Source organism: Ruegeria profundi, from assembly GCF_020171505.1.
GTDB lineage: Bacteria > Pseudomonadota > Alphaproteobacteria > Rhodobacterales > Rhodobacteraceae > Ruegeria > Ruegeria profundi.
In genome coordinates this window covers 56,673-247,663 of sequence record NZ_JAIUZS010000006.1, presented here as the reverse complement: position 1 = coordinate 247,663, position 190,991 = coordinate 56,673, and the positions used below count along the sequence as shown (strand labels likewise).

The following is a 190,991-nucleotide window of genomic DNA, read 5'->3' as shown; positions in this document are numbered from 1 at the left end:
AGACATCTTCAAGCTGACCCGCAGCGCTGCTCTCGCCGAGTGGCGTCAACTTTGTTCCGGATAGGTTCGCAGTTTCCGCGGCAAACTGAGACTGGTTCGAATTCGTCTGACAGCACCCCGACTGGGATGGTACGGTAAAAGTTGCGCTGGTCCCATCTGACTTGCCTGCGCTGACGCAAGCACTCATGAAGGAGGGGCTCTCTGAAGCCCAAATTTATAAGATTATGGGGGGCAATCTCTTACGGGTCCTACGTCAGCGTCTCCACCCTTGAGCTTGGTTCTCGTTTCACTGCAATCCAAAAACTCATTGGCAAAGCTGAATAGATGTTATTGGCGATGGCCATGAACCAACGAACGCTTTGGGCTCAAGGCAGTCATCTGGGTCTTTCAGTCAGATGACGACTTAGGAACGGATAGTGGTCATTGTTGGTGGTCATTCCGAGAAATTTCGCCTGAAGGTCTACATTGAACAGCAGCGGACGTTCGCTGATATCTGCTGAACGGCCGAGTTGCGGACAAAGCCGCCGCCACCCCATCAGGCATATCGAAGGCGCCACTGGCTGCTGTCCCTTCCGCAAGCGAGTTCGGTTCGCAGTTTAAAATGATTGTATCAACGATGGACTCCAGTGTTATTGTTGAGGAACTGAATGATCGTTTGGGAGGCTCAGAATGAAGATTGTCCTTAACATCGCACTAGCATCAGCGCTCTGCCTGTTTTCGAATACTGGGTCGGCCCAGTTCGTGCCGTCAGAGGATTCTCTTCAGGGCCTCTATCCTGGGAAGGCTTACTCGCCATATGCCCAACGTAGCTTTCCATCGCGTGTCTTCTGGGGGGACACCCATGTTCACACGGGCCTGTCGATGGACGCTGGTCTGTTCGGTAATACGACAGGGTTGGAAACGATGCTTCGGTTCGCTCGCGGCGAAGAAGTCGTCTCTGCAACTGGCCAGCCGGTCAAGCTTTCTCGGCCACTCGACTGGATTGTCACCACTGAGCATTCCGATGGCATGGGCATGATCACCGATCTGGCGCGCGGAGCGCCCAATGTGCTTGCCTCCGAGCAGGGCGCCCGATGGGCCGAGGGGCTCCAGCAAGGTGGAGAGGCATCTGCGGCCGCGGCGCTAGATCTTATAACAACCTTTTCGCAAGGTGAGATGGATCCGGCGCTACTTGCAGATTACTCACCTGGCTCTCCCATCTACACCAGCGTTTGGGAAAGTATGGTGGACGAGGTCGAAGCCTTTAATGACCCTGGTGACTTTACGGCATTCCATGGGTTTGAATGGACCTCTCTGATCCGAGGCAACAACATGCACCGGAATGTGGTGTTCCGTGACAACGCCGACCGGGTAAAGCAGATTCAACCCATGACCACACAGCCACCGATCGGCTCTCCAGACCCAATGGCTTTGTATCAGTGGCTCGAAACCTATGAAGCAGAGACCGGAGGTCAGGCCTTTGCTCTTTCGCATAACGGCAACCTGTCCAACGGGATCATGTTCCCATCCGAAACCCGTTACAACGGGGAGCCGGTGGACGAAGCCTATGCCATGGCCCGCGCCCGTTGGGAACCGCTTTATGAGGCCACACAGATCAAGGGCGACGGCGAAGCGCACCCCGCGCTCAGCCCCGACGATGAATTTGCGGACTATGAAACATGGGACGTGGGCAACCTTGACCTGACCCAAGCCAAAACCCCTGAAATGCTCGCGGGTGAGTATGCGCGAGAGGCTCTGAAACAGGGCTTTGCCATCGAGGCCCGGACCGGCATCAACCCGTATCGTTTTGGCATGGTGGGCTCGACCGACACACATACATCGCTTGCGACTGCAGACAGCGACAACTACTTCGGCAAGGCCACCAACGCAGAGCCCTCCACCACCCGTGCGGCGCATCCGTTCACAGAAACCGAAGTGGGCATTTTCCCGGGTTGGTCGCTCGTGGCGTCTGGCTACACCGGTGTCTGGGCCGAAGAGAACACCCGAGCCAGCCTTTGGGACGCTATGGTACGCCGCGAAGTCTATGCCACAACCGGACCACGTATGGTGGTTCGCTTCTTTGGCGGATGGGAGTTCAGCGAAGACGACCTGCGCTCCCGCGCCCCCGCCTTCGTTGGCTACGACAAGGGCGTGCCGATGGGCGGGGATCTACGCGCGGCGCCGGATGGTTCCGGGGCACCGAACTTTATGGTTTATGCCCTTCGTGACCCGATCGGCGCCAATCTCGATCGAATCCAGGTCGTCAAGGGTTGGATGGAAACCGACGGTACATTGCAAGAAAGGGTCTACGACGTCGCCTGGTCTGGAGACCGCCAACCGGATACCGGTGGCAAAATCCCTGAAGTGGGAAACACCGTGGACCTTGAAGCGGCCAGCTATCGCAATACCATCGGAGCCTCTGAACTCGGTGCGGTCTGGACTGATCCAGATTTTGATCCTGCTGAACCAGCCTTCTACTATGCCCGTGTCATCGAGATCCCGACACCCCGCTGGGTGGTTTACGACAAGGTTCGCCTCGGCGCAGAGATTCCCGACGGAGCGACGCTGATCGGCCAGGAACGCGCATACACTTCACCGATTTGGTATTCAACCGAGTAGCAGATTGGGCTCGATGTGGTCATTCGCTTTACTTAGCGGGAACGACCGGAATGCGGACTTAGCAGCCTGATGCAGATGCGGCGAACTTCGCGATCGAACTCGCATCCCGTCGCGGAGAACACCTCGACGCCGTCGCCCGGGAGCTCAACGAGCGGCCGAGAATAACCTTGAATTACTTCTCACTCGCGGAAAAGTTCGAGGAGCGTGTTGCGGCCATCGGTTGAACCGGCAGCGCAAACCGGACATTCACGACCATGCATTGCTAACTCCGAAATATACAACAAAACTGCCAGTTGCAGAGATTGCATCGATTTTGGCAACCCACCAATTAATGCCGTCGGCTAATTTATTAACGTCGCACTACAACTTCTCCAAACTGATCCAACGAGGACCTCATCTTCCAAGTTTTCTTTTGGCTCAAGGGAGCAGGGAACGAGTCACTGATTTCGCCGATATTCGTTCGGTGTGACACCAGTCCACCTTTTGAACGCTCTGGAAAAACTTGTTGCACCGGAGAAACCAAGCAACTCGGCGATCTCCTCGTTCGGTGCGGATCTATCGCTGTCAATGATTTCTAGGGCCCTCTCTCTACGCCCCTTGTCGCGGATCTCTTGGAACGAGGTGCCCAATTCAGACATCGTGCGCTGTAGGCTCTTTGGATGGACGCCGAGGTTACGCGCGAGTTCCTCGAGGCCGAAGGTTCGCTCACCAATCTTTTGGAAGCAGACCTTTTCGACCCATTTCAGGATCGCATCGCGCGGGGAAGTATCGCGGAACTCTCCACGCGAGGTGGGCGGGATTTTCCAGTTCAGGGCTAGTGGCCGTTGCAGCCACTCAGAGGGAAACCCGATCTGAACACTGTTGCACTTTCGTTTCAAGAAAGAAGACTTCGGAAGCAGATCCAGCGGAATACCTGCGTTTTCCTGCGCCGTAACTGTTATGCGAGACGGATTGAAATCGTCTTCGGTCACTAACCGCAGGAGGGTCAACCACAGGCTCGCAGTGGCGGCATCTGCCTGAACGACGGGTGCTGCCGGTAAGAAAGTCCTCTCAGCTCGGATCACGGTGACATTTGCATTGATTTGGAGGGAGTATCGAACGTTGTTGATCTGCCGGTCGAGTTCGAGAATAGCCAGCGGTAGGAACTCTGCGAGGGTGTGGGATATCGCATAGCTCTCCCGGACAAAGACGGGGCCCGCCTCGACGAATGTCTCAGCTGCGCGCGCCGAGAAATACGGGTCGTTGAGCACATCGGCCATTTTCTCGACGGCCTTGTAGAGTGCATTGCCGGTGATCATCGCAGCCGGGTCGGTGAGATCGACCTGGTCAAGCCCAGCCGCCTTGAGAACAGGGCCAGCCTTGCCGCCGCGCTTCTCGAACAGATCAAGGAAGGGGCGAAGCTGCAGAGCGCGGTTGAACGCGATTCGCTCAGAGACCATTTGTCTGTCGTCCGTTGTTAGTTCTACACGACGATGTACATGCCGTTCACTACGAATACTCCCAGAACGCACTTTCAAGGACAAGTTTCTACACTACCTGTCGCGTGAGGGCATACAGTTTTGTTTTGATTAGCGTTTAGTATCCTTTTTGCGAAAGACCACGATTCCAGAAGGTGGTCGAAGGTAAAGGTACATCGCCTATGAAACCAGAAAGAACTTTGTCCGCAATCGGCACCTTGGCGGTTTTGGTCGCGACCGCAACGACAGCGTTTGCCAACGATATCGTGATCTTAAATGGGCGCGTGATCGACCCGGAGACGGGCCTCGATGCGATCCGCAACGTTGGCGTGGAGGACGGCCGTATCTCGGCGATCAGCGAGTTCTCGCTTGAAGGTGACACGGTGATCGATGCTAAGGGGCACGTCGTCTCGCCGGGGTTCATCGACCTGCACGCTCACGGGCAGAGTATTGGTGACTATCGGATGCAGGCGATGCAGGGGGTGACAACGGCGCTAGAGCTAGAATCTGGCGTTTTGCCCATCGCCGACTGGTATGACAGTCAGGCTGCCAAGAACCTGCCAATCAATTACGGTGCGGCGGCGGGCTGGACCTATGGCCGGATCGCCACCTTCGACAACACCGACCCGCTGGCAACCGTTGAGTTCTTCCAAGCGGCCCAGGCCGAAAACGACTGGAAGATGGACATCGCCGACCAAGATCAGTCCGAGCGGATTCTGTCGCTGGTCGAACAGGGACTCAAGGAGGGGGGCCTTGGTATTGGGGTAAACGCGGGCTACGCGCCGGGATACGGGCAAAAGGAGTATTTTGCGCTGGCCGAACTGGCCAACGAATACGGCGTGGCGACCTTCACCCATGTTCGTTACGCCAGCAACATCGAGCCGCAGAGTTCATTCGAGGCGCTCAAGGAATTGATCTCGAACGCCGCCATCACCGGCGCGCACATGCACATCTGCCATATCAACAGCACGTCGATGGCTGATATCGAGGCCACACTCGCCCTTGTCGAAGAGGCGATGGACAAGGGTATCAACATCACCGTGGAAGCCTATCCCTACGGCGCGGCGAGCACCGTCGTCGGCGCGGCCATGTTTACTGGGCCCGACTGGCGGGACCGGATGCAATCGACAGCCGAGAATTTTCAGCTCGGCCAGGATCGCATGACCGAAGACCAACTCGACGACTATCAGGAGAACAAGCCGGGCACTTTCATCACCTGGCACTTCCTCGATGAGAGCAAGGCAGAAGATTTGGCTAAGCTCGACCTGTCGGTGACTCATCCCGCGACGCTGATCGCCTCGGACGCAACTTTCTGGTCGTACTTCGACGACAAGGGGAACATTCAGACTTACACCGGCGATGAATGGCCACTTCCTGACAACGTGTTCGCCCATCCGCGATCTGCCGGAACCTTTTCGAAGGTCCTGCGCAGCTATGTACGCGAGCGTGGTGTGCTTTCGATGAGCGAGGCGATCCGCAAGATGTCGCTGATGCCAGCGCAGACGCTGGAAGACTTCGTGCCGCAGATGCGCCGCAAGGGACGTCTGCAGGTGGGCATGGATGCCGACATCGTGGTGTTCGACCCTGAGACGGTCTCTGACAGGGCCAACTACGAGAACGCGAACCAGCCTGCCGTGGGCGTGCAGACCGTGCTGGTAAACGGCGGATTCGTTGTCCAGGATGGCGCGCTTGTCCTCGACGCGCCGCATGGCCAGCCGATCCGCAGGACGCAGACGCAGTAAACACCGGGCCTCCAACAAAATTTGAAAGGAGCACCTTGCTCATGAAGCCGCTCTCGACCCTCGCGATAACCACGCTCGCATCTGCGTTCTTCTGTGTCGGCATCGCTCAGGCGCAGGATTACGATCTCGTCATCTCGAACGGCCGGGTCATGGATCCGGAGACGCTATACGACAGCATCGCAAATGTCGGCATTTCGGACGGCCGTATCGTGGCGATCTCCAAGGAGGCGCTGAGCGGTGCCGAGGAAATCGATGCAACAGGTCACATCGTGGCGCCTGGATTCATTGACACCCATTTCCACTGGCAACAACCGATGGGCTATGCGCTTGGCCTGCGTGACGGACTGACTTCGAGCATGGACCTCGAGGAGGGCTGCGCAGGAACATTCATCGCGCGGTGGTATGAGGAACGCGAAGGCAAGAACCAGGCGAATTTCGGGTGCGCCTCCAGCCACGAACAAGCCCGCGCCATCGTGCTCGACGGTTTCGACGACGAGGAAACCCTTCTGCTGGGGCCGGCGGCGGCGCTTACCTCCCGCAAGGGATCGGGTTGGAGTTTGGACAAGGCGGATTACGACACTGGTAACAAGATTCTGCAGATCATCGACGAAGGCCTTCAGGCTGGCGCGCTCGGTATCGGATCGACATTGGGATACATGCGCGATGGTGTCACCACGCGTGAGTTGTTCGAGGTGCAGAAGATTGGCGCGCGATATGGTCGCCAGACTGCCGTTCATACGCGTTTCACACCCGATGGCGACGTGTTGGAAAACGTCGGTGCGCAAGAAGTCATTGCCAATGCATTGGCTCTGAACGCGCCCGCAATACTGCAGCACTTCAACAATCCCGGCTGGCGACTCACGCATGAACTCATCGCGCGGCTTCAGGAGAACGGACATAATATCTGGGGAGAGATCTACCCCTATTCCGCCGGATCGACCACGGTGAACGCAGTCTTCCTCAAACCCGAAAACTGGGTTGAAAGACAGGGGCATCGCTACGAAGACACGATGCAGGATCCGATTACAGGTGATTTCTATACGCAGGAAAAATACGATCAGGTCCTGAAGGATAATCCGACCCAAGAAATTCTGTTGTTCAAGACTCCGCCAGAGGACTCAGTCAAATGGTTGACTCTCAGGGGGACAACAATGGCCAGCGATGCGATGTTCGCGGAGCCTCTTATGGCGCCTTGGAATACTCCATTTGAGAAGTTGGGAAACATGCATCCGCGCGGCGCCGGGGCGCGCGCTGCAACACTGCGCCTTGGGCGCGAAAACGACATCCCGATGATGCAGCTTTTGTCGATCCTCAGCTACAACGCGGCGCACCATCTGGGCCGTACGGGGCTGAAGGCCATGCAGGAGCGGGGCCGGGTTCAGGAGGGCATGATCGCCGATATCGTGGTGTTCGACCCCGAAACCGTTGCCGACAATGCGACCTATGATCATGGATCAATCCCCTCGACCGGGTTCAAGGCGGTTATTGTGCATGGCGAGGTGACCGTGCGTGACGACGAACTGCTGGAGGTCTTTGCCGGCCAGCCGATCCGCTTCGAGCCGGAAGACAAACCGCGGTTCGAGTCGGTGTCGGAAGACGCTTGGAACCGGGAGTTTTCCACCGGCATGCCGGATGTGGCGCCGGGCGTTCCTCCGCAGGGAGGGAATTGAGCGATGCAGACATTGGCAGCCAAGCTGCGCACGCGACTGCTGCGGAGCCTCATCGCCGTCTTTCTGACAGCCACAGGCGCGTTCGCCGAGCAGGTCGCAATCTCGTTTCGCGACTTGCCGGACCCGGTTGCGCTGCAGTTCGACGACCCTTTTCGCGACATGGGGTTCGAGATGATGGGGGAACTTCGAACTTTTGTCCGTCTTGAGCAGCGGCTTGCGAACGGGGAGGTTCCGGAGGAGGCGCGACCGCGGCTCGAGGCGCGGCTTGAGACGGCACGCGGCGCGCTAAGGCTTGCCGGCCATGACATTGAGGGACTTTTGGCACAGCGATGGGTTGTAGCCAAGGCCCGCAAGCGTGCGTTCTTTTCAACCAATCCAAACCTCCACCAGGCGACGGTAACCATCACCGGATTTCTCATTCCAGCTGGCACAAACGAGGACGGTTTCACCGTCGGCTATCTTGTTCCGGAGGTGGGCATGTGTAGCCACATGCCTCCGCCACCTCCAAATCAGCTGATCCGGGTGACGTTCGACGCAGGCTCTCCCGCTAGGTCGCTCTACACCCCGGTGACAGTGACGGGGCTGCTTGCGCCTCAGGAGAGCAACGAAACCATCTTCGTCCTCGACGGCGAAGCGCGGATGGCGAGTATGTGGAACCTCGAAGCAACCCAAGTCACGCTGGCGGTGAATACGCCTCGAACCCCTTTGCGCACCGCGTCGCAGATCAGGAACGTCTCCCACTCCACGCCCACCGGGGAAGATCAACAAACCGGCAATAATTGAGGCTTCGAATTGATGATTTGGCTCTCAACCCCAATCAGGATGCTTGGTCATTACAAGTGCGCGCAGGACGCGTCACATAGCCTCAAAGAAACAGACGAGCGCACGCCACATCGGTTTGTACTTAGCATTTGTTTCGTGGTGTCAATTTTCCTCCTGGCTGCTGCTGGTTCGACCCATGCGAAAGATCGACCGACCACAGTCATCACATGGAACGACCTGGGTATGAGCCTCGAGGCCCAGAAAGACGATAAAGCGGATGATGGAACGTATGCGGGTCAGTCATCCTTGAGCGGCCCGCAAACGGTTCTGCCGCCGGACGACCTCTTCGATCCGCTTTCGTCTGACGGCATCGCGGTCCAAGACTGGGACGAAACGGCGTTTGAGGTCGCATCGGGCTTGCTGGAATCTCAGGTATCCATTGACGGGTATGTCTTGCCGCTGCGCCGGGAAAAAGGGCGCGTCGTTGAGTTTCTTCTGGTGCCGTGGATAGGAGCATGCATACACGCCCCTGCGCCTCCACCGAACCAGATCATTCATGTCGATTATCCCGAGGGGGTCGATTCCATTGGTATGTTCACGCCGGTACGGCTTGCGGGGCGCCTGACGCATTGGCCGGCAAGTCACACTCTGTTCCTTGTAGACGGTTCGCGCAGCATTCCGACGTCGTACGCGATGGAGCAGGTTGTGGTTGGCGGGACGCCAGGGGAAATCGTTGCAGCCGACTCGGCGTTCGGGGACCTTTCTTATTTGGCGCGCGCGCAGGCCAAGATCACCAATATCTTCACCACAGCGATGTCGGACATGGAGCAAGGCCGGTCTGCCGGCGGAGTCGGGCTCGCGCTGTTGATCGCGTTCGCCTACGGTACGCTGCACACGCTTGGCCCGGGACACGGCAAGGCCGTCGTCGTCTCCTACTTCATCGGAACAGGTGGCAGTCTCAGACGTGGCGTCGTCATGGGCGGCCGGATCGCCGTTATGCACGTGCTGTCGGCGGTAGTCGTCGTCTTCCTGCTCGACTTCGCCGTACGACAAGCGACGGGAGCGGCGCCCTCGGATTACAGGTTGATCCGGCTCGGAAGCTACGCGCTGATCATGGCAATAGGTGCGGTGATGTTGTGGCATGCCATCGCGAACATACGAGCAGCTCATGACGATCACCACGGCGGCCACGCCCACGCCGGATGTGCGGCCTGCTCCGCTGCAAACACCGAATCGCAAGGCGGCGGCTGGATTGCAGCCGCGGTAGGTGTGGTGCCTTGCACCGGCGCGCTTATCGTCATGCTGTTTGGCCTCGCGAACGACCTTGTGGTTCCCGCGGTCATGATGGTGATCGCGATTTCGGCGGGTATGGCGCTCGCCATGTCGGCCCTCGGCATAGCGGCGATCCTGGGTCGCAACTGGGCCGAGGCGCGCCTCGGGAGCACCCCCCAGAGACGCCTGAGATTTGAAGCCCGTTCACGGCTCGCAGGCGCGGCCTGCGTGCTAGCTATCGGGAGCACCTTATTCGCCATGACCTTGGCTCAGCCGCCAGGCGCGGATCGACCGCAGCAAACATCGGTCCTCGGGACGAGCTAAGCGAGCTCATAACATATAGTTGGCCTGCGAGGCGTTTGTCCCCTCAATTACCTGCAATTGGAGTTGATAAACTATGTCACAGGCACCTGATGAGCAGAGCATGCAAGGCGCATTTGACCCTCATTGCGTCTGTGTCGCGATGCGGCGTTATGTTTGGTGCCGATGGTTGCGATATACCCTGACGGTCGTCTGCGCGCTACTCGCCACCATATTTCCCGCGGAAGTCCGACCTGAAGGCCTAAGCCGTGATGGGTTTTCATCTCCAAAAAGCGTTCTCGGAACGCTGGCAGCCACGTCCGATCAGCAGGATCTGGGGGGGGTGCAGGCGTACCGGGACTGGAAAAATGGGTTTGAGAACCGCGTGGGGCTGACATTCGGTCTCGAGGAGATGGCCCAGTATCTCGGTACCGACTCAGACCTGACGCCGTCCGATGCGGCAAGCAACGTGTTTCGGTTATTCGGCACTTGGACAGCGTCCGGACGCGGCACTCCCTACGCTGGCGCTTTGGTCTTCAAGATCGAGAATCGGAGCGCCTTCGGAAGCCATCTCTCGCCCCAGGCGCTCGGGCCATCCCTTGGATATGCGGGGCTTTTTTCGTCGACCTTTAGCGATGCGGGGTGGTTGTTGACCAACCTCTACTGGCGTCAAGTGTTTGCCGATGGTCGGGGCAGCTTTGTCATCGGTCAGGTTGATGTCACCGATTACATTGACATCAACAACCTCGCCAACCCATGGACTGCCTTCACAAACCTCGCCTTTGAGCAACTACCAACTGTTCCAGCGCCCTCTCAGGGATTGGGAGCCGCGCTGCAGTGGAGACTAAGCGACAGTTGGGCGATCCTCGCTGGCTTTGCAGATACCAACGCAGACCCGGCAGACCCGGTCGGTAGCGCCAGAACTCTTTTCGACACCGGCGAGACCTTCAAACACTTCGGCATAGGTTGGGCGCCTGATTGGGACAATCGATACGACCAGTCAGTTCAGCTGACTTTCTGGCAGATTGATCAGAGAATGCAGGCTGGTGTGCCCGGCGGTTACGGCGTTTCTTTTCTGGCGAGCGGTCGCCAGGACGCGTGGAGGCCGTTCTTCCGTGCAGGCTATGCCAAAGATGGCGGAACGCTTCTCGACCGATCGATCAGTGTTGGAACCGGGTACGACGCCCGCGACGGCAAGGATCTTGCTGGAGTCGGGGTGAACTGGGGACGGGCACCCGGTAACTCACGAAACCAGTTCACAATGGAGGCATTCTACCGGTGGGACGTGACGGATTTCTTCCAGATCACACCAAGTGTGCAGCTTGTTACCAACCCTGCGAACGACCCCACGACCGAAAACATGGTGGTTCTCGGGTTGCGCGTGCGTGCCCACTTCTGATTCGCAAAACGAGACAGGGATGCCGCGCCCAAAACGGAGGGAGCCGGATATATGGCTGTACCGATGACACTTGATGCAGCCGCAGTTCGAGGCTGTTCTTACTACAGGGCATTTTGCTCGTTCTCGCCTGCGTTCTCGCTCTCATTTACCCTCTGACGACCAACGTCGCGCTTGCGGTGTTTCTCGGGTGGAAGCTGCTCTTCAGCAGCATCGTTCAAGCCGCTACACTGATAGGTAGAAGCAAGACTCCGGATTTCTGGCTGCAACTGATTTCGGCCGCGATGTCGGCGATCGTGGGCTTTGTCCTCCTGCGCAATCCTGCTTGCCGCGATTGTCGGAAACGCTATGTCAGGACAACGCCAGAAGCCTCCTCCAATCATAGGGCCATAACTGAAGTTCGGTCCAAATTCGGGTGATGTGAGCACAAGGACGAATGGCAGTTTCGTCCGCGATCTATTGGTTCGAGTAACAAATTTCGTCGCGCTCTGATCGAATGGCCGGTTTTCTTGCCGCGTTGCGACAACCAAAGCTCAGCAACCGCAGAATAATCCGCGCTGCGTGCGCACGCAGCAGGATTTGGACACTTCTCCTATGGGCTCGAAGCCGTCTTCCGAGTTTTTTTGATTAACGTCAGCTATCGGGCCATTTGCAGCCGCTGATTCCCATGCGGTTTGGATCGTGAGGTCACGCATTTTGCGGAAACGTCACACCTTTTCGCCTCGGTGTGTTTAGTGTCAATAGCTTAGCCTTGGTACTTGTCACGCTTTCCGGGGCTGTGACCACATACTTCCAAACTCTGAACCGTCAGATTCTCAATTGTAGAAGCGGACCGAATTTCCTCGTACCGCAGTGAGCAATTGAGGTTGATATGCCAAAGTTGACGCAAGATCAGCTGGCGGAGCGGTGGCACATGTCGCCGCGGACGCTGGAGCAGTGGCGCTGGCTCGGAAAGGGCCCCAGGTTTTTGAAGATCGGCGCGCGCGTTTTATACGATGAAGGCGTGATCGAAGCCTTTGAGGAGGCGCAGGTCTGCCAGAATACATGCGGACCGATTTCCGGGGAGGGTGTGTAATGGCAAAGTCCTTCCCCTCACACAAAGTCAAATCGCACCTTGTCTACACAGTCTGGGAGGTGGCGGACGTTTTGGGCTGTCATCGCCAGACCGTCATTCGCTGGATTGGGAACAACGGACTTGCGGCTAATACCAGCAGCAAGCCTTGGCTGATCGAAGGACATGTGCTCAAGGACTTCCTCGGACAAAGACAACGCAAGGCGCGGTGCAAGTTGGCATTGCATCACTGCTACTGCCTCAGCTGCAGAGGTCCGCGCGAACCCGACGGAAAGATCGCTGACTATGTTCAGGAAACAGCTTCCAGCGGCCGCCTAACCGCCCTCTGTCCGACGTGTGGTGCGGTCATGAACAAGATCATTCGCCGTTCAGATCTGGAAGCCATTCAGGCCAAACTGGAGGTCACACTTCAACAAGCCTCCCCAAGATTAGTGTCCTGTACCGAACCCCATTCAAAAGTGACCTTGAAAGAGGAGCCAGAGACCCATGCCAAAACACACCTCGGATAACCTGCGCATCAAGCGCAAACACCTTGTCTGGCTGAAGGACGCAAAGGGGCTGTCGCAATCTTCGATCGACAAAGCCGCAGCATCGATTGCCATCTATGATAAATGGCTCAAAGGTAAGGACTACAAGGCGTTCCATTCAGAAAGGGCGCGCGCGTTCAAACGCCATCTGCAAGGTCTGCGCAATGAACGAACGGGCGCGCCACTGTCGGCAGCTACGATCAACGGAGTGTTGCGCGATGTCATGAAGCTTTTTGACTGGATGGCGGACCAACCGGGGTACAAGTCCAGGATCTCGCGCGCAGACATTGCCTATCTCACGCCGGATCGCAAATCGGAACAGGCCCGTCGCAGCACCCTGTGGAAGCCGCATCCGTCCCCTGAACAAGTAAACCACCTGTTGTCCATCATGCCTGCAGAAACAGTGATCCAGCGCCGTGACCGCGCCCTGATCGCGTTCCTTTTCTTGACCGGATCACGTGAAGGTGCCGCCATCACCATGCAGCTGCGTCATGTCGATCTAGCCAATAAATGCGTGCAGTTTGACGGCCGTTCCGTGGATACAAAGTTTGGAAAGTCCTTCACGACCAGTTTCTTTCCCTTCGGTGATGATGTCGAAAGGATTCTGCGAGACTGGATCACGGAGCTTCGCCAGGACCATCTTTTCTCGGACACGGATCCTCTGTTCCCAAAGACGCGCGTCGCTGTTGGCCCGACCAGACGCTTTGAGGCAGTAGGTGTCGCGCGCGAGCCGTGGGTAGGCCCGTCGTCAGCGGCCAGGATCTTCAAACAAGCTTTCGTCAACGCCGGGCTGCCACCGTTTTCGCCGCACCGCGTTCGAGATACGATCGCAGAGCTAGCAAAACTTCACTGCAGGACACCAGAGGACTATAAAGCCTGGTCGCAGAACATGGGACACGACGACGTGATGACGACGTTCAGCTCCTATGGTTCTGTTTCACCTGGCCGCCAGGTCGAACTGATGGGGCGGTTTCGCCGCCGTGGACCGTTGCCAGACGAGGACGCGGTTATTGATGAATGATCAGCTCCGGTGGCGCACCCGAACGACCACGCGCTCGGGAGCAAGCCGGTATCCGTTCCAAGAGAGGTTTTCGATCAACTCTTGGGGCTTTTCAACTGACAGACCAGCAGACTCGAATCTCTTTGCAATCGTTCTTCGCGCGGTCAGTATTCTCCGCCTAACGACTTCGTCGGTTTCAACGCCTAATTTTTTGACGAGGTCGCCAGACTTCAAGCAGGGATACTCCAAAGGTTCGAGACCTTTGCCTGCCGCACGGAGCCACTCTTCAGCCAAAACGATCAACAGATCCACTGTGGCGTTTTTCTTGAGCTCAATATGTTCGCCGATCAAAACCAAACGTGAGGTTTTGTCGATTTCTATGGTCAGCGGTGGTTGCTCTTTCTCGTTTTTTTCAACTGACGCAGCAGGCACTGCCGGCATGGTTAAACCGCTCTGCATCTCACCATATAGACTTGGCAAACTCTGTTCAGGGAACTCACCGGGTGACTTGCTTTCGAGAGTTCTGCGCATGACAGATGTGACCGCCTTGCCGTGGCGGTTAAGCAAATCTGCGATCATCGACATTGCTGTGTCTGGTGGACTGTCGAGATGATTGACCGCATCCAGAACAACCGGGAAACTCCGGGCCAGTGCATCTGGTGTGGCGTTCCCGAAGAACACTGCATTGCGTACGTAGGACAACGCCATCTCCCGGTCGGTCCCGTTCGGTCGAGCGTCCGACATAAGGTCCACGCGATAGGCATCTTCCGGGTCAAATCGCTCCAACCCCTTTGAAAGCATCGCGAACCGCCGATCGATACACTGCGAACAGCGCCCACAATGGAAGTATTGATGGGTTTGATTATGCACATCAGCGCAACTACGCGTCTCAACAATCTGGTCTGCCATGCCAAGATGGGAGATACGTTCCACAACGTCTGCTTTTGTTCGAGCAAAGAATGGATTGTCGACCCGCATGTCATTTTCAAAAACAAGCCGCAGAAGACCGGTGAACAGCTTCAGTGTCTTTGGGTGCGTGGTTCGCGTCGCTCGTGTTCCAACGACGTTGCCAACCGGCGGTAGGTTGAGGCTCACGACCCCGTTTTCATGGAACGACACGCGGTCCAGTCCGAAGGCCGTTGCAGTGATCGACCCAAGTACCGCAAACAAGAATGAGCGTGTGCGATGCGTTCTTTCCGCGGTCGATCGGCTCTTCAACTGGGCGGTCATGGGAATGTGACGGCACGTTTCCGGTCCGTACCGTTTGCTCAACGCTGAGATCAGCCGTTTCTGGACCGGCGCTATTTTCGTGGACGAGGCATGACTGACCAAAGCAACCCGATGCTTCTGTTCTACGATTTCTTCCACAGCGCCCGCAAAGGAATCGAGCCCGCCGGAAAACATCAGGACGCGGTGGGGCTTCCATGAACTATTTCGGCCGAATTTGAAGAAGCGCGATCGCTCTGCATCCGGTTCGTCTTTGGTCGAAAAAGAAAATTCAAAGCGGTCGCCGGATAGAAACATCAACGTTTCTTCCAGAGCCTGTATTACGCTCTCACGTTGCCAGAAATCCAGATCGCGTACCGGCATGGTGGCTACGAACCGTCTGTGCCACTTCTAACCCATCTTCTGATCCGCCGGGCCACCACGGCTGACTGCCGCGTCCGCGCAATAGACAAGCGCGGCAATCTCCAGCAAATCGAGTGCACGATCCTGCAGGCCCTCGACCAATTGACGGTTCAATTGTCCAATCCGCAGCGTCATTGCGACTTCGCGGCCAGCAATGTCGAGACGCAGGACTTCATCACCGCCGCTTTTTGTCAGGGGCGGCAACCATCTGACTTCAACTTCAGACAACGGCGCGACGGCGCCCAAACTCCGAGCGCATCTTTTTGAACGCGTAAGCTGTGAACTTGTCTATTGCATCGCGATCAAGCGCCTGCTTCTGCCAGACGGTTTTGCCATACCAGCCGCCCGCATATTCTTCGACAATTCTAGACACTTCAAATGTGTGCTGGGCGAGGGCTTGTTGAAATGTCACTCGCTGTGCATCGGTGGAAAAGCGTCGATCCTCGCCAGTGTGATTGGCGAGTTCCCGGCTCAGATAGTAGTCTAGCGAACGGTATGTCAGCCGGGCAAAGAAATCCCGCGAGAGTCTCGCAAATGCATCGCCCGAGGCGAAGCTCGCGAGTGCTTGGCGAATTTCTTGCGGTGTCGGTTCAAAGAGGGATGGCAACCGGTCGTGCAGCTGAACGGAAAGGCTTTCCAAGAGCGCGACCTTCGCCAATTCTCCTGCATCTGAGGAACTTCGGAGATCGAAGCTGTTGCGATCAATGGCACGATCCAAACCGGCCAGAAAGCCGGTCACTGAACCGAGTTCCGAAGTCGCAATGCCCAAGTCAGCCAAAGCGTCTTCGAAGCCCGGAGCCCTTGCAAGCAAAGGCAGCCTCACGAGGAGATCACTTACAAACTGAAACCTGGGGTCACGACTCGCCCGTGCGAGATCGCTATCAGATGCATCCGCTGCGGCCTCGGCGATCTCTTCGACTGACGCATCGGTTGCGATCAGATCAACGACCTCGCGCCACTTCCTGGACCGAGGCAAAGTGCCAAGCCTGATGTGTCCCATCAGTTCCTCCCTTGTCTGCAGAGTCATGCAACCCTCGGGCGAATGTAAAGGGAAAAATCGGCATCTACGCTTACCCTGCGCTTACCCGAAGCGAATGTTAGGCATGAGATCGCCTCGTAAGTCTTTGAAAACAGTGGTGAGCCGTGCAGGATTCGAACCTGCGACCCACTGATTAAAAGTCAGTTGCTCTACCAACTGAGCTAACGGCCCACTCTATGTTTGATCTTTCGATCTTGCGCGCTCACTAGGACAATTTGCCAACTGGGTTCAAGCCCTAAATTTGCGCATCGTTTTGCCGTTACACAGCGTGTATCCGGCGTCCCGATAGGCGGCCTAATTAGGCAGGTGGCGCGGGGGGGTCAACCCCTTTTTTCAGGAATCTTCACCGCAGGGTGGATTCCTTTCTGGCGCAAGGTTATATGCGCGCCATGCAAGGAATATTCACCTCTGGTTTGCCCTTCATGAAAATGCACGGGCTGGGCAACGACTTTGTTGTCGTGGATGCGCGTGCGCAAACGGTTGAGATCACGCCCGCAATCGCTCAGGCGGTCGGGCACCGGCATTTTGGTGTTGGCTTCGATCAGCTGGCCGTAATCGAAAACGGCGCTGCGGATGCGCATTTGGTGTTTTTCAATGCAGACGGGTCCACCTCGGCCGCCTGCGGGAATGCGACCCGCTGTATCGCCCGCTTCCTGATGGAGGAAACAGGCCGGTCCGAACTAACCCTGACCACCGAGCGCGGCACGCTTCATGCGCGCGATGCGGGGGATGGTCTGACCTCGGTCAACATGGGGCAGCCGCAACTGGACTGGCACGAAATTCCCCTGGTTAAAGAGACCGATACGCTGGAACTGCCGATTGAAGGCGCGCCAACTGCCACTGGTATGGGCAACCCCCACTGCACTTTCTTTGTGGAAGACGCCGAGGCGATCCCACTGGCTGAGTTTGGGTCGCGGTATGAGCATCACCCGCTTTACCCCGAACGTACTAATGTTCAGGTGGCGCAGATCATCGGGCCGGATCACATCCGCATGCGCGTATGGGAACGTGGCGTCGGGATCACGCTGGCCTCTGGGTCATCGTCCTGCGCGACGGCTGTTGCTGCCGCTCGGCGTGGTCTGACCGGGCACAAGGTGCAGATTGATCTGGATGGCGGCACCATCTGGGTCGACTGGCGCGACGATGGCGTTTGGATGACCGGGCCCACCTGTCATGTCTTCTCGGGTACGCTGACGCCCGAATTTCTGAGGACACTGGGATGAGTGCCCCGAAATTCACCACTCTGGGCTGCCGTCTGAACGCCTATGAAACTGAGGCGATGAAAGAGTTGTCGCAGCAAGCGGGTCTGTCCAACGCGGTTGTGGTGAACACCTGCGCAGTAACCGCCGAGGCCGTGCGGAAAGCCCGACAAGAGATTCGTAAATTGCGCCGCGAAAACCCGGATGCGCGGCTGATCGTGACCGGCTGTGCCGCACAGACCGAGCCTGAGACGTTTTCAGCGATGACAGAGGTCGACGCTGTCATCGGCAATACCGAAAAGATGCAGCCTGACACCTGGAAAGGCATGGCTGCGGATTTCATTGGCGAGACTGAGGCCGTGCAGGTCGATGACATCATGTCGGTCACTGAAACGGCCGGTCATCTAATTGACGGGTTTGGAACGCGGTCCCGGGCCTATGTGCAGGTCCAGAATGGATGTGATCACCGCTGCACCTTCTGTATCATCCCTTATGGCCGTGGTAACTCGCGCAGCGTCCCTGCGGGCGTGGTGGTGGACCAAATCAAACGGTTGGTGGACAAGGGGTACAACGAGGTCGTGCTGACCGGCGTAGACCTGACCTCATGGGGTGCTGACCTGCCCGCGCAGCCCAAACTGGGCGATCTGGTAATGCGGATTCTCAGGCTTGTACCCGACCTGCCGCGCCTGCGGATCAGCTCAATCGACTCGATCGAAGTGGACGAGAACCTGATGCAGGCCATCGCGACCGAGCCGCGCCTGATGCCGCATTTACACCTGTCACTGCAGCATGGTGACGACTTGATCCTCAAGCGGATGAAACGCCGCCATTTGCGCGACGACGCCATCCGTTTCACCGAAGAGGCGCGGAAACTGCGGCCCGAGATGACCTTTGGCGCCGACATCATCGCCGGTTTCCCGACCGAGTCCGAGACGCATTTCGAGAATTCGTTAAAGCTGGTTGCTGAATGTGATCTGACCTGGTTGCACGTCTTCCCCTACTCCAAGCGTGAAGGCACCCCGGCCGCCCGCATCCCGCAGCAGATCAACGGCAAGACTATCAAGGACCGGGCAGCCCGCCTGCGCAAAGCCGGTGAGGCGCAGGTTGCCAAACACCTGGCCGCTCAGATCGGGAAAACCCATCACATCCTGATGGAGAACCCGCATATGGGCCGGACTGAGCAGTTCACCGAAGTGGCGTTTGCATCGCCGCAGTACGAGGGGCAGATCGTGACGGCCAAAGTGCTGGGCTCAACCAAAACACAGCTGATTGCCTGAAGCAGCCTTATTCAGCTCATAGCGGCGGATACCGCAGCCGTATCGTAGAATTCATCATACTCGCAGATCCGACCATCATGGAACCTGCATATAATCACGATAGGCGTTTCTATCGTCTTGCCGGTGCCTCTATGCCTCCAGGCGCAGACACCGATACCAACGACGCGGTCATCCTGTGCGATGGTGTCTTTTAGCGTCCAGTGCTGCATCTCAAATGCTGTTGTCAGCTCTGTAAGGTATTCCAGCATCTGGGTCTGGCCATCGCGTGCGCGGCTGAAATCCAGTCGGTTTTGCCCCTGACCCAAGGAGCGCAATCTCAGATCCGTGGTTGTGTATTTTTCCCACATCCTGATATCCGACGCCTTGCAGTCATTCCATTCTGTGAAGGCTTTCCGCATCGTTTCAACATTGCTTTGCGTGCTCATGATCAATCCTCCCAATGAATACAACTGAAATGCGCTTGCCCCAAAATACGAAAGGGCCGGGCAAGTATAGCACCGGGAAACGGGGAAACAAAAAAGGCCCGGTGCTGTGCACCGGGCCATTTGGGATTTATCGAGCTTTCCGATCAGCTGATCTTTTTGCCTTTATGGGGTGCCCACAGGCGCTTGTTTACAAGATACAGCAGCACCGATAGCACCGACAAGAAGATCACGCCAACAAAGCCTGAATACTTGCGCTCCATCATCTTTGGCTCGGCTGTCCACATCAGGAAGGCAGCGATATCTTCGGACATGGCTTCTACGGTTGCCGGATGACCATCAGCGAATTCCACCTGATCTTCAGCCAATGGCGGAGCCATCGAAATCCATCCACCGGGGAAGGCTTTGTTTTCGTACAGGATGGTGCCCGCCTCTTCCTTTTCCTTACCGGTATAGCCATCCAGCAATGAGGCGATGTATTCCGGGCCACCCATGCCTTTGAGCAGCTGGTTTATGCCCAGACCATAAGGGCCATGGAAGCCAGCGCGGGCTTTGGCCATCAAGCTCAGGTCAGGCGCACCCAATGAATCGTTGGCCGGGAAATGATCCGTAGGGATCGCCGGGCGGAAATCGTCCAGCTCGGGATCGAACACCTCGAAATTGTCCGCCGAATAGGCGATCACTTCTTCTTCCGAATATCCCAGCGCCTCAAGGTCGCGCAGCGGAACGTATCTCAGGCCGTGGCAGGCGGCGCAAACCTCGGTATAGACCTGAAGGCCACGCTGCAACTGGTTCTGATCCCACGTGCCGAAAGGTCCTTCGAACGAGAAATCGAAATCCTCGATATGGGTGTCGTAGGCCCCTGCCGCGAAAGACGCGGCAGGAGTAAAGGCCAGAGCAAACGCGGCGCCGATTGCAAGTTTCTTGAACATGTTTCCGGTCCCTCTTGTCATTCGGCCGGGGCCGCTGCGGGTGTGGCATCGGCATCTGCCTTGCCATAATGCGCGTTGAAGTCTTCTTCGATGGTCTCGGGCTGCGGCAGCGGCTTCTCAATGACGCCTAGGATCGGCAGGATCACCAGGAAGTAGGCGAACCAGTATGCCGAAGCGATGAGCGAGAAGGTTGCATAAGGTTCTTCGGCGGGCATGGCGCCCAGCCACATCAGCGCAAAGAAGTCGATGACCAGCAGGTAGAACCACCATTTGAACATCGGACGATACTTGCCCGAGCGCACGGTCGATGTGTCCAGCCAGGGTGCCAGAGCCATCGCCAGGATCGCACCAAACATCGCCAGAACTCCAAAGAACTTGGCGTCGATGATACCGCCGGTGATGAAGCTGGCGAACTGCACGACCCAAACCTCGGACGTGAAGGCCCGCAGGATGGCGTAGAACGGCAGGAAGTACCATTCAGGCACGATGTGTGCAGGCGTAACCAGCGGGTTGGCCTCAATATAGTTGTCCGGGTGGCCCAGATAGTTCGGCATAAAGCCGACAATGGCCCAAAACACGACCAGGATTACGGCAAGCGCAAACAGGTCCTTGATCACGAAGTACGGCCAAAACGGCAACGTGTCCTTCTCGGCCTCTGCTTTGGAAGTCCGACGCACTTCAACACCAGTTGGGTTGTTATTGCCGGTGGTGTGGAAGGCCCAGATATGCACAATTACCAGTCCGGCAATGATGAACGGCAGCAGGTAGTGCAGCGAGAAAAAGCGGTTCAGCGTCGCGTTGTCCACGGCGGGTCCGCCCAACAGCCAAGTCTGGATCGCCTCGCCAACAAACGGGATCGCGCCAAACAGGCCGGTGATCACAGTCGCACCCCAGAAGGACATCTGACCCCAGGGCAGTACGTAGCCCATGAAGGCGGTGCCCATCATCATCAGGTAGATCAGCATGCCGATAATCCACGTGACCTCGCGCGGGGCTTTGTAAGAGCCATAAAAGAGGCCGCGGAAGATGTGGATATACACTGCGACAAAGAACAGAGACGCACCGTTTTGGTGCAGATAGCGGATCATATAACCGCCATTCACGTTTCGCATGATGTGTTCAACGCTGGCAAAAGCCAGGTCAACATGCGGCGTATAGTGCATAACCAGGACGATACCGGTGATGATCTGCAACGCCAGACAGAATGTAAGGACGATACCCCAGATCCACATCCAGTTCAGGTTTTTGGGCGTGGGAATCATCAGGGTGTCATAAAGAAGGCCGACGATTGGCAAGCGGCTGTGCAACCACTTTTCGCCGTTTGTCTTCGGCTCGTAATGATCGTGGGGAATTCCGGACATGAGTTGGGTCTCCCTTAGCCGAGTCTGATGGTGGTTGAGTCAGTCCATTCCGCAGGCGGAACAGGCAGGTTCTCAGGGGCGGGGCCTTTGCGGATCCGCCCAGCAAGATCGTAGTGCGATCCGTGGCAGGGGCAAAACCAGCCGCCAAATTCACCGGCATCGCCAAGCGGGACGCAGCCAAGGTGGGTGCAGACGCCCATCTGGACCAGCCACGCACCAGGCGCTTCGCCTTCGGGCGACGGCATCACGCGGTTCGCATCGGTCGCGGGTGCATCTGCGGGCAGGTTCACATTACGTGCCAGAGGGTCAGGCATCGCCTCCACACCATCGGCGTCTTGCTCTTGCGCCGCCTGGATTTCGGCTTCGGTGCGGTGACGAATGAATACAGGTTTCCCCAACCATTTCACCGTCAGCTGCGTACCCTGTTCGACGCCGCTGACATCCACGCGGATCGAGGACAGCGCCTGAACGTCTGCCGAGGGATTCATTTGGTTGATCAGGGGCCATACGGCTGCACCCGTGGCAACGACACCTGCGCCGCCAGCGACGTAGTAGAGGAAATCTCTGCGGGTGCCTTCGTTGTCTTCTGCGTGGGACACGAGGTTCTCTCCGATTTGTAGCGCCCGAGCACGGGCATATAGCTCGCGCACCGCACGAGTGCGGTGTCTCAAGCCGCGTATCTAGCCGGGAGAAATCGGTTCGTCCAGCGGTCATAGGCGCGCACTACGCCGCATCTGGGCATTCATTTCAGTATTGAGGGCAAAATTTTCAATGCCTGGCCCGGTTTATGGGCAAAAATCCGGGGTTCAACCGGATTTTGGTCAATGTGATTCGGTGAAATAATTCGTTGCCACAAGCGCCTGAATCGGAACCTGTCGGCCAAGGTGGAGTGTTGGGTTTGAAAAACCTGCCGCTCGGCGGCGCGATTTCACGCATCGCCACACTTAGCCGCCATACGAAATCTTTCGGCTTGTTGCCTAACTTGGCGGACGGGTGGCGACCATGCTGGGTCGTTCGCTGAATGCGGCATACCAAGCCGCCAGCGCATCATTGCCGGCGCGCCAACCACGTGCATCATGACGCAGGTCCAGATAGCCCAGCGCACAAGCCACAGCGATCTGACCCATATCCAGCGCACCTGACAAATGAGCCATCCAGCGCTGGTTCAGCGCAGCACAGGCGCGTTCAATCTTGACCCATTGCGCCTCGACCCACTCATCCCATTGCTTGTCCGCAGGGCGCAAGCGGGCTTCGTATGTCATCAACAAGGCAGCATCCAGAATGCCATCAGCCAATGCTTCAAGCGTCAGAACGTCCCAACGCCGCGCGCCTTCGGGATAAAACCCCGCTTCGGCGCGCGCGTCGAAGAACGCACAGATCACGCGGCTGTCAAACAGGGTTGGCCCGTCCGGGCGTTCCAACGCTGGAACTTTCGTTAACGGATTCTTACCTTCCAGCGGCGCAGCGGGCGAGAGCGGCGTTCCCGCAACCGTTTCCAGCTCAACATCTTGCAACTGGTTGGTTTCGTGCAACAACACCATGACCTTGCGCACATAAGGTGACGTCTGACTGTGATAGAGTTTCATTCGCGCTCTCCTTGGATGGGCCGACCTTACAGCACGGTGGCTGAAACGAAACCCGCCATTTTCGCGCCGTGATACCTCTTGCAGAGACACGCGTACCTTGGCAAAGTCGCCGCGTTCTCAGGGCGGGGCGGAATTCCCCACCGGCGGTATGCGGGCGATGATCCGTAAGCCCGCGAGCGGCCTCGGACCTGTTCGGGGTGTCAGCAGATCTGGTGAGAGGCCAGAGCCGACGGTTAAAGTCCGGATGAAAGAGAACGTGCAACGCGCCGTTGATGCGGCGTGTCTGCTCGTGATCGCCTTGGGTGACGTGTCTGTTTTGCTAAGGAGATCATGATGACACACACCCGCTATGCCTTCGTCAAAGCCAACTGGCATTCTGATATTGTCGACCGCGCGCTCGATGGGTTTCTGCAACTCATCCCCGCCGGGCAAGTCGATGTGTTCGACGTCCCCGGCGCGTTCGAGATGCCCCTGCTGGCGCGTGATCTGGCCCAAACCGGGCGCTATGCTGCTATTGCCTGCGCTGCTTTCGTGGTGGATGGCGGCATTTACCGGCACGATTTCGTGGCGCAGGCCGTGGTTGATGGCCTGATGCGCGCCGGATTGGACACAGGCATACCAGTGCTGTCTGTGTCTTTGACCCCGCATCAGTATCAGGAAACCGACCATCACAACGCCATCTACCGCGAGCACTTTGTGCAAAAGGGTCGCGAAGCGGCCCAAGCGGCTCTGCAAATCACTAAGACGCGCGCCGGGTTGGCCGTCGCCGCGTGACGTGACCAAAGGTTGAGGCTGTAACGCCTCAACCGCAAATCCCCTTGAGGCCGCGGGCCTTGCCCGCTAATCACGACGCGCAAAGGAGCATGCCCCATGTCGATGAACAGTTTTGGACATCTTTTCCGCGTCACCACCTGGGGCGAAAGCCACGGACCCGCCTTGGGCGCCACGGTGGACGGCTGCCCGCCGGGCGTGGAAATTGACGAAAGCATGATCCAACACTGGCTGGATAAACGCAAACCGGGACAAAACAAATTCACCACGCAGCGGCGAGAGCCCGATCAGGTGAAAATCCTGTCCGGCGTGTTCGAGGGGCAGACCACCGGAACACCCGTCCAGCTGATGATCGAGAACACCGATCAACGCTCGAAAGACTACGGCGATATCATGGACAAGTTCCGACCGGGCCATGCCGATATCACCTATTGGCAGAAATACGGCATCCGGGATTATCGCGGCGGCGGGCGCAGTTCGGCCCGCGAGACTGCGTCGCGGGTGGCGGCTGGCGGGCTGGCACGCGAGGCCATCAAACAAATCGCGCCAAACGTTCAAATCACCGGCTATATGACGCAAATCGGACCAAACAGGATCGACCGGGCAAATTTCGACTGGTCCCAGATCGAACAGAACCCGTTCTGGACACCTGATGCGCAGGCGGCCGCGGATTGGGCGACCTATCTGGACGACCTGCGCAAATCCGGCAACTCGGTCGGCGCGGTCATCGAAGTCGTCGCGCGCGGTGTACCTGCCGGGATCGGAGCGCCCGTTTACGCCAAGTTAGACACTGATCTGGCCGCAGCGATGATGTCGATCAACGCCGTCAAAGGTGTTGAGATCGGCGAAGGTATGGCCGCCGCCGAACTGACGGGTGAGGCCAACGCAGACGAGATTTTCATGGGTCAGGACGGCCCGCAATACAGCTCGAACCACTCCGGCGGTATTCTGGGCGGGATTTCGACCGGGCAAGACATCGTGGTGCGGTTCGCGGTAAAACCGACCTCGTCCATCCTGACCACCCGCAAGACGATCACGAAATCGGGAGAGGAAACCGAAATCATCACCAAGGGCCGCCACGACCCCTGCGTGGGCATCCGCGCTGTGCCGGTTGGCGAAGCCATGATGGCCTGCGTAATCCTCGACCACCTGCTGCTGCATCGCGGCCAGATCGGAGAGAACCGTGGACGGATCGGCTGATCTGCGTTCGCGCCTGCGCGCCGTGGTCGCGCAGCGGATGGAGACCGATCCGGCGCATGATCTGGCGCATTTGGATAGGGTTTGGGTGAACGCTCAGGCCATTGCAGACGCGCAGACAAATCTGCCGGTTTTGCTGGCGGCCAGTTATCTGCACGATTTGGTGAATCTGCCTAAGGATGATCCCCAGCGGCACCTGGCCTCTCGGCGCTCGGCTATAGATTCAGAGCCTATACTTAGCAAATTTGGCTATAGCGCTGATCAAATCCACGCCATTCAGCACGCGATCGAAGCGCATAGCTTTTCTGCGAATATCATGCCTGTGTCACCCGAGGCCTGTATCCTGCGCGACGCGGACAGGCTGGATGCGCTGGGTGCGATTGGCATTGCGCGCAACTTTTCCGTCTCGGGCGCACTGGGGCGGGCGTTGTACGACCCGGCCGATCCGTTTGCTGCGAATCGCGGCCTGGATGACCTGACCTACTCTCTGGACCATTGGAAGGTAAAGCTGTTGGCGCTGCCCGGCGACATGCTGACAGAGGGTGGCCGCGCAATCGCTCAGAGGCGTGTTCAACGCATGATCCGCTTTTTAGAGGAGTTTTCCGAGGAAATTGGCACCGCACTGCCCGCCGATTGGATCACACGCTGAACCCGCTGACTTGCCGTTGATCTTTCCTGCGTAAAAGCGCAGGGTCGCGCGCATGGTGAAATCGTTAACATCGCATCGACCTCTGCTTGCCGTCGCTCTTAAGGTGAGCGCGGTGTTTCTGTTCACCGTCATGGCCGCGCTGATCAAGGCGCAGTCCGATCACTTCCCACCGGGTGAGATGGTGTTTTTCCGCTCGCTGTTTGCTATTCCAGTCATCGTGATCTGGCTGGTCGCGCGCGGAGAATTGGCGCAAGGTTTTGTCGTGCGCAAACCGATGGGGCATTTCTGGCGAGGTGTTCTTGGGACGACGGCGATGGGTCTGACATTCACCGGCTTAGGTCTAATTCCCTTGCCGGAAGCCACTGCCATCAGCTATGCAACACCGATTATTACCCTTGTCCTGGCCGCAATCATGCTGGGTGAGAGTATTCGTGCAATTCGGATCGCCGCAGTCTCAATCGGGTTGCTTGGGGTTCTGATCATGATCTGGCCCCGTTTGAATGGTGAAACGATGCAGGCGGCAGCCACACTGGGTGCCCTATGTATTTTGGGTGCGACCGTCGCCCGCGCCTTTGTTCAGATTCATATCCGGCAACTGGTGCAGGTCGACCATCCCGCCGCGATCGTATTCTATTTTTCGATGACGGCGACCATCCTGTCGGGGTTGACCGTGTTCTGGGGTTGGGTGCTGCCTACGTGGGACCAAGCCGCTATACTAATTCTGGCCGGCCTGATCGGAGGAGTGGCGCAAATCCTTGTCACATCGTCCTATCGATTTGGTCAGGCGTCTATGCTGGCGCCCTACGACTATACCTCGATGCTGTTTGCCATCGTGATCGGCTATGTCTGGTTCAGCGAGCTGCCAACACTGGTCATGCTGGCCGGTGCAGCGCTGGTGATTGCTGGAAATATCGTGGTGATCTGGCGCGAACATCAGTTGGGGCTTGAACGCGGCAAGGCCCGCGCCGTGACCGACCCCAAAGCATGATCTGTAGCCCTGCCGAACATGGCCTGGAATGTGACCAGCACTAGTTTAGGGTTTGTCACCAGCGACGTGCAGGATGTTTAAAACTGTGCAAAATCAACATCGCAATGCACTAAGAATATCGATCAGGATATCGGTGGGTTGAATGCACGGTCGGACAAGACACGCGTTTTCCTGACGGGGCGTGATGCCCCCAAGCGCGGTGGAGATTTCCAGGATTTAAACACAAGCGGCCCCTGACTGGGTCCGTTAGCGGAACGCGTGTTCGAATAGATGACGAACTGATCCGCGTCGACTGTCAGCGCTTTCGGGCAGGTGATCTGCCTCGTCGGTTTTTTCACGTGTTTTCTTCTTTTCGACATAGGCGCAGAAGTCGTCATCACAGCAGCATCCGCAAGCGCTTGCGGCTTCGTACATTGCCAAGATTTCGTCCAGTTTTTCGTCCATGTCAGTAATCTAACCGTGCCAAGCGGCGTTCGTTTCCAAGGCGGCGGAACGTTGTCACCAAGTTTTGCGCTAAGTACGCAAACCAAATCGAAACTCTGTGCCGTGTTGTTTTGCATCGGGCACTGGCTATTATCTGATTTTTTTTGTCGGACAAAGCAAGAGGAAAAGTAATCCCGCCATGGCAACGTATGCGTGAGCTTTACGTGATCACAGATCGCGCACTTGCGGGTCGAGAGTGACTGACCACAGCTCGGTATCGGCCCGGTCCATCAGGCGCACCGTCATCTGCTGCGTGTCCCCGTCGATATCGACAAGACCAAAAAACTGCAGCCCGGCGTTTGGTGGTAAATTAGGGCCCTGCTCTTTGCTCGGAGCTTTGAAAAATTTTGCTTCGGGCCCAAAGGTTCCATCCAGCACCCGAGGCCCAAATGTCCCGGCGTGCAGCGGGCCCGAGACAAATTCCCAGAAAGGCTCAAAATCCTGAAATTGGGCTTTGTTAGGGTCGTAGTAGTGCGCCGCGGTATAGTGAACATCCGCTGTGACCCAGACAGTGTTTACGATACTTTCAGCCTTGATAAACCGCAGCAGGTCCGCGATCTCAAGCTCGCGCCCCTTCGGCGGGCCATTATCCCCGTTCGAAATCGCCTCAACCCATTTTTGTCCTTTCCAACGATCCCAAACGATCAACCCAACCGGCATGTCCGACGCGATTACCTTCCAGGTGGCCTGCGAAGTGGACAGCGCACGTTTCAACCAATCCAGTTGTTCAGCGCCAAGAATACGAGAATGATCCGTAATCTCTGCTTCCATCGATGGCCCATTCGGCCCACGATAGCTACGCAGGTCCAGAAAGAACACATCGAGCATGGGACCGTACGAAATTTTGCGGTAAACCCGACCCGGTTCGGCTGGCGTGAACCGCAAGGGTGTCATTTCATGGAATGCCCGGCTTGCGCGAGATTGCAGCACGTGAACCGATTTCTCTGTATATCTCTCATCCTCTGTCAGATCCTTGGAGCCGGACCAATTGTTGACCACCTCGTGATCGTCCCACTGGAAAAAGGTCGGGCAAACGGCATTCATCGCGCGCACATGCTGGTCCATCATGTTGTATTTCCACTGGGCACGGAATTCGGGCAGCGTCTCGGCCACCTTGCGTTTTTCCTCGATCAGGGTGGTGTTTTTCCAGATCAGTTGCCCGTCCTTTTCGACCTCGTCCTGCATAGGGTTGTCGGCATAGATGGTGTCGCCGGAGTGGATGAAGAAATCCGGTCTGTGCTGCAACATGGTGGCATAGGTGCGCATCCCGTCGTCATCAATGCCCCAGCCCTGACCCGCCGTGTCGCCGGACCAGACGAAACGGATGTTTCTGCGGCTAGTGGGCGCGGTACGGAATTGGCCTGTAATAGGCTCTGACAGGACGTTTATTTCGCTCAAGTCCGCTGCAACGAACCGATAGAAGATATCCTGACCCGAGGGCAGCCCTTCGATCAGTCGTTTGACGGCAAAATCGCGGTTTGGGATGGCATCTATTGGGGCCAGCTTGCGGGCATCGGCAAAGCTTTCGGTGGCCGACACCTCCATCATCACGCGGGCCGGGCGGTCGGTTCGGGTCCAGATCATGCCGGTTGTCGTGTCAACATCTCCGGATTGTACGCCGTGCGTAAACACCGGTCGCGCGCTGGCGCGACTGATCGCAGGCATCGACAATGACACCGCAAAGGCAACGCTGCCGGTCAAGAGTGCACGGCGGTTGGGGCGGAGAATTCGGCTCATTACTGCGCTCCTGTCTGGCGACCGTTTCAAGGCCCCGCGATTGGTGAGCGGCAGTAAGCCGCCTGTCAGACAACAGGCGGCTCATAATCATGAAAGTATCACGACGGTGAGGTGATACTGCTTAGAAAAATCGCTCAGGCAGTTGCCCTTTGTTCCGGCGCGCTGAGCGAGATAACGGCGACCACCGCCGCGCCGTTCAGCCAGTAGTATATCGCATCAATGCCCGAAAACCCAAACAGGCTGGGTGCGGCCAAGAATGTAAGCCCAACCAGCAGATCAACGGCCAGGTGGAATTTATAGGGCAGCACCCGCCACATTCCCAGGTGGTGATCGGTCAGAACGGTCAGTACAAACGCCGCCACACCGGTGACAATCGACAACCAGAAAGCCATCGGGTTCGAGTCCCCAAGACCCAGAACAAAAGGCAGCGCCATCAGCGCCACGGCCACTGGATAGTCCAGATAGGCATGAATGGTGCGGGTAACGAAACGAACGGACATTAAGATTTCCTTTCCTTGCTTGGCATGGCTTCAAGCTAGGTTAGGGGTTCCGTACGTTTAAGTCTGGATCGTCCAGAAAACATTGCAGATCGTTCAGAGTTGAGTCCGATCAGTACATTGACCGGTATGCTGCCGGTGACAGGCCGATCTGTTTCTTGAAAACGCGGGAAAAGGCGGCCTCGGACGCATAGCCAACCTCTGCCGCCGCATCAGCCACGTTCCAACGATTTTCAGTCAACCCGTGACAGGCGATCTGCATCCGCCAGTCGGTCAGGTATTGCATTGGCGTGGTTCCGATCTTCTCGGCAAACAACTGCGCGAAAGCGGTACGCGACATGCCTGCCTGACGCGCCAACGATTCGACGCTCCATTCTTGCGCCGGGGATTGATGAAATGCAGTCAGCGCCCGTGAGACCCGGGGATCGGCAAAGCCAGCAAGGGCAGTATCACTGGGACATTGACGCTCAAGATGTGCGCGGATGGCTTGCGCGAAAAGCACCTCGGACATTTTCATCGCAATAAGGTCACCACCGATCCGCGCGCCGTTGATCTCGGACCCGATCATACGCAGGGTGGCCTCAATCCAGATGCCCGCATCTTCACCATAATTTTCGATCAAGATGTAAGGCGGCAGGCGGTCGATCAGCATATGACCGGTGCCTTGCCGGCCCGGCGGGCTGGTAAACGAGAAATGGCCGCAGATCAGTTGCGTATCCCGATCTTCGTCCCCACCACCGTGAATCAAGACGCCGTCACCCTTGTAGCCCGCATCTTCCAAAACCTGCTCTAACGGCAGAGCATCAAGCGGCGTGACCTCGTTGCACAGCAATGCATGTGCCGATCCATGTGGGATAAGGATCAGGTCTCCTTGCTTCAGACGCAGAGTTTCCCCAGCGTTAGAGACATGAACTTTCAGCTCACCGCGTTGTACGAAATGGAAACGCGCTACGTTCTGAAAGGCCGGCACCTGAATGCCAAAAGGCGGTGTAAAGGACGTTCGAAAATAGAACGTCCCACGCAAAGACAGGCGAGTCAGGATATCGCTAAGCAGGTCTAACATGAGAGTAACGTACACGCGGCTGCCCATTCGTCCAGCCGTTTGAACCATCTGCACAAAAGCTTGAACGGCTGGCAAAGAAAAACCCCCGCGAACAACGGGGGTTTTGGGAAATTGCCGATAACGCGGGTCAGGAGCGGACCAGCGACTCGTAATCTGCGGCGATCTCGCGGGTAATATCACCCACCTCGAACGTGTAATCACCGATCTGACCAACGGGCGTGACCTCTGCTGCGGTACCAGTCAGCCAGCATTGTTCGAAGTCAGCCATCTCTTCGGGTTGGATGTGACGCTCGATCACGGTGATGCCCTTGTCTTTCAGCATCTGGATCACTGTCTGGCGCGTGATGCCGTTCAGGAAGCAATCCGCCAGGGGTGTGTGAACCTCACCATCCTTGACGAAAAACACGTTGGCGCCCGTCGCCTCGGCGACGTAGCCGCGGTAGTCCATGAACAGAGCATCCGAGCAGCCTTTGGCCTCGGCCTTGTGTTTCGAAATCGTGCAGATCATGTAAAGACCCGCCGCCTTGGCATGGACCGGAATGGTTTCGGGGCTGGGCCGTTTCCATTCGGCGATGTCAAGCTTGGCACCCTGCATCTTGGCGTCACCATAATAGGCACCCCAAGGCCAGACCGCGATGGCCATATGCACCGGGTTACGGGCCGACGCCACGCCCATATCCTCACCCGATCCGCGCCAGACCAGAGCGCGAACATACGCATCCTGCAAGCCGCTGGCTTCCAAAGCCTCTTTCTTGGCGGCTTCGATCTGGTCAATCGTGTAGGGCATCGGCATGTCCAGAGCCTCGGCCGACGCAATCAGCCGTTTGGAATGCTCACGGCTTTTGAAAATCTTGCCGTTATATGCGCGCTCGCCCTCGAAAACCGAGGATGCATAGTGCATTGCGTGGGTCAGGATGTGAACATTGGCGTCACGCCACGGCACCAGCTTACCATCCATCCAGATCACGCCATCACGATCATCATACCCCGCCATCCGAAACCTCCTGAACCGGGTTGAATTTATCGATTGTTGCGCCATTTTACACGTTTGCGGAAGTAAAGTTGCGCAAAAACTGCGGCTCGATACCTGTCCACTCTTGGAATGTCAATAACGCTGACATAAAGTCGACTTATGTAACGAATGAGGCAAACTATGTCGGATACGCGCCCCGCCCAAGTCTTTGGCGGAGAAAGCCTTTTGTTTTTGACTGACGAACAGTTGCGGCAAGGGATCGAGGCGATGTTTTTCGCTTACCGCGGGTTCACTGCCGACCCCGACCGCATTCTGACGCAGATGGCCTATGGCAGGGCGCATCACAGGGCCGTCCATTTCATCAACCGCGCGCCCGGCACAACGGTCAACAACTTGCTGGCCATTCTTGGGGTTACGAAACAGTCGCTGAACCGCGTTCTGCGAACTTTGATCGAAGATGGCCTTGTCGAAAGCCGCGTGGGCACCACTGACAAGCGCGAGCGGCACCTGTTTCTGACTGAAAAGGGAAAGGCGCTTGAGGCTCGGCTGTCCGAAGCCCAGCGTGTACGGATGCGTGCCGCTTACAAGGAAGCTGGCCCCGAGGCAGTATCAGGATTTCGCAAAGTGCTTGAAGCAATGATGGATGCTGATATGCGTCATGCCTATACAAAACTGCGGGACACGACCTCATGAGCGATATGGACGCCCATCTGCTGATCGTCGACGACGATGAGCGTATCCGTGATCTGCTCAAGAAGTTCCTGATGAAAAACGGATTTCTGGTGACGGCTGCCCGTGATGCCGCCCATGCACGGCGGGTCTTGTCCGGTCTGGATTTCGACATGATCGTTTTGGACGTGATGATGCCCGGTGAGGATGGCGTAAGTCTGACCAGAACGCTGCGCGAGACACATACGACGCCGATCCTTCTTTTGACGGCGCGCGGCGAGACCGAGCATCGCATCTCCGGGCTAGAGGCGGGGGCAGATGATTACCTTGCCAAACCGTTCGAGCCAAAAGAACTGCTGCTGCGGATCAACGCAATCCTGAGGCGCATGCCGGAAACGCCTGCGCAGGATACTGCAAGCAAGATCCTGAACCTCGGCCCGATCCGCTATGATGTTGAGCGTGGCGAGATGTGGCAGGGCGAAGACCCCGTGCGCCTGACCGCAACAGAAAGCCAGTTGATGAAGATTTTCTCGACTCAACCCGGTGAGCCGATCAGCCGGGCCAAGCTGGTCGAGGATCTGGGGCGCGACAAGGGTCAGGCGCAGGAACGTGCCGTTGATGTCCAGATCACCCGCCTGCGCCGCAAGATCGAACAGGACCCGAAACAACCGCGATACCTTCAAACGGTGCGCGGCGCCGGATATATGCTGGCACCGGATTGATTTTGCTACCAAAGACGGTTTTATGTCCTCTGCATAAGTTTTTCAGCCGAATGAACAGGGGATCGTGATGAAGACCGCGCTTTTGACCCATGCGGATTGCCTCAGGCATGTGACGCCGGGCGGGCATCCTGAACGGGTTGCGCGGCTTGAGCATGTTTTGCATGCGTTGGAACCGCTGGACCTTCGCCGGACAACTGCACCTTTGGCCGCCGATGACGATCTGTTGCGGATTCATCCGGAAAGCTACATCCGGGATATTCGCGAGTCTTGCCCCTTGGACGGGTTTGCGCAGATTGACGGCGATACATTCATGTCTGCCGGGTCTGTCGATGCCGCCTATCGTGCAGCAGGGGCTGTGGTGCGCGCGGTGGATATGGTGCTGGGCGGAGAGGCTCCGAATGCGTTTTGTGCGATCCGGCCCCCGGGGCACCACGCTGAATCAGAGACTGCAATGGGTTTCTGCCTGTTCGGCAATGCAGCGCTGGCGGCCAAGCATGCGCTGGATCATCACGGTTTGAACCGGGTCGCGGTGGTTGATTTCGACGTGCACCACGGCAACGGCACGCAGGATTTACTGTGGGATGAACGGCGCGCGCTGCTGATCACCAGCCAACAGATGCCGCTTTGGCCCGGTTCCGGGCGAGCGGATGAGACAGGCGCGTATGAGACCGTTCTCAACATACCGCTATCACCGGGAACCGGAGGGGCCGAGATGCGCGCGGCCTATGAAACGCGCGCCTTCCCCCGCCTGCGCGCCTTCAGGCCCGAACTAATCATCATCTCTGCCGGTTTCGACGCGCATCAGGACGATCCGCTGGCTAATCTGAACTGGTCGACCGGCGATTTCGCTTGGATCACGGCCGAGCTGTGCAAGATCGCCGATGAGATGTGCAACGGACGTATCGTCTCGACTCTGGAAGGCGGGTATGATCTGAACGCATTGGCCGAGGCCACACGCGCCCATGTGGAAGAATTGATGAAGGCAGCCCGATGACCGATACCCCCGTAGACCAGATGACATTCGAACAGGCTATGAAAGAGCTTGAAGCCGTGGTTGGCCAGCTTGAGCGCGGCGACGTGGCGCTGGATCAGTCGATCGCTCTTTACGAGCGCGGTGCGGCGCTGAAAAAGCGCTGCGAGGATGAGCTGAAACGGGCCGAGGAAAAAGTGGCCGCGATTACCCTGGACGCCAATGGACAGCCAACCGGGACAACGCCTGTCGAAGGTCAGTAATGTTTCGCGAAAGACTGGCGCAGGATGCGGCACGGATTCAGAAGCAGTTTGATCTGGTTCTGGGCGCGCTGAGCGATGTGGATGTCACGCAGGCGATGGCCTATGCCACGCAAGGGGGCAAGCGGTTGCGCGGTTTTCTGGTGCTTGAAAGTGCGCGCATGCATCAGGTGGATACCGACCGCGCAATCTGGCCTGCCACGGGGATTGAGGCATTGCACGCTTATTCGCTGGTGCATGACGATCTGCCCTGCATGGATGACGACGACCTGCGTCGTGGTCGACCAACTGTGCATATGAAATGGGATGAGGGCACGGCTGTTCTGGCGGGGGATGCGTTGCAAACGCTGGCATTCGAACTGTGCACAAGGCCCGAGGTTGGCACAGCCGACGTACGCGCTGATCTGGCCCTGACACTTGCCAAAGCCGGCGGCGCTCAGGGGATGGTGCTGGGGCAAGCCTTGGATATTGCCGCTGAGACGGCGGCGTCCCCGCTTACGCTGAGCGAGATCACGCGTTTGCAGGCCGGCAAGACCGGCGCATTGATCGAGTGGTCGGCCTGCGCAGGCGCGAGGCTGGCACAGGCCGACCCTGCGCCGTTGCGCCAATATGCCCGGGCGCTTGGCCTTGCCTTTCAGATCGCAGACGACATTTTGGATGTCGAAGGTGATGCCGAAAAAGCCGGGAAACGCCTGCAAAAAGACGCCAGAGCCGGTAAAGCCACCTTTGTTTCGTTACTGGGCTTGGATTCGGCCAAGGCCCGGGCTTCGGAACTTGTGGAAGAGGCCTGCGCCGCCCTTACAAGCTATGGCGCTTCGGCTGAAACCTTGAAGGATGCCGCCCGCTTCGTTATTGCCCGGGACAGCTAAGCCAGGATCGCCAATGACTGACCGCCCGAAAACGCCTCTGCTGGACCTTGTGAACCGCCCTGCGGATCTCAAGCAATTCTCAGATGCGCAACTGACCCAGCTTGCACAGGAATTGCGGTCCGAGACGATCTCGGCCGTTTCGGTTACTGGCGGACATCTCGGCGCCGGGCTTGGCGTGGTGGAACTGACGACTGCGTTGCACGCCGTTTTTGACACCCCGCGCGACAAGATCATCTGGGATGTGGGGCATCAGTGCTATCCCCACAAAATCTTGACCGGGCGTCGCGACCGAATTCGTACCCTGCGCATGAAAGATGGCCTCAGTGGTTTTACCAAGCGCAGCGAAAGCCCCTATGACCCGTTCGGCGCGGCACATAGCTCAACCTCGATCAGCGCGGCGCTTGGGTTTGCGGTTGCCCGTGATCTGGGCGGTGTCACACCGGAGGGGCTGGGTGACGCGATTGCCGTGATCGGCGATGGCTCAATGTCGGCGGGCATGGCTTTTGAGGCGATGAACAACGCAGGCCATTTGAAAAAGCGCCTGATCGTGATCCTTAACGACAACGACATGAGCATCGCCCCGCCTGTTGGCGCTCTGTCGAACTATCTGTCGCGTATCTACACCGAAGCCCCGTTCCACGAGTTGAAAGCCGCCGCCAAGGGCGCGGTGTCGCTGTTGCCCGAACCGTTCCGCGAGGGCGCCAAGCGTGCCAAGGAAATGCTGAAAGGTATGGCCGTGGGCGGCACATTGTTCGAAGAGCTGGGGTTTTCCTACATCGGCCCGCTTGACGGCCATGACATGGACCAGCTTCTGCCGGTGCTGCGCACGGTGAAGGCACGGGCGACCGACCCGATTCTGATCCACGTGCTGACCAAAAAGGGCAAGGGCTACGCCCCGGCGGAGCAGGCCCGCGACAAGGGCCATGCCACCGCGAAATTCGACGTTGTGACGGGTGAACAGAAAAAGGCGCCGTCCAACGCACCATCTTATACCTCGGTCTTTGGCAAGACGCTGGTGGACGAAGCCGGGCGCGACGACAAGATTGTCGCCGTCACCGCCGCGATGCCGGATGGAACCGGACTGAATCTGTTTGCCGAACGCTACCCTTCACGCTGCTTCGACGTTGCGATTGCCGAGCAGCATGGCGTGACATTCGCCGCTGCGCTGGCTGCGGGGGGAATGAAACCGTTCTGCGCAATGTATTCTACGTTTTTGCAGCGCGGGTATGACCAGGTGGTTCATGATGTGGCGATCCAGCGCCTGCCGGTACGCTTTGCCATTGACCGTGCCGGTCTGGTCGGTGCCGATGGGGCAACCCATGCGGGGTCGTTCGATATCGCCTACCTGTCCAACCTGCCCGGTATGACAGTCATGGCGGCTGCGGATGAAGCCGAACTGATGCACATGGTCGCCACTGCGGCGGCGCACGATGAAGGGCCCATTGCCTTCCGCTACCCGCGGGGTGAAGGCGTGGGCGTGGACCTGCCAGAACGTGGTGAGGTACTTGAGATCGGTAAAGGCCGCCTGATCCAACAAGGTGCACGCGTCGCGATACTTTCGTTCGGAACCCGGCTGGCAGAAGTTCAGAAAGCGGCTGAGGCTCTCTCGGCCCGGGGCATTACCCCAACCATTGCCGATGCCCGGTTTTCCAAACCACTGGACCGAGATTTGATCCTTGAACTGGCCGCGAACCATGAAGCGCTGATAACCATCGAAGAAGGTGCCATTGGCGGATTTGGCAGTCACGTGGCACAGCTTTTGGCGGATGAGGGCGTATTCGATCACGGGTTGAAGTACCGCTCAATGGTGCTGCCGGATACATTCATTGATCAGGCCAGCCCATCCGACATGTACACTGTTGCGGGCCTGAACGCCCAACAGATCGAGGCCAAGGTTTTGTCGGTGTTGGGCGTTGCGTCCCTTGGTGAAAAACGCGCATGAGACGTTGGAACTGTCAGACATCAAAACGCCACCTCTGATGAGGATTCCTTTTCGGCTGCACCTCAGGTTGAATGCCTGCCTTTGAGACCCAGCGCACCGCTACGGCCCCGTTTGCGGAGGCAGGCTGATTCACTTCGGGTGAGTTATTGAGAACACAGGATTCTCTCATGTTTTTTGACGGCATTTTTGCGTCCGGGTTTTTCTGCTACAGGTAGTCAAAACAAAAAACCACCCTTGAGCAGGCGGGCGGATGAGAAACATGATTGCGGCGCTGGTGGCATGCTTTCTGGCGAGCGTGCCAGCGGCATCAAAAGATATACAGGTCGGCAACGATTCCGGCGGGCGTATCTTGGACCGTTTGGTCCAGATTGAAATCGCCAACCGAACCAACACACAGTTCCGGATAACCGGGGACTTTTGTCATTCCAGCTGCACTATGCTGCTGGGTGCGGATGATGTTTGCATTTCTCGCAAAACAGTTTTTGGATTTCACGGCCCCTACCGGTTGAATCGCACGGAAATGACGGCCAGTGAATTCGAAAGAAAAAGCGCGTCTCTATCCAGCTACTACCCGACTCCGGTCAAAAACTGGTTTATGTCCAAAGCCAGATACGCCGGACCCAGCGAACTTTTTCTTGTTTCCGGTGAATATCTCATACGCCTTGGCGTGCAGGAATGTCTTTAGCGGCTGATGCGCTTTGAGCCTTGGCAGACTGTAACCCAACGTGAATTTTTCACAGACTTGGGAAAATGGTGCCTCAAGAGGGACTCGAACCCCCGACCTTGTCCTTACGAATTGTTTGTCGGTTCCGGTGGACCGTGTTGCACGCAGGCGCACGGCACCTGTTCAATCCATACAAAACTCTGGTACGAAACGCAATTTTCTAGTCTTCATCTTGCACGGCGTCGCACCCGCCCGTCACCGGTTGTACCCCGCTCCCCTACTAATCCCCTACAGATTTCGGTTTGCCCTACTAATCCGACAAAAGCATGTGCCGAGGCGGTCTCTGGGCCACTCGCTTTCGGCACCCCCTACACCCCACCCCAAGCACGGTGACAGCAAAGCTAGGCGGGGTAGGCCCTCTCGCTGTGAGGCCTCTCTGGAGCAAGGGGTGGGTTCGTTGGAGAAACCCCGTCGCTGGCTCGAAAATGGAATACAGTGTGAAAGAAGCTGATCCATTGTTGTGGTTACAACAAATCTCTCAAAAGCCGTGAATGTAATGCATGACGATTTTTCGATACTTTTCAGATAGTTATGTTATCTCATTGAGCAAACGGACTTGAGGATGCCCATGAGAAGACGTGCTTGGCTTGTAGCAGACACTGTAAGAACTGACAGAAAAGACATTTTCTGTTTCACAGAGGGAGACCAGCACCATGTTGGTACAATTATCTCTGGAAGCAGAAAGTACCTTCAACGATTTGAAACTGAAGTTTCGCTTATCCGCAGAAGCCCGGAAATGAAGCGTCTCCTACAATCCTTGGTCGATGAAGGGCGCTCCAACAGTATTTCTCTTGATCGTATTCGACAGCTTGCATTGGATGCTAGGATCATACTCAACGAGATTGAAGCACCCTACGAGGAAGGCTGACGTATCAATCCGGCCTTAGCTCGGCAAACTTGTCTGATCGAGATTTAAGCGAGTCAGAGATGTGAACTGGCTTAAAAGATGCAAGTTGGTCAAGCACCTTTTGATCCTTGATACGCGGCAACAGCCAGCGCCTCATCCACCCATCAGAAATTGCAGCGGCGGTATTGGAGGTTCTGTCTGCGTCACCTTCGAAACTATCAAACCCAAGTAGTTGGTCTCGTGCTCCCTCGAACATTTCACAGCCATAGACCTTCTTCCTATTGGGTTGCTCAAGAAGCTCGCTGTTGTTGATACCTAGAAGGTTTAAGCCCTCTCGAATCTGGCGTGTTCTCGGACTGCTGCCTTCACCAAAAACGCTGTTTATTCGGCGGCGTCCATATTCAGAGATACCCAAAGCACGCATCATTTGGACTGTTTCGTCACTTATATGGGTGACTGTAAAGCCCGTGCTACTGTCAATCTTCTTCCAGACAACATCGCTGACAAGACTCGGGTGTTTTGATTTACGCAGGACCAAGCTGCTGTACTGGTTGCTGCCAACACCATATAGCGCCGTGGTCGTTAGCAATTTCAAGTCTGAGGACCGTAGAACCCGCTGTCCTTTGATTTGTGAGGAAATTTCGCTTACCTGTTTCCCATACCTTTGCTTGTATATTTCCCGCACTTCTTCGGAAGCCATAACCGCTGTAACCAGCTTCCCTCCAATTAGCATGTTATAGGGAGCGACTGCACCACAAACTGAAAGATCAGCGACTTCCGAAGCTAAATGTACTTTCTTTATTTCCCCGAGTGCGGTTTGGATCGCTTGTCTTCCGTCTTTTTCAACAAGCGCTTCGTACAAAGCAGTTCCCGGGTCTTTTTCAAACCCGTACTTTTTCATTGTCCCAAGCGCCTTCAGTAGCGGAATAAGTTGCTCAGCGCGTTTTTTTCGGAACAACGCTGTCTCGGATAGTTCCTTCCACTGCTTGTTGGTGATCTTTGACTTATCTAGTCCTCGGATATCAACAAGGTAATCAGTGGATTCCGCCTCCAAATCTCTAGCCCGATCCCGCAACGCTTTGTGAACTGTTTGATCAAGAGCGAAGAAGTGCTCGGGCTTCGGGTAGTTAAGCGCGCTTGGAGGGACTAAGTCGTCAGTACGTATCTGCTTGATAGCAGACTTAATTGCATCAAAGAGCTTTCGACCCACACTATCGGCGCTCCACCGACCTTCAAGAAGACCGGAAACTACTTTCTCAAGTGTCCATCCAATCCATTTGTCGCGGCTCAAAAGGTTGGCTGTAGGACTGGCCAGAAGTACAATGCCGATTACTGGTCTGTTTGGCCGCGCGGCATTCCTAACCAATAACCTCATCGTCCGGCCGGGCAGCAACTTATACTCAAGGGACCAAGTATGGCGGAAATACCGCCAAATATCTTGGAGTCTATATCCCGTGTAGGGACACTTCTCGTCTCCACGGCACTCAACCAACTCCGGGTGAATAACTGCTTTGGCACCATCCAGGGCATTTTCAGTCGCCTCTGCTGCAAGTTGTTTGAACGTCAGCGCAAGCTCCGCTCCGTCGTCAATAAGGTCGAGAACGGACACCGTCTTGCCTTCGAACTCCCGTGGTATTTCCATGCGGCGAATAAATTCGCGGTTAGTTGGGTCGGCGAGCTGGCGATTGCTAACGGCCTCAAATCCTTTTCGAATCCGTTTCTTTATTTGTGCTTCAGTTTCGCCCTTGGTGCCTTCTATGGAAGGTTGCTCCACGTATATGCGATTGTCCTGAGCGGAGACGCTCCAACCTTGTTCGATGAAATCTGCTAACATTGAGTAACATACGGCGAGGCGGATCTGATCCGACTTTGTACTCTCGCCGGCAACTGTAGCGGCGTGTTTACGCGCTTGGGTTCTGTAACAGACGGCTGCATCGTGCGCGTCTTCTTGAGCCTGAGCAATAACTGTCGCAGCAAGCTCATTGATTAGTTTCTTTGGCAACCTATTGGGGGCGAAAGATTTTTTATAGTTCTTATTGTTCATGTTTCACAATAGCAGAAAAAGCCCACTACTGTGGGCTCTTCCGCTGTTCCTCAAAGGTTATGCTGCTTCTTCGTCGTCTTCGTCTGCGTACTCGCTCAGCACACCAAGCATCACGTTCATCTTCTTCGACCACTCAAGTTTCTCAACGTGGTAAAAGCTCTCTTTGCTTACGTTTCCGATTGCGTCGAGTTCACCTTCACCAATTGAAAAGAGGACAACTTCCAAGGCATACCGCATGAAGCTGGTGGACGACTGGTTCGCATAGATATCTCGGTAGAACCTGTGGGCCATGTTAATCTTGAGAACCTTCATCGCTCCGCGCTGCTCCATTCGATAAAACGGCGCATCAGGCATGGTCTCAAATTCGACCTTATAGGGACGTTCCTTTGTTTCCGCTTCCAATTCCTCTTTGGCTACCTTTTCGGGGACTTTTCGCTCCTTCGCAGCGTTTTTGAAAAACTCCTCGAAGTTCTTCTTGGCTTGCTCCTCCCGCTCCTGCGACATGGGATGCACACGTCCGGGACGAGACTGTTCTGAACCTTCCTTCGCAGCCACCTCCGACGGGCGCGGCTTGTTGCTTTCTTCGGCGGGCTTAGACTTCTCCGCAGCTTTGGCGTCGGAGTACATCTTTTTCAGCGACTTTAGGCCCGTCAGCACCCCGCCTTCTTTGAGAAGTTGCCAAATTCGGTCGGACATAACGACATCCTGCTTGGAGTTGGAAATAGTAAATTCTTCATCCAAGTCTGCCGGAAAGTCGATCTCAAGCCCCCAATAGCGATCGTCGTTATTCGCAAGGCGTCCAATCCCCGCCCATCCTTGGGTGCCATCGTTAGCTGTGATTTTATCCACAACGTGGATTTGTCGGCCCATGCGACAAACAACGATACCCAAGTTATCGTTCTTCACGCGCATCCTTGCATTTGCATTACTTCCAGACGCGGGTTTCGTCTTATCCGATGCATAGAACCCGACAGGCATCGAAGCATAGCGGACTTTGATTTTGCACGGCTTCCCTGTCCGTGCTGAACGAACGGTGATTTCACCCGGCTCCAGTGCAACTGCTCGCTGAGAGTCTTCATCAAAGAAGCGTGCCCCCGGTGTGATGAACAACGGGTCAACGGCCCCCACAATCGTATTGTCAAATACGATCTGGGTCTGGGAAAGGTAGTTCCGATAGATCGTCCCGAAATGCGAAAGCAAATTATTCCGCAAACCATTCACGGTGGACCACGTCAGTCGGTCCAGTTTTTCCCAGACGACTACCGTACCGTGATTGAGCTCGCCTTCGGGGAAGTTCTCCTCGACGTTTTTCAGAACCCAGTCCGGCGGGGAGGCTTTCTGATAACCGGGAACCTCCACCTTTCCTGGAACAGAGGAGTACTTCAGTTCGGCAACTTCATCCAAATCGACCGTGACAGCATACCAGTCCTCGCCTCGCAATTTTGAGTAGATCGTAAAGCGCTTGCCCTGATTTACAGAGGCACTGGGAAGACCGAACCCAAACCGGCCCATGCCTTCGCGTGTTTCATTTTGATGGCGGTGAGTGCCGCCCCATGAAGCTGCACGACGGACCATGTTAGGCGGCATACCGTGCCCATTGTCGATGATTGCAATGGCATCCGGTTTCTTTTCCCCATTCTTTTTGAAGCCAAAAGCAACACTCACAGTGTTGGCACCGGCCTCGATTGCATTGTCGATCAATTCATCAATAGCGGTACCAGTGTGTTTGTAATGGGTGGAACGCATACTTTCGACAAAAGCTTCGCCAATTGCGAAGGTATAGTCGACCTTGTTTGCATCGAGGGCGTTCGCATATTCGATTTGGAGTTCAAGTTGAGTAGCCATGATATTTTCCTTCTTGTTTGCAGCCATTTTCGACCGCGTAGACTGAGGGGGTGGCCCAAGTGGGCCACCACATTGTTTTACTGAGCGAGCACAGGCGCCAAATCGCGTTTTCCCAAGCGCGTAACACGAGCCAACGCATCATAGATGGCGGGGCGGCGGCGTCCGAGGTCATCGGCGATTTTCTGGGGAGAATGATTCATCCAAAAACGACGGATGACAACACATTGCAGATAGGGTGTCAGACCTTCCACGAAGGCGCGAACCTCTCCACGCATGTCTTCGAGGATCATCTGTTCTTCGATGGTGGGCTTGGGGTCAGCGATGGTATCACCTACCTCGACCACGGAGCCGTCTTCAAACTGCATCGTTTCATTGGTCGAGCCGACGTTTGCCAGACCATACAGGGTCTCAAGCCCCGCATTGCACATAGGATAGAAATGGGGATCCATTGGGGAACCTCCTTACTCAAGAGTCATCATTGAGGAGGTTCACAAAATCAGTGTACTCAGTTCTTTGTCATACATGCAGCCATTTTCGACCGCGTCGATCCGAAGAACCTCCGACGTATTATCAATATAGCAGCAATCTGGGCGGATTCGAGTTGCTTGTTCAGAAAATTCTGCGTCCTGACGTTTTTTCTGGACTTGGATGCACCATCATTCTCTCGTACTACACCGCACCGCCCTTCATAACATTATGAAAAGTCGAGCTTTTTCTCGAGATGTGCCTATAGTGGAGCGTGGCCAAAAGGAGGTCACGATGCCCAGCTTGCGTCTTACCCGCCGCGCGATTGATGAAATTCCCTTCACCCAGAAGGGGCAGGTTCTGTACCGCGACACGATGCTCCCCGGCTTTGGGTTGCGTGTCGGCGCGCAATCCAAGGTGTTCTTTGCCGAGGGGCAGGTGAACCGTCGCACGCGGCGCGTCACGATAGGCCGCGCCGATGTCTTTGCTCCCGAGGTTGCCCGCAAGAAGGCGTTGACAATCTTGGGTGACATGGCCGATGGGCACGACCCCAACGCTGAGAAGCGCCAAGAAGCTGCCGAACAGGTAACGCTGGAATTGGCGCTGAAACGCTTCTTGGAGGTCCGCAGCCTGTCCGCACACACAATCAGCCACTACCAACGCACCGAACGTCTGTACCTCAAGGCGTGGCGCAAGAAGCCGCTGAACGAGATCAACCGCCAGATGGTTCTGAAAAAGCATCAGGACATAAGCAAGAAGCATGGCGAGACCACGGCTAACAATGTGATGCGGCATTTCCGGTCGATCTACAATTTCGTTGCCGCGACCCAAGACGACTTCCCGCCGAACCCGGTGCAAATCCTCACGCAGGCACGCGCTTGGTACAAGGAGCGGCGGCGTCAGACGGTGATCACCGCGCTGGACCTGCCCGCATGGTGGAAGGCTGTGGCGGCGGAGCCGGAGTATTCGCGCGACTTCCTCTTGACCGCGCTGTTCACGGGTATGCGCCGGGGTGAACTGACCACGCTCCGCTGGGAAAATGTGGACCTGAAAAGCAGGGTGCTGCACCTGCCGACCACGAAGAACGGCGACCCGCTGTACCTCCCGCTATCGGAATTTCTAGCCGACCTGCTGAGCGAGCGCTGGGCACGCAACAACGGTTCGCCTTGGGTGTTTCCGGGGCCGGGCAAGAGCGGCCATCTGGTAGAGACCAAGAAGTTCCTGCTGCGAGTGTCAGCCGGGTCGGGAGTCAGCTTCACTCTGCACGACCTGCGGCGCACCTTTATCACCATCGCAGAAAGCATCAATGTACCCTACTACGCGCTCAAGCGCCTGCTGAACCACCGTACCAACGGCGACGTGACCGGCGGCTACATCGTGGTGAACGCCGAGCGCCTGCGTGAGCCGGTGGAACTGGTGGCCAAGCGTATCCTTGAACTCAAGGAACCCCGTGACTGACCCCGCCCCATCAACGCCTAGGGACATCGGTGAGTATTGTGCCTATCCAGTTCAGGCAGAATCCGGGAGCCGCAGGTAACCGATGGTACCTGCGCTCGAAGTCTTTAGCCCCTGATCTTCGAATTGTTCGCTCGCGCGCACGCGTACGAGACGACGTTTGATTGTCTTGGACGGGTTTGCATTGCGTGATTCTTGCCGTTGAAAATGTAACCCAATTTGATAATGTGGCAACGCCTACAAGAGGAGTGCCCCAAGCGCGTAACGACAAACGCAGGGCCGGTGAGAGGCCGGTAGTAGGACGGTGGGATCAGTTGACGTGTAGTGGTCCCTTAAAGGAACGGAAACCCCGCGCCGTAGTCATCCACTAAGCATTCTGCTGCACCCGCAGCAGATGTGTTTCAGCTTGGAGATGACTATGGCTGATTCCAAAAAACTTGACCTTTTGACGACCGATCAGGTCGCCGAATATACTCATATGAGCGCGTCCTTTTTCGAGAAGCGTCGCACTTACAAGAAGAGCCCTGCCTATCTGAAAATCGGTGCGCGCGTGTTCTATCGCCGCGCCGTGATCGACGAATGGCTGGAAGCTCGTAGCTGTGAGGATTTCACTCATGGCGCATAATCTGAAACCCAACCCGTCCCGCGCCATTGAATTCCTCCGCTGGCTGAACCCGGAGGCCTCTCTGTATCTTGAGTCGATGGCGAACAAAGGCAAGGCGGCTCCGAAGGCAAAGGTCTTCGGCCCCTCGGAGCACCAGCAGGCCGTGTCGTTCGTTGCGTCTGGCAACTCGGATGAGACCCAGCGCAACATGTACTTCCTGCCGAATGCCGAGTTTTTGGAGGGCGCGCGCAAGAAAGAGAACCTTTCTGCCGTGCGCTTCCTGCATGTCGATCTCGACTACAAGGACTACCCCGGTGATGAAGACGAACAGGCCAACTTCGTCATCGGCATTCTGCATGATGACAAGAAGCGCCCGAAAGGGGTGCCGCTGCCGTCCGCCATCTGGGAGACGGGTGGCGGCTGTCAGGCGGTGTGGAAGCTGGATGAGCCGCTGGACATCCAGAAGGCCGAGGAACTCAACAAAGCCCTGCTGTTTGTACTTCAGGGCGGACCGGGGACGCACAATGCCGACCGGTTGTTGCGCCTGCCCTGGACGATGAACTGGCTGAATGACAAGAAGCGCGCGGATGGCCGTGAACCTGCCTTGGCGTGGGCTTTCGAGCCGATGGACCTGACCAAGCCGCCCCGCACCTATTCCGTAGGTGACTTCCGGGTGAAGTTGCCCAAGGATTTGGCCAAGCCCGACGGGAAGCCCTCGGCATTGACCGCACCTGTGGTCGAGATCGAACCGCTCCCTCTGCCCGATCATCTGTATGAGGTGCTGCCGCCGGAGCCGGAATGGGCAGAAGCGGTGATGACCGGGAACAATCCCCCCGGTAAGAGCTACGCATCCCGTTCGGAACTGGTGTACGCTGCCGTTATCTGGATGCTCGGTAAGGGAATGCAGCCGGGGCACGTCCTGTCGATCATAGTGTCCCCGGATGTTGGCATCAGCGCCCATGTGCTGGAAAATCCCAGCCCGCTTGCCTATGCGCATCGCCAGGTCGTGCGTGCAATGGCTGCGATTGAATTGCGTACCGGCGGCTGGCCGATCCGCGATGATGATGGCCGCCCCATTCGGAATTTCCCGCAGAATATCCGCTATGCTCTGACTGTTTTGGGGGTCGATGCCCAACGCAACACGTTTACGCAATCGGACGAGTTTCGCGGCTACGGGCTCGATGGGCGTGATCTCAACGATATCGTGGAAATTCTGTCCAGTGCGTTCCTGCGCGATTTGGATTTCGTTGCAGCACCAGCCTATATCAAGCGTGAGTTGCTCTCCATCGCGCATGAGCAGAAGTACCACCCCGTCGAGGATTATCTTGATAGCCTTGTATGGGACGGTACGCCTCGCAACGACAAATGGTTGGCCGAGTACTGCGGTGCCGAAGACAACGAGTTGAACGCCGAATTTGGCAGCAAACTTATGATCGCAGGCGTGCGTCGCATCAAACAACCGGGCGTCAAGTTCGACACGATGCTGGTACTTGAAGGGGCGCAAGGTGCAGGCAAATCCCAAATCGCCCAGCGCCTTGCGATCCGGGATGAGTGGTTCTGCGGCAGCCTCGATCTCAAAAGCGACGATAAGACCAAAGCTGAGCAGATGGCGCGCGCATGGATTGTCGAGTGTCAGGAGTTGGATGGTATGAACAAAACGACGAGCCAGAGCCTGAAGAAGTTCCTGAGCACATCCGTCGATATGTTTCGCCCGGCTTATGCGCGCAACGCTTCGGAGTTTCGCCGTCATTGCATCATCTTGGGCACAACGAATGAACTCGCCTACCTGCGCGACCTGACCGGCAATCGCCGTATCTGGCCGGTGACCGTCGGGCAGATTGATCTGGAGCGGTTCAGCTCGGATGTGGATCAACTCTGGGCAGAGGCGGTTGTGCGCGAGGAGGCAGGCGAGTCGATTACATTGTCCCCGCATCTGTGGGCTGCTGCTTCGAAGGTGCAGGGGCAGCGTATGGTCGAGGATGCCATAGCGGACGTTCTGGAGGATGCTTTTGCCGAGAAGAAGGGGCGGGTGTCGATGGACAGCGTCAAGCTCCTCGTTGATCTCGAAACCGCGCGCATGAAACCGCTGGACTCCCAACGGATCAAAGCGGTCATGGCCGGGTTGGGGTGGGACTATGGCACCCACCGCCTCCATGATCTCGGCAAGGTCGAGAAGGCCCAGCGCAAGGGGTTCGCTCGTGGCGACGCGGATGAGCGCAAGACCGAGTACATCGCGCAGCGCATGGACGGTGGTGTGGTCGTGATCGTGCCTCTTGATGCGCGGTATGACGATGAACCGCCGTTTTGAGCCGCCCAGCGCAACCTGTAACGTAACATAAGGCCCAAACTGGCCTGCACTACCCGGCGGGGCGCTACGGTGCCCCGCTTTTTACTTTTCTGAACCCTTCCGAGCTAAGTTACGGTTACAAGTTACAAAAAGGTCAGCAGGAGACTGGTGAGCCTCTGATATTGGGCGCTGTAAGGCCGCGTACAGGGCGCATTGGGCTTGTTGGCATGGGGTAGGCAAGGCACGCCCACAACACGGCCTCTACTGCCCTCTCCGGACCCCTCAAGCGAGCATATACGGGCTTACCACCCATTCCGACTTTTCACCTTGGTCTCCTGATTGGCCGTGGTATTTATCCGCTATGGCTATCACACAGAAATCAATAAAGATTCTATGGTCGGCGTCGGGCGGACGCTGCGCGTTTCCGGGATGCTGGGAGCGGCTGTGCTACCATGAGGCCGAAGACGCAGCACCCTTCACGCTAGGCGAGATGGCACATATCTGCGGGGACAAGCCGGGGGCAAATCGGCACAATTCCAGCCAGTCGGATGCTGAGCGAGACGATTATCAGAACCTCATCCTGCTCTGCCCAACGCACCACACGCTGATCGACCGCAAAGAAAACGAGGCCGAATACACAGTCGATGCCTTGCACAAGATGAAAGCCGAACATGAAGCGGGTGTGCTTGCGCGCTTAGAAGTTGAGCCAATGATGACAAAGGCGGAAATTGCCCGTGCGTTACTGCCTCTGCTGGAAGAGAACAGGCAGTCCTGGGCGCAATATGGTCCGCACTCCGAGCTTGCTTTGTCGCAACCTCACAATGAAGCGGCGCATGCCGTTTGGGTGTCAGAACGGCTCTCGGTCATCGTGCCAAATAACCGCAAGCTGGCGGCGGAGCTCGAAGCGCACCGGGGCCTGTTCGACACGGGCGAACTGGCGACCATCACGACCTTCCTGATGCATGTGCGCAGTTATGAGCAATGGGTGCAGGATGCGATTCCTTATGCAGCGGTGAAGCGCTTTCCTGTGGATTTTGATGATTTGATAAGAGGTCTTGCCGATGGCGGCACGTAGCGAAAATTTCCCCTGGCCCAGCCATTACGGCCATTACAAGTACTTCGAAGACCAGATGAACAAACATGGCAAAGTGGCCTCCCTGACTGCGCAGGGCGACGGAGTCTATGAATTGACCCGTGAGCAGGGCGATACCCTGCGCGTGTTCATCTGCGAGTGCTACGCCTTCGGCGTGGCGCAATACATGGAAACTGTGGAGAATGTCGGCGACGTCGATGTCGTGATCATCAACTCTGCATGGTGCGGTTATTCGCCGGATGCCAAGTTACATTGCCGTGGATCCAATGTCGGATTGTTCTCGATCGGAGAATTCATGGGCGCCCTGCACCGGGAAGACTACTGGCGCTATCTGACTGACAAAGAAGAGGAATATTTCAAGAAACAGGGCTGGCTGTGATGCTGCGCATTACAGTGTATGGCTTCGGCTCCGCCTTCGCCAATACAGACGCGGCCAAAAAAGTCGCAAGCGATGTAGATCTCCTAATCGTTCACCAAAACACGGCTCCCGCGTCCTGCAAGTTGGCCATCGAATGCAAACGGAGGCTAGTCGAAGCCGTACCCCATGCACACGTCACCATGCTCTCGGAAGGCGAAGAAGATCTTCTTCAGTTTATCCAAACCGCCAATGCGACCCCGATAGGGACCGTTCGCGCACGTCTGTTCCATGGTGATTTCGAACTCTTGTGTAAGGGTCTAGCCTTCATCATTGGGAAGGAGAATTTTGCAAGGAATGACCCTTTAGATAGCGGTGAAGAGGCGCAAAGCTCGAAGCGCCTTGATGCGGTCATCTGACCCTTGGGCAGCACGACAGTACTTACCCCTGCCGCAAAGTGGCTATGGTGCAGGCTAGTGCTCTTTAACTGATTGTTTTATTTGGAGGAATGGTGCCGCTGAAGGGACTCGAACCCCCGACCCCATCATTACGAATGACGTGCTCTACCAGCTGAGCTACAGCGGCATTCCTCTCTCGTCACGGCCCTACTATGGCCCTACTAATTACTGTGCGCCGCTTGTAAGCGGCTGGTTTTGAACATCAATCGCGAGCGGACCCGCTACTTACGAAGGACCTGCTCTACCAGCTGAGCTATTGAGGCAGGCGACTGTTCTGTAAACGGTCAGGCTGAAACGCGCAAGCCTCCTTCTGCGGATTGCATAAGCTGCTTTTCAAAACCTTGGGTGCCACCGAATGCGACGCAGCAAGGTCGAAAGGCTATTGCTCTGTCTGTCCCTGTTTTTCGATTGTGAATTTTCTGTAACAGCACCGATTAAGGATTGCGGTACGGACTTTATTTCCATATTTCATGAAATATGCTAGAATTAATTTCAGACCAACTGGCCATTCTCGGCCACTCGCAACGTATTTCAGTGTTTCGCATGTTAATGCGACGCTTTCCTGACACTGTGCCTGCGGGCGAACTGGCAAACGAACTGGGCATCAAACCCAGTACGTTGTCGAACTATCTGAACGCGCTTCAACGCTCCGCCCTGGTAACGCAGGAACGGTCGGGAACTTCTCTGCTTTATTCGGTTGATATGAAGAACGTGCAGCACATGCTTGGCTTTCTGCTGAACGATTGCTGCCGGGGTCGTCCGGATATCTGTATGCCCTTACAGCAAGGAAAAGGCACAATGACAGATCGGAAATTCAACGTATTGTTCATTTGCGTCGGGAACTCTGCGCGCTCCATCTTCGCTGAATCGCTTCTGCGGGATTTCGGCGGTGACCGGTTCAACGTCTATTCGGCCGGGACAAGGCCTTTTTCCGAACTGAACCCGTTTGCGGTGCAGGTTCTGGCGGACAAGGGGCATGACACCTCCTTGCTCCGGTCCAAGACAGTGTCAGAGTTTTCCGGAACTGACGCACCAGAAATGGATTTTGTGTTCACCGTCTGCAACAAGGCCGCAAATGAGGAATGCCCAGCGTGGCAAGGGCAGCCGATCAGCGGCCATTGGGGCATGGAAGATCCGGTGAAAGCTGAAGGCACGGATGCTGAAAAAAGCCTCGCGTTCCAAAGAGCCTATGGCGCACTCAAGCGCCGGATACAGGCCTTCACCGCGCTACCCGTCGAAAGCCTTGACCGGATCGCACTGCAATCCGCAGTCGATGACATCGGCCGAACACCTGTTGAGGACATAAAATGACGACGTTTGCGGTAAACGGTCTGGGCCGGATCGGAAAGCTGGCGTTGAAACCGTTGCTTGAAAAGGGTGCCAAGATCGCATGGATCAATGATGGTGTCGGCGATCCGGCGATGCACGCGCATCTGCTTGAGTTCGACACAGTTCACGGTCGCTGGGACGCGCGTTTCGAACATGACGCCGATAGCGTGACAATCAACGGGACCCGACTGCCTTTCATTGGCACGAAGGACCTTGGCCAGTTACCGCTGGACGGCGTCGACGTGGTGATCGATTGCACCGGTGTCTTCAAGACCGAGGCCAAGCTGGCCCCTTATTTCAAAGCCGGGGTGAAAAAGGTCGTGGTGTCGGCCCCGGTAAAGGACGGCCCGACCGCAAATATTGTCATGGGTGTTAATGACAGCATTTACGATCCTGCTGCTCATCACATCGTCACGGCAGCGTCCTGCACCACCAATTGCCTTGCTCCGGTGGTGAAAGTGATCCACGAAAACCTGGGCATCCGTCACGGGTCGATGACGACAATCCACGACGTGACCAACACCCAGACCATCGTAGACCGACCCGCGAAGGACCTGCGGCGCGCGCGATCAGCACTGAATTCGCTGATCCCGACCACCACGGGGTCAGCCACAGCGATTACATTGATTTACCCCGAACTCACGGGGCGGCTGAACGGTCATGCGGTGCGCGTGCCGCTGCTGAACGCTTCGTTGACGGATTGCGTGTTCGAAGTAGAGCGAGAAACCAGCGTTGAAGAGGTCAATGAAGCGTTCAAAGCCGCAGCCGAAGGCGAGCTCAAGGGCATTCTGGGCTATGAAACGCGCCCGCTGGTCTCAACTGATTATACCAACGACGAACGGTCTTCGATCATCGACGCGCCCTCAACCATGGTGGTGAACGGGACGCAGGTTAAGGTTTATGCGTGGTATGACAACGAGATGGGCTATGCCCACCGCCTCGTCGACGTTGCGTTCATGGTTGGGAACACGCTGTGACACAAAAGCCCGAAGGTCTGTCGGCCTACATCGCCGTTACCGCGGCGTACTGGGCGTTTATGCTAACCGACGGGGCCCTGCGCATGCTGGTGCTGCTGCATTTTCACGCCCTGGGCTTCTCACCTGTGCAGCTGGCCTACCTGTTTGTACTGTATGAGATCGCGGGTATGGTCACAAATCTTACCGCCGGATGGATCGCGGCTCGGTTCGGCTTAACCTTGACCCTGTATGCCGGCCTGGGGCTTCAGGTCGTGGCGCTTTTGGCGTTGACCCAATTAGACCCTAATTGGGCGATCGGCGCTTCTGTTGCCTTTGTCATGCTTGTGCAGGGTGCCAGCGGAGTGGCGAAAGATCTGGCCAAAATGTCTTCAAAATCCGCCGTCAAACTCTTGGCTCCGCCCGAGGGCGGCGGACTGTTCCGCTGGGTCGCTATGCTGACCGGCTCAAAGAACGCGGTCAAAGGGCTGGGCTTTTTACTGGGGGCTGCGCTGTTGGCCGCATTGGGTTTTGTCTGGGCTGTGCTGGTCATGGCGATTGTGCTGGCCGTCATCCTTGCGGCGGTCATTCTTTTCATGCCGCCTGGCCTGCCGAAAGGGCGTAAAGGTGCAAAGTTCTCAGAGGTCTTTTCGAAATCCGCCAACGTGAATTGGCTGTCGGCGGCGCGGGTCTTTCTTTTTGGCGCACGGGATGTGTGGTTCGTCGTCGGTATACCGATTTACTTTTATGCTGTGCTGTCCGACGGCAGCGAAGATGGCAACCGTGCTGCGTTCTTCATGATCGGTACCTTCATGGCCGTCTGGGTCATCCTTTACGGCGCCGTTCAGGCCATCGCACCCGGTATCCTGCGCGCATCTAGGCGCAGCGAAGGCGACCTGATCCGCGCCGCGCGTAAATGGGCCGCAATACTGTTTTGTGTTCCCGCCGCTTTGACGGTTGCAGTGCTTGCCTCATCTGGGCCCGAGGCATGGCTGACCATAACGCTTGTCATAGGTTTGCTGGTGTTCGGGGCAATTTTCGCTATGAACTCATCTTTGCATTCCTATCTGATCCTGGCTTTCACCAAGTCGGAGCGTGTAACGATGGATGTAGGGTTCTACTACATGGCCAACGCGACAGGCCGCCTTGTGGGCACTGTTCTGTCTGGCCTGACCTACCAGATCGGCGGGCTTCCACTGGTTTTGGGCACGTCTGCTGTAATGATAGCATTGGCGGCGCTGACATCCGGTAAGCTGACAGATCAAACAAATGAGGCTTATGCATGAGCATCTTCGAACGCTACCTGACCGTCTGGATCGCTCTGGCTATGATTGGTGGTGTGCTGATCGGCCTCGCCGCACCCGGTTTTGTTCAACTGGTTGCCTCGGCTGAGGTCGCCAGCGTTAATCTGGTGGTCGCCGTTCTGATCTGGGCGATGGTCTACCCGATGATGGTCGGTGTCGACTTTGGCGCAGTAGCGGGGGTCGCGCGCCAACCGAAAGGTCTGATTGTGACGCTAGTTGTCAACTGGCTGATCAAACCCTTCACCATGGCCTTTCTGGCGGTTGTGTTTTTCAACTATGTCTTTGCGCCCTGGGTTCAGCCCGAAGACGCCGCACAATACATAGCCGGCCTGATCCTGCTGGGCGCGGCCCCCTGTACCGCGATGGTGTTTGTCTGGTCCCAACTCACCAAAGGGGATGCGACTTACACGCTGGTGCAGGTCTCGGTGAACGACCTGATTATGGTCGTGGCTTTTGCCCCTATCGTGGCTTTCCTGCTGGGCGTGACTGACATCGAGGTACCATGGCAAACCCTTGTTCTAGCGACGGTGCTTTACGTGGTGCTGCCGTTGATCGCCGGGCTGATCACGCGCCGCAAGCTGGGTTCACAAGACGCCATTGATGCCTTTTCATCCCGCGTAAAGCCATGGTCAGTCATGGGCCTGATCGTAACAGTCGTTATCCTGTTTGGCCTTCAGGGTCAGACTATTCTTGCCAAGCCGTTGGTGATCGTGCTGATCGCGGTTCCAATCCTGATCCAGAGCTACGGGATTTTCGCACTGGCCTACGGGGCGGCCTATGCGCTGAAAGTCCCCCATCGAATCGCAGCCCCATGCGCCATGATTGGTACGTCAAACTTCTTTGAGCTGGCCGTCGCTGTCGCCATCAGCCTGTTCGGCTTGAACTCGGGCGCTGCTTTGGCGACTGTCGTTGGGGTTCTGGTCGAGGTTCCGGTCATGCTGTCGCTTGTTGCTTTTGCCAATCGTACCCGCTCGCGGTTTCCCGAACCCGAAAGGTCCGGAGTAACGGGCACCAAGACCTTGAGATCTTAGGAAAGCCAACTCTCGTCTTAAAAAATGATTAATTTTTACAGTATGTTAACCATAAAACAGCGGAAGAGAGGAAAAATAAGGCTCACTTAGATTTTATTAAGAGCCAATCGTGCAGTGTCCGGTGGAATTTCGAAAACCACGGGAGAATACCAATGCTTCTCAAAAAGACGATGCTCGCCGCGGGCATCATGGCGGCTCTGCCTTTTTTCGCTGCGGCTGAACAGGGCGTTACTCACAATAGCGTAACATTTGCACAAGTTGCCGCCTTTGAAGGACCCGCCTCGGCACTGGGCACCGGCATGCGGCTTGGCTTGACCGCCGCCTTTGAAGAGGCGAACGCCGCCGGTGGTGTGCATGGCCGTAATATCAAACTGGACAGTATGGATGACGGGTACGAGCCAGACCGCTCTGCCGAGCTGGTGAAAACGGTTGTCGAAGACGACAAACACATCGGCCTGATCGGTGCCGTCGGGACGCCAACCTCGTCGGCCACCCAGCCTATTGCCACCGAAGCTGGCCTTCCCTTTATCGGGCCCTTTACGGGTGCCGGATTTCTGCGCGAGGCAGGTCACGGTAATATCTTCAACGTGCGCGCAACATATTCTGCCGAAACCGAGGCGTGGATTGAGTATCTCGTCGACCAGCAGGGCATGAAGTCCATTGCGCTTCTATATCAGGATGACGGGTTCGGTCGCGTTGGTCTGAATGGGGTCACCGCCGCGCTGGAAAAACGCGGCATGACGCTTGCCGCAGAAGGCACCTACACCAGAAACACCACGGCCGTGAAAAAGGCGCTCTTGTCGATCCGCAAAGCCAAACCGGACGCCGTAGTCATGGTGGGCGCTTACAAACCGGTTGCCGAATTCATCAAACTTGCGCGCAAAATGAAACTTGACGCCACTTATGTGAATATCTCTTTCGTGGGATCAGACGCATTGGCGAAAGAACTTGGCGATGCAGGTGAAGGTGTGATCGTCAGCCAGGTTGTGCCCTTCCCGTGGGACGACTCTAATCCGCTGGTTAACCGCTACACAACCGCGCTGGCAGCCGTCGATGCGGCTGCGCAGCCTGGGTTTGTCTCGCTCGAAGGGTATATCGTCGGCCGCCTCACGATTGCGGCGTTGGAGGACGCAGGCAAGAATCTGACCCGCGAAAACTTCCTGCTGGCACTTGCCTCGCTAACCACGGTCGATCTGGGCGGTGTGACCCTGCACTATGGTCCGGGTGACAACCAGGGCATGGATGAGGTCTTTCTCACACGTATCACAGCCGACGGCACGTTCGAGCCGGTCATATCCGGAGGCGGCTCCTAAGGGCCAATGGCAACGCGTTCTGCGCGTTGCCTGACTGCAAACATCCTGCCCGCCAATCGGGCAGGACTAAGTGCCATCCAGATAAATTACCAAGGATATGCATATGCTTCGCTTCAAAGGGTCTAATTTCTTGCGCCGTCTCAACCTACTTTCCAGCATTCGCGGCAAGATAACTTTCATCCTTGTTGCACTGTCCGCTGTTGCAGGCGGAGCGGGCTACCTGACCTACCAATCCTTCAGCCGCGTGGCTGTCAGCGCAGATAACATGACTGCGCGGGACCTTCCGAGGTTAAGCCAAAGCACTGCGCTGATCTCAGCGGCGAGCGCCACCAAGGACGCAATGGTTCTCACCCTCATGCAGCAGGATCTGGCTGGGCTGACCCGAGCAGAGGAAACCCTTGAGACGGCGTCGCAGGCCCTGACTAAAGCCGTTGCAGCCCAACCCGATGAAAGCCGCGCGGCGTTCAGCGCCGATCTGGCGCATGTCATGCAGACCCTCGATACGCTTGTTGAAGCGCGCGAGAGTGCCTTTGATTTCAATAATCGAGCGGCAGAGATGACCCACGAATTGCAGGAAGGGGTCACTGCCTTGCAGACGATCCTGCTGCAAACGGCCGATGACGCCTATTTCAACATCGCAATCCAAGGCGAAGACACGATTGCCGCGATTGAGGAAACGATGGTCGACCTCGTTGACAATAAATTTACCTCATTGCAGGAGCTACTTGAAACGCGGGCTCAGCTAAACCTGATGTCCGGTGTGTCGCTGGCTCTGTCTACAACCCGGGATCAGGCCATGCGGTCCATCCTATCGGACCTGGCGTCTTCCTATCAGAAGCATCTTTCCAAAGGCCTGGAGGCATTGGCTTCGCGGGACTACGGCGCGGATATCGAAGCGGACCTCACGAATGCCGTGGGCATCCTCGACAAAGCCATCGCCTTGGGGCAGTTGGGCAGACCCGTCGACCGCGCGGCGCTTCTGTCTGGGCGGCAGCAGGCAGATGCTGCGCTCTCCACCGCGATTGATGATATGGTCTTCGAGTTAACTATTGCGGCAGAGGACGCGGCCTCTGGAAACCGGGATGCAATCCAGGGTCTTTTGGACAATGAAGTCGCTTATATGAACGCCCTGCTCGAGATTAACTCCTGGCTGTCCGCGTATCAGATCGAGGCGCTGAAAATTGCTGGTGCCCAAACCCTGGAACAGGCAAGGATTGCCGGAGACGCACTGGCCGCCGCGGCTGGCTCTTTGTCCAAATATGCGGATTTTGGCGATGGTTCACTCGCAGGTCCGCTTTCGCGCCTGTCCGAGATGGCCTCAGCGGATCAAGGGCTGGCTTTCCTGCGCATGAAGTCTCTGGACTCTGACCGGATTGCGACCGACGCCGCAGAGGAAACCGTCAAGGCGGTTTTGAAAATAGCTGGCGCGGCGTCGTTGCAGGGTGTAGCGAGCCAAGAAACGATCACCGAGAACGCACGGTCGATGGCTGCCGATGCCACCGAGGTCCAGGGAAATCTTGAGAAACTAGGGGCTTTTGCGCTCGGGTTCGTTTTTCTGGCTTTGCTAATGAATCATTGGCTGATTATTCGTCCGCTGAATGCAATCAGCCGAACAACTGAGCGCCTGTCGCAAGGCGATATGACCCCAGTCACCGGGTTTGAGCGCGCTTCTGACGAGGTCCGCCGCATCGCCAACGCCTTGAAAGTGTTCCGCGACGGCCTGGTCGAAAAAGAAGAAATGGCCCGTATCGCCGAGAAAGAACGCGCGGAAAATCAAGCCAAGCAAACTGCTGCGGTTGATGCGATCGGCACCGGTCTCGCGCATTTCGCCAAAGGCGACCTGACCTACCGCATCACGCGGGAACTGACCGATGGCTATGCGAAACTGAAAGACGACTTCAACTTGACCGCCAGCACACTGAACGCGACTGTCGTAGAGGTTTTTCAGGTTGCAGACTCACTGCGCAGCGGTTCCGCCGAGATTCAACAGGCCTCTAACGACCTCTCCCACCGGACGGAGAGCCAAGCCGCGACGCTTGAGGAAACTGCTGCCGCGATTGAGGAACTCACCGCCAGCGTTCGTTCTGCGGCGGAAGGCTCCCGTGATGCGGAAAACACCACGAACGAAGCGCGCGACGAGGCGATTGCCAGTGGTCAGATCGTCGAGGAAACGGTCTCTGCTATGAAGGATATCGAAGACAGCTCCACCCAGATCTCACAGATTATTGGCGTGATCGACGATATCGCGTTCCAAACCAATCTGCTTGCACTGAACGCAGGTGTGGAAGCTGCCCGCGCAGGCGAGGCGGGGCGCGGCTTCGCCGTTGTCGCCTCCGAGGTTCGCGGTCTTTCGCAACGCACCACCGACGCTGCGCGGGAAATCAAGGGTCTGATTTCCAAGAGTACACAGCAGGTGAAATCCGGAGTAAGCCTTGTTGGCCGGACGGGGACAACGCTGCGCAGTATCTCTGATCGAGTGTCGCATATCTCGAACCTGGTATCCGCGATTGCAGACTCGACATCGGAACAAGCGACTGGGCTGAGTGAAGCGAATATAGCGGTGTCTCAACTGGATCAGGTGACCCAGCAGAACGCGGCCATGGTCGAGGAAACCAGCGCAGCCGGTCAATTGCTCAGCCAAGACGCGATAAAACTGTCCCGCCTCATCGATGCATTTACCATTGATGTTCAAGACGTGGGTACTGATCAACACAAGAGAGGTTTTGCACCGGATGAACCGTTTCACAAGGCAAAGCAATTCGTGGCGTAGGCCTTCTGCGGTTGCAAGTACTGTGTAGGCATAAGTTCGCAGTCTGAGAAAAGGATCTGCCCCAAGTCTTCAGTGAGATAAGTCTCACTGAGGATGTGAGGAGTGACGCGCCCTGCCCCTCCGGAAGTTCGCTGAATTGGTTGGGCGAGGGGCGCTCTTCCTCCTAGTGGATGAGTTCTTTCATCAATCCTACGTGTCGGGTGACCAGAAACAGGTCTGTGATTTTTTCAACCTTTTACCGCCATCGGCCAGAAGGGATTTCCTGTAGTGAGCGTCGGAACTAAGCCCGACCGCAAGACCTCAAAGCCGTGACAGGTGGGCAGGGACATGCCGTCAACTGTCTCGGTCAGACCTAACGCCTGTTCAGTGCTTTTGGGTCAAAGCGTAGCCGTGGCGCCGGAATATACGCCCGATGACTACTGGATGCCGCGTCTTCCTCGTCTGTGCAGATTGACGTAGTCCGACAGGCAGGTTGGATCGCAGCGTTATCTGAAAATCATCCATGTCGGAAAATCGAAATTCAACGTTTCACCTGAAATATCACAGCGATCCGATCCAAGATCTGTGTGTTGGCGTTTCTTGACGCTTGTTCCGCCGCGCCGAACAACTCTTCCATTCGAGCACGCACTTCCGAGAGCGTCTTCGATGGCTGCTGCTTAAAGAAACCATAAATCGCATCGATCCCCAGATAGTCCGGGATATCTCTTTCTTTTTCGCTGCGTTGGCTGACGTCCTTCTTGGCTTCAATCCAATAGAGATCCAGTTCCTGAGCCCAAGCCTCCGCCAGCTTTTCAAGCGACGGGAGCGTTAGATGCCCGAACCTGTTGTAGCCTTGGTTCTTTGATGGCCCGGACGCAAGAAACCTGTCTAAAGACTCCAAGAGCGATACCGTTCGCTCGGGACGAATATCCCAGTGTGACAGACCTTCCAATGTCGGCTGGAGGCCCTCGATAACAGAACTCAATTCTGCTTCTGTGGGTCGGTCCTGGTGTTTTCCGGCTTTGACGGTTTCGCCATAGGCCTCGCGCAGCATCCTTGTCACTTCCGGCTGATCTCGGATGATTTCTTGGCGATCGTCTGTCTCGCGGACGGCCAATAATCGGGGTGGCAAGTATGACGCCTCGACCAGCGATGGTGAGCGTCCACCAAGGGCAATGATGGTCATCGGCGACTTACCAGCGAGAAGACACAGCTCAGCGCCCCAAAGACTTTGAGGCTTGATGCGCTCCATGGACTTAAGGATTTTGTTTGGCAGCTTACGCCGCATCTCTTCGACCAGATCGTAGAGGTTGTTCCGGCGTAATAGCCGTGGCTTCTTGTGCTGTTCAAGGATCAGGTCTGTCAGGTCACCAGCAGAGAACTCGAGATACTCGTCTGCGAGATCTGAGGCGCCGACCCCTGAAAGCAGAGCGATAGACTCAATACGATCACGACCTTTTCTGTCAGACGACAGGACGAGCCCGGGAAGATCGAAGGTGGTGTAGGTGATCTTGGAATGTGGGCTGTCGATACGGTCGATTCGCCCCAAGCCCTGAAGCATGCTCTTGATGTCCGAGGTCACGCCGACAATGCCCAGGGCACGTGCGCGCTGGAGATTGATGCCCTCTGCCATTTGAAATGTCATGAACATGGCTCTGCGTTTTTCATCGGATGCTTTCTTGCCATCGAGAGCCAGGTATTCTTGGGCTTCCGCTCCATTCTTGGCGACTTGAATACCACTACCTGATCCCAGCTTATGGCTAGCGGCCACGAGGATCACTTCCGGTTTGGGTCCTTTACGGGTGGATAGGAGGCGAGCGTAGACCTCCAGAACTCCTATCCGCTCAGACAGGAAAATCACTTGCCGATGCTGATTGAGCATCTCCGCCATATGTTCGGCTCGCTGCTCATCAATCGCATCAAGTTCCGGACTCTGCAGCAGTTCACCGATGCGGTCGCAAATAGGCGTAGTCGTTCGTTTATCTAGAGGAAGCTCACCGCTCTTCGGCGTGATAGTAATTATTGCGGTCTTACCACTGCGGCTTTCACGTTCTGAGCGCCTAAGGCTCTCGCCAATCGACGTGCGGCCGCGCGCATCTGCATCTGCGGCCCGCCTGCGTTCCCAATCTTCCCGCGCGAAGGTGATTGACGACCTCAAGATCGCGAGAAAGTTCCGAATGTGGATCCGCGCCTTGTCATGAAAACGAACTTCCGTATGGCCTGCTCTTTTTGGGTCGGCAGATACAAGAGTTGTGCCTGTAGAGATGCTCTCAGCCAGCCTTCTGATTTCGCCCAGGATGACCGATTGCTCGGGCGTAAGATCGGCGTCGATCCTGATGCTTTCGATCTCTGGGTACGCATAGATAGCTGGTCCGCGTTTATTGGATTCTCCAACGCAATGGCGCTGGCGCCGAACGACATAGGGCGCCAGAGCATCCGCCATGTCAGCTTGGATTTCGCGCGGATCGAGCCGCTTTACAGCGAGACGTTCTTCGGCTTCCTCAATTGGTTTTGCGAGGTCTGCCTCGGACAGGAACATGTCTTCCATTCCAGACCGCTGACGATCCTCGAAGTTCTGCCTAAGAGCGCGGAGTTCGTTCAACTCGGATGCTCTCTCGCGTCCTCGCTTGAGGTTGTCGTTGATCCTCGCAGTGATTTCTGGGGGCACATAGATCGAGGCGCGTCGTTCGTGAAAGGCGAGCAATCCATCCAGGCCCTGGTTCCCCATAAGGGTTGCTGACAGGCACGACGTCCAGATCGCAGGGCTTTGCTCAAAAACCAAAGAACGTCTCGATGGGGCGAGATAGCGAGAGTTCAATCGATGGCTCTCGTCTACGATCATGGATGCTGAGGATCGAGCGTCTCGGTTGATCTCCGCAAGCTCCTCAAGTTGATCGCCTTTTTTCTTCATTGATAGCTGGCTGTGTTTGATTAGATGCAAGTTGGAGGGTTTAGCTTTGATCCAATTGCTCAGCACGCTCGCCGGAATGATACCGAGTGCACCATTGCGCGTTTGATCCGGGCGTTCATTTCCATGACGAAGAACGACACTCGAGTGCATTGTAGGCAAGACCGTGGCCAAGTGCTTGCCGATATCGGTCTTACCTGCGCCTGTCGGTGCTTCTACAAAGGCAAACCCGTGTTCGTAGGCTGTCCCTGCGGCTTCGTAAACGAGATCGGTTTGGAACGGCAGCGGCGGACGCCCTGCGGTGCCGTCGCCACCGACACGCCAGGGCGAGAACGATGTCATTTCGTGAACTGTTCGGGCGAGGGCTTCTTCGGCGCTTACAGGCCTTAGAAGAGCACGCAAGATCTCGAGAGCTTGTTCCGTCCAATCGGTGCCTAACGTCCAAAAGTCTTCAGCGGCCACGCGACGCGTTGCGGCAAGGTCAGGAAATGCTTGAAGTTCGTCGACGTACTCAAGATTGCGTTTAAGGCCGCCAACCGAAAAGTTGGCGCTACCTGCGAGCGCGCCTGTGTCACTGATAAAGAGCTTCGCGTGAAGCATCGCGTGGGTGCGACCGAACCGTTCCCGAGCTAAATCATTATCAAAGATACGGAGCGAGATAGCTCCCGACGCGATCGCATCGTAAGCGAGGACAGCCCGCAACTCGTCGAGAGAGCGCAGCGAAAGCCCACGCGTTTCGAGGAAATAGTCACGGGCCTCTTCCGAGAGCCCGCGTCCGCTTCCGTCGAGGCGGTTTTGGTTGTCAGTATTCGTTCCAAATATGATTCTGATCGTCTCAGGGGGCTCGGATACAATGTTTGGCCGAACGCGAAGTATTATCGACATCGCGGACAGAAAGTCCTGGTAGCCAGTAACGACGAGAGCGTGGGATCCATTCAGAGTGCGCTCAACGAACTTTTGGACGGATCGTTCCCCATTTGTCGCCCAAACCAGTTCATTCTGGGCAACAGTTTCGGACGGGGACGATAGCTCAACATCGACGCCCACAGTCTCTTGCTCGCGTTCCTTGGAACCACGAAATAAAAACCTTGAAATGAAACTGTCTGCTCGCTCTCGCGCCATTCCGGTCACCTCCGTGACACTCTAACCAACTTAGCCGCAGTTCCAATCCATCGAACCCGCAGAATTGTCGAAGCACAAATCGTACTAACAACAATCAAGCGCCAAAAGCTGGGGTTGAGAACGTTCTTTTCCAATACAGAGCACGTTGGCTCATCCAAATTTTCCAACCTTCACAACATTAAAGTTGAGTAAATATGGAAGTAAGAACGACAGCTGAAACCCTAGGCCAGCCGCCTCAGCTGACTTCCGAAAAAGGTTGTCGAGAGTAAAAACATAACTGGAAGCGGGCACTTAATTAGCAAGGGCATTGTGAGTGGTCATTTCACAGTCTACCGTTGGGAAAAGATAATTGAGTCAGGCGGGTTTTAAAAACATTGGAAGTAGAAGAGTTCATTTCTCGGTGGAAGGAGACGGGCGGCAGCGAACACGCTAACTACCAGTTGTTCGTTATCGAAATGACAGAGTTGCTCGGCCTCGAACGCCCATTCCCGGCAACGGATGATAACGCTAATGATCATTACCGGTTCGAACGGCCCGTCACCTTTGTGCACACGCACAAACGCAGCACGGGCTTTATCGATGTTTATCGCGCGGGCCACTTCATTCTGGAAACCAAACAGGGCGTGAACCAGAAGAAGAGCCGGAAAGGCGATCTGGCCGAAGGCACCGCTGAGCGCAAGCAGAAGCGTACCGGGCATGGCGTACGCGGCACAGCCGCTTGGGATGACACCATGCTCAAGGCGCGCAACCAGGCGGACAATTACGCCCGCGCCGTCGCAAAGGAGGATGGCTGGCCACCATTCCTGATGGTGGTGGATGTGGGCCATGTGATCGAGCTTTACGCCGACTTCTCCAAGCAAGGCCAAGGCTACAACCAGTTCCCGGACGGTAACCGTTACCGCATCACGTTGGATGACCTTCACGACGATGACATATGTGATCTGTTGCGTACGATTTGGACCGATCCCTATAGTCTTGATCCATCTCTCAAGTCGGCTGAGGTCACGCGTGACATCGCCGCCCATTTGGCCGAACTGGGCAAGAGTTTCGAAGGCCAAGGCCACAACAGCCAGACCGTGGCCAGCTTTCTCATGCGCTGCCTGTTCTCGATGTTTGCCGAGGATGTGGACTTGATCCCGCGCGGCAGCTTCACAGAGCTTCTGCGCAAGTTGCGCGGGCACCCGGAACACGCCGAGCCCGCGCTCAAAGGGCTGTGGGAGACGATGAACACCGGCGGCTTTTCTCAGGTTCTCATGCAAGACCTTAAGCGCTTCAACGGTGGTCTTTTCAAAGAGGCCGACGCGCTTCCCCTCAACGAATTGCAACTTGGCCTACTGATTGAGGCAGCGGAGGCAGATTGGAAACAGGTCGAACCCGCGATCTTCGGTACGCTTCTCGAACGCGCGCTCGACAAACGTCAGCGCCACAAGCTCGGTGCGCACTATACCCCGCGCGCCTATGTACAGCGGTTAGTCACCCCGACGATCATCGAACCCCTGCGCGAGGATTGGCGCGACGTGCAAACCGCCGTTCAGCGCCTTACCGAGGATGGAAAAACCGACCAAACGCTCAAACTCGTCCGCGATTTCCACGCCAAGCTCTGTCAGACCAAAGTGCTCGACCCCGCCTGCGGCTCAGGCAACTTCCTCTACGTCGCACTGGAAATGATGAAGCGACTGGAGGGTGAAGTCACGTCACTTATGCACGATCTGGGTGACACCCGGCCCCTGATCACCGTGGACCCGCACCAGTTTCTTGGGATCGAGTTGAACCCCTGGGCCGCAAACGTGGCCGAGCTCGTGCTGTGGATCGGCTACCTGCAATGGCACTTCCGCACCTATGGCAACGCTGCTCCGTCCGAGCCTGTGCTGCGTGACTTCAAAAACGTCCGCCAAGGCGATGCCGTGCTGGAATGGGCGGATCGGACTGAGCGCATGGACGAAGCCGGCACGCCCGTCACCCGTTGGGACGGTGTAACCACCATGCGTCATCCTGTGACAGGGGAGGAAGTGCCGGACCCCGACGCGCGCGTGCAGGTCTATGACTATGCCAAGCCTAAACCGACCGTCTGGCCGCAAGCCGATTTCATCGTCGGCAACCCGCCCTTCATCGGGGCGTCACGCCTGCGCGACAATCTGGGTGACGGCTATGTCGAGGCGCTGTGGAAAGCCTATCCCAAGATGCCGCAGAGCGCCGATTTGGTAATGTTCTGGTGGGAAAAGGCGGCGCTGGCTACGCGCGCGTTCAATGCCAAGACGGGCAAAGGCACGCGCCGCTTTGGCCTGATCACCACGAACTCCCTGCGCCAAACCTTCAACCGCCGGGTGCTGGAGCCGCATTTGAACGACCCGAAAAAGCCGCTCTCGCTGCTCTTCGCGATCCCGGATCACCCTTGGGTCGATACGCTCTATGGCGCTGCGGTGCGCATCGCCATGACGGTGGGCGCGGCGGGGAACCGGGCGGGGCGGCTGCTGACTGTGGCGACCGAGAGCAAGGAAAAGAACGAAGCAGATGGCCGCCAGGTGACGTTTGAGCATCAGATCGGGAAGGTTTTTGCGAACTTGCAGATCGGGGCGGATGTTGCAGGCTCAAAGCCCTTGCTGGCGAACGAAAGGCTTGCCTACCGTGGCGTTCAACTGATCGGTTCTGGATTTATCGTTTCACCTGAAAACGCCAGGGAGCTGGGACACGGTAGCATTGATGGAGCAGAGCGGCGCGTCCGCGAATACCGCAATGGTCGCGACCTGACAGCAAGCCCTCGCGGGGTCATGGTGATCGACCTTTTCGGTCTAAGCGAAACGGAAGCGAAGAATGGTTTTCCGGCTATTTATCAACATGTCTTGGACAACGTTAAGCCGGAGCGCGACCAAAACAATCGCGAAGGCTACCGCAAGAATTGGTGGATACACGGTGAACCGCGACGTGACTTGCGACCTGCTCTCGATGGTTTGCCGCGCTACATCGCAACCGTCGAGACAATGAAGCACCGCGTTTTTCAGTTTCTAGACGCCTCAGTTCTGCCTGATAACAAACTGATCGTGCTTTGCCTTTCGGAGCCTGAACGTCTCGCCATCCTTTCTTCGCACCAACACGTATGTTGGGCGCTGGCCGCTGGCAGCTGGTTAGGTGTTGGAAACGATCCAGTTTACGCAAAGACGAAGACCTTCGATCCCTTCCCCTTTCCAGAACTCAGTGACGATCAACGCACCCGTCTGCGCGCCTTAGGTGAAGAGCTAGACGCCCACCGCAAGCGCCAGCAGGCCGCTCACCCCAAGCTGACCCTGACCCAGATGTACAACGTGCTGGAAAAGCTCCGCGCTGGAGAGACCATCGAGGGCAAGGACCGCGAGATTTATGATCAGGGCCTGATCGGCATCCTCAAGGACCTGCACGACCAGACCGACGCCGCCGTGGCCGAGGCCTATGGCTGGCCGGTGGACCTGAACGACGAAGACATCCTCTTCCGCCTCGTCGCGCTGAACAAAGAACGCGCCGAGGAAGAAGCGCGCGGCCAAATCCGCTGGCTCCGCCCCGACTATCAGAACCCCGAAGGCCGCGTGGCCGCGAAGGGCAAGACCAAGGACATGGATCTAGGCGTCACGGCCAAGGTCGAAAAAGCTCCCTGGCCCAAAACCCTGCCCGATCAGATAGCCGCCGTCCGCGAAGCCCTCACCGAAATGGGCGAAGCTACGCCCGACCAAATCGCCCGCCGCTTCGTGCGTGCCCGGACTACGAGCGTACAGCCTCTGTTGGAGAGCTTGGCCGCACTGGGACAAGCGGAACTGATTGGAGAGAACCGCTATGTGGCTTGAGGTCGGAAGTGAAGGCTGAGTTCAGCGAGTTTACGTATGGGTTTTCGTTGGTCAGCGAATTGGCCAAGACTATGTCGCTATCGGCAGTTCCGATCTTTCCAAGCCTGCTGGAAGAAGGAAAAAAAGGCGGAGGATACGATGCCAAGCTCAAAGGCAAATCGGGCATTATACTAAACCTGCAATTCAAACTGTCTGACTGGATGAAAGCGTCAAACGCCCGCGAGTACGGCATCCCCGGCCATACCATGACGCTGCCGTACTATCGCTTTGAGATCACTAGCAAGCGCGTTTCGGAGCAACAGTCCCTCTTGCTGGCTCTGGAAGCTATAGAGCCGTTCACCTTCTATGTTGCCCCGGCTTTCCACACCAGTGAAGAAATCAACACACATTGGCTTTCGAGCGATGTCGCGAAGAATTCCGTGTATCTAAAGCCTAGCACAGTCGGTGTTCTACCCGATATGAACCCTCATCGAATTTGCTTTGACAACACCTTGAAATCAAAAGGCAAAGCCTACTTCTTTTCTGAACCTAAAGAAATCGAAGTTGATGAATTCTCGGGCTTTGCCGATCACGTAACACAAGCGGTCACGACTTCCTCGACGGCGCTCATGGATCGTGTCGATGGGACCCTGAGTCGTTATAGAGAAGCGTTATTAGATGCCAGACGGCGGGAAGACGAGCGGGCTGCTTCTGTGGATGATGGCGTGAGACAACTATCTGGCCGAGTACTAGTCGAAGAAGCGCTAGGTCGATTGGACGGTCGCCTACTTCGATTGGATCAAATCCTGGCATCAGATGACGATCCCGACGACAGCCAGCGTCTCTGGCAAATGGCGCAAGTCTCAACCAGTCTTTTTGGCGTTCAGACCTTTGCACTGTTTAAGTGATGCCCGGCCTAAAAAAGATTTGAAATCGACGCAGATACCCATCCTGAAGGTCCGCTTTCAGCTTCGTATAGTGCCCGCAACTGACGCCTTGCTAGCCACGTGAGTGTGCGTCACGAAGCGCGACCAAGTCCCCACAAAAGTCAATTCCGAGTATCCGATATGCTACCCTGTACAGCATACTTACTGCCACTTATTTTCTAAACAGCGTAGCCAACTGAACCCCAGCAGGATCAACTTGCCTGTGTTCTCTTGCAGCGTCGCGCCATTGCTGGTCAAGCCATTCTGCTAGGCGGATAGCAGCGCTGTATCGACCCGCTGATTGTAGCCAAGCCGATGCGTCTCGAAGTGACAATACTACACGATTGTTGGAGATGCGTTTGGCCCGCGGCCCTTTTCCTCTCGAGCGTGACATTCTTAGGGTGCTAGGTTTTACTCCGGTAACCCGGCAAAACTCATGAGCGTAGATTGTGCCGTCGTATCGGATCATCTCTGTCAGCGTTGGGAGAGAAGCGATTGAAGCACCGGAGTTCCCGATTGAACTCGGCGCGTGGCCAGTCGTTTCATCACTAACACTCTCTGTTCTTGGCATCTTGCCCTCCTGTCATCGAAGGCTCTGACTGGATCCTCACAACTGGGTTTAATTGTACCATTTGAGGGCTGGATTGCCATGCTCGGCTGGCCGTGATCCGACATATCCAACTTGTCCAACTTCATTTTGTGGCCGCCAACTTGTGCTCAAGGATTTGAACGGGCGCACTACCAATTCAACCCCGCAATTAGGTCGGCGATGTCTGATATCTTGGATCGATAAGAGGGGCCATTTGCATGTTACTGTAGTGTGGCACATGCTGTGTAAGCCATTGTCCTACATAGAATTTTTACATGACTTACGATAGTTCACCATGGATCATTATGATATCTCGATCAATCGAGCTAACCTGACCGCGCGGGTTGAGCGCGAGACGCCTCCCGGGCCATGCCTGAAGGCAATAACCGCAGGAAACTGCGAGACCAGCATGTGACAACAGAGATCACAGCGGATCCACCGAAAAACTGAAACCAAAGCGATGTGCCGGTGCACTTTCGCTGAAATGAAGGAATTCGCCATGCAAGCGAAGACTTATTCAATCGATGAGTTCTGTAGTGTTTTTGGTCTGAGCAGATCTTCTTACTACCGACTACGGAAGGCTGGCGCTGGACCCCGAGTTGCTAAGATCGGTGGTCGCGTAGTTGTGCCCGCTGCCGTCGCGGACAAATGGTTGGCACAGCGCACCGAAGCATCGACATAAAAGAAACCCGCCATCTCAAATTGAGCAGCGGGTCAGACAGTACGCTTCTGAATAATATAAGAAAAATATGCGCTGTTCAACTTGAGGCTGGCTGCAAATGGAGGCAGCTATGCCCAGAAATTTTCCGACCTCAGAAGAGGTCTTAAAGTACATGAACGGGCGGTACGCAGTAGTGACCGTTGGAAACAAGGTGCGGATAGCCGAAATGGTAAAGGACCCCGATCTTGGCATCACGCGCGTTCGGTTTTATGACCCGGCGAGTTTCAAGTTGAAGTACTCGCACAAAATGGTTGAGCTCATTTCAATGGGCCCAGATGATCCTAATTTTCTTCCTTGGGGCGAGTTCTGGCTGAACAACATGGACCGAGCGCAGTTTGAAGGTGTTACCTTTGATCCCGCCAACCGACGGAACGATCAACTTAACCTTTGGCAAGGTTTCGCCGCGAGACCCATAAAAGGCAATCTCGACCCGTTTCTGAACTTTGTAGAAACAATCATCTGTAGCGGCGATCAAATAGCTTCTGAGTTCATTCTTTCTTACTTTGCTCATATGGTGCAAAGACCTTGGGAATTGCCTGAGAGCGCAATCGTGCTTCTGGGCGGTCAGGGAGTCGGAAAGAGCTTCTTCGTTCGTCAGATGGGATCCTTGCTGCCCGATCATTTCGTACATCTAACTCAAGTCAGTCACCTGGTGGGCAGCTTCAACAGCCATCTGGCGCAGGCAGTTGTCATATTCGGAGATGAAGGTTCGTTCGCAACCAAAAGAGCTTCGGCCGTCCTCAAGGGCAGAATAACTGAGCCAACCTATATGATGGAGCAGAAAGGGATAGATGCCCTTCCTATGCGAAACTATGCTCGCGTGATTGTAGCTAGCAATGACCCTCACGTTATCCATGCGCAGGGTGATGAACGCAGGTTCTGTGTTCTTGAGGTATCCAACCAAAAACAAGGTGACACCAAGTACTTTGGTGACCTTTGGCAGTTCATGCTTGATGGTGGTCGCGACGCTTTAATGCACTTTCTCAAGACCCGCGAGATATCTGACTTTGATCCGAGAACCCCACCAAAGACCAAGGCACTTGCCGAACAGAAAATATTGTCGATGTCCGATATCGAAAAGTGGTTCTTCGAAGTCCTCCACCGAGGTGATTTGCCAAAGGACACTGGGTTTTGGCCCGTTCAGGTCCCCTGTAGGTCAGTAGTTCGTGACTACGAAAATTTCTGTTGGGATGTTGGCCAATGTCGGCGCAGTGCGGAAACCCAAGTAGGTAAATACCTACACAAACTGTTGCCGGGGTTGAGAATAGTCAGACCTGGAGGGGGCGAGCGTCAATATGTGCTGCCCTCTTTGGCCGAATGTCGAGCAGCTTTTGACCGTGCGATGAGATCTCAAACTGATTGGCCGGTCTATGATGAAGACTGAGTGAAGAAGTTACAGGGGTGGCTTTGATCCGCCGCCCCAAAAATTGAATTCATGGTAGATCTTGCAACTTCGCCACAATATCAGCAGCCTGCAAGTGCACGTAGCGTTGCAACATGTGCAGCGTTCGGTGGCCGCTGATTTGCTGTACTTCGATCAGCGAAAGGCCGCGCTCGACAAGTCTGCTGACTGCTTCGTGGCGCAGATCGTGAAAGCGTATATCATCGACACCTGCGCGCTTCCGCAAGCGTCCGAAGCCCTGACGAACGCAGTCGCCGCTGAGTGGCAGAACGCGGTCATCGGCGCGCAGCAACTCGCCCAGCGTCTTTAACGCTATCGGGCTGAGTGGCACAGTACGCGCGTGACCGTTCTTTGTCCTCGGCAAAAGCACTGTGCAGCGTTGCAGATCGACATGTCGCCACTCCATCGCGAGCAACTCACCTCTACGCATCGCAGTCTCAACTGCCAGTACAAGAAGCGGACGAAGCAGCTTGTTGCGGTCTCGGTCACATGCCTGCATCAACCGTTGCCACTCACCAGCCTGCAATCTTCGTTCCCGTCTATCATCGACGCGTGGACGCTTAACTCGCTGCACGACGTTCGCGGCATCAGCATCAAGCGCGTGGCCGACTGCACTCTGCAAAAGCGTCAACTCGCGAACGACCGTGCTTGCGGCGACCTTCTGCAACCGCTCATCACGCCACTTGGATACGTCCGCAACTGTCAGGGTATCCAATCGCAGGCGCGTGAAGCGCTGATGATGTTTCAACATCGCATCGATGCAACGCTGCTCTCGGTCTCCGCTGCGATGTGTCGGCGCTACAGTATCTCTGAACTTAGCAAGGGCAAAGCCCAGCGTCCGCTTGTCAGGCGAGCCGCCTCTGCGTTGAATTAGGACACCGCGCTCGGCTCGCATCTCGGTCTCGCGCGCCCACCTCACCGCGTCTGCTCTTTTAGTGAAGGACTTGCTGGCGCTTCGTCCTTGATACCTTACCGTTGCCTGCCACTTACCGCTTGGTCGCTTATTGATCGTCGCCATTTCGCATCACTCCTTCGTGCGTTTAAGGGCGATCTGCGTGCGGCGTTGCAGCTGTTAGTGCAGCGGAGGCGCAGCGCTTGGGGTCGCGTGCGAAGCTCACAAACACATGCTTTGCACACAAGCCACTGACAAAGCTGATAGTTGTGATGGCGACCCCGGCAGGATTCGAACCTGCAACCTGCCCCTTAGGAGGGGGCTGCTCTATCCAGTTGAGCCACGGGGCCGTGCAAGGCATTCTCTACCTTGGTTTTTCAGGCTTGTCATGGCCTATGTGCAACAGTTGTAAACAGCGCCCTGTTCACGCTACCATCGGTCAAAACAACAGTGCAGGTGCCACCGGTGACCACAGAAACAAAACGCCCGCTTACCCTTCGTGATGTCTCGGAAGCGTCAGGAGTATCCGAAATGACGGTCAGCCGGGTTTTGCGGAACCGGGGCGATGTCTCGGACGCAACCCGCACCCGCGTTCTGGCTGCCGCGAAAGAGCTGGGATACGTGCCCAACAAAATCGCTGGTGCGCTGGCCTCAAGCCGGGTTAACCTTGTCGCGGTGATAATCCCCTCTTTGTCGAATATGGTCTTCCCCGAGGTTCTGACCGGCATCAATCAGGTGCTGGAAGACACTGAGTTGCAGCCTGTGGTCGGCGTCACGGATTACCTGCCCGAGAAAGAAGAAAAAGTACTGTATGAGATGCTTTCGTGGCGGCCTTCGGGTGTGATCATCGCGGGGCTGGAGCATACCGAGGCCGCCCGCGCCATGCTGGATTCGGCTGGAATACCGGTGGTTGAGATCATGGACACCGACGGCAAGCCGGTTGATGCCATGGTGGGAATCTCGCACCGCCGCGCCGGGCGCGAAATGGCCGAAGCAATTCTGAAGGCGGGCTACAAGCATATCGGATTTATGGGAACCAAAATGCCGCTGGACCACCGTGCCCGCAAACGGTTCGAAGGTTTCACCGAAGTGCTGGGCAAGAACGGGATCGAGATTGAAGATCGCGAGTTCTATTCCGGCGGCTCGGCGCTGGCCAAGGGGCGCGAGATGACGCAAGCCATGCTGGAACGGTCACCCGAGCTGGATTTCCTGTATTACTCCAACGATATGATTGGTGCCGGGGGATTGCTGTACCTGTTGGAACAGGGCGTTGATGTCCCCGGGCAAATCGGGCTGGCGGGGTTTAACAATGTCGAACTGTTGCAAGGTCTTCCGCGCAAGCTGGCTACGATGGATGCGTGCCGCTTAGAAATCGGGCGAAAGGCGGCTGAAATCATTGCCGCGCAACTGGCCGAGCCGGATGCCGATATCGAAACCCGCATCACCCTGACCCCGAAGATCAGCTTTGGCGAAACGCTAAAGCGGCGCTGAATTAATGGTGCTTCCACGACTGGACAACAGGGCGGCCCGCGCCCTGTTTATGGATCGTCATGCGCTGGCCGAGAAACCTTCGGGTGGGGCCAGCGGAGCCGACTTGTTGGAGTTGATCCACAGGTTGGGTTTCGTACAGCTGGACAGCATCAACACGGTCGCCCGCGCGCATGACATGATCCTGTTCTCTCGCAGGCCATCGTACCGCGCGAAAAACCTTAAGCGCCTGTATGAGCGCGACCGTGCGCTGTTCGAGCACTGGACACATGACGCCGCCGTTATTCCGATTGAATTCTATCCGCATTGGCATTTGCGATTTCAACGCGACGCGGCGCTGCTGAAATCCCGCTGGAAAAACTGGCGACGGGACGGGTTCGAAAAACAGTTCGACACCGTTCTGCAGCATATCCGTGATCATGGACCGGTCTCGTCGTCGGATGTTGGCAAGGATGAGAAAAAGGGATCCGGCGGATGGTGGGACTGGCATCCGTCCAAAACAGCGCTTGAGTTTCTGTGGCGGTCTGGTGCGTTGACCGTTGTCGGGCGCAGCGGTTTTCAGAAGCGGTATGATTTGACCGAGCGGGTGATCGAAACGCATCTGTGTCCGGGCAACCTGCGCTGTGATGTCGAGGAAACGGTAGACTGGCTGTGCAACGCAGCACTGGACCGTTTAGGTTTCGCAACACCCGGAGAGCTGGCTGCATTCTGGGATACTGTCAGCGTTGCTGAAGCTCGGCAATGGTCAGAAAAGGCTCTAACAAACGGTCTCTTGCAGGAAATCGAAGTTACTTGCGCTGATGGCAAGCTGCGCAAACTGCTCGCCCGACCAGACCTGATCGAGGCTGAAGTGCCATCGGTTCCGGGGCGCATGAGGGTTCTTAGCCCTTTTGATCCGATGCTGCGTGACCGCAAGCGGGCCGAGCGGCTTTTCGGATTTCATTACCGCATTGAAGTATTCGTTCCTGCCGCAAAGCGGTCCTATGGGTATTACGTCTTTCCCCTTTTAGAGGGCGATCGCATGATCGGGCGCATCGACATGAAAGCGCAACGCGATCAAAGCGTTCTCAAGGTCAGTGCCCTGTGGCCGGAACGATCCGTGCGTTGGTCGGGTGCACGTACGAAACGGCTCCAATCAGAGCTGGATCGCGTTCGACGTTTTGCGTGTTTGGACGACGTGAAGTTCGAAACAGATTGGCTGAAAGACCCTAAATAGGGTCTATACCGCGTCAGACAGTGTAAGTTGAACTGGGTCCAGACCGTCAATTCCACCGGAAATCTGGTCCCCGGCCTGTACTGGACCCACGCCAGCGGGCGTGCCGGTTAGGATCAGGTCTCCGGGTCGTAGATGATAGAAACAGGACAGATGGCTGATGATCTCGTCAATTTTCCAGATCAACTCACCCAGCGTGGCATCCTGACGCGTTTCGCCGTTCACAGTCAGGAAAATGCGCGTCCCGTCTTTCGGCGACCAGTCCGCGGCCAAGGTCAGCGGCGCAAACACGGCACCGGCCTCTAGGTCTTTGCCCAAATCCCACGGACGCTGCTGGTTGCGCTCGCGAATCTGCAAATCGCGGCGGGTCATGTCCAAAGCGCAGCCATAGGCAAAAACCGCGTCCCACGCTTGGGCACTGGTGGCCTGAAAGACAGGTTTCCCGATGGCAACGGCCAACTCCATCTCGTGGTGGAAGTTTTTGGTTCCGGGAGGATATGGAACAGTTGCCCCGGTCAGCACGGCGTTTGCCGCGGACTTGGTGAAGTAGAACGGCGCCTCGCGATCAACCTCGTGGCCCATCTCGGCGGCATGTGCTGCATAGTTGCGACCAACACAAAATATCCGACCTACCGGATAGACTGCATCCCGCCCCTGCACCGGGATCGCTATCGGGTCGGAAAGAGAAAACAAAATGTCCGGCATTGGGGTCCTCACTAAGTTTCGGGCATCTTAAAGTGGTGATCTGGAGGAGCAAGCCGCCCTTGTGGCAAGTCATCACATTCCGGTCGCCCTGTCTTGGAAATCTGCAACCGGGTCCTAAATAGAAGTAAGAGAAAGAAATCGGCAGCAGATTGGTGGCCGATCATTCTTGCCACCGATCAGTTGTAAGACGGAAATACCAGTACGGCTATTGTGTTTTGGCACCCTGAAACTTGGGTACGACACAACGGTCGGGACGTCACAATTTCAGAGAACCATGGCCTGAGACATAACCCCCAACAAGTCTCTGCGTCACAGAGTCGGTTTTATTTCAAACCGGCGCGTTCTCTGAAACGCAGGCCGGACCGTTGGGCATATCTGACGCAACCGGCTTGGGGCCAGGCAAATAATCCAGTACACGTCTGGCCGCCCCGTCAGGGATACCACTTGTCTCTGGCGGGGTTCGAGGGACACCCCTTAGGTTTCCAAATCCCGCAATTCGTTCAAAAGGTCCAACAAGGCTTCGTGACGTTCAGGACCCATTTTGGTGCGCAGATCCTCGGCCAATTGGATTGTTACCTGAATATTATCCTTAATGATCTGATCCCCTTTGTCAGAGATGTCGATAATCTGGCGGCGCCTGTCACCTGGATGCATACGCCGTACGATCAGGTCCTTTGCCTCAAGCTTTTGCAGAATGCGTGTAAGGCTGGGCAGCAGTAGACAGGCCCGCTCTGCAATGTGGGTCGGTTCTTGCGGGCCTTCTTCGTTCAGGACACGCAATACGCGCCATTGCTGTTCGGTAACACCGGCATCCGCCAACATCTTTCGAATGGGTCCCATGACCCGTTCCCGAGCCCGCAGCAGCGCGATAGGCAATGAGCGTGACGTCAAAGGTACATCATTGGTCATACGAAAGTCTTGCCGAATTCCAACGGCACTGCAACGTCATAAACCGATTTCCGCAGCGTTTTTCGGGGTATTTAAGGCGGGGTTTTCTCTTGTCTGCCCATATCGCTTTTGCCCGTCTCCGGAAAGGGATACGTGCACCGAAAACAGTGAAATCGCTGAACAGCCCAATCCTGTAGTTTGATAATTTGGTAGTCTTCTTCTGGCCTGGTCCGCTAAATAGCAACCAGAACGCCGGCTACACCGGTGTCGCCCGCTAAATAACTGAAAGGTGCTCGTATGCCCGCTGCGCAAAATTTGCTTAAACAGGCTCTATCAAAGGGTGATCGGCTGATTGGCTGCTGGAGCAGCTTCGGTGAGGCCGTCACCGCCGAGATCATGGGCTCAGCAGGGTTCGACTGGCTGGTGATAGATGGCGAGCACGCTCCGAATGATATCCGCTCGATGCGTGATCAGTTGATGGCGCTTGCGGCAAGCCCGACGCATCCGGTGGTGCGGGTGCCCGTTGGGGATACGGCCCTGATCAAGATGGTGCTGGATATTGGCGCACAGACCATCCTGGTCCCCATGGTGAACAGCGCTGAGCAAGCCCGCGAACTGGTACGGGCGTGTCGATATCCACCCGAAGGCGTGCGCGGTGTGGGTGCTGCCGCGGCGCGGGCGACCGGTTACGGGTCTGTCACGGATTACATACAATCTGCGGACGACCAGATTTGCCTGCTGGTTCAGGTCGAAAACCGCGCCGGTATGACCGCGCTGGATGAAATTCTGTCGGTCGAAGGTGTCGACGGTGTCTTTATCGGTCCGGCGGACCTGTCTGCGGATATGGGATTTCCGGGCAAAAGCGATGCGCCCGAGGTTCAAGCCGCCATCTCCGACGCGATCGCGCGCATAAAGGCTGCAGGTAAAGCACCCGGAATTCTGGCAACCAATGACATTGCCAGACAAGCCTACATGGACATGGGTGCTCAGTTTCTTGCAGTGGGGATCGACGTAATGTTGCTGACACAGGCGGCCCGGGCGCTGGCGGCCGAATGGACCGCAAAGTAGGACCTAGGTCTGCATCGCAGCCGCGGCCTGTGCATAACCGCCCGCGGCACCATCTACGAAATGCACATGATCATCGCGAGTGGCCGAGGGTACAAAACATGTCATCATCGCCTCATCCTGCGCGTGCACACCGTACCGGATCTTGCCCTGCGCGCGTGCCTGTTCCAGCATGATCTCAATCTGCGAGAATGTCGCTGAGTCGCAATCCAGCGTCATTTTCAATCCATCATCAAATTTGCGGAAATCGGCATTCCGGCTGACCATATTCTTATAGTGTTCAGGGTCGAATTGACCCAGGCTTTTGCCGGACTTGAACAATAGAGCGATCAAAAGGTTCTGGCCCAGCAGCTTAACCTTCTGTGTAAACAGGTTTCGCCCCGATCTGGACACACTCGCGTCAAGCGCCAAATTGGGGGGCGGCCACTTAATGGGCGGGCCGTTTTCCGGAACCGGGTGGCCCGCGCGTTCCAACCCTTCAGCTGCTGACAGGACCGATTGCGCCAGATCGGCAAAATCGCTCTCGGTTGCTTGGGGCGTTGGCTCAATCACAAGAGATACGACCTTACCGTGCTGCGCCTTGATGTTGGACCAACGGCAAGACAGTCCCGTCAGGTCGGGCTGAGCACCGGGGTCAGCAGGCGGAACCTGGAACTGCCCCTCTTTCATCATTGCCTCGGCCCAAGCCAGACCTCCGCCTGAAAACATGGCATAGTCCACGCCGTTCGAGGGTGCATAACGCGCGACACGCAGGTCACGCCCTGCCTGACGAAGCTCGGACACTGGCACCAAGGCCGCGCGCAAGGCGATCGAGAATTCTTCCTCCGCCCAGCGCCGCAACTCGGCCAGGACCGTTCGGGCGATGTCGACAGCACTTGCAGGGATCGCAAACGCAGCCCCATCCCCCCCAAAGACATAGGGAAATTGCTGCCCCTTCAGGGCGTTTATCATGGCCGAGATCACAGCGGCGCCAACCATGTTGACCGTCTTGTATCGCCCGTTGGCAATCTCACCGGTCGAATCAACAATATCAGCGACACCCAGCGCCCAGTCGTCGGGCACGGCCGAAAACCGCGCGGGTTGCGCCAAACTCGTAAAATCCCGCTGTAGGGGAAGGCTTTCGTAAAAAGCGGCCTGGGCGTCTTTCATTTGCACCTCTGGGTGATGTTCTTAGTCTAACGATAGCCCAAATGTGAATACTGTCCGGTACAAACAGTGTAACACACGCGCTTGTGTAATGCATTGCGACATGCCACTGCTTCCCGCGCTGGTGAAGAAGAAAGGCATCTCATGAAAGCGGGTCTGGTGGTATTGTGTCTGGGCTATGTGCTTAGCCAGTTTTTTCGCGCTTTTCTGGCGGTGCTCAGCGTCGATCTGGGGCGCGATATCAACGCCACGCCCGAGGATTTGGCTTTTGCATCGGGGCTATGGTTCCTGATCTTTGCGGCAATGCAACTGCCGGTAGGATGGGCGCTGGACCGGATCGGACCGCGCCTGACAGCCGCGAGCCTGCTGCTGGTTGGCGGTGCAGGCGGCGCGGCGCTGTTTGCCGTTGCCAATACGCCCTTTCACATCGCAATTGCGATGGGATTGATCGGCGTTGGGTGCTCACCGGTGCTTATGGCGTCCTACTATATCTTTGCGCGTGAATACCCCCCTGCCCGTTTTGCAACGCTGGCCGCGGTCATGCTGGGTGTCGGATCCGTCGGCAACCTTGTGGCCTCGTACCCAACCGCGCTGGCGGTCGAGTTGATGGGGTGGCGGGCAACGATGTGGGTTCTGGCTTTGTTTTCGGGAGTCATCGCGCTGGGAATCTGGAGCACGGTGAACGACCCCAAGAAGGTCGAGACCGAGCATCGAGGGTCCGTACTGGACTTGCTGAAAGAACCTGCTTTGTGGGCGATCCTGCCATTGATGCTGGTGGCCTATGCGCCATCGGCGGCCACGCGCGGCCTGTGGGCCGGGCCTTACCTCAGCGATATCTTCAACCTCAGCACAACTCAGATCGGAACAGCGACCCTCATTATGGGAGCGGCCATGATCGCCGGAACATTTGCCTACGGACCGCTCGATCGGGTGCTTGGTACACGAAAATGGGTGATTTTTGGTGGCAACACGATGGGCGCAGCAGCACTGGCCCTGATGTGTCTGTGGATCGACAGCGCGGTTTGGCTGTCAGTGGTCCTGATGGCGGTGATCGGCTTCCTTGGGGCCAGCTTTCCGGTCATCATGGCGCATGGCCGGGCATTTGTGGCACCGCATCTGGTGGGTCGCGGCATGACCCTTTTGAACCTCTTTGGTATTGGCGGCGTCGGCCTTGCGCAATTCGTCACCGGACGCATCCACGCGGCCACGGTGGACATCAGCCCAACCGCGCCTTACACAGCGATATTCGGCTTTTTCGCAATTACGCTCGCCCTTGGCTGTGTGATATACCTGTTCAGCCGCGACAGCGTTGATTAACGCTGAACCCGTCAGGAGCATCCATGTCTGATCCGCGCGTCATTGCCCCCAACCTCAAACGCCGACTCTCTGGCGTAACGGCAACGATCGCTCGACTGGTGCCGTTGCAGGCGCAATGGATCGATATCGCGGCCACAGGACCGGGGTTGCCGTCGGATACCCCGCATATTCCTTTGGGTCGCCTGCCCTTTCTGTCGCGCAAGACCCTGCGCGTCTGGCATGCACGGCGCAATACCGAGATGCTGCTGGGCCTGATCCTGCGCGATATCCTGCGGCTGCGCTTGAAACTTCTGTTCACCAGCGCTTCGCAACGCGCCCATACCGGCTATACGAAATGGTTGATCGACAAGATGGACGCGGTTGTCGCCACCTCGCGCAAAACCGCCGGGTATCTGGAACGTGACGCGCAGGTGATCATGCACGGCATCAATTTGCAGGATTTCACGCCGCCCAAGGACAAAGCCGAGGTTCGGACGCGTCTGGGCCTGCCTGATGGCGTACTGCTGGGGTGCTATGGCCGTATCCGCCACCAGAAAGGCACTGACGCTTTTGTTGACGCGATGATCGAGCTGTGTGACCGCTTTGAAGATGTTCATGGCATCGTTATGGGCCGCGCGACCGAAAAACACACTGCTTATCTGGCCGAGCTGAAAGACAAGGTCGCCAAGGCCGGTCTTTCTGAACGCATCCTGTTTATGCCCGAAGTGACCGTCGACCAGATCGCCGCGTGGTATCAGGTGCTGGACCTGTTCATCGCTCCGCAGCGATGGGAAGGGTTCGGCCTGACCCCGCTTGAGGCGATGGCTTGCGGTGTGCCGGTTGTTGCCACCGATGTCGGTGCGTTCTCCGAGATCGTGACGGACCCGTCGTTGGGTCGCGTGGTGGAGCCTGGTGATATCCCCGCGTTGACCGATGCCGCGGCTGAAATGTTATCGAACCCTGATTCCCTTTCGCAATCCGGACTCGCCGCCCGCGCCCATGTTGAGCGGAATTTCGATATCAACGGTGAGGCCAGGACCCTTGTGTCCCTTTACGAAGAGCTTCTGAACGACACCTGACACGCGCTGTATCGGAAAATCGGTGTCATAGCGGCAAAAATCCCCGATAACCCTTTTTTCTTCGCTGCAACGCGGCTATGAACGCGCGTCCTTAACTTTGGAGACATGAAATGGGCTATCGCGTCGTTGTCGCCGGCGCCACGGGTAACGTGGGCCGCGAAATGCTGAACATCCTGGCAGAACGCCAGTTCCCGGTTGATGACCTTGCCGTGCTGGCAAGCCGTCGTTCACTGGGAACCGAAGTAAGCTTTGGCGACAAGACACTGACGACCCAGGACATCGACACCTTTGATTTTACCGGCTGGGATATGGCGCTATTTGCCATCGGCTCGGACGCGACAAAGACCTACGCCCCCAAGGCGGCGGCAGCGGGCTGCGTGGTGATCGACAACTCATCTCTTTATCGCTACGACCCTGATATTCCGCTGATCGTGCCGGAATGTAACCCCGAGGCGATCCACGACTATAAGAACAAGAACATCATCGCCAACCCCAACTGCTCGACCGCGCAGATGGTTGTCGCGCTGAAACCGCTGCATGACCGCGCCAAGATCAAGCGTGTTGTTGTGTCAACGTATCAGTCGGTCTCAGGCGCCGGTAAGGAAGGCATGGATGAGCTTTGGGATCAGACCAAAGCGATCTATAACCCGACTACTGACGTTGAGCCAAAGAAATTCCAGAAACAGATCGCGTTTAACGTCATCCCTCAGATCGACGTCTTCATGGAAGATGGCTCGACCAAGGAAGAATGGAAGATGGTGGTTGAGACCAAGAAGATCGTCGATCCGTCGATCAAGGTCACCGCAACCTGCGTCCGCGTGCCCGTGTTCGTCGGCCACTCTGAGGCTGTGAATATCGAGTTCGAGGAATTCCTGGACGAAGATGAAGCCCGCGATATCCTGCGCGAAGCACCGGGCATCATGGTGATCGACAAGCGCGAAGCGGGCGGCTACGTCTCGCCGGTTGAATGCGCGGGCGATTTCGCCACCTTTATCAGCCGTATCCGTCAGGATTCTACCGTTGAAAACGGCATCAACCTGTGGTGCGTTTCTGACAACCTGCGCAAGGGTGCGGCCCTGAACGCGGTACAGATCGCCGAATTGCTGGGCCGTGAGGTTCTGAAAAAGGGCTGAGCGTCAGCGCATTGACTTCTTGAAACCCCGTCGCATCTTCGGCGGGGTTTTTATGTACCAGGTATGTTCTTCGGCGTCGGTTGGACTGAGACGATCTGGCACGTACCTGTCATTCAGACAGCCTCGAACCTTTTGTTGTGCGGGTCATAGCATTGCAGACCACCTTCGCCGATATCGGTCCACAGCCCATGCAGGCTGAGCGAACCGTCTTGCACTGCCGAAGACACAAACGGGAAGGTCATCAAGTTTTCAAGCGAAGCCACAACAGCGTGCCGCTCAAACTGTCGCGCTTGTTCATGTGCATCTTCGACGTCGGCGACCAGCGCGTATTTCGGTTTCAGAATATCCATCCAGCGGCCAACAAAGCTTTCCTTTGCCTCCAACTGAGGGGCATGGCCCGCACACATATCGATGCACCCCTGCACACCGCCGCATTGCGAATGTCCCAGTACGATTAGATGCGCCACTTTTAAAACCGTGACAGCATATTCGATCGTCGCACTGGTGCCGTGGTGATCTCCATCGGGTTCGTAAGGTGGAACAAGGTTGGCGATGTTTCGATGAATAAAGAACTCACCCTGATCTGCGCCAAAGATCGAAGTGACATGGACGCGGCTGTCGCAGCAGGAAATTACCATCGCACGCGGGCGCTGCCCCTCGGTGGCAAGACGTCGATACCAGACCTGATTTTCCGTGTAAGTGGTGGCTTTCCAACCATGATACCGCTTCACCAGATAGGACGGCAGAGGTTTGGCATAGTCCATAAAGTTGTCCCTTGATCAGTCTTTGCCGGTCGCTCTAGCCTGAATTCATCAAAAATTCGAGCAATTTTCCGGTCAGAAGGCAAGGTTTTGCAAAGGATTTTGTCGCCAATGTCGCCCTATGCCGTGGGGGCATAAAGAATTAGGGTGAATGTGGTGGATAATATACTCACGCTTGAACACAAGGAATCCGTTCGGCTGGACTCGGACCGACTGAATGGGCTGTACCGGCAGATGGGCGACAAGGACGCGATGGACGTGCTGTGCCGCACGGTCGAAGAACTAGCCATTCGTCTGTCAAATTGCGAAAGGTTCTGGCGGCAACGCGACTGGGCCGCTCTGAGGAAATGCGCGCGCTCATTGGTGGCAATCGCCGAACAAATCGGCATGGTCGCCTTGGCCCGTGTTGCAGGCGATGTGGCGCAATCCGTCGATGCGGGGGATGCGGTCGCAACTGGTGCTACCCTGTGGCGGTTGATTCGCGTCGGGGAGAAATCTCTGACAGTGATCTGGGATCAGCAAGACCTTTCCATTTAACGGGGCTTGCGGACAGGCCGTGGGTGGTTAGGCTGGGCGCAAATCGAACTTACTGAGATCTTTATGACCCTGTCCTTCGCTTCGCCTTCTGATCCGACATTGCCGCTATATGTCATTGCGCAACCCGATCTGGACGACTGGCTGAATGATCAGCCGCAATCGTTGACTAATTGGCTGAAATCTTGTGATTTTACAGGTCGACTCGGTCAGGTTGCGCTTGTCCCTGGGCCGGATGGAACACCTAGTTTTGCCGTCGCGGGTTATGGCAAGCCCGCAATCCGCAGGCGTAAGCGTTTCCCTCTGGCCGCCGCGGCCGAGGCGCTGCCTGAAGGGAATTATCAAATCGCGTCGGGTGTACCTGCGGACGCGCTGGAGGCTGAGTGTTTGGGCTGGTTGTTGACGGGTTATACCTTCGATACCTATGCCAAGCAGACTCCGGCCAAGGCCCGCCTTGTCGCACCCGACGGCATTGATGCCGAACGGATCGAGATACTGGCCCGGTCCGAGGCGTTGACACGCGATCTGGTCAACACACCAACGGCAGATATGGGGCCAGATCAGCTTCAGGCCGCAGTGGAGACGTTAGCGCAAGACTTCGGTGCTTCTTGCCAAGTGGTACGGGGGCAAGCCCTGCTGGATCAGAATCTGCCAATGATTCACGCAGTTGGTCGCGCGGCCGCGCAGGAGCCACGCCTTATTGAGATGAATTGGGGGAACTCTGGTCCCAAACTTACTCTGGTCGGCAAAGGTGTATGTTTCGACACCGGGGGTTTGAATCTGAAACCCGGAAACTCCATGGCGCTGATGAAGAAGGACATGGGCGGGGCAGCCAACGTGCTGGGTCTGGCGCAAATGATCATGGCGATGAACTTACCGCTTCAGCTGCGGGTTCTGATACCAGCAGTTGAAAATTCAGTGGCCGGCAATGCGTTTCGACCCGGCGACATCCTGACATCCCGCAAGGGTCTGACGGTCGAGATCAACAATACAGATGCCGAAGGTCGACTGGTGTTGGCAGATGCACTGACGTTGGCGGATGAGGGCGAGCCGGATTTGGTGATCTCGATGGCGACCCTGACCGGCGCGGCACGGGTGGCGGTCGGTGCCGATCTTGCGCCGTTTTACACCGACGATGAGACTGCCGCCCAAGCACTGATGCAAGCCGGACAGAAGGCTGCGGACCCGGTTTGGCGGATGCCCTTCCACGATCCTTACGAGGCTATGATAGAACCCAGTATCGCCGATCTCGACAATGCGCCATCGGGCGGGTTCGCCGGGTCGATCACTGCCGCATTGTTCCTGCGCAGGTTTGTTGGGAACAGCCGCTATGTGCATTTCGACATCTATTCCTGGCAACCCAGAAAAGCACCGGGGCGCAGTAAAGGTGGCCTTGGCCAAGGTCCGCGCGCCCTTCTGACCGCCTTGCCCGAGGTTTTGGGCCTATGAGCCGCCAGCGCATCATCAACCCCGTGGTCAACCTGTTGCGCAGCCCAGACGGCGCGCGGGACCGGCAGCTTTTGTTTGGTGACGCCGTGAACGTGACCGAAACGCAGAATGGTTGGAGCCGGATCATCGCAGACAAGGACGGTTACGCGGGTTGGGTCGCCTCGGATCAACTGGGTACAGAAGTATCCGACACGCACTGGATCACAGCGCCTGCAACTCATGCCTATGCCCAGCCGGATATGAAAAGCCCCGACCGGATATCGCTGAGTTTCGGCAGCAGGGTGCAGGTTCTGTCGGAACAGGGCAGGTTTCTGGAAACAGAACTCGGGTTCATCCCCACCGTACACGCCAAGCGCCGTGAAACGCGGTTTTCGGATCCTGTGGTCGTGGCAGAGCTGTTTTTGGGTACACCCTACCTTTGGGGCGGCAACAGCCGGCTTGGGTTGGATTGCTCGGGTCTGGTGCAGGCCGGACTGCTGGCCTGTGGCCTAGCCTGCCCCGGCGACAGCAGCGATCAAGAACGTGAATTGGGCAAGGTCCTTCCTGCCGGTACGGAGCCGAAACGTGGCGACTTGCTGTTCTGGAAAGGCCATGTTGCCTGGGTCTATGGCGACAACATGCTGTTGCACGCAAATGCCTATCACATGGATGTCACGTTTGAGCCTATGGACCAGGCAATAGCCAGAATTCAGCAGCAGGGCGACGGGCCAGTTACTGCTCACAAACGGCTCTAATCAAGGTCAACGGAGCGGATCAGCTTACGCTCCAGCACCCGAAGCACCGTCCGCAAATCGTGGCCGCGTTTCAGAATTCGGCCATCCATGCCAACTACCGAATACATTCCCTGCTTTTGGCGCAGACGCGGGTGCTTCTCGACCCGGTAAATCGGATGCTCAGCAGTGCGTCGAAAGATGGAGAAAACGGCCATGTCCCGCAGGTTGGAAATACCATAATCGCGCCATTCTCCGGCGGCGACCATCCGACCATAGACGGATAGGATATGGGACATCTCGCGCCGGTCAAACGCGACAGGCATCTGTGCCGAATTTGCAGAAAACCGGCTTGGAGGCTGCATGTTCATAGGACCAGCCTTGCCGGAAAACGCGTTTGAATCAAGCCCGAGCGCACAGCTATGTGATATTTTGGCCCATCGCGCCTCAGCGACGACCAACCTGTCGACAGATCAAAATCACTGGCAAAAGCCCCACCGCCAGAATGACCAGAGACGGCACGGCCGCGCCTTCCAACCGCTCATCCGAGGCAAGGCGATAGGCCTGAACGGCCAAAGTATCAAAGTTAAATGGCCGCATGATCAGCGTAGCAGGAAGTTCCTTCATCACGTCAACAAAGACGATTAGCAGCGCAGTCAGAAGCGACGGCGTCAGTATCGGCAAATGAACCCGGCATAGCGTACCCAGCGGCGTTTGCCCCAATGATCGTGCGGCCGCGTCCATGTTGGCGTGAACTGTGCTCTGCCCGCCTTCATAAGCGCTCAGCGCGGCAGCAATAAAACGCACCATGTAAGCTGCAACCAGCAACCAGATTGAACCCGTCAACAGCAATCCGGTCGAGATATCAAAGGTTTGCCGAATCCATGAATCCAAGGCGTTGTCGAGGCTGGCAAAAGGCACCAGCAGACCCACTGCGATCACGCCGCCTGGCACCGCATACCCCAGCCGCGCCAGATATCCTGCGGTTGCAGATCCCCGTCCAGGGCGCAGACGCTGAAAAAAGCCCACACAGATCGCGGCACTTACAGTGACCACCGCCGCGGTTCCGGCAAGCGTCAGCGAGTTCTGGATAAACCCGATATAGCGACGCGAGAGCAGGTTCTGCTCTGACTCCAATCCCATTTCCACCAGAATGAAAACCGGCAGCAAAAAGCCCAGCAACACTGGAACAGCACAAAGGCTGATCGCCATACCTGATTTCCATCCCGTCAATTGCGCAACCGGCAGCGAGGCGTGACTTTTACCGGCCTGATAGTATTTTGCCCTACCGCGCTGCGTTCTTTCGATCACAGCGAGGGTTAACGCAAAACCCAACAGGCACAACGCCAACTGCGCAGCAGCGGCGCGGTCCCCCATAGAAAACCAACTGGTGTAGATACCGGTGGCAAAAGTCTGTACGCCGAAATACGCCACTGTACCGAAATCCGCGATGGTCTCCATGATCGCCAACAATACGCCGCCAGCAATTGCCGGGCGCGCCATCGGGAGCGACACAGTCCAGAATGCCTGCAACGGGTTTTTTCCAAGTGCGCGGGCGGCGAGGAATGCGCTGGCGCTTTGCTGCAAAAAGGCTGCGCGAGCCAGCAAATAGACATAAGGATAAAGAACCAGAATCAGCATCAAAGCCGCACCCTCGGTCGAGCGGATCTCGGGGAACCAATAGTCCCTTGGCCCCCAGCCGGTCACGTCACGCAGGGTGGACTGAACGATGCCGGGATGATCCATTACAAACGTATAGGCATAGGCCAGCACATAGGCTGGAAAAGCAAGCGGCAGCACAAGGGCGATCTCAAAGAAACGAACACCGGGAAACCGCGTCATCGTGACAAGCCACGCTGCGCCCACACCGATAGCCAAGGTGCCGACGGCCACCAGCACGACCAGGATCAAGGTCGTCATCACATAGCGGGGCAACACGGTATCGAACAGGTGCGAAATCGTGTCTGTTCCACCAGTGACTGCAGCCAGAACGACCGCCACCATCGGCAACAGGCATGCAGCTGCAACCAGATAAGCCGCAGCCGCCAGAAACCGCGTGCCTGAAATGCCGCGATGACGCGGTCTTTGTTCTAAAGATTCGATGTCGGCCATGGTTCCGATCGTGACAGGCAAACGCAGAATGCCTGCCTTTATTCGACCAAAACGCTCGGAATAGCCAGTGGTTGAGCGAGAAAACTGCGCCACAAATGGACGCAGCCTATGCTTGGCTCATTCGTAAACGCGCTGATCCTCGATCACCAATCCGTCTTTGGGCAAAGTTCCGGGGGCCACGACCTCAATCGCGCCTTTCAGTTTCAGAACCTCAACCACGGATTTCACGTAGGCTGCATCATCCCCGCCAGAGCTTTCGATCTGAACGGTCATTGCGTCCATTTCACCCTGCCGCGTTGCGATGACGCGGGCCTTCACGATCTCTGCGTGTTTGTCGACCAATGCAGCCACTTGCTCAGGCCGTACGAACATACCTTTGATCTTGGTGGTCTGGTCAGCCCGACCCATCCATCCCTTGATCCGCATGTTCGTGCGTCCGCACGGGGATTGACCCGGCATGATCGCAGACAAGTCTCCGGTTGCAAAGCGGATCAGCGGATAGTCGGGATTCAACGAGGTCACGACAACTTCGCCCACCTCCCCTTCGGCCACGGGCGTACCGGTTCCGGGGGTGACAACCTCGACAATAACGTGTTCGTCGATGATCATCCCTTCCATCGCGGGGCTTTCATAGGCGATATTGCCCAAATCGGCGGTTGCGTAACATTGAAGGCATGAGATTCCCCGGTCAGCATATTCCTGTCGCAATGACGGGAATAGCGCCCCACCACCGACAACCGCCGAACTGAAATTCAGCGACACGCCCATCTCATCGGCCTTGTCCAGAATGACCTTCAGGTAGTCCGGCGTGCCAGCATACGCGGTGCAGCCCACGTCGCGCGCGGCCGTGACCTGCAATTCTGTCTGACCTGTGCCAGCGGGCAGCACTGCGGCCCCCACCGCGCGTGCACCGCTTTCAAAGATCATGCCTGCCGGGGTCAGGTGATAACCGAAACAGTTATGGACAATATCACCCGGACCAACACCCGCCGCATGCAAAAAGCGCCCCATACGCCACCAGTCCGGATCAATGCTGCCCGGCTCATAGATCGGGCCGGGGGATTGGAACACATGATGAAAGTGTCGCGCTGGCTTAACCGTGAACCCCCCGAACGGAGGGCGCGTCGCCTGCGCCTGTGCCAGATCCGCCTTGCGCAGAACCGGCAGTTTTACAAGATCTGTAATTTCGGAAACCTGGCCAATATCCGCCCCGGCAAGATGCGCCTCGAAGCCCGGCGCGGACTGCACCCGCTGCAGCTGTACCTTCAAAGCCTTCGCCTGATCTGACGCCCGTTGATCGGCGGAGCGGGTCTCGAGCGCATCGTAGAAAGTGGTCATGGTTTGATCCTCCATCCGCTTACAGCCATCTCTTGCGGCGGCGATACGAACGCACATCCCGGAAGCTTTTACGCCCCTCGTCAGACATGCCCAGATAGAATTCCTTTACATCCGCATTCTCGCGCAGATCAGCGGCCGGCCCATCCATGACCACTCGGCCCGATTCCAGGATATAGCCGTAATGCGCGAACCTGAGGGCGACGTTGGTGTTCTGTTCAGCCAACAGAAACGACACGCCCTCTTTCTCGTTCAAATCCTTTACGATACCGAAGATTTCTTCGACAAGCTGCGGGGCAAGCCCCATCGAGGGCTCGTCAAGCAGGATCGTTTCGGGTCGCGACATCAAAGCACGGCCCATCGCAACCATCTGCTGTTCACCGCCCGAGGTATATCCCGCCTGTGACCGGCGACGCTCTTTCAGGCGTGGGAAATATGTATAAACAAGTTCAAGGTCCTGCTGGATTGCAGCCTTTCCATCTTTGCGGGTATAGGCGCCGGTCAGCAGGTTTTCTTCAACCGTCAGATGCTCAAAGCAGTGGCGGCCTTCCATAACCTGGATAACGCCCTTCTCAACAAGGTCAGCCGGGTCGCTTTCGTGCACGCTGGTCCCGCGATACTTGATCGAGCCTTTTGTCACCTCGCCCCGTTCCGAGTGCAGCAAGTTCGACACAGCCTTAAGCGTCGTCGTCTTGCCCGCTCCGTTGCCACCCAGCAGCGCCGTGATACCCCCTTTGGGAACGGTCAGGCTGACCCCTTTGAGCACAAGGATAACGTGGTTGTAGATCACCTCGATATTATTGACTTCAAGCAGAGTTTCCGCCTGAACTTCGGTGGTTTGAGCCGCATCCAGCATCTGCGCATATCCTCAAGCGAGTGTGGGGTGCGGGGCGGCGCTGTCCGCCGCCCCGGTTTTCAAAAGCGCCGTATCAGCAGCGCGGTTCGATGTTGTTTTCCGATGCGTAGTTACCGGAATCTTCGGCAATCAGCGGACCGATAACGTCGCTGTCGGTCGGCTTGAACTCGGAAATCATGCTCCAGGTTTTGCTGGCAGCATCCCATTGCGTCACGCCAACCAGCGCATCCCCGCCATGGTTTTCACAGCTGACCGAAAAGGCCGGGCCAAAGTTTGGCAGCCCCAATTCAGCCATCCGTGCTTCGGTGATTTCCAACGCCTCCATTCCGTCACGCATGTCGGCGGCGGTGATGTCAGCGTTACCCGAGATCTCTTGCGCTTTCCTGGCAGCTTCCGCCGCCAACATCGCAGCATAAATGCCACGGTTGTACAGCACCGAACCCACCTGATCCCCAGCACCAGCCGCTTTGCCTGCGTCGACCACATATTTCTGCAGGTCGTCATAAAGCGGATAGTCCGAACCGACGTTGTGGAAAGTCAGAGCCTTGTAACCGTTTGCCGCCTCTCCCGCTGGCAACACGTCATTTTCAGAACCGGACCACCAGATTCCGATGAAGTTTTCCATCGGGTACCGGATGTTTGCGGCTTCCTGCACCGCAACCTGGTTCATCACACCCCAACCCCACATCAGGACAAAGTCGGGACGGTCACGACGGATTTGCAACCACTGTGACTTCTGTTCCTGACCCGGATGGTCGACCGGCAGCGCGACAAGCTCAAACCCATGCTTCTTGGAAAGTTCCTCGAGCGTGCGGATCGGTTCTTTGCCGTAGGCCGAGTTATGATAGACCAACGCGATTTTCTTGCCGCTCAGGTCACCGCCATTTTCTTCAAGCAAATAGTTGATCGCGCCCGACGCACCATCCCAGTAGTTTGCTGGATAGTTGAATGTGTGGCTGAACACACTGCCGTTTTTCGCAGAGGTGCGGCCATAACCCATGGTGTGCATGGGAATACCGTCAGCGGTAGTTTTTGGGATCAGCTGATAGGTGATACCGGTTGACAGCGGCTGATACAGCAGCGCCCCTTCGCCCTTTGTGGACTCGTAGCATTCCACACCTTTTTCGGTGTTATATCCGGTCTCGCATTCCACGACCCGAATAGGTACGCCACCGATACCACCGTCACGCTCGTTCAAAAGCGTGAAGTAATCCGCGTAGCCATCGGCAAACGGAATGCCGCTTGCTGCATATGGTCCTGTGCGATAGCTGAGCGACGGGAACACAAGGTCTGCCATGACCGGGCCTGCCGCCAGTGCGGCGCCCAGCGCCACGGTTGCCAGTTTCAATTTCATCGGGTGTATCCTCCCTTGATTGGTCCGATGTTTATGGTCGGGCTTTGCACCCGTTATCTGATTGGGCCGCACCTAGTGCGGGAACGGCCAGAGTCTGAGTTTTTCCTTTGCCAGGCGCCACAACTGCGCCAGACCATGCGGTTCAAGGATTAGGAACATGATGATCAGCGCACCCACGATCACCAACTGAAGATGCGCCACGATGTCGGTGGGCCATCCCAGCCAATCAGCCCCGACAACCTTCAGCACCACGGGCAATGTTACCAGGAACGCGGCCCCAGCGAACGAGCCGAAAATAGAGCCTAACCCGCCAATAATGATCATGAAGAGCACAAGGAATGATTTCTGGATGCCAAACACCTCTCCGACCTCGACCGCGCCCAGATAAACCGAGAAGAACAAGGCGCCAGAGATGCCAACGAAGAACGAGCTGACAGCAAAAGCAGTGAGTTTAGCCTTCAACGGGTTCACCCCGATGATTTCGGCCGCGATATCCATATCGCGGATCGCCATCCAGGTCCGCCCCGTTGTGCCTCGCGTCAGGTTACGCGCGATAATGGCGCAAATGGTCAGAAAGATCAGGCAGAACAGATAGGTTGCCCAGGCCGAAGCATTTGGGCCAGTGATGACAATGCCGAAAACGTCCCGCTCAGGCGCGTTAATCTGGCCCGAGGCGGAATAGTTGTAAAACCAAGGCACCCGATTGAACAGCCAGACAAGAAAGAACTGAGCCGCCAGCGTGGCCACCGCCAGATAGAATCCTTTGATCCGCAGGCTCGGCAGGCCGAACAGAACGCCGACGATTGCGGTAATTCCACCCGCAAGGATCACATGAATAAACATGCTGACATCCGGGAAGGCGGTCATCAGCTTGTAGCAGGCATAAGCGCCAACAGCCATGAAACCACCAGTACCCAGCGAGACCTGTCCGCAATACCCCACAAGGATGTTCAGACCGATTGCAGCAATCGCATAGATCAGGAATGGCAACAGCAGCGCATTGGCAAGGTAGTCATTCATCACAAACGGGATGATCCCAAACGCCACGGCAAGGACGACATAATAGCGATACCGGTCAAACTTGATCGGAAAGGTCTGGTTGTCATCAATGTAGGAGGTTTTGAAATCCCCGGCCTCACGGTAGAACATACTTTACTTCTCCCACTCTTGCTGCGCCCGGTTGCGCGCTTCGGCATCCAGTTGGTTCGAACCTTTGGCGTATCCGCTCGCCTCGGAGCTGCGCACCAGTTTCATGTAGGCCAGTACCCCGGTCACCAGTCCCACAAAGGCGAGAATCGCGGCCACGACCAGTTGGCTGTCGGTCAGATCGTCCGAGGTGAGTGCGATGTAGCCAAAGGCCCAGAAGCCCGCCCACGCAACCACATTGATGATGGCGATCAATTTCTGCACGGCTAGACCCTCTCAATGATCTTCTCGCCAAACAGACCCTGCGGCCGGAATACGAGGAAGATCAGAGCCAGCACATAGGCAAACCAATTCTCGGTTGCGCCGCCCACCAGCGGGCCCACGGCGAACTCGAACAGCTTCTCGCCCACACCGATGATCAGGCCACCAACGATGGCGCCGGGGATTGAGGTGAAGCCGCCCAGCATCAGCACTGGCAGCGCCTTGAGCGCGATCAACGACAGCGAGAACTGCACACCCGATTTGGTGCCCCACATGATCCCGGCGACAAGCGCCACGAACCCGGCCACCGACCAAACCATGATCCAGATGAAGTTCAGCGAGATACCGACCGACAGCGCCGCTTGGTGGTCATCTGCCACGGCGCGCATAGCCCGGCCCTGTTTGGTATACTGGCTGAAGGCCACCAAGCCCGCCACCAGAAGGGCGGCGATCACCGTGGCCACAATGTCCAGATTGTCGATAAAGAAACCATAACCAAAGATGTTGAAGGTAGCCTCATCAATCGACAGGTTGATGCCTTGTGGCAGGCCGACATCCAGTGTCTTGATCTCGGACCCCCACATGAGGTCGGCCACGCCTTCAAGGAAATAGGCCAGACCAATTGTGGCCATGAACAGGATGATCGGCTCTTGCCCGACCAAGTGCCGCATGACAAAGCGCTGCACAGCCCAAGCCAGAAACACCATGACAGCCATTGTAAGCAGAATCGCCAGCAGTGCAGGCACATTCCAGCCAAAATAGTGGATATGCGTGCCAAAGGTCGCGTTTATCAGATGCGCAAAAGGTACCTGACCGTTCATGATCCCGACCAGTGTCATCGCTGCAAACAGGGCCATGACCCCTTGGGCATAGTTAAAAATCCCCGAGGCTTTGTAGATCAGCACAAAACCCAGCGCGACCAGGGCATACAGCACCCCCGCCATCAGGCCGTTGAGGATGACCTCCATCGCGAAAACGAGTTGTTCAGGCATCTGCGCCTCTCCTCATGTCTGTCTGATGTTCAGTCATGGCTGACCCCCAGATAGGCGTCGATGACGTCTTGGTTGCTACGCACCTCGTCCGGGGTGCCGTCGCCGATCTTCTTGCCGTAGTCCATCACTACCACTCGGTCGCTCAGGTCCATGACCACGCCCATATCGTGTTCTATCAATGCGATGGTGGTGCCAAATTCATCGTTCACGTCGAGGATAAAGCGGCTCATATCCTCTTTCTCTTCGACGTTCATGCCGGCCATCGGCTCATCCAGCAGCAGCAGCTTGGGTTCTGCCGCCAGGGCACGGGCCAATTCGACGCGTTTCTTCAACCCGTAAGGCAGGCGCGACACCGGCGTCTTACGGATATGCTGGATTTCCAGAAAATCGATGATCTTTTCCACAGCCTCGCGGTTTTCTACCTCTTCCGCCTCGGCCTTGCCCTTCCACACCGCCTGCTGAAGGATGTTCGTCTTCATGTAGTTCAACCGCCCGGTCATGACGTTGTCCAGCACGCTCATACCTTCGAACAGAGCGATGTTCTGAAAGGTCCGTGCAATCCCCTGGCGTGCAACCTCATAAGGCCGCATCGGCGGGCGCTTGGACCCATGGAACCAGACCTCACCTTCCTGCGGGACATAGAACCCCGAGATCACGTTGAGCATCGAGGACTTACCCGCGCCGTTCGGCCCGATGATCGCGCGAATCTCGCCTTCGCGAATGTCGAACGAGATATCCTTGATCGCCACCACACCGCCAAATCGCAAGGTGATGTTCTTCATCTCCATCACCACGCCGCCGATCTTGCGGCCGTCCTCGGTGACATATCCTTCAGTGTTATCCAGCATCTGTCACTCCTTGGTGTTCGCAAAAACGGGACGGCGGGCGGGGCGATGACCGCAGGTCAAGCGGCGCACGACAGGCCCTCATTCCGCCGCCACCTTGTGCTGGCCAACCGCAACAACCGGCGCATCGACGATCTGAAGTGTCGCGCTGATCGAACCCTTGCGACCGTCTTCATAGGTCACTTCGGTCGTGGTCGAAATAGTCTGGGAACCATCATATAGCGCGTCGATGATGTCCTGGAATTTTGTCTCAACGAACCCGCGGCGCACTTTTCGCGTGCGGGTCATTTCACCATCATCCGCATCCAGTTCCTTGTGCAGCACTACGAAACGATGCACTTGGCAGCCTGACAACATCTCGTCCGCAGCGACCGACTTGTTCACCGCTTCCACGTGGTTGCGAATGGTCTCCAATACGCGGGGATGGCCCGCCAGTTCCTGATACGACGCATAGGCGACGTTATTCCGCTCGGCCCAGTTGCCTACCGCCGTCAGGTCGATATTGATGAACGCAACACAGTAATCGCGGTTATTGCCGAACACGACGACTTCAAGAATATCGGGATAAAACTTGAGCTTGTTCTCGACGTATTTCGGCGCGAACATTGAGCCGTCAGCCATTTTGCCGACATCCTTGGCGCGGTCGATGATGCGCAGATGCCCTGTGTCTTCCTCGATAAATCCAGCATCTCCTGTGGCCACCCAGCCTTCGGCATCCTTGGTTGAAGCGGTCGAGTCGGGGTTCTTGAAATACTCGACGAACACACCGGGTGAGCGGTAGTGGATTTCGCCGTTTTCATCGATCTTCAGTTCAACGTCCGGTGCAGGAACGCCAACCGTGTCCGCACGCACTTCGCCATCCGGCTGCACGGTGATAAATACGGTGGCCTCGGTCTGACCATAAAGCTGCTTCAGGTTGATACCCAGCGAGCGGTAGAAATCGAAAATCTCGGGCCCGATCGCCTCGCCCGCTGTATAGCCAACCCGGAAACGACCATAGCCCAACGTATCTTTGAGCGGGCCGTAAACCAGCAGGTTGCCCAGCGCGTATTTCATCCGGTCGCCAAAACCCACAGGTTTACCGTCCAGAAGCAATCCACCGACTTTTTTGGCATGGGCCATGAAATAGTGGAACATGCGTTGCTTCAGCTTGCCCGCGTCCTCCATCCGGATCATCACGTTGGTCAGCTGAGTTTCAAACACGCGCGGCGGGGCAAAGAAATAGGTCGGTCCGATTTCGCGCAGGTCGGTCATCATCGTGTCGGCGCTTTCGGGACAGTTCACACAGAAGCCGCACCAATAGGCCTGACCGATCGAGAAAATGAAATCACCCACCCACGCCATCGGCAGGTAGGACAGGATATCCTCATTGCGGGTCAGGTGGTCAAACTCCGCCGAGTTCTTGGCGCTTTCGATAACGTTTCTGTTCGACAGCACAACGCCCTTGGGTTTGCCCGTGGTGCCGGAGGTATAAAGCATCACGCAGGTGTCGTCATAAGTGATGTCTGCGATGCGCTTATCCAGTTCCGCATCGAAACGCCGATGCCCTGCGCGACCCTCAGCCATGATGTCGTCCAGCGCGTTCATCTGGGAATGGTCGTATTTCCGCATTCCGCGTTTGTCGGTATAGAGAATCTGATTGACCTGATGCAGGTTCTCTTGGATCTCGATGACCTTGTCGACCTGCTCCTGATCGCCGCAGACCACGTATTTGGCGCCGCAATGCTCCATTACATAGGCCATCTCTTCGGCCACGGCATCCTGATATAGGGGAACGGGTACGGCACCGACCATCTGTGCGGCCACCATTGACCAATAGTGCGCGGGTCGGTTGCGACCAATCACGGCGATGTGGTCACCTTTTTCAACGCCAAGCTCCAGCAAGCCCAGCGCAAGCGCGCGCACCTCGGCGGCGGTCTCCGCCCAGGTCCAGCACTGCCAGATTCCGAATTCTTTTTCCCGATAGGCCGGGGCATCCCCGAACTGCGTCGCATTACGGTGTAGCAGCGCAGGAAGGGAAACGATCCCTTCAGCGCCCGACTGCGTCTGAGCCAATCTTTCTCTCCTCCCAATCCGGCCTCTCCTCTGGCCAGAAACGGCGGACCCGAGGAAGCCCCCGGACGCCAGCGCCCCGATTAAGGAACGCCTGCACGATCAGCGTCAACTATTTCCTGATGTTTTCTCAATTCTTACGAATTGTAACAGGGGCATCCGGAGTTGGTGCGCGACATTCGAAATGGCAATCCTGAGCCCGAAGCTCATAATGATGCAGCGTTCATGAATGTAATTTGAAAGAAGAGATCACACGGCTATGCGCAGCATATCCACGTCATCAACGACTTGCGCGAGATGCCTTGAATAAAACGCCCGAGCTTGTTCGTTTTCCTTCCAGACCTCAAATTTGAGGGCGTTGCATTCCCTCTCACAAGCTATTCGGCAAAGAAACTCCAGAAGGCGTTGACCGATGCCGATCCGGCGAGTTTTCTCGCTTACAGCTATGTCGGTCACGAGAAGAATTTTAGAATTTGTGTGGAGTTCAAAGCTTTGGGTGTAGGCGGCGAACCCGACAATCCTATGATCAAGCTCTACAACAAGCGCTTCAAACCAACGCTTGGGACCAAAGGCCAATTCTTCGACAGTCTCTGCCGTTAGTTTTGGGTCTGGGTCTTTGACATGGGCCGCGAGTTGCCGACTGAGCTCAATAATATCCGGAATATCCTTTTTCACCATCTCCCTGACAATCATGCTATCGACTTCATCCCTTTGTTCTATCTGCGTTTTCGCGAACGGCGTCTTTGTTGCGCCAGTCCTTCATCCGAGCAGACCATTGGACCGGCGGCTCAAAACCACCCCTACAACCAATCCCGCAATACAGGAATCAGCGGCACGTCGGCCGCAGGCATTGGATAGTTCCGCAGGTCTTTTGCTCGCACCCATTTCAAAGCCTGACCCTCTTTCGACTGCGGGATGCCGTCCCATTTGCGGCAGGCAAACAGCGGCATAAGCAGGTGGAAATTATCATAACTGTGGCTCGCAAACGTCAGCGGGGCGAGGCAGGAAGCCCAGGTGTCGATCCCCAATTCCTCGTGCAATTCGCGGATCAGGGCGGCCTCAGGGGTTTCGCCGGGTTCGATTTTGCCGCCGGGGAACTCCCACAGGCCAGCCATGGACTTGCCCTCGGGACGCTGCGCCAGCAGCACCCGCCCCTCTACGTCGATCAGGGCAACGGCAGACACTAATACAGTTTTCACGAGCGGTAATCCGCGTTGATCTCAATGTAGCCGTGGGTCAAATCGCAGGTCCAAACCGTTGCACTGCTATCACCCAACCCCAGATCGACCGAGATCATCAGATCCTGGCCTTTCATGTAAGCAGCGGCGTCTTCCTCACGATACTCCGGGCTGACCCAGCCCTTTTCGGCCACAAGTATATCCCCGAAACGTATACTCAGCAGGTCGCGATCCGCAGCGGCACCGGATTTACCGATGGCCATGACCACGCGACCCCAGTTCGGGTCTTCGCCCGCGATGGCGGTTTTCACCAGCGGCGAGTTTGCAATGGCAAGACCGTGTACCTTTGCATCCGCGTCCGAGGCCGCCCCCGTTACGCGAATTTCTACGAATTTCGTGGCCCCCTCACCGTCACGCACCACTTGCTGCGCGAGATCCAGCATCACGCCTTCCAGCGCTTCGGCAAATGCCGAATTCCCGGTTGCGTCCACGCCAGATGCGCCGGTTGCGCACAACAGCAACGTATCCGAAGTCGAGGTGTCGCTGTCGACAGTGATACAGTTGAAGGTGCGTTCCGTCTGCCCCGACAACATCGTCTGCAACGCCGATTGGTCGACCTGCGCATCGGTGAAGATGTAGACCAACATGGTCGCCATGTCCGGCGCAATCATACCGGAACCCTTCGCAATCCCCGCAATAGAGACTGTTTTGCCATCAATCTCGACCTGCGCCGATGCCCCTTTCGGAAACGTATCCGTCGTCATGATAGCCCGCGCGGCATCCTCGATCGCGTGGCGGCTGAGGCCGGATTTCAACACCTCAAGCTGGGTTATGATGCGGTCATGGGGCAACGGCTCGCCTATAACTCCGGTCGACGAGGTAAAAACCCGCTCGACCGGGACGCCGGTGGCTTTGGACACTGCTTGGGTCACTTCAGCCACCGAGGTTTGACCATAGTGGCCGGTGAACGCGTTTGCGTTGCCCGAGTTCACCAGAATCGCAGCAGCCCCGTCGCTGGCTCCTCCAATCTTGGACTGACAGTCCAGAACCGGGGCCGCACGGGTCTTGGATCGCGTAAACACCCCAGCCACCGAGGTTCCCGGGTCCAACACCGCAAGCATAACGTCGGTGCGCCCCTGATAGCGCACACCAGCTTCAACAGTCGCAAAGCGCACCCCGTCAATCGCGGGCAAATCGGGAAATGCCGCTGGTGCCAGCGGGGAAACCTTAGTGATCGTCGCCACGGGGTTTACTCCTGAATCAGTTCGATCTGGCGCATCACTTCTGGGCCGGCCCCCTCAAGCGCGGGGCGCTCGATCTCGGCTGCTTGGGTCAAGTCGTCGATCTGGGCCTGGATCACGCCCTGTTGCAAAGTCTGGGCCAATTCCGCGCGTACCTGTTCCAATTCGGGCGCTTCGGTTTTGCGCTTGTCGTTCAATGTGACCACGTGCCATCCAAATTGGGTTTGCACAGGGGCGGACACCTGACCTTTTTCCAGCGCAATCACTGCAGCCTCAAACTCAGGCACCATCTGACCGGGTCCGAACCAGCCCAATTCCCCGCCGTTTGGCCCGGACGGACCAGTGGAATGTTCTTTGGCCAGTTCCGCAAAATCGGCCCCGCCATCCAGTTGTTCCTTAAGCTCAGTGGCTTTTTCTTCGGTTTCGACAAGGATATGGCTGGCATTGAATTCGTCTGAACCCTCGAAATCCGCGTATTTCGCGTCATACGCTTCCTGGATCGCCTCATCGGTCAGGTTTTCCTCAATCAGCGCATTCACTGTCTGCACGGCACGTAGTGAGCGCGCCTCATTCTCAAGCGCCAAGGTATTCAGCTTGGTAAGCGCTTCCTGCTGCTGGCCAAGCAATTGCTGCTGAATAAGCTGGTCGATGATCAGTTCATACAGAACGTCATCCTCGATCTGCTGATACTGCTCGGGCAGAACGGCAGCGGTCGCGATGACGTGACCCAATGTGATCTCATCACCATTTACACGCGCGATCACGGTGCTTGCGTCAGGTTTTGTTTCGGCGGCCAGCGGCAGGGCCATCACGGCGGCAAGCGCCACCGAAGGCAGAAAAGTGAGGCGTTTGGGCATGGAATCATCCTATTTCTTGGCCGCGACAGGGCACAGCGTTGACACTCTGGAACCTGCCGCTTACATCGCTTTGAAGCCTTGGACAGGGCCGCCTTTCACCCCCCGTATCTATGGGTTGCGCGCAAGGTGGGCAAGCCTGTCGCAACCAAGACAAGAACTGATCCGCTGGAGTGAACATGCTGGGACTCGGAACGCTCGCCAAAAAGGTGTTCGGAACACCGAATGACCGAAAGATCAAGGCGACCCGCCCGCTGATCGAAAAGATTAACGCGCTGGAGCCCGAGTTCGAGAAACTGTCAGATGACGGCCTGAAGGAAAAGACCGAAGAGCTGCGCCAGCGCGCGCTGGACGGTGAAAGCTTGGATGACCTACTACCCGAAGCCTTTGCCAACGTCCGTGAAGGCGCCAAGCGTGCGCTGGGTCTGCGGGCCTTTGACGTACAGCTGATGGGCGGTGCGTTTCTGCATCAGGGCAATATCTCGGAAATGAAAACGGGTGAGGGCAAGACACTGGTCGCCACCTTCCCCGCCTACCTGAACGCGCTGACCGGCAAGGGTGTGCATGTGGTCACGGTGAACGAATACCTGGCCAAGCGCGACTCGGAATGGATGGGTAAGGTCTTTGCCGCTGTTGGAATGACGACCGGCGTGATCTGGTCGGGCCAGCCCGATGCCGAGAAAAAAGCCGCCTACGCCTGTGACATTACCTATGCCACGAATAATGAGCTGGGTTTTGACTACCTGCGCGACAACATGAAGGCCGATCTGGCCGAGATTTACCAGAAATACCATAACTTCGCGATCGTGGACGAAGTTGATTCGATCCTGATCGACGAGGCGCGGACACCGCTGATCATTTCGGGTCCGTCTCAGGATCGCTCGGATCTGTATACTGCGATTGATGGCCTGATCCCGTCGCTCAGCGATGATCACTTCACCCTGGATGAAAAGTCCCGCAACGTGACCTTCACGGATGAGGGCAACGAGTTTCTGGAAGAACAACTGATTGCCGCCGGACTGATCCCCGAAGGGCACTCGCTTTACGATCCCGAAAGCACCACGGTCGTGCACCACGTCAACCAGGGTCTACGCGCGCACAAACTGTTCACGCGAGACAAGGATTACATCGTTCGCGATGGCAACGTTGTTCTGATCGACGAGTTCACTGGCCGCATGATGCCGGGTCGCCGTCTGTCCGAAGGTCTGCACCAGGCCATCGAAGCCAAGGAAGGCGTGGCAATCCAGCCCGAAAACGTGACACTGGCCAGCGTGACGTTCCAGAATTACTTCCGCCTATATGACAAGCTGGGCGGCATGACCGGCACGGCGCTGACCGAGGCAGAGGAATTTCAGGAAATCTACGGTCTGGGCGTGGTCGAGGTTCCGACCAATAAACCGATTGCCCGAGTGGACGAAGACGATCAGGTTTATCGCACGGCCGCCGAGAAATACACTGCGATGATCGCGGAAACCAAAGAGGCGCAAGCCAAGGGCCAGCCTGTCCTGCTTGGCACCACTTCGATCGAAAAATCCGAGTTGCTGAGCCAGATGCTGCAAAAAGAAGGCATCGCACACAATGTTTTGAACGCCCGCCAGCATGAGCAAGAGGCGCAGATCGTCGCCGATGCGGGCCGTCTTGGTGCGGTCACGATTGCCACCAACATGGCAGGGCGCGGCACCGACATTCAGTTGGGCGGCAATGTCGAAATGAAGGTTCTGCAGGCGCTGGCCGAAAACCCCGAAGCCGATCCGGCCGAACTGCGCGCCGCGGAAGAAGCACGCCACGCCGAAGAAAAAGAAAAGGTTCTGGCCGCCGGCGGCCTGTACGTGATGGCGTCTGAACGCCACGAAAGCCGCAGGATCGACAATCAGTTGCGGGGCCGTTCGGGCCGCCAGGGCGATCCGGGACGGACGGCCTTCTACCTCAGCCTCGAAGACGATCTGATGCGTATCTTCGGTTCGGAACGGCTCGATAAGGTGCTGACCACGCTGGGCATGAAAGAAGGCGAGGCGATCGTCCACCCCTGGGTGAACAAGTCGCTGGAACGCGCGCAATCCAAGGTCGAAGGCCGTAACTTCGACATGCGCAAGAACGTTTTGAAATTCGACGACGTGATGAACGACCAGCGAAAGGTCGTGTTCAGCCAGCGGCGCGAGATCATGTCTTCGGACGACCTGTCCGAGATCGTCTCGGACATGCGCGAACAGGTGATCGACGATCTGATCGACGAATACATGCCGCCAAAATCCTATGCCGACCAATGGGACACTGACGGTCTGCACGAGGCGATCAAGGAAAAGCTGACCATCGATGCCCCGGTTCAGGATTGGGCTGTCGAAGAGGGCGTGGATGACGAACAGATGCGCGAGCGTCTGGTCAAGGCAGCGGACGAGATGATGGCGCAAAAGGCCGTGGCCTTTGGCCCGGAAAACATGCGCAACATCGAAAAGCAGGTCTTGCTGCAAACCATCGACAGCAAATGGCGCGAACATCTGCTGACGCTTGAACATCTGCGTTCGGTCGTTGGGTTCCGTGGCTATGCCCAGCGCGATCCGCTTAACGAATACAAGAATGAAAGCTTCCAGCTTTTCGAAAGCATGCTGGATTCCTTGCGGGAAACCGTAACTCAGCAATTGTCTCGCGTGCGTCCTCTTACAGAAGAAGAACAGCGCGAGATGCTGGCCCAGATGGCAGCCCAACAGGCGCAGGCCCAGAAAGCCGTTGATCAGGCAGCCGACAAGGCCGAACCCGTAGCTGAGGCCAAGGCCTCGGGTGATGCGCGGCCCGGCTTTGTCGAAGATGACCCTTCAACCTGGGGGAACCCATCGCGCAACGATCCATGCCCCTGCGGATCGGGTAAGAAATTCAAACACTGCCACGGGCGACTGACCTGACATTCAAACATTCGCGACACATTGAGTCCCCCTCACGGCCACATATTGGCCGTGATTGGGTATCAACATGCGACTCGCTCCTTCAACTGGGGAGGGTGTTTTGTTTGTAATAAAGAATTACGTGACAACCGGCGGTACTGTCGTTTGTGCGCTGGCTATCGGTTACCTGATGCAGAATGGACTTCCTGCGTGGTCTGATCACGCGCAGGGTTCCGATCACGTTGCCATCAATCAGAACGCAGATGTTTCCGAGCTGGAGGGTATTGTGCTGACCTCCTCTACCCCCGCCTATGGAACACACACCCATACCACTTCTTTACCACGGACGCTGCAACCCAATCGGTCGACCCCCTCGGACCGTGTAGATTGCAGCGTCAGCGCCCGGGCGTATGCCGTACCTGGCGCAGCCGCGCAGTTGCGCGTCAAGGCGCCCTGCCACGGCAATCAGCGGGTCGAAGTGCATCATAGCGGTTTGACGGTAACTCAGCTGACAGACGAACATGGCGCACTGACTCTGACGGTTCCGGCCCTGTCGGAATACGCGATTTTCCTGATCTCATTTGAAGATCAGAAAGGAACCGTAGCGACCACGCATGTCCCTGACATTGGGCAATATTCACGCGTTGCCGTGCAATGGCAGGGCGAGGCCGACTTGCAAATTCATGCGTTGGAATTCGGTGCAAGCTATGGCGACGTCGGTCATGTGTCATCGGACGCTGATGCGCAGGGCACAGGGAACGTCGTACATATGGCTCAGCCCGCGTTTGCCGATGCCCGCAATGTCGAAATTTATTCCTTTCCTGCGGCACAGACAGACCGCTCCGGTTCGATAGAATTGACGGTCGAGGCCGAAGTTACTCCGGAAATTTGCGGCAGGGATCTGAATATTCAACTGCTGGACTTGCGAGACGGGCAAAGCTTGCAGTCGCGTGATCTGATGCTGAATTTCCCGGACTGTTCCAGAACTGGTGAGTTTCTGGTGTTGAATAATCTGTTCCAAAACCTGACAATCGCGGGAAACTAAATCCGCAGGCAGGCTTGAACTTCAGATGACATTTCTTCGTGTGGTGGCAGCCGCACTTTTTTCGGCGACAATCGCCACAGCCGTTCACGCTCAGGACATTTCGCTGACGTCACATGACGGCAAGATCGAAGTGACCGGTACCTTGCTGGGCTTTGACGGGGAATTCTATCGCATCGACACCCAATTCGGAGAGCTTACGGTCGATGGGTCCGGGGTTACATGCGATGGTCCCGCCTGCCCAAGTCTTACAGATTTCGTTGCCGAAGTGCGGTTTTCAGGGTCATCGGTCATGGCAGAGAAAGTTATGCCAGCCCTGCTGATAGGATTTGCAGATCAGGAAGGTTTGACGATGAAGGCCGGTAACTCTGCGCCGGGTACTCTGACTTATGAACTGTACCGGGACGGGCGCGAAACACCGCTTGGGCGCTTCTTCTTCAATATCGGGAACACAAGCAAGGGCTTTACTGATTTCACCGCAGATAGGGCCGATATCGTGATGGCGTTGCGCGAAATTCGCCCCGGCGAACAAGAGGCAGCCGAGCAGGCCGGGTTGGGTGATCTGACCCGCACACGACGGTCGCGCGTCGTGGCGTTAAACGCCTTGGCGCCCATTGTCGCGCCCGACAATCCGGTGCCTCATATTTCGCCGGCAGATTTGGCGCTTGTGCTGTCTGGCGCTATCAACAATTGGTCTGCTCTGGGCGGCCCGGACGCGCCCATTGCGCTGCACCTCCCCGATGCACAGTCAGGTTTGGCTCAGGGTATAGAGGATCATTTACTATCGACGGCAACTGACGAACCGCCTGAGCATGCTCAGCGACATGATCGCAGCAGCGATCTTGTTCTCGCTGTTGCCAACGACCCGTTTGCCCTTGGTATTGCCAGCCAGGCCGAAGCTGACGCAGCTCGCGCGCTGCCCTTGACCGGTGGATGCGGCCATGTCCTGAGGGCCACGCGGCAGGCGATAAAGACCGAAGATTACCCGCTAACATTTCCCATGTTTCTTTACCTGCCCGAGCGCCGCTTGCCCCGGATCGCGCGACAATTCTTGGCCTATACGCAAAGCTCCGATGCCCAAATGGCGATCCGTAGGGCGGGGTTTGTGGATCAAGCCCCTGAAATATTGGGCATCGGGCTTCAAGGGGATCGACTGGCCAATGCAGTGGCATCCGGAGGTTCTGAGGTCGGGCTGGAAGAGTTGCAGCGTATGATCAACACACTTAGACCCATGTCGCGTCTATCCCTGTCTTTCCGGTTCGAGGCCGGTTCTTCCCGTCCCGATGCGCAATCGCGATCAAATATCCAGCAACTTGCGCAGCTGCTCGAAGCCGGCACACTGGACGTACAACAACTGGTCTTCGTCGGCTTCAGTGACGGTGACGGTGCGGCTGCTGCCAATAACAGAATTGCTTTGCTGCGCGCGAAAACAGTACGCAACGCGGTACTGGCAGCCGTAGAAACCGCGATCCCCGAGCGTGTAAGCCTTGAGGTCGACGCCTTTGGGGAGGCGATGCCAATGGCTTGCGACGACACAAGTTGGGGCCGCAAAGTCAATCGCCGGGTCGAGGTTTGGGTAAGATAGCGATTACAGATACCCCTGCGAGCGAAAGCTCAGCTCGGTCGATTTGCCGATTATCAGATGGTCGTGCAACGTTAGCCCCAGCGCCAGACAAGCGTCCTGTATCCGGTTGGTCATGTCGATATCCGACTGCGACGGCGTCGGATCGCCCGACGGGTGATTGTGTACGAGAATAAGTGCCGAGGCATTAAGTTCAAGCGCACGTTTTGCCACCTCGCGCGGATAGACCGGAACGTGATCAACGGTTCCTTTGGCTTGCTCCTCATCCGCGATCAACACGTTCTTGCGATCCAGATAGAAGACGCGGAACTGCTCAGTCTCGCGATGGGCCATCGTTGTATGGCAATAGTCCAGCAGCGCATCCCAACCCGAGATCACATGCCGCTGCATCACCCGTGCACGGGCCATGCGATGGGCGCAGGCTTCTAGGATCTTCAGATCAGTGATCACCGTATCGCCGACGCCCTTGATCCGGCGCAGCCGTTCTTCCGGTGCAGTCAGAACACGGTTGAAGTCGCCAAACGTGTCCATCAAAGCCCGTGCCAGCGGTTTTACATCCTGACGGGGGATAGATCGAAACAACACAAGCTCGAGCAGCTCGTAATCCGGCATCGCGGCAGACCCGCCGGACATGAACCTTTCGCGCAGGCGTTTGCGGTGGTCTTTGATGTATGACGGCAACCGCCCAGAAGGCAGCGGCGTCACCGGGGCTTCGTCGCTTTCGAACAATGAGAGGGCTTCGGCGAAGGCGTCCTTTGTCATGCGCTAAGATTGGCGCAGAATCAGTTTCTGAAAGGTTAACGCGCCTTACCTTTACTGCGCGCCAGATTACTCCTTCATCGATGCTTGGGTATGATAGGGACTTCCCTTTCGGAAGTTTCTACCGAATCCAATGATCAGGCACTATTGAAGGGACCATTGCCCCTGCGTTTGAAACAAAATTGAGCCAATCCGCAAGGATCGGCTCAGTTTATTTGACCAAGGGATATGAAACTAACCCTTCATACCGTCCCAGAAAGACTTCACAGACGAGAAAAAGCTTTTTGATTCCGGGTGGTTATCCTCACCCAGATCATCGAACTCTTTAAGCAGTTCTTTCTGACGGCTGGTCAGGTTGACCGGGGTTTCCACGGCCAGTTCTATGAACATATCACCGACGCCACCACCGCGAAGGGCAGGCATGCCCTTGCCGCGCAGGCGCATTTGACGGCCCGATTGGCTACCGGCCGGGATCTGTACGCGACCGCGCCCGCCGTCGATGGTGGGAACCTCAATCGAACCGCCCAGCGCGGCCTTGGCCATGCTGACCGGTACACGGCAATAGAGGTTCACGCTATCGCGTTCGAACAGCTTGTGATCGGATACTTCGACAAAAATGTACAAATCACCCGGAGGGCCACCGCGCATTCCGGCTTCACCCTCACCCGCCAAACGGATGCGGGTTCCTGTTTCAACACCGGCGGGAATATTGACAGACAGAGCGCGTTCTTTTTCAACGCGGCCTGCGCCACCGCAGACCTTACAAGGATTCTTGATTATCTGACCCAGCCCGGAACAGGTCGGGCAGGTACGTTCCACTGTGAAGAAACCCTGTTGCGCGCGGACTTTGCCCATACCCGAACAGGTCGGACAGGTGGTTGGTTCCACCCCGCCTTCCGCCCCCGTACCATCACAGGCCGAACAGGCCACGGCAGCTGGTACGCTGATGGTTTTCTGAAGGCCCGAGAACGCCTCTTCCAGCGTTACGCGCAGGTTATAGCGCAGGTCGGACCCGCGTGCAGCACGTCGGCCGCCGCCGCCACGCTGGCCGCCCATAAAATCACCAAAAAGGTCATCGAACACATCCGAAAAGGCGCTGGAGAAATCGCCCTGACCGAATCCACCGCCGGGACGCGCGCCAGCGCCGCCCATGCCGTTTTCAAACGCAGCATGGCCAAACCGGTCATATGCGGCCTTTTTTTCAGCATCGCGCAACACGTCATAGGCTTCGTTCGCTTCTTTGAACTGCGCCTCGGCGTCCGGGTTGTCTGTGTTACGGTCGGGATGCAGCTCTTTCGCTTTTCTGCGAAAACCTTTTTTGATCTCGTCCGCCGATGCGCCCTTGGATACGCCGAGCACATCGTAGTAGTCGCGTTTTGACATCAGTGTTTCCTTCTGCCTCAACGTAATCGGGCCGGCCCGGCATCCGGACCGGCCCGCATTGGCCCGGTTACCCGTTAGTTACGCTTGTCGTCGTCAAGATCTTCGAACTCGGCATCGACGATATCGTCATCACCCGCCTGAGCAGCATCTGCCGCCGCAGGCTCATCTTCGGCCTCTTCGGACTGCGCCTTGTAAATGGCCTCACCCAGTTTCATCGCGGCTTCGGTTACATTCTGGATACCGGACTTGATCTTGTCGGCATTGTCGGTTTCCAGCTCATCCTTCAGCGCGGCAATGGCCAGCTCAATGGCTTCGATGGTGGTCGGGTCGACCTTGTCGGCATGCTCTTCCATCGACTTTTCGGTCGAGTGGATGAGGCTTTCCGCCTGGTTCTTGGCGTCGACCAGTTCGCGGCGTTCCTTGTCGGCTTCCGCGTTCTCTTCGGCGTCCTTGACCATCTTTTCGATGTCTTCATCGGACAGACCGCCCGAGGCCTGGATGGTGATCTTCTGCTCTTTGCCGGTGCCTTTATCCTTGGCCGAAACCGAGACAATGCCGTTGGCGTCGATATCGAAGGTCACCTCGATCTGAGGCATGCCGCGTGGTGCCGGCGGGATGTCTTCAAGGTTGAATTGACCCAGGATCTTGTTGTCCGAGGCCATTTCACGCTCACCCTGGAACACGCGGATGGTCACGGCGTTCTGGTTGTCCTCGGCGGTCGAGAACACCTGAGACTTCTTCGTCGGGATCGTGGTGTTGCGGTCGATCAGACGGGTGAACACGCCACCCAGCGTCTCGATGCCCAGCGACAGAGGGGTCACGTCCAGCAGTACAACGTCTTTGACATCGCCCTGCAGAACACCGGCTTGAATGGCAGCACCCATGGCGACTACTTCATCCGGATTCACGCCCTTGTGCGGCTCTTTACCGAAGAATTTGGTAACCTCTTCGATCACTTTCGGCATCCGGGTCATACCACCGACCAGAACAACCTCGTCCACATCGCCCGCGGACAGGCCCGCGTCTTTCAGGGCGGCCTGGCAGGGCTTCATCGACTTCTTGATCAAGTCGCCAACCAGCGATTCCAGCTTGGCGCGGGTCAGTTTCATGACCATGTGCAGCGGCTGGCCGTTCGAACCCATCGAGATAAACGGTTGGTTGATCTCGGTTTGTGAGGTCGAAGACAGTTCAATCTTGGCTTTTTCAGCGGCTTCTTTCAGGCGCTGTAGCGCCATCTTGTCTTGCGACAGGTCGACACCGTGTTCCTTTTTGAACTCATCTGCCAGATAGTTGACGATGCGCATGTCAAAGTCTTCACCACCCAGGAAGGTGTCGCCATTGGTCGATTTGACCTCGAACAGACCATCGTCGATTTCAAGGATGGTCACGTCGAAAGTACCGCCACCAAGGTCATAAACCGCTATGGTGTGGGTTTCTTGTTTGTCCAGACCATAGGCCAGCGCTGCTGCAGTCGGCTCGTTAATGATCCGCAGCACTTCCAGACCAGCGATTTTACCGGCGTCTTTGGTGGCCTGACGCTGCGCGTCGTTGAAGTATGCGGGAACCGTGATAACGGCTTGTGTGACTTCCTCACCCAGATAGCTCTCGGCGGTTTCCTTCATCTTGCCCAGAGTGAAGGCCGAGATCTGGCTTGGGGAGTACTTTTCACCGCGGGCTTCCACCCACGCGTCGCCATTGCCGCCATCAACGATGGCGTAGGGTACCATTTTCTTGTCTTTTTCGACTTCCGCATCGTCAACCCGGCGACCGATCAGACGCTTGACGCCAAAAATCGTGTTGTCGGGGTTGGTGACCGCCTGGCGTTTTGCAGGCTGACCGACCAGTCGCTCATCTTCGGTAAAAGCGACGATCGAGGGCGTGGTCCGCGCCCCTTCTGCGTTTTCGATGACCTTCGGCTGCGAGCCGTCCATGATCGCCACGCACGAGTTCGTGGTTCCTAGGTCAATCCCGATTACTTTTCCCATGTGTTCAATCCCTTTCTCTTCAAGGCGATGTCCGAGGTCCGGACCCGTTATGGCACCCGGCCCCATCTGTTTTGCACTGTGGCTCTACACCATTGCGCGTCCCGGCGTATATAAGGGCGGGACGAATGGCCTGCAAGCATTGTAAAACGCAGGTTTTCGGGAATCTGTGGCCTTTTTCGGCAAGGTTTTGGCAAGGATTGGGGAATCTTGGATGGCACGGCTGCGTGTGCGCGGATTTGATATCAGAAAAGCGTGGCTGGACGGACCGGCACAAACGCGGATGATTGAATGCCTACGCCCAGTGCTGAAATCTGCACCGCTGTTCCGGCCGGTAACGCCCTCGGGCAAGGATATGTCGGTGCGCATGACATCGGCCGGATCGCTGGGTTGGGTCACCGACAAGGCGGGTTATAGATACCAGTCACAACACCCCAAAGGCACGGTCTGGCCCGCAATTCCGGATCAGATCATGGATATCTGGCGTCAACTCGGAAGCCCAGACCGCGACCCTGATTGCTGCCTGATCAACTATTATGGCGAAGGTGCCCGGATGGGGCTGCATCAGGATAAGGACGAGGCTGATTTTTCGTGGCCGGTCCTGTCGATCTCATTGGGCGATGATGCCCTGTTCCGTATTGGGAATCCGACGAGAGGCGGCAAGACCGAGTCGATCTGGCTGAACTCGGGCGATGTCGTTGTCATGGGCGGCCCGGCCCGTCTGACCTATCACGGCATAGACCGCATTCGCTTCGGCTCATCAAAACTGTTGCCCAAGGGTGGACGCATCAACTTGACCCTGCGTGTCGCCCGTTAACGCCGCGCATCCCAGCTTTGCGACACGTGCTGCCGAGTGAAGAATATCCCCAGCAAACCAATCAAGAGAAGGGCCAAGCCGACCCAAAGCGCATATTCCCAGCTTGTGTTACGCGGAAAATAGTTGCGAAAAACAAAGCCGCGGCACTGGTCGATGATGTGAAACAGCGGGTTCCAGGCAAACATGGCCAACGTGGCCCCGCCCAGCGCGTTGGCCACAAACATCTTGCCAGAAAAGATCATGTTCATCCGCCGGTAGACATTGGATAGGATGGAAACCGTGGTGGGGAACCACGGCCTCAACGCCATGAAAACCACTCCGGCCGCGCAACCGGTGAACCAGGCCATGATCAGCATGGCAAATGCACCGCCAGGGTCCTGAAGCTCAATCGGTGAAACTGCTACGCTGTATAGGAAGAGGATCACGATAATCGTCATCAGCTGGGTGTAAAGCATCCCGAAGGCAGTCGCCAGCAGCATCACCATCATGTTCATCGGCGAATGCAGCATCATCGGGTTGTTGCCGGTATTCAGAGCGGCAATGGAGCTGATGGATTTAATATGGGTCAGAAACAAGAACACACCAGACAGCAGGAATAAAATGAACTCCCCCCGGATTTTTGCGATACGCGGACCCATGAAAGACATGATCAGGTAGAACACGGCAACCAGGGCCAGAACCTGAAGGATGTTGATGAGAATGGCCAGAACGGCGTTGTGATGCTGCGACCGCACGCTGCGCACAACAGCGTGGAAGATGAGTTCAGCCGTTGTGAACGCATTGCCCAGTAATGTACGGTTTCGCCTGAAATAAAACACTCGACGCGTCTTTCTCTTTTTTCACCTGCAATTTGATACGAAATTCTTGCCGTTCCGTAACCAGCACATCATAAGGCCGACAGATTATTCGATCAACAAATCACAGGAACGGAGCATTTTTGTGACCCATGACGCCCTCATTCCCGTTATCCGACGTTTGGCTTTGGAAGCTGGCGACAAGATCATGGAGATTTATGAGGCTGATGATTTCGACGTCAAAGTGAAATCGGATGCCAGCCCCGTGACCGAAGCGGATGAGGCCGCGGATACCCTGATCTCGGCGGGCCTGCGCGAGGCATTCCCCGACATTCTGCTGGTGACCGAAGAGCAAGCGGCCTCGCATTCCCAGAAAGGTGATACGTTCCTGATCGTTGACCCGCTGGATGGCACTAAGGAGTTCATCAACCGTCGCGGTGATTTCACGGTGAACATTGCGCTGGTTGAACACGGCGTTCCAACCCGCGGCGTCGTTTATGCCCCGGCCAGGGGACGCATGTTCTATACCTTGCCAGATGGCCAGTCGGTTGAAGAAACCGGCGCGTTGGATAAGGCTAAAGCCGGGGATATCCGGCCAATTTCCGTCTCTAATCCGGACAATTCGGCGTTGATGATTGTCGCATCAAAGTCACACCGGGACCAGGCGACCGAAGATTACATCAACAAGTACCAGGTTCAGGACAGTAAAAGCGCGGGCTCGTCCCTGAAATTCTGCCTGGTGGCCACAGGCGAAGCCGATCTGTATCCCCGTGTTGGCCGAACGATGGAGTGGGACACGGCCGCAGGTCATGCCGTATTGAGCGGAGCGGGCGGCAAGGTCGTGCGCTTTGATGACCATACTCCGCTGACTTATGGGAAGGACGGCTATGCAAACCCGTTCTTTATCGCATACGCTCCGGGTGTTGACCTGAAAGAAGCCTGATGTCCGTTCTGATCGCAATTCCCGCCCGGTATGCCTCGACCCGATATCCGGGAAAACCCCTTGTGCCGCTGACGGGCGCAAATGGCACTACCATGACACTGATTGAGCGGTCGTGGCGGGCGGCTTGTTCGGTCTCAGGTGTCGACAAGGTGGTCGTCGCCACTGATGATGACCGCATTCGCGAAGTGGCCGAAGGCTTTGGTGCCGAAGTCGCGATGACTTCGGAAGGCTGCCAGAATGGCACCGAGCGCTGTGCCGAAACGCATGATGCGTTGGGCACGGGTTACGACATCGTCGTGAACCTGCAAGGGGACGCGCCGCTGACGCCGCATTGGTTTGTCGAAAACCTGATCGCTGGCCTGCGAGCCGCACCGGAGGCCGAGGTGGCCACGCCCGTGTTGCGGTGCGACGGCGACGCGCTGAACAGCTTGCTGAACGATCGCAAACATGGGCGTGTCGGTGGCACCACTGCGGTCTTTGCCGCAGACCACAGCGCCCTGTATTTCTCGAAAGAGGTCGTGCCTTACACCGCCGAAACCTACGGGGGCGCTGAGACGACGCCGGTGTTTCACCATGTTGGTGTCTACGCCTATCGTCCCGATGCGTTGGCCGCCTACCCCACATGGCCGGTTGGCCCGCTTGAGCAACTGGAAGGGCTGGAACAGCTGCGATTTATGGAGAACGGCCGCAAGGTTCTGTGCGTCGAAGTCGAAGCCAGGGGACGCCAGTTCTGGGAGTTGAACAACCCGCAAGACGTTCCCAAGCTTGAGGAAATGATGGCGGCGATGGGGGTGGATTGATGCCACGTCCCCTAACCCCCGGGCACGCAGCAGGCGTGCTAAGTGCAATATTTTCGTTCTGGAAGGCTAGATGACCAATATCCTTGTCACCGGCGGGGCCGGGTACATCGGTTCTCATGCCTGCAAGGCACTGGCGCAATCAGGTTATACGCCAGTAACCTATGACAACCTGGTAACTGGGTGGCAGGATGCGGTTAAATTTGGACCATTCGAACAGGGTGATCTGCTGGATCGCGCAAGGTTGGACGAGGTTTTCGCCAAGTACCAGCCCGCCGCCGTAATGCATTTTGCCGCCCTCAGCCAAGTGGGTGAGGCGATGTCCCAACCCGGCAAATACTGGGCCAATAATGTAACCGGCTCACTATCCTTGATTGAGGCTACCGTAGCCGCGGGATGTATGAACTTTGTATTCTCATCGACCTGCGCAACCTATGGCGAGCATGATAACGTTGTATTAAACGAAGACACGCCGCAAATGCCGCTCAACGCTTACGGAGCCTCAAAACGTGCCATTGAAGATATCCTGCGTGATTTCGAGACCGCGCATGGGCTGAACCACGTGATCTTTCGCTATTTCAATGTGGCCGGAGCCGATCCGGATGGCGAGGTCGGAGAGTTCCACCGACCCGAAACTCATCTCGTACCGCTAATGCTGGACGCAATCGATGGGAAGCGTGACGGGCTGACTGTGTTCGGCACCGATTACGATACCCCTGACGGCACCTGCATCCGCGACTATGTGCATGTCTGCGATCTGGTGGATGCGCATGTGCTGGGGCTGAAGTGGCTTGAACAGGGCAAAGGCAGCCGGGTGTTCAACCTTGGCACCGGCACCGGGTTTTCAGTGATGGAAGTGATCAGCCATTCCAAAGCTGTAACCAATCGCATGGTGCCCTACTCCATCGGGCCACGACGCGCAGGGGATTGCACCAAACTGGTGTCAGGTTCACACCGCGCGCATGAAGAACTGGGTTGGACACCAAAAAGATCAACGTTAGAGACGATGATCAGCGACGCATGGCGCTGGCATCAAACCGGCAACTACGAAAAGTGAGCCGCATGTGACCGGTTACGCAACCGATATCCTTCCACACATCGGTTGGGTGCAAAAGTACCGGTTGCGCCTGAAAAGACGGCGGTTGCTCTGGCGATCTTTCCGCAGCCGCCACCAACTGACATGCCTCAAGGATCAGACCAAGCGGATCAGGCCCGGCGACGTTCTGGCCTTCACGACCCTGCGCAATGAAATCACACGGCTTCCGTGGTTCTTTCGCCACTATCGCGCGCTGGGGGTGGATCATTTTCTGGTGGTGGACAATGGCAGCGACGATGGTTGTGTCGAGTTTCTATTGGAACAACCTGATGTTTCACTTTGGCAAACGTCTGCCAGCTATCGCGCAGCACGATATGGGCTTGATTGGCTGACCTGGTTGCAAATGCGCTATGGGCACGGCCACTGGACCCTGATGGTTGATGCAGACGAGCTGCTGATCTACCCCGATCATGACCAAAACCCCCTACGGGACCTAACCGCAGCTTTGGAGCGGCGCGGCCAGATGGCACTTGGCGCACTGATGCTGGACCTGTATCCCAAAGGCCCGCTTGGCGCTCAATCTTACAAACCCGGGACGGATCCGACGAAAGTTCTGGACTGGTTTGATGCCGGGCCCTACCGCGCGCAGCGGCAAAGCCCGATGGGAAACCTATGGGTTCGGGGCGGAGTGCGAGAGCGCATGTTCTTCACCGGGCAGCCCCGAAAGTCGCCAACGTTGAACAAGATACCACTGGTTCGATGGTCGCGGCGCTATGCCTATGTAAACTCAACCCACTCTGCCCTGCCCCGGCACTTGAACGCGGCCTATGACGGGCCGGGCGCCGACGCCCCTTCGGGCGTTCTGCTGCACACGAAATTTTTGCCCGAAGTGGTCGCAAAGTCAGGGTCTGAGAAATCACGGCGTCAGCACTTTCACGATCCCGACCAGTTCGAGGCGTATTATGATGCCATTTGCAGCAGCCCTGACATGTGGACACCGCAGTCAGTGCGTTATGCAGGGTGGTCGCAGCTTCAGCGCATCGGGTTGATGGGGAAAGTGCGCTGAAAAGCTGCATATGCAACGAACGGCCTTAAAAAAGTTGCTTTGAAACACGCAACGATGGCATAAAACGTCAATGGCCCGGCACCACTCTGGATCGTCCAGCCCCCGGGCATGCTCGCGTAAACAAAAAAAGGCTGAGCAGACGCGTGAGCCTGTTGGATTCATACCGGATGAGATTGCGGCGCAAGCGCCGTCTTGTGCGCTGCCTGCTGAAACGGCACCAGTTGCAGCCGATCTCCGACAAGACGTCTGATATCCAGCGCGGCGACATATTGTTGATGAGCGTGCTTCGGAACGAGAAAATCCGTCTGCCCTATTTTCTGGAATACTACCGCAAGCTGGGCGTTGATCATTTCCTGTTCGTTGATAATGACAGCGCGGACGGCTCGGGCGACTACCTTGCCAGCCAGCCTGATACCTCGGTGTGGCGCGCAAAGGCCAGTTACAAAAAGGCATCGTTTGGTCTGGATTGGTCGAATTGCTTGCTGCGCGAATATGCGCACGGGCATTGGGTTCTGACGGTCGACCCGGACGAATTCTTCATCTACCCGTTTTGCGACACCCGCCCGGTTCGGGCCTTGACCGATTGGCTGGACGGCTGTGCGGTACGCAGTTTTGGCACCATGTTGATCGACATGTACCCACAAGGGCCGGTGGACCAACACCCCTATAGCGAAGGCCAGGACCCGTTTGAAATTGCCCGCTGGTTCGATGCGGGCAATTACATGATCACCAAGAATCCAGATTATAAGAACCTGTGGATTCAGGGCGGACCACGCGCGCGGGTGTTTTTCCGCGATAACCCCGGCAAGGCTCCGGCGCTGAACAAAATCCCTTTGGTGAAGTGGGATCGGCGCTATGTCTATGTCAGCTCGACCCATTCGCTGCTGCCGCGCGGATTGAACCAAGTCTATGACGAATGGGGGGGCGAAAAAACCAGCGGCGCGCTGCTGCACGCAAAGCTGATCAGCACCTTGGGTGAGAAAGCCCGAGAAGAGATGCAGCGGGGTCAACACTATCGCCGCTCGGGCGAATACCGCGCCTATGCCGAAGGGCTGGATGAGAAACCGGTATTCTGGTGTGACCAGTCCGAGAAATACATCAACTGGCGGCAGCTTGAGATTCTCGGACTTATGTCCAAGGGGAACTGGGCATGAGTAGGCTGGGAATTGTCATGTTGGTTCACACTGCCCTGCACAGGGCCGAGCAAGTGGCGCGTCACTGGACGGCCTCGGGTTGTCCCGTGGTGATCCATGTGGACGGCAAAGTGCCCGAGGGGGTTTTTTCCGAGTTCGCAGCCTCGTGCGCCGATGATCCGTTAATCCGGTTTTCCGAGCGTCACATCTGCGAATGGGGACGCTGGGGGATCGTCGCGGCCTCACAAACTGCGGCGGAAATGATGCTGGAAACGTTCCCAGAGGTGCACCACGTCTATCTGTCTTCGGGTGCGTGTCTGCCGTTGCGACCAGTACAGGAATTGGCTGAATATCTTTCGGATAGGCCACGGGTGGATTTCATAGAAAGCGCCACAACCGCCGATGTCAGTTGGACGATCGGCGGGCTGGACCAGGAAAGGTTCACGCTTAGATTTCCGTTCTCATGGCGCAGCCACCGCAAATTGTTCGACCTTCATGTTAAGTTGCAGCGCACACTTGGCATGCGTCGCAAGATTCCCGAGGGTCTGATGCCGCATATGGGCAGCCAGTGGTGGTGCCTGACGCGACAGACCTTGTCAGCCATCTTGCAAGACCCGAAACGGCAAATCTATGATCGCTATTTCCGACATGTCTGGATCCCGGATGAGAGTTATTTCCAGACATTGGCGCGCCTTTACTCAACCCATATCGAAAGCCGCTCGCTGACGCTGTCGAAGTTCGACTATCAGGGTCGACCTCATATTTTCTACGACGACCATCTACAGCTTTTGCGCCGGTCAGATTGCTTCGTGGCCAGAAAGATCTGGCCGCAGGCTGATCGTTTGTATCAGGGCTTCCTGACCGATCAGAATGGTGCCATGCGACCGACCGAACCCAATCCAAGCAAGATCGACCGGGTGTTTTCCAAGGCCGTCGAACGGCGAACCCGCGGACGCGACGGGCTTTACATGCAAAGCCGCTTTCCCCGCCACGGAAGCGAGAACGGGCTGACATCGTTCCCGTACTCGGTGTTTCAGGGCTTTACCGAGCTGTTCGAAGACTTTGAACCCTGGCTGGCCGAGGCCACGGGCGCCAGAGTGCACGGACATCTTTTCGACCCCGAACGGGTCGAATTCTCGGGCGGGGCCAAGATTGTGAACGGCGCGCTCAGCAATTGCGCCGTGCTACGCGACTATAATCCTACGGCCTTTGTCTCGAACCTGATCTGGAACACGCGGGGCGAGCGGCAGTGTTTTCAGTTTGGTCCCCGAGACACCCAAAAGATCAACTGGTTTCTGGCACGGGACAAGAACGCACAGATTTCAGTTATTACAGGGGCTTGGGCGATTCCACTTTTCCGGTCGAACATGAACTTCGCCGATATCCGTTGCGAAGCCGCACGTCTGCAACAGATCGAGACCAAGCAGCTTGAGGTTTTAACCTCGGTCTGGACCAAGGCGCGGGTTCGAACCTGGACACTGGCAGAGTTCGTGGAGTCCCCGATGGAACCCATGCAAAGCGTGATCGAAGAGATTGGCACCCCGCGCCCAACTCATCTGACAGAGGCGCCGAATATGGTGGATCTGTCCGGTTTTGGGAAATTCCTGCAAAACCTCAAGAACCAAGGAATGCACCCGTATCTGATGGGGGATTTCCCGACCGACGACCTATTTGGCGCGCAGGTTCGACCGTTCAAGAAACCCTATCTGGTGCAATAGCCCGCCATGTCGCAAAGGTTCGACTATTTCATCATCCTTGCGGCCATGCGCACCGGGTCCAACCTGCTGGAGTTCAACCTGAACGCACTGGATGGCGTCACCTGCCACGGAGAGGCGTTCAACCCGCATTTCATTGGTCGGCTTAAATCAGAAAACCTGCTGGGTGTAACGCTGGAGGACCGCGACGCGGACCCGATGAAGCTGGTGCGGGCGATCAAGGATGCTCCAGGTAAGCTGAACGGATTTCGGTTCTTTCAGGGGCACGATCCCCGTGTGTTAGAGTCTGCTTTGACCGACCCCCGATGTGCCAAGATCATTCTGACGCGCAATCCGCTGGACAGTTATATCTCGTTGAAAATCGCGCGGGAAACCAAGCAATGGCAGCTCAAGAACATCAAGCGCCGCCGCGAGGCGAAGGTTGAATTCGACGCACAGGAGTTTCAGGCATATCTGAATCAGCAGCAGGCATTTCAGGCGCAAACTCTAAATACCCTCCAGAGAACTGGACAAAGCGGGTTTTATATCACTTATGACGACCTGACTGATCTGGATGTTCTGAACGGTCTGGCGGATTGGCTGGGTGTTTCAGCGCGGTTGTCAGCGATTGACGACACGATCAAGCCGCAGAATCCCGAACCACCCCTATCCAAAGTCACCAATCCCGAGGAAACTGAACGCGCCCTCATCCGGATCGACAGTTTCAACCTGTTTCGCACACCAAATTTCGAACCCCGGCAGGCACCAGACGTCAGCAATTACGTTGCTGCCATTGATACCCCGTTGATGTACATGCCGCTGCGTGGTGGGCTAGCGCAGCCGGTTATTCAGTGGCTGGCCGATCTTGACGCGGTCGACGTTGACAACCTGATCAGCAATCAGAGCCAGAAGGAAATGCAGCAATGGTTGCTGGCCAATCGCGGCCATCGGAAGTTTACCGTGCTGCAGCACCCCTTGGCGCGGGCACATTTCACTTTTTGTTCGAGTGTCCTCAGCACTGGCCCGGGAACGGATCTTCAGCGGCGCAACCAACTGCGGAACCGTTTCAAAATCCCGATCCCCGGCCAGCTTCGCGACGGGAACTATCCGGTAGATCAGCATTATGACGCCTTCGCGGCCTTTCTTGCCTTTCTGCGCCACAACCTGGCCGGTCAGACGCCCGTGCCGGTGGATGCGATGTGGTGCAGCCAGTCTCAGGCGCTGGCTGGGATGGCCTCTTTCGCGTCGCCTGACCTGATCCTGCGCGAGGATGAGATCGCGACCGCCCTGCCGGATCTGGCCCGACGCATGGGACATGAAAACCCACCAGAACCTAACCCTGTTGCGGCGGATGTTCCATTCCTGCTGGCGGATATCTATGACGACAAGTTAGAGGCGCTGGCGACCGAAGCCTACCAGCGCGACTATATGCAATTCGGATTCGAAAATTGGAAACCGACTACGCGCGCAGCGTGATCAACGTGCCTTCGCTGACCATCGCATAAATCTCTTCAATCTCATCGTTCTTGACGGCGATGCAACCCGCAGTCCAGTCCGGTGTTTTTCTTGCACGTTTCAGTTCCGACCGCTTTTCGGGCTGGCCGTGAATGAAAATGTCACCACCCGGATCAACGCCGGCGGCTTCGGCCTTTGCGATATCCTCTGAGTTTGGATACGAAATACCAAGCGACAGATGATAGCGGCTGTTGGGGTTGCGACGGTCGATCAAATAGCTGCCTTCAGGTGTGCGTCCATCGCCGCGCCGGGTTTTGGTGCCGGTCGGCGCAAAGCCAAGATCAACCTTGTATTCCGTTAGAACACTTTCATTGTGCAGAAGATACAGCTTCCGCGCGCCCTTGTTTATGACCAAAGAGGTCACCTGAGGGCCATCATAAGTCAGAAATCTCGGGCCAGCCGAGGCACAGGCCGAAAGACCCAAAGTTGCCATAGCGCCCATTCCAAATGCTCGACGATCCATGTTTCACTGCCTGCTCATTTTTTTCAGCATTATGCCAGAATCGCGAAAAACTTAAAATCACTTTTTGGCGTTCTGCTGCTCGGTCAGGCGACGTTCGATGCTTTCCAGCCGTTCCAGCACTTCATCACGATAGGCGTCGGTTTTCACTTCATCCTCGGCATGGTGCGCATCTTGCATCGAGTTCACGATCAGGCCAACCAACAGGTTCACCACCGCAAAGGTCGTGACCATGATAAACGGCACAAAGAAGATCCAGGCATAGGGATAGACCTCCATCACCGGGCGTACGATTCCCATGGACCAGCTTTCCAGCGTCATGATCTGGAACAGCGTGTAGGCTGACAGACCCAGATCACCGAACCAGCCGGGAAACGACGCCGAGAACAGCTTGGTTGAGATCACCGCACCGATATAGAACAGGATTGCCATCAGAAGGAATACGCTGGCCATACCCGGCAAGGCCGAGATGAAGCCTTCGACCACGCGACGCAGGCGCGGTGCGACCGAGATAACACGAAGAACCCGCAAGATCCGCAGCGCCCGCAGAACCGACAGCCCGCCCGCAGTTGGAACCAAGGCAATGCCCACGACAACAAAATCGAAAATGTTCCAACCGTTGGTAAAGAACCGCCGTCCGGTGGCAACAAGCTTCATGGCGATTTCAGCCACGAAGATCGCAAGGCAGATTTGGTCCAACGTTAAAATCAGTGGCCCGGCGGCCCCCATCAGCGTTGGCGACGTTTCCATCCCTAACAGGACGGCGTTAAAGATGATGACTGCGGTAATGAACCGGCTAAAATTGGGACTATCAATGACCCTCAGCAGGCGCTGATTAAATCCCATTGTGGCTGTCTCCTGTCTGGTCATGATGCGCGCTTGTGTATGAATCGTGCTGCAAGTTCAGTATGTGATGACCATCGAAATTGGTCGACCACCTGCACCCATTCAAGGGTGTAGCCCGCGTAAACCAGCATTTTTGCGTCCCGCGCGAAGGTCACGGGGTTGCATGAGACGTAGGCGATCACAGGCCGCTGCGCCTGCGCAAGCTCCGCGACCTGCGCTTCGGCACCCGCACGGGGCGGGTCGATGACCACAGCGTCAAAGGACGTCAACTCATCGGGCATCAGCGGGCGGCGAAATAGATCGCGTGCTTCAACCGTGACGCGCTTCAATCCCTGAGTGCGACGCCAACCCTGATCCAAGGCATCTGTCATCGCGGCTTCGCCTTCAACGGCATGCACCTCGGCTGTCTCGGCTAGGGGCAACGAGAATGTGCCACTTCCTGCGAACAGATCTACCACACGCCTAGCGCCCTTCGTTGCATGCAAAACAGCCTGTAACAGAGCCTGTTCGCCGTCTTTTGTGGCTTGCAGAAACGCACCGGGTGGCGGGACAACCCCGGCCAAGCCAAATCGCTGCACCGGGGGCTGGCGCATCGCAATCACCTCACCATCCCAGCTAAGCCGCGCCAGCCCGTGTTTCTCGGTCGCTTGTGCCAAAGCCAATTCCAACGGGCCATCCAACGGCTTGCCACCTTTGACGGCGACATCCAGCCCGCCTTCGGACAAGGTCAGTGTTACGGCCAACAAGCCCTTGCGGCTGCCCCCCAGAACAGCCAGTGCCTCGGCTACTGGAATGGCGGCGATCAAGGCCGGGTCCAGCAGGTGACAATCGGTAATTTCAGTGATCGTGTCCGAGGCGCGGCTGTGGAACCCGGCAAGCGTACCCTTTTTGGTCCGCCTGACAGCGATCGTTGCGCGGCGGCGGGAATTTGGAGGAGAGGTGTGGATCGGGCGCATCTCTGCCTGTAATCCTTGCGCTGACAGCGCGTTTCGCACCACCTCGACCTTCCAGTTGGCAACAAACGCGTCCGAAGCATGCTGCAACTGGCACCCCCCACAGGCTTTGTAATGGCGGCACGGTGCCTTAACCCGTTGATCCGACGGTGTCTCAACCCTGATATCGGTCAGGTATTGCCCTGCTAACGTGCCGCTGACCACCTCACCTGGTAGGGTACGTGGCGCGTAAACGGGACCATCGGCAATACCATCGCCCTGATGGCCCAGTCGGGTTATCGTGAACTGCTGCGTCATAGGATGCCTGATAGCGGGGCTTAACCCCCAACGAAACCCCGTTGCGCGCCTGGCACGCTATTCGGCGGCTTCGGCCTGGATAAACCCACCCGATTGGCGATGCCAGAACCGGGCGTACAGTCCACCTTTGTCCAGCAACGCGTCGTGGGTTCCTGTCTCTACGATCCGGCCCTGATCCAGCACAATGATCCGATCCATCTCGCTTAGCGTCGACAAGCGATGGGCAATTGCCAGAACGGTCTTGCCTTGCATGACGCGGTGCAACGCTGTCTGAATCGAGGCTTCAACCTCAGAATCCAGTGCCGACGTCGCTTCATCCAGAACCAAGATCGGCGAATCCTTCAGAATTGCGCGGGCCAATGCAATTCGCTGCCGCTGACCACCGCTGAGCTTTACGCCGCGTTCACCCAAATGCGCGTCATAGCCCTTGCGGCCCCGAGCATCCTGAAGGCTTAAGATAAAGTCATGCGCTTCCGCCTTTTTTGCAGCGGCTATCATCTCTTCCTCGGATGCGTCGGGGCGGCCATACAAGATATTCTCGCGCGCAGAGCGGTTAAACATCGCCGTTTCCTGCGTAACCATCCCGATATGACGGCGCAAACTGTCCTGCGTCACTTGCGAGATATCCTGACCGTCAATACGAATGCTGCCTTCCTCCCCGTCATAAAGCCTGAGAAGCAGCGAAACCAACGTGGACTTGCCAGCCCCTGATGCACCAACGATCCCCAACTTTTCGCCCGGATGTACGGTCATGGTTACATCCGAAACGCCGCCTATGTCGCGACCGTATGAAAAGCTGACATTATCAAAATCAATCTGCCCTTTCTCCACGGACAGCGCGGGTGCATCGGCGACATCTTCGACCCTGTCGGGTTTCGAAAGCGTCTTCATGCCGTTTTCGATCTCGCCAACATTGGCGTACAACCCCATCAACGTGAAACTGACCCATCCGGTCATCTGCGCGATTCGAATTGAAACCGCACCCGCAGCGACAATGTCCCCCGCGGTAGCGCCACCTCTCTGCCACAACAGCAGGGTCGCGCCCAGCAGCAACACAGGCAAAACCCCGGCCAGTACCATCAGGATAAAACGGAAACTCGCCGACAGGGCGCCAAAGGCCAACATCTTTTCACGCAGATCGATCATCGAGTTGCGGGCGGCCTGATCTTCGAAATCGGAATGCGCGAACAGTTTGACGGTTTTGATATTGGTAATCGTATCGACCACCTGCCCTGATACCATTGCTCGCGCTCCGGCCCGAGCAGCCGAGCGCACGCGAATACGTGGCAGGTACCAGCGGATCAACAGAAAATAGACAACCATCCAGGCAACAAAAGGCAGCATCACCACTGGATGAATAGACCCTAGCAAAAGCAATGAACCCACAAGCGAGGCCAAGGCGAAGACAATTGCGCTGATCGTTTCCGACACGACCGAAGCCAGCGCGTTCGATGTTTGCATCTGCTTCTGCGCAATCCGCCCGGCGAAATCGTCATCGAAGTAGGTCACCGACTGACCCAGCGTCCAACGGTTCAGCTTGGCCAGAACCAGCGGCGGGATATTCGGCATGACGATGTAATTGTTCGTTACCGAAGACAGACCGAAAAGCGCGGGACGCAACAGCATAAAGAACGCCACCACGCCAAGGATCATCCACAGGTTCTGCGCACTCAGAAAGTTTTCGCGGCCGCTTTCCGTCGCAAGATCAATCACCTGGCCCAACATCCAGGCAGTCACGGCCTCCATCGCTCCGGCCATTGCCGAGAAACCGGCGGCAACAAAGATCATTGGCCAAGCGCCGGACAGGCACCAGCGTATAAACGCCCCCAGTGTTTGCGGCGGAGGCGTTTCTATGGTCCTGAACGGGTCGATCAGGTCGGCAACCTTCATTCCGCGGCCTCCGGGTTTAAGAAGCCGCCGGACTGCCGCGCCCAGAACTGCGCATAAAGCCCGCCTTGGGACAACAGCTCGGAATGCCCGCCCTGTTCAACGATCCGGCCGCCATCCATGACAAGAATCCGGTCCATCTGGGCAATGGTGCTGAGCCGGTGTGCAATGGCGATCACGGTTTTACCTTGCATCATTCCGTAAAGAGTTTCCTGAATCGACGCTTCAACCTCGGAATCTAGGGCGGATGTCGCCTCGTCCAACAACAAGATCGGCGCGTCCTTCAGGATGACCCGCGCCAGCGTTACCCGTTGCCGTTGACCACCGCTGAGTTTCACACCGCGCTCACCCACATGAGCGTCATAGCCGGAACGCCCCTGCGGGTCCTGCAGATCAAGGATGAAATCATGTGCCTCGGCCTGTTTGGCAGCAGCGATCATCTGTTCTTCGGTGGCGTCCGGGCGACCATATAGGATGTTGTCACGCACCGACCGATGCAGCAACGCGCTGTCCTGTTGAACCATGCCGATATGGCTGCGCAGGCTGTCTTGCGTCACCTGCGCGATATTCTGATCATCAATCAGGATCGCGCCCTGTTCCACGTCATAGAACCGCAAAAGCAACTTAACGAGGGTCGATTTCCCAGCGCCAGAGCGCCCGATCAACCCGATCTTTTCGCCGGGATGAATGGTCAGATTGATATGATCCAGCCCGCCGGCTTTGCGGCCGTAGTGGTGTGACAGGTCGCGAATGTCGATCCGACCTTTGGTCAGTTTCAACGGTTTCGCATCCGGTTCGTCCAGAAGATCAATGGGCTGTGCAATCGTCTCCATCCCTTCGGCCACAACACCAAGCTGACGGAAGAAACTGGTAAGCGCCCACATGATCCAGCCCGTCATTGCGTTCAGCCGCAGGGTCAGAGCGGTTGCCGCGGCAACAACGCCCACAGACGCGCTGCCCTGCATCCACAAAGCAATCGCCCAACCGACAACGCCCACGATCAGTAAACCGTTCAACGCAACCAGAACCGCGTCCATGATGGTGAAGATCCGCATCTCGATCTGGAAGGTCCGGCGGGTTTCTTCGATGGCTTCGCGGGCATAGTCCAGCTCTTGCGCATCATGGGCGAACATCTTGACCGAATGGATATTGGTATAGCTGTCCACCACCCGCCCCGTCACGGCCGAGCGTGCATCGGACGCGGCCTGAGAGGCCGGACCAACCCTAGCCACCGTCCAGCGCACCAAGAGCGCATATAGCGCAAACCAAATCAACAAAGGTAACAGCAGACGGGGATCAGCCGTCATCAGCAGGATCGCAGCACCAAGCAGGTAAGCCAGAGAAAAAGAAATGGCGTCAAAGACCTGAAACACGGCTTCACCCGCAGCGGGCGGGGTTTGCATGATCCGGTTGGCGATACGACCCGCGAAATCATTTTCGAACCAACCGACGGATTGCCGCAACACGTGCTTATGTGCGCGCCAGCGGATCAGCGTACCAAAATTTGGCAAGATCGTATTGTTCAGCAACAGAACGTCGATCACATGCAACATCGGGCGCAAAAGCAACACGAAGATGGCTACCAGGATCAGTTCAGTACCGTGGGCCTGCCAGACCTCGGCGGGCGGACCAGACAGCAGATCAACGACGCGCCCCATGTAGTAGATCAGCCCGACTTCGACGACCGCGACGAGGACCGAGATCAGCGCCGCCCAAAAGAACACCCGCTTGAACGGGCGGGAATAGTCCAACATGAACGGCCACAAGCGCGTGGGCGGTGTGTCGGTTTCCTTGTAGGCAACAAAAGGATCAACAAGGTTTTCGAAATAGCGAAACATGGAGAGTGCTCCGGTTGAGCAGAAATTAGGTCATGCGAAGAAAGATGGCGCCAGAACACCACCCCTACGGGTCAAGGTGTCCCGGCTTTAGCCGAACCAGATCCCGTAATACATTCGCACCCCTCCACTCCAATAATGGGCGCACGTAATCACAACAAAGTTGATTTGTCACCCCTTTTAGGACTTCATTTCAACTGGTCAGAAGGTCTTCGCGCGTCAAGGTGAAGCCCGACGCGATCCAGCGGGCCTCAAGCTCGGCCAGCTTTTTTCCCAGCGCCGGGCCGGTGAAATCGGGGATCAGGTCAGCGGACCTGATCGGAAATTCGGCAGCAGCCCCTAAGTTCAGGGCGTTTCGCAAGTCATCGGTCCAGGGTTCTTCCAGAAACGCGCACCGCAGTAAGGTTTCGTGCAACCCGCCCTCCGCGCCATAGCGGAATCCAAGTTCGGCAACGCTCGCGCTGCCGGATGCTTCATGGCGCATGCGGGTCAACCGCTGCAACTGCGCTTTGCTGAGGCGTAAGGTCTTGGCGATTTCGGGCGCAACAAGTGCGGCCAAACGGCGGATCGGTTCTGGTTCAGCACCGGCCTGCTGTTCCAGCGCGATCAAAGGTGCAAGGGCCTTGTCGTTCGCCCCCGGTAACAAGTGAGTCAAAACGCCCGTCTGACGCATGACAGCGACCGAGGGCGCTGGGTCATCCGCCGCCAGCAGTTTCAACAATTCCGCCCCCACCCGTTCGCGGGACAGGCCAGCCAAGCCATCCAGATTGGCGGCGATTGCCGCCAAAGCATCAGGATCAAACCCCGCTTCGGCGTCGCCGTACCAGGCGTGGAACCGAAAATAGCGCAAGGAGCGCAAATAATCTTCTCGAATCCGGTTTTCGGCCGTTCCGATGAACCGCACACGCCGAGCTTGCAGGTCGGGCAACCCGTTCAAAGGGTCAAGTATTCTGCCATCGGGCTGCGCGTAGATCGCGTTCATGGTGAAGTCACGCCGCGCGGCATCCTCCTCCACCCTGTCCGAAAAGGCCACGACAGCTCTGCGGCCATCCGTTTCGACATCGCGGCGAAAGGTCGTGATCTCATGCGGGTTGCCGCCGCTGACCACGGTAATGGTGCCGTGGTCGATACCGGTAGGAATAGCTTTGAGACCCGCAGCCCGCGCCAGTTTCATCACCTGTTCGGGCAACGCATCCGTTGCAATGTCGATATCCGAAACCGGTGCCCCCAGTAGCGCGTTACGGACACATCCCCCGACGAACAGCGCCTGTGCGTTGGCGTCCGTCAGCGCCGCACATACCTTCTGTGTTGTGGGATCAGAAACCCAGGCCTCGGTAATCTGTGTCATTCATTCACCCGCGCGGCCAATCCCCGCAATATCCGAGCCGTCGCCCCCCAGATGTAATAGGGGCCGAACGGCACCGTGAAATAATACCGTTTCTGTCCACGCCAGCGGCGCGATTCAACGATATAATTCGCAGGGTCGAGCACATGTTCAAGCGGAACCGAAAATACCTCATCCACTTCGCCCGGTTCGGGGATGGATTGGAACGGGTCGCGCAAGACGGCCACAACCGGTGTGACACTGAACGAGGTGACCGTTTCATGGGACGGAAGGTGGCCCAATATTTCGGGCAGCTGTGCCGGCAGGCCGATTTCCTCCTGCGCTTCACGCAGAGCCGTGGCCGTGACATCCACGTCGCCCTCATCCTGCTTGCCGCCGGGAAACGCAATCTGCCCCGGATGATGTTTCAAAGCGGATGAGCGTTTGGTCAGTATCAGCCGCGGCGTGCCCGCCGCCAGCGTGATTGGAACCAAAACGCCCGCCGGGCGCAGCTTGCGTCCTTCTGGCAGGACGGTATCCGGGTTCAGGTCAAAATCGCTCGACCCAGGGCCGGGGTGACTCAGCGCCACCCGCAGTCTTTCTATTGGATCAGGTGTTGTCCGCATCAAAGCCGACCGTGGCTGGATCCAACACATAATGAGCACCGCAGAACTGGCAGTCAGCAGTCACTTTGCCATCGGAGGTCGTCATCTTCTCGATGTCCTTGGCAGAATAGATCGACAGGCTTTGCCGCACGCGGTCTTCTGAACATGTGCAACCGAATTGCACAGCCTGAGCATCATAGACCCGAGGCTGTTCCTCGTGAAACAGGCGGATCAACAGATCGGTCGGCGCCACTGACGGCCCGATCAGCTCAAGATCTTCGACCGTGTCCAGCAAGATATTGACGCGGCTCCAGTTTTCACCCTCTTCGCCGTCAACCAAATCGGCGGCGGTCAGAATATCGCCAGAACCTTCCCCGGACGCCGCGAAGGGCGAGGCTTTGGGCATGTGCTGCAGCATGACCCCGCCAGCGCGCCAGTGCTCGTCCACGCCAGGCTCGGTTGATTTCCCGAAACTCAGTGAGAACCGCGTTGGCAGCTGCTCGGACTGCGCAAAATACGCCTCAGCGCACGCGCTGATGGACTCACCAGCAAGTGGCGTAATGCCCTGATATGGCTGCGTGCCTTTGCCCTGATCGATCATAATGGCGAAATACCCTTCACCAACCTGGTCAAACGCTGCGCCTTCGGTCAGCCGATCGCGGTCGAAACTGGCATAAGCGCGAATCCTCGCCGGTTCACCCTCTTCCTTCGGGGCAAAGTAATCGGTTGCAATCATACGCACCGCGCCCTTTGACTGAACCTGCAAAGACAGCTTCCAGCGCAACGAAACGGTTTGACCAATCAGCGCGGTCAGCAGGGCCATCTCAGCCACCAGCGCCTCGACGCTTTCGGGATAGTCATGTTGTTTGAGGATGCCGTCCAGCACACCGTCAAGGCGCGCCACGCGGCCGCGCATATCAGATACATCGAGTTGAAAGGGCAAGACGGTATCGTCCCACGCGATTTTGGCTCCAAGAGACATGGGGTTTCCTTACACGCCACAGGTTGGCATACCGGGACCATATAGGTCGAAGAGATTGGGTTTTAAGGGGCCATACATGATCAGGCGGTTCGGCGAAACCCCGGAAACGGGGCGTACATACACACGCAGACCCGGCGTTTATGCCCTTTTACCGCAAGGAAAAGACCTTTTGGTGACATGGTATGACGATGGTCTGAACCCAGAGTTGCAGTTACCAGGCGGCGGTATTGATTCTGGCGAATCCCCGATCACGGCGCTGCACCGCGAGGTTTATGAGGAAACCGGCTGGCTCATTGCGGCCCCGCGTCGGATCGGTGCATTTCGGCGTTTCACATACATGCCCGAATATGACCTGTGGGCCGAGAAAATCTGTATGATCTACAGCGCCCGTCCTGTGCGCAGAATTGGACCACCCGGCGAAACTTGCCACGAAGCGCTTTGGATCGAAACCACCGTTGCGGTCCAGATGCTGGGAAACGACGGGGATCGCTACTTTGCCAGCAAACATCTGAATCGGCTTTAGAGTCAGTTGTATTCGAAGAACACGGCCGATACGTCGTCATCCATACCGCCCCCTGGCGCCATCTCCTGCGTCAAACGCCAGAACATGTCATCCAGAAATTCGCTACCGCTTCGGCCGGGGGCACAATCAAGCGCCATTCGTCTTAGTCCGTCTTCATCAAGCAGACTACCGTCCGCCAGGCTGCACTCGGTAAAACCGTCTGAATAAAGCAGCAGTTTGTCGCCCGGTTGTAGATATGTCTCAACCTTTTGAAACGAGGCATCCGCCAGCAATCCAATTGGCAGCCCGCCCTGGCCTAAAAACTCAGTGCTGCCATCGCGGCGCAACACAAGCGGGTGCGGATGTCCTGCCTGCACCATCTGTAAAAGCCCGTTGCGCAGGTCGATGGTTGCATAAGCCATGGTGAAGTACTCTTCGACGGCGGTGTCCGACATAAGGAGGGAATTAAGCTTTTCGGCCACCTGTTCCGGCGGAAGCAGGGCGTAGAATTTGTCGCCGTCCTTTTGCAATGCCACGTTCCGCTCAAAATGGTTACTGGAAAGGTACCCCCCTAGTCGCGCCGTCATCATCGCCGAGGTGATGCCGTGACCCGACACATCAATGCTGTAAAACCCCAGCCGGTCGGCCCCGGGCGAAAACATCCCAACCAGATCACCGCCAATATGGCCGCAGGGCTTGAGCAACATGCTGATTTTCGATTTACCAAACTCGCCGGTCAATTCAGGGACCAGCGATTCCTGCATTTTGCGAGCTTGGACCAGGTCCTTGTCGATGGCGTCATGTGCCACGCGAAGGTTCTTCAGGGCGGATTCGATGATCCTGTTTTTCTCGGACAACTCGCGCTGCATATCCAGAATACGCGCCCCGGCCGAGATACGCGCGCGCAGCTCTTCGGCCCCAAGTGGTTTTATTAGAAAATCGTCTGCACCGGCATCCAGACCGCGCGCGACTTCTTGCTTTTCACTTTTTGACGTCAGAAGGATGAAATAGCTGTACTGATCATTGTCCAGCGCCCGGAACGCCCGGCAGAAATCCAGCCCGCTCATCCCCGGCATAACCCAATCGCTGAGGACAAGATCCGGTGGATCATCGGCGCAGATTTCAATGGCTGCGTCACCACTGTCGGCTTCGAGCACTTCAAAGCCCCACTTTTTCAAAGAGGCTTTCAAAATCCGTCGTTGCAGACGGCTGTCGTCGACGACCAGCACCTTCTGGATCGCACCAAATTTCAACTCAACCCTCGCCTCTGCCTGTCTCCCTTCTGCCACCTGAAACCTCTGCGCTGTGACCCTTACGGAACACCGCGACGCTAGCCCACGCGGGCTTAACAACACGTGAACACACATTTTCAGATCGATTTACCGGGAATTTACTTTGCGCGGGCTACCCAAGTCAGGTCGCAATTATGTGGAAGTGCCAAAGATGATCAACTGGTCCAGGGTCAGGCTGCTGCGGGATGAGTTGGGCATCGGCGAATTTGACGAGGTAGTGCAAGTCTTTCTGGACGAAGTGCAGGAAACCATCGACCGTCTGCAACAGGACACCAATCGCATCGAGTTCGAGCAGAACATGCATTTCCTGAAAGGCAGCGCCCTCAACCTTGGGTTCGATTGCTTCTCGAAACTCTGCCAGGACGGAGAACGCATCGCCGCCGCAGGAAAAGCCGGTGACGTTGATCTGCCTGCTATCTTGAAAGTGTATGAAGAGTCCCGTGCCAAATTCTTTTCAGAGAAAGACGCAAACCTCGCCTAGATTACGAACTGCGCCAGCGTCTCGTCTTCGGTGATGTCGGTATAGGTGAATCCGGCATCATCCAGATGGGCAAACAGACGCGCGAAGTTTTCGGGTTTACCCGTTTCTATGCCAATAAGGACCGACCCGAAATTGCGTGCCGATTTCTTCAAATATTCAAAGCGCGCGATATCGTCTTCTGGACCCAGAACCCCGAGAAACTCTTTCAGTGCGCCGGGGCGCTGCGGCAGGCGCAGGATAAAGTACTTTTTGACGCCAGAATAACGCTGCGCCCTTTCCTTGACCTCTGGCAAACGTTCAAAATCGAAGTTGCCGCCTGAAGTGACGCAGACAACCGTCTTGCCTCGGATAAAGCTTTGCACATCGGCAATCGCCTCGATCGCCAACGCTCCGGCCGGTTCAAGAACGATGCCTTCTACATTCAGCATCTCGATCATAGTGGTGCAGATGCGATCTTCGGACAGAACAAGCACGTCGGACAGGTGGCGATCTTTCAACAGCTCAAACGGCTTTGTCCCGATTGTGCCAACCGCTGCGCCATCGACGAAATTATCCACCCGGCCCAGCGCCACCGGATGCCCTGCCGCCATGGCCGCGTGCAGACAGGCGCCCCCTTTGGGTTCGACAAACAGACAATGGGTCCGATCCCCGAACCACGTCGCCACACCCGAGGACATACCGCCCCCGCCCACCGGCAGGAGCACGTGGTCAGGCACACCGCCCAGTTGCTCTTCAATCTCAACCGCGAGTGAGGCCTGACCTTCAATCACATCTTCATCGTCAAACGGTGACAGAAAATAGCCGCCCTGCTGGGCGCACCACGCCTGCGCAGCGGCCAAAGTGTCATCGAAATAGTCGCCGCTCAGATGAATCTCGATATTGTCACCGCCAAAGATACGCGTCTTTTGGATTTTCTGCTGCGGCGTGGTCACCGGCATGAAGATCACACCCTTCACACCCAGATGCTTGCACATATAGGCCACGCCCTGCGCATGATTGCCCGCGCTGGCGCAGACGAACAGCTCCTGCCCCTGCTGTTTGCGCATAGCGTTGAACGCACCCCGGATTTTGTAAGACCGCACCGGGCTGAGATCCTCGCGCTTAAGCCAGATATCCGCCCCATAGCGGTCAGACAGGTGAGCATTCCGCTGCAGAGGGGTTGGCGGAAACACAGTACGCATAGCTTGTTCGGCAGCGCGGGCGCGGGTCATGAAATCAGTCATAGCGATTTCACTGCCGCATCAATGCAGGAAGGGCAAGGAATACATATGTGTACGCGAGTTAGTAGAGTTGGCGATTTTCGACGCAAAATCCTTACACCGTCATCAGAATACTTAAACCAACAGTTGCAACCATCCATTGATTGATGGCGTTGAGTGAGTGGCTTAGTACAGGTGAAGTCGCTCCCACAGATCCGGTTGCAAACAAGAACCCTACTCCAATCACGGCCAGAAATCACCCATTCCAGCATCAGCCCCCATTTCAACCAATTCTTGCTCTCTATCCGCGTAATTCAGTTGCTTTCCCTCCTTGCGTCAACGCAGACAACTTGCCCCCGCGCGCAAAACCCGCTAGGGGCCAGTCGTTCTACGCATAAAGGGAAGTCAGATGTCCGCGCCCAAGAAAGTTGTTCTGGCCTATTCCGGTGGCCTTGATACCTCGATCATCCTGAAATGGCTGCAGACCGAGTATGGTTGTGAGGTCGTGACCTTCACCGCCGATCTGGGTCAGGGCGAGGAATTGGAACCCGCGCGCCAAAAGGCCGAGCTGCTGGGGATCAAGCCCGAGAACATCTATATCGAGGACATCCGCGAGGAGTTCGTCCGCGATTTCGTTTTCCCGATGTTCCGTGCAAATGCGCAGTACGAAGGCCTGTATCTGCTGGGCACCTCGATCGCGCGGCCGCTGATCTCAAAACGCTTGGTCGAGATTGCGCAGGCAACCGGTGCGGATGCCGTGGCCCATGGCGCGACCGGCAAAGGCAACGATCAGGTGCGGTTTGAACTGGCGGCCTACGCTCTGAATCCCGAAATCAAGGTTATCGCCCCCTGGCGCGAGTGGGATCTGACCAGCCGTACCCGTCTGATCGAATGGGCCGAGGCACACCAGATTCCGATTGCAAAGGACAAACGTGGCGAGGCTCCGTTCTCGGTCGATGCCAACCTGCTGCACACCTCATCCGAGGGCAAGGTTCTGGAAGACCCAGCCGACATGGCGCCCGATTACGTCTATCAGCGCACCGTCCACCCCGAAGACGCGCCCGATCAGCCGGAATTCATCGAGATCGGTTTCGAAAAAGGCGACCCGGTCAGCATCAATGGTGAGGCGATGAGCCCTGCAACCATCCTGACCAAGCTGAACGAATATGGCGGCAAGCACGGCATTGGCCGTCTCGACCTGGTCGAAGGCCGGTTCGTGGGCATGAAATCGCGCGGGATCTATGAAACGCCCGGCGGCACAATCCTGCTGGAAGCCCATCGCGGTATCGAGTCGATCACCATGGACCGCGGCGCAATGCACCTGAAAGATCAGTTGATGCCGCAATATGCCGAGCTGATTTACAACGGGTTCTGGTACAGCCCCGAGCGTGAGATGCTGCAAGCCGCGATCGACAAGTCGCAAGAGCACGTCACCGGCACGGTTCGGGTGAAGTTGTACAAAGGTCTGGCCTCGACCGTTGGCCGCTGGTCGGATCACTCGCTGTATTCCGAGGCGCATGTAACCTTCGAGGAAGACGCCGGTGCCTATGACCAGAAGGATGCAGCCGGGTTTATTCAGCTCAACGCACTGCGCCTCAAGCTGCTGGCAGCGCGCAATAAGCGGCTGTCCAAGTGACCGAGGACGACGGCATAAACGACGAACTTGATATGTTCATCGAAGCGCAGGACACGGTTTGGCCTGATGTCCTGCGCGAATTGGAATTGGGGCAGAAAACCAGCCATTGGATGTGGTTTGTGTTTCCGCAACTGGCGGAACTTGGCCAGTCGCATATGGCCCAACTCTATGGGATCGAGGATCTGGAAGAGGCGACTGCCTATCTGAAACACCCAGAATTGCGCCGACGCCTGATCCAAGTGTGCCAATTGCTTCTAGTTCACAACGGCAGTGACCCAGAAAGCATATTAGGCAAAATTGATGCCAAGAAGCTTCGGTCGTCGATGACGCTGTTCGCAGCCGTTCCAGATGCACCTGCTGAGTGTCGGGATGTCCTTGATAGTTTTTACGGCGGCAGCGTCTGTAAACGAACCCAAGAGATTCTGAACCAGGGTTAACTCTTCAGGTTCCAGTTCGGTCATCCTTGCCTGAAATACCGTTTAGTCTTTACGCAGTCTTTAACTGTGAAAGGACATTCTATGCTGCAAGACATCGCCGACGGGATTCAAAAGGGTTTGAATGGGAAAAGCTTTGAAGGCTCATTGAAGTTTGATTGCGGTGATGATGGCGTGATTGTTCTGGCCGACAACATCGCCTCAACCGATGATCAGGATACCGACTGCACCATCCGCATCTCACGTGAGAACCTGACCAAATTGCTGACCGGTAAGCTGAACCCGATGACCGGTGTGGCCTTAGGCAAGTTAAAGATTTCGGGAAATATGGGTGTGGCTATGAAGCTCGGGCAATTGCTTGGGTAGTTGGCGGTCACTGATAAACTCGCCTCACCAGCGCGTGACTAATGATGTCAGCGGATTGCGCTGGTAGCATTGTCAGGGCAGCCTTGTCTTGAAGGGAGACCTGCCATGACTCGGACTGCCAATCTCGGATTTTTGAAACCAGTGCTTTTGTCCGCACTGATTGTGCTGACCCTTTTACTGCGCGCAGCGCCAGCAGCGGCTGCGGAGACAGACACCTTGACGGTCGCCGGCGGATGTTTCTGGTGTGTCGAAGCCGATTTCGAGTCCGTCCCGGGCGTTATCGGCGTGGTGTCGGGCTATACTGGCGGCACCACGGCAAATCCCACCTATGATCAGGTCACCCGTGGCGGCACCGGGCATTACGAAGCCGTTCAGATCACATTTGATCCGGCCAGTGTCTCTCGTGAAACCCTTCTGAACATGTTTTTCCGCTCGATTGATCCAACCGATGCCGGAGGTCAATTCTGTGATCGCGGCGACAGCTATCGGACGGCGATCTTCGTCTCTGACACAGGGGAAAAAGCAGTGGCCGAGCAAGCAAAAGCTGACGCACAGACAGCTTTGGGTCAGAGCATTGTTACCCCGATCCTATCGCAAGAGACATTCTACCCGGCTGAGGCCTATCATCAGGATTACTACAAGGGCACCAAGCTGGTTTTGACCCGCTTCGGACCCAAGCGTCAGCACAGTGCATACAAGGCTTACCGAAACGCATGCGGTCGGGATGCAAGGGTCAAGCAGCTTTGGGGCAGCGAAGCCTTGTTCGCCGGGTCCTAGTCAAACTGCGCCTCGTGAACCTCTTTCAGGTCAGGAATAACATCCGCCGTACCGTGCCGCGTAACCATCAGGGCCGCGGCGCGGTTTGCCTGTGAAATTGCTTGCGCCATCGGCATACCACGATCCATTCCCGCCAGAACGTACCCGGTGAACGTATCCCCAGCACCCGTGGTGTCCACTGCCTCTACCTTCAGCGCCGGAAAGTCAGAAGGCGCACCGCGATGATAGTAGCGCGCGCCTTTGGATCCCAAAGTGACAATCACATGCTCTATCTCAAGGTCGGTCACGGATTGCCCCGACGTCTTTTGCAATTGCTCGGCCTCAATCTCATTCAGGATCAGGAAATCAAGGTAGGGAAGAACAGCTTCAACAGCATCGGCCTGAAATGGCGCAGCAGCATAACAGACCGTCAGGCCCAGCTCGTGCCCCATCCGCGCGGCTTCGACCTGAAGGTTGGTTTCATTCTGCATCACCAGAAGATCGCCTTGCGATGCCGAAGACAGCGCCTGCCCCAGTTGATCCCGCGAAATGGCATGGTTTGAACCGGGGAACAGAATGATGTTGTTTTCACCTTTCGTATCCACGGCAATGATGGCGTGGCCGGTGGGTTCCTGGACCCCGGCAATATAGCGGGTATCAACGCCATACTCTGTCAGACGGTCCAAAGCCCAGCGCCCATCCGGCCCAACAGCACCGATATGCGACACGCGGGCCCCGGCCCGTGCTGCTGCCACGGACATATTCGCGCCTTTTCCGCCAAGGAAGCGATCCAGCCGATTGGCTGAAAGCGTCTCTCCCGGCGCGGGCAAATGCGGCACGTCATAGATCATGTCCGCATTGATCGAGCCAAGGTTCCAGATCGTCATGGTTTCCCCGAGATATCGCAAGAGGCCAGAATGGCCATGTTCAGAATGTCATTCGCCGTCGATACGGTGGAACAGATCTGGATCGGCTTGTCGATGCCGGACAGGATCGGGCCGATTACGGTAGCACCTGCCATTTCCTGTATCAGCTTGGTCGAAATCGAAGCCGAGTGCCGGGCCGGAACGATCAGGATGTTAGCCGGGCCGGTCAGGCGTTGGAACGGATAAGCCGCCTGCTGATCCACGTTCAGTGCTACATCCACTGTCATTTCGCCTTCGTACTCGAAATCAACCTTGCGCTGGTCCAGAACTGCGGGGGCTCGGTGCATCTTTTCGGCCCGCTCTGAAACCGGATAGCCGAAGGTTGAGAAGCTGACGAAAGCAACGCGCGGCTCAAGCCCCATGTGGCGGGCCACGGCAGCCGCGCGTTCGGCGATATTGGCGAGGTCATCCTCGTCAGGCCATTCATGCACGAGCGTATCACCAATCAGAACGATCCGCCCCTTGTGCAGCAGCGCGGTAACACCGGCGGCACCGTGGGCCGCATCAGCGTCGAAAACGTGGTTTATCCGATCCAGCACATGCGCCGATTTCCGCGTTGCCCCGGTCACAAGACCATCGCCATGCCCATGCGCCAACATCAGGGATGAAAACACATGCCGATCCCGCGCCGCCAGTCGGTGAATGTCCTTTCGGTCAAACCCTTTGCGCTGCAGGCGGTCATAAAGGAAGTTCGAATAGGTTTCGAGATGCGTGGTATTGGCGGCATTCACCACCTCAAGCTCACGCACGGCGTCGCCCAGACCGGCCTCTTCGAGTTTGGTTTTCACATCATCCTGGCGTCCAACAACCAGCGCTTTGCCAAATCCAGACCGCTGATACATCACCGCCGCGCGCAACACGCGAGGGTCGTCGCCCTCGGCAAAGATCATCCGGCTTTGCGCCTGCCGCGCACGGGCGTTCAGACCGCGTAGAATGCTGGCGGTCGGATCCATGCGAGATTTCAGGCTCAACTCATAAGCGTCCATGTCGATGATCGGACGCCGCGCCGCACCAGTATCCATTCCAGCCTTGGCTACGGCAGGCGGGATACGGTGGATCAGGCGGGGATCGAACGGTGTTGGAATAATATAGTCGCGGCCAAAGGTCAGTGATTTGCCATAGGCCATGGCAACCTCATCCGGCACATCCTCACGCGCAAGCCGCGCCAGCGCATGTGCACAGGCAATCTTCATCTCGTCATTGATGGCGCGGGCATGGATATCCAGCGCCCCGCGGAACAGATAGGGGAAACCCAATACGTTATTGACCTGATTGGGATAATCGCTGCGGCCAGTAGCGACAATGGCGTCAACACGAACCTCATGCGCCTCTTCCGGCGTAATCTCTGGATGCGGGTTCGCCATGGCAAAGATAACCGGGTTGTCCGCCATCGAAGCAACCATATCCTGCGTGACCGCACCTTTGACTGACACGCCCAGGAATACGTCGGCGCCTTTCATGGCATCTTCCAACGTGCGCAGGTCAGTGGTGATCGCGTGGGCCGATTTCCACTGGTTCATTCCTTCGGTCCGACCCTGATAGATCACACCTTTGGTGTCGCACACGATGCAATTCTCATGCCGCGCACCCATCGACTTGAGCAATTCGATACAGGCGATGCCCGCCGCACCTGCCCCGTTCAGAACGATCTTTACATCCTCGATCTTCTTGCCCGAAATAAGCAGCGCATTCAGCAGGCCCGCCGCGCAGATAACCGCCGTACCGTGCTGATCGTCGTGGAAGACCGGGATATCCATCTCTTCCTTCAGGCGCTGTTCGATGATGAAACACTCAGGCGCTTTGATGTCCTCCAAGTTGATGCCGCCAAAAGTCGGCCCCATCAGTTTGACCGCGTTGACGAAAGCATCGGTATCTTCGGTGTCCAGTTCGATATCGATTGAGTTCACATCGGCGAACCGCTTGAACAGAACAGATTTGCCCTCCATCACCGGCTTGGACCCAAGCGCGCCCAGATTTCCTAAGCCCAATACGGCCGTCCCGTTTGAGATCACTGCAACCAGATTGCCCTTGTTGGTATAGTCATAGGCCGTTTCCGGATTTGCCGCGATCGCTTCACACGGAACTGCCACACCGGGGCTATAGGCCAGCGACAAATCGCGTTGGGTGGTCATGGGAACGGTGGCCTGTACCTCCCATTTTCCGGGGGTGGGTTCCAGGTGAAAGGCAAGCGCCTCTTCGTCGGTGATCTTGTTTTTGGGCATGGCGGACGTCGTTTCTTTTTTGTTGGGTGCGCCTGCCTCATACCTCAGCGGTTGCGCGTTCTCAACGAGATTGCGTTTTCGCCTTTCGTCATGCGGGGGGGATTTGTAAGGTCGCGCCCGGAACACGCCAGAAAGGGTCAGCCTTGTCCACAGTCACGCCAATGATGGCGCAATATCTCGAGATCAAAGAGGCACATGCCGATGCTTTGCTGTTTTACCGCATGGGCGATTTCTACGAGATGTTCTTTGATGATGCGGTCAACGCGGCCGAGGCGCTTGATATCGCCCTGACCAAACGTGGCAAGCACAATGGCCAAGATATCCCAATGTGTGGCGTTCCGGTACATTCGGCGGAGGGTTATCTGCTCACCTTAATCAGAAAAGGCTTTCGCGTCGCCGTATGCGAGCAAATGGAAAGCCCGGCCGAAGCGAAGAAAAGAGGCTCTAAATCAGTCGTAAAGCGCGATGTTGTCCGTCTAGTGACACCCGGAACGCTAACCGAAGACGCCCTGTTGGAGGCACGCCGCCACAATTTTCTTGCCGCCTATGCAGAGATACGGGATGAGGCCGCTTTGGCCTGGGCCGATATCTCAACCGGGGCGTTTCACGTGATGCCGTTAACCTCGGTGCGGCTCAGCCCCGAGTTGGCGCGACTGGCCCCGTCCGAGTTGATCATAGCCGACGGGTCCGAGCAAAGATTGCACGAAACGACCCGTGATCTGGGCATCTCACTCACCCCGGTCAGCCGGGCCAGTTTTGACAGCACCGCGGCAGAAAAACGCATCTGCGGCTTGTTTCACGTAGGCGCGTTGGATGCGTTCGGCAGCTTTGGGCGGGCCGAGGTTTCCGCCATGGGTGCGCTGATCGACTATCTGGAGATTACGCAAAAGGGCAAACTGCCCCTGCTGCAAACACCCATGAAGGATTCCGAGGACCGCGTGGTTCAAATAGATGCCGCCACCCGGCGCAATCTGGAACTGACGCGGTCGCTTTCTGGCGGTCGGGCCGGATCATTGTTGTCAGTGGTCGACCGGACGGTGACTCCGGGTGGTGCGCGATTGCTTGAGCAACGCCTGTCCAGCCCATCGCGAGCTTTAGATGTCATCCATGCAAGATTGGATGCGGTGGCTTTTGCGGTTGAGGACAGCCTAACCGCCTCAGACCTGCGCGACGCGTTGCGCAAAACCCCCGATCTGGATCGCGCCCTATCCCGCCTGTCTCTGGAACGGGGTGGACCACGCGATCTGGCCGCAATTCGGAACGGTCTGGCACAGGCAGCGGCAATTGCAGCGCTTTGTGACAATCAAGAGCTTCCCGTTTTGCTGGCAACCGCCGTCCAAAATCTGGTTGGGTTCGACGACCTTTTGGCCCTGCTGGACGCGGCACTGGTTGCGGAACCACCCCTGCTGGCCCGCGACGGCGGTTTCATTGCGCCGGGATTCGATAGTGAACTGGATGAGGCCCGCACCCTGCGCGATGAAGGGCGATCTGTTATTGCAGGATTTCAGAAGAAATACGCGGAACACACCAGTATCTCTTCGTTAAAGATCAAGCACAATAACGTTCTGGGGTATTTCATCGAAACTACGGCAACCCATGCCGAAAAAATGTTGAACCCACCACTGAGCGAGACCTTTATCCACCGTCAAACCACTGCCAACCAGGTGCGCTTCACAACCGTGGAGCTTTCGGAAATCGAAACCCGTATTCTGAACGCTGGAAACCTGGCGCTTGAGATTGAAAAACGGCTCTATCAAAGGATTTCTGACGAGATATTGGCCCTGGCCGCGCGCCTCAACCAGGCCGCCCGAGGACTGGCCGAGCTAGATTTGACAACTGCTTTGGCCGATCTTGCGCGTGGGGAAAACTGGTGCCGCCCGCGGGTCGATACATCCCGTGCCTTCAATGTAGAAGGGGGCCGCCATCCGGTTGTTGAACACGCGCTGCGTCAGCAAGACGGCGACGCCTTCATTGCCAATGATTGCGACCTGAGCGCCGCTGATGGGGCCGCCATCTGGCTGCTGACCGGCCCCAATATGGCCGGTAAATCAACCTTTCTGCGTCAGAACGCGCTGATCGCCCTGATGGCTCAGATAGGAAGCTATGTTCCGGCAGACCAGGCCCATATCGGTATTATCAGCCAATTGTTCAGTCGGGTCGGCGCATCCGATGATCTGGCCCGAGGGCGATCAACCTTCATGGTGGAAATGGTTGAAACGGCGGCCATCCTCAATCAGGCGGGTGACCGCGCGCTGGTGATTTTGGACGAAATAGGGCGCGGCACGGCTACCTATGATGGTTTATCGATCGCCTGGGCCACCTTGGAACACCTGCACGCAACCAATAAATGCCGCGCCCTTTTTGCGACGCACTATCATGAACTGACGGCTTTAGCCGGAAAGCTTGAGGGTGTAGAGAATGCCACCGTCGCGGTAAAAGAGTGGGAAGGCGAGGTGATCTTCCTGCACGAAGTCCACAAGGGCGCAGCAGACCGGTCCTATGGTGTACAGGTTGCACAGCTTGCCGGTCTGCCTGCCTCGGTGGTCGCACGCGCGCGTGTTGTTTTGAACCAGTTGGAAAAAACCGAACGCGAAGGCGGCAAGCAAAAGGCGCTGATCGACGACCTGCCACTGTTTTCCGCAGCACCGCCCCCTCCACCCCCGGCGCCCAAGGCATCACCGGTCACGGACATGCTGAAGGATGTGCTGCCCGATGAACTGACGCCGCGTGAAGCGCTTGATCTGATATACAAACTAAAAGAGGCGGCCAGATCCTGACCGCCCCATTTTATGATTTGCGCTGAATGCTTAACTTGCAGGCGTCGAAGACACACCAACCTGCGCTGGACGCAGAAGGCGATCGTGCAGCATAAAGCCCTCGGCAGAGACCTGAATAATGTCTCCGGCCTTGGTGCCCGGCACCGGTGCCTCGAACATCGCCTCGTGGATATTGGGGTCAAACCGATCACCGACCTCAGGCGTGATCACTTCGATCCCGTGTTTCTGAAACACATCCTTCAACGCGCGCATGGTCAGCTCAACACCTTCCAACAGACCGGCAGCAACCTCTTTCTGCTCATCCGTTGCGGCTTCAAGCGCGCGTTTCATGTTGTCATACACTGGCAGCATGTCACGGGCCAGCTTTGACCCGCCATACTGTTCCGCATCGCGTCGCGCCTTGTCGCCACGTTTTCGTGCGTTTTCGGCATCCGCAAGCGCACGCATGAACTTGTCTTTGTAATCGTCCCGCTCAGCGCGCAGTTCATCCAGTTCAAGCGCTTCGTCGCTGAACTCGGCAATTTCATCGGCCAGCTCTTCCGCTTCGGCCGTTGCGATATTGTCCAGGAAGTCTTCGTCTTTGGGCTCTGCCATTTCTTACCCTCTAGCTCCGGTCGGATATCAGCTTGCCGACCAGTTGTGCCGTATAATCCACGATCGGCACGATCCGTCCATAATTCAGACGCGTGGGCCCGATCACCCCGACCGCACCGATTATCTTTCGATCAGCGTTCATATAAGGAGACACCACCAAAGAGGAACCCGAAAGTGAGAAAAGTTTGTTCTCGGACCCGATAAAAATGCGCACACCCTCGCCTTCTTCGGTCAATTCGAGGAATTCGGCAATGTCCCGCTTGCGCTCCAGATCGTCAAACAGGGTACGAATTCGCTCCAGTTCCTCGGCCTCACCCTGTTCGCCCAGCAGATTCGCCCTGCCGCGCACAATCAACCGTGCTGAGTCGCCCCCATCCCCGTCCCAGACCGCCATGCCGCTTTCAACCATTTCACGGGCCAGCACGTCGATCTCTTGCTTGCGGGCGTCAATCTGAGTTTGCATCTGACGGCGCACTTCGCGCAAAGTGCGTCCTTCGATCAGCGCATTCAGGAAATTTGCGGCTTCGCGCATTGAGCTGGGCGTTTGTCCCGGGGGCGGCGTGAACAGGCGGTTTTCAACATGACCATCAGCAAAGACTAGAACCACCAAGGCGCGGTCATGGGCCAAGGAGACAAACTCGATATGCTTGATTTCGGATTCTTGCTTGGGGGTCAAAACCAGCGATGCGCCATGTGTGACATGCGACAAGGCCGACCCCACACGGTCAAGCATACCACCCACGTCACCTTTGTTAGAGCCTAAAGTCGCATCCAATTTCTGCCGGTCATCAGCACCCAGATCGCCAACTTCCAACAAACCGTCCACAAACATCCGCAAACCCATCTGCGTTGGAATACGTCCGGCAGAGACATGCGGGCTGTCGAGCAGGCCAAGAAACTCAAGATCCTGCATCACGTTGCGCACGGTTGCGGCGCTGACCTTCTCGGACAGAGTGCGCGTCAAAGTGCGGCTACCAACGGGTTCACCGCTGTCCAGATAGCTTTCGACGATCAGCCGGAACACTTCGCGTGACCGGTCGTTCATCTCATCCAGAATTTTACTCGCTTCGCTCATCGGCGGTCCCCTGCTGGGCGGTCATTAAATCGCAGGTACACGAAAGGTCAATCGGGGTTGCATCCTAGCGCCGCAGGGCGTTATCCCCAACCCAGCAAACAAAGGATTTTCGATGCGACCCTCAGGACGAGATTTAAGCGAAATGCGCGCCGTTTCAATCGAAACGGGGTTCACCAAACATGCCGAAGGTTCCTGCCTGATCAAAATGGGCGACACCCATGTACTGTGTAACGCAACGATCGAAGATCGCGTGCCGCCCTTTATTAAGGGTTCGGGCCTTGGATGGGTCACCGCCGAATACGGTATGTTGCCCCGCGCAACCAACACCCGGATGCGGCGGGAGGCGGCAAGCGGCAAACAAGGTGGCCGTACGGTAGAAATCCAGCGCCTGATTGGCCGTGCGCTGCGGGCCGGCGTGGACCGGGTCGCGCTGGGGGAACGCCAGATTACCGTGGACTGCGATGTGATCCAGGCCGATGGCGGTACCCGCTGCGCCTCGATCACCGGTGGTTGGGTTGCGCTACGTCTGGCAGTCAACAAGCTGATGAAGGCCGGTGACGTGATTTCCGATCCACTGGTCGATCCGGTCGCGGCTGTGTCCTGTGGCATCTATGCCGGTCAGCCGGTGCTGGACCTGGACTACCCGGAAGACAGTGAAGCCGGCGTTGACGGTAACTTCATCATGACGGGTTCGGGCAAACTGATCGAAGTGCAGATGAGCGCGGAAGGCTCGGTCTTTAGCCGTGCCCAGATGGATCAGCTGATGGATCTGGCTTCTAAAGGCGTTGGCGAACTGGCCGCTGCACAAAAGGCCGCCACCGCATGACACGCAAGTTCGACGGTGACAGGCTGCTGGTTGCCACGCACAACAAAGGCAAGCTGGAAGAGATGGCGCATCTCCTCGAACCCTTTGGCGTGACAGTTGTAGGTGCGGGCGAAATGAACCTGCCTGAACCGGAAGAGACCGAAGATACGTTCATCGGCAACGCCCGGATCAAAGCCCACGCTGCTGCTAAGGCAACGGGCCTGCCTGCCCTGTCGGATGACTCCGGTATCACGATAGACGCGTTGGACGGTGCACCCGGAGTTTACACCGCCGACTGGGCAGAAACGGACGATGGTCGCGATTTCATGATCGCCATGACCCGTGCCCACAACGAACTTGAGGCTAAAAACGCCGCCCACCCGCGTACGGCACAGTTTCGCTGCACGCTGGTTCTTGCCTGGCCCGATGGCCATGATGAGGTGTTCGAGGGCGTTGCGCCCGGGCATTTGGTTTGGCCAATCCGTGGCAAGGACGGGTTCGGCTACGACCCGATGTTTGTACCGGACGGTCACGACATTACTTATGCTGAGATGGACCGCTGGGAAAAGAACAAAATCAGTCATCGCGGTCGCGCGGTAGAGATGTTCGTGAAAGGCTGCTTTGGCGGATGATTGGCGCAACGGGGGCTTTGGCCTGTATGTACATTGGCCCTTTTGCGAGGCCAAATGTCCCTATTGCGACTTCAACAGTCATGTTTCAAAGAATATCAATCAAAAACAATGGCTTAACTCCTATCTGAGGGAGCTGGAGCGCTCTGGTGCTGAAACCCCCGGCCGCGTGTTGAATACGATATTCTTTGGTGGCGGTACGCCATCTTTGATGGATCCCGACACTGTTGGTGCGGTGATTGATCAGGCCCGTGCCCTGTGGCATCCCGCCAACGACATGGAAATCACCCTGGAGGCCAACCCAAGTTCGGTCGAGGCCGGACGTTTCGCGGCCTATCGCGACGCTGGCGTGAACCGTATCTCGATGGGCGTACAGGCGTTGAATGATGACGACCTGCGCCGTCTGGGGCGTATCCACACCGTTGCTGAGGCGCGCGCTGCATTCGACATCGCGCGCGCTTGTTTCGATCGGGTCAGTTTTGACCTTATCTATGCACGCCAACACCAAACCCCGGAGATGTGGCGCGCTGAGCTGAACGAAGCCCTGTCAATGGCCGTTGATCACCTGTCGCTCTACCAATTGACGATTGAGGAAGGCACTGCTTTTGGTGATCGCTATGCGGTTGGAAAACTTCGCGGCCTGCCCGAGGATGACAGCGCTGCCGACATGTATTTGGTCACTCAAGACGTCTGCGAGGCACATGGCCTACCTGCCTACGAGGTTTCAAACCATGCCCGGCCCGGTGCCGAGTCACAACATAATCTAATCTACTGGAACTATGGTGATTATGTCGGCATTGGTCCCGGAGCACATGGGCGGATCACGGTAAACGGTGAAAAGCTTGCCACCGAAACCTATTTGTCGCCAAACGCCTGGCTGACTGCCGTTGAGAACGGCAGCGGAGAGAGACTACGATCGACGCTTTCACGGCAAGATCAGGCGAACGAATACCTTATGATGTGTCTGAGGACTGCAGAAGGTCTATATATGGATCGACTTAGTAAGTTAGCCGGGTATTCTTTACCACAGAACAAACTGTCTGATTTGATTGAACTTGGAATGATTGAGCAGATGGATCGTCGATTGGTTGCAACCAAAAACGGTCGCGCTGTCTTAAATGCGGTGATCCGGGAATTGTTGGGATAGCTGATGCAATACCTTTGGGCCGCTTTAGGGTTGATCTGCGTAGCGTTTGCGATGGTCGGTATTATCGTTCCCCTTCTGCCAACGGTCCCTTTTCTGCTTTTGGCAGCGTTTTTCTTTGCGCGCTCGTCTACCCGTTTACACAATTGGCTAATAACTCATCAGACCTTCGGCCCACTGATCCAGGACTGGCAGACCGCTGGCGCCATAAGACCAAGCGCAAAAAAGGCGGCCACCTTCTCGATCGCCGCCGTTTTCGGACTGTCGATTCTGCTATCCGTGCCGGTCTTTGTTCTGGCTATTCAGGCCGTCGTGTTGGGTGCCGTAATGGCCTTTATCTGGACGCGTCCTAGCGGCTGAGTTTGGCGCACAGATCATCCAACTGATCCAGGTTTTCATATGTTAGAACCACCTGCCCGGTTTCTGATCCCGCCTTGTGGTTAATCGTTACTTTCATCGCGAGAATGGCTGAAAGATCTTTTTCCAGTGCGCGCGTATCCGCATCCTTACCCGCATCCAAGTTTCTGGACCTCGGCGCAGTTTTTTCCGGACCTGCTTGCTGTTTCTTTACCAGCGCTTCGGTTGCGCGCACCGACAGTTCGTCCCGTACGACAATTTTTGCCAATTCTGATGGGTTTTCCGCAGTAATCAGTGCCCGCGCATGACCCGCAGAAAGTTTACCTTGGATCACCAAGGTCTGCACATCCTGCGGCAGTGACAGCAGGCGCAGAAGATTGGCAATGTGACTGCGGCTTTTTCCCAGTGCTTCGGCCAGCTTTTCCTGCGTATGGCCAAAGCGATCCATAAGCTGTTTATAGCCAGCCGCCTCTTCAACGGCATTCAGGTCAGCGCGCTGGATATTCTCGATAATCGCGACTTCTAATACTTCGGTATCGTCGAAATCACGCACGATAACCGGAATATCATGCAATTGGGCCATCTGGGCCGCACGCCAACGCCTTTCGCCAGCGACAATTTCATAGTCACCCGCCCTGACCTCACGTACGATCAGAGGCTGAATGATACCCTTTTCCTTGATCGAAGCCGCAAGCTCATCCAATCGTTCTGCTGAAAATGTTCGGCGCGGCTGGTTGGGATTTGCGTGCAGTTTTTCAATTGGAACGTTCATGTCCGGTCGGCGCGGTTCATTTGGCGCCAACCCTGCGGTTTCTTGTGTTACATCGGCCATCAAAGCGGACAGGCCCCGACCCAAACCCCTGGGTTTTGTTTTTTTGGCAGCCACTTACCCCTCCTCACTGCCGCTTAGGCGGCGACATTCTTGTTCTTTTGAATAATTTCGCGCGCCAGATGCCTGTACGCCATAGCACCCAACGATCCCGAATCATATTGAAGTACCGGCAAAGCGAAAGATGGAGCCTCGCTGACTCTGACATTCCTGGGTATCTTGGTTTTAAACACCATCTCGCCCAAATTGTCACGCGCATCCTTTTCGACCTGACGAGACAAGTTGTTGCGGTTGTCATACATCGTCAACACAATACCTTCGATTCTAAGCTCTGGGTTTGCAGTTTGACGGACCTCTCGGATCGTCAACATGAGTTGAGACAGACCCTCCAATGCAAAGAACTCACTTTGCAGTGGTACCAACACGGAATGCGCCGCAACCATTGCGTTCACAGTCAACAGATTGAGTGACGGCGGACAGTCGATTAGAACAAAATCCAGGTTGAACTTGTCAATTGGTGTTTGCCGCAAGGCATCATGGAGCAAATAGCTGCGCTTTTCATTCGAAATCAGTTCGATATCGGCTGAACTCAGGTCAACTGTGGCCGGTATAACTAGCAGGCCATCTATTTCCGTCTCCTGAATCACCGCCTCAAGCGGTGCGTCATCCAGCAAAAGATCGTATGTTGTCCAATCTCGGTCCTCAACCCCCAGTCCAGTAGACGCATTGCCCTGCGGATCCAGATCAACCACCAGAACGCGACACCCAGCTTCGGCCAATCCTGCGGCAAGGTTGATCGCTGTCGTTGTTTTTCCCACCCCGCCCTTTTGATTGGCAACCGCGATAATCCTAGGCCCTGAGGGACGAGACAGATCAACCACGCGATACTCCTTTGATCCTTAGGATAACTGCTTGGGGCTCTGTTAAACTTGTAATTGGCTCATAAGTGAAATTCCATTCTTTGCGCGCGTCTTCTACCTCTTTTTTCCAGCTTGCGCCTTTCGGCAACAGCGCGGTTCCACTTTTTCCTAAATGTCTGTCGCAAAAGGACAATAACCTGCCAAGATCAGACAAAGCCCGAGCTGATAGGATATCAGCACTCATTGGGTCAACCATTTCAATTCTTTTCGAAAGCACGGCACATTTTACCCCGCATTCCCTTGCGACACTTCGCAGAAACGCAGCTTTGCGCTGATCACTTTCAATAAGTGTGAATTGAGCCCCTGGTGCGTCTTCGATGGCCATAATTGCGCAAACCATTCCGGGGAACCCACCTCCGCTGCCAATATCCACCCAGGTGTCGAACTGAGCCGCCAATCGGTAAACTTGCGCAGAATCAAGGATATGACGCTCCCAAATGTTTGATAAACTATTTCGAGAGACCAAGTTAATCTTAGGATTCCAGTTCTGCACCGATCGTACATAGGTTTCGAGGCGTTCAAATGTTTCACGTGAAACATCCAAACCGTCGAAAATCTTATCGCTCATGCCTTTCGAACCCTTTGCGCACGTCGAAGTTTCGCCAACAACAAAGTCAAAGCGGCGGGTGTCACGCCCTCAACCCGGCCCGCCTGCGCGATGTTCAAGGGTTTCGCCTCCGTCAGCTTTTGCTTGATCTCAGATGAAAGACCGTCAAGAGCAGAATAATCAAAATCTCTTGGTATCTCGTAAGACTCATCTCGTTTCATAGCCTCAACATCTTTGTTCTGTCGTGCAATGTAGTTTGCGTACAGGGCATCTCTCTCAACCTGATGTCGGATATCTTCTTCAGTATTTTCTAGATCAGGTACAAGGGGGAGTATGTCCCCGAAATGAACATCGGGAAATGCCAGCAGGGCCATTGCGTCACGACGGTTTCCATCTTGATTGATGTCAATTCCAACCGCGCGTATGTCTTTCGGGGTGAACGTTCGGTCAGTCAGTTTTGATTTAACTGCCGTCAGCCTATCCATTTTTTTACTGAAACTCTTCAAACGCGCCTGTCCGACACATCCTAGATCCACACCTATTGGAGTTAGCCGTTGATCCGCGTTGTCTGCGCGTAGTGACAACCGGAACTCCGCGCGTGACGTGAACATTCGGTAAGGTTCTGCTACACCACGTGTTGTCAAATCGTCAATCATCACGCCAATGTAGCTATCCGCGCGGGTGAAATGGATGGGGTCTCGCTCCATGACGTATTGTGCAGCATTCAGGCCTGCGACCAAACCTTGCGCTGCTGCTTCTTCATATCCTGTTGTTCCGTTGATTTGGCCAGCCAGATACAGTCCCGGCACCTCGGGCAAAGACAACGAGGATGAGAGAACCCTTGGATCGACATAGTCATATTCTATCGCATAACCGGGTTGCAGTATTTCCGCTTTCTCAAGTCCTTTTATTGAATGGACATATTCAACCTGTACGTCCTGAGGTAACGACGTCGAAATACCGTTGGGATAAATAGTGTGATCATTGACTCCCTCCGGCTCCAGAAAGATCTGGTGGGAATCCTTTTCTGCGAAACGGACAATTTTATCTTCGATCGATGGGCAATATCTGGGTCCAACCCCATCAATATGTCCTCCATACATGGCCGATCGCGATAGGTTATTCTCGATTATTTCATGCGTGTGAGAGTTCGTATGTGTGATTCCACATGATATCTGCGGCGCCACAACCGACGTTGACAAGAACGAGAACAACGTTGGGACTTCATCGCCATCCTGTCGTTCAAGATCTGACCAATCAATCGTACGTCCGTCCAGCCTCGGTGGTGTGCCTGTTTTTAATCGCCCGAGTGGAAGCGCAAAGCTGTCCAGCCTTTCAGCAAGTTTTACTGACGGTCGATCACCCATTCGCCCCCCCGGGCGCGAGACATCCCCGATATGAATTACCCCGCGCAGGAATGTACCAGACGTCAGAATAACGGCTTTGGCGTGAACTTCTGACTCATCTGCCAATCTGATGCCAGTCACCCTAGGGCCGTCCAGCAGGAAATCTACGACCTCGCCAACAATAATTGATAAATGCGCTTGCGCTTTCGTTTCCTTTTGCATCGCGGCGCGGTACAAAGCCCGATCCGCCTGCGTTCTTGGCCCTTGTACCGCAGGTCCTTTGCGTCTGTTTAATAGACGAAATTGAATGCCTGCCTGATCGGCAACACGACCCATGACACCGTCCAAAGCATCAATCTCGCGCACCAAGTGTCCCTTGCCAAGCCCTCCGATAGCGGGGTTGCAGGACATGACACCGATATCTTGAGCAGATAGCGTTACCAAGGCTGTTTCGACACCCATTCGCGCAGCGGCATGTGCCGCTTCGGTGCCAGCATGGCCGGCGCCAATAACTACAACATCGAACTTCGAATGTTTCACGTGAAACACTCCCTATTTTCCAAGGCAAAAACTGGCGAATATCTCATCCAACAGGTCTTCAACGCCAATCCTTCCAACCAGTGCTTCCAGCGCGCGAATTGCCGTTCGCAATTCCTCCGCTGCGATATCATACAAATCCGGTCCTGATTCCAGAACAGTCATAGCATCAGCCAATGCTGAATTGGCATCATTCAGCGCTGCCCTATGACGCTCTCGAGTGGCTATACCATAGCTAGTAGATTTAGCAGACAAAATACGCGATATGTGGGAGATAAGCTGATCGATCCCTTGACCCGTTTTCCCGGATATTCCCCCTTCGTCATCTTCTCGAAGATCAGATTTCGGTAAAACTTGGATATCACCTTCTATCATCGCGACACCAAGTTCGGCCGGGTTTTCGGTTAGAAACACCCTCAAGTCTGCAGCCTCCGCTCTTTTCCGAGCAAGCTTGATCCCAAGGTTTTCGACATGATCTTCGGTTTCGCGCAGTCCGGCCGTATCCAAAAGCGTAACAGGTAACCCACCCAGATCCATACGCACTTCGATGACGTCGCGCGTCGTGCCCGCATACTCTGACGTAATCGCTGCCTCTCGCCCGGCCAGGGCGTTCAGCAAGGTCGACTTGCCCGCATTTGGAAGCCCTACAATAGCAACTTCAAAACCGGTCCGGATGCGCTCGGCAATCTTTACACCTTCTGCCTCACGTTGAAGGTCGTGCATTACACCCGACACCAGCGTGCGGACCTCCGGGGACACATCCGTCGGCACCTCTTCGTCGGCAAAATCAATCACCGCCTCCAGTAACGATGCGGCGCGAATCAGATCACGGCGCCAGCGTTCTGCCAAACTGCCCAGTTCGCCGGCCAGTATGGTCTGCGCTTGCTTTCGCTGCGCCTCGGTTTCAGCGTCGATGAGGTCAGCCAAACCCTCGACCTGCGTCAAGTCCATCTTGCCGTTCTCAAGCGCGCGGCGGGTAAACTCACCCGGTTCAGCCAAACGCAATCCGTTTGTATCCGATAGGCAGAGCATCACCGCATGGACCGTAGCCGTGCTGCCATGGATTTGAAGCTCGGCCACGTCCTCACCTGTAAAACTCGCCGGACCTTGGAAGGTTAAAACCAACCCGTCATCCAGGCGTGACCCGTCACTTGCATGCAAAGACCTAACCCGCATACCGCGGGGCGGAAGCGGGCCTCCCGTCAGATCAGCCGCAGCAGAATGCGCCAAAGGGCCAGAGAGGCGGATCACCGCCACCCCTGCTTTGCCTTGCGCGCTGGCCAAGGCGAATATCGTATCCATTCGAAGGCCTCGCGTCAGTTAAGACCTGTGTCAGGTGTTCATCGAATCGAAGAACTCTCCGTTTGTCTTCGTCTGTTTCAACTTGGACAACAGGAACTCGATTGCGTCGGTCGTCCCCATCGGATTGAGGATACGGCGCAGAACGAAGGTCTTGGCCAGATCGCCCTTGTCGACCAGCAGATCCTCTTTCCGGGTGCCGGATTTGAGGATGTCGATCGCCGGGAACACGCGCTTGTCCGCGATCTTGCGGTCCAGAACGATTTCCGAGTTACCGGTTCCTTTGAATTCTTCGAAGATCACTTCGTCCATCCGGCTGCCGGTATCGATCAGCGCGGTGGCGATGATGGTCAGCGAACCACCCTCTTCTATGTTCCGCGCGGCACCAAAGAACCGTTTGGGCCGTTGCAGTGCGTTTGCATCCACACCACCGGTCAGAACTTTACCCGAGGATGGCACCACGGTGTTGAAGGCCCTACCAAGTCTTGTGATTGAATCGAGAAGAATAACAACATCTCGTTTATGTTCGACCAAACGCTTGGCTTTTTCGATCACCATTTCAGATACTGCAACGTGGCGCGTTGCCGGTTCGTCGAAAGTCGAGGAGACAACTTCACCCTTCACCGAACGCTGCATGTCCGTCACCTCTTCCGGGCGTTCGTCGATCAGCAGGACGATCAAATAGCACTCGGGGTGGTTCTGTTCGATGGAATGCGCGATATTTTGCAGGATCACGGTCTTACCGGTCCGCGGCGGCGCCACGATCAAAGACCGCTGGCCTTTACCAATCGGTGAGACCAGATCGATCACACGGGCCGATTTGTCTTTGATGGTGGGATCCTCGATCTCCATCTTCAGACGCTGATCCGGGTACAGAGGCGTCAGGTTGTCGAACAGGATTTTGTGCTTGGCTTTTTCAGGCTCTTCAAAGTTGATCTTGGTGACTTTGGTCAGTGCGAAATAGCGTTCGTTCTCATCCGGGGCTTTGATGTCCCCTTCTACCGTGTCGCCGGTACGCAGCGAATGCTGACGAATCATATCTGGCGAAACATAAATGTCGTCGGGTCCCGGCAGATAGTTCGCCTCGGGCGAGCGCAGAAAGCCGAAGCCATCCTGCAGCACTTCCAAAACGCCATCGCCGCCAACGGTCCATCCATCATCCGCGCGTTCACGCAGGATCTGGAACATCATCTCGCCTTTACGCATGGTCGAGGCGTTTTCGATCTCCAGCTCTTCGGCCATTGCCAAAAGGTCTTTGGGGCTTTTGGCCTTCAGATCGGCCAGATTCAGGGCTTCAGTTGTCATGATACATACCTTCACCGCAGACAGCGCGGCACGAAGTGGAATTTTAGAACGGAAAATACGCCGCCCGGACGGGCGTGTTGATCCCTACATATGCGCGACAGGCATCGGAGTCAAACACGCTGTCAGAGCACTTTTACGTTTGCCTTGAATCGAAACGCGCTGCCTCTTCCTTCGGTCGAACGCGCGTTTTGATCCTTTTCTCTTGCTTAGAACGAAAAGTGCTTAGAACTTCAGAATGACCGCCAGAACGATGAAAACCATCAAAACGGTCGGGACCTCGTTCATCATGCGAAACTGCCGCCCAGTGAGCTTGTTTCGCCCCTCTAAAAAGTCCTTGCGCCGCGCGATCAGCCAGTGATGAAACCATGTCATCGCAATTACGGCTGCGCCTTTGACCCAGGGCCATGCAAAATCCCATCCCACGATTCCCGGTGTCACCACCATGATCAGCCCGCAAGCCCAGGCAACAATCATCGCAGGGCCCATGATCACCCGCAGCAGTTTTTCTTCCATTTCAAAGAAAATGGTTTCTGCGCCGTCAACGGCCTGTGCTTTTTCGACGTGATAAACAAACAGCCGGGGTAAGTAGAACAAGCCAGCCATCCAGGCGATGACAGCCATGATGTGTAATGCCTTCACCCACGGGTAAATTGTGAAAAGCAGATCAGTCATTCCGGCTCCGGCCGTTGTTGGAAACTTTCCCTAATCAAAAAATAAGAAAAGAAAAAGGAAGATGGTTTTGTAGGCTGAACAAAATCCGTGGATTATTTTTTTACACATATGTTTTCCACACGTGGACAGATTTCAGTTTTCCCTGGCTGATTCTGTGGGTTTAAAAAAATAGCCATATAAAACAATTGGTTAAAATCACTCTATGAGGATTGATTTGAGGATAACTCTTTGGGTAAGTCGGGACTACACGATAATCCAAGCCTTGAAACTTATCCTTGTCCCAGATGGACAGCGTTCGGGCGACTCAGGGAAGTTTTGCGCGAAATTCCCGGGGTTGCGTGTCAATCTGAAAACCATACAAACCGTTCAAGAAGCTTCAACGACTTGCACACGGGGTTTTCCACATGTCTGTCCCCTTCATTCTGGCCTCGGGCTCATCTATTCGCGCAAAGCTGCTGGAGAATGCAGGCGTGCCGTTCTCTGTTCAGGTTGCACGCGTGGACGAAGAGACTGTGAGACGAGCGCTATTGGCCGAAAAGGCACCGCCCCGCGATATCGCCGATGCATTGGCCGAAATGAAAGCGCGTAAAATAAGTGACAAGACCCCCGGGGCAATGGTTCTGGGCTGTGATCAAGTCCTTGATTTCGAAGGACAGTTATTGTCGAAACCGGCAACGCCCGAGAACGCGTTGGCCCAGCTTAAGGCGATGCGCGGCAAACGGCATATGCTGTTGTCGGCCGCAGTTATATATCAGGATGGTCAGCCGCTTTGGCGTCATGTGGGGCAGGTACGTTTGCGCATGCGGATGAGTTCAGATGCATATCTGCGCGGCTATATCGATCGCAACTGGGACAGTATCCAGGATGCCGTTGGGGGGTACAAACTGGAGGAGGAAGGCGTCCGGTTGTTCGCAACCATTGACGGCGACTATTTTAATGTCTTGGGTATGCCCCTATTGGAACTGCTAAATTATTTGAGTGTTAAAGGGGTGATTGATCAATGACGCAGCACAGAATTCCGTTGGCCGGGGTGATTGGGCACCCGATTGCGCATTCGAAATCGCCGCAGCTCCATGGGTACTGGCTTAAGAAATATGGGCTGGCCGGGCACTATGTCCCCATGGATGTCGCACCTGATGACTTGGGTGTGGTGCTTCGGTCCCTGCCAAAAGCTGGGTTTGTCGGGGCGAATGTCACCGTCCCTCATAAAGAGACGGCTTTGCGCCTGGCGGATTTCGTCTCCAAGCGCGCCAAGCTGATCGGTGCTGCAAATACCTTGTTTTTTGGGGAAGACGGCAAGATCTATGCCGACAATACCGACGGCTTTGGTTTTATGCAGAATCTTCGCGATGGCGCACCGGATTGGTCACCCTCAGATGGCCCTGCGGTGGTGTTTGGGGCTGGTGGTGCATCGCGCGCGGTATTGCAGGGCTTGCTTGAAGCTGGCGTGCCTAAAATCATGTTGACCAACCGTACCCAGGCCAGAGCTGATCAGCTGAAAGAAGAATTTGGCGACCGCATAACTGTTGTTGACTGGATTCAAGCCGGCAATGTTATTGAAGAGGCCGAGCTGGTGGTGAACACGACCTCTTTGGGGATGCAAGGGCAGCCGGAACTTCGGGTGCCTTTGGACGGGCTGCAACCGGGTGCCGTTGTGACAGACTTGGTTTACGCTCCTTTGAAAACAAAACTGCTCCAAACAGCAGAAGACGCTGGCTGCACCACCGTCGATGGGTTGGGTATGCTACTGTATCAAGCCGTACCCGGTTTCGAACGCTGGTTCGGCACCCGACCTGAGGTAACAGATGACCTGCGCGCGGCGGTTCTGGGATGAGTTTTGCGCTTGGCCTAACTGGTTCGATCGGTATGGGCAAAAGCACAACAGCCCAGATGTTCGTTGATGAAGGCTGCGCGTTGTGGGATGCGGATGCGGCTGTACACAGGCTCTATTCAGTAGGAGGGACGGCTGTTGAGCCCATGAGGGTCGCGTTTCCAGAGGCCATTATCGATGACGCTGTAAACCGTGACGCCCTGAAAGAAATCATCGCGCGAAACCCCGACGCGTTGAAAAGGATCGAGGCCATCGTTCACCCGCTTGTGGCCATGGATCGGGCCGCTTTCCGCAGCCAAGCAACCACAGATATTTTAGTGTTCGACATTCCACTTCTCTTTGAAACGGGCGGAGACGCGGCGATGGACGCGGTGGCCTGTGTCTCAATTCCCGCCGACGAACAAAAACGCCGCGTCATAGCGCGCGGAACGATGACCGAGGCGCAGTTCGAACAGATTCGCGCCAAGCAAATGCCGAACGATGAAAAATGCGCGCGGGCGGACTATGTGATTGTGACCGATACACTGGACCATGCTCGCGCACAGGTGCAGGATATCGTCAGGCAGATACGGGCGGAAATTGTAGATGCGTGAGATCGTACTTGATACCGAAACAACAGGGTTCGATCCCGAAAGTGGTGACCGGATTGTCGAAATCGGCGCGGTTGAGCTTTGGAATCATGTGGCGACGGGTGAAACATACCATGTCTATATAAATCCCGAACGCTCAATGCCCGAAGAGGCGTTTGGTGTGCACGGCATTGGACCTGACCTGTTGGAAAACCCGCGCCCGCCGGAAAAAGGTGAGGTCACGCTGAAGGATAAGCCAGTTTTTGCGAAAGTTGGGCAGGGATTCCGTGACTTCGTTGGTGATGCCAAGCTGGTGATCCATAACGCGTCCTTCGACATGAAGTTCCTGAACGCCGAGCTTAAATGGATGGGTCTACCGCCAATCCCGATGGATCAGGCGCTGGACACATTGGCGATTGCTCGAAAACGATTCCCAGGGTCGCCAGCTTCACTTGATGCGTTGTGTCGGCGGTTCAGTATCGACAATTCGAACCGGGTTTTACACGGGGCGCTGCTTGACTCGGAAATTCTGGCCGAGGTTTATCTGGAACTGATTGGTGGACGACAACCGGATTTTGGGCTGTCCACCACCGTTTCGTCCATTTCGGGCAGTCAAGAGGAATGGCGCCCGACACCTCGCCCGACCCCTTTGACGTCAAAAATCACCGAAGAAGAACGTGCCGCGCACGACGCTTTTGTTCAGAAACTGGGCGAAAACGCCTTATGGACCCGCGCCTGAGGCTTTCCGCGACGCGGGTCAAACCATTCAGGCTTCGGTTTTTTGTGCTTCGGCCTGACGGCGCATCAGTTCGTTGCGGTACAACGCAACAAAATCGATATTGTCCAGGTTCACTGGCGGGTAACCACCGTCACGAGTGATGTCGCTGACGATGCGGCGCAGGAACGGGAACAACATGCGGGGGCATTCGATCAGAAGGAACGGGTGCAGTTGGTCTTCAGCAACACCTTCTACATGGAACAAACCGCAATAGTCGATTTCGCAAAGAAAGAGGATATCCTCCAATCCCTTGGCTTTCGACTTGAGGTTCAGCTTGATCGCGACTTCGTATTGATGTTCAGCCGAGCGTTTTTTTGCGTCGAGGTTGACCTGAACCGCAATCTCGGGCTGTACGTCACCGGACACGCCCTTTTGTGCCATGACGTTTTCAAAGGACATATCGCGGATGAATTGTCCCAGAACGCGCATCTGAACCTGGGGGGCAGCTTGGGCTGCAGTGTTTTCTGCAGCTTTTTCTTCGGCCATGGATCTACTCCAAAAATGTAATTTGCCACTGCTTAGCAAGTTGGGCGCGGCACCTCAATGCCGGTGCGGGCCCTCTACCCATTTCGACGGCTTCAAAGATTCCTGGCGTGGCCTTACCTCCGTAAACTCACCATCTATCACATCGCCCTGATCGGACCCCGAAGATCCGGGTCGCGATTGTGGACCGGGACCCATCTGAAACTGCGTGATAGTCACTTTGGACCGCAAGTAACGGAAAACAGACAATCGAACCGTGGGAACAAGCAGTGCAAATCCAACCGCATCCGTGAAAAACCCAGGCGTCAGCAGCAGAACACCTGATAGCAGGATCATCGCCCCATGGGCCAACGGTTCCGTCGGATCGTCCAGTTCAGCAAAGGAACGCTGTAGATTGGCCAATGCCATGCGACCTTGTGTCCTGACCAAAATGGTGCCCATCACCGCTGTAAGAACTACAATCGCCAAGGTTGGCCACAGGCCGATCAGACCACCAACCTGGATGAACAGGGCGATTTCGATAATCGGAACCAATAAAAATGCCAAGAACAGGTACATCTGCGCTATCCTATACTAGAGGTCGGGCGGTGGACTTGCCACGAACTGTCACCTACATAATGGCAAGAGGCTGCGCATACAAAGCCGCGGCCTGAAAAGAGGATGAAATGAACGAACCGATGATCCAGTTGCTGGTCCTTGCCGGAATTGCCGTTTTCCTGATCCTACGTCTGAGAAGTGTGCTGGGCACGCGTGAGGGTTTTGAAAAGCCCCCTGTGCAACAACAACCAGAAACACACAAGGCCCGTAGCGGGTTCGAGGTGATCGAAGGCGGCCCGGATCACGACATTACCGACCATGTCGCCGAGGACAGTGAACAGGCACAAACCCTTGCCGCGATGAAGCGGATTGAGCCGAGTTTTTCGGTAAGCGAATTTGTGCAGGGCGCGCGCGGCGCGTATGAAATGATCGTCATGGGGTTTGAAAAAGGAAACCTGGACGAAATACAGCCTTTCCTTTCCGAAGAGGTTTTCGAAACATTTGTATCCGTCGTCGCCGCCCGCGAAGATAAGGGTCTGACGATCGAGGCTGAGTTCATCGGTGTCCGTGAAACCACGCTGGCTGATGTGTCTTTTGACAAGGATACCAACCAGGCCGAAATAACGATGAAATTCGTGGCTGAGCTGACCTCGGTCGTACGGGATCGCGGCGGTGATATCATCGAAGGCAGTCCAAACACGGTCAAACGCCAGAAAGACAGCTGGACCTTTGCGCGCGTGATGGGCTCGGACGATCCGAACTGGCTGCTTGTTGCAACGGACGCATGATTGTCAAACTCCGGTCGCTCCTTCTTGTGGGCGCGATGACCACCGCAAGCGCCGCCGGGGGCGAGACGACACGATCCATACTGTCGTTTAATGAGCTTGAAGGCTGGGCCGCCGACGATCATGGGGCGGCACTTTCGGTTTTTCTGAATACCTGTAGTGATTTGAATGATCCGGACTGGCGCGCCCTGTGTGGCGTTGCCCGGACTTATGAGGCTGACGCCGCGCGATCGTTCTTTGAGTTGTTTTTTCGTCCCGTTCTGGTCGAAGATGATCAGGATGCCTTGTTCACGGGGTATTTCGAACCCGAATTGCAGGGGTCGCGGACCCGAACGGATCGCTTCAAATACCCACTCTACAAGATGCCCCCCGAAGCGCGAGTAGACGGACCTTGGCTGAGCCGCCGGGAAATCCTGAGTGGTGATGCAATGGCAGGTCGGGGTTTGGAAATCGCCTGGGTTGACGACCCGGTGGAATTATTTTTTTTACAGATCCAAGGTTCGGGGCGAATCCGTTTACCAGATGGAAGCACCTTGCGCGTGGGCTATGGCGGGGCAAATGGGCATCCCTATCGCTCAATCGGTGCAGAGTTGATACGGCAGGGTCTACTGGGCGCGCATGAGGTCAGCGCCCAGATGATCCGTGCCTGGGTGCGCAAGAACCCCGAAGCAGGGGCAGAATTGCTTTTTCACAACCCCTCCTATGTGTTTTTTCGCGAAGTGACTCGGGTCGCCCCGGAACTTGGGCCTTTGGGGGCGATGAATCGGTCCGTTACGAAAATGCGCAGCGTTGCCGCCGATCCGACTTACACGCCGCTTGGTGCTCCGGTCTGGATCGAAAAGGACGGTAAAACGCCGATGCGTCGACTGATGATAGCACAGGACACTGGCGCAGCGATCAAAGGAGCGCAGCGGGCGGATATCTTCTTTGGTACTGGCGACGCTGCCGGGCAGGCGGCCGGGCACTTAAAAGACCCGGGCCGGATGGTCCTGTTGTTGCCGATCCAGCGGGCCTATGCCCTAATCCCGGATGAATACTGATGACCCGGCGCAAACTGACCGAAGAAGAGATCGAGCTGTGGCGCAAGGTCACCAAACAGGCTGAACGTCTACACCCCGAGCTACCGCAATCTGTGCATCCCACCACGTTACCCAAACCAAAACCAACTAAAACACCACGGATGCGATTAGAGGGTTTTGAGGTAGGGCAGAATGTTCCAGTCAAACCACAGCACCACAGGTTGAAACCTTCGGTCGCGGACAGCTTGTGGGCCAGCCCGGTAAAGATGGACACCAAGGCGTTTGGCCGGATGAAACGCGGCAAGCTGAAGCCGGAAGGCAAACTGGACCTGCATGGTATGCGCGTAGACACTGCGCACCCTGCCCTGATCCGGTTCATTCTGACAGCGCAAGCGCAGGGCAAGCGTCTGGTTCTGGTGGTGACAGGCAAAGGCAAAGACCGCGACGAACCCGGCCCGATTCCAACGCCGCGGGGCGTGCTACGCAATCAGGTTCCGCACTGGCTTTCTATTCCACCGCTGGCGCAGGCCGTATTGCAAGTTGCACCCGCCCATATCAGCCATGGTGGCGACGGCGCCTATTATGTCTATCTGCGCCGCAACCGCTAGACCTCGGCCCGGGCGCGGCGGATACCTATCCAGACCAGACCACAGACAAGAACAAAAAACCCCGAAATCCACAGAAACTGCGTGCCAAGCGAAACATGATAGTCGATCAGGATACCGGTCAGCGCCGGGCCTATGGCTGACCCCAGCACCATGACTGCCGTTGCAAGGGCTTTGATCGCGCCGATATGGCGGGTACCGTAAAACTCGGCCCAAAAGGCGCTGGGCAATGTGCTATGCGCACCGACGGTAAGCGCCAGAAAGATCAGACCGATCAACGCGCCGCTAATGGAATCGGCAACCGAAAGACAAGCGAAACCCACGGCCATCGGCAATTGATAGAAGGGCATCATCCGCGCAGTCCCCCATTTGTCCAGCGCCCAGCCAGCGATAAACATCGATAGGATTGCCACTCCGGTAAACACCGGAAACAGGGCGACCAATTGGATATGCGGCCAATCCTTGACCTCGGCCAAATGTACCTGTTGAAAGAAAAACGCGGTGATGAAAGCTGATGGCGCAAGGATTGACGGCGCCATGAACCAGAACAAGGGATTGAACAGCGCTTCGCGCCGGGTCCAATGACGATCGCGCATACCGGTTGCAGTGTGTTCAGCCGAAAGACTTTGGGGGGTGCGTTCCTGACGCAGCAGCCTTATCAAAAGCGGTATGCCGAGAAGCGTCATACCTGCGGCCATCACCCACAACAGACGCCAATCAACCAACGCCATAGCGGCGACAAAAACCACCGGCAGCAGCGATTCCCCAATCGCATACCCCAGTGACGCGATTGACAAAGCCTTACCGCGCGTCGTGGTAAACCAGCGCGCCATGGCGACCTGCGCCAGATGAATGCTCATCCCCTGCCCGAATAGGCGCAGCAGAAAGATCACAACCGGCAACAGGAAAAGCGCGGTGTTCATCGCCATCGCCAAAGTTGCAAATGCCAGACCGGTCAGCACGACCGGCCCAAGGTTGCGAACGCGAAATATGTCCGTCAGACTTCCGGCCCAGATCATCACAATGGCAGATACGGTCGTGCCCAATGAATAAAGCCCGCCCCAAGCCCCGTGGCTTAACCCATAGGCCTCGCGTATCTCACCGGCAAAGATCGAGATGAAAAAGGTCTGCCCAAAGCTGGACAGAAACGTCAAAAGCACACCGGCGCCTAGCCAGGTTGCGTTCTGGATCAGAAAGCCGCGCAGTCTTGACGAATTCACGGATTAGACACCTGGGCCTGTCCCGTCTCTGTCAGGATGATTTCGGTCGCACCGTCAGGATTACGTTCATTGGGCGGAACCAGAATGTCGATGGGCCGTTCATCCGGCCCGAACGTATTACTGACACGGCGGAGTGAGCTGAGAATAGCCAGCAAAGCAGGTGACGTTGCCGCAACGAAATGCGAAGATTCAGCATCCCTGTTGAATGCGGTTGTGTCGATCACGTTGATCGGGAATTCCTCTAACATGCTGATTGAACTGATATTACCCAGCCTCTCACCCTCATCCGTACCCCGGAGGCGGGCGGAAACATTCAGAATCTTGTCCTTCTTGGAAACCATGACAATGAAAGGATCAGGCGGAGTATTTATCCGTTCCATCTGCGACCGGAACAAACCCACATCCAGGTCCGGGGAAATCAGGATCACGCCTTCGATGTTTTTGTTGGCCCATCCTGGTTCCCGTAACTCGGCCTGGCGCATCATCTCCATCGTAAGGGCGCTGCCCATGGAATGTGCTACGACGATAACGCGCTTGACGCGAATGGATTTCAATTCTCGAATGGTTTGTTCCAAGCCATCGCGGGCGAACAGCATGCTATCCAGATCGTAGGCATATCCAAAACCGGTCGCGCGACTGGGCCAGGAATAGACCAGTGTCGCGCCCGGAATACCGACATCATGAGTCAGTTGAGCGGCGCGGAAAATGGTTTCAGTCTGGGTGGAATTGTAGCCGTGAACAAAGATCGTAACGTCGTCTTGCCCGCGCAAACGCTGCCGCAAACCCTGCGGCCCGCTCAAGTCAGTTTCGTTTGCAAGAACAAACTCCTTTTGCGGGTTCGGGTTCGCGTACGAAAACTTCAGGGTTCCCGGTGTATGCGTCGGTGGAATGGAAACCGTAGTTTCTAAAAAACGCAGTTTTTCAGCGCGTCTGAAACCGTAAGACCCATCAAGTTCACGGGCCCGCGTTGTGCTAGCAAACACTGTTTTTGGCGTTCCAACAGACGCGGCCGCAGGCACGATTTCAGTTACCGTCCTGTCAGCGCAGGCACCGAGGGAAAGCGAAAAAAATAAAATGATCAGATAGCGCATCAAACAGGGTCCTTGCGACCTTTTGCGACAGGCTATCGTATTCTTGGCTCACGTCTAGCGACATGAGCAGAAAACCGTTCAGGGGCGTTACAAAACGTACCGGCTCAGATCCGCCGAGCGTGTCAGCTCGCCCAGATTATCCTCAACAAATTGGGCATTCACCGTGATTTCTGCCCCGGCCTGATCGGGCGCGGTAAAAGATAATTCCTCGAACACCCGTTCCATCACGGTGTAAAGTCGCCGTGCACCGATATTCTCAACGCTTTGATTTACATCTGCAGCAATGCGAGCCAGCGCGGCGATGCCGTCTTCGGTGAAACTGACGGTGACGTTTTCTGTTCCCATCAGCGCGGTGTATTGCAGCGTCAGCGCGTTGTCGGTTTCGGTCAGGATGCGAACGAAGTCTTGCTCGGTTAGGGCGCGTAATTCCACGCGGATCGGCAGGCGGCCCTGAAGTTCGGGCAACAAATCCGAGGGCTTGGCGATATGGAACGCACCTGATGCAATAAACAGGATGTGGTCGGTTTTTACCGGGCCGTGTTTGGTGGACACTGTGGTGCCCTCGATCAAAGGCAGTAAGTCTCGCTGTACGCCTTCGCGGCTAACATCACCGCCACGCGCGTCTGAGCGGGCACAGACCTTGTCGATCTCGTCCAAGAACACGATGCCGTTCTGTTCCACCGACTCCAACGCCACGCGGTTGACGGTTTCATCGTCCAACAGCTTGTCAGCCTCTTCCCCGATCAGCGCGTCATAGCTTTCTGCTACAGTCATGCGCTTCTTGACGGTCCGCCCGCCGAAGGCTTTGCCAAAGATATCGCCAAGATTCATCATGCCCATCTGGCTACCGGGTTGGCCGGGAATGTCGAACATCGGCATGGGGTTTGACGTATCCGACAGCTCAAGCTCGATCACCGTATCGTCCAGCTCACCGGCTTTCAGCTTTTTGCGGAACATCTCACGCGTGCCTTCGCGTGCGTCGGTGCCTGCGATGGCTTCGATAACGCGGTCTTCGGCGGCTTGATACGCTTTGGCCTTGACGTCCTCGCGCATGTATTCGCGGGTCTGGATAATGGCGGCATCGGCCAGATCGCGGACGATCTGTTCGACATCGCGGCCGACATACCCGACCTCGGTGAATTTGGTGGCCTCGACCTTAATGAAGGGCGCGCGGGCCAGTTTCGCCAGACGGCGACTGATCTCAGTCTTGCCGACACCGGTGGGGCCGATCATCAGGATATTTTTGGGATAGACCTCGTCCCGGATATCGTCGGCCAGTTGCTTTCGCCGCCAGCGGTTGCGCAGCGCCACGGCCACGGCGCGTTTTGCGTCTTTCTGACCAATAATGAAACGGTCCAGTTCCGAGACAATCTCGCGCGGGGTCAGGTCGGTCAAAACGCAGTCCTTTCGGTCGGCATGGCAAAACTTGGGTTTAGGTAGGTACCGTATTTGCGAAAACAACCAAGTCTTTTTCCTTGGCAGCGTTGGTTAGCAATGCCCCACCCCGTTTGCAAATGCTTTCATAAGTAAAACACCCGCACCCTATTACTGATATCAATACGTTAAAGGTCAGGAGCACAGAGATGTCGAGACCTGCCAAGATCACCCGCCAATTCTGAGTGTTCCTTGACCTGATCGACATGCACCTGCGCTGGTAGGGAAAAGAGATCAAGGCGTTGTTAGCCTGAGATCGTTTCAACCGTCAGTTTGCCATTGGTATAGACGCAAATATCGGCAGCAATCACCATCGCCTCACGCGCGACGTCTTCGGCCGATTTGTCGCTGTCCATCATCGCGCGGGCTGCGGCAAGGGCAAAGTTGCCGCCTGACCCAATGGCCGCCACGTTGTGTTCCGGTTCCAGCACGTCCCCTGCACCGGTGATCACCAACAGATCCGTACCATCGGTAACGATCAGCATCGCCTCAAGTTTTTGCAGATACTTGTCGGTGCGCCAGTCCTTGGCCAATTCGACCGAGGCGCGGGCCAGTTGGCCGGGCGTCGCCTCAAGCTTGGCTTCCAACCGCTCAAGCAGGGTAAAGGCGTCAGCAGTCGACCCGGCGAAACCGGCAACGACTTCGAAACCGCCTGGCGACAGGCGACGGACCTTGCGGGCGGTGCCCTTGATCACGGTCTGGCCAAGGCTGACCTGTCCGTCACCGGCAATGACCACGTGACCACCCTTTTTTACGCCAATGATGGTCGTGCCGTGCCAACCGGGAAAATCGCTGTCCGCCATGAAAATCTCCGTTTTCGTCTGCCGTTCTATATGGGCCGGACTCGCCCGCAGCGCAACAGTTCACAAACCGCACAAAAGATATGCAAAAATCGCAATTCGGGGTTACCGCACGAGCAATTGTGAGTCTTGCGCCAAGATCCTAAATGAGACCTGCAACCGACGACGGGTCGGCTGTTTCAGTTAGAAGGAATGCGCAAATGGCAACTACCGCAAATATCCATGCGCCGCTCGGAGCAGCTACCATCCTGCACGTAGTGGACGCGTTCACCGCAACGTTTGAAAAAGCAGTCGCGTGGAATGAAACTCGTAAAACACGTGCAGCCCTGTCACGGCTCAGTGATGCACAGCTTGACGACATTGGACTGACTCGCGAAGAAATCGACAAAATCTGACCTGCGATTAACTTTTGCAAAGTAAAATGCCGCCCATCCTTGGGGCGGCTTTTCTTTTTCAGGCAATGACATCGTTGTGGCACCGGCTTGAAACCGGCGTCTTTAAATGACACGGTTTTGGGAACCAGCAAAATTCAGCCTCAGCGGAGCGGCCATGCCGTCGATGCCCAAGCCCGACATGACGACAGCCGAACGACGGGCATTCTTTGCCGAGGTGATCAGGCCGTTTGAGCTTGGCCACAAACTGATCCGTGTCGGTGATTTTGGCGATGGCGGCTATTTACTGCCCAATGATCTTGACGGCATCGTGGCTTGTTTTTCTCCGGGTGTGTCCCAGCAATCCAGTTTTGAGCTTGATCTGGCAAAACACGGTATTCCGTCTTTCATGGCAGACGGATCGGTTGATGAACCGTTGCTGGATATACCCAATTCGGTTTTCGTCAAAAAACACTTGGCAGCAGAGACTGGCGAAAATGTCATATCATTGCGGGACTGGATGGATCAGTTCGCTCTGGATGAAGGTGACATGATCCTGCAAATGGATATCGAAGGGGCCGAATATAACGTCCTGTCGACCCTGCCGCCGGTCTATCTGCACCGGTTTCGCATTGTCGTGCTGGAACTACACCGCATCCCGTCAATCCTGACCAAACCGGCATCTTTCAAACGGGCCTTCCCGGCGCTGTCGGCGTTGAAAGACGGGTTTCTCTGTTCTCATATCCATCCAAACAATGCGTCTGGCACGGTGGATATCGAGGGTGAAACCTTCCCCCGCGTGATTGAGGCAACCTTTGTCCGGCGCGATCGCGTCAAACAGATGAGACCAGCAACGCAGTTCCCACACCCGCTGGACCGACGGCACAGGCCCAATGGTCCGTCACTTGATTTGCCTCCGGAGTGGATCAACGCGGCAAGGTCTGGCTAGCCAAAGAAAAACGGACGCCGCAAAGCGACGCCCGTTCGCCGAAATACGCTCAGCTTAGATGGATTCGTCGATCCAGCTTTGCAGCGCTGCTTTCGGTGCCGCGCCCGCACGGTTCGAGACTACCTGACCATCCTTGAAAATGAACAGTGCCGGGATGCCACGAACGCCCATTGCAGCCGCAGAGTTCGGGTTGCTGTCGACGTCTACCTTGGCGATTTTAATCTTGTCGCCATATTCAGCTGCCAGCTCTTCCAGTGCGGGGCCGATCTGCTTACAGGGGCCACACCACTCAGCCCAGAAATCGACAACAACGGGGATGTCGGAATTCTTGACTTCGGCGTCAAAGGTATCGTCGGTTACGGCTACGGTCGACATTTTCTGTCTCCTGAATGGGGTAAACTTGGGAAACGAACGTAGGGATGGGTCACACTAAGGTCAAGATATCTGGGTACGGGCCAGGGCATCCGTCACAAGATCGTGTGGCAACCACATCAAGTCAGCTGTGCGCGTCCACAGGATCGCCGTTCGAATGTTCCGACCGGGGTAGATTTGTGTCAACGCCTGAAGATATGCACCCATCTGGCGCAGCACACCTTCGGGGCAGGCCGCAGGGTCGTCAGGAACGATGATATTGGTTTTGAAATCAATTACCTGAACCTCGGTCTCGGATATGATCAGCCGGTCGATGACCCCATGGATACGCCGCCCATTCAGGTTGGCTGTTACCGGAACTTCGGCCAGGGTATCGGTCGCAAAAACGGGCTTTAGATGAACTGCCGTCAGGACATTCTGCGCTTCGTTCAGAAGCGTCTGCCGTTCCGAATCCTGCATATCGGGCAGAACCCGAGCGCAGAGCTGCGGCCAGTTTTCTTGAGGGACTACGGGCAAATGTTCAAGCAGCAAGTGTAGACGCGTGCCGCGCAGCTTGGCGGCCTCTTCATCCTGACCGGGATCACCGGGCAAGGCCTTCGCCCCACCCAGATCAGACGGGCTGAGCGTCTCAAGCGGTGGTTCTGGGGCAGCGGCCGCGGTTAAGAACTGCGCGGGTAGTGGCGTTGGCTCTGCCGTGGTTTCTGAGTGCTGTTCAAGCGGCAACGCGGTCCAATCCCCATGTGCCAGACGCAGTGTTTCCGAACCGGGGATCTGCGTGGCCCCTGCCCGTTTGATTGCGTCCTCAACCATCTGATACCAACTGGTTCCGTCCTTGCCGACATCCCCTGCGGTGCCCACGATTAACCACTTTTCTGCGCGTGTCAGAGCCACATAAAGCAGGCGAAGCCGCTCATTCTCTTCCCGCTGCCGCGCCTCAGCCCGTGCTTGCGCGATCAGCGCCGGAGAGGCATCGGCAGAGACTTTCCACAGCGGCGTTCCCTCGGCCACCATGATTTCTGCATCGCGTGGCGCTTGCCGTTTACCAGTGTCCGGCAGGATCACGATCGGGGCTTCAAGCCCTTTGGAGCCATGCACCGTCATTACCCGGATCATATTGCCGACGCCGCTCATCTGCCGTTTGATTTCCAGGTCGTCGGTCTGCATCCATACCAGAAACCCGGTCAGGCTGGGAATATCTGTCCTTTCATACGCAAGGGCTTGCGATAGTAGCGCGTTTATTCCGTCTTCGGCTTCGGCACCTAGTCGCCCCAACAACTTTCGGCGTCCGTCATGACGGGTCAGGATGCGTTCAATCAGGTCATAGGGTCGTAAAAAGTCGATCTGTCCGCGCAAATCGTTCAGGATCGCCAGCGTTTCCGGAAATTCAACAGCGCGCCGACGCAGCGCGGCCCATAAGAACTGCTCTTGCCTGCGATGGGCAAGATCAAAAAGCTGTTGCTCACTCCAACCGAACAGAGGTGACTTTAGCACTGTGGCCAGCGAAAGACTGTCTTCGGGCGTAGCCAGAAAACTCAGCAGTGCCGCAAGATCTTTTACCGCCAGTTCTGCACCTACCTTCAACCGGTCGGCCCCTGCGATGGGCAGACTTTCGGCCTTACAGGCGCGGATGATCTCGGCAAACAGGTCCGAGCGACGCTGGACGAGGATCAGGAAATCTCCCGGTTTCACCCTGCGCCGCACAAAGCTTCCCGGAGCTTTGCCATCTTCGGGAATCGTTTCGCCGCTGTTGATCATGTCCTTGATCGACTTGGCCACCTTCTCGGCCAGAAGGACGGTGTGATGCCGCGCGCCGGGGCGATCTACCGGGTCCGTCCAGTCCCCGTCGTCGTCTTCATCGACCTTTTCGATCACTGGCCACAGGTCTACACGACCCGGCAAATCCGACTTAAACGCACGATGCAAACTGTCCTTGTGAAATCCGGCATCTGTGCGGTTTTCGAACAGGATATCGACCAAAGACAGGATCGCGCTGGAGGAGCGGAAGGAATACTCCAATGTCGAATCCCACAATTTAGAGCCTGATTCCGTCAATCTACGCCCAAATTCCTGCTGCATCTGGTCAAAGGCCTGCGGGTCGGCACCCTGAAAGGAATAGATCGATTGTTTCTTGTCGCCGACCACGAAAATCGTGCGCTCAACCCCGGATCGGGCTCCTTCCCCGCTGGTGAATTCCTGCGCCAATTTTTCAATGACATCCCATTGATCGGGGCTGGTATCCTGCGCCTCGTCCACCAAGATGTGATCGATACCGCCATCCAGACGGTACAGCACCCATTCCGCCACAGCCGGATCGTTCAGGACCTGCCTTGCGCGAAGGATCAGATCATCAAAGTCCAGCCAACCGCGCAATTGCTTGCGTCGTTCATATTCGGGCAGGAAGGCCGCAGCAAAACGGTGTAGAACATGCGTTTTACGAGCCGCGACCAATGCCAGGCGGAGTTCGCGCGCGGCTTCAATGCGCAGCATGAATGCCTCAAGCTGAGGCATCTGATCAGCCAGTGGCCCCTCACGCAGGGCTTTGGTCGGAAAACCGTTGATCTTGGCAGAGAAAGGTTCTTTTGCGGATTTTCCAGTTAAAAGAACGCTTTCCAACAAGGGTAGATTGCCGATCTGCGTATCAGTGAACATGGACAGCTTGGCGGCGGCCTTGGCGTTGTTCCCGCCGCTTTCGGTCAGCGCGGGCAGCATTGAGCGGATCAGTTTGACCTCACCTCCGAGGAAAACCTGGGCGTGAAGGGTGTTTTCGTCAAAGCCATCTGGCAGATCGAACCGTTGCAACAGATCGGGCCACGCCATCGGATGCGCAAACAGATTGCGCTTGTGCGTGATCGCAGCAGTAAGGTTATCAAATCCAGTATCGGTAACGAACCGGGCAACATCCTCAATCAGCGCGGCCTGAGGACCCTCGGCAAAGTCTTCGACAATCTCTTCGCGCAGCAGGGCCGCCGCGCGGTCTTCCATTTCGGAAAATTGCGGGCTGACCCCAGCCTCCAGCGGAAACCGCCGCAACAATGAGGCGCAAAACGAATGGATCGTTTGAATCTTCAACCCGCCCGGCGTTTCGATGGCGCGAGCAAACAGGGTACGAGCCTGCGCGAGTCGATCCGGGTCGATTGCGCCTTGCAACCCCAGATCGTTAAGTTCCGCCGATAACTGATCATCCGCCAGCATGGCCCATGCACCAAGCCGTTTGAACAGCCGGTTCTGCATCTCGCTGGCGGCTGCCTTGGTGTAGGTCAGGCAGAGGATATGTTGCGGCTGTACCCCCCCCAGCAGCAGCCGCGCCACCCGGTCGGTCAGAACCCGCGTTTTGCCCGAACCCGCATTGGCCGCCAACCAGGTCGAGGCATCAGGCCGCGCCGCCTGCACCTGCCGTTCAGTTGCATCATTGCGGGGGCTCATTCCAGAACCTCAGGTGTTGTGTCGTCAGTCCGATCCCATTCACCAAAGCGGGCAAGATGGTCAAAGTCACCGATGTCCGAGTCCTTGTGCAGCATCCGACGGGATGTGAACCCCTGATCAGGCTCTAAATAGGCTGAAATCAGTTCTTTTAACTCGGCAAGAACCTTGTCTGGTGGCTCTTTTGTCAGCGGGGCCGCCACCTCTTTGTAGGTGCCGCCCATACCGATAAAGACCGCTTCGGCCACCGGCATGGGGTCAAACCCTTGGATGGCGCCCTGCTCGGCCATTGCGGCTTCGATCAAAAGCTGTTTGTCAAATTTGGCTTGCTGGGTTTCACTCGGTGGAATGCCGGTCTTGTAATCCACAATGCGCAATGCGCCCCGGCTGTTGTGGTCAATGCGGTCTGCCCGGCCCGCGATTGTGAATTCCAGAGGGGACAGCTCCAGTTTCATCATCGCCTCGAAGGCAACAGGCCCTCCGTCGCTGCGCCGCGCGATCTCGGCACTGAGGAAATCATCAGTGATCCGTTCCAGCCGCGCAAGCCATAGCTTGCGGGCCGTGGGCCATGCGACGTGTTTGTTCAACAGGGCGTCGGCGCGTTTCAGAAAGTTTTCTCGGGTTAACAAAGCGGGGTCGAGGACGCTGTCCTTGACGAAGTGTTCAAGGACTTCATGGATAACGATACCGCGCAGCAAAGCGTCGGGCGCTTGCACCAGCGGGTCCAGTGGGCGTAACCGCAATACGTGTTTGGCGTAGATTGCATAAGGATCGCGGATCAGACGTTTTATCTCGGTCACGCTCAGGCGTCGCGGACGGGCCGCAACCGGTGGTCGGGGCGACGGGCGCGGTGCCGGGTCTATGCGTGGCGCGGCCTCAAGCTGTTCTGACCATTGTATCCACTGCCGCCCACGGGCGCGCATCGCTGACAAAGCCTCGGGGCCACCCTGCCCCGGCAAGCCCTGCAACAGGTTCGTTATGCGGTTCAGCCAGCGCGATGGGACAGTTTCGGCATCATCCGACCGTGTGGCGCGGGTCAGCCAGACCTCGGGCGCGCCGACAGCCTGCTGGAAATCATGCGCCGACAATCCGATGCGACGTTCGGGCAGCAACAGCCCGGCTTTGGCGCGCATCTGCCGGTTCAGCCAAGGATCTGGTGCGGCGGCTTCGGGCCAACTGCCTTCGTTCAAACCGCCAAGTATCAGCATATCAGCCCCCTGGACCCGCGCCTCAAGCGTGCCCCAGATCATGATATGCGGATGCGGGGCGTCACGGTCGCGAACCTCTTCCCCAGCCAGCAGTGCCCCTAGAAGATCGGCGAAATCATGGGCCGTCATCGGACCGCCATACGCCGCCTCATCCTCCAACGCTGTAAGAACTGCCAAAGTCTTTTGACCGGCATTTTTGTCCCAAAGCGTTCCGGTTTCGCCTTCGCTGCTGGCTGAGATCGCCTCGGCCAGATTGCGCAGGCGCGTCACCCAATCCGACAAAGGTAACTCACCCGCAACCTGTTGGCCGCAAAACTGCGTAGCCACCCAGCGGACCCAGCCCTCTGGCACCTCCTTGCGGATGGTAAAGCCGGCCAAACTGGCACTGTCTGGGAACGGAGGGCCATGACGCCGCAAATCCAGTTCCAGATCGCGTGTGTGCAGCAAATGCGCACCGCGATCACCGCCACTGTGGCAAAGCGGGTGCTTCAACAGGGTCAGCAACGCCTCTCCCTCCAGCCGCCGTGCGAACAGGCCCGCCACGTGGCGCAGGAATCGTCCCGGAGGTGATAGCTGCAGCGGCAGACCGGCACTGTCATCGGGCAGGATGTTCCACCGATCCAGCGCCGCGCTGACTTGACGGGTCAGCATCCGGTCGGGCGTGATCAAAGCAGCGGTTTGCCCGGTTTCGGCGGCTTCGCGCAAACGTAAGGCAATGGCCAGCGCCTCGGACCGGGGGGATTGCGCCTCGACCAATGTCAGGTCTTTGGTTGCATCGTCCAGATCGGTCAGCCGGGGACCTTCGGACATCCAGGCGTCGGTGATTGGCGCTGGGCGCAACGCCAGAGATATCAGACGGTTACGCGCAGCCGACGGGGCCTTATCGTCAGTCCAGCGCCTGATTTCGTTGGGCTGTATCCTTAGCCGGGTCATCAGCTTGCGGAATCGATATTGCGGGTGATCTTCCGAAGCCAGTGCGTCGTCTAAACCCTGCCAGACATGATCCGGTTGATCGAAATCGTAGCCGGGCAGGATCAGCGCCCCTTGCGGCAGTTGGGCAACGGCCTCCATCAACAACAGCGTTGTGCCACGTGACCCGGTTGAGCCTGCAAGAACAACCGGGTGCTGCGGTGGTGCAGCCTGCCAACGGTCAATCAGGTTTTCCACCACACGTCGTTGCCGCGCTTGCGCGTCCAGTGCATCGGGGCCGGCGTCGATGAAATGATCTGCAATCCCGATAAACGCCTGCGCGCGTGCCCAGTGTCCGGACATATCACTGACATCCAGTTGTCGGATCGCATCAGGTGAAACACCTTCGCCCTGCATCTCGTCAATCAGTGCGGCCAGACTATCGGACAGGTCAAACAGGGATGACCGCGCGGCCAGATCAGGCTGTTGTTCCAGTAGCTTGGCAATCAGTTGGGTCAGCTCCAGCCTGCGTCGAAGCGCAGGTATGGCAGGCGGAATCTGCGCCAAATCCAAGCCTTCGCCCAAATCCGTCACCAGCGAAAGACGGGGCAGCAGACAGGCTGGGCCTTGATCGAACAGCTCGCGGACCCGGCGCGCCATGCGGCGGGTGTTCACCACGAGTTGCACCCGCGCCAGAGCCTCGGGCGGGTGATCTTTTACACGCAAACGCAGACCGTCTATCAATGCCCTTGGAAAATCGGTGCCTGGAGGCACGGCATAAACACGGGGCACAGTGCTGCTTTCAAACATCAGCGATCAAACCCTCGGCCAAAGCAATGCCTTCGGGGTGGCCCACGTCGCACCAGCGACCGGGATAGGTGGTTGCGAACAAGCGACCTTGAGCGTGCATCTGGTCCCAAAGGACATTCAATGAAAACGCCCGTTCAGATACTGCCATCAGCGTTTCGGTCTTCATGATCTGCGCCCCACCAAACACCAAGCCGGGTCCGCGCGTGATCCGGCCCTCGGCATCTGCTGTAAAATCACCTTTGCCCGCATGCCCAAGGGTTCGTTCGATCGGTACGCACATCAGCAGCGCGTCCATCCGGTCAGGGTTCCACGCCTCGCGCAACAGCGTCAGGGGGTTTGGCCCGGACCAGATTGCATCCGTATTCACCGTGTAAACAGGACCGCTCCCCAGCAAAGGCAAGGCGGCACGCAACCCGCCACCGGTTTCCAGGATGTCCGGCTCTTCACGCGATATTAGCACGCCTTTTGGTGCCAGATGCGCCTCAAGCTGGTCGGGTAGATAGTGCAGGTTGGCCACCACACGGCGCGGTTGCAAATCGCCCGTTAAGTCCAGAGCATAGTCAATCAGCGGACGACCGGCGACCTCGATCAATGGCTTGGGCCTGTCTTTGGTCAGCACCCCCATACGAGTGCCAAACCCGGCAGCAAACAGCATCAGGGCTTCGGGGTTTCGCGTCATGTCTGCCTGAGCCTGTCCAAGTTCTCAGGGGTTGGGGCGGGCAGGGCGGTTCGCAGCAGGTCCGAGACGGTCACCAGCGCAGGGTGTTCCAGATTGCGCAAAAGATGCGCCCACGCGGCCGGAATCAGGTCAGCATACCGTGGTTTGCCGTATTCCGTTGCCAGACGGGCAAATCCACCCAGAATACGCAGGTTCCTTTGTGCGCCAAGCACTGCGTATGCGGTTCGGAATCCGTAATCATTCACCCCAGTTGCGGCGACATAGCGGTTTAACATCCGCATCTCGATACCCGGGGCTACGTTACGGCGCACATCTTGAAGCATTGACATAAGGTCATAGGCTGGGTGGCCCAGCATTGCGGTCTGGAAATCCAATAGCCCGACGCGTTTTATCCCTTTTCGATTTGGCAACCAGATCATGTTTTCCGCGTGATAGTCGCGTTGAATGACCACTTTGCTGCCCGAAGTTTCGTGGTGCAAGATGTCTGCGAACCGATGTTCGAAACGGACGCGCGCATCCGCGTCATGGTCCCCAAGAACGGCTTGTGCGTATTTGGTGAAAGACAACGCTGCCAATTCGGTCATAAGCGCCGGGTCATAGGAAGGCAGCGAAAGGGTGGGTGCCGTGTGCAATTCGACAAGCACGTCAGTCGCGGCCTCGTACAATTCGCGCTCCATCCCTGGGTTCTTTTCCAAAACCCGGGCGAACAGGTCGTCGCCAAGGTCTTCAAGCAACAAAAAGCCGAATTCCGCATCTTCGGCATATATTTCAGGCGCGCTAAGGCCGATTTTCCGCAGATACTCGGCCATGCGCACGAAGTTTTCGACCGGTTCGGCCTTATCGGGCGGGGAGTCCATGAAAATAGCCGTGCGGCCGGTATCGGGGTCGGTCAAGCGCTCATACCGGCGGTTCGATGCATCCCCCGCCAACGGCACACGTTCTGCATTCGACCACGGTGTTTGTGCAATCAGGGCTTTGGCCAGAACAGCCCGGTTTGTCATATGGCATTCTCCAGTTTCCCAGACCATTTCTGATCCGACCATGACAGTGTCAATTGACGCTTTTCTATCGTGTTAGGGTCTGTTTTTATGCGTATGGTCAAGGCTGTTTCGGGCATCAGCGGGCCAAGCTTTTCTGGCCATTCAATCAAACAGATCGCAGAGTCGAAGGCTTCACTCAGACCTAGTTCTTCAATCTCATCCACCGAACTCAGCCGGTACAGATCGCAATGCCAAACCTCGCTGGTCGGGGTGTCATAAGCTTGAACAAGCGTAAAGGTCGGCGAGGGCACATCCTCTGGTTCTGACATGAGCGATTGGATCAGGCTGCGGGCGAAATGGGTTTTACCACTTCCAATCTCACCCTCAAGAAGAATACTGTCACCCGGACGTAACTCAGCACCCAGCCGTGCGGCCAGCGCTGATGTTTCTTCCGGCGAATTCAGGGTGATCGAACGGGCGTGCAACGTCATGGCGTCACAATGGCCTTATGCCCGGGCGGCTGCAACCCGGTTCACGCGCTGATTTGATGGCGTTCCAAGACTTTAGGCGTGCTCTCAGCACGGAAACGCACAATAGTTGCGCCGTTATGCATTGGGCTGACCGTACAGGTCAGATTGGTACCGTCTCGCAGCTGAAGGCTACTTGACCATTCGGCGCGATTGTCCCGCATTTCCATAAAATCCCGAATCTCGCCTAAAATGGGTGTGGCTGCGCAGTGTTCCTGCCACTTGCGTGTCACTTCGAGCACTGTGTCGGGCTCAAATCCGGCCTCACCGGACTCGTTCCACAGTTGTTGATAGGCACGGTTGGTAAATGCCAGCGTTCCGTCATCGCCAAACACCGCGATGGCATCCGCAAGCTTGTCCAGAACCGACTGCATCAGGTCCATCTCTGAACGAAAACGGCGGGTCAACGTGATCTCGGCCGTGATATCCTCGAACAAAAATGCCACGGCACCGTCAGGATGAGGCCGCCCGCTGACCGAATAGACCGAACCTGACGGCAGTGACCATGTTTCCTGATAGTTGCCGTCCTCGGCAGCCTCGAGCAGGTCGTTCATCTGGTTGCGCCAGCTGCGATAGTTTTTTGGTTCCGGCATCATGTGCTGGTCGCGCAGCCGATCGAAAAAGCTGGAAAGGCCAGGGCGGCAGCTTAGGAAATTGGCGGGCAGGGTGGTCAGCTCAGTCAATGCCGGGTTGAACAGCGCCAGTTGTCGATTTCGGTCGAAAATGGCCAGACCGATGGACAATTGCGCGAAGGTTTTCGTCATTGTCTGGACGAATTTACGCTGGGCGGTTTCCGCGGCCACGATGGCGTTGATGTCGACCGCGTAACACATGCACCCCTCGGGGTGATCGACCACGGTCAGATCAAACCAGAGCTTATTGTCGCTGTCATCGGACGAAATCGAAATACGGGTCTTTGCGCCCAATCGTGCATCTTCGTGAATGCCGGAAAACAGCGGGGCGGTCAGATCCGTATCCTGTCCCCGCACTTTGCGCACCAACGAAACATAAGCGGCGTTGCACGAGCGGACTTGGCTTTGATGATCCAGCAACCAGACCGGGTAAGGCGCCTGTTCCATAGCAGGGCGGATCGGATTCTGCGCGTCGCGTTGTGAGGGTCTGACGCGATCAATTCGGTCACGCAGTTGCACACGGACAACGCCGTCGATCCATTCGCACATTACGTCTCGTTCAACTGTGCAATCAATAGCGGGAACAACCAGCGCGCCTTCCTGCCGGACAGCGTCGGGCGTTTCCGGGAATGTTGGGAAATCCCGGTGCAAAAGCCGACAAAGATCAGACCATTCGCGGACGGATTCAAACCCATCCAGCGCGATGTCCGAATGACTGATGAGCCTGTCACCGTCGAATAGGAAGACCGCATCGAACAAAGACATGGCCGAGGACAGGCCAAAATTGTCGCCTTGAATCCTGCGACGGGGCAAAAGCCACTGCACCGCCAGGCTGGCGGAAACCAGGCTGATCGCGGCGAGAATGATCCAGTCGACCATGCGTACCTCAGGACTGACACGAAGAAAGGGGAAGATACATAAAACCGGGACTATGCGCCGAAATGGTTAACGAGGTCTTAACTCAGACCTGAATGCGTTGGTTTGCACCTGAAAGGACTGGCGTATCACCGGTTTGCGCATCGATTAGCTTGCGCGACCACGAAACCTGAACGATCGCGCCCCGACGTTCGGGGTTATCGCACAGGTTCTGATAGGGATCAGAACCGTTAGCGAAAAACAACTCGGCACCGCTGCGTTCCAAAAGGGTTTTGGCGATGAACAGCCCCAAACCCATTCCTTCGTATTCCGGTCGGGTTCTTGGGTCTGTCTCGGCACGGCGGCGTCGCATGAAAGGGTCTCCGATCCGGCCAATCATCTGGACAGGATATCCAAGCCCGTCATCCATGATCTTGATCGTGATCATATCGGTAGTCCATTCGGCTTCGACCCAAACATTGTTCCGCGCGAAATCCACTGCGTTCTGGATCAGGTTGCGCAGCCCGTGAATGATCTCGGGCTTGCGCAGGATTGAGGGCTGTTGCACATCGCCATCCCCGGTCGGACCTTCGGCGAAATGTACGGTCTTTCCCCGGTGGATATGCGGTTCGGCCGATTCATGCACGACGGTGGACAGTGGCGCCTGCCGCAGATGCAGGTCGTCTTTGCCAGCCCGACCCATATCGCGCAGGATATCGCGGCAGCGGTTGGCCTGCTCACGAATAAGCGCCGCGTCCTCTTTCAGGTCGGGTCTGTCATCCAACTCTTCTATCAGCTCTGAACTCGTCAGCTTGATCGTGGCGAGCGGTGTGCCCAACTCGTGCGCTGCGGCTGCGACGACGCCGCCCAGATCTGTCAGCTTCTGCTCACGCGCGAGGGCCAGATGCGTGGCTGCCAGCGCTTCGGACATCGAACGAACCTCGGCGCTTACGCGGTGCGAATATGCCCCGATGAAAACGATGGCAATGACAACTGCGGCCCAGTTTCCGAACACAAGCATTTCCGGGATATCCAGCATCTGGCCCTGTTCCGTCCGCAGGGGGATATGGAACTCTGCCAGCAAGGTCGTCAGAACAATCGCAACCCCGCCTACGATCAGAGTTGAGCGTGTGCTCATGACGTTGGCTGAAATCGTCACCGGGCCCAGCAGCAACAGGGCAAACGGGTTGTTCAACCCCCCGGTAAGATACAGCAATATTGCCAGCTGCATCAGATCGAACAACACCATCAGAAAGTTTTCGAATTCCGTCAGGCGTTTGTTTTGTGGAAACAGTAGGATGGCCGTCATGTTGCCCATGACCGAAACGCCGATGGCCAGATAACACAGCGCCAGTTCCAGCTTCACATTGAAATACTGCTGGGCGACGGTAATGGCGGTGAATTGCCCGATAATGGCAACCCAACGCAACAGGATCAGCGTGCGCAACCTTATCCAGTTGCTGCTTTCCTGACCGCTCCAAAATGTGAGGTTGGAATTCGCCATCGGTCCATTATGTCCTGTTGCATCGGCTGGACATATTGATAGGTGTGTCGACCGAAACGATCAACAACCCCTTTCGTTCAAGGAATGACTTCATGGTCCGTCTTTACGCCATCCTCGCAACCGTTGTTCTGGCCGTTGGTCTGGGCGCCATGTGGTTGCTGACGCTGGGCGGACGGTCCGATGATCAGTTCGCGCAATGCCGCTCGGGGCAGATCGCAGGCGGCTCCGCAGCCATTGGCGGCCCGTTCGAGCTGGTCAACGGCAAGGGTGAGACCGTCACCGACAAAGATGTGATCACCGAGCCGACCTTGGTTTATTTTGGCTATACGTTCTGTCCTGATGTTTGCCCGTTCGACATGTCCCGCAATGTTGAGGCCGTGGATATCCTTGCCGAACGGGGCCAGTCGGTGACACCGCTGTTCATCTCGATCGATCCGGACCGCGACACGCCCGAGGTGATGGAGGACTATGCGTTCAACATGGGTGGTAAGACCATTGCGCTGACCGGATCACCCGAACAGGTGAAAGCTGCAAGCCAGGCTTACAAGACCTACTACAAGGCGCATGACAAGAGTGACGAGTTTTATCTGGTCGACCATTCCACCTTTACATACCTGATGTCGCCCGAGCATGGGTTCCTTGAATTCTTCAACCGCGACGACACTGCCGAGCAGATGGCCGACAAGGTTGGATGCTTTCTGGATCAGCTCTAAGCGACATGGTCGATTTGACCTTTGAAATGGCGCTGCTAAGACTCATGTTTAGCGCAAAGGCATGACATAGCGGAAAGAACGGTACATGGCGGACATTTCTGACCTTGATATAGGTCCCGATAAATCCCTGCTATTGGTGGATGATGATGAGCCGTTTTTGCGGCGATTGGCCAAAGCAATGGAAAAGCGCGGCTTCGAAGTTGAGACCGCCGGATCGGTCGCGGCAGGCCGCGCCATCTCGACTGCCCGCCCGCCTGCTTACGCTGTCGTCGATTTGCGTCTTGAGGATGGAAACGGGTTGGATGTCGTCGAAGTGCTGCGCGAAAAACGCCCCGACAGCCGGGTCGTTGTTTTGACAGGATACGGCGCGATTGCGACTGCCGTAGCTGCCGTAAAGATCGGCGCGACGGATTACCTGTCAAAACCCGCCGACGCCACCGACATAACCAGCGCGCTGCTGGCCAAGGGCGACGAACTGCCCCCACCGCCAGAAAACCCGATGAGCGCGGACCGCGTGCGTTGGGAGCATATCCAGAGGGTTTATGAGCTGTGCGACCGCAACGTCTCTGAAACCGCCCGCCGCCTGAACATGCACCGCCGGACGTTGCAGCGGATTCTGGCGAAGCGTAGTCCGCGGTGACGGGTGGTGAGTCGGGTTAAAACTTAATCGGGACTCTGATCAATGGGTTTTTATTAGTTCTGCTTCGCGGGACATAGTGGACATTGCCTTTAGGCTGAAATTCTGCGAGGGAGCCGCCGGACGGTCTTTAGATCACCTTCAATGTTTGATTTGTCTCGCTGGCGGAGAAAAAATGTCATTTGAAGCATGGCTCGCGTTTACGTTGATTTCCGCTGCAAACATCGTGACACCGGGTCCCGCGATCTTGAATACGATCCGACGGGCCGCGCAACTCGGCTTCAAGCAATGTCTACCGACGATTGCTGCAAACGCGGTCGGGCTCGCCGTCGCCGGATTTGCATGCGCGTTTGGCGTCGCTGCGTTTGTTCTTGCCTCTGAGTGGCTATGGTTCCTGTTTCGTTGGGCGGGGGTGCTCTATCTTGCTTACTTGGGGCTCCGCCTGATTTTCGTGCGCGAAACGCTTGACCTTGGCCCGTCAACATCCGCCCGACCGTCTGTGTCGACCACGGCACTGTTTCTGGAGGCGTTTACTCTGGCGGTATCTAACCCGAAGGCCGTTCTTTTTTACGTGGCGATCTTCCCGCAAGTCATTCAACCGGATCTGCCCGCCGCGCCGCAGGCATTTGTGCTGGTGTCCACCTATAGTGCAATATCCCTCGCTTCTCTGACGACCTACGCGGCACTTGCCGGATTATTGCGCGCGCGTATGCTGACCCAGTCCAGATACCGAGGGTTTCGGGTTTTATCCGGGATTGTACTTCTTGGGTTTGCTGGAAAGCTGGCACAAGAAGTTCGGTAGGCTTGGGCTCAGAACCGCCGCTGAATGACATTGGTATTCTATAGCAGAGTTATCAAAGCCTCATGCCGCTCTAAATACGCCTGCCGAACCTCAACCGGTGGGCGCAATGAAATTTCCAACCCCTCCATCACCGCCTTGTCCGGACGACCGAAGAACTTTGTCGCCTCGGCCTCCGAAAACCCGGCAATCTGCGTTGCCTCCATCCAGGCGCTGATCTTGTCGGCCTTTTTGATCTGTCGTTTCACTGTTTTCGGCACTGCTGCAGGCAGACCAAACCGGATGTGGATCGCCGCACTCAGACGGTCATCCAGAGCTCCGTAGTCGGGTCCGACGGCGGATTTTACGGGTGAGATCATATCTCCGATCACGTATTCTGGCGCGTCATGTAACAATGCCGCCAGCCGCCATTTAACCGGTGCCTTCGGGGCAATCCGAGAAAACAGCTGCTCAACCAGAAGGGAGTGTTCCGCTACGGAATAGGCAAAATCACCCGCTGTTTGACCGTTCCAACGCGCCACAAATGCCAGTCCATGCGCGATATCTTCGATTTCGATGTCCACAGGCGTCGGATCTAGTAAATCCAGCCGGCGGCCAGACAGCATCCGCTGCCATGCTCTGGGTTGTGTTGCCATTCTGCAATGCCCCTCGGATCGGTCCGCGACGAACGGGTGTTTTTGTGGTATCGTTTACCTGTCGAGATCACCAGCTGCCAACAATTTCTTGACCAGTCGTGCTTTGAACCGGCGCTTGGTGGTTCCGACATTTGTGCTGAGGGGGGTGCATGCTCCTCCTGGTGTGCCCCTCTCGGAACGTAACGCGTATCGAAAGGAGCTAGTTATGTTTCAGCGACTGATTGGAATTTCCCTGGCCTTTGGAATGGCCGCTACTGCCCCCCCTGCTTTTGCCAAAAACTGTGCGCAGCGAGAGCACGTGATCGCCAAGCTGCAGGACAGCTATTCAGAAGAACTGGTTTTTGGCGGATTGCAGAAAACCAGTGGTGCGCAGGCGGTGATGGAGGTCTGGACCTCGAAAGAAACCGGAAGCTACACGGTTCTGGTCACTCACGCGAACGGCATGACGTGCATTGTTGCAGTTGGTACCGATTTTTTTGAAGCGATGCCAAAGGATAAGCTGAAGGGCGAACCCAGCTGATATTTACAGCGGATTAATCTGTTCCAGGTCATCCGAGTTGCCACCTGCCCCGTAGAATGATAGGGGCAGCGCGGATCTGTTTACCGGAATGGAGCATACGATGGCCGGGGACTATATTGTTAAAGACATTGCGCTTGCCGGGTTCGGCCGCAAAGAGCTGGACATTGCCGAGACCGAAATGCCGGGGCTGATGGCTCTGCGCGTGGAATACGGTGAGAGTAAGCCCCTAAAAGGTGCGCGGATCGTTGGTTCGTTGCATATGACCATCCAGACCGCTGTTCTGATCGAAACACTGGTGGCACTGGGCGCGGATGTGCGCTGGGCGTCGTGCAACATCTTCTCGACCCAGGACCACGCGGCAGCCGCAATTGCCGAGGCCGGTATTCCCGTTTTTGCGATCAAGGGCCAGACGCTTGAGGAACACTGGGACTATCTGGATAAGTCCTTCCTGTTCGAAGACGGCCCGAACATGATCCTGGACGATGGCGGCGACGCGACGCTGTACATCCTTTTGGGGGCCCGCGCCGAAGCGGGCGAGGACATCATTCCTGTTCCGACTTCGGAAGAGGAAGAGGTGATCAAGGCTCAGATCAAGAAAAGGATGGCGGCATCGCCGGGTTGGTTCACCAAGATGCGTGACCAGATCCAAGGTGTTTCCGAGGAAACCACCACTGGCGTGAACCGTCTGTATCAACTGGTGAAAGACGGCCACCTTCCGTTCCCTGCGATCAATGTGAATGACAGCGTCACCAAGTCGAAATTCGACAACAAGTACGGCTGCAAGGAATCGCTGGTCGACGGTATCCGCCGCGCCACGGACACCATGATGGCGGGCAAGGTCGCCGTGGTCTGCGGTTACGGCGATGTCGGCAAAGGCTCGGCCGCGTCGCTGCGTGGTGCTGGTGCCCGTGTGAAAGTGACCGAAGTGGACCCGATCTGCGCGTTGCAAGCTGCGATGGACGGGTTCGAGGTCACGCTGCTGGAAGACGAAGTTGCGACTGCGGATATCTTCATCACCACCACCGGCAACAAGGACGTGATCCGCATCGAGCACATGCGCGACATGAAGGACATGGCCATCGTCGGCAACATCGGTCACTTCGACAACGAAATCCAGGTGGCCAGCCTGAAGAACCACAAATGGACCAACATCAAGGAACAGGTGGACATGATCGAGATGCCCTCGGGCAACCGGATCATCCTGCTGTCAGAAGGCCGTTTGCTGAACCTGGGCAATGCGACCGGGCACCCGTCCTTCGTGATGTCAGCCTCGTTCACCAACCAGGTACTGGCGCAGATTGAGCTGTTCACCAAAGGTGACCAGTACGAAAACAAGGTCTACATTCTGCCCAAGCATCTGGATGAGAAAGTGGCCCGCCTGCATCTGGATCGGATCGGTGTGAAACTGACCAAGATGGATAACGAACAGGCCGCCTATATCGGGGTTAAGCCGGAAGGCCCGTTCAAACCCGAGCATTACCGCTACTGATTTCAGCGCTGATAAACAAAAGCGTGTGGGACGCCGCCGGTTATGCAACTGGCGGCGTTTTTTGTGCTGGTTGCCATGTTCATCGTCGTGGGTTGCGGCGTGTGGTAGATCCTAAGACGCGGTGCTGTTGGCCCTGAACCACTGACATGAGCGGTCATCGCCGATCTGGTTAAAATTGGGGGGAGAAATCCCATAAATTTTTCCTTTCGGAAAATTTGCCGTCGCGGCTAACCTTGATGAAGACGGTAATTTGGGCCGTTGCATCACAACAATGGGAGATTGCGACATGGGAAAACGCGACGAGCTGATCGCCAAATATGCTGATGATCTGAAAAACAAATGCGGGATAGACCCCGATATGGATCTGTTGACCAAGGTCACGATCGGCTGTGGTCCGGCGATCTATGACGCCGACGCGTCGACCGTAGCTGCGACACAGGAGTCCGAACTTGAGACGGTCAAGGACAACTTCCTTGTCAAAAAGCTGGGTCTGTCTGACGGGCCAGAGTTGATGGAAGCAATCCATGCCGTGCTAGGGAAATACGGAATGTCCGAGCGCAACAAATACCGTGCGGTGGTCTATTACATGCTCACCAAGCATTTCGGAAAAGAGTCGGTTTACGGCTGATTGCTTGGGTTCTGCGCTCGCAAGGGCACTGCCGGGCGTTTCCAATTTTAAGCAAGCGGCATTTGCACTGACCGTCGGTATTCGATACGTATCATAGTGTGACCAGGACGGTCAGAGCCAAAAAAATCCATACGCGTGTGGTGAGTTGGGAGCACGCGGGGAAGGGAAGGTTCTGCATTCGTCGGGGCCTTCCCTTATTTTCGGGATACCGATGCTGTCTGGTCAAGCACCTTCTTCCAGCCTGCGCGATCCTCAACATCATGAAATTGGCTGTGCCGCTCGGGCGGGATCAAAGGATGAAGCCACCGCAATCCCGACCGTCTTGTACCGGTGATCCGGGTTGGGACGAGCCGACGGGCTAACCCGCCTGCGTGTTGCCCATATCGCAGATCACCTGCCATTCCGCATCGGTGACCGGCTGTACGGATAGGCGAGAGTTTTTGACCAGAACCATCTCGGCCAGACGTTCCTCTGCCTTGATGTCATCCAGCGTTACTGGTGTCGTGAACGGCCGCACCGCCTTGATATCCACGCAGTCCCAGCGTTCATCATCGGTTGTGCTGTCGGGATGCGCCTCGGCGCAGACCTCGACGATGCCAACGATCGCCTTGTTCTTTTGCGAGTGGTAGAAAAATCCGCGATCACCGATCTTCATCTGCCGCATGAAATTGCGCGCCTGATAATTTCGCACGCCGTCCCATTCTTCCCCTGCTTCGCCTTTGGCAACCTGTTGGTCCCAGCTCCAGGTCGAGGGTTCGGATTTGAACAGCCAGTATGCCATTACCCGATGACCTTCTTCCACGGGATCAGCTCAACCGATTTGAACAGCCCTGCCTTGGCATAAGGATCGTTGTCCGCCCAGGTTTGCGCTGCTGTCATATCCTCGACTTCGAGGATGACAAGCGACCCGATCATCGCGTCTCCGTCCAATAGCGGTCCGGCTTGCGATACGACACCGGTTTGCTCGATATAAGCAAGGTGATCGGCGCGGTTGTCCTTGCGGGTTTGCAGGGCGCCATCCTTGTCTTTGGCGATCAGGGCTATCAGCATTTATTCCTCCTTCAGGGGGCGGTTGAGCAGGGATTGAATGGCTTGAGGCACACTATAGGTACCACGGCTCAGGTCAGCCACAGTAACGCTTATGGGCATGTCCAGCCCTTCGGCAACAGCAATTTCAGCCATGGCGCGCGCGGTGGCGACCCCTTCGACTGTGGTATGGGTTTCAAACGGACGATTTTGACCCAAACACAGGCCAAAACGAAAGTTTCTGGACAGTTCGGATGAACAGGTCAGCACCAGATCGCCCAGACCTGACAGACCCATCAGGGTATCTGTCTTTGCGCCGCGCATCAGGGCAAAGCGCTGCATCTCGGCAAATCCACGAGTCAACAGGGCAGCGCGGGCACTATCGCCCAGCCCGGCGCCAATCGCGGCCCCGCATCCGATGGCGATGACGTTTTTTAATGCACCCCCCAGTTCCGCACCGATAACATCGGTGGTGCGATAAAGGCGCAGGTTGGCGGTGGTTAGTTCGGTTTGCAGCGTCCTACCCAGATCGGCATCCCCACAAGCCAGAGTAAGCGCGGTCGGCAATCCGCGTGCGATGTCGTCGGCAAAGCTGGGTCCGGTCAGCAGCGCCGGACGCGAATTTGGGATCGTCTGGCGCACCACCGAGATGGGCCCCAGACCCGTGGTCAGCTCGATCCCCTTGCAGCAGGCGACCAGCGTTTTTCCGGCAAGGTTCGACGCGTGCTCAGTAAGGGCCTCGCGCAGTTTCTGCATGGGCACCGCCAGTAGCACGATATCGGCGGCCTCTACGTCCGTGATATCTGACGTCACCGAAATCGCTGGCGGCAGGGGGACATTTGGCAGACGGGCGGAGTTTTCGCGACTTTTCTCCATGCGGCTGGCATGCTCGGCGCTGCGTGCCCAAAGGGTAACGAATCCGTTCCCGGCCAGCGAAATGGCCAACGCCGTGCCGAACGCACCCGCCCCAAGGACGGCGACGCTCATGCTTTGGCGCCCTTCTTGCCGCTGCCCAACATGGCCGGGCTGGATTGATCCAGCGGCCAGCGGGGTCTGGCGGTCAGATCAAAACCGTCACGTGCGCCTGCACGAAAACGCTCGATCCCTGCATAGGCGATCATTGCCGCGTTATCGGTGCACAGATTCAGCGGTGGAGCGATAAAGCGAGCGCCCTTGGCACAACAAACAGTCTCTAACACAGTTCGAATTGCTGTATTGGCAGCGACACCACCCGCCACTGCAATCACCGGATCAGAGGGCGCAAGTTCCAGGTACTGATCTATCGCCCGTCGCGTTTTCTCGGCCAAAGTGTCCACGACGGCCCGCTGAAATCCGGCGCACAGATCGGCGCGATCCTGCCGGGTCAAACCGCCCTTTTCAGCGACGATCTGGTCGCGCATCCGCATCAAAGCCGTCTTGAGCCCCGAAAAGGACAGGTCACACCCTGGCCGATCCAGCAGTGGCCGAGGAAAACGAAAACGCTCAGGATCGCCTAAACGCGCCTCAGCCTCGACCGAGGGGCCACCGGGTTGCGGCAGGCCCAGTAACCGCGCGGTTTTGTCAAACGCCTCACCCGGCGCATCGTCGATCGTGCCGCCCAGTCGGGTGAACTTTTCCGGCCCGTGCGCGATCAGGTATTGGCAATGCCCGCCTGACACCAGCAACATCAGGTATGGAAACGCGATGCCGTCAGTCAGGCGCGGCGTCAGGGCATGGCCCGCCAGATGGTTCACGCCGATCAAAGGCAAGCCGGTTGCCGCGCTGAGACCCTTGGCGCACATGACACCGGACATGACCCCGCCGATAAGACCCGGCCCGGCGGTAACGGCGATGGCGTCGATTCCGGCAAGGGTCAGGTTTGCGGCTTCAAGCGCCTGCACAACGCAAGTGTCCAGTTTCTCTGCATGGGCACGCGCGGCAATTTCAGGTACGACGCCTCCAAAGGCGCTGTGCAGGTCTGTCTGTCCGTACACGATTGAAGACAGTACCTCGGCCCTGGTGCCACCGGTTTGGCGCACGACCGCAGCAGCCGTGTCATCACAGCTGCTTTCCAACCCGAGTACGGTAAGTGTTTGCACCATTGGCCTGATCCGCTACACACATAAGTGTCAAGCGGGGTATCACCCTGCGCGGATGCAAACAATCCCAAGGCGGAAGGCGCCGACTGTTGTATTTGTTGATGACCCGCCCGCGCGCTGCTTCGCAGAGGTTTGTCGCGCAGCTGCCAACCCGTGTGAGATCTCGGGTCGAGGTCATCTATTCCCCGATACTTGAGATCAAGCCGCTACCGGTCAAGATCGACACCAGCGGCGTGCGAGGTCTGATATTTACCTCGGCAAATGCGGTAAATGCGGCTGTTTCGCTGGGCGTTTCGCGTCACTTGCCCGCCTTTTGTGTGGGTCCCGCCACCACCGGCACCGCGAAAGGCGCCGGTTGGGAGGCGAGGATGGTTGGCGCAACCGCCGAAGAACTGGTGGCGTTCTTGCTGAAACACCGGCCCGAAAGCCCGCTATTGCACCTGCGCGGTGAACACACGCGGGGAAATATCGCCCTCCGCCTGACCGAGTCGGGCCTGACAGTGCGCGAACAAGCCGTGTATCAGCAAAGACTGCTACCGTTGACGCCTGAGGCAGCCGCCGCCGCGGATGGCCTTTTACCCGTGATTGCGCCTTTGTTTTCCCCTCGGACAGCGCGACAATTTGCCGATATCTGGACCGGATCGGCACCGCTTTGGCTGGCTGCGATCAGCCAAGCAACGGCTGACCCCCTTTATTCCTTGGACTATGCGCGATTGAAAATCGCCAAGGAGCCGACTCCGAAAAAAATGCAGAAAGCCGTGAAAAAGCTTGTGAAACATGCGATGCGGGTTGAGGGCAACGAGACCACCGACTAACTTAGACCCTGCTGTTATTCATGTGAAATCGGATTCGATAAGGGGAATGTAGCGGTGGCGCGTAAGAAAAAGACCGATCAAAAGCCGGTAGATGACCCTAAGCCAGAAGAAACAGTGGCGTTTACCTCTGCACGCGAGACTGCGGCTGTTGACGCGACGAAGCAGGTAGAAGAGGCCCTTTCCGAAGCCGAAGCCGAAGCCGAAGCCGAAGCCGAAGCCGAAGCCGAAGCCGAAGCCGAAGCCGAAGCCGAAGCCGAAGCCGAAGCCGAAGCCGAAGCCGAAGCTGCTGTGGAACACGAGCAGGAAGCGCCTGCGCGCCCGGAAGACGCGGAAAACTCGCCGCGCGAAGACGCACAGAAAGAGGAAAAACGCGGCGGATTTATACCGGCTTTGCTTGGCGGCGTGCTGGCAGCGGGGATCGGTTTTGCAGCAGGCAGTGCAGGTCTGTTCGGCTCAGACGATACCAATGAGCTTGCGGCGCTTGAAGCACAGCTGAACGATCAGTCCAACCGGATTGAGACGCTGACGAACTCTCTGGCCGACACCTCGGGTATAGACAGTAAAATCGACGCCTTGGCTGATCAGGTCACACCCGTGACTGCGGAGCTGGAGACTTTGAAGTCCAGCCTCGAAGAGCTGGCGGGCAAAATCGATCCTCTGGCAAGCCGCCTGACCGATCTGGAAGGCAGTGCCCTGACGCAAGGCGCCTCTGCTGAGGTTTCTGCTGCATTCGAGGCCGAGCTAAAGAAACTTCAGGACTCGCTTGCAACGCAGCGAGCCGAAGTTGAAAAAATGGTGTCAGACGCACAAGCGTTAGAGGCGCAAGCTGCCGCCAAGGCACAGGCCGCGACCAATGCATCAATCCTGACCCAGCTTCGCAGTCAACTGGATGCGGGCCAGCCTTACGGTGAACTGTTGGCCGAGTTGACGGCTGGTGGCCTGACGGTGCCCGAAGCCCTGTCAGACCCTGCGGATAAAGGCGTTGAAACGTTAACTGAATTGCGCGAATCTTTTGCGCCTGCAGCCCGTACTGCATTGGCTGATGCACGCGACGCGGACAAGACCACTGGGTTGGTCGCCTTTCTTCAGAGACAAACCGGGGCAAGATCGGTGACACCACAAGATGGTGACAGCCCCGATGCGATCCTGTCTCGGGCAGAGGCCGCGTTGGCCGATGGTGACGTTGCTGCTGCGTTGACCGAACTTGATTCTCTGCCTGATGCGGCAAAGACGGCACTGGTGGATTGGGAGCAGGCGGCTTTGACAAGGGTGGCTGCCGTTGATGCCGCAAACGCGCTGCAATCCAGCGTAAACTCGAACTGAAGGACCTGCCATGCTGTGGTCATTGTTTAAGATTGTAGTTTTTGTAGCGATTATCGGCCTGCTGGCCGTGGGCGCCATGTTCCTGATGGAAACCAGTGGCGGTGTGCAGATCACGGCAGGCGGAGTGGAATATACGCTGGGGCCGCTGCAATCTGTGATCGCGCTGGGCGTTTTGATCCTAGCAGTCTGGGTATTCTTCAAGCTGCTGACCTTGCTGATTGCGACCCTGAAGTTCCTGAACGGTGATGAAACGGCGCTGTCGCGTTATTTCGACCGCAACCGGGAACGGCGCGGCTATCAGGCGCTGGCCGATGGCTTGATGGCGCTGGCCTCGGGCGAGGGGCGCGTGGCGATGAACAAGGCCACCAAGGCTGAAAAGCTGTTGAACAAGCCGGAGCTGACCAACCTGTTGGTGGCACAGGCGGCCGAGATGAACGGCGATACCAAAAAGGCGTCCGAGACCTATAAAAAGCTGGTCACGAACAACGCCACGCGATTTGTGGGCGTACGCGGGATCATGAAGCAGAAACTGGTCGAGGGTGATGACGACACGGCCCGTAAACTGGCCGAAAAAGCGCTGGCAATCAAACCGCGGCATGCTGAAACGCAGGATATCCTGCTGGGCTTGCAGACCAAGTCGCAGGATTGGACCGGCGCTCGTTCGACCCTGACGGCCAAGCTCAAGGCCGGCCATCTGCCGCGCGACGTATTCAAGCGCCGTGACGCTGTTCTGGCTTTGTCCGAGGCCAAGGGCATCCTTGATGAAAGTGCCACGCTCGAACAACGGGAGCTTGCGATTGAAGCCAATCGGTTATCGCCAGATCTGGTGCCCGCCGCAGCCTTGGCTGCACGCGCCTATATCAAAAAGGGCAAACCGCGTGCCGCCAGTAAGATCCTGAAAAAAGCATGGGAGGTTCAGCCGCACCCGGACCTGGCCCATGCCTTCGCTGAAATAGCGCCAAATGAAACTCCGTCAGAACGAATCAAGCGCTTTACAACGTTGACGCGCATTCAACCTGAAAACCCAGAAACCCGCCTGATCCTGGCCGAGTTGAACATCGTGGCCGAGGATTTCCCAGAAGCCCGCCGCGCCCTGGGCGATGTCGTTGAAAAGCAGGCTGATGCTCGGGCTTACACTCTGATGGCGGCCATTGAGCGTGGTGAGGGCGCTTCCGACGCCGTGGTGCAAGGTTGGCTGGCCAAGGCATTGACCGCGCCACGCGGGCCGCAATGGGTATGCGACAACTGCCACGACATTCAACCTGAATGGGGCCCGGTTTGTCAGAACTGCGGAAGCTTCGATACCCTTAGCTGGCAAACGCCCATGACACCCGAGATTGCCACGGCGACGGGCGTGCACATGCTGCCACTGATCGTCGGTGCGCTTGAGGACAAAACCAACTCTGACGCTGAGTCGGAAGAGGCCGAACAGGAAGAAACAGCCGAGGTTATCGAGATGGAGGCAGAGTCCGTCCAACCCGATGCCGAACCTGTTGCTGAAAAACAGGCTTAGAAGCACCGAATGCGGCACTGGCCCTGCCAGCGCAGGCTGGGGCCTGTTTAAGGGTTTTGACTGAGAAGGCCCAGCCATACCCTCCGACTCGCTCAGTCGGTGGGGAACGATATGTGAATTGGCACAGTCAAATTCGTTTGCTAACGTCGCCCTCGCGTCAGGGGAGGGCGCGAAACTCCATATGCTGGACTATTCGCATAACGCGTGGCTTGTGGCGGCCTCATTGGCCGTGGCCCTTATGGCTGGTTTTACCGGCCTTTACCTGACGCATGGCGCGTCAAGCCAAGATACACAACGCCGCAAGTTCACAGTGGCCTTAGCCGCGGTTATTCTGGGCGGCGGCATTTGGTCCATGCATTTCGTGGCGATGCTGGGCCTGCAATTGCCAATCCTGTTTTACTATGATGCGTTGATCACCTTGATCTCGGCCCTGGTCGCAATCCTGATGGTGGGGCTTGCTTTGCTGTTGTTGCATTTTCGGCCGCGTACGATGCGGACCATTGTTGCGGCGGGTGTCATCGTTGGTCTTGGTATCGTTGTGATGCACTATGTTGGTATGGCGGGCATGGAACTCTGCCGCCCCGTATACACGTTCTGGGATGTGGCGTTTGCAACACTTGCATCCGTGGTCCTTTCGACGCTTGCAATCTGGGCAGCTTATGACAAACGCACGCAACGCAATATCCTGCTGGGGACGGTGTGTTTCGGATTGGCCGTGTTTACCATGCATTTCGTCGCCACCGGTCTGACCGACTTTATCGCAAGTGAAGATGCCGGGCGCGCGGGGCCTGCGCTGAACAATCAGGTGCTGGCAATGGGGGTCACTGTCGCGGTCTTCATGATCTGCGGCGCGTTCCTGCTGACGGGGATCAGCTTCTTTGCGCCCGACCCCGACCCGGTTGATACCCCGATGCCCAAACCAGCTGCGTTTCGGGCGGGGGTTCCGTATGAGCGCGAGGGCCAGACCTTTTTCGCCGAACCCGACAAGATTGCCGCCATCCGGGCCGAGGGGCACTACACCGTCCTTTACATAGGTGCCGAAAAACTCTTTTGCCCGTGGTCTATTACAGTGGCCGAGTCCCGCCTGAAACAGGATGGCTTTTTGCGCGCACACCGCAGTTATCTGGTTAATCCGACCCATGTCTCCAGCTTTGAGCGGCACAAAGACAATGGCACCTGCTATTTCGGCGGGGTCGATGCGTTAACCAAAGTGCCCGTAAGTCGCACCCGCCTTACAGCCATCCGCGACGCGCTGGGCGTTTAATCGCAATTCGTGCAGCCTGTTCGCATTTCGTGAAACAAGATGCGCGTCCTGTGCCCGTTGGCTGGATTGGTCGGTCCGGCCGTCTTTTCCTGCTGTCAGGTCCCCCAAGGCAAATGAGTCCGGACCCAGGGAGGAAAAGCATGATACCAGCCGGTTTCGAGTATCACCGGCCAGGCGACATCGCCTCGGCCATTGGCATTCTTCAGGAACACGGAGACGAGGCGCGGGTTATCGCGGGTGGGCACAGCCTGATCCCGATGATGAAGCTGCGTATGGCTGAGATGGGCCATCTTGTCGACTTACAGGCCATCGAGGAGCTTAAGGGCATTGATATCGGCACAGACACAGTCTCGCTGGGTGCGATGGTCACGCAGCATGAGTTGATCACCCACGATGGTTTGGCAAAGGCAATTCCGCTGATCCGAGAGGCCGCGTTGCAGATCGCCGACCCTCAGGTGCGTTACATGGGGACGGTAGGTGGCAACGTTGCAAATGGCGATCCGGGCAATGACATGCCGGGGCTGATGCAGTGCCTCAACGCGGTGTTTGAATTGTCCGGCCCGGATGGCTCGCGCAGCGTAGCCGCGCGCGATTTCTACGAAGCCGCGTATTTCACGGCCCGTGAGGATGAGGAAATCCTAACCCGCATCACGATCCCGGTTCCGGGATCGGGCGTAGGGCAGGCGTATGAAAAGCAGAAACGTAAGATTGGTGATTATGCCACCGCCGCCGCCGCAGTGATGGTTGGCAAGGGAACGGCATCGGTCGCGATGACCAACTTGGCCGACACGCCGGTCTGGTCCGAAAGCGCCAGCAAAGCTTTGGCCGACGGCAATGTCGAGGGCTGCGTTGCTGCGATGTTGGGTGACATCGACCCGGTGGCCGACAACCGCGGGCCTGTTGAGTTCAAGAAACACGTGGCCGCCGTGATGCTGCGCCGTGCCATCGACCGCGCGCAAAGCCGCGCGGGTTGAGGGGAGATAGAAATGTCGAAAATGCATGTCAAACTCACCGTGAACGGAAAGCAGGTTGAAGGGCTGGCCGAGCCGCGCACGCTGTTGATCCATTTCCTGCGGGAAGATCTGAAAATTACCGGCCCTCATATTGGTTGTGAGACCAGCCACTGCGGGGCCTGCACCGTGGACATAGACGGTAAGTCAGTCAAATCCTGCACAACCTTCGTGGCGCAGGTGAACGGTGCAGATATCACCACAGTCGAAGGGTTAGCCAATGAAGATGGCAGCCTCGGTGTTCTTCAGGAAATGTTCCGCGAGCATCACGGGTTGCAATGCGGCTTCTGCACGCCGGGTATGATCACCCGCGCGCATCGCCTGTTGCAGGAAAACCCGAACCCGACCGAGGAAGAAATCCGTTTCGGAATGGCCGGGAATCTGTGCCGCTGCACCGGATACCAAAACATCGTCAAGGCGATCTCGGCCTCGGCTGACATTCTGAACGCTCAAGAGCCCTCAGGTAGCGAAGCGGTAGGGCAAACAAAAGTGGAGGCCGCGGAATGAACGACCAGACTTTGACCCCCGAAGAACGCGCCGCCAACCTCAAAGGTATGGGTTGCGCCCGTAAGCGTGTCGAAGATGTGCGCTTTACCCAAGGCAAGGGAAATTATGTCGATGACATTAAGCTTGACGGGATGCTGTTTGGTGACTTTGTCCGCTCGCCTTACGCACACGCCCGCGTGGTCAGCGTGAATAAAGAGGCAGCGCTGGCATTGCCCGGTGTTGTTGCGGTTTTGACCGCCGAAGATCTGGCTCCGTTGGGTCTGCACTGGATGCCGACCCTGGCAGGTGACAAGCAGATGGTACTGGCAGACGGGAAGGTGCTGTTCCAAGGTCAGGAGGTGGCTTATGTGGTTGCCGAAGACCGGTACATCGCAGCGGACGCGGTCGAGCTGGTGGAGGTTGAATACGAGGAATTGCCGGTTCTGACCGACCCGTTCCGAGCGCTGAAGTCAGACGTGGTGCTGCGCGAGGACCTTG

The 190,991-nt window shown here is 56.6% G+C and carries 174 protein-coding genes, 3 tRNA genes, 1 pseudogene and 1 riboswitch (1 of these 179 only partly in view); of the genes and pseudogenes, 94 read left to right on the top strand and 84 right to left on the bottom strand.

The annotated features are described in order from the left end of the window. Positions 1-140: 140 nt before the first annotated feature. Both LCM21_RS20885 and LCM21_RS15495 read left to right on the top strand, forming a co-directional pair. A pseudogene (locus LCM21_RS20885) lies at positions 141-272 on the top strand (membrane dipeptidase); the annotation flags it as partial. A gap of 397 nt (positions 273-669) precedes the next feature. After that, on the top strand, positions 670-2,598 hold the full coding sequence (locus tag LCM21_RS15495; protein WP_224891408.1) for a DUF3604 domain-containing protein: 1,929 nt from the start codon (positions 670-672) through the stop codon (positions 2,596-2,598). 437 nt (positions 2,599-3,035) lie between these two features. On the opposite strand, the gene LCM21_RS15490 is transcribed toward LCM21_RS15495, so the two are convergent. After that, positions 3,036-4,037 carry an AraC family transcriptional regulator gene (locus LCM21_RS15490; protein ID WP_209599455.1) on the bottom strand — a complete coding sequence of 334 codons (1,002 nt, stop codon included), beginning with the start codon at positions 4,035-4,037 and terminating at the stop codon, positions 3,036-3,038. Positions 4,038-4,237: 200 nt separating this feature from the next. Here LCM21_RS15490 and LCM21_RS15485 point away from each other — a divergent pair, with 200 nt between their 5' ends. The 9 genes from LCM21_RS15485 to LCM21_RS15445 all read left to right on the top strand — a co-directional run bounded on the left by LCM21_RS15485 (position 4,238) and on the right by LCM21_RS15445 (position 13,817). Next, complete coding sequence (locus tag LCM21_RS15485) at positions 4,238-5,797, top strand: amidohydrolase family protein (RefSeq protein WP_224891407.1); 1,560 nt, start codon at positions 4,238-4,240, stop codon at positions 5,795-5,797. A 41-nt stretch (positions 5,798-5,838) separates the two neighbouring features. Beyond that, a complete protein-coding gene (locus LCM21_RS15480; protein WP_224891406.1) occupies positions 5,839-7,467 on the top strand; it encodes an amidohydrolase family protein in 1,629 nt (542 codons plus the stop codon). A gap of 3 nt (positions 7,468-7,470) precedes the next feature. Then, positions 7,471-8,250 carry a DUF3299 domain-containing protein gene (locus LCM21_RS15475; protein ID WP_224891405.1) on the top strand — a complete coding sequence of 260 codons (780 nt, stop codon included), beginning with the start codon at positions 7,471-7,473 and terminating at the stop codon, positions 8,248-8,250. 138 nt (positions 8,251-8,388) lie between these two features. Next, a complete protein-coding gene (locus LCM21_RS15470; RefSeq protein ID WP_224891404.1) occupies positions 8,389-9,825 on the top strand; it encodes a HoxN/HupN/NixA family nickel/cobalt transporter in 1,437 nt (478 codons plus the stop codon). A gap of 73 nt (positions 9,826-9,898) precedes the next feature. Then, positions 9,899-11,200, top strand: coding sequence for a carbohydrate porin (locus tag LCM21_RS15465; protein ID WP_224891403.1), 1,302 nt, complete (start codon positions 9,899-9,901; stop codon positions 11,198-11,200). 113 nt (positions 11,201-11,313) lie between these two features. Further along, on the top strand, positions 11,314-11,616 hold the full coding sequence (locus tag LCM21_RS20880; RefSeq protein ID WP_224891402.1) for an HdeD family acid-resistance protein: 303 nt from the start codon (positions 11,314-11,316) through the stop codon (positions 11,614-11,616). A 452-nt stretch (positions 11,617-12,068) separates the two neighbouring features. Further along, complete coding sequence (locus LCM21_RS15455; RefSeq protein WP_058272705.1) at positions 12,069-12,272, top strand: helix-turn-helix domain-containing protein; 204 nt, start codon at positions 12,069-12,071, stop codon at positions 12,270-12,272. Further along, positions 12,272-12,778, top strand: coding sequence for a helix-turn-helix domain-containing protein (locus LCM21_RS15450; RefSeq protein ID WP_224891401.1), 507 nt, complete (start codon positions 12,272-12,274; stop codon positions 12,776-12,778). The genes LCM21_RS15455 and LCM21_RS15450 overlap by 1 nt, the downstream gene beginning before the upstream one ends. Then, the gene (locus LCM21_RS15445; RefSeq protein WP_224891400.1) at positions 12,756-13,817 is read left to right on the top strand and encodes a tyrosine-type recombinase/integrase; all 1,062 of its coding nucleotides are present in this window, start codon (positions 12,756-12,758) and stop codon (positions 13,815-13,817) included. Before LCM21_RS15450 ends, LCM21_RS15445 begins: the two co-directional genes overlap by 23 nt. On the opposite strand, the gene LCM21_RS15440 is transcribed toward LCM21_RS15445, so the two are convergent. From LCM21_RS15440 to LCM21_RS15425, 4 genes are all read right to left on the bottom strand, one after another. After that, positions 13,818-15,026 carry a 7-cyano-7-deazaguanine synthase gene (locus tag LCM21_RS15440; RefSeq protein ID WP_224891399.1) on the bottom strand — a complete coding sequence of 403 codons (1,209 nt, stop codon included), beginning with the start codon at positions 15,024-15,026 and terminating at the stop codon, positions 13,818-13,820. Positions 15,027-15,413: 387 nt separating this feature from the next. After that, positions 15,414-15,629, bottom strand: coding sequence for a hypothetical protein (locus tag LCM21_RS15435; RefSeq protein WP_224891398.1), 216 nt, complete (start codon positions 15,627-15,629; stop codon positions 15,414-15,416). 16 nt (positions 15,630-15,645) lie between these two features. Then, the gene (locus tag LCM21_RS15430; RefSeq protein ID WP_224891397.1) at positions 15,646-16,425 is read right to left on the bottom strand and encodes a hypothetical protein; all 780 of its coding nucleotides are present in this window, start codon (positions 16,423-16,425) and stop codon (positions 15,646-15,648) included. Positions 16,426-16,559: 134 nt separating this feature from the next. Beyond that, positions 16,560-16,635 (bottom strand) — tRNA-Lys (locus LCM21_RS15425). 209 nt (positions 16,636-16,844) lie between these two features. On the opposite strand from LCM21_RS15425, the gene dapF reads away from it, so the two are divergent. Together dapF and mtaB are read left to right on the top strand one after the other, a co-directional pair. Further along, positions 16,845-17,687 (top strand): diaminopimelate epimerase, encoded by an 843-nt coding sequence (dapF, locus tag LCM21_RS15420; RefSeq protein ID WP_224891396.1) that lies wholly within the window; start codon positions 16,845-16,847, stop codon positions 17,685-17,687. Next, positions 17,684-18,940 carry a tRNA (N(6)-L-threonylcarbamoyladenosine(37)-C(2))-methylthiotransferase MtaB gene (mtaB, locus tag LCM21_RS15415; protein WP_224891395.1) on the top strand — a complete coding sequence of 419 codons (1,257 nt, stop codon included), beginning with the start codon at positions 17,684-17,686 and terminating at the stop codon, positions 18,938-18,940. Before dapF ends, mtaB begins: the two co-directional genes overlap by 4 nt. 11 nt (positions 18,941-18,951) lie before the next feature. Here mtaB and LCM21_RS15410 read toward each other — a convergent pair whose 3' ends face one another. The 5 genes from LCM21_RS15410 to LCM21_RS15390 form a co-directional block, all read right to left on the bottom strand. Further along, complete coding sequence (locus LCM21_RS15410; protein ID WP_224891394.1) at positions 18,952-19,365, bottom strand: nuclear transport factor 2 family protein; 414 nt, start codon at positions 19,363-19,365, stop codon at positions 18,952-18,954. Positions 19,366-19,508: 143 nt separating this feature from the next. Then, a complete protein-coding gene (locus LCM21_RS15405; RefSeq protein WP_224891393.1) occupies positions 19,509-20,294 on the bottom strand; it encodes a cytochrome c1 in 786 nt (261 codons plus the stop codon). A gap of 17 nt (positions 20,295-20,311) precedes the next feature. Further along, the gene (gene petB, locus LCM21_RS15400; RefSeq protein ID WP_068339584.1) at positions 20,312-21,655 is read right to left on the bottom strand and encodes a cytochrome b; all 1,344 of its coding nucleotides are present in this window, start codon (positions 21,653-21,655) and stop codon (positions 20,312-20,314) included. 14 nt (positions 21,656-21,669) lie between these two features. Next, positions 21,670-22,254 carry a ubiquinol-cytochrome c reductase iron-sulfur subunit gene (petA, locus tag LCM21_RS15395; RefSeq protein WP_068339587.1) on the bottom strand — a complete coding sequence of 195 codons (585 nt, stop codon included), beginning with the start codon at positions 22,252-22,254 and terminating at the stop codon, positions 21,670-21,672. 378 nt (positions 22,255-22,632) lie between these two features. Then, positions 22,633-23,241: a glutathione S-transferase gene (locus tag LCM21_RS15390; protein ID WP_224891392.1), complete on the bottom strand. Its 609-nt coding sequence runs from the start codon at positions 23,239-23,241 to the stop codon at positions 22,633-22,635. Positions 23,242-23,350: 109 nt separating this feature from the next. Then, positions 23,351-23,501: riboswitch (FMN riboswitch) on the top strand. Positions 23,502-23,574: 73 nt separating this feature from the next. Here LCM21_RS15390 and LCM21_RS15385 point away from each other — a divergent pair. From LCM21_RS15385 to LCM21_RS15370, 4 genes are all read left to right on the top strand, one after another. After that, positions 23,575-24,015 carry a 6,7-dimethyl-8-ribityllumazine synthase gene (locus tag LCM21_RS15385; RefSeq protein ID WP_224891391.1) on the top strand — a complete coding sequence of 147 codons (441 nt, stop codon included), beginning with the start codon at positions 23,575-23,577 and terminating at the stop codon, positions 24,013-24,015. Positions 24,016-24,111: 96 nt separating this feature from the next. Continuing rightward, positions 24,112-25,212 carry a chorismate synthase gene (gene aroC / locus LCM21_RS15380; RefSeq protein ID WP_224891390.1) on the top strand — a complete coding sequence of 367 codons (1,101 nt, stop codon included), beginning with the start codon at positions 24,112-24,114 and terminating at the stop codon, positions 25,210-25,212. Beyond that, the gene (locus LCM21_RS15375) at positions 25,196-25,858 is read left to right on the top strand and encodes an HD domain-containing protein (RefSeq protein ID WP_224891389.1); all 663 of its coding nucleotides are present in this window, start codon (positions 25,196-25,198) and stop codon (positions 25,856-25,858) included. Before aroC ends, LCM21_RS15375 begins: the two co-directional genes overlap by 17 nt. A gap of 52 nt (positions 25,859-25,910) precedes the next feature. After that, positions 25,911-26,846, top strand: a complete 936-nt coding sequence (locus LCM21_RS15370; protein WP_224891388.1) for a DMT family transporter — start codon at positions 25,911-25,913, stop codon at positions 26,844-26,846. Between the two features lie 246 nt (positions 26,847-27,092). Here the strand turns inward: LCM21_RS15370 and LCM21_RS15365 are convergent, their stop codons facing one another. From LCM21_RS15365 to LCM21_RS15345, 5 genes are all read right to left on the bottom strand, one after another. Next, complete coding sequence (locus tag LCM21_RS15365; protein WP_224891387.1) at positions 27,093-27,290, bottom strand: hypothetical protein; 198 nt, start codon at positions 27,288-27,290, stop codon at positions 27,093-27,095. A 207-nt stretch (positions 27,291-27,497) separates the two neighbouring features. Continuing rightward, on the bottom strand, positions 27,498-29,066 hold the full coding sequence (locus LCM21_RS15360) for an alkaline phosphatase D family protein (RefSeq protein ID WP_224891386.1): 1,569 nt from the start codon (positions 29,064-29,066) through the stop codon (positions 27,498-27,500). Between the two features lie 134 nt (positions 29,067-29,200). Continuing rightward, the gene (locus LCM21_RS15355) at positions 29,201-29,566 is read right to left on the bottom strand and encodes an SPW repeat domain-containing protein (RefSeq protein ID WP_224891385.1); all 366 of its coding nucleotides are present in this window, start codon (positions 29,564-29,566) and stop codon (positions 29,201-29,203) included. A 109-nt stretch (positions 29,567-29,675) separates the two neighbouring features. Next, on the bottom strand, positions 29,676-30,626 hold the full coding sequence (locus LCM21_RS15350; protein WP_224891384.1) for an AraC family transcriptional regulator: 951 nt from the start codon (positions 30,624-30,626) through the stop codon (positions 29,676-29,678). A 127-nt stretch (positions 30,627-30,753) separates the two neighbouring features. Continuing rightward, positions 30,754-31,620 (bottom strand): branched-chain amino acid aminotransferase, encoded by an 867-nt coding sequence (locus LCM21_RS15345; RefSeq protein ID WP_224891383.1) that lies wholly within the window; start codon positions 31,618-31,620, stop codon positions 30,754-30,756. Between the two features lie 159 nt (positions 31,621-31,779). On the opposite strand from LCM21_RS15345, the gene LCM21_RS15340 reads away from it, so the two are divergent. From LCM21_RS15340 to LCM21_RS15310, 7 genes are all read left to right on the top strand, one after another. Further along, positions 31,780-32,292, top strand: a complete 513-nt coding sequence (locus tag LCM21_RS15340; RefSeq protein ID WP_068339620.1) for a MarR family winged helix-turn-helix transcriptional regulator — start codon at positions 31,780-31,782, stop codon at positions 32,290-32,292. Then, positions 32,289-32,990 (top strand): response regulator, encoded by a 702-nt coding sequence (locus tag LCM21_RS15335; RefSeq protein ID WP_224891382.1) that lies wholly within the window; start codon positions 32,289-32,291, stop codon positions 32,988-32,990. Before LCM21_RS15340 ends, LCM21_RS15335 begins: the two co-directional genes overlap by 4 nt. A gap of 67 nt (positions 32,991-33,057) precedes the next feature. Next, positions 33,058-33,984, top strand: coding sequence for a histone deacetylase family protein (locus LCM21_RS15330; protein WP_224891381.1), 927 nt, complete (start codon positions 33,058-33,060; stop codon positions 33,982-33,984). Further along, a complete protein-coding gene (locus LCM21_RS15325; protein ID WP_058272726.1) occupies positions 33,981-34,223 on the top strand; it encodes an exodeoxyribonuclease VII small subunit in 243 nt (80 codons plus the stop codon). The genes LCM21_RS15330 and LCM21_RS15325 overlap by 4 nt, the downstream gene beginning before the upstream one ends. Then, a complete protein-coding gene (locus tag LCM21_RS15320) occupies positions 34,223-35,089 on the top strand; it encodes a polyprenyl synthetase family protein (protein WP_224891380.1) in 867 nt (288 codons plus the stop codon). Before LCM21_RS15325 ends, LCM21_RS15320 begins: the two co-directional genes overlap by 1 nt. Positions 35,090-35,102: 13 nt before the next feature. Then, positions 35,103-37,031: a 1-deoxy-D-xylulose-5-phosphate synthase gene (dxs, locus tag LCM21_RS15315; protein ID WP_224891379.1), complete on the top strand. Its 1,929-nt coding sequence runs from the start codon at positions 35,103-35,105 to the stop codon at positions 37,029-37,031. 259 nt (positions 37,032-37,290) lie between these two features. Further along, positions 37,291-37,716: a hypothetical protein gene (locus LCM21_RS15310; protein ID WP_224891378.1), complete on the top strand. Its 426-nt coding sequence runs from the start codon at positions 37,291-37,293 to the stop codon at positions 37,714-37,716. Between the two features lie 911 nt (positions 37,717-38,627). Here the strand turns inward: LCM21_RS15310 and LCM21_RS15305 are convergent. The 3 genes from LCM21_RS15305 to LCM21_RS15295 all read right to left on the bottom strand — a co-directional run bounded on the left by LCM21_RS15305 (position 38,628) and on the right by LCM21_RS15295 (position 42,940). Then, a complete protein-coding gene (locus LCM21_RS15305) occupies positions 38,628-40,646 on the bottom strand; it encodes a Druantia anti-phage system protein DruA (RefSeq protein WP_224891377.1) in 2,019 nt (672 codons plus the stop codon). Positions 40,647-40,703: 57 nt separating this feature from the next. Then, positions 40,704-42,491: an ATP-binding protein gene (locus LCM21_RS15300; protein ID WP_224891376.1), complete on the bottom strand. Its 1,788-nt coding sequence runs from the start codon at positions 42,489-42,491 to the stop codon at positions 40,704-40,706. A gap of 77 nt (positions 42,492-42,568) precedes the next feature. Next, entirely contained in the window at positions 42,569-42,940 is a 372-nt protein-coding gene (locus tag LCM21_RS15295; RefSeq protein WP_224891375.1) for a sigma-70 RNA polymerase sigma factor region 4 domain-containing protein, read from the bottom strand. Positions 42,941-43,250: 310 nt separating this feature from the next. On the opposite strand from LCM21_RS15295, the gene LCM21_RS15290 reads away from it, so the two are divergent. The 6 genes from LCM21_RS15290 to LCM21_RS15265 all read left to right on the top strand — a co-directional run bounded on the left by LCM21_RS15290 (position 43,251) and on the right by LCM21_RS15265 (position 49,169). Beyond that, positions 43,251-44,414: a tyrosine-type recombinase/integrase gene (locus tag LCM21_RS15290; protein WP_224891374.1), complete on the top strand. Its 1,164-nt coding sequence runs from the start codon at positions 43,251-43,253 to the stop codon at positions 44,412-44,414. Between the two features lie 415 nt (positions 44,415-44,829). Continuing rightward, positions 44,830-45,036 carry a helix-turn-helix transcriptional regulator gene (locus tag LCM21_RS15285; RefSeq protein WP_224891373.1) on the top strand — a complete coding sequence of 69 codons (207 nt, stop codon included), beginning with the start codon at positions 44,830-44,832 and terminating at the stop codon, positions 45,034-45,036. Further along, positions 45,026-47,323 (top strand): virulence-associated E family protein, encoded by a 2,298-nt coding sequence (locus LCM21_RS15280; RefSeq protein ID WP_224891372.1) that lies wholly within the window; start codon positions 45,026-45,028, stop codon positions 47,321-47,323. The genes LCM21_RS15285 and LCM21_RS15280 overlap by 11 nt, the downstream gene beginning before the upstream one ends. A gap of 340 nt (positions 47,324-47,663) precedes the next feature. Next, complete coding sequence (locus tag LCM21_RS15275) at positions 47,664-48,377, top strand: HNH endonuclease (protein WP_224891371.1); 714 nt, start codon at positions 47,664-47,666, stop codon at positions 48,375-48,377. Next, positions 48,364-48,774, top strand: a complete 411-nt coding sequence (locus LCM21_RS15270) for a hypothetical protein (RefSeq protein WP_224891370.1) — start codon at positions 48,364-48,366, stop codon at positions 48,772-48,774. Before LCM21_RS15275 ends, LCM21_RS15270 begins: the two co-directional genes overlap by 14 nt. Next, entirely contained in the window at positions 48,774-49,169 is a 396-nt protein-coding gene (locus LCM21_RS15265) for a hypothetical protein (RefSeq protein ID WP_224891369.1), read from the top strand. The genes LCM21_RS15270 and LCM21_RS15265 overlap by 1 nt, the downstream gene beginning before the upstream one ends. A 90-nt stretch (positions 49,170-49,259) precedes the next feature. On the opposite strand, the gene LCM21_RS15260 is transcribed toward LCM21_RS15265, so the two are convergent. Further along, positions 49,260-49,335, bottom strand: a tRNA-Thr gene (locus LCM21_RS15260). Between the two features lie 350 nt (positions 49,336-49,685). Here LCM21_RS15260 and LCM21_RS15255 point away from each other — a divergent pair. From LCM21_RS15255 to LCM21_RS15230, 6 genes are all read left to right on the top strand, one after another. Next, the gene (locus tag LCM21_RS15255) at positions 49,686-50,519 is read left to right on the top strand and encodes an arsenate reductase/protein-tyrosine-phosphatase family protein (RefSeq protein ID WP_224891368.1); all 834 of its coding nucleotides are present in this window, start codon (positions 49,686-49,688) and stop codon (positions 50,517-50,519) included. Next, the gene (locus LCM21_RS15250) at positions 50,516-51,514 is read left to right on the top strand and encodes an ArsJ-associated glyceraldehyde-3-phosphate dehydrogenase (RefSeq protein WP_224891367.1); all 999 of its coding nucleotides are present in this window, start codon (positions 50,516-50,518) and stop codon (positions 51,512-51,514) included. Before LCM21_RS15255 ends, LCM21_RS15250 begins: the two co-directional genes overlap by 4 nt. Continuing rightward, on the top strand, positions 51,511-52,776 hold the full coding sequence (gene arsJ, locus LCM21_RS15245) for an organoarsenical effux MFS transporter ArsJ (RefSeq protein ID WP_224891366.1): 1,266 nt from the start codon (positions 51,511-51,513) through the stop codon (positions 52,774-52,776). The genes LCM21_RS15250 and arsJ overlap by 4 nt, the downstream gene beginning before the upstream one ends. Further along, positions 52,773-53,825 (top strand): ACR3 family arsenite efflux transporter, encoded by a 1,053-nt coding sequence (gene arsB / locus LCM21_RS15240; protein ID WP_224891365.1) that lies wholly within the window; start codon positions 52,773-52,775, stop codon positions 53,823-53,825. The genes arsJ and arsB overlap by 4 nt, the downstream gene beginning before the upstream one ends. Before the next feature lie 152 nt (positions 53,826-53,977). Further along, positions 53,978-55,138 carry an ABC transporter substrate-binding protein gene (locus LCM21_RS15235; protein ID WP_224891364.1) on the top strand — a complete coding sequence of 387 codons (1,161 nt, stop codon included), beginning with the start codon at positions 53,978-53,980 and terminating at the stop codon, positions 55,136-55,138. Between the two features lie 103 nt (positions 55,139-55,241). Next, positions 55,242-57,908: a methyl-accepting chemotaxis protein gene (locus LCM21_RS15230; protein WP_224891363.1), complete on the top strand. Its 2,667-nt coding sequence runs from the start codon at positions 55,242-55,244 to the stop codon at positions 57,906-57,908. 520 nt (positions 57,909-58,428) lie between these two features. On the opposite strand, the gene LCM21_RS15225 is transcribed toward LCM21_RS15230, so the two are convergent. Next, a complete protein-coding gene (locus LCM21_RS15225) occupies positions 58,429-61,917 on the bottom strand; it encodes a phospholipase D family protein (protein WP_224891362.1) in 3,489 nt (1,162 codons plus the stop codon). Positions 61,918-62,291: 374 nt separating this feature from the next. Between LCM21_RS15225 and LCM21_RS15220 the strand changes: the two genes are divergently transcribed. The 4 genes from LCM21_RS15220 (at position 62,292) to LCM21_RS15205 (ending at position 69,328) form a co-directional block, all read left to right on the top strand. Continuing rightward, a complete protein-coding gene (locus LCM21_RS15220; RefSeq protein WP_319003922.1) occupies positions 62,292-65,729 on the top strand; it encodes a class I SAM-dependent DNA methyltransferase in 3,438 nt (1,145 codons plus the stop codon). An 8-nt stretch (positions 65,730-65,737) separates the two neighbouring features. Beyond that, entirely contained in the window at positions 65,738-66,616 is an 879-nt protein-coding gene (locus LCM21_RS15215) for a hypothetical protein (protein WP_224891360.1), read from the top strand. A gap of 1,067 nt (positions 66,617-67,683) precedes the next feature. Beyond that, on the top strand, positions 67,684-67,905 hold the full coding sequence (locus tag LCM21_RS20875; protein ID WP_404818129.1) for a helix-turn-helix transcriptional regulator: 222 nt from the start codon (positions 67,684-67,686) through the stop codon (positions 67,903-67,905). A 109-nt stretch (positions 67,906-68,014) separates the two neighbouring features. Then, positions 68,015-69,328 (top strand): primase-helicase family protein, encoded by a 1,314-nt coding sequence (locus LCM21_RS15205; RefSeq protein WP_224891358.1) that lies wholly within the window; start codon positions 68,015-68,017, stop codon positions 69,326-69,328. Positions 69,329-69,377: 49 nt separating this feature from the next. On the opposite strand, the gene LCM21_RS20870 is transcribed toward LCM21_RS15205, so the two are convergent. Beyond that, positions 69,378-69,845, bottom strand: coding sequence for a site-specific integrase (locus LCM21_RS20870; RefSeq protein WP_420854634.1), 468 nt, complete (start codon positions 69,843-69,845; stop codon positions 69,378-69,380). Between LCM21_RS20870 and LCM21_RS15195 the strand changes: the two genes are divergently transcribed. Next, a complete protein-coding gene (locus LCM21_RS15195; RefSeq protein ID WP_224891416.1) occupies positions 69,738-70,220 on the top strand; it encodes a hypothetical protein in 483 nt (160 codons plus the stop codon). The genes LCM21_RS20870 and LCM21_RS15195 overlap by 108 nt on opposite strands. Positions 70,221-70,511: 291 nt before the next feature. Here LCM21_RS15195 and LCM21_RS15190 read toward each other — a convergent pair. After that, positions 70,512-70,588: transfer RNA gene (locus tag LCM21_RS15190), tRNA-Arg, on the bottom strand. A 115-nt stretch (positions 70,589-70,703) separates the two neighbouring features. Between LCM21_RS15190 and LCM21_RS15185 the strand changes: the two genes are divergently transcribed. Beyond that, the gene (locus LCM21_RS15185) at positions 70,704-71,729 is read left to right on the top strand and encodes a LacI family DNA-binding transcriptional regulator (protein WP_224891357.1); all 1,026 of its coding nucleotides are present in this window, start codon (positions 70,704-70,706) and stop codon (positions 71,727-71,729) included. Between the two features lie 4 nt (positions 71,730-71,733). Then, a complete protein-coding gene (locus LCM21_RS15180; RefSeq protein WP_224891356.1) occupies positions 71,734-72,942 on the top strand; it encodes a winged helix-turn-helix domain-containing protein in 1,209 nt (402 codons plus the stop codon). Positions 72,943-72,945: 3 nt separating this feature from the next. Here LCM21_RS15180 and LCM21_RS15175 read toward each other — a convergent pair whose 3' ends face one another. After that, entirely contained in the window at positions 72,946-73,644 is a 699-nt protein-coding gene (locus LCM21_RS15175; RefSeq protein WP_224891355.1) for a fumarylacetoacetate hydrolase family protein, read from the bottom strand. Positions 73,645-74,118: 474 nt separating this feature from the next. Next, positions 74,119-74,553 carry a homoprotocatechuate degradation operon regulator HpaR gene (hpaR, locus tag LCM21_RS15170; RefSeq protein ID WP_224891354.1) on the bottom strand — a complete coding sequence of 145 codons (435 nt, stop codon included), beginning with the start codon at positions 74,551-74,553 and terminating at the stop codon, positions 74,119-74,121. Between the two features lie 276 nt (positions 74,554-74,829). On the opposite strand from hpaR, the gene LCM21_RS15165 reads away from it, so the two are divergent. Beyond that, positions 74,830-75,600 carry an HpcH/HpaI aldolase family protein gene (locus LCM21_RS15165; RefSeq protein WP_224891353.1) on the top strand — a complete coding sequence of 257 codons (771 nt, stop codon included), beginning with the start codon at positions 74,830-74,832 and terminating at the stop codon, positions 75,598-75,600. A 3-nt stretch (positions 75,601-75,603) separates the two neighbouring features. Here the strand turns inward: LCM21_RS15165 and LCM21_RS15160 are convergent, their stop codons facing one another. After that, the gene (locus LCM21_RS15160; RefSeq protein WP_068339672.1) at positions 75,604-76,746 is read right to left on the bottom strand and encodes a DUF3095 domain-containing protein; all 1,143 of its coding nucleotides are present in this window, start codon (positions 76,744-76,746) and stop codon (positions 75,604-75,606) included. Between the two features lie 141 nt (positions 76,747-76,887). Here LCM21_RS15160 and LCM21_RS15155 point away from each other — a divergent pair, with 141 nt between their 5' ends. The 3 genes from LCM21_RS15155 to LCM21_RS15145 all read left to right on the top strand — a co-directional run bounded on the left by LCM21_RS15155 (position 76,888) and on the right by LCM21_RS15145 (position 80,251). Continuing rightward, on the top strand, positions 76,888-78,060 hold the full coding sequence (locus LCM21_RS15155; protein ID WP_224891352.1) for an MFS transporter: 1,173 nt from the start codon (positions 76,888-76,890) through the stop codon (positions 78,058-78,060). 23 nt (positions 78,061-78,083) lie between these two features. Next, on the top strand, positions 78,084-79,118 hold the full coding sequence (locus LCM21_RS15150; protein ID WP_224891351.1) for a glycosyltransferase family 4 protein: 1,035 nt from the start codon (positions 78,084-78,086) through the stop codon (positions 79,116-79,118). A gap of 110 nt (positions 79,119-79,228) precedes the next feature. Next, positions 79,229-80,251: an aspartate-semialdehyde dehydrogenase gene (locus tag LCM21_RS15145; RefSeq protein ID WP_068339682.1), complete on the top strand. Its 1,023-nt coding sequence runs from the start codon at positions 79,229-79,231 to the stop codon at positions 80,249-80,251. Between the two features lie 113 nt (positions 80,252-80,364). Here the strand turns inward: LCM21_RS15145 and LCM21_RS15140 are convergent, their stop codons facing one another. Next, complete coding sequence (locus tag LCM21_RS15140) at positions 80,365-81,015, bottom strand: carbonic anhydrase (protein WP_224891350.1); 651 nt, start codon at positions 81,013-81,015, stop codon at positions 80,365-80,367. 144 nt (positions 81,016-81,159) lie between these two features. Between LCM21_RS15140 and LCM21_RS15135 the strand changes: the two genes are divergently transcribed. The 3 genes from LCM21_RS15135 (at position 81,160) to LCM21_RS15125 (ending at position 83,729) form a co-directional block, all read left to right on the top strand. Beyond that, a complete protein-coding gene (locus LCM21_RS15135) occupies positions 81,160-81,549 on the top strand; it encodes a hypothetical protein (protein ID WP_224891349.1) in 390 nt (129 codons plus the stop codon). 63 nt (positions 81,550-81,612) lie between these two features. Next, a complete protein-coding gene (locus LCM21_RS15130) occupies positions 81,613-82,995 on the top strand; it encodes a leucyl aminopeptidase family protein (RefSeq protein ID WP_224891348.1) in 1,383 nt (460 codons plus the stop codon). After that, entirely contained in the window at positions 82,992-83,729 is a 738-nt protein-coding gene (locus LCM21_RS15125) for a C40 family peptidase (protein WP_224891347.1), read from the top strand. Before LCM21_RS15130 ends, LCM21_RS15125 begins: the two co-directional genes overlap by 4 nt. Here LCM21_RS15125 and LCM21_RS15120 read toward each other — a convergent pair. The 14 genes from LCM21_RS15120 to LCM21_RS15055 form a co-directional block, all read right to left on the bottom strand. Further along, entirely contained in the window at positions 83,726-84,076 is a 351-nt protein-coding gene (locus LCM21_RS15120) for a DUF2794 domain-containing protein (RefSeq protein ID WP_224891346.1), read from the bottom strand. The genes LCM21_RS15125 and LCM21_RS15120 overlap by 4 nt on opposite strands. 76 nt (positions 84,077-84,152) lie before the next feature. Then, positions 84,153-85,817, bottom strand: coding sequence for an ABC transporter permease (locus LCM21_RS15115; RefSeq protein ID WP_224891345.1), 1,665 nt, complete (start codon positions 85,815-85,817; stop codon positions 84,153-84,155). Positions 85,818-85,934: 117 nt separating this feature from the next. Then, the gene (locus tag LCM21_RS15110) at positions 85,935-87,155 is read right to left on the bottom strand and encodes a phenylacetate--CoA ligase family protein (protein WP_224891344.1); all 1,221 of its coding nucleotides are present in this window, start codon (positions 87,153-87,155) and stop codon (positions 85,935-85,937) included. Between the two features lie 19 nt (positions 87,156-87,174). Then, on the bottom strand, positions 87,175-88,008 hold the full coding sequence (locus tag LCM21_RS15105) for an ABC transporter ATP-binding protein (RefSeq protein WP_068339703.1): 834 nt from the start codon (positions 88,006-88,008) through the stop codon (positions 87,175-87,177). A gap of 73 nt (positions 88,009-88,081) precedes the next feature. Next, positions 88,082-89,362, bottom strand: coding sequence for an ABC transporter substrate-binding protein (locus tag LCM21_RS15100; RefSeq protein ID WP_224891343.1), 1,281 nt, complete (start codon positions 89,360-89,362; stop codon positions 88,082-88,084). Between the two features lie 72 nt (positions 89,363-89,434). Continuing rightward, positions 89,435-90,511, bottom strand: a complete 1,077-nt coding sequence (locus LCM21_RS15095; protein WP_068339710.1) for a branched-chain amino acid ABC transporter permease — start codon at positions 90,509-90,511, stop codon at positions 89,435-89,437. Positions 90,512-90,514: 3 nt separating this feature from the next. Continuing rightward, on the bottom strand, positions 90,515-90,772 hold the full coding sequence (locus LCM21_RS15090) for a hypothetical protein (RefSeq protein ID WP_224891342.1): 258 nt from the start codon (positions 90,770-90,772) through the stop codon (positions 90,515-90,517). A gap of 2 nt (positions 90,773-90,774) precedes the next feature. Continuing rightward, entirely contained in the window at positions 90,775-91,761 is a 987-nt protein-coding gene (locus LCM21_RS15085; RefSeq protein WP_068339716.1) for a branched-chain amino acid ABC transporter permease, read from the bottom strand. Between the two features lie 29 nt (positions 91,762-91,790). Continuing rightward, the gene (locus LCM21_RS15080; RefSeq protein WP_068339720.1) at positions 91,791-92,609 is read right to left on the bottom strand and encodes an ABC transporter ATP-binding protein; all 819 of its coding nucleotides are present in this window, start codon (positions 92,607-92,609) and stop codon (positions 91,791-91,793) included. Between the two features lie 78 nt (positions 92,610-92,687). Next, positions 92,688-94,661 carry an AMP-binding protein gene (locus LCM21_RS15075; RefSeq protein WP_224891341.1) on the bottom strand — a complete coding sequence of 658 codons (1,974 nt, stop codon included), beginning with the start codon at positions 94,659-94,661 and terminating at the stop codon, positions 92,688-92,690. A gap of 246 nt (positions 94,662-94,907) precedes the next feature. Then, entirely contained in the window at positions 94,908-95,351 is a 444-nt protein-coding gene (locus LCM21_RS15070) for a GNAT family N-acetyltransferase (RefSeq protein ID WP_224891340.1), read from the bottom strand. A 107-nt stretch (positions 95,352-95,458) separates the two neighbouring features. Further along, the gene (gene mutT / locus LCM21_RS15065; RefSeq protein WP_319003921.1) at positions 95,459-95,857 is read right to left on the bottom strand and encodes an 8-oxo-dGTP diphosphatase MutT; all 399 of its coding nucleotides are present in this window, start codon (positions 95,855-95,857) and stop codon (positions 95,459-95,461) included. Then, positions 95,854-97,080 carry a bifunctional glutamate N-acetyltransferase/amino-acid acetyltransferase ArgJ gene (gene argJ / locus LCM21_RS15060; RefSeq protein ID WP_224891339.1) on the bottom strand — a complete coding sequence of 409 codons (1,227 nt, stop codon included), beginning with the start codon at positions 97,078-97,080 and terminating at the stop codon, positions 95,854-95,856. The genes mutT and argJ overlap by 4 nt, the downstream gene beginning before the upstream one ends. 5 nt (positions 97,081-97,085) lie before the next feature. Continuing rightward, on the bottom strand, positions 97,086-97,934 hold the full coding sequence (locus tag LCM21_RS15055) for a peptidylprolyl isomerase (protein ID WP_224891338.1): 849 nt from the start codon (positions 97,932-97,934) through the stop codon (positions 97,086-97,088). A gap of 176 nt (positions 97,935-98,110) precedes the next feature. On the opposite strand from LCM21_RS15055, the gene secA reads away from it, so the two are divergent. From secA to LCM21_RS15040, 3 genes are all read left to right on the top strand, one after another. Next, a complete protein-coding gene (gene secA, locus LCM21_RS15050; protein ID WP_224891337.1) occupies positions 98,111-100,828 on the top strand; it encodes a preprotein translocase subunit SecA in 2,718 nt (905 codons plus the stop codon). A 100-nt stretch (positions 100,829-100,928) separates the two neighbouring features. Then, positions 100,929-101,852 carry a hypothetical protein gene (locus LCM21_RS15045; protein WP_224891336.1) on the top strand — a complete coding sequence of 308 codons (924 nt, stop codon included), beginning with the start codon at positions 100,929-100,931 and terminating at the stop codon, positions 101,850-101,852. A 25-nt stretch (positions 101,853-101,877) separates the two neighbouring features. Next, the gene (locus tag LCM21_RS15040; protein WP_224891335.1) at positions 101,878-103,434 is read left to right on the top strand and encodes a phosphate ABC transporter substrate-binding/OmpA family protein; all 1,557 of its coding nucleotides are present in this window, start codon (positions 101,878-101,880) and stop codon (positions 103,432-103,434) included. A gap of 3 nt (positions 103,435-103,437) precedes the next feature. On the opposite strand, the gene radC is transcribed toward LCM21_RS15040, so the two are convergent. The 3 genes from radC to dnaK form a co-directional block, all read right to left on the bottom strand. Continuing rightward, a complete protein-coding gene (gene radC / locus LCM21_RS15035) occupies positions 103,438-104,193 on the bottom strand; it encodes a RadC family protein (RefSeq protein WP_224891334.1) in 756 nt (251 codons plus the stop codon). A gap of 231 nt (positions 104,194-104,424) precedes the next feature. Next, entirely contained in the window at positions 104,425-105,573 is a 1,149-nt protein-coding gene (dnaJ, locus tag LCM21_RS15030; RefSeq protein ID WP_224891333.1) for a molecular chaperone DnaJ, read from the bottom strand. A gap of 74 nt (positions 105,574-105,647) precedes the next feature. Further along, positions 105,648-107,558, bottom strand: a complete 1,911-nt coding sequence (gene dnaK, locus LCM21_RS15025) for a molecular chaperone DnaK (protein WP_224891332.1) — start codon at positions 107,556-107,558, stop codon at positions 105,648-105,650. Between the two features lie 211 nt (positions 107,559-107,769). On the opposite strand from dnaK, the gene LCM21_RS15020 reads away from it, so the two are divergent. Further along, positions 107,770-108,372 carry an alpha-ketoglutarate-dependent dioxygenase AlkB family protein gene (locus LCM21_RS15020; RefSeq protein ID WP_224891331.1) on the top strand — a complete coding sequence of 201 codons (603 nt, stop codon included), beginning with the start codon at positions 107,770-107,772 and terminating at the stop codon, positions 108,370-108,372. On the opposite strand, the gene LCM21_RS15015 is transcribed toward LCM21_RS15020, so the two are convergent. Continuing rightward, a complete protein-coding gene (locus tag LCM21_RS15015; RefSeq protein ID WP_224891330.1) occupies positions 108,369-109,190 on the bottom strand; it encodes an ABC transporter permease in 822 nt (273 codons plus the stop codon). The two genes, LCM21_RS15020 and LCM21_RS15015, sit on opposite strands and share 4 nt — an antisense overlap. A 121-nt stretch (positions 109,191-109,311) precedes the next feature. Here LCM21_RS15015 and cysQ point away from each other — a divergent pair, with 121 nt between their 5' ends. From cysQ to LCM21_RS14980, 7 genes are all read left to right on the top strand, one after another. After that, on the top strand, positions 109,312-110,109 hold the full coding sequence (cysQ, locus tag LCM21_RS15010; RefSeq protein ID WP_224891329.1) for a 3'(2'),5'-bisphosphate nucleotidase CysQ: 798 nt from the start codon (positions 109,312-109,314) through the stop codon (positions 110,107-110,109). Continuing rightward, entirely contained in the window at positions 110,109-110,909 is an 801-nt protein-coding gene (locus LCM21_RS15005; protein WP_224891328.1) for a 3-deoxy-manno-octulosonate cytidylyltransferase, read from the top strand. The genes cysQ and LCM21_RS15005 overlap by 1 nt, the downstream gene beginning before the upstream one ends. A gap of 70 nt (positions 110,910-110,979) precedes the next feature. Beyond that, complete coding sequence (gene galE, locus LCM21_RS15000) at positions 110,980-111,963, top strand: UDP-glucose 4-epimerase GalE (RefSeq protein WP_224891327.1); 984 nt, start codon at positions 110,980-110,982, stop codon at positions 111,961-111,963. A gap of 7 nt (positions 111,964-111,970) precedes the next feature. After that, positions 111,971-113,008, top strand: coding sequence for a glycosyltransferase family 2 protein (locus tag LCM21_RS14995; RefSeq protein WP_224891326.1), 1,038 nt, complete (start codon positions 111,971-111,973; stop codon positions 113,006-113,008). Positions 113,009-113,175: 167 nt separating this feature from the next. Next, positions 113,176-114,162, top strand: a complete 987-nt coding sequence (locus LCM21_RS14990) for a glycosyltransferase family 2 protein (RefSeq protein WP_224891412.1) — start codon at positions 113,176-113,178, stop codon at positions 114,160-114,162. Continuing rightward, complete coding sequence (locus LCM21_RS14985; protein WP_224891325.1) at positions 114,159-115,859, top strand: DUF5927 domain-containing protein; 1,701 nt, start codon at positions 114,159-114,161, stop codon at positions 115,857-115,859. The genes LCM21_RS14990 and LCM21_RS14985 overlap by 4 nt, the downstream gene beginning before the upstream one ends. Positions 115,860-115,865: 6 nt before the next feature. After that, on the top strand, positions 115,866-117,311 hold the full coding sequence (locus LCM21_RS14980) for a sulfotransferase domain-containing protein (protein WP_224891324.1): 1,446 nt from the start codon (positions 115,866-115,868) through the stop codon (positions 117,309-117,311). Here LCM21_RS14980 and LCM21_RS14975 read toward each other — a convergent pair. The 8 genes from LCM21_RS14975 to hslO form a co-directional block, all read right to left on the bottom strand. Beyond that, complete coding sequence (locus tag LCM21_RS14975) at positions 117,295-117,813, bottom strand: L,D-transpeptidase family protein (protein WP_224891323.1); 519 nt, start codon at positions 117,811-117,813, stop codon at positions 117,295-117,297. The genes LCM21_RS14980 and LCM21_RS14975 overlap by 17 nt on opposite strands. 57 nt (positions 117,814-117,870) lie before the next feature. Next, entirely contained in the window at positions 117,871-118,656 is a 786-nt protein-coding gene (locus LCM21_RS14970) for an ion transporter (RefSeq protein WP_224891322.1), read from the bottom strand. A 20-nt stretch (positions 118,657-118,676) separates the two neighbouring features. Continuing rightward, entirely contained in the window at positions 118,677-119,906 is a 1,230-nt protein-coding gene (locus LCM21_RS14965) for a class I SAM-dependent RNA methyltransferase (RefSeq protein WP_224891321.1), read from the bottom strand. A 57-nt stretch (positions 119,907-119,963) separates the two neighbouring features. Continuing rightward, complete coding sequence (locus tag LCM21_RS14960; RefSeq protein WP_224891320.1) at positions 119,964-121,796, bottom strand: ABC transporter ATP-binding protein; 1,833 nt, start codon at positions 121,794-121,796, stop codon at positions 119,964-119,966. Then, the gene (locus LCM21_RS14955; protein WP_224891319.1) at positions 121,793-123,631 is read right to left on the bottom strand and encodes an ABC transporter ATP-binding protein; all 1,839 of its coding nucleotides are present in this window, start codon (positions 123,629-123,631) and stop codon (positions 121,793-121,795) included. Before LCM21_RS14955 ends, LCM21_RS14960 begins: the two co-directional genes overlap by 4 nt. Positions 123,632-123,821: 190 nt before the next feature. Then, on the bottom strand, positions 123,822-124,976 hold the full coding sequence (locus LCM21_RS14950; protein ID WP_224891318.1) for a CCA tRNA nucleotidyltransferase: 1,155 nt from the start codon (positions 124,974-124,976) through the stop codon (positions 123,822-123,824). Further along, a complete protein-coding gene (locus tag LCM21_RS14945; protein WP_068339798.1) occupies positions 124,973-125,578 on the bottom strand; it encodes a CoA pyrophosphatase in 606 nt (201 codons plus the stop codon). The genes LCM21_RS14950 and LCM21_RS14945 overlap by 4 nt, the downstream gene beginning before the upstream one ends. Then, positions 125,562-126,539, bottom strand: a complete 978-nt coding sequence (gene hslO / locus LCM21_RS14940) for an Hsp33 family molecular chaperone HslO (RefSeq protein WP_224891317.1) — start codon at positions 126,537-126,539, stop codon at positions 125,562-125,564. Before hslO ends, LCM21_RS14945 begins: the two co-directional genes overlap by 17 nt. Before the next feature lie 76 nt (positions 126,540-126,615). Between hslO and LCM21_RS14935 the strand changes: the two genes are divergently transcribed. After that, positions 126,616-127,062, top strand: coding sequence for an NUDIX hydrolase (locus tag LCM21_RS14935; RefSeq protein ID WP_224891316.1), 447 nt, complete (start codon positions 126,616-126,618; stop codon positions 127,060-127,062). A 2-nt stretch (positions 127,063-127,064) separates the two neighbouring features. On the opposite strand, the gene LCM21_RS14930 is transcribed toward LCM21_RS14935, so the two are convergent. Beyond that, positions 127,065-128,330, bottom strand: coding sequence for a PP2C family protein-serine/threonine phosphatase (locus LCM21_RS14930; RefSeq protein WP_224891315.1), 1,266 nt, complete (start codon positions 128,328-128,330; stop codon positions 127,065-127,067). 154 nt (positions 128,331-128,484) lie between these two features. Between LCM21_RS14930 and LCM21_RS14925 the strand changes: the two genes are divergently transcribed. Further along, complete coding sequence (locus LCM21_RS14925; protein ID WP_224891314.1) at positions 128,485-128,814, top strand: Hpt domain-containing protein; 330 nt, start codon at positions 128,485-128,487, stop codon at positions 128,812-128,814. Here the strand turns inward: LCM21_RS14925 and ilvA are convergent. Further along, entirely contained in the window at positions 128,811-130,037 is a 1,227-nt protein-coding gene (ilvA, locus tag LCM21_RS14920) for a threonine ammonia-lyase IlvA (RefSeq protein WP_224891313.1), read from the bottom strand. The genes LCM21_RS14925 and ilvA overlap by 4 nt on opposite strands. Positions 130,038-130,422: 385 nt before the next feature. On the opposite strand from ilvA, the gene LCM21_RS14915 reads away from it, so the two are divergent. The 4 genes from LCM21_RS14915 to msrA all read left to right on the top strand — a co-directional run bounded on the left by LCM21_RS14915 (position 130,423) and on the right by msrA (position 133,226). Continuing rightward, entirely contained in the window at positions 130,423-131,649 is a 1,227-nt protein-coding gene (locus LCM21_RS14915; RefSeq protein ID WP_224891312.1) for an argininosuccinate synthase, read from the top strand. 32 nt (positions 131,650-131,681) lie between these two features. Continuing rightward, positions 131,682-132,086, top strand: a complete 405-nt coding sequence (locus LCM21_RS14910; protein ID WP_224891411.1) for a DUF1810 domain-containing protein — start codon at positions 131,682-131,684, stop codon at positions 132,084-132,086. Positions 132,087-132,167: 81 nt separating this feature from the next. Next, positions 132,168-132,449, top strand: coding sequence for an SCP2 sterol-binding domain-containing protein (locus tag LCM21_RS14905; RefSeq protein ID WP_224891311.1), 282 nt, complete (start codon positions 132,168-132,170; stop codon positions 132,447-132,449). Positions 132,450-132,554: 105 nt separating this feature from the next. Beyond that, on the top strand, positions 132,555-133,226 hold the full coding sequence (gene msrA, locus LCM21_RS14900; protein WP_224891310.1) for a peptide-methionine (S)-S-oxide reductase MsrA: 672 nt from the start codon (positions 132,555-132,557) through the stop codon (positions 133,224-133,226). Here the strand turns inward: msrA and LCM21_RS14895 are convergent. Further along, entirely contained in the window at positions 133,223-134,092 is an 870-nt protein-coding gene (locus LCM21_RS14895; RefSeq protein ID WP_224891309.1) for a ribokinase, read from the bottom strand. The genes msrA and LCM21_RS14895 overlap by 4 nt on opposite strands. After that, the gene (locus LCM21_RS14890) at positions 134,089-136,353 is read right to left on the bottom strand and encodes an NADP-dependent malic enzyme (protein WP_224891308.1); all 2,265 of its coding nucleotides are present in this window, start codon (positions 136,351-136,353) and stop codon (positions 134,089-134,091) included. Before LCM21_RS14890 ends, LCM21_RS14895 begins: the two co-directional genes overlap by 4 nt. 161 nt (positions 136,354-136,514) lie before the next feature. On the opposite strand from LCM21_RS14890, the gene mutS reads away from it, so the two are divergent. Continuing rightward, positions 136,515-139,130: a DNA mismatch repair protein MutS gene (gene mutS / locus LCM21_RS14885; protein WP_224891410.1), complete on the top strand. Its 2,616-nt coding sequence runs from the start codon at positions 136,515-136,517 to the stop codon at positions 139,128-139,130. A 30-nt stretch (positions 139,131-139,160) separates the two neighbouring features. Here the strand turns inward: mutS and LCM21_RS14880 are convergent, their stop codons facing one another. Then, positions 139,161-139,724 (bottom strand): nucleotide exchange factor GrpE, encoded by a 564-nt coding sequence (locus LCM21_RS14880; RefSeq protein WP_068339835.1) that lies wholly within the window; start codon positions 139,722-139,724, stop codon positions 139,161-139,163. A gap of 10 nt (positions 139,725-139,734) precedes the next feature. Then, positions 139,735-140,799, bottom strand: a complete 1,065-nt coding sequence (gene hrcA, locus LCM21_RS14875) for a heat-inducible transcriptional repressor HrcA (protein ID WP_224891307.1) — start codon at positions 140,797-140,799, stop codon at positions 139,735-139,737. A gap of 112 nt (positions 140,800-140,911) precedes the next feature. On the opposite strand from hrcA, the gene rph reads away from it, so the two are divergent. Genes rph through LCM21_RS14855 form a run of 4 tightly spaced genes read left to right on the top strand, consistent with a single transcriptional unit; the run spans position 140,912 to position 143,737 of the window. Next, complete coding sequence (gene rph / locus LCM21_RS14870) at positions 140,912-141,625, top strand: ribonuclease PH (protein WP_224891306.1); 714 nt, start codon at positions 140,912-140,914, stop codon at positions 141,623-141,625. Continuing rightward, complete coding sequence (rdgB, locus tag LCM21_RS14865) at positions 141,622-142,236, top strand: RdgB/HAM1 family non-canonical purine NTP pyrophosphatase (RefSeq protein WP_224891305.1); 615 nt, start codon at positions 141,622-141,624, stop codon at positions 142,234-142,236. Before rph ends, rdgB begins: the two co-directional genes overlap by 4 nt. Beyond that, on the top strand, positions 142,226-143,380 hold the full coding sequence (gene hemW / locus LCM21_RS14860; RefSeq protein ID WP_224891304.1) for a radical SAM family heme chaperone HemW: 1,155 nt from the start codon (positions 142,226-142,228) through the stop codon (positions 143,378-143,380). The genes rdgB and hemW overlap by 11 nt, the downstream gene beginning before the upstream one ends. Positions 143,381-143,383: 3 nt before the next feature. Next, positions 143,384-143,737, top strand: a complete 354-nt coding sequence (locus LCM21_RS14855) for a YbaN family protein (RefSeq protein WP_224891303.1) — start codon at positions 143,384-143,386, stop codon at positions 143,735-143,737. On the opposite strand, the gene LCM21_RS14850 is transcribed toward LCM21_RS14855, so the two are convergent. The 7 genes from LCM21_RS14850 to LCM21_RS14820 form a co-directional block, all read right to left on the bottom strand. After that, on the bottom strand, positions 143,727-144,620 hold the full coding sequence (locus LCM21_RS14850) for a ParB/RepB/Spo0J family partition protein (protein ID WP_224891302.1): 894 nt from the start codon (positions 144,618-144,620) through the stop codon (positions 143,727-143,729). The genes LCM21_RS14855 and LCM21_RS14850 overlap by 11 nt on opposite strands. A 20-nt stretch (positions 144,621-144,640) precedes the next feature. Further along, positions 144,641-145,444: a ParA family protein gene (locus tag LCM21_RS14845; protein WP_068339855.1), complete on the bottom strand. Its 804-nt coding sequence runs from the start codon at positions 145,442-145,444 to the stop codon at positions 144,641-144,643. Then, complete coding sequence (rsmG, locus tag LCM21_RS14840) at positions 145,437-146,051, bottom strand: 16S rRNA (guanine(527)-N(7))-methyltransferase RsmG (protein WP_224891301.1); 615 nt, start codon at positions 146,049-146,051, stop codon at positions 145,437-145,439. Before rsmG ends, LCM21_RS14845 begins: the two co-directional genes overlap by 8 nt. Further along, positions 146,048-147,916, bottom strand: coding sequence for a tRNA uridine-5-carboxymethylaminomethyl(34) synthesis enzyme MnmG (gene mnmG / locus LCM21_RS14835; protein WP_224891300.1), 1,869 nt, complete (start codon positions 147,914-147,916; stop codon positions 146,048-146,050). Before mnmG ends, rsmG begins: the two co-directional genes overlap by 4 nt. A 12-nt stretch (positions 147,917-147,928) precedes the next feature. Next, a complete protein-coding gene (gene mnmE, locus LCM21_RS14830; protein WP_224891299.1) occupies positions 147,929-149,215 on the bottom strand; it encodes a tRNA uridine-5-carboxymethylaminomethyl(34) synthesis GTPase MnmE in 1,287 nt (428 codons plus the stop codon). 30 nt (positions 149,216-149,245) lie between these two features. Next, positions 149,246-150,517: a transcription termination factor Rho gene (gene rho, locus LCM21_RS14825; protein WP_068339864.1), complete on the bottom strand. Its 1,272-nt coding sequence runs from the start codon at positions 150,515-150,517 to the stop codon at positions 149,246-149,248. A 222-nt stretch (positions 150,518-150,739) separates the two neighbouring features. Then, positions 150,740-151,189, bottom strand: coding sequence for a CopD family protein (locus LCM21_RS14820; protein ID WP_224891298.1), 450 nt, complete (start codon positions 151,187-151,189; stop codon positions 150,740-150,742). Positions 151,190-151,593: 404 nt separating this feature from the next. Between LCM21_RS14820 and LCM21_RS14815 the strand changes: the two genes are divergently transcribed. From LCM21_RS14815 to dnaQ, 4 genes are read left to right on the top strand one after another with little or no spacing between them, the layout of a single operon-like run. Then, positions 151,594-152,193, top strand: coding sequence for a Maf family protein (locus LCM21_RS14815; protein WP_224891297.1), 600 nt, complete (start codon positions 151,594-151,596; stop codon positions 152,191-152,193). Then, positions 152,190-153,023 carry a shikimate dehydrogenase gene (locus tag LCM21_RS14810; RefSeq protein ID WP_224891296.1) on the top strand — a complete coding sequence of 278 codons (834 nt, stop codon included), beginning with the start codon at positions 152,190-152,192 and terminating at the stop codon, positions 153,021-153,023. Before LCM21_RS14815 ends, LCM21_RS14810 begins: the two co-directional genes overlap by 4 nt. Then, entirely contained in the window at positions 153,020-153,613 is a 594-nt protein-coding gene (coaE, locus tag LCM21_RS14805) for a dephospho-CoA kinase (protein WP_224891295.1), read from the top strand. Before LCM21_RS14810 ends, coaE begins: the two co-directional genes overlap by 4 nt. Next, complete coding sequence (gene dnaQ, locus LCM21_RS14800; RefSeq protein ID WP_224891294.1) at positions 153,606-154,328, top strand: DNA polymerase III subunit epsilon; 723 nt, start codon at positions 153,606-153,608, stop codon at positions 154,326-154,328. The genes coaE and dnaQ overlap by 8 nt, the downstream gene beginning before the upstream one ends. Positions 154,329-154,355: 27 nt before the next feature. Here the strand turns inward: dnaQ and secB are convergent, their stop codons facing one another. Further along, complete coding sequence (gene secB, locus LCM21_RS14795) at positions 154,356-154,853, bottom strand: protein-export chaperone SecB (RefSeq protein ID WP_068339883.1); 498 nt, start codon at positions 154,851-154,853, stop codon at positions 154,356-154,358. A 54-nt stretch (positions 154,854-154,907) separates the two neighbouring features. Next, positions 154,908-155,408: an FxsA family protein gene (locus LCM21_RS14790; protein WP_224891293.1), complete on the bottom strand. Its 501-nt coding sequence runs from the start codon at positions 155,406-155,408 to the stop codon at positions 154,908-154,910. A 107-nt stretch (positions 155,409-155,515) separates the two neighbouring features. Between LCM21_RS14790 and LCM21_RS14785 the strand changes: the two genes are divergently transcribed. Genes LCM21_RS14785 through LCM21_RS14775 form a run of 3 tightly spaced genes read left to right on the top strand, consistent with a single transcriptional unit; the run spans position 155,516 to position 157,799 of the window. Next, positions 155,516-156,175 (top strand): Tim44/TimA family putative adaptor protein, encoded by a 660-nt coding sequence (locus tag LCM21_RS14785; RefSeq protein WP_224891292.1) that lies wholly within the window; start codon positions 155,516-155,518, stop codon positions 156,173-156,175. Beyond that, positions 156,172-157,212, top strand: coding sequence for a murein transglycosylase A (mltA, locus tag LCM21_RS14780; protein WP_224891291.1), 1,041 nt, complete (start codon positions 156,172-156,174; stop codon positions 157,210-157,212). The genes LCM21_RS14785 and mltA overlap by 4 nt, the downstream gene beginning before the upstream one ends. Continuing rightward, complete coding sequence (locus LCM21_RS14775) at positions 157,212-157,799, top strand: Smr/MutS family protein (RefSeq protein ID WP_224891290.1); 588 nt, start codon at positions 157,212-157,214, stop codon at positions 157,797-157,799. Before mltA ends, LCM21_RS14775 begins: the two co-directional genes overlap by 1 nt. On the opposite strand, the gene LCM21_RS14770 is transcribed toward LCM21_RS14775, so the two are convergent. The 4 genes from LCM21_RS14770 to hslV form a co-directional block, all read right to left on the bottom strand. After that, on the bottom strand, positions 157,796-159,016 hold the full coding sequence (locus LCM21_RS14770) for an MFS transporter (protein WP_224891289.1): 1,221 nt from the start codon (positions 159,014-159,016) through the stop codon (positions 157,796-157,798). The two genes, LCM21_RS14775 and LCM21_RS14770, sit on opposite strands and share 4 nt — an antisense overlap. Beyond that, a complete protein-coding gene (locus LCM21_RS14765; RefSeq protein ID WP_224891288.1) occupies positions 159,013-159,816 on the bottom strand; it encodes an alpha/beta hydrolase in 804 nt (267 codons plus the stop codon). Before LCM21_RS14765 ends, LCM21_RS14770 begins: the two co-directional genes overlap by 4 nt. Before the next feature lie 378 nt (positions 159,817-160,194). Then, positions 160,195-161,502, bottom strand: a complete 1,308-nt coding sequence (gene hslU / locus LCM21_RS14760; protein ID WP_224891287.1) for an ATP-dependent protease ATPase subunit HslU — start codon at positions 161,500-161,502, stop codon at positions 160,195-160,197. Between the two features lie 284 nt (positions 161,503-161,786). Continuing rightward, a complete protein-coding gene (gene hslV, locus LCM21_RS14755; protein WP_224891286.1) occupies positions 161,787-162,344 on the bottom strand; it encodes an ATP-dependent protease subunit HslV in 558 nt (185 codons plus the stop codon). Positions 162,345-162,541: 197 nt separating this feature from the next. Here hslV and LCM21_RS14750 point away from each other — a divergent pair, with 197 nt between their 5' ends. Together LCM21_RS14750 and LCM21_RS14745 are read left to right on the top strand one after the other, a co-directional pair. Continuing rightward, positions 162,542-162,736, top strand: a complete 195-nt coding sequence (locus LCM21_RS14750; RefSeq protein ID WP_224891285.1) for a DUF1127 domain-containing protein — start codon at positions 162,542-162,544, stop codon at positions 162,734-162,736. A gap of 106 nt (positions 162,737-162,842) precedes the next feature. Continuing rightward, a complete protein-coding gene (locus tag LCM21_RS14745; protein ID WP_224891284.1) occupies positions 162,843-163,661 on the top strand; it encodes a class I SAM-dependent methyltransferase in 819 nt (272 codons plus the stop codon). A 54-nt stretch (positions 163,662-163,715) separates the two neighbouring features. Here the strand turns inward: LCM21_RS14745 and trxA are convergent, their stop codons facing one another. The 8 genes from trxA to regB all read right to left on the bottom strand — a co-directional run bounded on the left by trxA (position 163,716) and on the right by regB (position 175,557). Continuing rightward, the gene (gene trxA, locus LCM21_RS14740) at positions 163,716-164,036 is read right to left on the bottom strand and encodes a thioredoxin (protein WP_068339912.1); all 321 of its coding nucleotides are present in this window, start codon (positions 164,034-164,036) and stop codon (positions 163,716-163,718) included. Positions 164,037-164,096: 60 nt separating this feature from the next. Further along, positions 164,097-167,456, bottom strand: a complete 3,360-nt coding sequence (gene addA, locus LCM21_RS14735) for a double-strand break repair helicase AddA (RefSeq protein WP_224891283.1) — start codon at positions 167,454-167,456, stop codon at positions 164,097-164,099. After that, positions 167,453-170,380 (bottom strand): double-strand break repair protein AddB, encoded by a 2,928-nt coding sequence (gene addB, locus LCM21_RS14730; protein ID WP_224891282.1) that lies wholly within the window; start codon positions 170,378-170,380, stop codon positions 167,453-167,455. The genes addA and addB overlap by 4 nt, the downstream gene beginning before the upstream one ends. Continuing rightward, positions 170,373-171,059 carry a nucleotidyltransferase family protein gene (locus tag LCM21_RS14725; protein WP_224891281.1) on the bottom strand — a complete coding sequence of 229 codons (687 nt, stop codon included), beginning with the start codon at positions 171,057-171,059 and terminating at the stop codon, positions 170,373-170,375. The genes addB and LCM21_RS14725 overlap by 8 nt, the downstream gene beginning before the upstream one ends. Further along, entirely contained in the window at positions 171,056-172,060 is a 1,005-nt protein-coding gene (locus tag LCM21_RS14720; RefSeq protein ID WP_224891280.1) for an aminoglycoside phosphotransferase family protein, read from the bottom strand. The genes LCM21_RS14725 and LCM21_RS14720 overlap by 4 nt, the downstream gene beginning before the upstream one ends. Next, a complete protein-coding gene (tsaE, locus tag LCM21_RS14715) occupies positions 172,057-172,530 on the bottom strand; it encodes a tRNA (adenosine(37)-N6)-threonylcarbamoyltransferase complex ATPase subunit type 1 TsaE (protein WP_224891279.1) in 474 nt (157 codons plus the stop codon). The genes LCM21_RS14720 and tsaE overlap by 4 nt, the downstream gene beginning before the upstream one ends. Before the next feature lie 41 nt (positions 172,531-172,571). Next, complete coding sequence (locus LCM21_RS14710; protein ID WP_224891278.1) at positions 172,572-174,077, bottom strand: PAS-domain containing protein; 1,506 nt, start codon at positions 174,075-174,077, stop codon at positions 172,572-172,574. Between the two features lie 82 nt (positions 174,078-174,159). Beyond that, entirely contained in the window at positions 174,160-175,557 is a 1,398-nt protein-coding gene (gene regB / locus LCM21_RS14705) for a sensor histidine kinase RegB (RefSeq protein WP_068339935.1), read from the bottom strand. 92 nt (positions 175,558-175,649) lie between these two features. Here regB and LCM21_RS14700 point away from each other — a divergent pair, with 92 nt between their 5' ends. The 3 genes from LCM21_RS14700 (at position 175,650) to LCM21_RS14690 (ending at position 177,709) form a co-directional block, all read left to right on the top strand. Beyond that, positions 175,650-176,270, top strand: a complete 621-nt coding sequence (locus LCM21_RS14700; RefSeq protein ID WP_224891277.1) for an SCO family protein — start codon at positions 175,650-175,652, stop codon at positions 176,268-176,270. Between the two features lie 85 nt (positions 176,271-176,355). Continuing rightward, a complete protein-coding gene (locus LCM21_RS14695) occupies positions 176,356-176,910 on the top strand; it encodes an ActR/PrrA/RegA family redox response regulator transcription factor (protein WP_068339942.1) in 555 nt (184 codons plus the stop codon). Between the two features lie 172 nt (positions 176,911-177,082). Further along, on the top strand, positions 177,083-177,709 hold the full coding sequence (locus LCM21_RS14690; RefSeq protein ID WP_068340795.1) for a LysE family translocator: 627 nt from the start codon (positions 177,083-177,085) through the stop codon (positions 177,707-177,709). A gap of 38 nt (positions 177,710-177,747) precedes the next feature. Here LCM21_RS14690 and LCM21_RS14685 read toward each other — a convergent pair whose 3' ends face one another. Beyond that, positions 177,748-178,341 carry an HD domain-containing protein gene (locus LCM21_RS14685; protein WP_068340797.1) on the bottom strand — a complete coding sequence of 198 codons (594 nt, stop codon included), beginning with the start codon at positions 178,339-178,341 and terminating at the stop codon, positions 177,748-177,750. A gap of 205 nt (positions 178,342-178,546) precedes the next feature. Between LCM21_RS14685 and LCM21_RS14680 the strand changes: the two genes are divergently transcribed. The 3 genes from LCM21_RS14680 (at position 178,547) to LCM21_RS14670 (ending at position 180,978) form a co-directional block, all read left to right on the top strand. Next, entirely contained in the window at positions 178,547-178,861 is a 315-nt protein-coding gene (locus LCM21_RS14680) for a hypothetical protein (protein WP_068340798.1), read from the top strand. Between the two features lie 100 nt (positions 178,862-178,961). Further along, positions 178,962-180,350 (top strand): adenosylhomocysteinase, encoded by a 1,389-nt coding sequence (ahcY, locus tag LCM21_RS14675; protein WP_224891276.1) that lies wholly within the window; start codon positions 178,962-178,964, stop codon positions 180,348-180,350. 286 nt (positions 180,351-180,636) lie between these two features. Beyond that, the gene (locus tag LCM21_RS14670; RefSeq protein WP_224891275.1) at positions 180,637-180,978 is read left to right on the top strand and encodes a DUF2853 family protein; all 342 of its coding nucleotides are present in this window, start codon (positions 180,637-180,639) and stop codon (positions 180,976-180,978) included. A 358-nt stretch (positions 180,979-181,336) separates the two neighbouring features. Here the strand turns inward: LCM21_RS14670 and LCM21_RS14665 are convergent, their stop codons facing one another. Genes LCM21_RS14665 through tsaD form a run of 4 tightly spaced genes read right to left on the bottom strand, consistent with a single transcriptional unit; the run spans position 181,337 to position 184,085 of the window. Next, positions 181,337-181,759 (bottom strand): EVE domain-containing protein, encoded by a 423-nt coding sequence (locus LCM21_RS14665; RefSeq protein WP_224891274.1) that lies wholly within the window; start codon positions 181,757-181,759, stop codon positions 181,337-181,339. Continuing rightward, positions 181,759-182,028 (bottom strand): YciI family protein, encoded by a 270-nt coding sequence (locus tag LCM21_RS14660; RefSeq protein ID WP_224891273.1) that lies wholly within the window; start codon positions 182,026-182,028, stop codon positions 181,759-181,761. Before LCM21_RS14660 ends, LCM21_RS14665 begins: the two co-directional genes overlap by 1 nt. Beyond that, positions 182,029-182,991 carry an NAD(P)H-dependent glycerol-3-phosphate dehydrogenase gene (locus tag LCM21_RS14655; protein WP_224891272.1) on the bottom strand — a complete coding sequence of 321 codons (963 nt, stop codon included), beginning with the start codon at positions 182,989-182,991 and terminating at the stop codon, positions 182,029-182,031. Then, positions 182,988-184,085, bottom strand: a complete 1,098-nt coding sequence (gene tsaD / locus LCM21_RS14650) for a tRNA (adenosine(37)-N6)-threonylcarbamoyltransferase complex transferase subunit TsaD (RefSeq protein WP_224891271.1) — start codon at positions 184,083-184,085, stop codon at positions 182,988-182,990. Before tsaD ends, LCM21_RS14655 begins: the two co-directional genes overlap by 4 nt. A gap of 98 nt (positions 184,086-184,183) precedes the next feature. Here tsaD and LCM21_RS14645 point away from each other — a divergent pair, with 98 nt between their 5' ends. The 7 genes from LCM21_RS14645 to LCM21_RS14615 form a co-directional block, all read left to right on the top strand. Further along, the gene (locus LCM21_RS14645; RefSeq protein ID WP_224891270.1) at positions 184,184-184,897 is read left to right on the top strand and encodes a uroporphyrinogen-III synthase; all 714 of its coding nucleotides are present in this window, start codon (positions 184,184-184,186) and stop codon (positions 184,895-184,897) included. 54 nt (positions 184,898-184,951) lie between these two features. Continuing rightward, a complete protein-coding gene (locus LCM21_RS14640; RefSeq protein WP_224891269.1) occupies positions 184,952-186,220 on the top strand; it encodes a COG4223 family protein in 1,269 nt (422 codons plus the stop codon). Between the two features lie 10 nt (positions 186,221-186,230). Further along, positions 186,231-187,733: a heme biosynthesis protein HemY gene (locus LCM21_RS14635; protein ID WP_224891268.1), complete on the top strand. Its 1,503-nt coding sequence runs from the start codon at positions 186,231-186,233 to the stop codon at positions 187,731-187,733. 181 nt (positions 187,734-187,914) lie between these two features. Beyond that, positions 187,915-188,997, top strand: coding sequence for an MHYT domain-containing protein (locus tag LCM21_RS14630; protein WP_224891267.1), 1,083 nt, complete (start codon positions 187,915-187,917; stop codon positions 188,995-188,997). Between the two features lie 140 nt (positions 188,998-189,137). Then, the gene (locus tag LCM21_RS14625; protein WP_224891266.1) at positions 189,138-189,971 is read left to right on the top strand and encodes an FAD binding domain-containing protein; all 834 of its coding nucleotides are present in this window, start codon (positions 189,138-189,140) and stop codon (positions 189,969-189,971) included. A gap of 12 nt (positions 189,972-189,983) precedes the next feature. Then, positions 189,984-190,514: a (2Fe-2S)-binding protein gene (locus LCM21_RS14620; protein WP_224891265.1), complete on the top strand. Its 531-nt coding sequence runs from the start codon at positions 189,984-189,986 to the stop codon at positions 190,512-190,514. Then, positions 190,511-190,991 carry the beginning of an aerobic carbon-monoxide dehydrogenase large subunit gene (locus LCM21_RS14615; protein ID WP_224891264.1) on the top strand. It continues 1,937 nt past the right edge of the window, so 481 of the gene's 2,418 nt are visible here — the first part of the coding sequence; its start codon is at positions 190,511-190,513; its stop codon lies off the right edge, out of view. Before LCM21_RS14620 ends, LCM21_RS14615 begins: the two co-directional genes overlap by 4 nt.

Bases quoted from the DNA above. Each gene is read 5' to 3' on its own strand.
- LCM21_RS15495 (WP_224891408.1), top strand. From the start codon at position 670: ATGAAGATTGTCCTTAACATCGCACTAGCATCAGCGCTCTGCCTGTTT.
- LCM21_RS15490 (WP_209599455.1), bottom strand. From the start codon at position 4,037: ATGGTCTCTGAGCGAATCGCGTTCAACCGCGCTCTGCAGCTTCGCCCC.
- LCM21_RS15485 (WP_224891407.1), top strand. From the start codon at position 4,238: ATGAAACCAGAAAGAACTTTGTCCGCAATCGGCACCTTGGCGGTTTTG.
- LCM21_RS15480 (WP_224891406.1), top strand. From the start codon at position 5,839: ATGAAGCCGCTCTCGACCCTCGCGATAACCACGCTCGCATCTGCGTTC.
- LCM21_RS15475 (WP_224891405.1), top strand. From the start codon at position 7,471: ATGCAGACATTGGCAGCCAAGCTGCGCACGCGACTGCTGCGGAGCCTC.
- LCM21_RS15465 (WP_224891403.1), top strand. From the start codon at position 9,899: ATGTCACAGGCACCTGATGAGCAGAGCATGCAAGGCGCATTTGACCCT.
- LCM21_RS15455 (WP_058272705.1), top strand. From the start codon at position 12,069: ATGCCAAAGTTGACGCAAGATCAGCTGGCGGAGCGGTGGCACATGTCG.
- LCM21_RS15450 (WP_224891401.1), top strand. From the start codon at position 12,272: ATGGCAAAGTCCTTCCCCTCACACAAAGTCAAATCGCACCTTGTCTAC.
- LCM21_RS15445 (WP_224891400.1), top strand. From the start codon at position 12,756: ATGCCAAAACACACCTCGGATAACCTGCGCATCAAGCGCAAACACCTT.
- LCM21_RS15440 (WP_224891399.1), bottom strand. From the start codon at position 15,026: ATGACCGCCCAGTTGAAGAGCCGATCGACCGCGGAAAGAACGCATCGC.
- LCM21_RS15430 (WP_224891397.1), bottom strand. From the start codon at position 16,425: ATGGGACACATCAGGCTTGGCACTTTGCCTCGGTCCAGGAAGTGGCGC.
- dapF (WP_224891396.1), top strand. From the start codon at position 16,845: ATGCGCGCCATGCAAGGAATATTCACCTCTGGTTTGCCCTTCATGAAA.
- mtaB (WP_224891395.1), top strand. From the start codon at position 17,684: ATGAGTGCCCCGAAATTCACCACTCTGGGCTGCCGTCTGAACGCCTAT.
- LCM21_RS15410 (WP_224891394.1), bottom strand. From the start codon at position 19,365: ATGAGCACGCAAAGCAATGTTGAAACGATGCGGAAAGCCTTCACAGAA.
- LCM21_RS15405 (WP_224891393.1), bottom strand. From the start codon at position 20,294: ATGTTCAAGAAACTTGCAATCGGCGCCGCGTTTGCTCTGGCCTTTACT.
- petB (WP_068339584.1), bottom strand. From the start codon at position 21,655: ATGTCCGGAATTCCCCACGATCATTACGAGCCGAAGACAAACGGCGAA.
- LCM21_RS15390 (WP_224891392.1), bottom strand. From the start codon at position 23,241: ATGAAACTCTATCACAGTCAGACGTCACCTTATGTGCGCAAGGTCATG.
- LCM21_RS15385 (WP_224891391.1), top strand. From the start codon at position 23,575: ATGACACACACCCGCTATGCCTTCGTCAAAGCCAACTGGCATTCTGAT.
- aroC (WP_224891390.1), top strand. From the start codon at position 24,112: ATGTCGATGAACAGTTTTGGACATCTTTTCCGCGTCACCACCTGGGGC.
- LCM21_RS15370 (WP_224891388.1), top strand. From the start codon at position 25,911: ATGGTGAAATCGTTAACATCGCATCGACCTCTGCTTGCCGTCGCTCTT.
- LCM21_RS15365 (WP_224891387.1), bottom strand. From the start codon at position 27,290: ATGGACGAAAAACTGGACGAAATCTTGGCAATGTACGAAGCCGCAAGC.
- LCM21_RS15360 (WP_224891386.1), bottom strand. From the start codon at position 29,066: ATGAGCCGAATTCTCCGCCCCAACCGCCGTGCACTCTTGACCGGCAGC.
- LCM21_RS15355 (WP_224891385.1), bottom strand. From the start codon at position 29,566: ATGTCCGTTCGTTTCGTTACCCGCACCATTCATGCCTATCTGGACTAT.
- LCM21_RS15350 (WP_224891384.1), bottom strand. From the start codon at position 30,626: ATGTTAGACCTGCTTAGCGATATCCTGACTCGCCTGTCTTTGCGTGGG.
- LCM21_RS15345 (WP_224891383.1), bottom strand. From the start codon at position 31,620: ATGGCGGGGTATGATGATCGTGATGGCGTGATCTGGATGGATGGTAAG.
- LCM21_RS15340 (WP_068339620.1), top strand. From the start codon at position 31,780: ATGTCGGATACGCGCCCCGCCCAAGTCTTTGGCGGAGAAAGCCTTTTG.
- LCM21_RS15335 (WP_224891382.1), top strand. From the start codon at position 32,289: ATGAGCGATATGGACGCCCATCTGCTGATCGTCGACGACGATGAGCGT.
- LCM21_RS15330 (WP_224891381.1), top strand. From the start codon at position 33,058: ATGAAGACCGCGCTTTTGACCCATGCGGATTGCCTCAGGCATGTGACG.
- LCM21_RS15325 (WP_058272726.1), top strand. From the start codon at position 33,981: ATGACCGATACCCCCGTAGACCAGATGACATTCGAACAGGCTATGAAA.
- LCM21_RS15320 (WP_224891380.1), top strand. From the start codon at position 34,223: ATGTTTCGCGAAAGACTGGCGCAGGATGCGGCACGGATTCAGAAGCAG.
- dxs (WP_224891379.1), top strand. From the start codon at position 35,103: ATGACTGACCGCCCGAAAACGCCTCTGCTGGACCTTGTGAACCGCCCT.
- LCM21_RS15310 (WP_224891378.1), top strand. From the start codon at position 37,291: ATGATTGCGGCGCTGGTGGCATGCTTTCTGGCGAGCGTGCCAGCGGCA.
- LCM21_RS15305 (WP_224891377.1), bottom strand. From the start codon at position 40,646: ATGAACAATAAGAACTATAAAAAATCTTTCGCCCCCAATAGGTTGCCA.
- LCM21_RS15300 (WP_224891376.1), bottom strand. From the start codon at position 42,491: ATGGCTACTCAACTTGAACTCCAAATCGAATATGCGAACGCCCTCGAT.
- LCM21_RS15295 (WP_224891375.1), bottom strand. From the start codon at position 42,940: ATGGATCCCCATTTCTATCCTATGTGCAATGCGGGGCTTGAGACCCTG.
- LCM21_RS15290 (WP_224891374.1), top strand. From the start codon at position 43,251: ATGCCCAGCTTGCGTCTTACCCGCCGCGCGATTGATGAAATTCCCTTC.
- LCM21_RS15285 (WP_224891373.1), top strand. From the start codon at position 44,830: ATGGCTGATTCCAAAAAACTTGACCTTTTGACGACCGATCAGGTCGCC.
- LCM21_RS15280 (WP_224891372.1), top strand. From the start codon at position 45,026: ATGGCGCATAATCTGAAACCCAACCCGTCCCGCGCCATTGAATTCCTC.
- LCM21_RS15275 (WP_224891371.1), top strand. From the start codon at position 47,664: ATGGCTATCACACAGAAATCAATAAAGATTCTATGGTCGGCGTCGGGC.
- LCM21_RS15270 (WP_224891370.1), top strand. From the start codon at position 48,364: ATGGCGGCACGTAGCGAAAATTTCCCCTGGCCCAGCCATTACGGCCAT.
- LCM21_RS15265 (WP_224891369.1), top strand. From the start codon at position 48,774: ATGCTGCGCATTACAGTGTATGGCTTCGGCTCCGCCTTCGCCAATACA.
- LCM21_RS15255 (WP_224891368.1), top strand. From the start codon at position 49,686: ATGCTAGAATTAATTTCAGACCAACTGGCCATTCTCGGCCACTCGCAA.
- LCM21_RS15250 (WP_224891367.1), top strand. From the start codon at position 50,516: ATGACGACGTTTGCGGTAAACGGTCTGGGCCGGATCGGAAAGCTGGCG.
- arsB (WP_224891365.1), top strand. From the start codon at position 52,773: ATGAGCATCTTCGAACGCTACCTGACCGTCTGGATCGCTCTGGCTATG.
- LCM21_RS15235 (WP_224891364.1), top strand. From the start codon at position 53,978: ATGCTTCTCAAAAAGACGATGCTCGCCGCGGGCATCATGGCGGCTCTG.
- LCM21_RS15230 (WP_224891363.1), top strand. From the start codon at position 55,242: ATGCTTCGCTTCAAAGGGTCTAATTTCTTGCGCCGTCTCAACCTACTT.
- LCM21_RS15225 (WP_224891362.1), bottom strand. From the start codon at position 61,917: ATGGCGCGAGAGCGAGCAGACAGTTTCATTTCAAGGTTTTTATTTCGT.
- LCM21_RS20875 (WP_404818129.1), top strand. From the start codon at position 67,684: ATGTGCCGGTGCACTTTCGCTGAAATGAAGGAATTCGCCATGCAAGCG.
- LCM21_RS15205 (WP_224891358.1), top strand. From the start codon at position 68,015: ATGCCCAGAAATTTTCCGACCTCAGAAGAGGTCTTAAAGTACATGAAC.
- LCM21_RS15195 (WP_224891416.1), top strand. From the start codon at position 69,738: ATGTCGCCACTCCATCGCGAGCAACTCACCTCTACGCATCGCAGTCTC.
- LCM21_RS20870 (WP_420854634.1), bottom strand. From the start codon at position 69,845: ATGCAGGCATGTGACCGAGACCGCAACAAGCTGCTTCGTCCGCTTCTT.
- LCM21_RS15180 (WP_224891356.1), top strand. From the start codon at position 71,734: ATGGTGCTTCCACGACTGGACAACAGGGCGGCCCGCGCCCTGTTTATG.
- LCM21_RS15175 (WP_224891355.1), bottom strand. From the start codon at position 73,644: ATGCCGGACATTTTGTTTTCTCTTTCCGACCCGATAGCGATCCCGGTG.
- hpaR (WP_224891354.1), bottom strand. From the start codon at position 74,553: ATGACCAATGATGTACCTTTGACGTCACGCTCATTGCCTATCGCGCTG.
- LCM21_RS15165 (WP_224891353.1), top strand. From the start codon at position 74,830: ATGCCCGCTGCGCAAAATTTGCTTAAACAGGCTCTATCAAAGGGTGAT.
- LCM21_RS15160 (WP_068339672.1), bottom strand. From the start codon at position 76,746: ATGAAAGACGCCCAGGCCGCTTTTTACGAAAGCCTTCCCCTACAGCGG.
- LCM21_RS15155 (WP_224891352.1), top strand. From the start codon at position 76,888: ATGAAAGCGGGTCTGGTGGTATTGTGTCTGGGCTATGTGCTTAGCCAG.
- LCM21_RS15150 (WP_224891351.1), top strand. From the start codon at position 78,084: ATGTCTGATCCGCGCGTCATTGCCCCCAACCTCAAACGCCGACTCTCT.
- LCM21_RS15145 (WP_068339682.1), top strand. From the start codon at position 79,229: ATGGGCTATCGCGTCGTTGTCGCCGGCGCCACGGGTAACGTGGGCCGC.
- LCM21_RS15140 (WP_224891350.1), bottom strand. From the start codon at position 81,015: ATGGACTATGCCAAACCTCTGCCGTCCTATCTGGTGAAGCGGTATCAT.
- LCM21_RS15130 (WP_224891348.1), top strand. From the start codon at position 81,613: ATGACCCTGTCCTTCGCTTCGCCTTCTGATCCGACATTGCCGCTATAT.
- LCM21_RS15125 (WP_224891347.1), top strand. From the start codon at position 82,992: ATGAGCCGCCAGCGCATCATCAACCCCGTGGTCAACCTGTTGCGCAGC.
- LCM21_RS15120 (WP_224891346.1), bottom strand. From the start codon at position 84,076: ATGAACATGCAGCCTCCAAGCCGGTTTTCTGCAAATTCGGCACAGATG.
- LCM21_RS15115 (WP_224891345.1), bottom strand. From the start codon at position 85,817: ATGGCCGACATCGAATCTTTAGAACAAAGACCGCGTCATCGCGGCATT.
- LCM21_RS15110 (WP_224891344.1), bottom strand. From the start codon at position 87,155: ATGACCACTTTCTACGATGCGCTCGAGACCCGCTCCGCCGATCAACGG.
- LCM21_RS15105 (WP_068339703.1), bottom strand. From the start codon at position 88,008: ATGCTGGATGCGGCTCAAACCACCGAAGTTCAGGCGGAAACTCTGCTT.
- LCM21_RS15100 (WP_224891343.1), bottom strand. From the start codon at position 89,362: ATGAAATTGAAACTGGCAACCGTGGCGCTGGGCGCCGCACTGGCGGCA.
- LCM21_RS15095 (WP_068339710.1), bottom strand. From the start codon at position 90,511: ATGTTCTACCGTGAGGCCGGGGATTTCAAAACCTCCTACATTGATGAC.
- LCM21_RS15085 (WP_068339716.1), bottom strand. From the start codon at position 91,761: ATGCCTGAACAACTCGTTTTCGCGATGGAGGTCATCCTCAACGGCCTG.
- LCM21_RS15080 (WP_068339720.1), bottom strand. From the start codon at position 92,609: ATGCTGGATAACACTGAAGGATATGTCACCGAGGACGGCCGCAAGATC.
- LCM21_RS15070 (WP_224891340.1), bottom strand. From the start codon at position 95,351: ATGATTGTCAGGGAGATGGTGAAAAAGGATATTCCGGATATTATTGAG.
- LCM21_RS15055 (WP_224891338.1), bottom strand. From the start codon at position 97,934: ATGCCCAAACGCCTCACTTTTCTGCCTTCGGTGGCGCTTGCCGCCGTG.
- secA (WP_224891337.1), top strand. From the start codon at position 98,111: ATGCTGGGACTCGGAACGCTCGCCAAAAAGGTGTTCGGAACACCGAAT.
- LCM21_RS15040 (WP_224891335.1), top strand. From the start codon at position 101,878: ATGACATTTCTTCGTGTGGTGGCAGCCGCACTTTTTTCGGCGACAATC.
- radC (WP_224891334.1), bottom strand. From the start codon at position 104,193: ATGACAAAGGACGCCTTCGCCGAAGCCCTCTCATTGTTCGAAAGCGAC.
- dnaJ (WP_224891333.1), bottom strand. From the start codon at position 105,573: ATGTCAAAACGCGACTACTACGATGTGCTCGGCGTATCCAAGGGCGCA.
- dnaK (WP_224891332.1), bottom strand. From the start codon at position 107,558: ATGGGAAAAGTAATCGGGATTGACCTAGGAACCACGAACTCGTGCGTG.
- LCM21_RS15020 (WP_224891331.1), top strand. From the start codon at position 107,770: ATGGCACGGCTGCGTGTGCGCGGATTTGATATCAGAAAAGCGTGGCTG.
- LCM21_RS15005 (WP_224891328.1), top strand. From the start codon at position 110,109: ATGTCCGTTCTGATCGCAATTCCCGCCCGGTATGCCTCGACCCGATAT.
- galE (WP_224891327.1), top strand. From the start codon at position 110,980: ATGACCAATATCCTTGTCACCGGCGGGGCCGGGTACATCGGTTCTCAT.
- LCM21_RS14990 (WP_224891412.1), top strand. From the start codon at position 113,176: ATGAGATTGCGGCGCAAGCGCCGTCTTGTGCGCTGCCTGCTGAAACGG.
- LCM21_RS14985 (WP_224891325.1), top strand. From the start codon at position 114,159: ATGAGTAGGCTGGGAATTGTCATGTTGGTTCACACTGCCCTGCACAGG.
- LCM21_RS14980 (WP_224891324.1), top strand. From the start codon at position 115,866: ATGTCGCAAAGGTTCGACTATTTCATCATCCTTGCGGCCATGCGCACC.
- LCM21_RS14975 (WP_224891323.1), bottom strand. From the start codon at position 117,813: ATGGATCGTCGAGCATTTGGAATGGGCGCTATGGCAACTTTGGGTCTT.
- LCM21_RS14970 (WP_224891322.1), bottom strand. From the start codon at position 118,656: ATGGGATTTAATCAGCGCCTGCTGAGGGTCATTGATAGTCCCAATTTT.
- LCM21_RS14965 (WP_224891321.1), bottom strand. From the start codon at position 119,906: ATGACGCAGCAGTTCACGATAACCCGACTGGGCCATCAGGGCGATGGT.
- LCM21_RS14960 (WP_224891320.1), bottom strand. From the start codon at position 121,796: ATGAAGGTTGCCGACCTGATCGACCCGTTCAGGACCATAGAAACGCCT.
- LCM21_RS14955 (WP_224891319.1), bottom strand. From the start codon at position 123,631: ATGTTTCGCTATTTCGAAAACCTTGTTGATCCTTTTGTTGCCTACAAG.
- LCM21_RS14950 (WP_224891318.1), bottom strand. From the start codon at position 124,976: ATGACACAGATTACCGAGGCCTGGGTTTCTGATCCCACAACACAGAAG.
- LCM21_RS14945 (WP_068339798.1), bottom strand. From the start codon at position 125,578: ATGCGGACAACACCTGATCCAATAGAAAGACTGCGGGTGGCGCTGAGT.
- hslO (WP_224891317.1), bottom strand. From the start codon at position 126,539: ATGTCTCTTGGAGCCAAAATCGCGTGGGACGATACCGTCTTGCCCTTT.
- LCM21_RS14935 (WP_224891316.1), top strand. From the start codon at position 126,616: ATGATCAGGCGGTTCGGCGAAACCCCGGAAACGGGGCGTACATACACA.
- LCM21_RS14925 (WP_224891314.1), top strand. From the start codon at position 128,485: ATGATCAACTGGTCCAGGGTCAGGCTGCTGCGGGATGAGTTGGGCATC.
- ilvA (WP_224891313.1), bottom strand. From the start codon at position 130,037: ATGACTGATTTCATGACCCGCGCCCGCGCTGCCGAACAAGCTATGCGT.
- LCM21_RS14915 (WP_224891312.1), top strand. From the start codon at position 130,423: ATGTCCGCGCCCAAGAAAGTTGTTCTGGCCTATTCCGGTGGCCTTGAT.
- LCM21_RS14910 (WP_224891411.1), top strand. From the start codon at position 131,682: ATGTTCATCGAAGCGCAGGACACGGTTTGGCCTGATGTCCTGCGCGAA.
- LCM21_RS14905 (WP_224891311.1), top strand. From the start codon at position 132,168: ATGCTGCAAGACATCGCCGACGGGATTCAAAAGGGTTTGAATGGGAAA.
- msrA (WP_224891310.1), top strand. From the start codon at position 132,555: ATGACTCGGACTGCCAATCTCGGATTTTTGAAACCAGTGCTTTTGTCC.
- LCM21_RS14895 (WP_224891309.1), bottom strand. From the start codon at position 134,092: ATGACGATCTGGAACCTTGGCTCGATCAATGCGGACATGATCTATGAC.
- LCM21_RS14890 (WP_224891308.1), bottom strand. From the start codon at position 136,353: ATGCCCAAAAACAAGATCACCGACGAAGAGGCGCTTGCCTTTCACCTG.
- mutS (WP_224891410.1), top strand. From the start codon at position 136,515: ATGATGGCGCAATATCTCGAGATCAAAGAGGCACATGCCGATGCTTTG.
- LCM21_RS14880 (WP_068339835.1), bottom strand. From the start codon at position 139,724: ATGGCAGAGCCCAAAGACGAAGACTTCCTGGACAATATCGCAACGGCC.
- hrcA (WP_224891307.1), bottom strand. From the start codon at position 140,799: ATGAGCGAAGCGAGTAAAATTCTGGATGAGATGAACGACCGGTCACGC.
- rph (WP_224891306.1), top strand. From the start codon at position 140,912: ATGCGACCCTCAGGACGAGATTTAAGCGAAATGCGCGCCGTTTCAATC.
- rdgB (WP_224891305.1), top strand. From the start codon at position 141,622: ATGACACGCAAGTTCGACGGTGACAGGCTGCTGGTTGCCACGCACAAC.
- LCM21_RS14855 (WP_224891303.1), top strand. From the start codon at position 143,384: ATGCAATACCTTTGGGCCGCTTTAGGGTTGATCTGCGTAGCGTTTGCG.
- rsmG (WP_224891301.1), bottom strand. From the start codon at position 146,051: ATGAGCGATAAGATTTTCGACGGTTTGGATGTTTCACGTGAAACATTT.
- mnmE (WP_224891299.1), bottom strand. From the start codon at position 149,215: ATGGATACGATATTCGCCTTGGCCAGCGCGCAAGGCAAAGCAGGGGTG.
- rho (WP_068339864.1), bottom strand. From the start codon at position 150,517: ATGACAACTGAAGCCCTGAATCTGGCCGATCTGAAGGCCAAAAGCCCC.
- LCM21_RS14820 (WP_224891298.1), bottom strand. From the start codon at position 151,189: ATGACTGATCTGCTTTTCACAATTTACCCGTGGGTGAAGGCATTACAC.
- LCM21_RS14815 (WP_224891297.1), top strand. From the start codon at position 151,594: ATGTCTGTCCCCTTCATTCTGGCCTCGGGCTCATCTATTCGCGCAAAG.
- LCM21_RS14810 (WP_224891296.1), top strand. From the start codon at position 152,190: ATGACGCAGCACAGAATTCCGTTGGCCGGGGTGATTGGGCACCCGATT.
- coaE (WP_224891295.1), top strand. From the start codon at position 153,020: ATGAGTTTTGCGCTTGGCCTAACTGGTTCGATCGGTATGGGCAAAAGC.
- dnaQ (WP_224891294.1), top strand. From the start codon at position 153,606: ATGCGTGAGATCGTACTTGATACCGAAACAACAGGGTTCGATCCCGAA.
- secB (WP_068339883.1), bottom strand. From the start codon at position 154,853: ATGGCCGAAGAAAAAGCTGCAGAAAACACTGCAGCCCAAGCTGCCCCC.
- LCM21_RS14790 (WP_224891293.1), bottom strand. From the start codon at position 155,408: ATGTACCTGTTCTTGGCATTTTTATTGGTTCCGATTATCGAAATCGCC.
- LCM21_RS14785 (WP_224891292.1), top strand. From the start codon at position 155,516: ATGAACGAACCGATGATCCAGTTGCTGGTCCTTGCCGGAATTGCCGTT.
- mltA (WP_224891291.1), top strand. From the start codon at position 156,172: ATGATTGTCAAACTCCGGTCGCTCCTTCTTGTGGGCGCGATGACCACC.
- LCM21_RS14775 (WP_224891290.1), top strand. From the start codon at position 157,212: ATGACCCGGCGCAAACTGACCGAAGAAGAGATCGAGCTGTGGCGCAAG.
- hslV (WP_224891286.1), bottom strand. From the start codon at position 162,344: ATGGCGGACAGCGATTTTCCCGGTTGGCACGGCACGACCATCATTGGC.
- LCM21_RS14750 (WP_224891285.1), top strand. From the start codon at position 162,542: ATGGCAACTACCGCAAATATCCATGCGCCGCTCGGAGCAGCTACCATC.
- LCM21_RS14745 (WP_224891284.1), top strand. From the start codon at position 162,843: ATGACACGGTTTTGGGAACCAGCAAAATTCAGCCTCAGCGGAGCGGCC.
- trxA (WP_068339912.1), bottom strand. From the start codon at position 164,036: ATGTCGACCGTAGCCGTAACCGACGATACCTTTGACGCCGAAGTCAAG.
- addA (WP_224891283.1), bottom strand. From the start codon at position 167,456: ATGAGCCCCCGCAATGATGCAACTGAACGGCAGGTGCAGGCGGCGCGG.
- addB (WP_224891282.1), bottom strand. From the start codon at position 170,380: ATGTTTGAAAGCAGCACTGTGCCCCGTGTTTATGCCGTGCCTCCAGGC.
- LCM21_RS14725 (WP_224891281.1), bottom strand. From the start codon at position 171,059: ATGACGCGAAACCCCGAAGCCCTGATGCTGTTTGCTGCCGGGTTTGGC.
- LCM21_RS14720 (WP_224891280.1), bottom strand. From the start codon at position 172,060: ATGACAAACCGGGCTGTTCTGGCCAAAGCCCTGATTGCACAAACACCG.
- tsaE (WP_224891279.1), bottom strand. From the start codon at position 172,530: ATGACGTTGCACGCCCGTTCGATCACCCTGAATTCGCCGGAAGAAACA.
- LCM21_RS14710 (WP_224891278.1), bottom strand. From the start codon at position 174,077: ATGGTCGACTGGATCATTCTCGCCGCGATCAGCCTGGTTTCCGCCAGC.
- regB (WP_068339935.1), bottom strand. From the start codon at position 175,557: ATGGCGAATTCCAACCTCACATTTTGGAGCGGTCAGGAAAGCAGCAAC.
- LCM21_RS14700 (WP_224891277.1), top strand. From the start codon at position 175,650: ATGGTCCGTCTTTACGCCATCCTCGCAACCGTTGTTCTGGCCGTTGGT.
- LCM21_RS14695 (WP_068339942.1), top strand. From the start codon at position 176,356: ATGGCGGACATTTCTGACCTTGATATAGGTCCCGATAAATCCCTGCTA.
- LCM21_RS14690 (WP_068340795.1), top strand. From the start codon at position 177,083: ATGTCATTTGAAGCATGGCTCGCGTTTACGTTGATTTCCGCTGCAAAC.
- LCM21_RS14685 (WP_068340797.1), bottom strand. From the start codon at position 178,341: ATGGCAACACAACCCAGAGCATGGCAGCGGATGCTGTCTGGCCGCCGG.
- LCM21_RS14680 (WP_068340798.1), top strand. From the start codon at position 178,547: ATGTTTCAGCGACTGATTGGAATTTCCCTGGCCTTTGGAATGGCCGCT.
- ahcY (WP_224891276.1), top strand. From the start codon at position 178,962: ATGGCCGGGGACTATATTGTTAAAGACATTGCGCTTGCCGGGTTCGGC.
- LCM21_RS14670 (WP_224891275.1), top strand. From the start codon at position 180,637: ATGGGAAAACGCGACGAGCTGATCGCCAAATATGCTGATGATCTGAAA.
- LCM21_RS14665 (WP_224891274.1), bottom strand. From the start codon at position 181,759: ATGGCATACTGGCTGTTCAAATCCGAACCCTCGACCTGGAGCTGGGAC.
- LCM21_RS14660 (WP_224891273.1), bottom strand. From the start codon at position 182,028: ATGCTGATAGCCCTGATCGCCAAAGACAAGGATGGCGCCCTGCAAACC.
- LCM21_RS14655 (WP_224891272.1), bottom strand. From the start codon at position 182,991: ATGAGCGTCGCCGTCCTTGGGGCGGGTGCGTTCGGCACGGCGTTGGCC.
- tsaD (WP_224891271.1), bottom strand. From the start codon at position 184,085: ATGGTGCAAACACTTACCGTACTCGGGTTGGAAAGCAGCTGTGATGAC.
- LCM21_RS14645 (WP_224891270.1), top strand. From the start codon at position 184,184: ATGACCCGCCCGCGCGCTGCTTCGCAGAGGTTTGTCGCGCAGCTGCCA.
- LCM21_RS14635 (WP_224891268.1), top strand. From the start codon at position 186,231: ATGCTGTGGTCATTGTTTAAGATTGTAGTTTTTGTAGCGATTATCGGC.
- LCM21_RS14630 (WP_224891267.1), top strand. From the start codon at position 187,915: ATGCTGGACTATTCGCATAACGCGTGGCTTGTGGCGGCCTCATTGGCC.
- LCM21_RS14625 (WP_224891266.1), top strand. From the start codon at position 189,138: ATGATACCAGCCGGTTTCGAGTATCACCGGCCAGGCGACATCGCCTCG.
- LCM21_RS14620 (WP_224891265.1), top strand. From the start codon at position 189,984: ATGTCGAAAATGCATGTCAAACTCACCGTGAACGGAAAGCAGGTTGAA.